Annotated in this window: 198 protein-coding genes, 8 tRNA genes, 12 pseudogenes, 1 riboswitch and 1 other annotated feature (2 of these 220 only partly in view); of the genes and pseudogenes, 126 read left to right on the top strand and 92 right to left on the bottom strand. The window is 58.4% G+C overall.

The genetic code is table 11. From position 1 onward, the window contains the following. Together LJU29_RS19430 and LJU29_RS19425 are read left to right on the top strand one after the other, a co-directional pair. Window positions 1–775, top strand: a pseudogene (locus LJU29_RS19430) (EAL domain-containing protein); it begins 1,688 nt to the left of the window's first position. Window positions 776–804: 29 nt separating this feature from the next. Next, window positions 805–1,590 carry an iron-containing redox enzyme family protein gene (locus LJU29_RS19425; RefSeq protein ID WP_054995146.1) on the top strand — a complete coding sequence of 262 codons (786 nt, stop codon included), beginning with the start codon at window positions 805–807 and terminating at the stop codon, window positions 1,588–1,590. A gap of 29 nt (window positions 1,591–1,619) precedes the next feature. On the opposite strand, the gene LJU29_RS19420 is transcribed toward LJU29_RS19425, so the two are convergent. The 5 genes from LJU29_RS19420 to LJU29_RS19400 form a co-directional block, all read right to left on the bottom strand. Then, window positions 1,620–2,546 (bottom strand): GGDEF domain-containing protein, encoded by a 927-nt coding sequence (locus LJU29_RS19420; RefSeq protein WP_002554573.1) that lies wholly within the window; start codon window positions 2,544–2,546, stop codon window positions 1,620–1,622. 214 nt (window positions 2,547–2,760) lie between these two features. Continuing rightward, on the bottom strand, window positions 2,761–3,501 hold the full coding sequence (locus LJU29_RS19415) for a YciK family oxidoreductase (RefSeq protein ID WP_005744705.1): 741 nt from the start codon (window positions 3,499–3,501) through the stop codon (window positions 2,761–2,763). Window positions 3,502–3,513: 12 nt separating this feature from the next. Continuing rightward, complete coding sequence (mupP, locus tag LJU29_RS19410; RefSeq protein ID WP_005731282.1) at window positions 3,514–4,185, bottom strand: N-acetylmuramic acid 6-phosphate phosphatase MupP; 672 nt, start codon at window positions 4,183–4,185, stop codon at window positions 3,514–3,516. Between the two features lie 3 nt (window positions 4,186–4,188). After that, on the bottom strand, window positions 4,189–4,887 hold the full coding sequence (gene ubiG, locus LJU29_RS19405) for a bifunctional 2-polyprenyl-6-hydroxyphenol methylase/3-demethylubiquinol 3-O-methyltransferase UbiG (RefSeq protein WP_002554570.1): 699 nt from the start codon (window positions 4,885–4,887) through the stop codon (window positions 4,189–4,191). 85 nt (window positions 4,888–4,972) lie between these two features. Further along, window positions 4,973–6,304, bottom strand: coding sequence for a TRZ/ATZ family hydrolase (locus LJU29_RS19400; RefSeq protein ID WP_257111075.1), 1,332 nt, complete (start codon window positions 6,302–6,304; stop codon window positions 4,973–4,975). Between the two features lie 120 nt (window positions 6,305–6,424). Here LJU29_RS19400 and mtnA point away from each other — a divergent pair, with 120 nt between their 5' ends. From mtnA to LJU29_RS19330, 14 genes and pseudogenes are all read left to right on the top strand, one after another. Continuing rightward, entirely contained in the window at window positions 6,425–7,501 is a 1,077-nt protein-coding gene (gene mtnA / locus LJU29_RS19395; protein ID WP_005731285.1) for an S-methyl-5-thioribose-1-phosphate isomerase, read from the top strand. 304 nt (window positions 7,502–7,805) lie between these two features. Beyond that, window positions 7,806–10,592, top strand: coding sequence for a DNA gyrase subunit A (gene gyrA, locus LJU29_RS19390; RefSeq protein ID WP_257111074.1), 2,787 nt, complete (start codon window positions 7,806–7,808; stop codon window positions 10,590–10,592). Between the two features lie 204 nt (window positions 10,593–10,796). Further along, window positions 10,797–11,882, top strand: a complete 1,086-nt coding sequence (gene serC, locus LJU29_RS19385) for a 3-phosphoserine/phosphohydroxythreonine transaminase (RefSeq protein WP_054995393.1) — start codon at window positions 10,797–10,799, stop codon at window positions 11,880–11,882. Further along, a complete protein-coding gene (gene pheA, locus LJU29_RS19380) occupies window positions 11,882–12,976 on the top strand; it encodes a prephenate dehydratase (protein WP_005755158.1) in 1,095 nt (364 codons plus the stop codon). The genes serC and pheA overlap by 1 nt, the downstream gene beginning before the upstream one ends. Before the next feature lie 57 nt (window positions 12,977–13,033). Further along, window positions 13,034–14,638 (top strand): prephenate dehydrogenase/arogenate dehydrogenase family protein, encoded by a 1,605-nt coding sequence (locus LJU29_RS19375; protein WP_257111073.1) that lies wholly within the window; start codon window positions 13,034–13,036, stop codon window positions 14,636–14,638. Next, window positions 14,635–15,324: a (d)CMP kinase gene (cmk, locus tag LJU29_RS19370; protein ID WP_002554563.1), complete on the top strand. Its 690-nt coding sequence runs from the start codon at window positions 14,635–14,637 to the stop codon at window positions 15,322–15,324. The genes LJU29_RS19375 and cmk overlap by 4 nt, the downstream gene beginning before the upstream one ends. A 121-nt stretch (window positions 15,325–15,445) precedes the next feature. Continuing rightward, window positions 15,446–17,137, top strand: a complete 1,692-nt coding sequence (gene rpsA / locus LJU29_RS19365) for a 30S ribosomal protein S1 (RefSeq protein WP_002554562.1) — start codon at window positions 15,446–15,448, stop codon at window positions 17,135–17,137. 320 nt (window positions 17,138–17,457) lie between these two features. Next, entirely contained in the window at window positions 17,458–17,754 is a 297-nt protein-coding gene (gene ihfB / locus LJU29_RS19360) for an integration host factor subunit beta (protein WP_002554561.1), read from the top strand. A gap of 24 nt (window positions 17,755–17,778) precedes the next feature. After that, window positions 17,779–18,021 (top strand): lipopolysaccharide assembly protein LapA domain-containing protein, encoded by a 243-nt coding sequence (locus tag LJU29_RS19355; RefSeq protein ID WP_004657309.1) that lies wholly within the window; start codon window positions 17,779–17,781, stop codon window positions 18,019–18,021. 421 nt (window positions 18,022–18,442) lie between these two features. After that, window positions 18,443–19,869: pseudogene (locus LJU29_RS19350) on the top strand (MBL fold metallo-hydrolase). A 249-nt stretch (window positions 19,870–20,118) separates the two neighbouring features. Continuing rightward, window positions 20,119–21,099 carry a UDP-glucose 4-epimerase family protein gene (locus LJU29_RS19345; RefSeq protein WP_122322810.1) on the top strand — a complete coding sequence of 327 codons (981 nt, stop codon included), beginning with the start codon at window positions 20,119–20,121 and terminating at the stop codon, window positions 21,097–21,099. Continuing rightward, window positions 21,092–22,108, top strand: a complete 1,017-nt coding sequence (locus LJU29_RS19340; protein WP_054995387.1) for an MraY family glycosyltransferase — start codon at window positions 21,092–21,094, stop codon at window positions 22,106–22,108. The genes LJU29_RS19345 and LJU29_RS19340 overlap by 8 nt, the downstream gene beginning before the upstream one ends. A 99-nt stretch (window positions 22,109–22,207) precedes the next feature. Then, window positions 22,208–24,202 (top strand): polysaccharide biosynthesis protein, encoded by a 1,995-nt coding sequence (locus LJU29_RS19335; protein ID WP_004665954.1) that lies wholly within the window; start codon window positions 22,208–22,210, stop codon window positions 24,200–24,202. Between the two features lie 159 nt (window positions 24,203–24,361). Next, window positions 24,362–24,709 (top strand): ComEA family DNA-binding protein, encoded by a 348-nt coding sequence (locus LJU29_RS19330; RefSeq protein ID WP_257111072.1) that lies wholly within the window; start codon window positions 24,362–24,364, stop codon window positions 24,707–24,709. A gap of 104 nt (window positions 24,710–24,813) precedes the next feature. Here the strand turns inward: LJU29_RS19330 and LJU29_RS19325 are convergent, their stop codons facing one another. After that, on the bottom strand, window positions 24,814–25,383 hold the full coding sequence (locus LJU29_RS19325) for a TetR/AcrR family transcriptional regulator (RefSeq protein WP_057452632.1): 570 nt from the start codon (window positions 25,381–25,383) through the stop codon (window positions 24,814–24,816). Window positions 25,384–25,828: 445 nt separating this feature from the next. Here LJU29_RS19325 and LJU29_RS19320 point away from each other — a divergent pair, with 445 nt between their 5' ends. Continuing rightward, window positions 25,829–27,106: an aromatic amino acid transport family protein gene (locus LJU29_RS19320; protein WP_005782569.1), complete on the top strand. Its 1,278-nt coding sequence runs from the start codon at window positions 25,829–25,831 to the stop codon at window positions 27,104–27,106. A 72-nt stretch (window positions 27,107–27,178) separates the two neighbouring features. On the opposite strand, the gene LJU29_RS19315 is transcribed toward LJU29_RS19320, so the two are convergent. The 3 genes from LJU29_RS19315 to LJU29_RS19305 form a co-directional block, all read right to left on the bottom strand. Further along, window positions 27,179–27,385, bottom strand: a complete 207-nt coding sequence (locus LJU29_RS19315) for a hypothetical protein (RefSeq protein WP_002554553.1) — start codon at window positions 27,383–27,385, stop codon at window positions 27,179–27,181. Between the two features lie 123 nt (window positions 27,386–27,508). Further along, entirely contained in the window at window positions 27,509–27,991 is a 483-nt protein-coding gene (locus LJU29_RS19310) for a GreA/GreB family elongation factor (RefSeq protein WP_004657333.1), read from the bottom strand. A gap of 3 nt (window positions 27,992–27,994) precedes the next feature. Continuing rightward, window positions 27,995–28,393 (bottom strand): hypothetical protein, encoded by a 399-nt coding sequence (locus tag LJU29_RS19305; RefSeq protein WP_004667822.1) that lies wholly within the window; start codon window positions 28,391–28,393, stop codon window positions 27,995–27,997. Window positions 28,394–28,543: 150 nt separating this feature from the next. Between LJU29_RS19305 and earP the strand changes: the two genes are divergently transcribed. After that, window positions 28,544–29,680, top strand: a complete 1,137-nt coding sequence (gene earP / locus LJU29_RS19300; RefSeq protein WP_057423036.1) for an elongation factor P maturation arginine rhamnosyltransferase EarP — start codon at window positions 28,544–28,546, stop codon at window positions 29,678–29,680. A 99-nt stretch (window positions 29,681–29,779) separates the two neighbouring features. Beyond that, window positions 29,780–30,349 carry an elongation factor P gene (locus LJU29_RS19295; protein ID WP_002554550.1) on the top strand — a complete coding sequence of 190 codons (570 nt, stop codon included), beginning with the start codon at window positions 29,780–29,782 and terminating at the stop codon, window positions 30,347–30,349. A 79-nt stretch (window positions 30,350–30,428) separates the two neighbouring features. Here the strand turns inward: LJU29_RS19295 and LJU29_RS19290 are convergent, their stop codons facing one another. The 3 genes from LJU29_RS19290 to LJU29_RS19280 form a co-directional block, all read right to left on the bottom strand. Then, window positions 30,429–31,448 (bottom strand): alpha/beta hydrolase, encoded by a 1,020-nt coding sequence (locus LJU29_RS19290; RefSeq protein WP_005781734.1) that lies wholly within the window; start codon window positions 31,446–31,448, stop codon window positions 30,429–30,431. Between the two features lie 40 nt (window positions 31,449–31,488). Beyond that, window positions 31,489–31,908 (bottom strand): organic hydroperoxide resistance protein, encoded by a 420-nt coding sequence (locus LJU29_RS19285; protein ID WP_004657344.1) that lies wholly within the window; start codon window positions 31,906–31,908, stop codon window positions 31,489–31,491. A 240-nt stretch (window positions 31,909–32,148) separates the two neighbouring features. Further along, complete coding sequence (locus LJU29_RS19280; protein WP_257111071.1) at window positions 32,149–32,622, bottom strand: MarR family winged helix-turn-helix transcriptional regulator; 474 nt, start codon at window positions 32,620–32,622, stop codon at window positions 32,149–32,151. Between the two features lie 189 nt (window positions 32,623–32,811). Between LJU29_RS19280 and LJU29_RS19275 the strand changes: the two genes are divergently transcribed. Continuing rightward, window positions 32,812–33,558: a sulfite exporter TauE/SafE family protein gene (locus LJU29_RS19275; RefSeq protein ID WP_257111070.1), complete on the top strand. Its 747-nt coding sequence runs from the start codon at window positions 32,812–32,814 to the stop codon at window positions 33,556–33,558. On the opposite strand, the gene LJU29_RS19270 is transcribed toward LJU29_RS19275, so the two are convergent. The 3 genes from LJU29_RS19270 to LJU29_RS19260 all read right to left on the bottom strand — a co-directional run bounded on the left by LJU29_RS19270 (window position 33,548) and on the right by LJU29_RS19260 (window position 36,652). Further along, window positions 33,548–34,402 carry a LysR substrate-binding domain-containing protein gene (locus LJU29_RS19270; RefSeq protein WP_029240944.1) on the bottom strand — a complete coding sequence of 285 codons (855 nt, stop codon included), beginning with the start codon at window positions 34,400–34,402 and terminating at the stop codon, window positions 33,548–33,550. The two genes, LJU29_RS19275 and LJU29_RS19270, sit on opposite strands and share 11 nt — an antisense overlap. A gap of 85 nt (window positions 34,403–34,487) precedes the next feature. Next, entirely contained in the window at window positions 34,488–35,525 is a 1,038-nt protein-coding gene (locus LJU29_RS19265) for a glycosyltransferase family 4 protein (RefSeq protein WP_005744686.1), read from the bottom strand. Continuing rightward, entirely contained in the window at window positions 35,522–36,652 is a 1,131-nt protein-coding gene (locus LJU29_RS19260; protein WP_054995380.1) for a hypothetical protein, read from the bottom strand. The genes LJU29_RS19265 and LJU29_RS19260 overlap by 4 nt, the downstream gene beginning before the upstream one ends. A gap of 460 nt (window positions 36,653–37,112) precedes the next feature. Here LJU29_RS19260 and LJU29_RS19255 point away from each other — a divergent pair, with 460 nt between their 5' ends. Continuing rightward, window positions 37,113–37,346 carry a DUF1127 domain-containing protein gene (locus tag LJU29_RS19255; RefSeq protein ID WP_005755120.1) on the top strand — a complete coding sequence of 78 codons (234 nt, stop codon included), beginning with the start codon at window positions 37,113–37,115 and terminating at the stop codon, window positions 37,344–37,346. Window positions 37,347–37,364: 18 nt separating this feature from the next. Here the strand turns inward: LJU29_RS19255 and LJU29_RS19250 are convergent, their stop codons facing one another. Beyond that, window positions 37,365–38,711, bottom strand: coding sequence for a class II 3-deoxy-7-phosphoheptulonate synthase (locus LJU29_RS19250; RefSeq protein WP_257111069.1), 1,347 nt, complete (start codon window positions 38,709–38,711; stop codon window positions 37,365–37,367). A 171-nt stretch (window positions 38,712–38,882) separates the two neighbouring features. On the opposite strand from LJU29_RS19250, the gene LJU29_RS19245 reads away from it, so the two are divergent. Further along, on the top strand, window positions 38,883–39,644 hold the full coding sequence (locus LJU29_RS19245) for a spermidine synthase (RefSeq protein ID WP_005744681.1): 762 nt from the start codon (window positions 38,883–38,885) through the stop codon (window positions 39,642–39,644). A 454-nt stretch (window positions 39,645–40,098) separates the two neighbouring features. Then, window positions 40,099–41,778 (top strand): DEAD/DEAH box helicase, encoded by a 1,680-nt coding sequence (locus tag LJU29_RS19240; protein WP_005731303.1) that lies wholly within the window; start codon window positions 40,099–40,101, stop codon window positions 41,776–41,778. 104 nt (window positions 41,779–41,882) lie between these two features. Here LJU29_RS19240 and LJU29_RS19235 read toward each other — a convergent pair whose 3' ends face one another. The 3 genes from LJU29_RS19235 to LJU29_RS19225 all read right to left on the bottom strand — a co-directional run bounded on the left by LJU29_RS19235 (window position 41,883) and on the right by LJU29_RS19225 (window position 45,328). Further along, window positions 41,883–42,650: a DODA-type extradiol aromatic ring-opening family dioxygenase gene (locus LJU29_RS19235; RefSeq protein WP_005755113.1), complete on the bottom strand. Its 768-nt coding sequence runs from the start codon at window positions 42,648–42,650 to the stop codon at window positions 41,883–41,885. 311 nt (window positions 42,651–42,961) lie between these two features. Next, entirely contained in the window at window positions 42,962–43,849 is an 888-nt protein-coding gene (gene htpX / locus LJU29_RS19230) for a protease HtpX (RefSeq protein ID WP_257111068.1), read from the bottom strand. 267 nt (window positions 43,850–44,116) lie between these two features. Then, window positions 44,117–45,328 carry a pyridoxal phosphate-dependent aminotransferase gene (locus tag LJU29_RS19225; protein ID WP_004657364.1) on the bottom strand — a complete coding sequence of 404 codons (1,212 nt, stop codon included), beginning with the start codon at window positions 45,326–45,328 and terminating at the stop codon, window positions 44,117–44,119. Window positions 45,329–45,518: 190 nt separating this feature from the next. Here LJU29_RS19225 and msrB point away from each other — a divergent pair, with 190 nt between their 5' ends. Continuing rightward, window positions 45,519–45,914: a peptide-methionine (R)-S-oxide reductase MsrB gene (gene msrB, locus LJU29_RS19220; protein ID WP_002554534.1), complete on the top strand. Its 396-nt coding sequence runs from the start codon at window positions 45,519–45,521 to the stop codon at window positions 45,912–45,914. 150 nt (window positions 45,915–46,064) lie between these two features. After that, complete coding sequence (locus tag LJU29_RS19215; protein WP_004665941.1) at window positions 46,065–46,550, top strand: glutathione peroxidase; 486 nt, start codon at window positions 46,065–46,067, stop codon at window positions 46,548–46,550. A gap of 6 nt (window positions 46,551–46,556) precedes the next feature. Here the strand turns inward: LJU29_RS19215 and LJU29_RS19210 are convergent, their stop codons facing one another. After that, window positions 46,557–48,905, bottom strand: coding sequence for a hybrid sensor histidine kinase/response regulator (locus LJU29_RS19210; protein WP_005755107.1), 2,349 nt, complete (start codon window positions 48,903–48,905; stop codon window positions 46,557–46,559). 80 nt (window positions 48,906–48,985) lie between these two features. Between LJU29_RS19210 and LJU29_RS19205 the strand changes: the two genes are divergently transcribed. Then, entirely contained in the window at window positions 48,986–49,876 is an 891-nt protein-coding gene (locus LJU29_RS19205; RefSeq protein WP_002554531.1) for an ATP-binding protein, read from the top strand. Next, window positions 49,873–50,355, top strand: coding sequence for a free L-methionine (R)-S-oxide reductase MsrC (gene msrC / locus LJU29_RS19200; protein ID WP_057452644.1), 483 nt, complete (start codon window positions 49,873–49,875; stop codon window positions 50,353–50,355). Before LJU29_RS19205 ends, msrC begins: the two co-directional genes overlap by 4 nt. Before the next feature lie 54 nt (window positions 50,356–50,409). Here msrC and LJU29_RS19195 read toward each other — a convergent pair whose 3' ends face one another. After that, window positions 50,410–51,168, bottom strand: a complete 759-nt coding sequence (locus tag LJU29_RS19195) for a hypothetical protein (protein WP_257111067.1) — start codon at window positions 51,166–51,168, stop codon at window positions 50,410–50,412. Between the two features lie 294 nt (window positions 51,169–51,462). Here LJU29_RS19195 and LJU29_RS19190 point away from each other — a divergent pair. The 4 genes from LJU29_RS19190 to LJU29_RS19175 all read left to right on the top strand — a co-directional run bounded on the left by LJU29_RS19190 (window position 51,463) and on the right by LJU29_RS19175 (window position 51,872). Beyond that, window positions 51,463–51,538: transfer RNA gene (locus tag LJU29_RS19190), tRNA-Glu, on the top strand. A gap of 2 nt (window positions 51,539–51,540) precedes the next feature. Further along, window positions 51,541–51,616 (top strand) — tRNA-Gly (locus tag LJU29_RS19185). Window positions 51,617–51,716: 100 nt separating this feature from the next. Further along, a tRNA-Glu gene (locus tag LJU29_RS19180) sits at window positions 51,717–51,792 on the top strand. A gap of 4 nt (window positions 51,793–51,796) precedes the next feature. Continuing rightward, window positions 51,797–51,872: transfer RNA gene (locus LJU29_RS19175), tRNA-Gly, on the top strand. Window positions 51,873–51,962: 90 nt separating this feature from the next. Here LJU29_RS19175 and LJU29_RS19170 read toward each other — a convergent pair. After that, on the bottom strand, window positions 51,963–52,319 hold the full coding sequence (locus LJU29_RS19170) for a cupin domain-containing protein (protein WP_010194201.1): 357 nt from the start codon (window positions 52,317–52,319) through the stop codon (window positions 51,963–51,965). A gap of 231 nt (window positions 52,320–52,550) precedes the next feature. Further along, window positions 52,551–53,273 carry a pirin family protein gene (locus LJU29_RS19165; RefSeq protein ID WP_002554527.1) on the bottom strand — a complete coding sequence of 241 codons (723 nt, stop codon included), beginning with the start codon at window positions 53,271–53,273 and terminating at the stop codon, window positions 52,551–52,553. Window positions 53,274–53,461: 188 nt separating this feature from the next. Here LJU29_RS19165 and LJU29_RS19160 point away from each other — a divergent pair, with 188 nt between their 5' ends. The 3 genes and pseudogenes from LJU29_RS19160 (at window position 53,462) to LJU29_RS19150 (ending at window position 57,777) form a co-directional block, all read left to right on the top strand. Beyond that, on the top strand, window positions 53,462–54,370 hold the full coding sequence (locus tag LJU29_RS19160) for a LysR family transcriptional regulator (RefSeq protein WP_257111066.1): 909 nt from the start codon (window positions 53,462–53,464) through the stop codon (window positions 54,368–54,370). Between the two features lie 115 nt (window positions 54,371–54,485). Further along, window positions 54,486–55,478 (top strand): annotated as a pseudogene (locus LJU29_RS19155) (ABC transporter substrate-binding protein). Window positions 55,479–55,506: 28 nt separating this feature from the next. Then, entirely contained in the window at window positions 55,507–57,777 is a 2,271-nt protein-coding gene (locus LJU29_RS19150; RefSeq protein WP_257111065.1) for a molybdopterin guanine dinucleotide-containing S/N-oxide reductase, read from the top strand. 7 nt (window positions 57,778–57,784) lie between these two features. Here LJU29_RS19150 and LJU29_RS19145 read toward each other — a convergent pair whose 3' ends face one another. Genes LJU29_RS19145 through LJU29_RS19130 form a run of 4 tightly spaced genes read right to left on the bottom strand, consistent with a single transcriptional unit; the run spans window position 57,785 to window position 62,251 of the window. After that, entirely contained in the window at window positions 57,785–58,978 is a 1,194-nt protein-coding gene (locus tag LJU29_RS19145; RefSeq protein ID WP_002554521.1) for an acyl-CoA dehydrogenase family protein, read from the bottom strand. 32 nt (window positions 58,979–59,010) lie between these two features. Further along, complete coding sequence (locus LJU29_RS19140; protein WP_004667817.1) at window positions 59,011–60,000, bottom strand: ABC transporter substrate-binding protein; 990 nt, start codon at window positions 59,998–60,000, stop codon at window positions 59,011–59,013. 56 nt (window positions 60,001–60,056) lie between these two features. Beyond that, window positions 60,057–61,640: a rhodanese-related sulfurtransferase gene (locus LJU29_RS19135; RefSeq protein ID WP_257111064.1), complete on the bottom strand. Its 1,584-nt coding sequence runs from the start codon at window positions 61,638–61,640 to the stop codon at window positions 60,057–60,059. After that, window positions 61,637–62,251 carry a cysteine dioxygenase family protein gene (locus LJU29_RS19130; protein ID WP_002554518.1) on the bottom strand — a complete coding sequence of 205 codons (615 nt, stop codon included), beginning with the start codon at window positions 62,249–62,251 and terminating at the stop codon, window positions 61,637–61,639. Before LJU29_RS19130 ends, LJU29_RS19135 begins: the two co-directional genes overlap by 4 nt. A gap of 219 nt (window positions 62,252–62,470) precedes the next feature. On the opposite strand from LJU29_RS19130, the gene LJU29_RS19125 reads away from it, so the two are divergent. Beyond that, the gene (locus LJU29_RS19125) at window positions 62,471–63,376 is read left to right on the top strand and encodes a LysR family transcriptional regulator (protein ID WP_004657392.1); all 906 of its coding nucleotides are present in this window, start codon (window positions 62,471–62,473) and stop codon (window positions 63,374–63,376) included. 60 nt (window positions 63,377–63,436) lie between these two features. On the opposite strand, the gene LJU29_RS19120 is transcribed toward LJU29_RS19125, so the two are convergent. Further along, on the bottom strand, window positions 63,437–64,525 hold the full coding sequence (locus tag LJU29_RS19120) for an LLM class flavin-dependent oxidoreductase (RefSeq protein ID WP_057453103.1): 1,089 nt from the start codon (window positions 64,523–64,525) through the stop codon (window positions 63,437–63,439). 257 nt (window positions 64,526–64,782) lie between these two features. Between LJU29_RS19120 and LJU29_RS19115 the strand changes: the two genes are divergently transcribed. The 4 genes from LJU29_RS19115 to LJU29_RS19100 all read left to right on the top strand — a co-directional run bounded on the left by LJU29_RS19115 (window position 64,783) and on the right by LJU29_RS19100 (window position 67,717). Next, window positions 64,783–65,640, top strand: coding sequence for an ABC transporter permease (locus tag LJU29_RS19115; RefSeq protein ID WP_005755082.1), 858 nt, complete (start codon window positions 64,783–64,785; stop codon window positions 65,638–65,640). A gap of 2 nt (window positions 65,641–65,642) precedes the next feature. Then, the gene (locus tag LJU29_RS19110) at window positions 65,643–66,449 is read left to right on the top strand and encodes an ABC transporter ATP-binding protein (protein WP_005731322.1); all 807 of its coding nucleotides are present in this window, start codon (window positions 65,643–65,645) and stop codon (window positions 66,447–66,449) included. A 51-nt stretch (window positions 66,450–66,500) separates the two neighbouring features. Then, a complete protein-coding gene (locus tag LJU29_RS19105; RefSeq protein ID WP_002554513.1) occupies window positions 66,501–66,803 on the top strand; it encodes an Rdx family protein in 303 nt (100 codons plus the stop codon). Window positions 66,804–66,895: 92 nt separating this feature from the next. Beyond that, window positions 66,896–67,717 carry a UDP-2,3-diacylglucosamine diphosphatase gene (locus LJU29_RS19100; protein WP_002554512.1) on the top strand — a complete coding sequence of 274 codons (822 nt, stop codon included), beginning with the start codon at window positions 66,896–66,898 and terminating at the stop codon, window positions 67,715–67,717. Between the two features lie 9 nt (window positions 67,718–67,726). Here the strand turns inward: LJU29_RS19100 and LJU29_RS19095 are convergent, their stop codons facing one another. Continuing rightward, the gene (locus LJU29_RS19095; protein WP_002554511.1) at window positions 67,727–68,038 is read right to left on the bottom strand and encodes an Mpo1-like protein; all 312 of its coding nucleotides are present in this window, start codon (window positions 68,036–68,038) and stop codon (window positions 67,727–67,729) included. Window positions 68,039–68,407: 369 nt separating this feature from the next. Between LJU29_RS19095 and LJU29_RS19090 the strand changes: the two genes are divergently transcribed. After that, window positions 68,408–69,616, top strand: coding sequence for an MFS transporter (locus tag LJU29_RS19090; RefSeq protein ID WP_002554510.1), 1,209 nt, complete (start codon window positions 68,408–68,410; stop codon window positions 69,614–69,616). Next, on the top strand, window positions 69,616–70,896 hold the full coding sequence (locus tag LJU29_RS19085; protein ID WP_004665931.1) for an arsenic transporter: 1,281 nt from the start codon (window positions 69,616–69,618) through the stop codon (window positions 70,894–70,896). Before LJU29_RS19090 ends, LJU29_RS19085 begins: the two co-directional genes overlap by 1 nt. Here LJU29_RS19085 and LJU29_RS19080 read toward each other — a convergent pair. The 3 genes and pseudogenes from LJU29_RS19080 to LJU29_RS19070 all read right to left on the bottom strand — a co-directional run bounded on the left by LJU29_RS19080 (window position 70,862) and on the right by LJU29_RS19070 (window position 73,479). Then, window positions 70,862–71,829, bottom strand: a pseudogene (locus LJU29_RS19080) (DUF1853 family protein). The gene LJU29_RS19085 and the pseudogene LJU29_RS19080 overlap by 35 nt on opposite strands. A gap of 81 nt (window positions 71,830–71,910) precedes the next feature. Next, on the bottom strand, window positions 71,911–72,342 hold the full coding sequence (locus tag LJU29_RS19075; protein WP_005744658.1) for a hypothetical protein: 432 nt from the start codon (window positions 72,340–72,342) through the stop codon (window positions 71,911–71,913). Beyond that, a pseudogene (locus tag LJU29_RS19070) lies at window positions 72,339–73,479 on the bottom strand (polymorphic toxin type 44 domain-containing protein). The gene LJU29_RS19075 and the pseudogene LJU29_RS19070 overlap by 4 nt, the downstream one beginning before the upstream one ends. 236 nt (window positions 73,480–73,715) lie before the next feature. Here LJU29_RS19070 and LJU29_RS19065 point away from each other — a divergent pair. The 14 genes from LJU29_RS19065 (at window position 73,716) to LJU29_RS19000 (ending at window position 87,563) form a co-directional block, all read left to right on the top strand. After that, complete coding sequence (locus tag LJU29_RS19065; RefSeq protein WP_002554505.1) at window positions 73,716–74,606, top strand: NAD(+) kinase; 891 nt, start codon at window positions 73,716–73,718, stop codon at window positions 74,604–74,606. Beyond that, window positions 74,606–75,577: a metallophosphoesterase gene (locus LJU29_RS19060; RefSeq protein WP_005755071.1), complete on the top strand. Its 972-nt coding sequence runs from the start codon at window positions 74,606–74,608 to the stop codon at window positions 75,575–75,577. The genes LJU29_RS19065 and LJU29_RS19060 overlap by 1 nt, the downstream gene beginning before the upstream one ends. Then, entirely contained in the window at window positions 75,574–76,446 is an 873-nt protein-coding gene (locus LJU29_RS19055; protein ID WP_257111063.1) for a rhomboid family intramembrane serine protease, read from the top strand. The genes LJU29_RS19060 and LJU29_RS19055 overlap by 4 nt, the downstream gene beginning before the upstream one ends. Window positions 76,447–76,474: 28 nt before the next feature. Beyond that, on the top strand, window positions 76,475–76,735 hold the full coding sequence (locus LJU29_RS19050; RefSeq protein WP_057423021.1) for a YeaC family protein: 261 nt from the start codon (window positions 76,475–76,477) through the stop codon (window positions 76,733–76,735). After that, complete coding sequence (locus tag LJU29_RS19045; protein WP_004665926.1) at window positions 76,732–77,565, top strand: DUF2797 domain-containing protein; 834 nt, start codon at window positions 76,732–76,734, stop codon at window positions 77,563–77,565. The genes LJU29_RS19050 and LJU29_RS19045 overlap by 4 nt, the downstream gene beginning before the upstream one ends. Before the next feature lie 12 nt (window positions 77,566–77,577). Then, entirely contained in the window at window positions 77,578–80,244 is a 2,667-nt protein-coding gene (gene pepN, locus LJU29_RS19040) for an aminopeptidase N (protein ID WP_257111062.1), read from the top strand. 358 nt (window positions 80,245–80,602) lie between these two features. After that, window positions 80,603–81,256 carry a YjfI family protein gene (locus LJU29_RS19035; protein ID WP_004665924.1) on the top strand — a complete coding sequence of 218 codons (654 nt, stop codon included), beginning with the start codon at window positions 80,603–80,605 and terminating at the stop codon, window positions 81,254–81,256. Window positions 81,257–81,282: 26 nt separating this feature from the next. Continuing rightward, window positions 81,283–81,990, top strand: coding sequence for a PspA/IM30 family protein (locus tag LJU29_RS19030; protein WP_002554498.1), 708 nt, complete (start codon window positions 81,283–81,285; stop codon window positions 81,988–81,990). Between the two features lie 30 nt (window positions 81,991–82,020). Beyond that, window positions 82,021–82,575, top strand: a complete 555-nt coding sequence (locus LJU29_RS19025) for a rhomboid family intramembrane serine protease (RefSeq protein ID WP_002554497.1) — start codon at window positions 82,021–82,023, stop codon at window positions 82,573–82,575. 80 nt (window positions 82,576–82,655) lie between these two features. After that, window positions 82,656–83,321, top strand: a complete 666-nt coding sequence (locus LJU29_RS19020) for a DUF2491 family protein (protein WP_257111061.1) — start codon at window positions 82,656–82,658, stop codon at window positions 83,319–83,321. Between the two features lie 13 nt (window positions 83,322–83,334). Beyond that, the gene (locus LJU29_RS19015) at window positions 83,335–83,760 is read left to right on the top strand and encodes a DUF350 domain-containing protein (protein WP_004657435.1); all 426 of its coding nucleotides are present in this window, start codon (window positions 83,335–83,337) and stop codon (window positions 83,758–83,760) included. 27 nt (window positions 83,761–83,787) lie between these two features. Then, window positions 83,788–84,534, top strand: coding sequence for a DUF1190 domain-containing protein (locus tag LJU29_RS19010; protein WP_257111060.1), 747 nt, complete (start codon window positions 83,788–83,790; stop codon window positions 84,532–84,534). Window positions 84,535–84,545: 11 nt separating this feature from the next. Beyond that, window positions 84,546–85,703, top strand: coding sequence for a glutathionylspermidine synthase family protein (locus LJU29_RS19005; protein WP_002554493.1), 1,158 nt, complete (start codon window positions 84,546–84,548; stop codon window positions 85,701–85,703). Window positions 85,704–86,207: 504 nt separating this feature from the next. Beyond that, on the top strand, window positions 86,208–87,563 hold the full coding sequence (locus tag LJU29_RS19000; RefSeq protein ID WP_257111059.1) for a DUF1329 domain-containing protein: 1,356 nt from the start codon (window positions 86,208–86,210) through the stop codon (window positions 87,561–87,563). A gap of 260 nt (window positions 87,564–87,823) precedes the next feature. On the opposite strand, the gene LJU29_RS18995 is transcribed toward LJU29_RS19000, so the two are convergent. Further along, window positions 87,824–88,804, bottom strand: a complete 981-nt coding sequence (locus LJU29_RS18995; protein ID WP_054078085.1) for an IS5-like element ISPsy2 family transposase — start codon at window positions 88,802–88,804, stop codon at window positions 87,824–87,826. Window positions 88,805–89,099: 295 nt separating this feature from the next. Here LJU29_RS18995 and LJU29_RS18990 point away from each other — a divergent pair, with 295 nt between their 5' ends. The 3 genes from LJU29_RS18990 to LJU29_RS18980 all read left to right on the top strand — a co-directional run bounded on the left by LJU29_RS18990 (window position 89,100) and on the right by LJU29_RS18980 (window position 93,417). Beyond that, window positions 89,100–90,149 (top strand): WD40/YVTN/BNR-like repeat-containing protein, encoded by a 1,050-nt coding sequence (locus LJU29_RS18990; protein WP_257111058.1) that lies wholly within the window; start codon window positions 89,100–89,102, stop codon window positions 90,147–90,149. Between the two features lie 27 nt (window positions 90,150–90,176). Continuing rightward, complete coding sequence (locus LJU29_RS18985; RefSeq protein WP_257111057.1) at window positions 90,177–92,567, top strand: efflux RND transporter permease subunit; 2,391 nt, start codon at window positions 90,177–90,179, stop codon at window positions 92,565–92,567. 196 nt (window positions 92,568–92,763) lie between these two features. After that, a complete protein-coding gene (locus tag LJU29_RS18980; protein ID WP_257111056.1) occupies window positions 92,764–93,417 on the top strand; it encodes a hypothetical protein in 654 nt (217 codons plus the stop codon). Here LJU29_RS18980 and LJU29_RS18975 read toward each other — a convergent pair. The 5 genes from LJU29_RS18975 to LJU29_RS18955 form a co-directional block, all read right to left on the bottom strand. Next, complete coding sequence (locus LJU29_RS18975) at window positions 93,355–93,753, bottom strand: hypothetical protein (protein WP_257112785.1); 399 nt, start codon at window positions 93,751–93,753, stop codon at window positions 93,355–93,357. The genes LJU29_RS18980 and LJU29_RS18975 overlap by 63 nt on opposite strands. Before the next feature lie 38 nt (window positions 93,754–93,791). After that, window positions 93,792–94,718, bottom strand: coding sequence for a DUF6402 family protein (locus tag LJU29_RS18970; RefSeq protein WP_054994979.1), 927 nt, complete (start codon window positions 94,716–94,718; stop codon window positions 93,792–93,794). A 5-nt stretch (window positions 94,719–94,723) separates the two neighbouring features. After that, entirely contained in the window at window positions 94,724–95,308 is a 585-nt protein-coding gene (locus tag LJU29_RS18965) for a PAAR domain-containing protein (RefSeq protein ID WP_004660788.1), read from the bottom strand. A 328-nt stretch (window positions 95,309–95,636) separates the two neighbouring features. After that, the gene (locus tag LJU29_RS18960; protein ID WP_257111055.1) at window positions 95,637–96,350 is read right to left on the bottom strand and encodes a FadR/GntR family transcriptional regulator; all 714 of its coding nucleotides are present in this window, start codon (window positions 96,348–96,350) and stop codon (window positions 95,637–95,639) included. A 93-nt stretch (window positions 96,351–96,443) separates the two neighbouring features. Then, on the bottom strand, window positions 96,444–98,186 hold the full coding sequence (locus LJU29_RS18955) for an IlvD/Edd family dehydratase (RefSeq protein ID WP_002554488.1): 1,743 nt from the start codon (window positions 98,184–98,186) through the stop codon (window positions 96,444–96,446). Between the two features lie 214 nt (window positions 98,187–98,400). Between LJU29_RS18955 and LJU29_RS18950 the strand changes: the two are divergent. The 5 genes and pseudogenes from LJU29_RS18950 (at window position 98,401) to LJU29_RS18930 (ending at window position 102,775) form a co-directional block, all read left to right on the top strand. Beyond that, a pseudogene (locus LJU29_RS18950) lies at window positions 98,401–99,713 on the top strand (MFS transporter). A 35-nt stretch (window positions 99,714–99,748) separates the two neighbouring features. Further along, window positions 99,749–100,741, top strand: coding sequence for an AraD1 family protein (araD1, locus tag LJU29_RS18945; RefSeq protein WP_257111054.1), 993 nt, complete (start codon window positions 99,749–99,751; stop codon window positions 100,739–100,741). A gap of 127 nt (window positions 100,742–100,868) precedes the next feature. Next, a complete protein-coding gene (locus LJU29_RS18940; RefSeq protein WP_004665918.1) occupies window positions 100,869–101,153 on the top strand; it encodes a DUF5629 family protein in 285 nt (94 codons plus the stop codon). Window positions 101,154–101,232: 79 nt separating this feature from the next. After that, window positions 101,233–102,405 carry a lactonase family protein gene (locus LJU29_RS18935; protein ID WP_005755046.1) on the top strand — a complete coding sequence of 391 codons (1,173 nt, stop codon included), beginning with the start codon at window positions 101,233–101,235 and terminating at the stop codon, window positions 102,403–102,405. A gap of 175 nt (window positions 102,406–102,580) precedes the next feature. Next, complete coding sequence (locus tag LJU29_RS18930) at window positions 102,581–102,775, top strand: hypothetical protein (RefSeq protein ID WP_004665916.1); 195 nt, start codon at window positions 102,581–102,583, stop codon at window positions 102,773–102,775. 287 nt (window positions 102,776–103,062) lie between these two features. Here LJU29_RS18930 and LJU29_RS18925 read toward each other — a convergent pair whose 3' ends face one another. The 10 genes from LJU29_RS18925 to LJU29_RS18880 all read right to left on the bottom strand — a co-directional run bounded on the left by LJU29_RS18925 (window position 103,063) and on the right by LJU29_RS18880 (window position 116,174). Next, window positions 103,063–106,707 (bottom strand): SbcC/MukB-like Walker B domain-containing protein, encoded by a 3,645-nt coding sequence (locus tag LJU29_RS18925; protein ID WP_257111053.1) that lies wholly within the window; start codon window positions 106,705–106,707, stop codon window positions 103,063–103,065. After that, complete coding sequence (locus tag LJU29_RS18920; RefSeq protein ID WP_122358999.1) at window positions 106,704–107,948, bottom strand: exonuclease SbcCD subunit D C-terminal domain-containing protein; 1,245 nt, start codon at window positions 107,946–107,948, stop codon at window positions 106,704–106,706. The genes LJU29_RS18925 and LJU29_RS18920 overlap by 4 nt, the downstream gene beginning before the upstream one ends. A gap of 42 nt (window positions 107,949–107,990) precedes the next feature. Further along, complete coding sequence (locus LJU29_RS18915; protein ID WP_257111052.1) at window positions 107,991–109,649, bottom strand: BatD family protein; 1,659 nt, start codon at window positions 109,647–109,649, stop codon at window positions 107,991–107,993. Next, window positions 109,646–111,364: a VWA domain-containing protein gene (locus tag LJU29_RS18910; RefSeq protein WP_257111051.1), complete on the bottom strand. Its 1,719-nt coding sequence runs from the start codon at window positions 111,362–111,364 to the stop codon at window positions 109,646–109,648. Before LJU29_RS18910 ends, LJU29_RS18915 begins: the two co-directional genes overlap by 4 nt. Then, window positions 111,361–112,419 carry a vWA domain-containing protein gene (locus tag LJU29_RS18905; protein WP_257111050.1) on the bottom strand — a complete coding sequence of 353 codons (1,059 nt, stop codon included), beginning with the start codon at window positions 112,417–112,419 and terminating at the stop codon, window positions 111,361–111,363. Before LJU29_RS18905 ends, LJU29_RS18910 begins: the two co-directional genes overlap by 4 nt. Continuing rightward, window positions 112,412–112,906, bottom strand: a complete 495-nt coding sequence (locus tag LJU29_RS18900) for a DUF4381 domain-containing protein (protein WP_004660770.1) — start codon at window positions 112,904–112,906, stop codon at window positions 112,412–112,414. Before LJU29_RS18900 ends, LJU29_RS18905 begins: the two co-directional genes overlap by 8 nt. Beyond that, window positions 112,903–113,847, bottom strand: coding sequence for a DUF58 domain-containing protein (locus LJU29_RS18895; RefSeq protein ID WP_057454426.1), 945 nt, complete (start codon window positions 113,845–113,847; stop codon window positions 112,903–112,905). The genes LJU29_RS18900 and LJU29_RS18895 overlap by 4 nt, the downstream gene beginning before the upstream one ends. A 4-nt stretch (window positions 113,848–113,851) precedes the next feature. Beyond that, window positions 113,852–114,811: an AAA family ATPase gene (locus tag LJU29_RS18890; RefSeq protein ID WP_002554476.1), complete on the bottom strand. Its 960-nt coding sequence runs from the start codon at window positions 114,809–114,811 to the stop codon at window positions 113,852–113,854. A 210-nt stretch (window positions 114,812–115,021) separates the two neighbouring features. Next, window positions 115,022–115,768: an amidohydrolase family protein gene (locus LJU29_RS18885; protein WP_002554475.1), complete on the bottom strand. Its 747-nt coding sequence runs from the start codon at window positions 115,766–115,768 to the stop codon at window positions 115,022–115,024. Between the two features lie 46 nt (window positions 115,769–115,814). Beyond that, on the bottom strand, window positions 115,815–116,174 hold the full coding sequence (locus LJU29_RS18880; protein ID WP_002554474.1) for a hypothetical protein: 360 nt from the start codon (window positions 116,172–116,174) through the stop codon (window positions 115,815–115,817). 368 nt (window positions 116,175–116,542) lie between these two features. On the opposite strand from LJU29_RS18880, the gene LJU29_RS18875 reads away from it, so the two are divergent. Continuing rightward, on the top strand, window positions 116,543–121,402 hold the full coding sequence (locus tag LJU29_RS18875) for an NAD-glutamate dehydrogenase (RefSeq protein ID WP_257111049.1): 4,860 nt from the start codon (window positions 116,543–116,545) through the stop codon (window positions 121,400–121,402). Window positions 121,403–122,041: 639 nt separating this feature from the next. Here the strand turns inward: LJU29_RS18875 and LJU29_RS18865 are convergent. The 4 genes from LJU29_RS18865 to acnB form a co-directional block, all read right to left on the bottom strand. Further along, a complete protein-coding gene (locus tag LJU29_RS18865) occupies window positions 122,042–122,452 on the bottom strand; it encodes a hypothetical protein (RefSeq protein WP_005746744.1) in 411 nt (136 codons plus the stop codon). Further along, window positions 122,433–123,596, bottom strand: coding sequence for a polymorphic toxin type 44 domain-containing protein (locus tag LJU29_RS18860; RefSeq protein WP_257111048.1), 1,164 nt, complete (start codon window positions 123,594–123,596; stop codon window positions 122,433–122,435). The genes LJU29_RS18865 and LJU29_RS18860 overlap by 20 nt, the downstream gene beginning before the upstream one ends. 299 nt (window positions 123,597–123,895) lie before the next feature. Then, the gene (gene mntP / locus LJU29_RS18855) at window positions 123,896–124,468 is read right to left on the bottom strand and encodes a manganese efflux pump MntP (protein WP_054996902.1); all 573 of its coding nucleotides are present in this window, start codon (window positions 124,466–124,468) and stop codon (window positions 123,896–123,898) included. A 278-nt stretch (window positions 124,469–124,746) separates the two neighbouring features. Then, the gene (gene acnB, locus LJU29_RS18850) at window positions 124,747–127,347 is read right to left on the bottom strand and encodes a bifunctional aconitate hydratase 2/2-methylisocitrate dehydratase (RefSeq protein WP_004665908.1); all 2,601 of its coding nucleotides are present in this window, start codon (window positions 127,345–127,347) and stop codon (window positions 124,747–124,749) included. Between the two features lie 402 nt (window positions 127,348–127,749). On the opposite strand from acnB, the gene LJU29_RS18845 reads away from it, so the two are divergent. The 5 genes and pseudogenes from LJU29_RS18845 to LJU29_RS18825 all read left to right on the top strand — a co-directional run bounded on the left by LJU29_RS18845 (window position 127,750) and on the right by LJU29_RS18825 (window position 132,463). Next, window positions 127,750–128,220: a DUF1289 domain-containing protein gene (locus LJU29_RS18845; protein ID WP_002554470.1), complete on the top strand. Its 471-nt coding sequence runs from the start codon at window positions 127,750–127,752 to the stop codon at window positions 128,218–128,220. 96 nt (window positions 128,221–128,316) lie between these two features. Then, complete coding sequence (locus tag LJU29_RS18840) at window positions 128,317–128,928, top strand: MiaE family protein (protein ID WP_003368536.1); 612 nt, start codon at window positions 128,317–128,319, stop codon at window positions 128,926–128,928. 149 nt (window positions 128,929–129,077) lie between these two features. Continuing rightward, entirely contained in the window at window positions 129,078–129,566 is a 489-nt protein-coding gene (locus LJU29_RS18835; RefSeq protein ID WP_005755016.1) for a MarR family winged helix-turn-helix transcriptional regulator, read from the top strand. A gap of 76 nt (window positions 129,567–129,642) precedes the next feature. Beyond that, window positions 129,643–130,851 (top strand): HlyD family secretion protein, encoded by a 1,209-nt coding sequence (locus LJU29_RS18830; protein WP_057454708.1) that lies wholly within the window; start codon window positions 129,643–129,645, stop codon window positions 130,849–130,851. A 63-nt stretch (window positions 130,852–130,914) separates the two neighbouring features. After that, a pseudogene (locus LJU29_RS18825) lies at window positions 130,915–132,463 on the top strand (DHA2 family efflux MFS transporter permease subunit). A 183-nt stretch (window positions 132,464–132,646) separates the two neighbouring features. On the opposite strand, the gene LJU29_RS18815 reads toward LJU29_RS18825, so the two are convergent. Beyond that, complete coding sequence (locus LJU29_RS18815; protein ID WP_005755011.1) at window positions 132,647–134,101, bottom strand: TrkH family potassium uptake protein; 1,455 nt, start codon at window positions 134,099–134,101, stop codon at window positions 132,647–132,649. Window positions 134,102–134,274: 173 nt separating this feature from the next. On the opposite strand from LJU29_RS18815, the pseudogene LJU29_RS18810 reads away from it, so the two are divergent. Then, a pseudogene (locus tag LJU29_RS18810) lies at window positions 134,275–134,835 on the top strand (nitroreductase family protein). Here the strand turns inward: LJU29_RS18810 and LJU29_RS18805 are convergent. The 6 genes from LJU29_RS18805 to LJU29_RS18780 all read right to left on the bottom strand — a co-directional run bounded on the left by LJU29_RS18805 (window position 134,836) and on the right by LJU29_RS18780 (window position 139,006). Beyond that, window positions 134,836–136,185, bottom strand: coding sequence for a sensor histidine kinase (locus LJU29_RS18805; RefSeq protein WP_060407152.1), 1,350 nt, complete (start codon window positions 136,183–136,185; stop codon window positions 134,836–134,838). A gap of 86 nt (window positions 136,186–136,271) precedes the next feature. Continuing rightward, window positions 136,272–136,757 carry a Spy/CpxP family protein refolding chaperone gene (locus tag LJU29_RS18800; protein ID WP_257111047.1) on the bottom strand — a complete coding sequence of 162 codons (486 nt, stop codon included), beginning with the start codon at window positions 136,755–136,757 and terminating at the stop codon, window positions 136,272–136,274. 109 nt (window positions 136,758–136,866) lie between these two features. Further along, on the bottom strand, window positions 136,867–137,544 hold the full coding sequence (locus LJU29_RS18795) for a response regulator transcription factor (protein WP_057454712.1): 678 nt from the start codon (window positions 137,542–137,544) through the stop codon (window positions 136,867–136,869). Window positions 137,545–137,551: 7 nt separating this feature from the next. Then, window positions 137,552–137,965 carry an SH3 domain-containing protein gene (locus tag LJU29_RS18790; protein ID WP_005755002.1) on the bottom strand — a complete coding sequence of 138 codons (414 nt, stop codon included), beginning with the start codon at window positions 137,963–137,965 and terminating at the stop codon, window positions 137,552–137,554. A 143-nt stretch (window positions 137,966–138,108) separates the two neighbouring features. Beyond that, entirely contained in the window at window positions 138,109–138,408 is a 300-nt protein-coding gene (locus LJU29_RS18785; protein WP_057454713.1) for a YciI family protein, read from the bottom strand. Window position 138,409: 1 nt separating this feature from the next. Continuing rightward, a complete protein-coding gene (locus LJU29_RS18780) occupies window positions 138,410–139,006 on the bottom strand; it encodes a septation protein A (protein WP_002554458.1) in 597 nt (198 codons plus the stop codon). Between the two features lie 65 nt (window positions 139,007–139,071). Here LJU29_RS18780 and LJU29_RS18775 point away from each other — a divergent pair, with 65 nt between their 5' ends. The 8 genes and pseudogenes from LJU29_RS18775 to arfB all read left to right on the top strand — a co-directional run bounded on the left by LJU29_RS18775 (window position 139,072) and on the right by arfB (window position 146,155). After that, on the top strand, window positions 139,072–139,935 hold the full coding sequence (locus tag LJU29_RS18775; RefSeq protein ID WP_005754998.1) for a PHP domain-containing protein: 864 nt from the start codon (window positions 139,072–139,074) through the stop codon (window positions 139,933–139,935). A 13-nt stretch (window positions 139,936–139,948) separates the two neighbouring features. Continuing rightward, window positions 139,949–140,578, top strand: a complete 630-nt coding sequence (locus LJU29_RS18770; protein ID WP_002554456.1) for an L-threonylcarbamoyladenylate synthase — start codon at window positions 139,949–139,951, stop codon at window positions 140,576–140,578. Next, entirely contained in the window at window positions 140,578–141,396 is an 819-nt protein-coding gene (locus LJU29_RS18765; protein WP_002554455.1) for a segregation and condensation protein A, read from the top strand. The genes LJU29_RS18770 and LJU29_RS18765 overlap by 1 nt, the downstream gene beginning before the upstream one ends. Before the next feature lie 15 nt (window positions 141,397–141,411). Beyond that, window positions 141,412–142,185: an SMC-Scp complex subunit ScpB gene (scpB, locus tag LJU29_RS18760; RefSeq protein ID WP_005754992.1), complete on the top strand. Its 774-nt coding sequence runs from the start codon at window positions 141,412–141,414 to the stop codon at window positions 142,183–142,185. 271 nt (window positions 142,186–142,456) lie between these two features. Next, window positions 142,457–142,648 (top strand): DUF1289 domain-containing protein, encoded by a 192-nt coding sequence (locus LJU29_RS18755; protein WP_003314720.1) that lies wholly within the window; start codon window positions 142,457–142,459, stop codon window positions 142,646–142,648. A 184-nt stretch (window positions 142,649–142,832) separates the two neighbouring features. After that, a complete protein-coding gene (rluB, locus tag LJU29_RS18750; protein ID WP_005781848.1) occupies window positions 142,833–144,059 on the top strand; it encodes a 23S rRNA pseudouridine(2605) synthase RluB in 1,227 nt (408 codons plus the stop codon). 270 nt (window positions 144,060–144,329) lie between these two features. Beyond that, a pseudogene (locus LJU29_RS18745) lies at window positions 144,330–145,710 on the top strand (amino acid permease). A gap of 31 nt (window positions 145,711–145,741) precedes the next feature. Further along, window positions 145,742–146,155, top strand: a complete 414-nt coding sequence (gene arfB, locus LJU29_RS18740) for an alternative ribosome rescue aminoacyl-tRNA hydrolase ArfB (RefSeq protein ID WP_003314723.1) — start codon at window positions 145,742–145,744, stop codon at window positions 146,153–146,155. A 259-nt stretch (window positions 146,156–146,414) separates the two neighbouring features. Here the strand turns inward: arfB and LJU29_RS18735 are convergent, their stop codons facing one another. The 4 genes from LJU29_RS18735 to phhA form a co-directional block, all read right to left on the bottom strand. Beyond that, entirely contained in the window at window positions 146,415–147,614 is a 1,200-nt protein-coding gene (locus LJU29_RS18735; protein WP_257111046.1) for an MFS transporter, read from the bottom strand. A 138-nt stretch (window positions 147,615–147,752) separates the two neighbouring features. Then, window positions 147,753–147,932 (bottom strand): hypothetical protein, encoded by a 180-nt coding sequence (locus tag LJU29_RS18730; protein ID WP_005754983.1) that lies wholly within the window; start codon window positions 147,930–147,932, stop codon window positions 147,753–147,755. Window positions 147,933–148,385: 453 nt separating this feature from the next. Beyond that, on the bottom strand, window positions 148,386–148,742 hold the full coding sequence (locus tag LJU29_RS18725; protein ID WP_005754980.1) for a 4a-hydroxytetrahydrobiopterin dehydratase: 357 nt from the start codon (window positions 148,740–148,742) through the stop codon (window positions 148,386–148,388). Between the two features lie 35 nt (window positions 148,743–148,777). Further along, the gene (gene phhA, locus LJU29_RS18720; protein WP_257111045.1) at window positions 148,778–149,575 is read right to left on the bottom strand and encodes a phenylalanine 4-monooxygenase; all 798 of its coding nucleotides are present in this window, start codon (window positions 149,573–149,575) and stop codon (window positions 148,778–148,780) included. A gap of 267 nt (window positions 149,576–149,842) precedes the next feature. Between phhA and LJU29_RS18715 the strand changes: the two genes are divergently transcribed. Further along, window positions 149,843–151,432 (top strand): sigma-54-dependent transcriptional regulator, encoded by a 1,590-nt coding sequence (locus LJU29_RS18715; RefSeq protein WP_257111044.1) that lies wholly within the window; start codon window positions 149,843–149,845, stop codon window positions 151,430–151,432. Window positions 151,433–151,515: 83 nt separating this feature from the next. Here LJU29_RS18715 and LJU29_RS18710 read toward each other — a convergent pair whose 3' ends face one another. Beyond that, the gene (locus tag LJU29_RS18710; RefSeq protein WP_002554445.1) at window positions 151,516–151,782 is read right to left on the bottom strand and encodes a DUF2790 domain-containing protein; all 267 of its coding nucleotides are present in this window, start codon (window positions 151,780–151,782) and stop codon (window positions 151,516–151,518) included. 312 nt (window positions 151,783–152,094) lie between these two features. Between LJU29_RS18710 and acs the strand changes: the two genes are divergently transcribed. From acs to astE, 14 genes are all read left to right on the top strand, one after another. Then, on the top strand, window positions 152,095–154,050 hold the full coding sequence (gene acs / locus LJU29_RS18705) for an acetate--CoA ligase (RefSeq protein WP_016981613.1): 1,956 nt from the start codon (window positions 152,095–152,097) through the stop codon (window positions 154,048–154,050). A gap of 529 nt (window positions 154,051–154,579) precedes the next feature. After that, a complete protein-coding gene (gene aotJ / locus LJU29_RS18700) occupies window positions 154,580–155,356 on the top strand; it encodes an L-arginine-binding protein AotJ (RefSeq protein ID WP_005754971.1) in 777 nt (258 codons plus the stop codon). A gap of 84 nt (window positions 155,357–155,440) precedes the next feature. Beyond that, window positions 155,441–156,130, top strand: a complete 690-nt coding sequence (locus LJU29_RS18695) for an ABC transporter permease (protein WP_002554442.1) — start codon at window positions 155,441–155,443, stop codon at window positions 156,128–156,130. Further along, complete coding sequence (locus LJU29_RS18690; RefSeq protein WP_257111043.1) at window positions 156,127–156,825, top strand: ABC transporter permease; 699 nt, start codon at window positions 156,127–156,129, stop codon at window positions 156,823–156,825. Before LJU29_RS18695 ends, LJU29_RS18690 begins: the two co-directional genes overlap by 4 nt. A 1-nt stretch (window position 156,826) precedes the next feature. Further along, the gene (locus LJU29_RS18685) at window positions 156,827–157,939 is read left to right on the top strand and encodes a succinylglutamate desuccinylase/aspartoacylase family protein (RefSeq protein WP_057423713.1); all 1,113 of its coding nucleotides are present in this window, start codon (window positions 156,827–156,829) and stop codon (window positions 157,937–157,939) included. A gap of 22 nt (window positions 157,940–157,961) precedes the next feature. Further along, window positions 157,962–158,726, top strand: a complete 765-nt coding sequence (locus LJU29_RS18680; RefSeq protein ID WP_005754964.1) for an ABC transporter ATP-binding protein — start codon at window positions 157,962–157,964, stop codon at window positions 158,724–158,726. 135 nt (window positions 158,727–158,861) lie between these two features. Beyond that, on the top strand, window positions 158,862–159,854 hold the full coding sequence (gene argR / locus LJU29_RS18675) for a transcriptional regulator ArgR (RefSeq protein WP_004665895.1): 993 nt from the start codon (window positions 158,862–158,864) through the stop codon (window positions 159,852–159,854). Between the two features lie 236 nt (window positions 159,855–160,090). After that, on the top strand, window positions 160,091–161,308 hold the full coding sequence (locus LJU29_RS18670) for an aspartate aminotransferase family protein (protein ID WP_005746294.1): 1,218 nt from the start codon (window positions 160,091–160,093) through the stop codon (window positions 161,306–161,308). Between the two features lie 133 nt (window positions 161,309–161,441). Continuing rightward, on the top strand, window positions 161,442–162,473 hold the full coding sequence (aruF, locus tag LJU29_RS18665) for an arginine/ornithine succinyltransferase subunit alpha (RefSeq protein ID WP_005754961.1): 1,032 nt from the start codon (window positions 161,442–161,444) through the stop codon (window positions 162,471–162,473). A 63-nt stretch (window positions 162,474–162,536) separates the two neighbouring features. After that, window positions 162,537–163,562 (top strand): arginine N-succinyltransferase, encoded by a 1,026-nt coding sequence (gene astA, locus LJU29_RS18660; RefSeq protein WP_004659722.1) that lies wholly within the window; start codon window positions 162,537–162,539, stop codon window positions 163,560–163,562. Further along, window positions 163,559–165,028: a succinylglutamate-semialdehyde dehydrogenase gene (astD, locus tag LJU29_RS18655; RefSeq protein WP_257111042.1), complete on the top strand. Its 1,470-nt coding sequence runs from the start codon at window positions 163,559–163,561 to the stop codon at window positions 165,026–165,028. Before astA ends, astD begins: the two co-directional genes overlap by 4 nt. 48 nt (window positions 165,029–165,076) lie before the next feature. Then, window positions 165,077–166,423 carry an N-succinylarginine dihydrolase gene (astB, locus tag LJU29_RS18650; RefSeq protein ID WP_257111041.1) on the top strand — a complete coding sequence of 449 codons (1,347 nt, stop codon included), beginning with the start codon at window positions 165,077–165,079 and terminating at the stop codon, window positions 166,421–166,423. A 61-nt stretch (window positions 166,424–166,484) separates the two neighbouring features. Next, on the top strand, window positions 166,485–166,772 hold the full coding sequence (locus LJU29_RS18645; protein ID WP_005754955.1) for a hypothetical protein: 288 nt from the start codon (window positions 166,485–166,487) through the stop codon (window positions 166,770–166,772). Window positions 166,773–166,784: 12 nt separating this feature from the next. Further along, window positions 166,785–167,792, top strand: a complete 1,008-nt coding sequence (gene astE, locus LJU29_RS18640) for a succinylglutamate desuccinylase (RefSeq protein WP_257111040.1) — start codon at window positions 166,785–166,787, stop codon at window positions 167,790–167,792. Between the two features lie 240 nt (window positions 167,793–168,032). On the opposite strand, the gene LJU29_RS18635 is transcribed toward astE, so the two are convergent. Further along, the gene (locus LJU29_RS18635; RefSeq protein WP_257111039.1) at window positions 168,033–168,545 is read right to left on the bottom strand and encodes a 6,7-dimethyl-8-ribityllumazine synthase; all 513 of its coding nucleotides are present in this window, start codon (window positions 168,543–168,545) and stop codon (window positions 168,033–168,035) included. A 126-nt stretch (window positions 168,546–168,671) separates the two neighbouring features. Then, window positions 168,672–168,838, bottom strand: a riboswitch (FMN riboswitch). 212 nt (window positions 168,839–169,050) lie between these two features. Between LJU29_RS18635 and ltaE the strand changes: the two genes are divergently transcribed. The 7 genes from ltaE to LJU29_RS18600 all read left to right on the top strand — a co-directional run bounded on the left by ltaE (window position 169,051) and on the right by LJU29_RS18600 (window position 175,013). Continuing rightward, the gene (gene ltaE / locus LJU29_RS18630; RefSeq protein ID WP_057424140.1) at window positions 169,051–170,055 is read left to right on the top strand and encodes a low-specificity L-threonine aldolase; all 1,005 of its coding nucleotides are present in this window, start codon (window positions 169,051–169,053) and stop codon (window positions 170,053–170,055) included. A gap of 144 nt (window positions 170,056–170,199) precedes the next feature. Next, window positions 170,200–172,824, top strand: coding sequence for an alanine--tRNA ligase (gene alaS, locus LJU29_RS18625; RefSeq protein WP_257111038.1), 2,625 nt, complete (start codon window positions 170,200–170,202; stop codon window positions 172,822–172,824). Window positions 172,825–172,917: 93 nt separating this feature from the next. Next, complete coding sequence (locus tag LJU29_RS18620; protein ID WP_257111037.1) at window positions 172,918–174,150, top strand: aspartate kinase; 1,233 nt, start codon at window positions 172,918–172,920, stop codon at window positions 174,148–174,150. A 171-nt stretch (window positions 174,151–174,321) separates the two neighbouring features. Beyond that, entirely contained in the window at window positions 174,322–174,510 is a 189-nt protein-coding gene (gene csrA, locus LJU29_RS18615) for a carbon storage regulator CsrA (RefSeq protein WP_002554426.1), read from the top strand. A gap of 62 nt (window positions 174,511–174,572) precedes the next feature. Beyond that, window positions 174,573–174,663, top strand: a tRNA-Ser gene (locus LJU29_RS18610). Window positions 174,664–174,772: 109 nt separating this feature from the next. Then, a tRNA-Arg gene (locus LJU29_RS18605) sits at window positions 174,773–174,849 on the top strand. A gap of 87 nt (window positions 174,850–174,936) precedes the next feature. Then, window positions 174,937–175,013: transfer RNA gene (locus tag LJU29_RS18600), tRNA-Arg, on the top strand. A 43-nt stretch (window positions 175,014–175,056) separates the two neighbouring features. Here LJU29_RS18600 and bamE read toward each other — a convergent pair. Next, window positions 175,057–175,548, bottom strand: a complete 492-nt coding sequence (bamE, locus tag LJU29_RS18595) for an outer membrane protein assembly factor BamE domain-containing protein (protein ID WP_057424139.1) — start codon at window positions 175,546–175,548, stop codon at window positions 175,057–175,059. 324 nt (window positions 175,549–175,872) lie between these two features. Between bamE and mgtE the strand changes: the two genes are divergently transcribed. Continuing rightward, window positions 175,873–177,315: a magnesium transporter gene (gene mgtE / locus LJU29_RS18590; protein ID WP_002554424.1), complete on the top strand. Its 1,443-nt coding sequence runs from the start codon at window positions 175,873–175,875 to the stop codon at window positions 177,313–177,315. Between the two features lie 178 nt (window positions 177,316–177,493). On the opposite strand, the gene LJU29_RS18585 is transcribed toward mgtE, so the two are convergent. The 3 genes from LJU29_RS18585 to LJU29_RS18575 form a co-directional block, all read right to left on the bottom strand. Further along, on the bottom strand, window positions 177,494–177,820 hold the full coding sequence (locus tag LJU29_RS18585) for an Arc family DNA-binding protein (RefSeq protein WP_002554423.1): 327 nt from the start codon (window positions 177,818–177,820) through the stop codon (window positions 177,494–177,496). A 445-nt stretch (window positions 177,821–178,265) separates the two neighbouring features. Continuing rightward, window positions 178,266–178,451 (bottom strand): PA3371 family protein, encoded by a 186-nt coding sequence (locus LJU29_RS18580; protein WP_002554422.1) that lies wholly within the window; start codon window positions 178,449–178,451, stop codon window positions 178,266–178,268. Between the two features lie 39 nt (window positions 178,452–178,490). Further along, the gene (locus LJU29_RS18575; RefSeq protein WP_002554421.1) at window positions 178,491–178,730 is read right to left on the bottom strand and encodes a hypothetical protein; all 240 of its coding nucleotides are present in this window, start codon (window positions 178,728–178,730) and stop codon (window positions 178,491–178,493) included. A gap of 315 nt (window positions 178,731–179,045) precedes the next feature. On the opposite strand from LJU29_RS18575, the gene LJU29_RS18570 reads away from it, so the two are divergent. Then, a tRNA-Arg gene (locus tag LJU29_RS18570) sits at window positions 179,046–179,122 on the top strand. Between the two features lie 109 nt (window positions 179,123–179,231). Here the strand turns inward: LJU29_RS18570 and LJU29_RS18565 are convergent. Both LJU29_RS18565 and LJU29_RS18560 read right to left on the bottom strand, forming a co-directional pair. Then, entirely contained in the window at window positions 179,232–179,900 is a 669-nt protein-coding gene (locus LJU29_RS18565; RefSeq protein WP_005754939.1) for a hypothetical protein, read from the bottom strand. Window positions 179,901–179,958: 58 nt separating this feature from the next. Then, complete coding sequence (locus LJU29_RS18560; RefSeq protein ID WP_005754938.1) at window positions 179,959–180,582, bottom strand: recombinase family protein; 624 nt, start codon at window positions 180,580–180,582, stop codon at window positions 179,959–179,961. Between the two features lie 179 nt (window positions 180,583–180,761). Here LJU29_RS18560 and LJU29_RS18555 point away from each other — a divergent pair, with 179 nt between their 5' ends. The 4 genes from LJU29_RS18555 (at window position 180,762) to LJU29_RS18540 (ending at window position 184,074) form a co-directional block, all read left to right on the top strand. Continuing rightward, on the top strand, window positions 180,762–181,169 hold the full coding sequence (locus tag LJU29_RS18555) for a hypothetical protein (protein ID WP_257111036.1): 408 nt from the start codon (window positions 180,762–180,764) through the stop codon (window positions 181,167–181,169). A gap of 56 nt (window positions 181,170–181,225) precedes the next feature. Then, window positions 181,226–182,206 carry an IS5-like element ISPsy2 family transposase gene (locus LJU29_RS18550; RefSeq protein WP_054078085.1) on the top strand — a complete coding sequence of 327 codons (981 nt, stop codon included), beginning with the start codon at window positions 181,226–181,228 and terminating at the stop codon, window positions 182,204–182,206. Between the two features lie 203 nt (window positions 182,207–182,409). Beyond that, window positions 182,410–183,051 carry a TIR domain-containing protein gene (locus LJU29_RS18545; protein ID WP_257111035.1) on the top strand — a complete coding sequence of 214 codons (642 nt, stop codon included), beginning with the start codon at window positions 182,410–182,412 and terminating at the stop codon, window positions 183,049–183,051. A 42-nt stretch (window positions 183,052–183,093) separates the two neighbouring features. Continuing rightward, window positions 183,094–184,074, top strand: a complete 981-nt coding sequence (locus LJU29_RS18540; RefSeq protein WP_054078085.1) for an IS5-like element ISPsy2 family transposase — start codon at window positions 183,094–183,096, stop codon at window positions 184,072–184,074. A 640-nt stretch (window positions 184,075–184,714) separates the two neighbouring features. Here LJU29_RS18540 and LJU29_RS18535 read toward each other — a convergent pair. Continuing rightward, window positions 184,715–187,123, bottom strand: coding sequence for a DUF3772 domain-containing protein (locus LJU29_RS18535; protein WP_005754932.1), 2,409 nt, complete (start codon window positions 187,121–187,123; stop codon window positions 184,715–184,717). A gap of 280 nt (window positions 187,124–187,403) precedes the next feature. Here LJU29_RS18535 and LJU29_RS18530 point away from each other — a divergent pair, with 280 nt between their 5' ends. The 4 genes from LJU29_RS18530 (at window position 187,404) to LJU29_RS18515 (ending at window position 190,725) form a co-directional block, all read left to right on the top strand. Next, a complete protein-coding gene (locus LJU29_RS18530; RefSeq protein WP_005754931.1) occupies window positions 187,404–188,105 on the top strand; it encodes a glutathione S-transferase family protein in 702 nt (233 codons plus the stop codon). 157 nt (window positions 188,106–188,262) lie between these two features. Then, window positions 188,263–188,826, top strand: a complete 564-nt coding sequence (locus tag LJU29_RS18525) for a TetR/AcrR family transcriptional regulator (protein ID WP_257111034.1) — start codon at window positions 188,263–188,265, stop codon at window positions 188,824–188,826. A 128-nt stretch (window positions 188,827–188,954) separates the two neighbouring features. Further along, on the top strand, window positions 188,955–189,683 hold the full coding sequence (locus tag LJU29_RS18520) for an AraC family transcriptional regulator (protein ID WP_005754928.1): 729 nt from the start codon (window positions 188,955–188,957) through the stop codon (window positions 189,681–189,683). A gap of 79 nt (window positions 189,684–189,762) precedes the next feature. Continuing rightward, a complete protein-coding gene (locus LJU29_RS18515; protein ID WP_257111033.1) occupies window positions 189,763–190,725 on the top strand; it encodes a DMT family transporter in 963 nt (320 codons plus the stop codon). 21 nt (window positions 190,726–190,746) lie between these two features. Here LJU29_RS18515 and LJU29_RS18510 read toward each other — a convergent pair whose 3' ends face one another. The 6 genes and pseudogenes from LJU29_RS18510 to LJU29_RS18485 all read right to left on the bottom strand — a co-directional run bounded on the left by LJU29_RS18510 (window position 190,747) and on the right by LJU29_RS18485 (window position 196,627). Further along, a complete protein-coding gene (locus LJU29_RS18510) occupies window positions 190,747–191,559 on the bottom strand; it encodes an oxidoreductase (protein ID WP_257111032.1) in 813 nt (270 codons plus the stop codon). A 77-nt stretch (window positions 191,560–191,636) separates the two neighbouring features. After that, entirely contained in the window at window positions 191,637–192,638 is a 1,002-nt protein-coding gene (locus LJU29_RS18505) for an NADP-dependent oxidoreductase (protein ID WP_057423236.1), read from the bottom strand. Between the two features lie 75 nt (window positions 192,639–192,713). Next, a complete protein-coding gene (locus LJU29_RS18500; RefSeq protein ID WP_005747217.1) occupies window positions 192,714–193,574 on the bottom strand; it encodes an alpha/beta fold hydrolase in 861 nt (286 codons plus the stop codon). Between the two features lie 16 nt (window positions 193,575–193,590). Continuing rightward, window positions 193,591–194,379, bottom strand: coding sequence for an SDR family NAD(P)-dependent oxidoreductase (locus LJU29_RS18495; protein ID WP_005754919.1), 789 nt, complete (start codon window positions 194,377–194,379; stop codon window positions 193,591–193,593). 76 nt (window positions 194,380–194,455) lie between these two features. Next, window positions 194,456–195,678: pseudogene (locus LJU29_RS18490) on the bottom strand (IS3-like element IS51 family transposase). Further along, window positions 195,284–195,400: a sequence feature (AL1L pseudoknot), on the bottom strand. (Overlaps the previous pseudogene by 117 nt.) Window positions 195,679–196,027: 349 nt before the next feature. Next, window positions 196,028–196,627: a TetR/AcrR family transcriptional regulator gene (locus LJU29_RS18485; protein WP_057403120.1), complete on the bottom strand. Its 600-nt coding sequence runs from the start codon at window positions 196,625–196,627 to the stop codon at window positions 196,028–196,030. Window positions 196,628–196,743: 116 nt separating this feature from the next. Here LJU29_RS18485 and LJU29_RS18480 point away from each other — a divergent pair, with 116 nt between their 5' ends. The 3 genes from LJU29_RS18480 to LJU29_RS29355 all read left to right on the top strand — a co-directional run bounded on the left by LJU29_RS18480 (window position 196,744) and on the right by LJU29_RS29355 (window position 199,277). Then, a complete protein-coding gene (locus LJU29_RS18480) occupies window positions 196,744–197,628 on the top strand; it encodes an alpha/beta hydrolase (protein ID WP_057423237.1) in 885 nt (294 codons plus the stop codon). 45 nt (window positions 197,629–197,673) lie between these two features. After that, the gene (locus LJU29_RS18475) at window positions 197,674–197,988 is read left to right on the top strand and encodes a hypothetical protein (protein ID WP_005747505.1); all 315 of its coding nucleotides are present in this window, start codon (window positions 197,674–197,676) and stop codon (window positions 197,986–197,988) included. A 257-nt stretch (window positions 197,989–198,245) separates the two neighbouring features. After that, window positions 198,246–199,277: a methyl-accepting chemotaxis protein gene (locus LJU29_RS29355; protein ID WP_004661284.1), complete on the top strand. Its 1,032-nt coding sequence runs from the start codon at window positions 198,246–198,248 to the stop codon at window positions 199,275–199,277. A 68-nt stretch (window positions 199,278–199,345) separates the two neighbouring features. On the opposite strand, the gene LJU29_RS29710 is transcribed toward LJU29_RS29355, so the two are convergent. From LJU29_RS29710 to LJU29_RS18450, 5 genes and pseudogenes are all read right to left on the bottom strand, one after another. Then, entirely contained in the window at window positions 199,346–200,110 is a 765-nt protein-coding gene (locus LJU29_RS29710) for a methyl-accepting chemotaxis protein (RefSeq protein WP_371321918.1), read from the bottom strand. Window positions 200,111–200,200: 90 nt separating this feature from the next. Continuing rightward, a pseudogene (locus LJU29_RS29705) lies at window positions 200,201–201,235 on the bottom strand (HAMP domain-containing protein); the annotation flags it as partial. 219 nt (window positions 201,236–201,454) lie between these two features. Continuing rightward, on the bottom strand, window positions 201,455–201,784 hold the full coding sequence (locus LJU29_RS18460) for a hypothetical protein (protein ID WP_044299769.1): 330 nt from the start codon (window positions 201,782–201,784) through the stop codon (window positions 201,455–201,457). A gap of 4 nt (window positions 201,785–201,788) precedes the next feature. Further along, window positions 201,789–203,861: a hybrid sensor histidine kinase/response regulator gene (locus LJU29_RS18455; RefSeq protein ID WP_257111030.1), complete on the bottom strand. Its 2,073-nt coding sequence runs from the start codon at window positions 203,859–203,861 to the stop codon at window positions 201,789–201,791. A gap of 334 nt (window positions 203,862–204,195) precedes the next feature. Further along, entirely contained in the window at window positions 204,196–205,650 is a 1,455-nt protein-coding gene (locus LJU29_RS18450; protein ID WP_257111029.1) for an NCS1 family nucleobase:cation symporter-1, read from the bottom strand. Between the two features lie 344 nt (window positions 205,651–205,994). Between LJU29_RS18450 and LJU29_RS18445 the strand changes: the two genes are divergently transcribed. Both LJU29_RS18445 and LJU29_RS18440 read left to right on the top strand, forming a co-directional pair. Further along, complete coding sequence (locus LJU29_RS18445) at window positions 205,995–206,714, top strand: GntR family transcriptional regulator (protein WP_005754903.1); 720 nt, start codon at window positions 205,995–205,997, stop codon at window positions 206,712–206,714. Window positions 206,715–206,724: 10 nt separating this feature from the next. Beyond that, window positions 206,725–207,456 (top strand): aspartate/glutamate racemase family protein, encoded by a 732-nt coding sequence (locus LJU29_RS18440; RefSeq protein WP_002554379.1) that lies wholly within the window; start codon window positions 206,725–206,727, stop codon window positions 207,454–207,456. A 244-nt stretch (window positions 207,457–207,700) separates the two neighbouring features. On the opposite strand, the gene LJU29_RS18435 is transcribed toward LJU29_RS18440, so the two are convergent. Together LJU29_RS18435 and LJU29_RS18430 are read right to left on the bottom strand one after the other, a co-directional pair. Then, on the bottom strand, window positions 207,701–208,936 hold the full coding sequence (locus LJU29_RS18435; protein ID WP_005746328.1) for a zinc-dependent alcohol dehydrogenase: 1,236 nt from the start codon (window positions 208,934–208,936) through the stop codon (window positions 207,701–207,703). Between the two features lie 102 nt (window positions 208,937–209,038). After that, on the bottom strand, window positions 209,039–209,944 hold the full coding sequence (locus LJU29_RS18430; protein WP_005754899.1) for a LysR family transcriptional regulator: 906 nt from the start codon (window positions 209,942–209,944) through the stop codon (window positions 209,039–209,041). A 172-nt stretch (window positions 209,945–210,116) separates the two neighbouring features. Between LJU29_RS18430 and LJU29_RS18425 the strand changes: the two genes are divergently transcribed. The 3 genes from LJU29_RS18425 to LJU29_RS18415 are packed head-to-tail and all read left to right on the top strand — an operon-like array spanning window position 210,117 to window position 213,690. Next, a complete protein-coding gene (locus LJU29_RS18425) occupies window positions 210,117–211,007 on the top strand; it encodes an NAD(P)-dependent oxidoreductase (protein WP_005754897.1) in 891 nt (296 codons plus the stop codon). A gap of 3 nt (window positions 211,008–211,010) precedes the next feature. After that, window positions 211,011–212,528 carry an aldehyde dehydrogenase family protein gene (locus tag LJU29_RS18420; protein ID WP_122320771.1) on the top strand — a complete coding sequence of 506 codons (1,518 nt, stop codon included), beginning with the start codon at window positions 211,011–211,013 and terminating at the stop codon, window positions 212,526–212,528. A gap of 4 nt (window positions 212,529–212,532) precedes the next feature. Then, window positions 212,533–213,690 (top strand): M20 aminoacylase family protein, encoded by a 1,158-nt coding sequence (locus LJU29_RS18415; RefSeq protein WP_257111028.1) that lies wholly within the window; start codon window positions 212,533–212,535, stop codon window positions 213,688–213,690. 122 nt (window positions 213,691–213,812) lie between these two features. Here the strand turns inward: LJU29_RS18415 and LJU29_RS18410 are convergent, their stop codons facing one another. Then, window positions 213,813–214,739, bottom strand: a complete 927-nt coding sequence (locus LJU29_RS18410) for a LysR family transcriptional regulator (RefSeq protein ID WP_060407066.1) — start codon at window positions 214,737–214,739, stop codon at window positions 213,813–213,815. Window positions 214,740–214,890: 151 nt separating this feature from the next. Between LJU29_RS18410 and LJU29_RS18405 the strand changes: the two genes are divergently transcribed. Both LJU29_RS18405 and LJU29_RS18400 read left to right on the top strand, forming a co-directional pair. Further along, a complete protein-coding gene (locus tag LJU29_RS18405) occupies window positions 214,891–215,673 on the top strand; it encodes a YqcI/YcgG family protein (protein WP_057423287.1) in 783 nt (260 codons plus the stop codon). A gap of 6 nt (window positions 215,674–215,679) precedes the next feature. Next, the gene (locus tag LJU29_RS18400; RefSeq protein ID WP_060407064.1) at window positions 215,680–216,321 is read left to right on the top strand and encodes a LysE family translocator; all 642 of its coding nucleotides are present in this window, start codon (window positions 215,680–215,682) and stop codon (window positions 216,319–216,321) included. 13 nt (window positions 216,322–216,334) lie between these two features. Here LJU29_RS18400 and LJU29_RS18395 read toward each other — a convergent pair whose 3' ends face one another. Next, window positions 216,335–217,711: an L-serine ammonia-lyase gene (locus LJU29_RS18395; RefSeq protein ID WP_057452597.1), complete on the bottom strand. Its 1,377-nt coding sequence runs from the start codon at window positions 217,709–217,711 to the stop codon at window positions 216,335–216,337. 129 nt (window positions 217,712–217,840) lie between these two features. Here LJU29_RS18395 and LJU29_RS18390 point away from each other — a divergent pair, with 129 nt between their 5' ends. After that, window positions 217,841–218,752 carry a LysR substrate-binding domain-containing protein gene (locus LJU29_RS18390; RefSeq protein WP_002554369.1) on the top strand — a complete coding sequence of 304 codons (912 nt, stop codon included), beginning with the start codon at window positions 217,841–217,843 and terminating at the stop codon, window positions 218,750–218,752. A gap of 12 nt (window positions 218,753–218,764) precedes the next feature. Here LJU29_RS18390 and LJU29_RS18385 read toward each other — a convergent pair whose 3' ends face one another. The 3 genes from LJU29_RS18385 to LJU29_RS18375 all read right to left on the bottom strand — a co-directional run bounded on the left by LJU29_RS18385 (window position 218,765) and on the right by LJU29_RS18375 (window position 223,324). Continuing rightward, window positions 218,765–220,093, bottom strand: a complete 1,329-nt coding sequence (locus tag LJU29_RS18385) for a DUF3100 domain-containing protein (protein WP_054995498.1) — start codon at window positions 220,091–220,093, stop codon at window positions 218,765–218,767. Between the two features lie 571 nt (window positions 220,094–220,664). Next, the gene (gene hglS, locus LJU29_RS18380) at window positions 220,665–222,053 is read right to left on the bottom strand and encodes a 2-oxoadipate dioxygenase/decarboxylase HglS (protein WP_054994703.1); all 1,389 of its coding nucleotides are present in this window, start codon (window positions 222,051–222,053) and stop codon (window positions 220,665–220,667) included. Between the two features lie 23 nt (window positions 222,054–222,076). Continuing rightward, a complete protein-coding gene (locus LJU29_RS18375; protein WP_005754886.1) occupies window positions 222,077–223,324 on the bottom strand; it encodes a 2-aminoadipate transaminase in 1,248 nt (415 codons plus the stop codon). 253 nt (window positions 223,325–223,577) lie between these two features. On the opposite strand from LJU29_RS18375, the gene amaB reads away from it, so the two are divergent. Together amaB and amaA are read left to right on the top strand one after the other, a co-directional pair. Continuing rightward, window positions 223,578–225,068 (top strand): L-piperidine-6-carboxylate dehydrogenase, encoded by a 1,491-nt coding sequence (amaB, locus tag LJU29_RS18370; RefSeq protein WP_005754884.1) that lies wholly within the window; start codon window positions 223,578–223,580, stop codon window positions 225,066–225,068. 44 nt (window positions 225,069–225,112) lie between these two features. Further along, window positions 225,113–226,399: an L-pipecolate oxidase gene (gene amaA / locus LJU29_RS18365; RefSeq protein ID WP_257111027.1), complete on the top strand. Its 1,287-nt coding sequence runs from the start codon at window positions 225,113–225,115 to the stop codon at window positions 226,397–226,399. A 12-nt stretch (window positions 226,400–226,411) separates the two neighbouring features. On the opposite strand, the gene LJU29_RS18360 is transcribed toward amaA, so the two are convergent. Together LJU29_RS18360 and LJU29_RS18355 are read right to left on the bottom strand one after the other, a co-directional pair. Then, complete coding sequence (locus LJU29_RS18360; protein ID WP_257111026.1) at window positions 226,412–227,785, bottom strand: sensor histidine kinase; 1,374 nt, start codon at window positions 227,783–227,785, stop codon at window positions 226,412–226,414. Next, on the bottom strand, window positions 227,782–228,444 hold the full coding sequence (locus LJU29_RS18355) for a response regulator (protein WP_005754876.1): 663 nt from the start codon (window positions 228,442–228,444) through the stop codon (window positions 227,782–227,784). Before LJU29_RS18355 ends, LJU29_RS18360 begins: the two co-directional genes overlap by 4 nt. A 169-nt stretch (window positions 228,445–228,613) precedes the next feature. Between LJU29_RS18355 and LJU29_RS18350 the strand changes: the two genes are divergently transcribed. The 3 genes and pseudogenes from LJU29_RS18350 to LJU29_RS18340 all read left to right on the top strand — a co-directional run. Next, window positions 228,614–228,877, top strand: a complete 264-nt coding sequence (locus tag LJU29_RS18350; protein WP_002554361.1) for a PepSY domain-containing protein — start codon at window positions 228,614–228,616, stop codon at window positions 228,875–228,877. Next, the gene (locus LJU29_RS18345; RefSeq protein WP_005754874.1) at window positions 228,877–229,422 is read left to right on the top strand and encodes a cytochrome b/b6 domain-containing protein; all 546 of its coding nucleotides are present in this window, start codon (window positions 228,877–228,879) and stop codon (window positions 229,420–229,422) included. The genes LJU29_RS18350 and LJU29_RS18345 overlap by 1 nt, the downstream gene beginning before the upstream one ends. Window positions 229,423–229,460: 38 nt before the next feature. After that, window positions 229,461–230,686 (top strand): annotated as a pseudogene (locus LJU29_RS18340) (sialidase family protein) (it continues 48 nt past the right edge of the window).

Genomic DNA, 230,686 nt, shown 5'->3' with positions numbered 1-230,686 from the left:
CTTTTGCCTTTATGCGCAGGAAATCGCTTCGATCAAAGGTGAAGGCGATGAGGTGCGGCACATAGAAATCCTCCTGCGCCTGCGTGATGAGTCCGGACGAATGGTGGTTCCGGACAACTTTATCCCGGCTGCCGAGCGCTACGGCCTTATGACGACGCTGGATCGTTGGGTGGTGCACAATGTCTTCAAAGTGATCGCCCAATGCCAGAGTGATGATCGGCATCAGGCACCGCAGGCGCTATGTGCTATAAATTTGTCAGGTTCAAGTATCGGCGATGATACGTTCCTCGAATACCTGAAGCAGCAGTTCAAGGCATTTGCCGTATCGCCTGGAATGATCTGTTTCGAGATCACTGAAACCAGTGCCATTGCAGACCTGGACAGCGCGATTCGCTTTATCAACGAGTTGAAGGGGCTGGGCTGTCAGTTTTCCCTTGATGATTTCTGCTCGGGCATGTCGTCCTTTGCCTATCTCAAACACTTGCCTGTGGATTTTCTGAAAATCGATGGCAGTTTTGTAAAGGACATGCTCGACAATCCGATCAACAAGGCTATGGTCGAGGTCATCAACAATATTGGTCATGTAATGGGCAAACGCACCATTGCCGAGTACGTAGAAACGCCGCAGATAGAGTTTGCGTTGCAGGAAATGGGCGTGGATTTTGCACAAGGGTATCTGATATCACGCCCTGAATTGTTCACTTGCGAGAGTCTGTACATTCAGCCCGTACGGCCTGACCCCCTGATGTTCGGCGCGCCAGGAACGCTACGTTAATCAGTTGAAACCCTATAAGGAGATACCCAGTGATCGACACTTTCGAGAGAACCGGTCCGCTCATGGAAGCCAGCAGTTATCCGGCCTGGGCGCAGCAGTTGATCAAGGATTGCAGCGCTGCAAAGGCACGGGTGGTCGAGCACGAGTTGTACCGGCAGATGCGTGACGCGAAGCTGAGTCCGCAGATCATGCGCCATTACCTGATCGGCGGTTGGCCGGTTGTCGAGCAGTTCGCGGTGTACATGGCCAAGAACCTCACCAAGACCCGCTTTGGTCGTCATCCTGGCGAAGACATGGCGCGCCGCTGGCTGATGCGCAATATTCGCGTCGAACTCAATCATGCTGACTACTGGGTGAACTGGTGTGCAGCGCACGATGTGACGCTTGAAGACCTCCACGATCAACGGGTTGCGCCTGAGCTGCACGCACTGAGCCACTGGTGCTGGCAGACCAGCTCTTCGGACTCACTGGCTGTTGCGATGGCGGCCACCAACTATGCCATTGAAGGAGCGACGGGCGAGTGGTCGGCAGTGGTCTGTTCCAATGGTGCGTACGCCGAAGCATTCCCTGAAGAAACCCGCAAGAAAGCCATGAAATGGCTCAAGATGCATGCACAGTACGACGACGCGCACCCTTGGGAGGCGCTCGAGATCATTTGCACGTTGGTGGGTAATAAACCGAGCCTGCAGCTGCAAGCTGAGCTGCGTCAGGCCGTTACCAAGAGTTACGATTACATGCATTTGTTCCTGGAGCGCTGCATGCAGCTGGACAAGGTCAAGCCTGCGCGTGGGCGTGTTGCCGCGCTGGAAGTATAGCGGCTGGGCGAGAAAGGCAGGAAAGAGTGCTAGCTGGCCATGGCAAGACGGTTGCGACCTTCGCGTTTAGCAACATACAGGGCGTTGTCGGCCCTGCGCAGCAGGCTGTCGGCGGTTTCTGCCGGCAGTAGTGTTGAGCATCCCAGGCTGACGGTCATGGTCAGAGCTGGGTCAAGCTCGCGAAACTCGAGGTTCCGCACGGCCTGGCGCAGGCGTTCGCCGATCAGTTCAGCCGAACTGGCTCCGGTGTTGGAAAGAATCACCACGAACTCTTCACCGCCATAGCGGAACACACGATCGATATTGCGCAGTTGCGCTTTCAGGCTTTGCGCAACGGTTTTCAGTACATCATCGCCAGTATGATGGCCGTACTCATCGTTCACTTTCTTGAAATGATCGATATCCAGCATCAGCAATGAAAGCGGTTGCTTGTGACGACGCGATATCTCTATCTCGCGAGCCAGGCCCTGATCCATTGCGATACGGTTACCGGTACTGGTCAAAGGGTCGCGCAGCGCTGTCTGTGTCGCAATGCGATACAGCAGGGCGTTCAGCAGCGGGTACACCAGACAGACCAGCAGCGATTCAAGGTCGCTCAGCTGCCGGGTATCAAATGGCTTGGCGCCTTGAAACTCCAGCTCACCGATGCACTTGCCCTCGTGACGCAGGTGAAAAGTGGCGCTGTCGGATGACATCTCGCCCAGACGCAGATTCAGGTCGCTTTCGATATGTCGATAGGCCAGACCACTCAATGGCAGGAACCGTTGCACACCCTGAAAAAACAGGGTCAGTATCCGCTCGGCTTCCAGGCTGGTCTGCAATTGTCGCCCAAGCTGATAAACCAGCTCGGGCAGTGACGGGGGTGGAAGTATGGCGTCGGGTCGATTTCGAAAACCCAGGCGTTGCAGTTCAGCCGTATCGAAATCGATTGCATGGGTCTGGGTAGGAAAATTCATCTCTTCGCTCCTCAGCACATATTGCTGGCTTGGCTGGGTTAGAGGGGATGTCGTGCCATTCGGTTCATTTTTGCCCGGACTTATTAAAATCAGTGGTTTAGCTGACGCCATCTCTCTGACAGTGAGGGCGAGTCGGCAATTCCTTGACTTAAAATGCCGCTAAAAACGCCTGCCGTGACAGTTTTCCGTCACGGCAATGTCTGGTTATTTTTGCTCACTGAGCATTCAGCGCCTGCCCGTTTATGCCCTTGCTGTCCGGTCCCATCAAGTACAGGTAGACCGGCATGATGTCTTCAGGCGCGGGATTGTTCTGCGGGTTTTCGTCAGGGTAGGCCTGCGCACGCATACCGGTACGGGTAGCGCCCGGGTTGATGCTGTTGGCCCGCACACTGGTGACGCCTTCAAGCTCGTCGGCGAGGGTTTGCATCAGGCCTTCGGTAGCAAATTTCGATACCCCGTACGCGCCCCATTGCGCGCGGCCTTTGCGACCAACGCTGCTGGAAGTGAAGGCCACCGATGCATCGGTCGAGCGCCGAAGCAGTGGCAGCAATGCCTGGGTGAGCATGAAGGTGGCATTGACGTTGACGTGCATGACCTGCATGAAGTCTTCGCCTGGCAGGTGTTCCACTGAAGTGCGCGGTCCGATGATCGAGGCGTTGTGCAGCAGCCCGTCAAGACGGCCGACTTTGCGCTCGATCATGGTCGCCAGGTCGTGATACTGCGCGGGGTCGGCGCTTTCCAGATCGAAGGGTATGACCAACGGCAGCAGATGACCTGCTGCCTGTATCTCGTCATGGACCTGAGCCAGGCTGGCTTCAGTTCTGCCCAGCAGCAGAACAGTCGCGCCATGCGCTGCGTAGGTTTTTGCGGCTGCAGCACCGATGCCGCGAGCGGCACCGGTTACCAGAATGATCCGGCCCTTGAGCAGTTCCGGGTGCGCTGAGTAGTCAAACATGTAAAACCTCGTTCAGCAGCTGCACAGTGCGTTATCCAGCACCTTGCGCAGTTCCAGCGGATGATCGACCACCACGTCGGCACCCCAGTGATCAGGATTGTCGTCGGGGTGGATGTAGCCGTAGCGCACGGCAGCAGTCTTGGTGCCTGCGTCGCGGCCGGACTCAATGTCGCGCAGATCGTCGCCTACGAACAGGACGCTGGCCGGGTCGAGGTCGAGCATCTTGCAGGCCAGAATCATCGGCTCGGGGTGTGGCTTGCTGTGCGTGACGTGGTCCGGGCAGATCAGTACGGCGGAGCGTTCGGCCAGGCCGAGCTGTTCCATGATCGGCTGAGCGAAGCGCACCGGCTTGTTTGTCACCACGCCCCAGATCAGGCCGGCCTTCTCGATGTCGACCAGCAACTCGCCCATGCCATCGAACAGTCTGCTGTGGACGGCGCAGTCACGCTGATAGCGCTCCAGGAACTCGAGGCGCAATGCTTCGAATTGCGGCGCTTGCGGCGACATCGCGAAGGTCGCTGCCACCATGGCCCTGGCGCCACCTGAAACTTCATCGCGGATCAGTTTGTCCGGTACGGGGGGAAGGCCGCGGTCGGCCAGCATCGCCTGAGCAATGGCGATGAAGTCCGGTGCGGTGTCGAGCAGGGTGCCGTCCATGTCGAATAAAACCGCTCTCAGGCGCATCTGTCATGCCTCCCGCAGGGTCTGGATCATGTAGTTGACGTCGACGTCGGAGGCCAGCTTGTAATGCTTGGTCAGCGGATTGTAGGTCAGACCGATGATGTCCTTGACCTGCAAGCCTGCATCGCGGCTCCAGGCACCCAGTTCGGAAGGGCGGATGAATTTTTTGAAGTCGTGGGTCCCGCGTGGCAGCAGGTTGAGGATGTATTCGGCACCGACCACAGCGAACAGATAAGCTTTCGGGTTGCGGTTGATGGTCGAGAAAAACACCTGACCGCCCGGCTTGACCATGCGATAGCAGGCGCGGATCACCGACGATGGGTCCGGTACGTGCTCAAGCATTTCCAGGCACGTCACCACATCGAACTGCTCGGGCATCTCTTCGGCCATGTCCTCGGCGGTGATCTGCCGATACTCGACGCTGACGCCTGATTCAAGCTGATGCAGCTGTGCTACGGCCAGCGGCGCTTCGCCCATGTCGATGCCGGTGACCGTTGCGCCGCGCAGGGCCATCGCCTCGCTGAGAATGCCGCCGCCGCAGCCGACGTCGAGCACCTTCTTGCCTGCCAGGCCGACACGCTCGTCGATCCAGTTGACGCGCAGCGGATTGATGTCATGCAGCGGCTTGAATTCGCTTTCGCGGTCCCACCAGCGATGGGCCAAGGCCTCGAATTTAGCGATTTCTGCGCGGTCGACGTTGCTCATGGGTGTCCCTCTTGAACTCAAAATTCTTTTTCATCAGTCAGGCTTATAGATAAGCCTGACTGGCATGTGTTCGGTCCGAATCGAATTATTCGGCTTTACCGGAAATACGCTGGCCCCACGCAATCGCGGTGTCGCGCAGTGCGGGTTCATCCATGCGAGTCAGCCGGCGAGCGTCGAGCAATTGCTTGCCGGCCACCCAGACATGACTCACGCAATCGCGGCCAGTGGCATATATAAGCTGCGACACCGGGTCGTAGATCGGTTGCTGGGCCAGGCCCGACAGGTCGAAAGCGACCATGTCTGCCGCCTTGCCGATCTCCAGCGAGCCGGTCTCGGCCTGAATACCCAGGGCGCGAGCGCCGTTCAGCGTCGCCATGCGCAGCGCACGGTGTGCATCCAGTGCCGTGGCCGAGCCGGCGACAGCCTTGGCCAGCAAGGCGGCGGTGCGGGTTTCGCCGAGCAGGTCCAGGTCATTGTTGCTGGCGGCACCGTCGGTGCCCACCGCAACATTAACTCCGGCCTGCCACAGCCGTTCGACCGGGCAGAAACCGCTGGCCAGTTTGAGATTGGATTCTGGGCAATGAATCACGCTGGTATTGCTTTCCACCAGCAGGGCCAGATCGTCGTCGCTGATCTGCGTCATGTGCACGGCCTGGAAGCGCGGGCCGAGCATGCCCAGGCGATTCAAGCGGGCGAGAGGGCGCTCCTGGCGCTGTTCGACAGCCTGTTCGACTTCGAACGCGGTCTCATGGACATGCATCTGGATCATGGCGTCCAGTTCATCGGCGATAACCCGTACCTTCTCCAGATTCTCGTCGCCCACGGTGTAGGGCGCATGCGGGCCAAAGGCGATCTTGATGCGTGGATGATGGGCGAGGTCGTTGAACTGCTCGATACCGTTGTGCAGTGCTTCATCCGTTGTGTGAGCCCCCGGAATCGGGAAATCCAGTACCGGAACGGTGATCTGCGCGCGCATGCCGCTGGCGTGGACGCGCTCGGCAGCCACCTTGGGGTAGAAATACATGTCCGAGAAGCAGGTGATGCCGCCCTTGAGCTGCTCGGCGATGGCCAGGTCGGTGCCATCGCGAACGAAGTCTTCGTTGACCCATTTGCCTTCGGCGGGCCAGATATGGTCCTGCAGCCAGGTCATCAGTGGCAGGTCATCGGCCAGCCCGCGAAACAGTGTCATGGCTGCATGACCGTGGGCGTTGATCAGGCCGGGGCTGAGCAGCATGCCGGGAAGCTCCTGCACCTGCACTGCGTTTTGCCTCAATGCCTCGGCCCGCGGCCCTATGTGGACGATACAGCCGTCGCGCACGCCGATACCGTGGTCCTTGAGCACCACGCCTGCGGGCTCGACCGGCACCAGCCAGGCGGGCAGGAGCAAAAGGTCGAGCGGTGCTGTAGCGTTCGGCATGAGAAGGTTTCCATCGTTTATTACGTTGATGGCGAAGTATACCCGAGCGTCTTCGCAGGCGGCTCGCTATAATCAGCGGCTTTTGATGCTGGGTTTCGGATGTTCAAGATGGAGTTGGCGATGCGCGATCGACTGTTGGCTGCAGAGAAAGTTAAGGCCATCGATTGGCGAGACGACGCTCTGTACCTGCTGGACCAGCGGGTACTGCCGTTCGAGGAAGTCTGGCACCGCTATACCACCGCCGAGGGAGTCGCCGAGGCGATTCGCACGATGGTCGTGCGCGGGGCACCGGCTATCGGTATCAGTGCCGCCTACGGTGCGGTGCTGGGCGCACGTGCGCGCATTGCCGAAGGCGAGGACTGGTATCCGGCGCTGGAAGAAGACATGCAGTTGCTGGCCGACTCACGCCCGACCGCCGTGAACCTGTTCTGGGCGCTGAACCGGATGCGTGATCGTCTGATGCGTGTGAAGGACGGTGACGATCCGCTCGTGGCCCTTGAGGCAGAAGCCGTGGCGATTCACTTGAGTGATCGCGAGGCCAATCTGACCATGGCGCAACTGGGCGCCGACCTGATCCGCAGGCATCAAGGCAACTTGCAGACGGTGCTCACCCACTGCAATACCGGAGCGCTGGCCACCGGTGGTTTCGGGACTGCGCTGGGCGTGATCCGCGCAGCGCATCTGGAAGGCATGATCGAGCGGGTCTATGCCGATGAAACCCGGCCCTGGCTGCAGGGTTCGCGGCTTACCGCCTGGGAGCTGGCCAATGAAGGCATCCCGGTCACCCTGAATGCAGACTCCGCCGCTGCGCACCTGATGCGTACCAAGGGCATTACCTGGGTCATCGTCGGGGCTGATCGCATCACCGCCAATGGCGATGTTGCGAACAAGATCGGCACCTATCAGCTTGCCGTAGCCGCGATGCACCACGGGGTGCGCTTCATGGTGGTGGCACCGAGTTCGACCATCGATATGGAGATGGCCAGCGGCGACGACATCATCATTGAAGAGCGCGACGGCCGTGAGCTGCTTGAAGTGGGCGGTCAGCGGGTCGGTGCACAGGTCGAGGCCTTCAATCCGGTGTTCGATGTGACACCGGCAGACCTGATCGATGCGATTGTGACCGAGAAGGGCATTGTCGAGCGTCCCGATACCGCCCGGATGGCGCAATTGATGAGCCGTAAACACCTTCACTGATGCGGTCGGGCTCGAGCCGTTGCCGCTGTGCAATGCGGCTGGGCGTGCCTGTAAGCGTTTCTCAGGCGTCTTGCACGCCGGTGGCTCGTTTTCAGCGCCTGCAAAGGATGTGAGCGCCTCGGCGATTGTGGTAATATCCGGCGGTTATCGGGGACACTGATTGTAGTCGCCCACGCTGCGTAGATTCATGGCATAACTCGTTGATTTGTCGTAAGTCGCTGCCCTGCACATGCTGGCAGCGGCGAGCTTCGTATACCCCGAATGGGTTTGCGAGGTTTCACCAGAAAAAGGAATCAGGCTTCTCATGGGCGAACTGGCCAAAGAAATCCTCCCGGTCAATATCGAAGACGAGCTGAAGCAGTCCTACCTCGACTACGCGATGAGCGTAATCGTCGGTCGAGCACTGCCCGATGCGCGCGACGGCTTGAAGCCCGTGCACCGGCGCGTGTTGTTCGCAATGAGCGAGCTGGGTAACGACTGGAACAAGCCGTACAAGAAATCCGCCCGTGTGGTTGGTGACGTGATCGGTAAGTATCACCCGCACGGCGATACGGCCGTGTACGACACCATCGTTCGTATGGCTCAGCCATTCTCGCTGCGCTACCTGCTGGTAGACGGTCAGGGTAACTTCGGTTCGGTCGATGGCGACAACGCTGCGGCCATGCGATACACCGAAGTACGCATGACCAAGCTGGCGCACGAGCTGCTGGCCGACCTGCACAAGGAAACCGTGGACTGGGTGCCGAATTACGACGGCACCGAAATGATCCCCGCGGTCATGCCGACCCGTATTCCCAACCTGCTGGTCAACGGTTCCAGCGGTATTGCCGTGGGCATGGCGACCAACATTCCGCCGCACAACCTTGGTGAAGTCATCGACGGTTGCCTGGCACTGATCGACAACCCCGAGTTGACGATCGATGAGCTGATGCAGTACATCCCCGGCCCGGATTTCCCGACAGCGGCGATCATCAACGGCCGTGCGGGTATCATCGAAGCCTATCGCACGGGTCGTGGACGCATTTACATGCGTGCCCGCTCCATCGTCGAAGACATCGACAAGGTCGGCGGACGTCAGCAGATCGTCATCACCGAACTGCCGTACCAGCTTAACAAGGCACGTCTGATCGAGAAGATCGCCGAGCTGGTCAAGGAAAAGAAACTCGAAGGCATTACCGAGCTGCGTGACGAGTCCGACAAGGACGGTATGCGCGTGGTCATCGAGCTGCGTCGTGGCGAAGTGCCAGAGGTTGTTCTCAACAACCTCTATGCCCAGACCCAGCTGCAAAGCGTTTTCGGTATCAACATCGTTGCCCTGATTGACGGTCGTCCACGCATCCTGAACCTCAAGGACCTGCTGGAAGCCTTTGTTCGTCACCGTCGCGAAGTGGTTACCCGCCGTACCGTATTCGAGCTGCGCAAGGCGCGTGAGCGTGGCCATATCCTTGAAGGTCAGGCTGTTGCGTTGTCCAACATCGACCCGGTCATCGCCCTCATCAAGGCCTCTCCGACACCTGCAGAAGCCAAGGAAGCGTTGATCAAGACGCCTTGGGAATCAAGCGCAGTTGTCGAAATGGTCGAGCGTGCAGGTGCCGATTCGTGCCGCCCTGAGAACCTGGACCCGCAATACGGTCTGCGTGAAGGCAAGTATTTCCTGTCACCGGAACAGGCTCAGGCCATTCTGGAACTGCGTCTGCATCGCCTGACCGGTCTGGAACACGAGAAGCTGCTGGGCGAGTATCAGGAAATCCTCAACCAGATCGGCGAGCTGATCCGCATCCTCAACAGCGCAACGCGCCTGATGGAAGTGATCCGCGAAGAGCTGGAAGTGATCCGCTCCGAGTACGGCGATGCCCGTCGTACCGAGATCCTCGATGCACGTCTGGACCTGACCCTGGGTGACCTGATCACCGAAGAAGAGCGTGTGGTCACCATCTCTCATGGCGGCTATGCCAAGACCCAGCCATTGGCGGTCTATCAGGCTCAGCGTCGTGGCGGCAAGGGCAAGTCGGCCACCGGCATCAAGGATGAGGATTACATTGCTCACCTGCTGGTCGCCAACAGCCACACGACACTGCTGATGTTCTCCAGCAAGGGCAAGGTGTACTGGCTCAAGACCTATGAGATCCCGGAAGCGTCCCGCGCTGCCCGTGGTCGTCCGTTGGTCAACCTGTTGCCGCTGAGCGACGGCGAATACATCACCACCATGCTGCCGGTTGACCTCGAAGCCATGCGCAAGCGTGCCGACGAAGAAGGCGAAGCCCTTGAAGGCGAGCTGGACGACGCTGAAAACAGCAGCGAGACCGAAGAAGAGCGCAAGGCCCGTATCAAGGCCGCCGACAAGAAGAAGGCTCCGTTCATCTTCATGTCCACCGCCAACGGTACCGTCAAGAAGACCCCGCTGGTTGCATTCAGTCGTCAACGCAGCTCGGGCCTCATTGCCCTTGAGCTGGACGAGGGCGACATCCTGATCTCCGCTGCCATTACCGATGGCGAACAGGAAATCATGCTGTTCTCCGATGGCGGCAAAGTGACCCGCTTCAAGGAATCCGATGTGCGCGCCATGGGGCGTACCGCTCGTGGCGTGCGTGGCATGCGTCTGCCAGAAGGGCAAAAGCTCATTTCGATGCTGATCCCGGAAGAAGGCAGCCAGATCCTCACCGCTTCCGAGCGCGGCTACGGCAAGCGTACGGCCATTTCCGAGTTCCCTGAGTACAAGCGCGGCGGTCAGGGTGTCATCGCCATGGTCAGCAACGAGCGTAACGGCCGTCTGGTTGGCGCAGTTCAGGTGCTTGATGGCGAAGAAATCATGCTGATTTCCGATCAGGGCACGCTGGTGCGTACCCGGGTGGGCGAAGTGTCCAGTCTCGGCCGTAACACTCAGGGCGTGACCCTGATCAAGCTGGCCAGCGACGAGAAACTGGTCGGTCTGGAGCGTGTTCAGGAGCCGTCGGAAGTCGAAGGCGAAGAGCTTGAAGGCGAAGAAGGTATCGACGGCGTGATTGTCGATGCCGCTGAAGCTGAAGTGGGCGACGCCGGTGAAGACCTGCAAGCGGACGCTGCGCCAGACGAAGACGAACCGCAGAACTGAGTTGTAACGTAAATCAGGTAAGGGCTGGCTCGTCTGTGAGTGCATCTGCATTCCAGGCAAGTCCAGCCCTTGCGACATTCGGCCAGCCCTGCAGCCGGATCAGAATTTCAGCAAGGAGCTGCCAGTCGCTGCGGCGTCTGTCTGCTCGTGGCAAGCAACCAGAAACAAGCGCGTACAGACCCAACGTATTTGACGAGAGTGGATATGAGCAAGCGAGCCTTTAACTTCTGCGCAGGTCCTGCTGCGCTTCCTGAAGCTGTTCTGCTGCGTGCCCAGGCGGAACTCCTCGACTGGCACGGCAAAGGCCTTTCCGTCATGGAAATGAGCCACCGCAGTGACGAGTTCGTCTCCATTGCCACCAAGGCCGAGCAGGATCTGCGTGACCTGCTGTCCATTCCTTCGAATTACAAGGTGCTGTTCCTGCAAGGCGGCGCGAGCCAGCAGTTCGCGCAGATTGCGCTGAACCTGCTGCCGGAAAACGGCAAGGCCGATTACATCGATACCGGCATCTGGTCGCAGAAGGCTATCGACGAGGCATCGCGCTACGGCACGGTCAACGTCGCCGCCAGCGCCAAACCTTACGACTACTTTGCCATTCCCGGTCAGAACGAATGGAAGCTGTCCAAGGATGCTGCCTACGTTCACTACGCGCCAAACGAAACCATTGGCGGTCTGGAATTCAACTGGATTCCTGAAACGGGCGACGTGCCGCTGGTGGCTGACATGTCTTCGGACATCCTCTCGCGTCCGGTGGATATCTCGCGTTTCGGCATGATCTACGCCGGTGCCCAGAAGAACATCGGCCCGAGCGGCATCGTGGTGGTGATCATTCGTGAAGACCTGCTGGGCCGCGCACGTTCGCTGTGCCCGACCATGCTCGACTACAAAGTCGCTGCCGACAATGGCTCGATGTACAACACGCCGCCGACTCTCGCCTGGTACCTGTCGGGGCTGGTCTTCGAATGGCTCAAGGAGCAGGGCGGTGTCGAGGCAATCGGCAGGCGCAACGATATCAAGCAGCGCACGCTGTATGACTTCATCGACGCCAGCGAGCTGTACAGCAACCCGATCAACAAGCCTGATCGTTCGTGGATGAACGTACCGTTCCGTCTGGCTGACGATCGCCTCGACAAGCCTTTCCTGGCAGGTGCTGATGCAAACGGCCTGCTCAACCTCAAAGGCCATCGCTCGGTGGGCGGCATGCGTGCGTCCATCTACAACGCTGTCGATATCAACGCGGTCAACGCGCTGGTGGCCTACATGAAAGATTTCGAGAAGGAGCACGGCTGATGTCCGAGCAAGAACTCAAGGCGCTTCGCGTCCGTATCGACAGCCTCGATGAGAAAGTTCTGGAGCTGATCAGCGAGCGTGCCCGCTGCGCCCAGGAAGTGGCCAGGGTCAAGATGTCCTCGCTGGCCGAAGGTGAAGTGCCTGTGTTCTACCGTCCGGAGCGTGAAGCTGCGGTGCTCAGGCGAGTCATGGACCGCAATCGCGGGCCGTTGAGCAATGAAGAAATGGCGCGTCTGTTCCGCGAAATCATGTCTTCCTGTCTCGCGCTTGAGCAGCCGCTCAAGGTCGCCTATCTCGGCCCTGAGGGTACATTTACCCAGGCCGCCGCGATGAAGCACTTCGGGCATGCAGTCATCAGTCTGCCGATGGCTGCGATTGACGAAGTGTTTCGTGAAGTGGTTGCCGGTGCCGTGAATTTTGGCGTGGTCCCGGTGGAAAACTCCACCGAAGGCGCGGTCAACCACACGCTCGACAGCTTTCTTGAGCACGACATGGTGATCTGTGGAGAAGTCGAGCTGCGTATCCACCACCATTTGCTGGTTGGCGAAAGCACCAAGACGCAAAGCATTTCGCGCATTTATTCCCACGCTCAGTCGCTGGCCCAGTGCCGCAAATGGCTGGATGCTCATTACCCGAATGTCGAACGTGTGGCCGTTGCCAGCAACGCCGAAGCCGCCAAGCGGGTCAAGGGCGAGTGGAATTCGGCGGCTATCGCTGGCGATATGGCGGCAGGCCTGTATGGTCTGACGCGTCTTGCGGAAAAGATCGAAGATCGCCCGGACAACTCCACGCGCTTCCTCATCATCGGCAACCAGGAAGTCCCGCCGACCGGCGATGACAAGACCTCGATCATTGTGTCGATGAGCAACAAGCCGGGTGCGCTGCACGAGCTGCTGGTGCCGTTTCACGAGAGCGGCCTGGACCTGACACGCATCGAAACCCGCCCGTCGCGCAGTGGCAAGTGGACTTATGTGTTTTTCATCGACTTTGTCGGCCATCACCAAGACCCGCTGGTCAAGGCCGTGCTGGAAAAAATCAGAAGTGAAGCCGTTGCCTTGAAGGTGCTGGGTTCCTACCCGAAAGCGGTTCTTTGAGGGCGTTGTGCATGATCCGTTTGTTTGTTGTCTTGTCGGGCTGTCAGGTGTGTTCGCGTGGTTGATGTGATTTCGGAACAACCGGCCCGGCCCTTGATCGGTCGTCTGGTGGTCGTGGGGCTTGGGCTGATCGGCGGCTCCTTTGCCAAGGGCGTGCGCGAAAGCGGCCTGTGTCGTGAAGTCGTCGGCGTCGATCTTGATCCGCAGTCGCGAAAGCTGGCTGTCGAACTGGGGGTAGTGGATCGCTGTGAGGCTGATCTTGCCGTGGCCTGTCATGGTGCCGACGTGATTCAGTTGGCGGTGCCGATTCTAGCTATGGAAAAGCTCCTCGCGCTGCTTGCGCCGCTGGATCTGGGTAACGCAATTCTCACCGATGTCGGCAGTGCCAAAGGCAATGTGGTCAGCGCTGCGCGCCAGGCATTCGGCCATATGCCGACACGTTTTGTGCCCGGGCATCCGATTGCCGGGTCCGAGCAGAGCGGCCTTGAAGCATCCAACGCGGCGCTGTTCAGGCGTCATAAAGTCATTCTGACTCCGCTGGCTGAGACCGATCCTCAAGCGGTGGCGATTGTCGACCGGTTGTGGTCTGTCTTGGGCGCCGATGTCGAGCACATGCAGGTCGAGCGTCACGATGAGGTGTTGGCTGCAACCAGCCATCTGCCGCATTTGCTGGCATTCGGTCTGGTCGACTCACTGGCCAAGCGTAATGAAAACCTGGACATATTCAGGTATGCCGCTGGCGGTTTCCGTGATTTCACGCGTATTGCAGGCAGCGATCCGACCATGTGGCACGACATCTTCATGGCCAATCGGCAGGCAGTACTGCGCACGCTGGACAGCTTTCGTACGGATCTCGATGCCTTGCGCGATGCGGTAGACGTTGGCGATGGCGCACAACTGAAGGATGTGTTCACCCGCGCTCGCGCAGCCAGGGAGCACTTCGGCAGAATTCTGGCCAGTCGTGCCCGGGTCGATACAGCGTCTGGCGACCATCGTGAGGTTCGCGGCGGGCCTGCGGATGGCGTGAGCCACCACATCAAAGGGCCGGTGGATGTCATGTCTGCGGTGCTGTTCATGGTGGCGACGTCGATCAGCGAAGGGTGCGACTTGCTGCTCGAGGACGTTCCGGTCAGTTCCCCTTGTGAGGGGGCGATCGATATCCTGCGCCTGATGGGCGGCGACATCGTGCTGCAAAATATCCGCAAACTGGCGAGCGGGACGCTCACAGACCTGCATGTCCGCTCCGCCCGGCTGAAAGGGGCTGATATTCCTGAAGCGCTGGTGCCATTGGCGATCAATACATTTCCGGTGCTGCTTGTTGCCGCAGCGTGTGCAGAAGGGCGTACCATTCTGCGCGGCGCACAGGCGCTGCAAGCCGACGAGTCAGAGTGCGTCAGGCTGATGGCCGATGGTCTGCTGGCTCTGGGTATCGAGGCCGAGCCTGTGCTGGATGGCATTATTATCGAAGGCGATGTGCCAGGTGGCGGCGAGGTTGATGCTCGCAGCGATCAGCGTATCGTCATGGCGTTTCGCGTTGCATCGTTGAGGGCTTCGGCGCCCATCCGTATTCAAGCGTGCGCGGATGCCGCCGCATCGTTTCCCCATTTTCTGGCGCTGTGCGCTCAAGTTGGCATGCGTGTAGCGCAAGAGGACAAAAAGTGAAAATCAAAGCTCCCGTTATCACCATCGACGGACCCAGCGGTTCCGGAAAGGGCACTGTAGCCGGATTGCTGGCCAGAAAACTCGGCTGGTGCCTGCTTGATTCCGGTGCGCTGTATCGTCTGCTGGCTTTTGCCGCGCGCAATCATGGCGTGGACCTGACCAATGAAGAAGCGCTCAAGCTTCTGGCCGCTCACCTGGATGTCCAGTTCGAAGCGACTGCGGCAGGGCAGGGGCAGCGCATCATTCTGGAAGGCGAGGATGTCACCCACGCCATTCGCAACGAGCAGGTAGGCAGTGGTGCGTCTCAGGTGGCTTCGCTGCCGGCGGTGCGCGACGCCTTGCTGTTGCGCCAGCGCGCTTTTCAGGAGGAGCCGGGCCTTGTTGCGGATGGTCGCGACATGGGCACCGTGGTGTTCCCGGATGCACCACTGAAGATATTCCTCACTGCCAGTGCCGAGGAGCGTGCGCGCAGGCGTTACTTGCAGTTGAAGGCCAAGGGCGATGATGTTAGTCTGTCGAGTCTGCTAGATGAGATATGTGCACGCGACGAGCGTGACACCCAGCGAGCGGTAGCCCCGCTGAAGCCGGCGCACGACGCCATACAGCTGGATTCCACTGAATTGTCCATCGAGCAGGTGCTGGAACGCATTCTGAGCGAAATCGCGCTTCGCGGTATCGCCGGATGACGAAGAAGCGTGTGGGAGACCAGTCATAGTCCCGCAGGCTTTCTTTTACTTGAACGAAACCCACGTTGTCTGGAGCGTGGCAGATGGGCGTATTCTTCGCCCTTGATCAACAGGAATTAAAATGAGCGAAAGCTTTGCAGAACTTTTTGAAGAAAGCCTAAAGACCCTCAACCTTCAGGCTGGTTCGATCATCACCGCTATCATCGTGGATATCGACTACCAGGCAGGTTGGGTTACGGTTCACGCCGGTCTGAAATCTGAAGGCCTCATCCCGCTGGAACAGTTCCACAACGACGCTGGCGAGCTGACCATCAAGATCGGCGATGAAGTTCACGTTGCGCTGGACGCGGTCGAAGATGGCTTTGGCGAAACCAAGCTGTCCCGCGAAAAAGCCAAGCGTGCCGAGTGCTGGATCGTTCTGGAAGCGGCTTTCGCAGCTGAAGAAGTGGTCAAGGGCGTTATCAACGGTAAGGTTAAAGGCGGCTTCACTGTCGACGTTAACGGCATCCGTGCGTTCCTGCCTGGTTCTCTGGTTGACGTCCGCCCTGTGCGTGACACGACTCATCTGGAAGGCAAAGAGCTCGAGTTCAAGGTCATCAAGCTGGACCAGAAGCGCAACAACGTTGTCGTTTCCCGTCGCAGTGTCCTGGAAGCCGAGAACAGTGCCGAGCGCGAAGCTCTGCTCGAGTCCCTGCAGGAAGGCCAACAGGTCAAGGGTATCGTCAAGAACCTCACCGATTACGGCGCATTCGTCGATCTGGGTGGCGTCGATGGCCTGCTGCACATCACCGACATGGCCTGGAAGCGCATCAAGCATCCATCGGAAATCGTCAACGTTGGCGATGAGATCGATGTAAAGGTCCTGAAGTACGATCGCGAGCGCAATCGTGTTTCCTTGGGTCTGAAGCAACTGGGTGAAGATCCATGGGTTGCTATCAAGGCTCGCTACCCGGAAAGCACCCGCGTTACCGCGCGTGTTACCAACCTGACCGACTACGGCTGCTTCGCAGAGCTGGAAGAAGGCGTGGAAGGCTTGGTACACGTTTCCGAAATGGACTGGACCAACAAGAACATCCACCCTTCGAAAGTCGTTCAGGTTGGCGACGAAGTGGAAGTCATGGTTCTGGACATCGACGAAGAGCGTCGTCGTATCTCCCTCGGCATCAAACAGTGCAAATCCAACCCATGGGAAGATTTCTCTGGCCAGTTCAACAAGGGCGATAAAATCTCCGGCACCATCAAGTCGATCACCGATTTCGGTATCTTCATTGGTCTGGACGGCGGCATCGACGGCTTGGTTCACCTGTCCGATATCTCTTGGAACGAAGTGGGCGAAGAAGCCGTACGTCGCTTCAAGAAGGGCGATGAGCTCGACACCGTGATCCTGTCTGTTGATCCTGAGCGTGAGCGCATCTCACTGGGTATCAAGCAGCTGGAAAGCGATCCGTTCTCCGAGTACGTCACTGTCAATGACAAGGGCGCTATCGTTCGCGGTATCGTTAAAGAAGTTGACGCCAAAGGCGCCATCATCACCCTGGCCGACGACATCGAAGCGACCCTCAAAGCCTCCGAAATCAGCCGTGACCGCGTTGAAGACGCGCGTAACGTTCTGAAAGAAGGCGAAGAGATCGAAGCCAAGATCATCAGCGTTGACCGCAAGAGCCGTGTAATCAGCTTGTCCATCAAGTCGAAAGACGTTGAAGACGAGAAAGAAGCCATTCAGAGCCTGCGTAGCAAGCCTGAAGTCGCTGAAAGCACTGGTCCTACCACCATTGGTGACCTGCTGCGCGCGCAAATGGAAAAACAGAACTAAGTTCTGCTTGACCACAAAAAGGACGACTTCGGTCGTCCTTTTTTATTTCTGCTGCTAAGGCCTCACAGGTCCTTGTTTCAGGAATGTCTGCACATGCACTGCCCTAGCTGCCAAATGTCTTCAGTGGCCTCTCAGGCCGTCTCTATTCTTCGAATGCTTCAGCTCCCTTCCGATACGTCTCGCCTGTAATGTGGGTGTAATCTTTTCATGCCTGGTAGACAGTGTTGAACATAAGTCAATAGATGGGCTGTTCAAATTCATCCGGTCATGCTAAAACCTTCCAAGCGCTGATCTAGCTGCTTGAAAAAGAAGGGAAAAATATGACGAAGTCGGAGTTGATCGAACGAATTGTCACCCATCAAGGGCTGCTCTCATCCAAGGATGTCGAGCTGGCCATCAAGACCATGCTTGAACAAATGTCCCAGTGCCTGGCGACCGGTGACCGAATTGAAATTCGGGGCTTTGGCAGCTTTTCGCTGCATTACCGTGCACCGCGAGTAGGGCGCAACCCGAAGACCGGTCAGTCGGTCAGCCTCGACGGCAAGTTTGTCCCGCATTTCAAGCCGGGCAAAGAGCTGCGGGATCGGGTCAATGAGGATGAAGAAGAGGGCTTTTGAAGCCATTCACCACAGGATCATCAGATGCGTATCTTCAAACGAGTCATTTTGATCGTCGCCGTGTTGCTTGCTGTTTTGGCAACAGCCGTGTTCGTTCTTGAAAACCGGCAATCTGTCGCGGTAACTTTTTTCGGCTGGTCAGCGCCTCAGCTTCCGTTGGCATTGCCTGTTGTCCTCGCTCTGCTGCTGGGCATGATTATCGGCCCAGTGCTGACATGGATAACCAGTCTTCGAAAAAAACGTGCGCCTTCCCCTCGCTCCGTCTGAGCATCACAGCAGCGCTGATCAGGCGTCGCCGCAGGCATTTCTGGCGACGTGATATGCGCATTCTCCACGCCCTTGCGCTCAATTGAATGCCATGCGGCGTTTTGAGGCTGGCGTGTAATTCATGTCTACAGTCGGTATTTTTCAAAAAAAGCCGACTTATAATTCTGTCAGTTTATTCTTATGTTTTGCCAGGAATAGTTACTTCGGTATGTAGGAATATTCTCTTTTTTAATTAAGGTGCCCATTCTAAAGGGGTATCCGGTTATCTTCTTTAGCAGCGTCTATTGCTGCTGTTCTGACGGCTTTGTGTCAAGTCTTGAAAATAAGCCTTTCACGTGCAGAATGCGCCGAAACTTACTGTTCAGATCCGATGCTGGATGTTGCAAACATCAAGTAAAGGCTGGCAAGAAAAGGTGACTGCATGTCTTATCCGGAAATTATTCATCATGGTGCTGTCGATACGGTAACGGGCTCATGCCATCAACTGTGTATGGATGCCTCGAGTAACCTGTTGATCGACTGCGGCTCGGTGCAGGAGCGCGGTGAGCGTGCCGCCTCGTTCGGGTTTGATCCCGAGACGATCAGGGCGCTGCTGGTCACCCATGTGCACAATGACCATGTCGGGCGTATCCCCGAGTTGCTGGCCTCTGGCTACAAGGGACCCATACTGTGCAGCGAGCCCAGTGCTCATCTGCTGCCACTGGTCATGGAAGATATTCTGAAGATCGAGTTTGCGCATGACCCCGAACAAATACAGCGCTACCTGGAGCTCATCAACAAGAGAATCATCGCGCTGCCATTCGATAACTGGTTCAGTCTGGTCGATCACGAAACATTGCACTGCCGGGTTCGTCTGCAGCGTGCCGGACATATACTCGGTTCTGCCTATATCGAGTGCGATCTGCATTACCCTGTGCAAGAGCGTTCCATGCGTGTGGTGTTCTCCGGTGATCTGGGGGCAAGTCATACACCGTTTCTGCCCGCCCCCAAGCCTCCGGAGCGCGCGGATGTTCTGATTCTGGAAAGGATCGCCTTCACGAGGATCGCAGCATTCGCCAGCAAGCACTTGAGCGGATCATTGACAAGGCACTCGAAGATAACGGCACCGTTCTGATACCTGCGTTCAGCATCGGCCGTACTCAGGAATTGCTCTACGAGCTGGAGGACATTCTGCGGCGCAAAATGCCGTTGAATCACTCTGTCGAAAACAGTGCGCTCCCGGCTGGAGGTGAGGTACCGCCTGCCGATTGGTCGAGATTGCCGATCATTCTTGACTCACCTCTGGCGAGCCGGTTCACGAAGGTTTATCAGGCATTCGAAGACTATTGGGATGAGGATGCCCGGCTAAGGCTTGACGCTGGCAGAAAGCCGCTGGGTTTCGAGCAGCTGATCACCGTCGATACGCATGAGGAGCACCTGCGTACCGTCAACTACCTGACCAGCACTGCGCGTCCGGCCATCGTGATTGCCGGCAACGGCATGTGCGCCGGCGGCAGAATTGTCAATTACCTGAAAGCCATGTTGGGCGATGCCAGGCATAACGTGGTGTTTGTCGGCTATCAGGGCAAGGGAACACCCGGTGCAGCCATTCAGATGCACGGTCCTTTGGGTGGCTATGTCGAACTCGACCGTGAACGCTTTGATATCCACGCAGGGGTTCATACTGCCAAAGGCTACTCCGCCCATGCGGATCAGGCAGGACTTGTCAGTTTCGTGACCGGCATGAAAGAGTGGCCTGCGCAGATTCGACTGGTGCATGGCGAGGCAACTGCGAAAAAGATGCTGGGGAATATTCTGGGTCGTAAATACTCGCTTGAAAAAAGAACCGTGGAACTGCTTATTCCTTGAGGGGCGAGCGCGCTAGTTACGGTTGGGGTGTAATTGAATTTTCAAGGTGTGCACCTGACCCGGTTTAGTGTAAATCACCTCTGGCCCACACTGAAGGCCGGTGGGCACTGATGCAGGGAGTTGATTCAGGTGCGTTGCCGAAAAGGGTTCTTACGCCAGCTGGAAAGTTATAAAATGAATTGAAGATATTTCAGTTGTCAAAAAGCGTCATATACGGAATATTTGGCTAATTTGGAAGGGCGTTCTTGCATGAGCGGTGATGTTGCATTGGTTGCAATAACAGGTGCGACAGGTTTCGTGGGCAGTGCGGTGGTGCGCCGATTGATCGAGCACACCGGTCATTCTGTTCGGGTCGCGGTGCGAGGGGCCTATAGCTGCTCTTCAGAACGCATCAATGTTGTCAGCGCAGAGTCTCTGGCCCCGGATAACCAATGGGCTGATCTTGTGACCGGGGCGCATGTGGTTATTCATTGTGCTGCCCGGGTCCATGTACTCAATGAGACTGCTGACGAGCCGGATCAGGAATACTTTCGCGCCAATGTCACTGCGACGCTGAATCTTGCCGAGCAAGCTGCAGCAGCGGGGGTCAGGCGCTTTATCTTCCTCAGCTCCATCAAGGCCAACGGCGAGTTCACCCATCCCGGTGCGCCGTTCAGAGCCGACGATCCCTGTAATCCACTGGACGCTTATGGCGTTTCCAAGCAGAAGGCCGAGGAGGGGCTACGCGAGCTTTCTGCCCGATCCGGTATGCAGGTTGTGATTATTCGTCCGGTTCTGGTCTACGGCCCGGGAGTCAAGGCCAACTTCAAGAGCATGATGCGCTGGCTCGACAAAGGGCTGCCGCTTCCGCTCGGGTCCATCAATAATCGTCGAAGCCTGGTGGCGGTGGATAATCTGGCTGATCTGGTCATGGTCTGCGTCGATCATCCTGCTGCAGGTGACCAGACATTTCTGGTCAGTGACGGGGAAGACCTGTCCACTACCCGACTTCTGCGTGAAATGGGCAAGGCCCTCGGAAAACCGGCACGCTTGCTGCCGGTGCCTGCAGGGCTGTTGAAAAGCGCTGCTGCATTGCTTGGCAAGAAAGCCTTTTCACAACGGTTATGCAGCTCGCTGCAGGTCGATATCAGTAAAACCTGTACGATGCTGGACTGGCATCCACCTGTGAGTATTGAACACGCCATGCAGGATACTGCTCGATATTATCTGGAACACGACAAACATGATTGAGTGGCTGTCAGTCATTGCTATTGCCTTTGTGTCTCTGCTTCTGACGGCGTTGCTGCGCAAGTATGCCCTCGCCAGAAGTTTGATCGACGTTCCAAATGCCCGCAGCTCACATTCCACACCTACACCCAGGGGCGGTGGCGTTTCTATCGTCGTTACCTTTGTCATGGCGATGGCAGTTCTGGCTTGGGCGGGGGATCTATCTGCATCGGCTCTTGCTGCAATCGTCGGCTCGGGAGGGCTGGTCGCCGTGATCGGTTTCATGGACGATCATGGGCACATCGCCGCACGATGGCGCCTGCTGGGGCATTTTTTTGCCGCTGCCTGGGCGTTGTTCTGGCTGGACGGGCTCGCTCCGGTTGACATCCTGGGGTGGACATTCACCCCTGGTGCAGTCGGCCAGGTACTCGCGGCGTTCTACCTGGTATGGATGTTGAATCTTTATAACTTCATGGACGGTATTGACGGGATCGCTGGTATCGAGGCAGTTACGGTGTGCCTGGGCATGAGCATCATTTATGCGCTCGGTGACTATGTCGGGCTGTCGTTGGAGGTGCTTTTGCTGGCTGCCGCCGTTGCCGGTTTCCTTTATTGGAATTTTCCGCCGGCGAAGATATTCATGGGCGATGCAGGCAGCGGATTTCTCGGAATAGTGCTCGGTGTGCTATCCATTCAGGGTTCCTGGGCCTCGCCTCAGTTACTCTGGTCCTGGCTGATTCTGCTGGGTGTGTTTATTGTCGACGCCACGGTAACGCTTGTCCGGCGTCTGTTGCGCAAGGAAAAGCTCTATGAGGCCCATCGCAGCCATGCTTATCAGTTCGCGTCACGTCATTACGGCAGGCATTCGCCGGTCACGCTCGCTGTGGGGCTGATCAATCTGGTCTGGTTGTTACCTATTGCGATGTGGGTGGCACTGGGCGATGGCGAAGGGCTGATATGGACGGTAATTGCGTACATCCCCCTTGTTTTTCTGGCGCTAAGGTTCCGCGCCGGTGAGGCGGAAATCAGGTAACGAAGCGGTTTTCTGGTTGTCTCAGGCTCGTAGCTGTTTCACAGATACTGGTATGAGGTGATGGTTCAGCCGGTATCATAACGGAGCATTAAACAATTGATGAGCAGGTTGCGGGCCAGTTTGCTGGCTCTACCACGCCGCAAAAAGCGAATAATTCAGGTCGCTGCTGACGTTCTTCTTGTCTGGCTCGCGCTGTGGATGTCGTTTGTCGTGCGCTTGGGAATTGATGAGTTGATCAATCCTCTGGAAAAACATACCTGGCTTTTCATCAGTGCGCCGCTGGCTGCTATCCCATTGTTCATTCGTTTTGGCATGTACCGCGCGGTGATGCGCTATTTCGGTAACGACGCCCTGATTGCGATCATCAAGGCCGTCACGATGTCCTCTCTGATCCTCGGTTGCATGGTCTACGTTTACAGCAATCACCAGCAATTGGTGCCGCGCTCGGTCATCTTCAACTACTGGTGGCTGAGCATGGTGATGATCGGCGGCCTGCGCCTGGCCATGCGGCAGTATTTTCTCGGCGACTGGTTCGCCGCAGCGCAACACGTACCCTTTGCCAAGAGTGACAACGGTCTGCAGAAGGTCGCCATTTACGGTGCTGGCGCGGCAGGAAACCAATTGGTTGCTGCCTTGCGCATGGGACGCCTTATGCATCCGGTGGCGTTCATTGACGATGACGAGTCGATTTCCAATCGGGTGATTTCCGGCCTTCAGGTCTACAAGCCCCGAAATATCCAGCGAATGATAGATTCCACTGGAGCTCAGGAAATCCTGTTGGCGATCCCGTCTTCATCGCGCGGGCGTCGCCGGGAAATTCTGGGCTTTCTGGAAGGCTTTCCGCTCCACGTACGAAGCGTTCCCGGCTTCATGGACCTTGCCGCCGGCAGGGTCAAGGTAGACGATCTTCAGGAAGTCGATATCGCGGACCTTCTGGGTCGCGATGCAGTTCCGGCCCGAGACAACCTGCTTGAGCACTGCATAAAGGGCAAAACGGTGCTGGTAACCGGCGCAGGCGGCTCGATCGGCTCAGAGTTGTGCCGACAGATATTACTGTTGCAGCCCACCCAGTTGCTGTTGCTCGACCACAGCGAGTTCAACCTCTACAGCATTCTTACCGAGCTTGAGCAGCGAGCGGCTCGCGAGTCTCTCTCGGTCAAGTTGCTGCCCATACTCGGGTCGGTACGCAATCACCCCAAGCTGCTGTCGATCATGAAAACCTGGAAGGTCGACACGGTCTATCACGCTGCAGCCTACAAGCATGTCCCTATGGTCGAGCACAATATTGCCGAGGGAGTCATCAATAACGTCGTCGGTACGCTCAATACCGCACAGGCGGCGTTGCAGGCGGGTGTTTCCAACTTCGTTCTGATTTCCACCGACAAGGCAGTGCGCCCGACCAACGTGATGGGCAGCACCAAGCGCCTTGCCGAACTGATACTGCAGGCGCTGAGTCGCGAGACCGCGCCGGTGATATTCGGTGACAAGGCCAACGTTTATCAGGTCAACAAGACGCGCTTCACAATGGTTCGTTTCGGCAATGTGCTCGGGTCGTCCGGTTCGGTTATTCCGCTGTTTCACAAGCAGATCCAGTCAGGCGGACCGTTGACGGTGACGCATCCCAAGATCACCCGTTACTTCATGACCATCCCCGAGGCCGCGCAGCTGGTCATTCAGGCGGGTTCCATGGGGCATGGTGGGGATGTGTTCGTTCTGGACATGGGCGAGCCGGTCAAGATTGTCGAACTGGCCGAGAAAATGATCCACCTGTCCGGTCTGTCCATTCGCTCCGAGAAAAACCCGCAGGGAGATATCTCCATCGAATTCACCGGGCTGCGTCCTGGTGAAAAGCTCTATGAAGAGCTGTTGATCGGGGACAACGTCGTTGCCACCGAGCACCCGATGATCATGAGTGCGAATGAAGATTTCCTGCAGTGGGATGTCTTGAAGGGCCGTCTTGTAAAACTGCTGGATGCGGTGGACCGCGACGATTACAACAGCGTGCGTCAATTGCTGCGAGAAACCGTAAACGGGTATGCGCCGGAAGGTGAAATCGTTGACTGGATGTATCAGGAGCGCAGCGGCGAACCGTGATTTGATCAACGATTACCGAGGGCCCGGCAACGGCAGACATACGTTGATTGATCTGGACATAGACAGCAACGCTCGACTTCTTTTCCAGTCGGCAGCAGTGCTCTAAGTTTCAGGCACAGCATGTGAAATGCTGCCTTTAACTGTTATGGAGCCTTATCTATGCGAACCCGTATCTTCAGTGCTTTGATCTTTGCCTTGCTTACCAGTGCCTCGGTTGCGGTCAACGCCACTGCGGCACCGTCTTCCTCCGCCGTGTCGCCCGCCACCATGGAAAACGCAGCGCCCGCTGCCGTTCGCGAGCAACGTAACGATAAGGTCAATCTCAATACCGCTGATGCGCAAATGCTTCAGAAAGAACTGGCGGGTATAGGAAAAAACAAGGCCGATGCCATCGTTGCTTATCGGGACGCCAATGGCGAGTTTACCTCCGTCGATGAATTGATCGAAGTAAAGGGCATTGGCAAGGCTATTCTGGAGAGGAATCGCGAGAAGCTGGCAATTGATTAACCCTTGCCCTATCCACTAAACAGACAGGCCGATCAATGATCGGCCTGTCTGTTTATGCACGCTTTATCGAGACCGGATCTTGATAACGTTCTGCTTTCGATAAGTCAGTTGGCGCTCTTCTTTATCTCCTGTTTGAGATAGTCCCGGGTCGTGTCCAGAATGCGCTGCGACAATTCTTCGTTAAAAGCACCGCGGGCGAGTACCACGCCGCCTACCAGTGTAGACAGTACTGGCAGGCTCTTGGATTCAGTACCCGTCTGCGACAGAGACTGATCGAACAGTTCCAGCAAGTGAAGAATGATTTTATCCGTCGTCGCGCTGGGCTGGTCGCGCTGACCCAGTTCCAGGCACATGGTCGGTAGCGGACAGCCGCCGTCTGGTGGATCGCGACTGTCCAAAGAGAGGTAGAGATCAATGAATTCACTGAGCGAGTCCTGTCTGGCGAAAACGTCGCTGGTGATTCCTTTTACATTGTCGAGGGCGTGACTCAATGCCTGTTCAACAAGATCATCCTTGGATTTGAAATGCGCGTAGAAACCGCCATGGGTCAAGCCTAGTGCCTTCATCAAAGGTTGTAAGCCCGTAGCACCAATGCCGTCGCGACGAAAGCGCATGGACGCTTCCTTGACGATACGTTGGTGGGTTTGGGCCTTATGATCGAGCGCGTAACGCATGCGCTGAGTCTCCAGAGATGGGCCAATGTGTAACAGCATTTATACATGGATAGATGAATCGATGCAGCAGGCTTTCAATCGTGATGAGAACTTGTACCGGAATCAAGTGAAAGAACGCCTGTCTGCTTATCCAGCTAATGAGTGAGGCTGGCTGAAAAACGCAAACTGTTCCCGCGCAGAATGCAGGCCCTCGTTGCTTGAATGAGCGCGCTGCCCTGTAAAACCACGACGTCGTCGACAAGAGGTCGATCATTCGCCAGCCCTTTGTGCAGAAGGCGTGCACGGGTTTGCCTGCCTACAGTCCGGAAATTGTTGTCCTACAAGCCTTTGACTTCTGGCGTCAATCCCGGAGAATCTCGCCCGCTGTTTTCGAGGGGAGCGCTGAACTGCCGGCTTTTTCGACGCGCTGCCCTTTTTGATAAACCGGCCACGGAGAGTCGACCGGATGAATGATCAGGCTAACGGCGTCGTAGAACGCCTGGATGTAGCTCCCGAGAGCATCGCCTCTTGGAACCGTAATGACACCACCTGGATGCTCGGACTGTTCGGTACTGCTATTGGCGCAGGTACGCTGTTCCTGCCCATCAATGCAGGCATCGGTGGTTTTTGGCCACTGATGGCGCTGGCGCTGCTGGCGTTTCCCATGACGTTCTATGCTCACCGCGGGCTGACCCGTTTCGTATTGTCCGGGCGTGAAGGGGCCGATATCACTGAAGTGGTCGAGCAGCATTTCGGAAAAAGCGCCGGCGCGATGATCACCTTGCTGTATTTTTTTGCGATCTTTCCGATCCTGCTGATCTACAGCGTGGCCCTCACCAATACCGTGGGCAGTTTTCTTGAGCATCAGTTGCACATAGCGCCGCCGCCACGCGCAGCGCTGGCGTTCGTGCTGATCATGGGCCTGCTGGCCGTGGTGCGTTGTGGCGAGCGGATCATCGTCAAGGCCATGAGCCTGATGGTTTACCCGTTCATCGTCGCACTGCTGTTTCTGGCGGTATTCCTGATTCCGCACTGGACCGGTGGCATCCTGAGTACCGCGACCACCTTTCCCGAGCCTTCAGCGTTCCTGCCTACCCTGTGGCTGGCCATTCCGGTAATGGTATTTTCGTTCAACCATACGCCGATCATCTCGGCGTTTGCCGTTGATCAAAAACGTCAGTATGGAGAAAACGCCGAGGTACGCAGTTCGCAGATACTGGCCCGCGCTCACGGTTTGATGGTGGTGATGGTGCTGTTTTTCGTGTTCAGCTGCGTATTGACGCTGTCGCCAGCCCAATTGGCTGAGGCCAAAGCACAGAACATTTCGATCCTCTCCTACCTGGCCAACCACTTCAACAACCCGACCATCGCCTTCGTGGCGCCGCTGATTGCGTTCGTGGCTATTTCCAAGTCGTTTCTCGGCCACTACATCGGTGCAAGCGAGGGCCTGAAAGGGCTGGTTCTGAAAACCGGGCGTCGTCCTGCACCAAAGGCTCTGGATCGTCTGACAGCAGTCTTCATGCTGGTGGTGTGCTGGCTGGTCGCAACGCTGAACCCGAGCATTCTGGGCATGATCGAGACCCTGGGCGGGCCGGTGATTTCAGCTCTGCTGTTCCTGATGCCGATGTACGCTATCTACAAGGTGCCAGCCATGCGCAAATATGCAGGTGCATGGTCGAACTACTTTGTGGTGGCCGCCGGTGTGGTGGCGATCTCTGCACTGATCTTTTCGCTGACACGCTGAACCCGGCAGACATGACCCAGAAAGCTGCGCCGATATACCGGCGCAGCCTTTGGCCAGGCTCTGCAATCAGGGTCAATCCACAGGTTCGGGATACAACGGCCTGGACAAATGCATGATGCTGGCATAGTCATAGACGTACTGACGTCCCGCATGGCTGGTGGAACGCAGTTGGTCGATCAGCTGTCGCTCTTTCTTGTTCAGGTATCTCAACGCCGGATCTTGACTGGACTTCAGGCGATCACGTTCATGGGCGTCAGGGAAAGCGATGACGTTCGTCATGAAAAATCTCCTTGGGTTTTAGTCCTTGTTTGCTTTGATGTTGCCCCGGTTGCGGTGATGATGGCGACGCTTCACCTTACCCACAAAAACTTGGTGCAATCAACCCTGCAGATGCCGGGTGTGTCACATCGTTTGTGTGATCTCGTAGGATTGTCCGCTGCCGTTGATGACAATCTGTACGGCATCGTCTTCGAATTTTCCCAGCAAGCTCTGCCCCAGCGGTGCCTTGGCAGTGATGACCGTGACCAGTTGTTCACCTGCGCTGACCTTCAGGCCAGCAGCATCAGGGCCGAGAAACAGGTATTGCGTCTGACCGCCCAAGGCTTCGACAGCGACCAGATCACCGGTCTGAATGCCGCGTGATTCATCGAATGGCTTGAGCGACCATTTCCGATACGCCGCCAGCGACTGGCGAATCTCCTCGACACGCCGTGCCTGGCCTGCTGCCAGATACGATGCTTCCAGCCCCAGCGTGTCGTATTTGTTCTCGGCAATATTCTCTTCGTGGGTTGCCGTTTCGTAGGCGGTCTGTGCCGCCCGTTGCGCGATGTCCAGATCGATTTCCAGCTTGTCGATGATCGATTGCAGCACGTCCTGCTTGTTCATGGTTTATCCGCAGTACTGATTGATGCTGGCGCGACTTTTTTCGCTCGGCGCAGTGCGGTCCTGCTGTATCCAGAAATCACACTTGGAACGGTTGAAGGTGCGCTGTTGTTGTTCCTGAGCCTGTTCACGGGCCTGACGGGCCTCGCTTTCACGCAGGCTTTGCTCGTATTTGCGGAACATTTCAGTCTCCGGGCCAGACGGCGCGGCAGTTTTTTGCGCAGGCGGGGCGGTGAGCTGGGCGGCGGCGTTTTCCAACGCCTGGGTTTGCGCCGGGGGCAGGCTCTTGTAATACAGCAGAGCGGTCAGGAACACCGCCATTGCGCCCAGCCAGATACCCAGCGCAATGCAGACAATCAATTTCAACGACACATACAGGTCGCGACGGCGGGTAGTGGATGACATGGCTGAACTCCTTGCAGGGCAACAGATGCGATTGTGCCATGCCTGATGGCCGGGCATGAAAACTGTGCTGTCCAGTGGCATCAGGCTGGTGGCAACGGGGCGTTCTGAACGACAATCAACGTTTTTGCCATCCAGCCTCAGGGAGCCACGATGAAAGTCTCGTGGGACATTTTTTGCAGCGTAGTCGACAACTACGGTGATGCCGGCGTGACCTGGCGTCTGGCACGCCAACTGGTTGCCGAGCAGGGGCTGCACGTGCGTTTATGGATCGACGACCTGTCGGCTTTCGTTCGCTTGTGCCCCGCCGCTGATCCTCAGGCTCTGCAGCAATGGCAAGAGGGTGTGAGGGTGTGCCAATGGCCCGCTGAATGGGCAGGCAGTGATATTCCTGACGTGGTCATCGAGGCCTTTGCCTGCCGCCTGCCGCCTGCCTATACCGAATCGATGCTGCAGCGTTCGCCAAGGCCGCTGTGGTTGAACCTCGAGTACCTCAGCGCCGAAGACTGGGTCTCGGGTTGCCACGGTTTGCCTTCGCCACAGTTGAACGGTTTGAAGAAGTTCTTTTTCTTTCCCGGTTTTTCCGACGCCACGGGCGGCCTGCTGCGCGAAAGAAACCTGATCGAACAGCGCCAGCGATTTCAGCAAGACAAGGCCGCGAGGCAAGGTTTCTTGCAGGGGTTGGGTGTCGAGCCGTTGCCTGATGCCCGCTTGATCTCGGTATTTGCCTATGAAAATCCCGGGCTGGGCAGCTGGCTTGACGCGCTGGCCAGCGACAGTCGGCCGAATCACCTGCTGGTGCCGGAGGGACGCATTCTCGCCGATCTGCGGCGCTGGCTGGGTGTCGACGATGAGTTACACGCAGGTTTCATGCAGGTAAGGGGAGGGCTGACGGTTCAGGTGTTACCGTTCATCCGTCAGGAACGCTACGACCAACTGCTGTGGAGCTGCGATTTCAACGTCGTGCGCGGCGAAGACTCATTCGTCCGTGCGCAATGGGCGGGGCGGCCGATGCTCTGGCACATCTATCAGCAGGAAGACGACGCGCACCTGCCCAAGCTTGATGCGTTTTTAGCGCTCTACCTGGCGGGTCTTGAGCCTGAGGCGGCGCATGCTGTGAATCAGTTCTGGCAGAACTGGAATATCGGCAGCGACCTGAGCGAAAGCTGGCTGGCACTCACCGAACACTGGGCTGAAATTGAAAAGCACGCCGGGCACTGGTGCCTGCAACAAGCCGCACAGACTGATCTTGCCACGGCGCTGGTGCAGTTTTATGGAAATTCGCTATGATACGCGGCCTTGATACAAGGCTCTGTACGAAAAAGGCCTGCGCAGGCTGTTTCTCGTACAGAGCCTTTGGTTAATTCCATCCAAATTCGGATATATGCAATGAAAACTGGTAAAGAGCTGAAACCCGGTACCGTGATCCGTCTCGAAAACGATCCTTGGCTGGTTCAGAAAGCTGAATTCACCAAATCCGGTCGTAACAGCGCGATCATGAAGACCAAGCTGAAAAACCTGCTGACCGGTTACAAGACCGAGATCGTTTACAGCGCCGACGACAAGCTGGACGATGTGATCCTCGATCGCAAGGAAGCCACCCTGTCTTTCATCAGCGGTGACACCTACACGTTCATGGACACCACTGACTACACCATGTACGAGCTGAACGCCGAAGATATCGAAAGCGTTCTGCCGTTCGTCGAAGAAGGCATGACCGACGTTTGTGAAGCCGTATTCTTCGAAGACCGTCTGGTTTCCGTAGAATTGCCGACCACTATCGTGCGTCAGGTCGACTACACCGAAGGCTCCGCTCGTGGCGACACGTCGGGCAAGGTCATGAAGCCTGCCAAACTGAAAAACGGTACCGAGCTGAGCGTTGCTGACTTCATCGAAATCGGCGACATGATCGAGATCGATACCCGTGAAGGCGGTTCCTACAAAGGCCGTGCGAAGTAAGCATGGTTTTGTAACCCCGTTACGCAAAAAACCCGCATTGCTGCGGGTTTTTTTACGGCTGAAGTTTGAGCCCCTGCCGTTATTTCAGGTGTTCTTTCAACTCCTGAGACGCCTGCAGGATGGCAGAGCGGACAGCCGGGACCTGGCTGACCACGTTGAGCAGGCCGTAGTCATGGATCATGCCGTTGTAACGTACCGCCGTGACCGGCACGCCCGCCTGGTCCAGCTTGCGCGCATAGGCTTCGCCTTCATCACGCAGCACGTCGGCACTGGCGGTCTGAATCAGCGCCGGTGGCAGACCTTTCAGTTGCTCGGTGGTGGCGCGCAGCGGCGAGGCGTAGATCTCGTTGCGTTGCGCGGCATCGGTGGTGTAGTTGTCCCAGAACCACTTCATCATGTTACGGGTCAGGAAGTGGCCTTCGGCGTACTGGTTGTATGAATCGTTATCAAAGTTGGCGTCAGTCACCGGCCACAGCAGCACCTGATACCTGAGCGCCGGAGTGCCTTTTTCTTTGGCCATCAGTGCAACGACCGCTGCCATGTTGCCGCCCACGCTGTTACCCGCCACAGCCAGGCGCTTACCGTCGACGTTGATTTCCTTGCCGTGCTCAGCTACCCATCTGGTTGCTGCATAAGCCTGGTTGATCGCCGTCGGATAATGCGCTTCGGGTGAAGGCGTGTAATTGACGAACACCGCTACCGCGCCCGAGCCCACGACCAGGTCGCGGACCAGTCGCTCGTGGGTCTGGAAATCACCCAGTACCCAGCCGCCGCCGTGGAAGAACATGAAAACCGGCAAGGTCCCTTTTACGCCAGCAGGGCGCACGATATTCAGGCTGATCGGCTGGCCATCGACGTTGATGGTCTTTTCGCTGACATCGGCTTTGGGCAGCGTCAGTTTGACCCCTGCCTGTGCTCCTACCAGCACGGCCCTGGCATCTTTCGGCGACAACTGCTCAATGGGCTTGCCAGTGCCCGAATTCAAGGCATCGAGAAAAGCCTGAGTGTTGTGCTCGATGGCAGGATCGCCTGCGGCAAACGCGCTGCCGATGGACAGTGCGAGAAGCGTACCCGTCATGACTTTGCTGAAGGTCTTCATGTTCGTTCCCTTGCTCATGTTCGTATCTATGGCCGGTGGGTTAGACGGTTACATGCAGGCGCACATCGACGTTGCCGCGTGTGGCGTTGGAATAAGGGCAGACCACGTGAGCGGCATCGACCAGTTGCTGAGCGTCGGCTTGTTCAAGGCCGGGCAGGCTGACATGCAGGTCGATGTCCAGACCGAAACCACCGGGAATCTGGCCAATCCCTACGTGGGCGGTGATCGAGGCGTCTGCCGGGATGCTGCGTTTGCTCTGACCGGCGACAAATTTGAGGGCACCGATGAAGCAGGCCGAATAACCGGCAGCGAACAGTTGCTCCGGGTTGGTGGCTGCGCCGCCAGCACCGCCAAGCTCTTTCGGAGTGGCGAGTTTGACGTCGAGAATCTTGTCGTTGGATACGGCACGACCATCACGGCCGCCTGTGGCGGTTGCAACTGCGGTGTAAAGAGTGTCCATGATTTTTCCTCGTTCGGTAGGGTTAATTGCGCAAAATACTTGCGAGCTAACTAAGTGCAGGGCAAAGGTAGCCCAAGGATAGTTAGCGCGCAAGCTAAATTTTGCGAAAAGTCGAAAGAGGTCTTTTCCGGAGGAGGAAAGCTACCAGGGCGGGCAGCTGGAAATCTTGCCAGCCCCTTGATGTGCGGGGCTTTGGCGAGACGAGCAACAGGTCAGTCCGGGGGGGCGTGACCCGTTGTCTTAAAGGCTCTGGTGCAGATGGTCACGCAAGTCCAGCAACTGTGTCTGCAGGTCACGAAGCCTTTCCATGTTCAGGCCGCTCGCCGATAAAATACAGCCGGGTATGCTCAGTGCCTGGTGTTGCAGTGCACGACCTTGTTCAGTCAGGTGCAGCAATACCACGCGTTCGTCTTCCTTGCTGCGGGTGCGGCTGATAAAGCCCTGGCCCTCAAGACGCTTGAGCAAAGGTGTCAGAGAACCCGGATCAGTGAGCAGGCGCGTGCTGACATCACCTACGGTAAGGCCGTCTTTTTCCCACAGCACCATCATTGCCAGATACTGCGGATAGGTCAGCCCAAGCGCCTGCAGCAGAGGTTTGTAAACCTTGGTCATCATCAATGAGGTGGAATACAGGGCGAAGCACAATTGGTTATCCAGCAGCAGCGAATCGCAATCGGCAGGTGCAGCATGGGCATGGTTTTCTTCGGCACTCATATCAGGTCCTCAAACTCAGTCGAATGAGTTTAACTTAGTGTTGCATTCTTTAATGTGCCAGATAATTTCGAGTGTGCAGGCTCAAAGCGCTGACAGCGTGCGCCGCGCGCAAAAAAAACAGGTAACACCGGGTGTTGGTTGCGCGCAGGACTGCGTAGCATTTGGCCATTGACTGGGCGGGGACGTAGTGTGATTGAAATTGTGATGTTTGTGTTACTGGGTGCAGCGATGGGCACCCTGGGGGGGGTGTTCGGAATCGGTGGCGGTCTTGTGGCAATTCCCGCGCTGGGTGTGCTGTTCGGTCTGGATCAGCAGCTGGCGCAAGGGACAGCGTTGTTGATGGTGCTGCCTAACGTGTTACTCGCCTTGTGGCGCTATAACCAGCGCAACCGGATTTTGCTGCGTAATGCGTTGATGTTGATTGTTCCCAGTTTTATTTTTGCCTGGCTGACGTCGCTGCTGGCGGTGCGCGTGGATCCGCAAAGCATGCGCCTGGGCTTTGTCGGCTTTCTAGTGGTTCTGACCGTGTTCAACGTGGCGCAGATGTATTGGCGCGGCCATCAGGCCGGTAGCGGGTTGCGCCATGAAAAATGGCTATGGCTGCTGGGCGTCGGGTCCGGTATGACCGGAGGTCTGTTTGGCGTTGGCGGGGGAGTGGTGGCCACGCCGATTCTTACCAGCGTGTTTGGCACGACACAGGTTGTGGCGCAAGGGTTGGCGCTGTCCCTCGCAGCCCCGAGCACCGGGATCACGCTGGTTACCTACGCGCTGCACGATCACGTCAACTGGTCGATGGGCATTCCATTGGCCATTGGTGGTCTGGCGAGCATCAGTTGGGGTGTCAAGCTGGCGCATTCGCTGCCGGAGCGAACGCTGCGCCTGATGTTCTGCGTGTTTCTGGTGCTCTGCGCAGTCATTCTCGCGCTCAAGGTTTGAAGCCGTCGATGATGTAGTCGGCCATGCATTCGGTGATGGGCGAGGGGTTTTTCGGATTGCGCAGCAGTACGATGCTGGCCGTTGGCAGCTCGGGCAATTGTTCGGCCGCGCCGATGATGCGCAAATCTGCAGTGATCAGGCTTTGAAACTGTGCAGTGACTGCCAGGCCCGCGCTGACCACTGCTGTGATTGCTGCCATGCTGGAGCTGCTGTAGGCGATGCGGTAATCACGCTCCACGCTGTCCAGTGCGTTGCATGCCCAGTCGCGACAGAAGCAGTGCGTATTGAACATCGCCAGCGGAATGGGGTTTTGCTCATGCGGAGCAAAACCGCTGGCTTCCATCCAGACCAGACGCTCATGACGCAACAGCGTACCGATCTCGGTGCCGGGCTTGCGCGTAACGATGGTCAGGTCCAGGTCATTGCGTTGCAGCAGCAGGTCGGACGGTTCGCAATGCACCTCTACCTGAACCAGCGGGTAGGCCTGCGCGAACTGCGAAAGAATGCCGGGCAAAAAGCGCATCACGTAGTCGTCGGGCGAGCCGATTTTTACCACCCCGATCATGTGTGGCTCGCGCAGCGTATTGAACACCTCACTGTGCAGCTTGAGGATGCGCCGCGCATAGCCAAGTAACACCTGCCCCTCTGCCGTCAGGTTCAGGGTCCGGCCTTCACGCTGGAACAGTTGACGCTGTACGACATCCTCCTCCAGACGCTTCATTTGCATGCTGACCGCCGATTGAGTGCGGTTCACGGCTTCACCTGCGCGGGTGAAACCGCCGTGGTCGGCAATTGCCACAAAGGTACGAAGTAGCTCTGTATCGATGCCTGGATAGCTGGCCAAACCATCAATCTCCCAGATGGACTGCATAAGAAACATTCTTCAAGCTGATCTTATGCGTCAGCTCTATTTTTTGCGATGACGACTTTTAACAGGATGAGGACCGGTCAATGAGTGACTGATAGGCATGGACATAGTTTTCGGCCATTTGACGCGCTGAAAAACGCTTTTGAAACTGCTCGCGTATTCGCATGGCAGATAGCTGGCCCACCTTATGGACGGCGGCTACCGCTTCTGCTTCGTTGCGGACAACGAAGCCTGTGACTCCGTCTTCTATGACTTCCGGGACTGAGCCGGAGGGAAATGCGATCACTGGAGTACCGCACGCCATTGCCTCGATCATGACCAGACCGAAAGGCTCTGGCCAATCAATAGGAAACAAAAGTGCCAAGGCACCTGACAGGAAAGTGGTTTTTTCCTGCTCATTGATCTCACCTATGTATTCGACCAGCGGAGAATCCAATAGCGGACGTATGTCTCGTTCAAAGTAAGCGCTGTCAACGGCGTCTATCTTGGCAGCAATCTTGATGGGGATATCGCATTGTTGGGCGATGCGAATGGCCGCATCGACCTGCTTCACAGGCGTGATTCGTCCCAGAAAAGCAAGGTATGTCCTTTCCACTTGCCGGGGTGTATGGAGTTGTAGCGGCAAGCCGTGATACACCGTGCCCACCCAGTTGGCGGCTGGCAGATCATTGCGTTGAGCGTTGGAAATCGAAATAAGCGGCATGTCTGCAAAGGTGTTGAACACCGGTTTGAGTGCGGGCAGATCGACTCGACCATGCAAGGTGGTAACAAACGGTGTGGGCTGGCGGCTGAACAGGGAGAAGGGGTAGAAGTCCAGGTGGAAGTGAATAATGTCGAACTCCTGCGCGCGACGCCTCACGCGTTCCATCATGACCAGGTGCGGGCTGATGACGTCGAAGCTTCCGTAATCGAGCCTCAGAGCGGCGGGCCAGACTGCATCAAGCTCTGCAGACGTCAATGAGTCGCCGCTGGCGAACAACGTCACTTGGTGGCCTAGTTCAACAAGTGCCTCAGTGAGGTAGGACACCACTCGCTCCGTACCTCCGTAGCGTTGAGGCGGGACCGCCTCGAACAAAGGGGCAACCTGGGCAATTTTCATAAGCGATCTCCGTTTTCGGGTACGTTTATCCATTCCCTGATTTTTTGAGCGGCCACTGCGTCACCTCCGCTGCCGAAGCGTTCGATCAGCCGAGAAGTCTTGCCGCCTGTGCACTGGCGCATGCGGGCAACTGCAACTGCCATTTTTTCATTGAGAACGGCACTTCGCTCAGTGTCTCCCAGTGTTGAAATTGCCTCGTCGATGCTAGCCAGACAGGTTTGTGTGGATGTTGTGTAATCAATGTTGACGCCCAGCGTTTCCCAGCCTAGCTCCGCGTCAACCATACCGGCGTTGCGCAGATGAGCCAGCTGAAGGCCTTGCGTATTGTTGACCGGCGGCAGCCATATGACCGGTGTTTGCATAACAGCCGATTCGTAGATGTTGCCCAAGCCAGGTGTACAAACTGCAAATTGGCAGTCATGCATCATCCGGGCGACCTCCGTAAGGGGGTAAGTGCTGGCATCGTCTGATGCCAGTGCTTCTGCGATTGTTTGGCTGGTGGCGATGTGAAGCTTCACCCCCTGATCGAGTGCTGCACGCAAGGCGAGCGTAATCGCGCGGGCAAAGTCGATAAGCATCGCCTCATCGGTATAAGGGTTCTTAAGTCCGCCCAGATTAAGCAGGACAACGTTGGACTGGCTATTTCGAGGTGCGTACCTGGCTCGGGATGTGATGGGCGGGACGACAAAGTGATTTTTTGATTTTATACCCGCCAGGCGTTCAACTACGCCTATAAAGTTCTGGGCAATATAAAGCAAGCGAGGGCGGTGAATAAGTTCTTCGATGCGGGGCCAGCGTGTTTCTGCTTGCCAGCACCAGGTCAAGGCATCATAAAAAACAACGCGTTTACCTAAGGACAGTGATCGAATTGCTATGTCGAGATCCATGGCTGTTACAACGATATCGACATCAGAGATTAATTTATCCCAGTCTCTCGGGCTGCTTCCGGTCATGTCATGGATTTTTCGATAGGGAAGGTGCTTTTGCAGATCCAGTGAGTGCCCTTCACCCGCGTAGGCATGGCAGCCGCTGCCTATAAAGTAAGGTGCAATGGCGGCAATTGCCGCAGAGGGACCGAATCCAAACGGTTCGGCGTTGAATAAAATGCGATTGGCTTCCATGCCCATGTGTTTCTCCAGAACGCTACATATTACCGATGCACGTCTTCTCGTTTAGGGGGCGTCTCTTAGCACCCTCAGCGGTTAGCTATTATTTTCAATGGACGGGTGTCAGCCGTTTTTATAATGGGTATTGGTATAATGGTTTTTATAGTAGTTACCCAAGAAGCTGTTTTCAGAATTCTAGAACGTTCACGGGGGCTGTCAATTGAAACGCTAGTCTATTCTGTAATAACGAAAGCGTTTGGCTTGCTCTAAGGTTACTGCATGTCTGGCTTGGGTTTTTATATATTGGTTATATGTCTGTCGGGGCAAGTGGGTAATTAAGTAATTATCGACTGCCGGTGTGATCGGCAGCACATTTGGGTCGATCAATGCATCAATTTCAAAGATGTATTGCATAAGAAACATTCGTTGGATTGATCTTGGGTCAGGCGCGAGACTTTAGTCATCTCACACGGAGGGCAAGATGATGAATGGTCAAAAAGAGTGTGTATTGATCGCAAGGCCTGCCGGGCATGCTCAGCCTGGCAAGGCGTTGGTGTGGTTGAAGCATCACTTGCAGCGCTGGCTGGAGCTGCACCGTCAGCGCCGCTATCTGGCGCAGATGAGTGATGACACGCTGAAGGACCTGGGGCTGAGCAGGGCCGACATTCAGCAGGAAGCCGAGCGTCCGTTTTGGGATGACCCGCTCAAGCGCTGAGCGGGCGGTTTGCTCTGCTTAGCGCCTGACCTGCTTCAGGGTTTCGGCAATCAGGAACGCCAGCTCCAGTGACTGATCGGCGTTCATGCGCGGGTCGCAGTGGGTGTGGTAGCGATCCGAAAGGCCATCTTCGGTGATGGGGCGGGCGCCGCCGATGCATTCGGTGACGTTTTGCCCGGTCATTTCGATATGGATGCCTCCGGCATAAGTGCCTTCAGCCTGATGCACCTGAAAGAACTGCTTCACTTCGCCAAGGATCTGCGCAAAGTCCCGGGTTTTGTAGCCGCTGCTGGCCTTGATGGTGTTGCCGTGCATCGGATCGGAGCTCCACAGCACTTTGCGGCCTTCGCGCTCAACCGCACGAATCAGCTGTGGCAGGTGATCGCCGACCTTGTTGGCACCCATCCGCGCGATCAGGTTGAGACGGCCCGGATCGTTGTCCGGGTTAAGGATGTCGATCAGGCGAATCAGGTCGTCAGTATTCATGCTCGGGCCGACCTTGACGCCGATCGGGTTGTTCACCCCACGCAGGAATTCGACATGCGCGCCATCCAGTTGCCGGGTACGGTCGCCGATCCACAGCATGTGTGCCGAGCAATCGTAGTAATCATTGGTCAGGCTGTCGCGCCGCACGAAGGCTTCTTCGTAATTGAGCAGCAATGCCTCGTGGGCGGTGAAAAAGCTGGTTTCACGCAGTTGCGGCGAGCTGTCCATGCCGCAGGCGCGCATGAACGCGAGCGTTTCATCGATGCGTCCGGCCAGCTGGCTGTATTTTTCGGCCAGCGCCGAGTTGGCAATGAAGTCCAGATTCCACTTGTGTACCTGATGCAGGTCGGCAAACCCGCCCTGTGCGAAGGCGCGCAGCAGGTTCAGGGTGGCGGTGGACTGGTTATAGGCTTGCAGCAGGCGTTCGGGGTCCGGCACACGGCTTTTTTCATCGAAACCGATACCGTTGACGATGTCACCGCGATACGCCGGGAGCGTTACGCCGTCGATGATTTCGTCGTTTGCCGAGCGAGGCTTGGCAAATTGTCCGGCCATGCGTCCGACTTTCACCACCGGGCAACCGGCTGCGAAGGTCATGACGATGGCCATCTGTAGCAGCACCTTGAACGTGTCGCGAATGTTGGCTGCGGAAAACTCCATAAAGCTTTCCGCGCAGTCGCCGCCCTGCAGCAGGAACGCGCGACCCTGGGTTACTTCGGCAAACTGGCGGCGCAACTCTCGGGCTTCGCCGGCAAACACCAGCGGCGGATAGCTGGCCAGGGTCTGTTCGACCTTCAACAGATGCGCGGCATCAGGGTAGTGAGGTTGCTGCTGAATCGGCAGTGCCCGCCAGCTGTCGGGGCTCCAGGGTTGGCTCATTATTGGCTCTAGGGTTGTGCAATCGGGTCCGCATGTTAGCAGTTCGCTGTTGCTCTGCCAGCGTAGGGCAGACCACCGGGACGGCATCACGCCCGGCAATGTGTGACAAAGCCGCGCGCTTGCCCGACAATTCGCGTTTTGCGCTCGGCGCAGCGATGACCAGGAACGGTAATGACGGAAGAGCGTGAGCGCGTAGAACGAATCTTGGCCGAGGTCCACGACGACTTCGGCATGATCCGCGTGCTGGAAGTAGAGGATTATCGCTTTCTGGAGTTTGGCGAGGCCATCGAGCAGAGCTGCACGTTTACGGCTGACCCGAGCTGGCTGGAATACGACTACACCCGCGCGATGCTGATCGGCGCACTGTGTCACGATGCGCCGGACAGCGCGCTGTTTCTAGGGCTGGGTGCGGGTACGCTGACCCAGGCCTGCATGAAGTTCCTGCCGCTTGAAGACGTGGAAGTCATCGAGCTGCGCCCTGATGTGCCGCGCCTGGCCATGGAGTTCATGGGGCTCGATGACGACCCGCGTCTGTATATCCGCATCGGCGATGCGCTGGATTTGCTGGACAGCGCAGAGCCTGCCGACCTGATCTTTGTCGACCTGTACACCGATGTCGGGCCGGGCGTCGGGCATTTGGCCTGGAATTTTTTGCAGGGCTGCCAGCAACGCCTCAATCCCGGTGGCTGGCTGATCATCAACCAGTGGGCCACCGACGACGGTAAGCCGCTGGGCGCGGCCTTGCTGCGGGGTTTGTACCACCGTCATTACTGGGAGCTGCCGGTAAAGGAGGGCAACGTCATTCTGATCGTGCCTGCCGACCTCGATCAGACGCTGGATATCGAGGCATTGAGTTCGCGTGCCGAGGCACTTGCGCCGCATCTGGGGTACTCGCTGGAGTCGTTGATCAGGGCGGTCCGTTCCGCGACTTGAGCGGGCGAGGCATGTGCTGACTGGTCTGAAATCAGGGGTGAGACAATTCGCCACACCCCGCAGGTCGGGATACCGGCCATCCGCAAGAGCAGATTAAACGTTTAAGCGGCAACGCCCGCAATCTCGGGCCCGCGCTCTTGTCGGCCAGCCCTCTGCCCGGACCAAGGGCCTTGGGTTGCTCAAGGATGGCGCAATGTTTCGCAAAAAAAGACTCACTAAGGTGCATATTTCCGGTATAGTGCGCGCCGGCCTTAACAGGGCCCTCGTCAAGGTATTGCAGTACCCCGAAGCCAGCTTCGGTTGCTTGTTCGCACAACGGACTAGCCTGGACGATCCATTCATCAAACGTTTTCGCAAATCCCCGCCGACAAAGCAGCCAGGGTGACCTCAAGGTCGTACACGGCACGCGCAGCTTTGAAGCATGGGTCTTTGCGGATGCACTAGAGGCAGACCCATGACCCAGGAAATCGGCGGCTTCGCCGCTCTCGAACTTCATCCAAATATCGTTGCAGCAGTCGTCGCCACTGGCTACGAAGAGCCTTCGGCCATTCAGCAGCAATCGATCCCGATTATTCTCGCCGGTCACGACATGATTGGTCAGGCGCAAACCGGTACGGGTAAAACTGCCGCGTTCGCACTGCCTATCCTGCATCGCATCGACCCGAGCAAGCGCGAGCCGCAAGCACTGATCCTGGCCCCGACCCGCGAACTGGCACTTCAGGTTGCCACCGCGTTCGAGACCTACGCCAAACAAATGCCGGGCGTGACTGTTGTTGCGGTCTACGGCGGCGCGCCAATGGGCCCGCAGCTCAAGGCCATCCGCAACGGCGCACAAATCGTTGTCGCCACCCCGGGCCGTCTCTGCGACCACCTGCGTCGTGACGAGAAAGTCCTGGCAACCGTGAACCATCTGGTTCTCGATGAAGCGGACGAAATGCTCAAGCTGGGCTTCATGGACGACCTCGAAGTCATCTTCAAGGCCATGCCTGAAACCCGCCAGACCGTACTGTTCTCGGCAACGCTGCCACAGTCGATCCGTGCCATCGCAGAGCGCCATCTGCGCGATCCGAAGCACGTCAAGATCCAGACCAAGACCCAGACCGTTACCGCGATCGAGCAGGCTCACCTGCTGGTTCACGCTGACCAGAAGACCTCCGCTGTACTGAGCCTGCTGGAAGTCGAAGACTTCGACGCCCTGATCATGTTCGTCCGCACCAAGCAGGCGACCCTGGACCTGGCAAGCGCCCTTGAAGCCAAAGGCTACAAGGCTGCTGCACTGAACGGTGACATCGCTCAGAACCAGCGCGAGCGCGTTATCGATTCCCTCAAGGATGGCCGTCTGGACATCGTTGTAGCGACCGACGTTGCTGCCCGTGGTCTTGACGTTCCGCGTATCACCCACGTATTCAACGTGGACATGCCTTACGATCCAGAGTCCTACGTTCACCGTATCGGCCGTACCGGTCGTGCCGGTCGCGAAGGTCGTGCACTGCTGCTGGTAACTCCTCGCGAGCGCCGTATGCTGCAGGTGATCGAGCGCGTAACCGGTCAGAAGGTTGCTGAAGTCCGCCTGCCGGATGCCCAGGCCGTTCTGGATGCTCGCATCAAGAAACTGACCAACAGCCTGTCGCCACTGGTTGCCGATGCCGAATCGACTCATGGCGATCTGCTGGATCGTCTGACTGCCGACATCGGTTGCAGCCCGCGTGCCCTTGCTGCTGCGCTGTTGCGCAAGGCTACCAACGGTCAGGCCCTGACCCTGGCAGCTATCGAGCGCGAGCGCCCGCTGGTTCCGAACAACGCCCCTCGCGGTGATCGTCCAGAGCGTAGCGGCAGCAGCGATCGCGGTGATCGTCCTGAGCGTGAGCGTCGTGCGCCGGTCCCGCTGGCCGAAGGCCGTGCTCGTTGCCGTACCGCGCTGGGTGCGCGTGATGGTATCGCTGCCAAGAACCTGCTGGGTGCCATCCTCAACGAAGGCGGCCTGGCCCGCGAAGCTATCGGCCGCATCCAGGTGCGTGACAGCTTCAGCCTGGTCGAGCTGCCGGAAGATGGTCTTGAGCGTCTGCTGACCAAGCTCAAGGACACACGTGTTGCTGGCAAGCAGCTCAAGCTGCGTCGCTATCGCGAAGATTGATCGGCTTCTGAGCTGATAGGTCAATAAAAAATCCCCGACTGGTTCGGGGATTTTTTTGTGCTGAATTTAGGATTCAGGATTCAGGCGGGAAGGCGTTTTCGGTATCAGCCGAACCGATAGATGTCCATTCCGAGCGCACCCATGGTGAAGCCTTGATGGGCAACACTGAATGCTCCGCCTGCGCCCCGTGCGAAATACAGCGGCAGCAAATGCTCGTCACTCGGGTGCGCTCGCACCGCATGAGGAGCAAGACTGCGGTAGTGGTGCAGTGCGGCTTCATCGTCGTTTTGCAGCTTGTCGATCATCCAGTCACGAAACGTCGCAGCCCATGGCTCTGTGCTTCCAGGGCCGGCGTTCCAGTCCAGATCGCGCAGGTTATGCGTGATACTACCGGAGCCGATAATCAATACACCCTGTGCGCGCAGGCTGGCCAGCGCGCGGCCCACCCGTGTCTGTAGCTCGGGGCCCTGGCGGCTGGGCAGGGAGACCTGCACCACCGGAATATCGGCGTTCGGGTACATCAACGACAAAGGCACCCAGACACCATGGTCGAACGGTCGTCTGCTGTCGATGCGTGCGGGCAGACCGCTGGCGGCCAGCAACTCGACTATCGTGCGGCTCAGCTCAGGCAGACCTGGCGCCGGGTACTGCACCGCAAACAGTTCAGCCGCAAAGCCGCCGAAATCATGCCAGGTCTCGGGTTGTGGATTGCCGTTGACGATCAGTTCGTGGCTTTCCCAGTGTGCAGACACCACTACGATGGCGCGAGGCCTGGGCAGGCTGGCGGCCAATCGCGTCAGGGCGGGGCCACTCTCGCCGGGCTCCAGCGCGAGCATGGGAGAGCCATGGGAAATAAACAGGCTTGGGAACATTTACAGCTCCAGAATATGGGAATGCCCCATAATCGGTCATTCTCATGATCTAAATCTAATATAAGTTCTGGCGCTTTTTGATCTAATTTTCAGGAGGTTTCATGCAGGCGGAGTTTTGGCTGCGGCGCTGGAAGGCAGGGTAGATTGGCTTTCATCAGGCGCAGGTCAATCGGGACCTGGGACAACACGATATTGGTCATTGTGCAGCCTTTTACGACCGTGCCGCCTTTCCTGCCAGGACCGGACGCAGAGCGTCCATAACGGCGTGCCGACGCAGAGCGCCGGCACGATAGTCATCTCGAAACCCTGAATCAACCGCGGCGGCGCAGCGCCTCGATACGTTGCTCCAGCGGCGGGTGGCTCATGAACAGCCCTGCCAGGCCTTTCTTCAGGCCGGCGTTGATGCCGAACGCCGTCAGGCTGTCAGGCATGTTCACCGGTACGCCCTGCTCGGAACGCAGGCGTTGCAGCGCACCGATCATCGCGTCCGTACCGGCCAGTCGAGCCCCTGCGTCGTCAGCGCGGAATTCTCGTTTGCGCGAGAACCACATGACGATGGCGCTGGCCAGAAAGCCCAATACCAGCTCGGCGAAAATCGTCGTGATGTAGTAGGCAATACCCTGACCGTTCTCGCTCTTGAAGATCACCTTGTCGACGAAGTTACCGATGATGCGGGCAAAGAACATCACGAACGTGTTCACCACACCCTGCACCAGCGCCAGTGTGACCATGTCGCCGTTGGCAACGTGGCCGATTTCGTGCGCCAGTACAGCTTTTACCTCATCCGGCGAGAACCGCTCGAGCAGGCCCTGGCTTACCGCAACCAGTGCGTCGTTCTTGTTCCAGCCCGTGGCGAATGCGTTGGCTTCATACGCCGGGAAAATACCGACTTCCGGCATCTTGATACCCGCATCGCGGGACAGTTGTTCAACGGTCTGCAGCAACCATTGCTCATGGCGGGTACTAGGCTGACTGATGATCTGAGTACCGGTGCTCATTTTCGCCATCCACTTGGAGATGAACAGCGAGAACAACGAGCCCGCGAAACCGAACACAGCGCAGAAAACCAGCAGCTGATTGAGGTTCAGATCAACCCCGTTGGCCGCCATGAACCCATTGAAGCCAAAAAGGCTCAGGGTGATGCTGGCAATCAGCACGACCGCAAGGTTAGTGGCCAAAAACAGCAAAATGCGCATCATGGTCGAAACGTTCTCCTCAGGTAAATATGTAACTCGATGCCGGGTGTATAAGGTGATGCCCGCTGCTATTCAACAGAGGGACTATTTCAAACTGTGTCCTCTTCACGCAATCGATGGTAATCCCGCAAAGCTGAACGGCGCCTGAGCCAGAGTGGTCGATGCCTGAGGGGGTGAGGGCAGGGCGGTGATGCTGTTTTGGCAGGGCACAAATAAACTGCCCCGAACAGGTCGGGGCAGGGATGCGGCGCGAGAGGGGACGATGTCTGTTTACTGACGATAACCCTTCAGGAAGTTACCGATGCGGCCAATGGCCTGCTCCAGTTCGTCGACACGTGGCAGTGTCACGACGCGGAAGTGATCAGGGTATGGCCAGTTGAACGCGGTGCCCTGAACTACCAGCAGTTTTTCAGAAAGCAGCAGGTCGAGGACGAATTTTTCGTCGTTGAAGATCGGGCACACCTTCGGGTCGATGCGCGGGAATGCATACAGCGCGCCCATCGGCTTGACGCAGCTGACGCCGGGAATATCGTTGAGCAGCTCCCAGGTGCGGTTGCGTTGCTCCAACAGACGGCCTGGCGGCAGGATCAGGTCGTTGATGCTCTGATAGCCGCCCAGCGCAGTCTGGATGGCGTGCTGGCTCGGCACGTTGGCACACAGGCGCATGTTGGCCAGGATGTCGATGCCTTCGATGTAGCTCTGTGCGTTGTGTTTCGGTCCGGAAATGGCAATCCAGCCGGAGCGGAAGCCTGCGACCCGATACGACTTGGACAGACCGTTGAAGGTCAGGCACAGCAGGTCCGGTGCCAGCGAGGCAGTGCAGATGTGCACGGCGTCGTCGTAGAGGATCTTGTCGTAGATTTCGTCGGAGAACACCACCAGATTATGCTGGCGAGCCAGCTCCAGCATGCCCAGCAATACCTCGCGGGAATACACTGCGCCGGTCGGGTTGTTCGGGTTGATGATCACCATGGCCTTGGTGTTCGGCGTGATTTTGGCCTTGATGTCTTCAAGGTCCGGCCACCAGTTGGCCTGCTCGTCGCACAGATAATGCACCGGGCTGCCGCCGGACAGCGCCACTGCTGCGGTCCACAAGGGATAATCGGGTGCCGGAACCAGCACTTCGTCGCCGTTGTTGAGCAACGCCTGCATCGACATCACGATCAGCTCGGACACGCCGTTGCCCAGATAGATGTCTTCGATGCCTACGCCTTCGACCTGCTTCTGCTGGTAATACTGCATCACAGCCTTGCGGGCGCTGAACAGGCCCTTGGAGTCGCTGTAGCCCTGGGCTGTCGGCAGGTTGCGGATCACGTCCTGCAGGATTTCGTCCGGCGCCTCGAAACCAAACGGTGCCGGGTTGCCGATGTTCAGCTTGAGGATGCGATGGCCTTCCTCTTCCAGGCGTTTGGCGTGCTTGAGCACCGGCCCGCGAATGTCGTAGCAGACGTTTGCGAGCTTGTTCGATTTGTTGAACTGCATGGTGATGATCCCGAAAATGGACGAGCTGTTGCCGGCTTGCAATGAAGGTCGCAGCACGTTCGCCATGAAAATGGGTTTGTATGCGACAAACGCGGGTGCCAGACTGACGTCTGACCTGGCGCAATCATACGTGCCACCTGATCTGTGGAAAAGGTACAGATCGGGGTTTTTCGAATTCGGAGGTGTACCTGTGGACAAGTTGCAGAAAACGCTTGAAGAGTGGAAAGAGATGCTCGACCCGGCGCAGTATCAGGTTTGCCGCCTGAAAGGCACCGAGCGGCCGTTTTCCGGTAAGTACAACGAGACAAAGACAGAAGGCGTCTACCACTGCATCTGCTGCAATGAGCCGCTGTTCGATTCCACCACCAAGTTCGATTCGGGCTGCGGCTGGCCCAGCTTTTATGCGCCACTGGAAGGTAGCGCGGTGGTCGAAGTGCGCGATGTCAGCCACGGCATGATTCGTACCGAAGTGGTCTGTGCCAAATGCGACGCTCACCTGGGTCATGTGTTTCCCGATGGTCCGCCACCGACCGGGCTGCGTTACTGCATCAACTCGGTGTGCCTGGACCTGGTCCCGCGCCAGTAGCCGGGCGATTGCTGTGCCGCTGCACGCAGCGGCTCTGGGCTTATCGACCTGTATCAATACCGAAAATTGGGGTGCGCCGCACGCCGTTGCAGGCTAAGGTCAGTGCTCACATTCCGATCCCGCCACCGCCTGGTCTTGAGGCCTCTTTTGATGAGCGAAAACCTGCTGAGTATCCCGGTCACTACGATCAAGGGAGAACAGAAAACCCTCGCCGACTACGCTGGCAAGGCGGTGCTGGTGGTCAATACGGCCAGTAAATGCGGCTTTACCCCGCAATATAAAGGCCTGGAAAAACTCTGGCTGGACTACAAGGATAAAGGGCTGGTAGTGCTGGGCTTCCCTTGCAATCAGTTCGGCAAGCAGGAGCCGGGTGACGAGGGCGCGATTTCCGGGTTTTGCGAACTGAACTACGGGGTCAGCTTCCCGCTGTTCAAGAAGATCGACGTGAACGGCGCTCAGGCCCATCCCTTGTTCGTTCAGCTCAAGCAGCAGGCACCGGGGTTGCTGGGGACCGAGCGAATCAAGTGGAATTTCACCAAGTTCCTGATTGGCAGGAATGGCGCGCTGGTCAAGCGTTTCGCCCCGTTGACCAAGCCCGAGGAACTGACCGGTGAAATCGAAGCGCTGCTGCGCTAAGCCGTTTCAGCGGATATCAGCGATGGGGATCCACTGGTCCAGAATGCCCGCCAGTTCGGCGCGCCGGAATGGCTTGGCTAGGTAGTCGTTCATGCCTGCCGCCTTGCAGCGCTCACGTTCATCGGGCATGGCGTTGGCGGTAAGTGCCACGATCGGCAGGTTTGGCCAGCGGCCGCTGCTGCGGATCTGGCGGCTGGCTTCATAGCCGTCCATGACGGGCATGTTGCAGTCCATCAACACCAGATCAAAGTGGCCTTGCTCCAATTGTTCCAAGGCCTCGCCGCCGTGACTGCTGATGATCACTTCGCACCCCAGCTTGCCAAGTATGCCCTTGGCCACCAGCTGATTGACCGGGTTGTCTTCCACCAACAGTACCCTGGCCATGCGCTGAGCCGTTTGCTCTGGCGCTTTTGTGTCCCTGACGCCTGTCTCTTCCTGACCCAGTACACGCCGCAGCGTATGGTAAAGCGCGTTGCGCGCCAGTGGTCGAGCCTGCTGTTGCAGCGGGGCAAGGGCTGTAACCTGTTCGCCGGGCATGAAATTGCCATAGGCGGTGACCAGCAGGATCGGCACGGGTGTAGTGGGGCGAATCGCAAACAGGCATTCGGGGCAGTCGGTAATGACCAGGTCCGGGCTGCTGTCGAGGTCCACGTCTTCCGGGCGATCATCAATGCTGCGTCGCTTGAGATCGACCCCCCAGGTTGGCAGCAGGTTGCCAAGCAGCTCCACCAGGCCGCTGCCAGCCGAGCTGACCACAGTGACCCGGCCCCTGAGCGCGGTCTGAGTGACTGCGGACACATGCACCGGCAGCGGCAGCTCGGCGCAGAACTGACTGCCGAAACCGGACTGTGACTGGATACTCAGCGTGCCATTCATGGCCTCGCAGAGATTGTTGGTCAGCGCCAGACCCAGCCCGGTGCCGCCATACTGCCGAGTGATGGCGGTTTCTGCCTGAGTGAACGGCTGGAATATTTTCGCTTGGGCGTCCTGCGCAATCCCGATACCGGTGTCACGGACTTCGATGCGTACCCGGTTTTCTCCGCTGACATCTTTATGGTGAGTCAGACGCACATCCACGCGCCCAAAACGGGTGAACTTGAGTGCGTTGGACAGCAGGTTGCTGACGATCTGCCGCACCCGGGTAGGGTCGCCAGTAACCATGGCCGGAAAGTCCGGCGCAATCAGGCAGGTCAGCTCCACGCTGGGGGCCGCATTCTGTGACAGCAGGTTGGCGGTGTCCTCGATCAACACCCCAAGGTCGAAGGGAATGCGCTCGATCTCCAGATGACCTGCGTCGAACTTGGACATGTCGAGAATATCGTTAAGCAGTTCGACCAGCACCTTGCCGGAGTCGTGGGCGATCATCAGTTGCTGGCGCTGCTCGGCGCTGAGCGGGCTGTCCAGTGACAGCGCCAGCATGCCCAGCAGGCCGTTGAGCGGGGTGCGGATTTCGTGGCTCATGTGTGCCAGAAACGCCGAGCGCGCATGGGCCATGTCCAGCGCCGTACTGCGCGCTATCTGTAGTTCCTCGTTGGATTCGCGCAGGCGTATGTTGCTGGCCTTGAGCTCATTGGTGCGTGCCGAAACAATGTTTTCCAGCTCGTTGAGATGTTCGGTCAGCCGATCTTCGGCCGCGCGTCGTCTGGAGAACTCGCTGCCCATGGTTTCGAATTGACGATTGAAGGTCGCGACCAATACGCCGATTTCATCCTGCTCATGGTGAGGCGGGCAGGTTATTTTCCCTTGGTCGGGGTTGCGCGGGTCGCGACTGCTCAGTTCGCGGATCACCCTTACCAGCGGCTTGGTCAGAGTGGCGTAGAACAGAATGGTCAGAATGCCGGCCAGCGCCAGGCTGCGCACGAAACCGTTGAGCAGAGTGATCTCGGCGCGCTGCAGAAAGTGGCTGCCGAAAGCGAAGGTGTCCACGGTCAGGTACAGTGTGCCGATGGTTTCATCGGGCAAATGGTTGAGGTGCAGTTTTTCCTGAAACTGACGGCTTTCACCGAACAGCCAATCGCTGAACACTCGATAGCGCCCTGTCGCCATGGGGCGTTCAACGCTTGCAAGCACGGCGTCATTGTTATCGGTCAGTCTGGCGCTGACCACGGCAGGCGAGCGCAGCAGCCCGAGTGTCAGCTCCTGAGCCAGCTCCGAGTCGATGTTGTAGGCAATGCGCGATGCCGGGTTCTGGATGATTTCCAGCAGTGATTTGATTTCACGATTGATGGACGCGTCTTCGCTGGCATAATCGATTGCAATCTGGAACAGGCTCAGCAAGGTCCCCAGCGCGAAGCCGATCAGTACAGCCAGGCGCGCCTGCTTGAACGAAAGCCTGTTTTTGAGCGATATATCCATGAGTACTTACTGCCACTTCTGGTTGGCCAAGCATAGCTGATAGGCACTGCTGACCAATCAGTTAAATATAAGGAGATCCCGTGGATTCTCGGTTGGATGCTTTTCTGCAACGCGCCGATGCCGTGCTGGCCCGGCTGGAACCGCTGTTGCCAGCCGTGCGCGAGCCGGTCGACTGGTCACAGACGCTTGCGGCGCGCTGGGTTCAAGAGGGCCGTAGCGGCTACCTGATGCCGTTGCAGGTGAGCCTGGATACGCGCCTGACCGATCTGATCGGCGTCGACCTGCAGCGCGATCAGTTGGGGCGCAATACACGTCAGTTTATCGATGGCCTGCCTGCCAACCATGCCTTGCTCTGGGGCTCGCGCGGCACCGGCAAGTCGTCCCTGATCCGCGCTCTGCTGGCCGAGCACGCCTCGGCCGGTCTGCGCCTGATCGAGATCGAGCGTGATCATCTGGGCGACTTGCCGCGTGTGGTCGAACAACTGCACAAACTGCCGCAGCGCTTTGTACTGTTCTGCGATGACCTGTCGTTCGAGTCGGGCGAGGGTGATTATCGCGTACTGAAAAGCGTGCTTGACGGCTCGCTGGAGCAGGCACCGGATAACGTATTGCTGTATGCCACCTCCAATCGCCGCCATCTGGTGCCCGAAAAGGAAAGCGACAACGTTGACTGGAAGCACGTCGACGGCGAGTTGCACCCCAGCGAGGCCGTGGAAGACAAGATCGCGTTGTCTGACCGCTTCGGCCTGTGGCTGTCGTTCTATCCATTCACTCAGGAGCATTACCTGAACGTGGTCGAGCACTGGATCACGCAACTGGCAGACAAAGCCGGCTTGCAATGGCAGCGCGACGAAAGCCTGGAAAAGGCTGCGATTCGCTGGGCGACCGCGCGTGGCAATCGCAATGGCCGCTGCGCGTATCAATTTGCACGTTACTGGGTAGGACTTGAATTGTTGGAGCAACACACATGATCGATTTGCAAAACACCGGTGCCGGCCTCAATGGCTACGGTCTGCTGGCCGCCCAGCTTGAGGCATTGCTGGCCGACGAGCGCGACTTCATCGCCAATGCGGCGCAGTTCTCGGCATTCCTCTATACGCAGATCGACGATCTGAACTGGGCGGGTTTTTACCTCAATCGTAACGAAGAGCTGGTACTGGGTCCGTTTCAGGGGCAGATTGCGTGCGTACGCATTCCCTTTGGTCGCGGCGTTTGCGGGGCGGCGGCGCAGAGTCGGCAAACCCAGCGTGTTCAGGACGTTCACGAGTTTCCCGGACACATCGCCTGCGACAGCGCATCGAACAGCGAGCTGGTGGTGCCGTTGGTCAAGGATGGGCGTCTGATCGGCGTACTGGACCTGGACAGTCCGAGTGTGGGGCGTTTCAACGAGGTGGATCAGGCGGGGATCGAACGTCTGGCGGCTATCTTTCTGTCATCGACCGACTGTTGAGCCGCTCGACCTGCCGCTGTCCGGAGCACAGGTCCGGCAGCGGCGGGGCAGTCATCAATCGTAGATGATTTTCTTCTTCCATTCGGATTCGGTTTCGTCTGCCTTCAAGCCTTCGGTCAGCGCGTTGTCGTCGTCTTCGGATGGCGCGGTATTGGTCAGTACCATTGAGTTGGCGCGGGCCAGTTGTTTTTCCATCGCCAGCAACTGCTGTTGGTACGTCACCGGGTCCGGCTGGTTGCGCAGATACTGCACGCCGCGTTCGAACGCCAGACGAGCCTGGCCCGGCTGGTCCTGACTGAGGGCCATCTGACCGAGGTTGTTGAAGAACTCGATGTGTAGGGTGACCAGAATCGTGCGGATTTCGCGGATCCAGTGTTTGGCTTCGCTGGTTTGCAGAAAGCCGTCATGTGCAGCTCGGGTCACCTGACCATGCAGGGCTTCCAGAAGGAAACGCACGTCCTTGGCCTTGGCTTCGGTCTGGATCGGCGTGACCGGGTTGGGGATGTCGATGCGTTCGCCTTTGCCGATCTGCTCTTCCAGCTCGCCGATGCGGTGCTTGAGTTGAGCGTTACCCTTGTCCAGGCTGAGCATGCGCTGCACGACGTTCAGTTCCAGACGCGTAAGCAGCAGCTTCAAGGCTGGCGACATCAACTGGCCGGGGAATACTTCGGTGATTTCGCTGCAGCGACGCAAGCGATCACTGAGTTCGACCTTGGTGCGGGCCTTTTCCAGTTTGCCGTTTTCAGCGACGTGATTCAGGTAGCCGATCGCGATGAGCAGAGCGATACCTGCTAATACCATCAGCGTGATCATGAGTGGAGTCACTGTGCAAACCTCATTTGTTCAATTAGTTTTAGTGCGAGTGTAGTGGCTAAGCACTACTGCGCATAGATGTCCCTCCTGGAGTTTGTCGGCATCTCTTCTATATAGATTAGGCAGCTGAACGATTGGCGACAGTCGGTCAGCGTCCGAACGGCATCGAAGTTATTGATTTCAATAAATTTTCACATGGGGGTTGACGACCCCTCAATCCATCCATAGAATGCGCGCCACTTACAGCGTAAAGCACACAGCGTAGCGCAAATAAGTAGTGAATGTTGTACGTGTGTCCCCTTCGTCTAGTGGCCTAGGACACCGCCCTTTCACGGCGGTAACAGGGGTTCGAGTCCCCTAGGGGACGCCATTGCGGGAATAGCTCAGTTGGTAGAGCACGACCTTGCCAAGGTCGGGGTCGCGAGTTCGAGTCTCGTTTCCCGCTCCAATTTTAAGCAGCTTTGCCTCAGGGCAGGGTTGAGTGAAACCAGAACACATCTTCGGATGATGTCTCGAACTGAAACACACACCATTGTGTTTCAGGCAGTGTCCCCTTCGTCTAGTGGCCTAGGACACCGCCCTTTCACGGCGGTAACAGGGGTTCGAGTCCCCTAGGGGACGCCATATTGCGGGAATAGCTCAGTTGGTAGAGCACGACCTTGCCAAGGTCGGGGTCGCGAGTTCGAGTCTCGTTTCCCGCTCCAAATTCACAAAAACGCCGCTCATCAGAGCGGCGTTTTTGTTTGTGCGTTTTGAGCATCTTTATAAAAGATCATCTTTCCCGCATGTCACGCTCAGTCCTGTCTGGATGCCAGTAACTCGTCGAGCTGCGGCATCAGGGTCACGCTCTCCTGCTCGTTGGGATCAGTACGCGCGACCAGAACCTTTGCTTCGCGCTCGTTGCTGCGGTTATAGGGCACATGCGGCATTCCCGCCGGGATATAAAAGAAGTCGCCTTGTTCCACGATGGCATGCTTTTCCAGCGACTCGCCATACCAGCAGCCGGTGGCTTCACTCAGGGCATAGATGGCGGTTTCATGCTCCTGATGTTTGTGAGCCTTACCCCTGCCTCCAGGGGCAATTGTCAGCAGCTGCATATGGATATGTCGGGCACCTGCACTTTGTGCGGAGATGCCGACCTGATAATCCATACCCTGCTTGCCTTGAGAGGGCTTGGCGGGTTTCAAAAGGACACAATCAAGTTGATCGCTGGCCACGGTTTTCTCCTCGCCTGATGCTCGATAGCGCTGACCCACCCGGCCCGCTGCCCGGCAAGGGCAGGGGGAGTGAATACTATGCCTTGTCGGCGGAGCGTGGCTCAGATGCAGGCGTCGATCAAGTGAAAGAAACGCCATGTCGGTCCGAGTAACGGGCCCGATGCATCAGGGCATTTGCGGCAGTTCATTGGGCCGCATGTCAAAAACCAACACTTCTGCGTCAACGCCTTCGCTCAGGCTAATGACCTGTTCGTTGCGCAAACGCACCCCGTCACCTTCGTCAAGCGGCTGCCCATTGAGCACCACACTGCCACGGGCGACATGCACGTAGGCATATCGGTTGGCAGCCAGTTCCAGGGTCGCAGTTTCATTGCCATTGAACAGACCGGCATACACACGAGCGTCCTGACGGACCTTGAGCGCACCGTTCTCGCCTTCTGGCGAAATGATCAGCTGCAAATGACCGCGTTTCTGTTCAGCGCTGAAATGCTCCTGCTGGTAGTTCGGGGTTGCGCCTGCAACATTCGGCACGATCCATATCTGCAGAAAATGCACGCCCTCGGTGTGCGAATGGTTGAACTCGCTGTGCGCCACGCCGCTGCCGGCACTCATCAATTGCACGTCGCCAGGGCGAATCACCGACCCGGTGCCCAGCGTATCCTTGTGTTCCAACGCACCTTCCAGCACGTAGGAAAAGATTTCCATGTCACGGTGTGGGTGCTGGCCGAAACCTTTGCCCGCAATCACGCGGTCGTCGTTGATCACCAGCAGATCGGAAAAGCCCTGCTCCTGAGGGTTGCGATAACCGGCAAAGGAAAAGGTATGAAAGGATTTCAACCAGCCATGGTTGGCAGCGCCGCGGTCGGAAGCTTTACGAAGAGTCAGCATGATTCTTTCTCCATCCGTCTATCGACGCTGCACATTCAGCAATCGATCAAGTGAGACAAAGGTTACGGCTTATCGACTGTCGCAATAAGTAGCTGGAACATGAATGACTGTCTCGCTGTGGTTGACAGTGCCGGGTGGCACGTTACGCTCTGTCGAACAGCACCCAGCGTTCACTCAGGCCACGACACATGAACCCTTTTGAAGACATGCGGATTTTCTGCCAGGTCATGGAGTCCGGAAGCTTCACGGCGGCGTCCGACAAGCTGGGCCTGTCCAAGCAATTTGTCAGTCGGCGCCTGATGCAACTGGAGGAACGGCTGGGCGTACGTTTGCTCAACCGCTCGACGCGACGTCTGGATGTGACGCCGCTGGGGCAGAGTTACTACGAGTCTGCCCTGCGCCTGCTGGCCGAGATCGAACAGGTCGAGCAGGGGATTACCGGGCAGAACAGCGAGCCACGCGGCACCCTGCGCCTGAGTGCGCCGCTGTCGTTTGCCGTTGCGCATCTGGGCTGTCTGCTGCCGCTGTTTTTGCAGCGCTACCGCGACGTGGCGGTGGAGGTGGACCTGAGCGACCGTGCGGTGGACTTGATCAGCGAAGGTTATGACCTGGTGCTGCGTATCGGGGTGCTGGAAGACTCCAGCCTGATCGCCCGGCGCATTGCCTCGATTGATCGGGTCTACTGCGCCAGCCCTGCCTACCTGGCCGAGCGCGGTACGCCGCAAAAACCTGAAGATCTGCACGCTCATGATTGCCTGCCCTATGGCCACAGCCGTCAGGCGCAATGGCGTTTTCAGGTGCAGGGCAAGCCTTTGATATTGAACATCAGCGGGCGGATGCGCGCCAATAATGGCGAGCTGCTGAGAGACACGGCGGTGGCCGGGCTGGGCATCATCTACCTGCCGACGTTCATTGTTGGCGCGGCGCTGCGTGACGGCAGCCTGGTGCGGGTGCTCGATGACTTGCGGCCCGAGCCCTTGACGCTGTCAGCGGTTTATCCCCAGCACCGTCAGGCCTCACGTCCAGTGCAGGCATTCATTGAGTTCCTGCACGAACGTCTGGAATCAGGTGTCGAGCTCAATGAACCGCCTGGGTGAGCGCTTCGTCGCACAGGTTTAGATAATTTTTTTGCATCTTAGGCTAGAACAAAAATGAATTTAGCTAATTTTTGTTCGGGTGTTAGGGTCGTTGCCGATCAATTCGATCTGCCCGATGCTTCTGGAGACCCTGCCTGTGCCGACAACTATCATCTGCTGGAGCCAACGCCTGCTGACGGGCCTGGCGCTGGGCCTTGTGGCCATGCTGAACACCCAGGCTGCCGACCTGATTGTCGGTGATCAGAGTTACAGCGCCCGGACCGTGATGGAAGCGGCCGGTGTACTCAAGGATCTGCCCTACGAGCTTGAATGGAAGCAGTTCACCGCAGGCTCCCCGGTCGCCGAAGCGTTGAACGTCGGTAGCCTGGACATCGGTTTGCTGGGCGATTCGCCTGCGCTGTTCATGGGCGCGCTGGGTGCGCCGATCAAGGTCATCGGCGTATCGCGGCAGAACCTTGACGGCGTTGCGATCGTAGTGCGCAAGGATTCGCCGATCAAAACCGTCGCGGATCTGGCCGGCAAGAAAGTCGCCATCTGGAAAGGCTCGTTCAGCCAGCAACTGATGCTCACCGCGCTGGACAAGGCGGGTGTCGCCCGCGATGCCGTGGACTATCGCTACCTTAGTGCACTGGATTCCTCTCACGCGCTGGATGGCGGCTCGGTGGACGCGATTGCGACCTGGGAGCCCTATGTCACTCAACAGGAGCGTCAGGGCGCACGAATCATTGCAACTGCCGACGGCTTGATCCCTGCGCAAAGCTTTATTGTCGCCAACGATCAGGCCATCAAGGACAAGCGCGAGCAGATCAGCGATTTCCTGCAGCGCCTGCAAGCCGCGCGCGCCTGGTCGGTCAGCGACCCGCAGCACAATGAAATCTACGCCAACGCCTGGGCTGCGCTGACCAAAGCCGATGCACAAGTAGCGCGCCGCTGGTTTTCCCGCGCTCAGGTCGTGGTGGTGCCGATCACCCCGCAAGTGGTGGCAGGCGCATAGCAGACTATCGATTTTTTCAACCACGCCGGGCTGACCAAACGCTATCCTGCTGCCAGCGTGTTTGACGAGTCGTTCAATGCGGCGCTGGACAGCCAAGCGCAGGTTGCCCGCTGAACGACTGCCTTGTCCTGGAGCCTTCACCATGAGTTTTACGTCATTGCATTGGGGTGTTTATCGCCCGCAGGTCGAGGAAGGCAAGTTGAAAGCCCTGCTGCCTGGGGAGTGGGACAAGGACCCTTCACCGATTGGCGATTCGGTTGCCGATGCCATTACCTCGCCCACACGCGTCATGCGCCCGGCGATACGTCGCAGTTTTCTTCAGCAAGCCGGCGGGCGACCCGATCTGCGTGGGCAGGAGCCGTTCGTCGAGGTCTCCTGGGAGGTGGCGCTGGATCTGGTCGCCAGTGAGTTGCAGCGCGTCAAAGGCGAGTATGGCAATCAGGCAATTTTTGGCGGCAGCTACGGCTGGGGCAGCGCGGGGCGTTTTCATCACGCACAAAGCCAGCTGCATCGCTTCCTCAACTGCATCGGCGGTTATGTATTCAGTACCGACAGCTACAGCCTGGGGGCCGGGCGGGTGCTGATGCCGCACATTGTCGGCAACATGGACTGGCTGCTGGCGGCGCATACGTCCTGGAAGAACCTTGCCGAGCACTGCGAGCTGTTCGTCGCCTTCGGGGGATTGCCCGCCAAGAATGCGCAGACCAGCCCCGGCGGTGCCAGTGACCATCTGTTGACCGACGCGTTGCAACGCATGTCCGACGCGGGCGTGGAGTTCGTCAACGTCAGCCCGCTGCGTGATGACCTGGCTGGCCCGACGCATAACCAGTGGCTGGCGGTACGCCCCGGCAGCGACACGGCGTTGATGATGGCGCTTGCCTGGGTATTGATCAGCGAAAGGCTGCACAACGAAGATTTCGTTCAGCGCTACACCGTGGGCTATGAGCGTTTTCGCGATTATCTGCTGGGTCACGTCGACGGCCAGCCTAAGGACCAGCAGTGGGCCGCAGCATTGACCGATATCCCTGCGCAGCAGATTGTCGACCTGGCGCGGCGCATGGCCAGTAAACGCACCATGATCAATGTCGCTTATTCATTGCAACGTTCTATACATGGCGAGCAACCGTTCTGGATGACCGTCACCCTGGCGGCGTTGTTGGGGCAGATCGGTTTGCCCGGTGGCGGCTTTGGCCTGGGTTATGGCTGCATGAACAACACCGGCAGCGGCCGCAAAGCGTTCTCCGGGCCGCGCTTTTCCCAAGGCAGTAATCCGGTCAAGGACTTCATTCCGGTTGCGCGGGTGACAGATATGTTGCTCAACCCCGGCACACCCTTCGATTACAACGGGCAGCAGCAGACTTACCCGGATATTCGCCTGGTGTACTGGGCGGGTGGCAATATCTTTCACCACCATCAAGACCTCAATCGGCTGCTGGAGGCGTGGCAGCGGCCGCAAACCATCATCGTTCACGAGCAGTTCTGGACCGCTCAGGCACGCTATGCCGACATCGTGCTGCCAGCCACCACGGCGCTGGAACGCAATGACATCGGCAGCTCGGCGTCCGATCGTTTCATGATTGCCATGCAGCAGGCCATCGCGCCGGTGGGCGAGTCTCGTGATGACTATTCGATTCTGGCCGGGCTGGCCGAGCGGCTGGGTGTGGCACAGGCGTTTACCGAAGGTCGTGATGCCCAGGCCTGGCTGCATTTTATTTACGATGAGTCCCGGCAGCGCGCTGAAACCTTCGGGATTACCCTGCCGGATTTCGAGCAGTTCTGGCGTGACGGATTACTGGAAATAGACTATCCCCAGACCGATAACGTACTGCTCAAGTCCTTTCGCGATGACCCTGACGCGCATCCACTGCCGACGCCGTCCGGGCGCATCGAAATTTTCTCCGAGCGCATCGCGGGCTTCGCTTATGCGGACTGTCCTGGCCATCCGGTATGGCTGGACAAACCTGCGCCTACCCACGCGCTGCACCTGCTGTCCAATCAACCCAAAACCCGCCTGCACAGTCAGTACGACCACGGCAGCTACAGCCTTTCCTCGAAAATTCAGGCACGCGAGCCGCTGACCCTGAACCCGCTGGATGCGCAAATGCGCGGGTTGGTCGATGGTGATGTGGCCAAGGTCTTCAATGAGCGGGGGGCGTTTCTGGCTGGAGTAATCGTATCGGACAGTATTCGACCCGGCGTGGTGCAGATTGCCACCGGTGCCTGGTTCGATCCATTGGTGCATGGCGAGCCGGGCAGCCTGGAAAAGCACGGCAACCCTAATGTGATCACCCAGGACATCGGTGCTTCCAGCCTGTCGCAAGGGTGTGCGGCGCAGACCGCGTCGGTGGACATCGTCAAATGGAATCAGGCGCTGCCGCCAGTGACGGCGTTCGAGCCGCCGTCACTGCTCTGAGTGCGTTTTACTGCTCTTTATTACGTGCCGCAAAAACCGCCTTGCCCACACCCGCCAATACCGCGTCGTTCTGCGGCGTATGCACCCGGCCGCACAGCACGTTGCGGTAATGGCGCTGCAGCGGGTTGCTGCGTGAAAGTCCCGGATTCCCCGAGGCCTCGATGGCCAGTTCCACCGCACGGATCGCGTTGCCGGTCACCAGGTATTTGATCTGCGCAGCATGCTGTGCGGGCGTGTGGCCCTGGGCCGCGGACTGCAGCAGGCTCTGGTTGGCGAACAGCAAGGTGTCGATCTGCCCGACGGTTTCCTGAAAGCGCGGCAGGGTCGACAGCGCAGCCCCGAGGTTGGACGGCTTGCGCTGTTCCAGCCAGTGCACCAGCCAGTCGCGGGCGGAGTGGGCGATGCCGTCGTAGACCGACGACAGCAGCACCGACATCCACAGCATGCCCGACCCATCAAGTTCGGATTGCGGGGCGCTCCATGGGCTGACGCTGACGGCATGATCAAGCGGCACCAGCACGTCGTCGAAGCGGACTTCGTGGCTGCTGGTGGCGCGCATGCCCAAGTGGTCCCAGTCCTCGATGATCCTGATGCCCGGCGTGTCCTTGTGGACCAGCCAGCTGCCCACCAGCGGGTCATCGTCGTCGCTGCGCGCCCACACGGCAAACCAAGTCAGGCCATGACTGCCGGTGGAGTAGATCTTGCTGCCGCTGATGCGCCAGCCGTCGGCGCTGCGGCGGGCGACGGTACCAGGCAGGCCGCCACGCGCAGGGGTGCCCAGGTCAGGCTCGACGCGCAGGGCGTTGATCAGCGCACCTTCGCGTACCGCCTCTTCGGCAACTTGTACACGTAGATGGCTCGGCCAGTTACGGTTCTCTTGCAGCCTTGAATGCTGCAGGTATTGCATGACCAGAATCAGCGCCGTCGACGGTTCGCCCTTGGCTACTGCGCTGACTACTTGCTGCGCGCGCGGCAGATCGGCACCGCCGCCGCCCAGTTCAGCCGGTACGGTCAGGCCGAGCAGGCCGTGGGTGTGCAGTAACTGAAAGTTGGCATGCGGGAACTGGGCGCTGATGTCGTACTGCTCGGCAGTTTCAGCCAATGTGGCGGTCAGCGTAGCCAGTCGTTCGCTGAAGTCTTCAGCCGACTCGGCTGCCGGATAATGCTGGCGCGGGGTAGGGCGCAGGGTCGAGAGTGTCATGCGGGGTCCTTTTCGCAGCGGTTATGCAGCGGTCATTGCGTGGCGGCCTGAGCGATCTGCGCGCGCGAGGCGTTGAAGCTCTTGTCGAAGCCGGTTGAAACGTCGATTTTTTTAGTCAGGATGCCTTCAGCCAGATAGGTGTCCGCAGTGTTCTGCAGTCCCTGAACGATCTGATCATCAATCGGCGTACGTTGCATTTTCGTCGCCTTGGCCACCGCCAGATGCACCGCCAGCGGCAGGCCGGTGACCTTCGCCTGAGCGGCCGCGTACTCTTCGGGATGAGCATTGGACCAGTTGAAGGCGCGCTCCACCCGGGCTACAAAATCATCCAGTTGGGCACGTTTGCCTTCAATGGCCTTGCTGGTGGCGGCGAGGTAGAGGTGATTGCTCAGCAACTCGCTGCCACTGACCAGCACACGAGCGTCGCTTTGCGCGATGGAAATCGTCGTATAAGGGTCCCAGGTCGCCCAGGCATCGGCGTCGCCGCTGTCCAGCAACAGACGCGATTCGCTGGGCAGCAGGTTGATGAAGGTGACGTCACTGGTTTTCAGCCCGGCTTCATGCAGGGCGCGGATCGCCAGATAATGGCCGATGGAGCCGCGCCCGGTGACGATGCGCTTGCCCTTGAGGTCGGCAACGGTCTTGATCGGCGAGTCCTTCGAGACTAGCACCGCCGTGGTGAAACGGCCCTGGGCATGGGTAATGCTGACCACTTTCAAGGGCGCACCCGCGCCCAGCGCGAACACATAGGGCGCATCACCCAGCGCACCGATATCCACAGCGCCAGCGTTCAATGCCTCTCCCAGAGGGGCCGCCGAGGGGAACTCGGAAAACTGGATCTCGTAAGGCACGTCCTTGAGTTCGCCGGAGACCTGCAACAGTATTTTCAGCAGCGACTTCTGATTGGCGACCAACAGCGGAGCCTGCTCGGCAGCGACCACCTGCTGGCCTGCCAGCACACTGAGCAACGCGCCCAGCAGCAGGCTTTTGAGCGGTAGAGGTGATTTGAAAAAAGGCAGCATTGAGGTGTTTCTCCATTGAGTTGATCGGTCGGCCAGACACTTATCGTTCCTCACGCTCAAATCACGTAAAACCCGTGCGTCCCGTCCCGGCCCAATTGCTCCACCAGGCCAAACTCCCAGTCCAGGTAGGCCTGCATGGCTTCGCGCGGCGCATCGGTGCCTTCGTACGGGCGGCGATAGCGATCGATGCGTGGCGAGGCCATTCGGCTTTCGCCATGCTCCAACGGCAGGCCAGCCTTGATCCAGCTGGCGGTGCCGCCATCGAGCAAAAACACCGGCTTGTCGGTCAGCGCTTCGACGTCGGCCACGGCAAAACGCGCCAGACGGCTGCTGCCACAGGTCAATACGTAGCGGTCGGCGGCAGGTATTTTTTCCAGCGCCTGTTTGAGGTCGGCGCGCAAGGTCCACCAGGCACCGGGAATGTGCTGTTTGACGTAATTGGCGCTGGCGGTGAAATCCAGCACCGCCACCTTGACCTGTGTCTGCCATTGAACAAGCGTCTCGACGCTGATCGCCTCCACTTGCGGTGGCGCAGGGAACGGCGCATCCCAGTCACCCGTTTCGCTGAAGTCTGCTGCATGCAGATCATCGAGCACCGACACGTCCCAGCCCAGTTGCGCCAGCCAGGAAGCCGACATGTTGGCGCGCACGCCGTCGTCGTCCACCAAGGCTATTCGTGCGCCGCGTACGCTGGCGAAGTGATCGGTTTCCTGCACCAGTTGCCCGCCCGGTGTGGAGCGCGCACCGGGCAGATGGCCTTTGGCAAACTCTTCCGGTGTGCGCACATCGAACAGGTACGTGGTGCGCGAAGTCTCGGCTTGCCAGCGTTGCAGGTCAGCGCGGCTGGCGCGTTTGACCTTGGCGCGATCAGCCACCTTGCGCGCATCGGCACTGGCGGTTTCGCGGGTTTCCTCACTGACTGCTGCAAAACGCCGGTCTTGACCATGATCCAGCGTCTGACCGGCCAGTAACCAGCCAATCGTGCCATTGCGCAGCGCATTGATCTGATTGGGCAGGCCCGCGTTGACCAGTGACTGAGTGCCGATGATGCTGCGCGTGCGACCGGCGCAATTGACGATGATTCGGGTGTTCGGGTCCGGTGCCAGCTCCCGTGCCCGCAGCACCAGTTCCGCGCCCGGTACGCTGATGCCGCCGGGGATGCTCATGGTCTGGTACTCGTCGTAGCGCCGGGCATCGAGCACCACTACATCGGCGTTGTTGTCGAGCAGGGCCTTGACCTCTTCAGCCGCCAGAGACGGGGTAGCGCGATGGTGTTCCACCAGTTCGCCAAACGCCTTGCTCGGCACATTTACATCAATGAACAACTCGCCGCCAGCCTCACGCCAGCCTTGCAGGCCGCCGTCGAGCAGTCTCACATCGCTGTAGCCCAGCGCCTGTAAACGTTGCAGCGCAACCTGCGCCAGGCCCTCGCCATCGTCGTACAGGGTTATGGCTGTGTCGCGTCGCGGGATGCGCGGGAACACCTCCAGCTCCAGCTTCGACAACGGGATGTTCACCGCAAACAGAGGATGGGCCTGGGCAAAGGGTGCTTCTTCGCGGACGTCTACCAAGGCCAGTTCCTGGCGGTCCAGCAATGCCTGACGAACGTCGGCGAATGATCGGGTGGCGGGGGTGGTCATCGGGCGGGGCTCCCTGTTGGCTGATCCTGAGTGGCGTGGGTGATGGCTGCGGCATTCGAATAGCCGGAGATGAACAGTTTTTCTGTGCCGTCCAGGTCGTAGACCGCACGTTTCACGGTGCCAATATCGGCGCCGTAAACGTGGATGCTGATCGACACTTGATCGTTGAAAGCATTGCTGACCTGATGCACATCGTTGCTTTTCGGTGACAGCGCTTCGACTTGGCCGGGTTGCAGGCGAATTGCCGGGCCGCTGGTTTCCAGGCGTCCTTGCGCGTTGCGGGTATAGCCCTGTGAATGCTCGGCACCGCGCAGCATGCCGATCAGGCCCCAGACGCGATGGTCATGAATCGGCGTGCGTTGCCCCGGCCCCCAGACAAAACTGACCACTGAAAAGCGCTGCTGCGGGTCGGCATGCAGCAGAAATTGCTGATAACGGTCGGGGTCGGGTACGGCAAATTCTTCTGCCAACCAGTCATCGTGGCTGACCAGTTGCGCCAGCAGCTTGCCGCCGCGACGCAACAGATCGCCTTCGTGCGGCTCGCTGCCAATCAGCTCGCCCAGCGCGTCGATAAAGGCCCCGAGTCGTTCCGGGTGTCGGTTCTGAGTCATGTCCATTTCCAGATCAGGGTCAGGGAATGGTTTGATATAAGCATAATATGGATATTTAATATGCTATTTTTTAATGATTAGGTTATAACGAAAACGTCTTTTACTTCCGTGCTGCAATGCGTGAAATCTAGCGTCGGTCTGTTGGACGGGCTATGAATGGACGTCTGCCGGGACTATTCTTTTTGCCTGTGTTTCTTCTCTTCTTTATGTGCGGTCCGAATGAAAATTGATGATATCGATGCGTTCGTTGCAGTCATCCGCTGTCAGTCGATCAGCCATGCCGCTGAATCGCTGGATCTGACCCAGCCGGCGATTACTCGCCGGGTGCAGAATTTCGAGCAGGCCCTTGGGGTCGAGCTGTTCGATCGTAATACCAAGCCGCTCAAGCCAACGCCGATGGGCATCCAGGTGTACCAGAAGTGCCTGGCAATCCTGCGCGAGATGGATGCGTTGCGCGAGCTGGTGGCCAGCGACACGCCGCCCAGCGGCCTATTGCGTCTGGGTGTGCCGCAAACCATCGGTGACGTGGTGCTGCTCGATGCGCTCAAGCAGCTACGCGGAGAATTCCCGGATTTGCGCGCCCAGGTCAGCACCGGCTGGGGCAGTCACCTGATCGGCAAAATCGAAAACGGTGAGCTGGATGCTGCGGCAGCGCTGTTCCCTGCTGGCAAGATATTTCCGGACAACATTGTCGGTCAGTCAATCGGCAAGATGGAACTGGTGGTGGTCTGCGCCAAGGGGCTGGTGCCGAAAAAGCCCGGCAAGCTGGCGGATTGCTACGAGCAGGGCTGGGTACTCAACCCCGACGGCTGCGGTTTTCGCGCAGGTTTGCAGCGTACGCTGACCGATCAGGGGCTGAGCATGAAGGTCAATCTGGAAACCTTCGGCACCGAGCTGCAACTGGGGCTGGTAGCCGATGGCATGGGGTTGGGTCTGGTGCCAAGGCCGTTGCTGGAGCGCAGCGCTCACCGCGAGCAACTGGTGGTGCTACCGCTCAAGGACTTCAAACCGGTGATGGACCTGTGGCTGTTCTACCCACGTTTTCTGGGCAATCTGCAAGCACCGGTCGAGGCTTTTGGCGCGCTGGTGGCGCGCTCCCTCAAGCCGGTTTCAGCAGCCGCCTGAAACGTCATTGCGGGCGGGCAGTCTTCAGTCAGAAGCCTCGCCCGCCCGCATGGCGTTGAATCAGGCCACTTGTTCGCGAGCCTGCCGTTCACGCTGAGCCACCAGTGCGCGGGTCAGCGGGATCAGCTTCTTGCCATAATCGATAGCATCTTCCAGCGGGTCGAAGCCGCGAATCAGGAAGGTCGTAATCCCCAGGTCGTAATAGTCCAGCAGCGCTTCGGCGACCTGTTCCGGGGTGCCGACCAGCGACGTGGAATTGCCCTGCGCGCCGAGCAGGCCAGCGATGCCGGTCCACAGGCGCTTGTCCAGACGTGAACCTTGTGCCGCTGCGGCCAGCAGGCGACGCGACCCTTCGTTGGGTGGTTCGCGACGGACAAAGCCGTTGCGGTCTGCCAATGCCTTGGCTTTTTCCAGAATGCTGTCGGCGCGTGCCCAGGCTTGTTCTTCGGTGTCGGCCAGAATCGGGCGCAACGACAGGCTGAAACGAATGGTCCGGCCATGTTTGGCGGCTTCGGCGCGCACCTGTTTGACCACATCGCGCACCTGTTCGTACGTCTCGCCCCACAAGGCATAGACGTCGGCATGCTTGCCAGCCACCGCAATCGCCGCTGCCGAAGAACCGCCAAAGTACAGCGGGATGTGTGGCTGCTGCGGGGACTTGACCAGCGAGTGCGCGCCCTCGAACTGGTAGTAAGTGCCCTGATGGTCAAAGGGCTTGTCGCTGGTCCATTCCTGACGCACCACGCTGAGGTATTCATCGCTGCGCGCGTAGCGTTCGTCCTTGCCGATGTGGCTGCCATCGGCGCGCAGCTCCTTGTCGTCGCCGCCGGTAATGATATGCACCGCAGTGCGCCCGCCATTGAACACGTCCAGCGTCGCAAATTGCCGGGCTGCCACGGTGGGGGAGATGAAACCGGGACGATGCGCGACAAGAAACTTCAGTGTGCTGGTCACGCTGGCGGCATGCGCGGCCACCAGTGTGCTGTCCGGGCTGTTGGAGTGGTATGCGATCAGCGCACGATCAAAACCGGCGTCTTCATGAGCCTTGGCCACTGTCTTCACGTAGTCGGGCTGTATGATCGCGCCGCTGCGCGGGTGGATTTCAGAACCGGGTTGCGTGGCGATATAGCCAATGAATTCGATGCTCATGAAAACTCCTGCCAATGGTTGAGGTCCGTTCGACCTTGTCGAGAAGCACCATAAAGGCAAGCAGACGAGGCTGTGAAATTCGATTTTGGTCTAAGTTAATTATAAAAAATATGCATTATAAGTTTTATTGGTAATCAAATATTTTAACTATTAGCTTAGAGCTAAATAGAATTTCACTCGGCTTTCTTATGCTCTTAGCATGGTGTTCATACTGCGTCGGGTGCGTCATGCCCGATTTGCCCAGAAAGGATGCGCCCATGTCTGACACAACGCTCAACCCCGCCGACTCCGGTTTTCTGCTGGTCAACAAGCCTGAACAGCGTCGCGCCCCTGAACAGCATCGCCAGCGTCGGCAAGTGCCGGGCTCTGTTTTGCGTCTGCTCAGCCCGCTGGCGCTGTTGCTGCTCTGGGAGCTGGCCTCACAAACCGGTCTGTTGCCCAGCCGAGTGATCGCCGCACCGTCGCAGATCGGCGGTACGCTCTGGTCGATGATTGTTTCAGGCGAACTGGCCGTGCACCTGTGGGTATCGCTGCAGCGCGCATTGCTGGGCTTGAGCATCGGCGTCAGTATTGGTGTGGTCGCTGCATTGATAACCGGGCTTTCCCGGCGCGGCGAAATCGCCCTCGACTCGCCGATGCAAATGCTGCGCACCATTCCGTCGCTGGCACTGGTGCCGCTGTTCATCCTCTGGTTCGGCATTGGTGAATTCACCAAAGTGGCACTGATCGTGACGGGCACCACCTTTCCGGTGTACCTGAACCTGTTTTCCGGCATCCGCAACATCGACCCGAAACTGATCGAGGCCGCCAACACCTTGGGGCTGAGCCGTCGCGAGCTGATCTGGCACGTGATTCTGCCCGGTTCGCTGCCTTCTTTTTTTGTCGGGCTGCGCTATTCACTGGGTATCTCCTGGCTGGCGCTGGTGTTTGTCGAACAAATCAACACCACCGCGGGAATCGGCTTTCTGGCCAGCGATGCCCGCGACTTCATGCGCACTGATGTGATCGTTATCTGCCTGTTGATTTATAGCGTCCTGGGCCTGGTGATCGACGGCATCATTCGCACGCTGGAGCGCTATGCGCTGGCCTGGCGACCGACCTTCGTGAGGAATTGAGCATGGCGACCCTTGAGTTGCGTAACACTTCATCAGTCACGCCCCCGGTTCAGTTGCGTAACGTGGTTCGCCAGTTTGGCCCACAACGGGTGATTGACGGGCTGGACCTGGACATTGCCGCGGGCGAGTTTGTCGCTTTGCTGGGTGCCAGTGGCTCCGGCAAGACCACCTTGCTGCGCACTCTGGCCGGGCTGGACGACATCGACAGTGGCGAGCTGCGTGTGCCGGTGGCACGTGCCGCGGTGTTTCAGGAACCGCGGCTGATGCCGTGGAAAAGCGCCTGGAAAAACGTGGTTCTCGGCCTGCGCATCAACGATGCCAAGGCTCGGGCCGAAGCAGCATTGACCGAAGTCGGTCTGGCCCATCGGCTGAATGCCTTTCCGGCCACATTATCCGGTGGCGAGGCGCAACGTGTAGCGTTGGCGCGCGGCCTGGTCCGTGAGCCGAAACTGCTGTTGCTCGACGAGCCTTTCGCCGCCCTCGATGCCTTGACCCGCATTCGCATGCACCAGTTGATCATCGACCTGTGGCGCAAGCACACCCCGGCGGTGCTGCTGGTAACGCACGATGTCGATGAGGCGATCCTGCTCGCTGACCGGGTCATCGTTCTGGCCGACGGTAAACTTGCCGATGACATCCGCGTTGACCTGCCACGCCAACGTGACAGCGGGCAGGCCGGGTTTCAGGCAATTCGTAGCCGCTTGCTGGGTTTGCTGGGCGTGAAGACGCAGGCTGCCGATACTGCAACGCAGGAGCCAGCCCACGACGTGACGCTCAGCGCACTGCGTCGTTTCGCCAATGCTCGTTGATCCTGCGCAGGGTGCGTATCATGGGCGTCTGAATTTCTGGAGGGGACGTCCATGTCTGCCGAAAAGCCCGAAGTCATCATCACCTATTGCATTCAATGTCAGTGGTTATTGCGCGCCGCCTGGCTCGCCCAGGAGTTGTTGAGCACGTTCAGTGACGACCTGGGTAAGGTCTCGTTGCAGCCGGGCACCGGTGGTGTGTTTCGCATTACCTGCGATGGCGTGCAACTCTGGGAACGCAAGGCTGACGGCGGCTTTCCCGAGGCCAAGGTGCTCAAGCAGCGGCTCCGCGACCAGATCGACCCGGCCCGTGATCTGGGCCACAACGACCGTCATACTCCCGCCAGTCCTCAGTAATACAGGCCATTGTCACGACATCGCCACGCACGTGTCACATTCGGTTAACCGGCATGCTCCACTCTCTTGGAAACCCTGCCGGAGGTCATCCCATGACCAGTGCTCAGCTCGCCACACCCAGCCGCAAACAACGCGTGCGCACCTTGTGGATTTCCGACGTTCATCTGGGCACGCGCGATTGCCAGGCCGAGCACTTGTCCGCGTTTCTCAAGCGCTATCAGGCTGACAAGGTGTATCTGGTGGGCGATATCATCGACGGCTGGAAGCTGCGCGGCGGCATGTACTGGCCGCAGGCGCATACCAACGTGATCCGTCGGCTGCTGACCATGAGCAAGCGCGGCACCGAAGTCATTTATGTCACGGGCAACCACGACGAATTCCTGCGTCGTTACTCCAAATTGGTTCTGGGCAACATCCAGCTGGTGGACGAAGCCGAGCACGTGACGGCCGATGGTCGTCGTCTTCTGGTCATCCACGGCGACCAGTTCGACGTGATTACCCGTTATCACCGCTGGCTGGCTTTTCTCGGCGATTCGGCCTACGAATTCACCCTGACCCTCAACCGCTGGCTGAACCATTGGCGCGCCAAGTACGGCTATGGTTACTGGTCGCTGTCGGCTTACCTGAAGCACAAGGTCAAGAGTGCGGTGAATTTCATCAGCGATTTCGAGGAAGCCATCGCCCACGAATGCGTGAAGCGCGGCCTGGATGGCGTGGTCTGCGGGCACATCCATCATGCGGAAATCCGCCAGGTGGGTGGCGTGGAATACCTCAATTGCGGCGACTGGGTTGAATCCTGTACCGCCCTGATCGAACACCTGGACGGCACTATCGAACTGTTTCGTCTGGCGGACGCGCACTTGAAAGCAAGCCAGCCGGTGGTTCAGGAGCCGGTCAGCGAAACGGTTGCCTGATTCAACCGGCTAGAACGACACCTTGCCCAACAGCATATCGCGGTACATGACGAAATCGCCGAGCAGGCTGTAGAACGGATGCTTGAACGTGGCCGGCCGGTTTTTCTCGAAGAAGAAATGCCCGGCCCAGGCAAAACCGTAACCCGCGACGGGTAACAACCACAACAACCCCCAGCGACCGCTGCCCACACCGAACGCCAGCAGGAAGATCACCAATGAGGTGCCCACAAAGTGCAGGCGCCGACTGGTACTGCTGCTGTGCTCGGCGAGGTAGAAAGGATAGAACTCGGCAAAGCTTGAGAAACGCTTGATGGTATCCACGGCGCGCACCCTCGTGTTGGTTCTTCTTGTTATACACAAATTTAGCCGACTGTCGTGCCGATGTGGAGCGTGGGCACGATGGACGTGACTAGCTTGCTGATGTTTACGACTATCGTGCCAATGCTCCGCGTTGGCATAAGGCATTACCACGCTGAGCGTGGGAACGAGAGTCTGAGCCGAACCTCAATCCACCTGACATCACAGAGCCGCTGTGCAACGCAGAGCACTTCTCGACCCGTCAGCAAAAACGCAACAAAACATGGCACAGTTGCCCTGAAAAATGGCACATTGGCGCGCCTTGGTACGCGTGACACATCTTGTAATCATCCGTCCGGGGTAACCTGAAAACCTTTTTACGGATGAATACCCATGGCGACCAGCGCTCAGCCCGTGACGGCGAAGGCCTCGACCCCCCCTCAAGCCAGCCCGCTGGTGATGCGCATTATTGGTGCCGTTGCCCTTGCTCACCTGATCAACGACCTGATTCAGGCCATTCTTCCGTCGATCTACCCGATGCTCAAGGCCAGCTACGACTTGAGCTTCACCCAGATCGGCCTGATTACCCTGACGTTTCAGATCACAGCATCGCTGCTGCAGCCCTGGGTCGGTTATTACACTGACCGCCATCCTAACCCCCTGGTACTGCCTGTAGGGTCGATCTGTACGCTGGTCGGCATTGTGATGATGTCGATGGTGGGCAGTTTTCCATTGATTCTGCTGGCTGCCGCCTTGATCGGCATCGGTTCGTCGACATTCCACCCGGAAGCCTCGCGTATCGCGAGACTGGCTTCCGGTGGTCGTTATGGGCTTGCGCAGTCGACCTTTCAGGTGGGCGGCAACACCGGCTCCGCGTTCGGGCCATTGCTGGCGGCGGCGATCATCATCCCGTTCGGCCAGGGCAACGTGGCCTGGATCGGCCTGTTCGCATTGTTCTCGCTGGGTTTGCTGTATGCGATAAGCCGCTGGTATCGCGCGCACCTCAACCTGTTCAAACTCAAGGCAGGTCAGGCGGCCACTCATGGACTGTCCAGAAAACGCGTGATTGCCTCACTGGCAGTGCTGGCATTTCTGGTGTTTTCCAAGTTCTTCTACATGACCAGCCTGACCAGCTATTTCACCTTCTACCTGATCGAGAAGTTTGACCTGTCAGTCGCCAGTTCGCAGTTGCACTTGTTCCTGTTTCTGGGCGCAGTGGCGGCCGGGACCTTTTTCGGCGGTCCGATCGGCGACCGCATTGGCCGCAAGGCCGTGATCTGGTTTTCGATCCTTGGCGCTGCACCGTTCACCCTGGCCCTGCCTTATGCAGACCTGTTCTGGACCAGCGTGCTCAGCGTGATCATTGGCTTTGTACTGGCGTCGGCTTTTTCCGCCATCGTCGTCTACGCCCAGGAGCTTGTACCTGGCAACGTGGGCATGATTGCCGGGCTTTTCTTTGGCCTGATGTTCGGCTTCGGCGGCATTGGCGCAGCCTTGCTCGGCTATCTGGCTGACAGCCACGGCATTCTGTTCGTCTACACGTTGTGCTCATACCTGCCGCTGCTTGGCATCCTCGCCATTCTTCTACCCCGGACCAAATAATGCTGATAGCAACGCTGATCTTCCTGTTCACCATTACGCTGGTCATCTGGCAGCCCAAAGGCCTGAGCGTAGGCTGGAGTGCTGTACTCGGGGCGGTTCTGGCGTTGCTGACAGGGGTTGTGCACCTCAGCGACATCGCTGTGGTGTGGGGCATCATCTGGAATGCCACGGCGACGTTCATTTCGCTGATCATTATCACGCTGTTACTGGATGAGGCGGGTTTCTTTGCCTGGGCCGCGCTGCATGTGGCGCGCTGGGGCAAGGGTAAGGGACGTCGTCTGTTCGCCCTGTTCGTGTTGTTCGGTGCGCTGGTATCAGCCTTGTTCGCCAACGACGGTGCCGTGCTGATTCTCACGCCTATCGTCATTGCCATGATGCTGGCGTTGCGCTTCTCCGCTGCGTCGACCCTGGCATTCGTCATGGCGGCCGGCTTCATTGCCGATACGGCCAGCCTGCCGTTGGTGGTATCGAACCTGGTGAACATCGTTTCGGCGGATTACTTCAAGATCGGTTTCAACCGTTACGCAGCCGTCATGGTGCCGGTGAACCTGGCCAGTGTCGCCGCCACTCTGGCCGTGCTGATGTGGTATTTCCGTCGGGATATTCCCAGCGAGTTCGAGCCCGAACATCTGGACAAGCCCGAAACGGCTATCCATGACCGCGCTACGTTTCTGGCCGGTTGGGCCGTACTGCTGATTTTGTTGGTGGGCTGTTTCGCTCTTGAGCCGCTGGGCATCCCGATCAGTGCGATTTCGTCGGTCTGCGCGTTGCTGCTGCTCGCCATTGCCGCCAAAGGGCATACGATCAAGACGCGCAAGGTGATGAAAGAAGCACCGTGGCACATCGTGGTGTTTTCGCTGGGTATGTATCTGGTGGTTTACGGTCTGCGCAACGCCGGACTCACCGGTTATCTGGCCAGTCTGCTGGACTGGTTTGCCGGCTATGGCATCTGGGGCGCAGCGATGGGCACCGGCGTCATGACGGCGTTTCTGTCTTCGATCATGAACAACATGCCCACCGTGCTCATCGGGCTGCTGTCCATTGATGCAAGCCATGCCAGCGGGGCCATTCAGGAAGCGATGATCTACGCCAACGTGATCGGCAGCGACCTGGGGCCAAAAATTACCCCGATCGGCAGTCTGGCGACGCTGCTCTGGCTGCATGTGCTGGAGCGCAAGGGCATCACCATCAGTTGGGGCTACTACTTCAAGGTCGGCATCGTACTGACCGTGCCAGTGTTGCTGATTACACTGGCTGCGCTGGCACTTCGATTGAGTTGAGCAGGTGGCTGGTGTCGGCCAGATTCGGCCACATGTCCGACACCAGAAACAAGCGCTCGGCTTCTTCCCAGTTGCCCTCGGTATTCTCTTTCAGGCGCACCAGCAATTGCGCCGGAGCCAGCGGGTCGAGTTCGGCCAGCCAGTCGCGTAGCTGCTGATCGCTCCACGCATCGTGGTAAAGCGCTGGTGCCAGCCAGGCATGACGCGGCAGGGGCTGCTCTGCGCCACAAACGGTTTCCAGTCACGTTGATGCAACCAGCGGCCCTTGAGATGCTGCGGGTGAACACCTGCCGGCGATTCGCATGAGCCTGGCCACGGATACAGCAGATAACCGCCCAGCCACAACTGCGCGCTGAAGGCCTCGACACCCAGCGCTGCCAGGGCCGCGCGGCTTTCAGGACGTGCAGACATCGGCAACTGATGCTGGCTCAGGTGGGCAAGCTTGCGGTCCAGCCGATCCTGGCAGCCAGGCCCCAGCCAGCTGGCCGGGTCGCGGCCGTCTCCGTCCTGCGGCCCAAGGTAGAGCTTGATTGCCAGTTCAACGTGATGCACGCCTTCACGATCACGCAGCAGCATGTCCAGTTCGCCAAGCGTCTGGCTGCCGAGCCGGATCGGCAGGTTGGCGGCAATGATCTCCACCCCCGGCGCGTGCTGCACCGCGAACTGCCAAAGCCGTTCGTAATAGCGGCCCAGCCGGCGTGTGGTTGCCAGCGCCAGCCAGTCTTCCAGCGGGCGACTGTCACGGTCGAGTTGCCAGAGAAAGTCCGCCAGTCGCTGCGGGTCCTGTACCCAGTCACTGCCGGCCAGCGGATGACGCTGTGGCCACGGCGCGACTTCCAGCATGGGCGGCGCGAGGATCACCCAGGCAAGGTCGCGCACTTCGGAGTGCCGTAGTTGGCGTGGGAGGTCGATCAGGCTTGGGATTAGAGTCATTTGCCGAGGATAGCGTGAGTTGAGGTGCAGCAGGGTGCTGATGTGCAGGTGAGCTGATTGTGAAGGCGAAAAGATGCGGTGCTATCCAACGGGCCTGGCCAGCCCGAGAAAATCAGCGTCTTCACCGGGACAAGGCGAGAATCGCTTGACGTCGGTTGCCCCTTTGGCGTTCAGGTCGATGCGGCCGTTGGCATCTATGAAGATTGTAGTCTCTGGCCATTGTGGATCTATGTTCACGCAGCCGCTGAATGTTGAGTTGTGCCAGAAGAAATACATGAAGAATTTCTTTTTTTGAAATATGTGGCCGCTGTCCCCAGTTGCTCCTCCAGGCTCTATGCCACCTCTGCTTATGCGATGATCGGTAATCCATGTGTAGCTAAGCTCTCCGTCTGCCTTGTCTGAGTAATAGACGCTTACGTAGGGCGTAGCGAAATCCCATAGTGCGAGGATGAGAAAGGTCGCCGTTAACTTCGGCCAGCGGGCAATGGCGTGTATCAGGATTTTTCGGTTCATGCAGTGCTCTTGTTTTCAGGCTTGTCAAAGCATGAGTGCAGTTCCACTCCTTTACCCCAGCTGCTCTTGGGTATCTGTAAAACGTCTTTCATGATTTCATCGGCCTGTATTTCGCCATTCGGGAAGCGGCGATAGAGCGACACACCTATGCCAATGGATATTCGGTCGGGGGCGTCATCCCAGGCTCGTAGCCCATCGGCTCCCTCAGAGGGTGCTGGCCAATCGTTCTTGAGTGGTCTTTTTATTTTCCCCAATGTTTCCGACGCGATTTGCTCAAGTCCTGCACCGTCCAGAAGCACGGCTTCTGAGAACCCGGCAGCCATTCCGATGTATCCATAGTGAATGTTCGACCAGATGTCATAGTAATAAGCGTACCTGCCTTGTTTATGACGAGAATCGTTGTTGAATTTTGCCAGTATTTTTGGCTTGTGATCCCACTCCCTGTTCTGTCCTACCTTTTCCGCCCATATCACCATTGCCGCCGCAGTATTCGAAGCCGCAATCGTTTGTGGATTATTATGCGCACCCATCTGCGCGTACCACGGCAACTCCATCCATTTACGGGTTTCTTCTGCGGTGTCGTAGTTCAGCAGTTGTTTCAATTTCTGCACGGTGGGATGCAGAAGGTTTCGGTTCATCTCGTCAGCGATGTAGCGGGTCAGTTCTTCCATTTGATCCGGGTGGTTGCAGGCTGGCGCTATGGCCGTGTTGGACGTTGCAGGTGGGAATAGTGCTTCAGCCGCTTTGGCGTTCTCCTGCAATCCAGGGTCGTTCATAAGCTGATTCAGCTTCGGTTCGTCCAGTGTGCCGTCCTTGCGAAGGATGCCGAGCCTGGAGAAATCGATGGCTGGGCCAGCGGCATCGCCGAAGTCGGAGCCGCCACCCACATCGGGGCTGCCGGAAATGATCGTTCCGCCGTGGCTGGTCGGGCTGCCCAGGGTGGGCCATCGGGCGACCGTTGATGAAGATCGAGGGAAAGCCGGTGACGATCACCGCGCCGCAGCCGCACATATCGCCTACTCTGGCGGCGGACATGCCGTTGATCAGGGTGTCGGAGGAGGCTGTGACAATCGGGGTGCAACCGTGGCCCGGCAACGGGCAGAGGTGCATGTCGCCCTGGCGGCCTGAGGGAATCATGTGTCGTCCTTAGGTGTATTGAAAACGGACGAAGCTAATGAACATCTTCTGTGGGGTATGTAAGGTAAATCCGGTTTTTTTGCGGGAATTCGCTCATTCGTTCAGAGCCAATCGGCTGATTGAAGCGCTTCGTGATGAGGCGTTTCGCTAGATCTTTACGTGCCGGTTTGCTGCTACCGGGCCGTTTCGCCCATAATCGCTGTTTTAAGTCGTCTCGAAACCGCAGCAGGAGCCTCATGGAGCAATTTCGCAATATCGGCATCATCGGTCGCCTGGGCAGTGTTCAGGTGCTCGATACCGTTCGCCGACTCAAGAGATTCCTGCTGGACCGCCACCTGCACGTCATTCTTGAAGAGACGATTGCCGAAGTCCTGCCCGGTCATGGCCTGCAAACCTCGTCGCGCAAGATGCTCGGTGAAGTCTGTGACATGGTCATCGTGGTCGGTGGCGATGGCAGCCTGTTAGGGGCAGCACGGGCACTGGCCAGGCACAACGTTCCGGTGCTGGGTATCAACCGCGGCAGCCTGGGTTTTCTGACCGACATTCGTCCTGACGAGCTGGAGGTCAAATGCGCTGAAGTGCTCGACGGGCACTATCTGGTCGAAAACCGCTTCCTGCTTCAGGCCGAAGTGCGCCGCCACGGTGAGGCCATCGGTCAGGGCGATGCGCTCAACGACGTTGTGCTGCACCCCGGCAAGTCCACGCGCATGATCGAGTTCGAGATCTATATAGATGGTCAGTTTGTGTGCAGTCAGAAGGCCGATGGCCTGATCGTCGCCACGCCGACCGGATCGACAGCCTATGCGCTGTCGGCGGGCGGGCCGATCATGCATCCCAAGCTCGACGCCATCGTTATCGTGCCGATGTACCCGCACACCTTGTCCGGGCGGCCCATCGTGGTCGACGGCAACAGCGAGCTGAAAATCGTGGTGTCCAAGGACATGACCATTTATCCGCAAGTGTCCTGCGATGGCCAGAATCACTTTACCTGCGCACCGGGTGACACCATCACGGTCAGCAAGAAACCGCAGAAGCTGCGTCTGATTCACCCGCTGGATCACAATTATTACGAAGTCTGCCGCACCAAGCTTGGCTGGGGCAGCAAGCTCGGCGGCGGGGGCGATTAATGCTCGATCCGGCGCGTGGCTACGATCTGATCGGTGACGTGCACGGGTGCGCCCATACCCTGGAGCACTTGCTGGAGCTTCTCGGCTACCGTCTGCAGGCTGGCGTCTGGCGTCACCCTGAGCGTGTTGCGATTTTCCTCGGCGACATCATTGACCGTGGCCCGCGTATTCGCGAGTCGCTGCATATCGTCCGCGATATGGTTCAGGCCGGTCATGCCCTGTGCATCATGGGCAACCATGAGTTCAACGCGCTGGGCTGGATGACGCCAGCCTTGCCGGAAAGCGGTCATGAGTTCGTACGTGAGCACACCCCGCGCCATGCCCGGCTGATCGGCGAAACCCTGGCGCAGTTCGAGCGCTACCCGGATGAATGGAGCGAGTTCGTCAACTGGTTCTATGAGCTGCCGCTGTACATGGACGCCGGTCGCTTCAGGGTGGTGCATGCCTGCTGGGATGCGACTCTGATCGATCCGTTGCGCGGCCTGCATGGCACCGGTTGTATCGACAAGCATTTTGTCCAGGCCTCGGCAGTGCCCGGCAGTTTCGCCAGCAATGTCTTCAACCGTCTGCTGCGCGGCACCGACATGCGTTTGCCGCACGGTCTTACCCTGACCGGCGGCGACGGGCTGACCCGCGAGTTCTTTCGTACCAAGTTCTGGGAAGATGACCCGCAGACCTATGGCGACGTGGTATTTCAGCCCGACGCGCTGCCTGAAGGCGTAGCCAAGACCCCGCTGTCCACGTCCGAAAAAAACGCATTGCTGCGTTACGGTATCGATGAGCCGCTGCTGTTTGTCGGTCATTACTGGCGCAGCGGCGTCCCCGCGCCTATCCGGCCTAATCTGGCCTGTCTGGATTACAGCGCCGTGCTCTACGGCAAGCTGGTCGCCTATCGGCTGGACCAGGAAACACAGATCGACCCGGACAAATTCGTCTGGGTCGACGTGCAGCGTCCCGAGGTTTCAGAATGAGTGCTGTTGCAGTCCTGCGGTTGCCGTTGACCACCAACCTGAGCGGGTTTGTCAGCCTGTTGCAGCGCTTGCGGATTCCCCACAGGGTCAGCGAAGAGTCTGGCGAGCAGGTACTTTGGGTGCCGGATGCGCCGCAACTGGCCGATGAGGTGCGCGACTTGTACACACGCTTCCCTGAAGGGGACGAGCATTTTCAACTGGCGCAAGACGCCCCAAACATGACGTACAAGTCGCCGGGCCTGATCGAGCAGCTACGCAACAGCCCGGTAACGGCCTTGGTGTTGCTGGTCACCCTGCTGGTGGCGGGTATGACGCTGCTGGGCGACAACCTCGAAGTCATCCGCTGGCTGACCTTTCAGGATTTCCGGATCAGTGGCGAGTACGCGATGTTTCTGCCGTTGTCCGACAGCCTGGCCGCCGGGCAATGGTGGCGGATCGTCTCACCTATGCTGATTCACTTCGGCATCCTGCACCTGGCCATGAACAGCATGTGGTTCTGGGAACTGGGCAGGCGCATCGAAATTCGTCAGGGCGGTCTGTCTTTATTGCTGCTCACGCTGCTGTTTTCAGCTGTTTCAAATTACGTGCAGTACCTGTTCAGCGGCCCAAGCCTGTTTGGCGGACTGTCCGGCGTGCTGTATGGCCTGCTCGGGCATTGCTGGATTTTCCAGATGCTGGCGCCCAACCCGGTCTATCGCCTGCCGCGCGGGGTATTGATCATGATGCTCATCTGGCTGGCGCTATGCCTGTCCGGCCTGGTGAGCATGCTCGGTTTCGGCGAGATCGCCAACGGCGCGCATGTCGGCGGTCTGATCATCGGTTGTGCTACCGGCCTGGTCGGCGGTGCGATTGCGCGCCGCAAGTCGTAAAATTACCCGCTATTTTCTGGAGTGCGCCATGTCGTCTTTTATAGAAATGATCGAAAACATCACCCCGGATATCTACGAAAGCCTGAAGCTGGCCGTGGAAATCGGCAAATGGTCCGATGGCCGCAAGCTTACTCAGGAACAGCGTGAGCTGTCGTTGCAGGCGCTGATCGCCTGGGAAGTGCAGAACCTGCCGGAAGACCAGCGCACGGGCTACATGGGGCCGCAGGAATGCGCCTCCAAATCAGCGCCAGTGTCCAATATCCTGTTCAAATCGGATGCTATTCATTGATCGAAATTGGTCGCGGAGCAGTCAACAAAATGTCGGCGCGTCAGGATGATGCGTCATGTGTGCAATACGCTTTTCGTCTGGGCGAGACCGAGATTGCGGTCAACCCGCTGATCGGCAAGACGCTGCGCCTGGAGTTTCTTGGTGCCATTCATTGCAGTCATTGCGGGCGCAAGACCAAGTCCAGCTACAGCCAGGGCTACTGCTACCCGTGCATGCTCAAGCTGGCGCAATGCGACATGTGCATCATGAGCCCGGAAAAATGCCATCACGATCAGGGCACCTGTCGCGATCCGGCATGGGGCGAACAGTTCTGCATGACCGATCACATCGTCTACCTGGCCAATTCGTCAGGCGTGAAGGTCGGTATTACCCGGTCCACGCAGTTGCCGACCCGCTGGCTGGATCAGGGCGCAAGTCAGGCGTTGCCGATTCTGCGTGTGGCCACCCGTCAGCAGTCAGGCTTTGTCGAAGACTTGCTGCGCAGTCAGGTGGCCGACCGTACCAACTGGCGTGCGCTGCTCAAAGGTGATGCCCAGCCGGTCGATCTCAAGGCCATTCGCCAGGAATTGTTCGACAGTTGCGGCGCGGGCCTGCTGGGATTGCAAGAACGATTCGGTCTGCAAGCCATCCAATTGCTACATGACGCCGAGCCTGTCGAGTTTCGTTACCCGGTCGAGGCGTATCCGACCAAGATTGTCAGCTTCAATCTGGACAAGAACCCGATTGCCGAGGGCACGCTGCTGGGGATCAAGGGCCAATACCTGATTTTCGATACCGGCGTGATCAATATTCGCAAGTACACGGCCTATCAGCTGGCCGTGCATCAGTAGAAGGATTCCAGCATGCGCACCGAGCAACCGAAAATGATTTACCTGAAGGACTATCAGGCTCCCGAGTACCTCATCGATGAGACGAACCTGACCTTCGAACTGTTCGACGACCACTCGCTGGTCCATGCCCAACTGGTCATGCGCCGCAACCCCGAGCGCGGCGCAGGCCTGCCGCCGCTGGTGCTGGACGGTCAGCATCTGGAACTGGTCTCGGTCAAGCTGAGTGATGTGGAGCTGAGCGCTGCGGATTATCAACTGACAGAAGATCACCTGACGCTGCATCCGCAAGCCGAAAGTTTCACGGTCGACAGCACCGTGCGCATTCATCCTGAAACCAATACCGCGCTGGAAGGCCTGTACAAATCCAGCGGCATGTTCTGCACCCAGTGCGAGGCCGAAGGCTTTCGCAAGATTACCTATTACCTCGACCGCCCCGACGTGATGAGCAAGTTCACCACCACGCTCAGCGCCGACAAGCAGAATTTCCCTATTCTGCTCTCCAACGGCAATCCGATTGCCAGCGGCGAAGAAGACGGCGGACGGCACTGGGCGACGTGGGAAGACCCGTTCATGAAGCCGGCTTACCTGTTCGCGCTGGTAGCCGGTGATCTGTGGTGCATCGAAGACACCTTTACCACCATGAGCCAGCGGGAAGTGACCCTGCGCATCTATGTCGAGCCAGAAAACGTCGACAAGTGCCAGCACGCCATGACCAGCCTGAAGAAATCCATGCGCTGGGATGAAGAAACCTACGGTCGTGAGTATGACCTGGACATCTTCATGATTGTCGCGGTCAACGACTTCAACATGGGCGCGATGGAGAACAAGGGCCTCAACATCTTCAACTCCAGTGCCGTGCTGGCACGTGCCGAGACCGCAACCGATGCCGCGCATCAGCGGGTCGAAGCGATCGTTGCCCACGAATACTTCCACAACTGGTCGGGCAACCGCGTGACCTGCCGTGACTGGTTCCAGCTGTCGCTCAAGGAAGGCTTCACGGTGTACCGCGACGCCGGTTTCTCGGCGGACATGAACTCGGCCACGGTCAAGCGTATTCAGGACGTTGCTTACCTGCGAACTCACCAGTTTGCCGAAGACGCAGGCCCGATGGCCCACGCAGTGCGTCCGGACAGCTTCATCGAAATCTCCAACTTCTACACCCTGACCGTTTACGAAAAGGGTTCGGAAGTGGTTGGCATGCTCCACACCCTGCTGGGCGCCGAAGGCTTCCGCAAGGGCAGTGATCTGTATTTTGAACGTCATGACGGCCAGGCCGTGACCTGCGACGACTTCATCAAGGCCATGGAAGACGCCAACGGCGTCGACCTGACCCAGTTCAAGCGCTGGTACAGCCAGGCTGGTACGCCGCGTCTGGCGGTCAGCGAGTCGTATGACGCTGCTGCGAAAACCTACAGCCTGACTTTCCGGCAGAGCTGCCCAAGCACACCAGGCCAGCCTGGCGATCAGAAACAGCCGTTTGTGATTCCGGTCGAACTGGGGCTGCTGGACAGCAAAGGCGGCGAAATTGCTCTGCGTCTGGCGGACGAAACCGTAGCTTCCAGCACCACGCGAGTGCTCTCGGTTACCGGGTCCGAGCAGACCTTCACCTTCGTTGACGTTGCCGAAAAGCCACTGCCGTCACTGCTGCGCGGTTTCTCTGCGCCGGTCAAGCTGAGCTTTCCGTATGACCGTGATCAACTGATTTTCCTGATGCAACACGACAGCGACGGTTTCAACCGTTGGGATGCCGGTCAGCAACTGTCGGTTCAGGTATTGCAGGAGCTGATCGGTCAGCACCAGCAAGGTCAGCCACTGGTCATGGACCAGCGTTTGATCACTGCGCTGGGCACCGTGCTGGCGGATGAGCGTCTGGATCAGGCGATGGTCGCAGAAATGCTCTCGTTGCCGGGTGAGGCTTATCTCGCCGAGATCAGCGAGGTGGCGGATGTCGATGCCATTCACGCCGCTCGCGAATTTGCTCGCCAACAACTGGCCGATGGCCTGTTTGACAGTCTGCTGACGCGCTACAAGGCCAACCGCGAGGTATCCAGAGCCACGCCATACGTCGCCGAGTCCACGCATTTCGCCCGTCGCGCGCTGCAGAACATTGCGCTGTCGTACCTGATGCTTAGCGGCAAACCTGAAGTACTGGCGGCGACCATCGACCAGTTCGATACCAGTGACAACATGACCGAACGCCTGACTGCGCTGGCTGTACTGGTCAATTCGCCGTTTACGGCCGAACGCGACAAAGCGCTCGCCGTGTTCGCCGAGAACTTCAAGAGCAACGCGCTGGTCATGGATCAATGGTTCAGCGTACAGGCGGCCAGCACTCAGCCGGGCGGCCTGCAACGCGTGCAGGAACTGATGAAGCATCCTGCATTCAGCATCAAGAACCCGAACAAGGTCCGCGCCCTGATCGGTGCATTTGCCGGGCAGAACCTGATCAATTTCCACGCAGCGGATGGCTCCGGCTATCGCTTCCTCGCGGACCTTGTGATCGAGCTGAACGCCCTGAACCCGCAGATCGCCTCCCGCCAATTGGCACCACTGACCCGCTGGCGCAAATACGACAGCGCCCGTCAGGCGCTGATGAAGGCCGAGCTGGAGCGTATCCTCGCCTCCGGCAAACTGTCGGCGGACGTGTATGAAGTGGTGAGCAAAAGCCTGGCTGAATGAGGGTTGTCCAGTGCCTGACAGGCACTTGTGAGAAAGGCGCTGTCCGCTGATGCGGACAGCGCTTTTTTTTGGAGTGTGCGTCGCCGTGCGGTGTTTTGACTATCGTGCCAATGCTCCGCGTTGGCATGCATCGGGTGACGCTCCGCGTCACAAATCTGCAGTCTGGCGCGGTATCAGGCGCAAAGGAGTCTCAGGCTTTGGTGCTGCCTGTATCTAGGGCCTGATTGAGCGATACACCATGGCTGGAACGAGAATTTTTGGTGTTCATAAAAATCTCACATGTGATGCGTATCTATCTTCAAAAACATCTGATACGTTGCTCACCTGATCCACGGCCAGCAGCAAGGGGGAAGCGCCAATGCCTCGTAAAACCCAGGGCGATAACGCAGCGGTCCCGGCCAAGGCTTCGAAGAGCTCCACCGATTACATGCGTGAAATGCGTCTGCGACTCAAAGAGGCGGGGCTGGTCAAGCGGGAATTCTGGATCCGGCCCGAGAACGTCGATGCCCTGCGTGGCATTGAAAAAGCCTTAAGACAGCCCTTTTTGGGCGACAGAATAAAACTGGAGGATTTCATGACCGAGAATACCCACTGGACCATCAGCTCTCTGCAGAAGGCACTTTGCGAACTGGAGCTGGTGACGAATGGAAAGATCGAGCTCGATGTAACCGAGGGTGATGCCTCGGGCATCAGGCTGACCATGGCAGAGTATGGCGATCTGCCGATTTATATCGCGGTGGAAGGCGAGCAGATTCTGGCTGACGCGACCTTGATCGAGGTGAACAAGATCAAGAACGTGCAGGCGTTCAACGATGTCGTCCTGCGCAGCCGCGATCTGTTTCCGCTGTCATCGGTCGGTATCGAAAAGCTGGGTGACGGTCAGGAAGTCTACTGCCTGTTTGGCGCGTTGAGCGCAGCATCGTCGCTCACAGTAGTCGTGCAGGAAATCCTTACCCTCGCGGACAACGTGATCCGTGCGGCCGATGCTTTTGAAGATCATTTCATCTACTGAACAGCGCTGTCAGGCGGAGACTATTCATGACTACGAGTATCTGGAAAAAACTGGTGACCGCCGTTCGTGGTGGCGCTTCCGAAGTGGGCGAGTCGATTGCCGATGCCAATGCCATCCGCATTCTGGATCAGGAAATTCGTGACGCCGACAATGCGCTGGTCAAGGCCCGCGACGGGCTGATTACCATCAAGGCCAAGCACAAGCTCTCGGCACAACGTCTTGAAGAACATGCCACCAGCATCGCCAACTGGGAAGGCCGCGCCATGCAGGCTCTGAACAAGGGTGAAGAAGCGCTGGCTGTGGAGTGCGCGAACAAGATCGCCGAGATCGAGGCCCTGCGTGATCAGGAGCAGGAACTGGCCGATCAGTTCAACAAGCAGGTCAGCCTGCTGCAAGAACAGGTGGTCAAGGCCGAATCGCGAATCAAGAGCCTCAAGCAGCAGGTCGAGATGGCCAAGGCCCGTGAAACCGTGCAAAAAGCTCGCGTTGCAACGGCCACTGCAACCGGTGGTGCCAGCGGCGCAGTCGAAACCGCAGTAGGCTCGCTGGCGCGTCTCAAGCAACGTCAGGATGAACAGGACGCCAAGCTCGAAGCGGCCGAAGAACTGGCCAGCCAGTCCAGCGGCAGCGATCTGGAGCGTCGTCTGCAGGATGCCGGTATTGGTGCCAAAAGTGGCGGTGCGCAAGATGTGCTGGCACGTCTGAAAGCCAAAAACCAGACGCCGGCTCAGTAAGCGAAGCCACAGGGCAGGCGAGGGTGGTGAATGGAGTTTTCCAAACGACTCAAGGTCATCCTCGCCCTGGCAGCAGTTATGATTGCGGTGCAAGTGCTGAACTCGATCACCGGCAACGGCCTGATTCATTTCGGTATCATTCCGCGCAATGCGACCGGGTTGCGCGGCATTGTGTTTGCGCCTTTTCTGCATGGTTCGATTCAGCACTTGCTCAGCAACCTGCTGCCGTTCATTGTGCTGAGCTGGCTGGTCGCCACTGAGGGTGTCAGGCGTTATGCATGGGTCGCCGGGCTGGTCTGTCTGCTGGGCGGGTTGCTGGTCTGGAGCTTCGGTCGCAGCAATATCCATGTCGGTGCGAGCGGTCTGATTTTTGGTTTGTGGGCTTACCTGCTCGCGCGGGCATGGTATCAGCGCAGTATCGCCAGTGTGCTGGTCGCGCTGTTGGTACTGGCGGGATACAGCGGACTGGTTTTCGGCTTTGTCCCGGTAGCTGGCATATCGTTTGAATCACATATTGCCGGCGCACTGGCGGGTATTTGTGTAGCGTGGCTGATGCATTCCAAGGCATTGCTGGCGCAGAAGTGAGCCAGTCTTTTGAACAGTGTGTTTATTCCGGTTAAAGACATGTCCATACCGGCTCCAGTCGACTTCAAGGGAACTGCACTATGAGTTGGTTCAAACGTGCCATGGGGCTGGAAGCACCCAAGGCATCAGGTCGTGATGGCGTGCAATCCGTCAACACGGTCAGCCCGTTAGGGTTGGCGTCCGGTCGCATGTTGTGTCTGGACAGCTCGTTGAAGCTGTTGCTCGACGGGCATTCGCAAGTGGTTGTTCCAGGCGATGAAAAGGTCTGGGCCGTGGGGCGCGTAGATCTGGGCCAGTCGATGGCGTTGCATCGCTTCTACCTGGATAACGAGGACTATTTCCTGCAGGTGGTCAGCAACGGCCCCAATCCGGAAGACGTGCAGGACATCATTCTGTTCGGTTACTACAGCGCCGAGCCGATCACCAGCAAGGATGAGTTGCTGCGCCTGACCGGTCCGTCGTCGAAGATCGGCCTGCCCACCTACGAACACGATGGCGAAGTATTCGAACGGCAATGGGGCACGTCGCCCGGCCAGACCGAGCTGACGCCGCTGGATGAGGACGTTGTCAGCCCTGATGCTGCGTATCGCGTCAAACACCTGAGCATGCTGTACGCCCGCGAAACGGGGCTGATCAACCGCCGCGAGTTTCTGCTGTTTTCCGTCGAGGAAGACCAAGAGGGCAGCATTACCCTCACCACGGCCGTTGGCATAACGCTGCAATCCACTGATATCAACGTTCTTTGACAAGGAAATCTTCATGATCGACGCGCTGCGTATGTCGCTCAATGCCCCTGCCGTGATTGGCTTCATCATGTACATTCTGGTAGCGGCCATTCTGTTCGCCCTGTTCCAGTTCATCTACAGCAGGATCACGCCGCACAAGGAATTTGCGCTGATCCGCGAGAACAACAGTGCTGCCGCGTTGGCGTTGGGTGGTTCGCTGATCGGTTTCGCACTGCCAGCCAGCAACATCATCAGTTACAGCATCAGCATTCTGGATGTGATCGTCTGGGTGGTGATTGCAGCCGTTGTGCAACTGCTGGCGTTCGGTGTTACCAGCCTGGTGCTCAAGGGCCTGTCGACACGTATTGCCAAGGGCGAAATGGCTGCCGCCATTTACTCGGCCAGCGTCGCAATCAGCGTCGGTCTTCTCAACGCAGCCTGCATGACCCCTTCGGTCTGACGGCAGCCTTGAACAAGGAGACTCACGATGAGACGCAGTTCAGTAAAGCTGGTACTTGCCAGCACGCTTCCGCTGGCCCTTGCCGGGTGTGGCCCGTCGCAAGACAAGGATACTTTCAACGCGCAGGCCAACTTCAGTTCGGTGCAGGAGTGCGTTGATGCCAAAGTGCCGTTAAATGTCTGTTCGGATGCCTACATGCAGGCGCTGTCCGACCATCGCCGCATAGCGCCGACCTATGATGACAAGGCGTCTTGCGACGCGGACTTTGTACCGGATTATTGCCAGGTCACTTCGGATGGCAAGTACATGCCGAAACTCGGCGGCTTTGAGCTGGGTTTTTCCGGGCGTGTGCCCAAAGAGGCGCTGGACCGGGCCAATCAGGAAGTCGCCCAGTCCGCTCCCGCAGGCATGAGCGGCACCACCGGGCTGATGGCCGGTCTGCTGATCGGTAATCTGCTCAGCAATGGCTTCGGCAACAATCGCTATTACTCGCAACCTATCTACCAGACGCGCGATGACCGCGGCGGTTACTACAGCTCGTCCTTGCCAAGTCAGATTGATCGCGGCAAAACCTTTGGCCGTTCTACCCAGGCGCAATCCAGTCCGGATCGCAGCTATGGCAAGAGCACACTGGGGCGCAACCTGGGCAGTTCGGGCTCCGGCTCGTCCTCTGTGTCGTCGACTATCTCGCGCGGCGGCTTCGGCAGCCAGGCCTCGGCACGCAGTGGCTGGGGCGGCAAGAGCAGCGGTGGCAGCAGCAGTTTCGGAGGCTGACGGTCCGGGCCATGAAAAAGATCAGTATCGAGGAACGCCCGGACTGGCGCGCAACGGCGGAACGTGAAGGGTTCAACTTTCACACCATCGACGGCGAGCGCTATTGGGATGAGCGCGGGTATTATCTGTTCACCGAGCAGCAGATTACCCGCGACCTTGAAGTGCCTACCCAGGAACTTCACCAGATGTGTCTGGACGCAGTCGCGCGGGTGGTGGACAGCGAAGAGTTGTTGCACCGCCTGGCGATTCCGGAAGCGTTCTTTGATGTGATCCGCGCGTCATGGAAACAGGGGCATCCACACCTTTACGGGCGCTTCGACTTCGCCTACGACGGTACGGGCCCGGCAAAGATGTACGAAATCAATGCTGATACGCCCACCAGTCTGATGGAGGCAGGTGCGTTCCAGTTGCTCTGGCTGGACGAGCAGATGGCGCGCGGTGTTCTGCCTGCGCATGCCAGCCAGTTCAATTCGATTGCCGAGGATCTTGTTCGGGCGTTTGCCGAGTTTCCGGGGGCGAGCCCGTTCTACTTTTCGGCGATGTCCGGCTCTGTCGAGGATCGTGGTACTACCGACTTTCTGCGGCGCATGGCTGCGCACGTGGGCATTGATGCCCGGCATATCGATATCGAGGACATCGGGCTCAGTGCCGAGGGGCGTTTTGTCGACCTGGACGGACGCTGGATCGAGCGGCTGTTCAAACTTCACGCCTGGGAACATATCTTTCACGAGGAGTTTGGCCAGCACGTTCCAGCCAGTGGCACTCAGTTCGTTGAACCTGCCTGGAAGTCGATTCTCAGCAACAAGGGAATTCTGCCGTTGTTGTGGCAGTTCAATGAGGGCCATCCGAACCTGCTGCCTTCGCGCGTCGATCAGGACCCGAGCAGACCGGTTCCCAAGGGCTGGGTACGCAAACCCTACTTTTCCCGTGAAGGTGCCAACATTGAAATGCGCACGCCTGGCGATCAGGTGATTTCAGTCGATGGGCCTTACACTGATGCGCCTTATATTTTGCAGGCGTACTCGCCGCTGCCGCGATTCGGTGACAGCTACACGCTGATCGGCTCCTGGGTCATCGGCGACCTTGCCTCCGGAATCGGCATTCGCGAAGACGACAGTCTGATCACCAAGGACACCAGCCGGTTCCTGCCCCACGTGGTCATCGACTGAACGCTGCTTATTCTCAATAAGTGTTACTTGTCCAATACACGTAACACCTCGCTGTTACCGAACGTTTATAGAGTCCGCAATGACCGGCATCAAGCGGTTACTATTTTGATGCTATGTCTGACAATCACACAGGCTGTGCTCGTATTTTTAATTCTGGCGATACAGAAGGTCCGTTAATGAACTGATCTGTGCCGGCTCTCTATGTTGATCTGTATGTTGACGCTTATTGGCATTCGCGTTGCATTACTGCGGACAACTCTGGGTGCCTGCTGTGTCGGTCATCTTGTAAAGTATCGTAAGTTTAGGAAGTTTCCTACAGACTCTTGCCTGACCTCCACAGTGTTCGCGGGATCAATAATTACATTGACGGGTTCATCCGTTTAATAAGTCTTTATGAACGGGCGGTAAGTCTATTCGTCTCTCACGACACCTCGTATACATCGCAAATACTATCGGCCTGAGTTCGGACACTTGTCCCGGACAGGCCACGCAAGGAGAGCTCACATGCTCATGAAACAACTGCCGGGGTTCGCGCTGGCGATGCTGCTCGCGCTCAACACCAGTCTGGCAGCTGACGCTACGCTGCTCGGAAACCGCCTGACACCGCTGGGAGGCGAGGTGGCGGGTAACGCAGCTGGGACCATCCCGCCATGGCGCGGCGGAATCACTCGGCCTCCGCCTGGATACAAGGGCTCAGGTACGCGGCATGTCGACCCGTATGCCGCAGACAAGCCCTTGTTCACTATTACGCACGCCAATATGCAGCACTATCGCAGCTACCTTACACTTGGGCAGGTGGCGATGTTCGAAACCTGGCCTGATAGTTATCAGATGCCGATATACACCACCCGACGTTCCGGATCGGCACCGCAATGGGTGTACGATAATACACGGCATAATGCACAAAACGCCCGGTTGATCGGTGGCGGTAACGGTTTTATCGATGCCTATGGCGGCATTCCATTTCCTGTTCCGGAAAAGGGGATTCAGGCTGTGTGGAATCATATTGCCCGCTATCGCGGTCATTACGTGGTGCGAGGGACTTCGGAGGTCGCCATACAGCGTGACGGCAGTTTCAAATTAAACACCTCGCGTCAGAAAGTGCTGTTCCGCTTTTATGACCCCGCGGGCAGTTTTGCCAGTCTGGATAATGTGCTGTTTTATTACCTGTCGTTTATCCAGTGCCCGACCCGCATGGCCGGTTCCGCCGTGCTGGTCCATGAAACACTTGATCAGGTGCAGGAGCCTCGGCAAGCATGGGCTTACAGTGCTGCGCAACGTCGGGTAAGACGGGCGCCGAGTCTGGCTTACGATATGCCGATCCCGGCCTCCGAGGGGTTGCGTACCGCAGATGATACCGACATGTTCAATGGTTCGCCGGACCGTTACGAGTGGACGTTGCTGGGCAAACGCGAAATTTATATTCCTTACAACAACTACCGGATATCCAGCCCTGATATTACCTACCGACAGTTATTGCAGGTCGGCCACCTCAACCCGGCTTATACACGCCATGAGTTGCATCGTGTATGGGTGGTGGAGGGCAGGCTCAAACCTACCGCGCGGCACGTCTACTCCCGGCGCACGCTGTACCTGGATGAAGACAGCTGGCAGGCCGCAGTTGTCGATCAATATGACGGCAGAGGACAATTGTGGCGGGTCTCCATGGCGTACCTGAAAAACTATTACGAGCTACCGACCACCTGGTCTGCACTGGACGTTTTCCATGACTTGCAGGCACGCCGTTACCACGTACAGAACCTGGACAATCAGGAGCCCGGCACCAGTGATTTCTCCCAGCCTGTGCCCAGCGTAAATGCCTTCAAACCCGCCGCATTGCGTCGCCGGGGTATTCACTGACAGGCGTCTGGGGAAGCTGCGCGATTAACCATCGTGATGATCCATCAATCACATTCGTGCGCTTAACAAAAGATAACGACATGTCGATTGTCAGGCATTTGCAAAGCTGCCTAGGGAAGGTCTGAAGTAGCCGGATGTTTTCCGGCTACCGAGTCCTCAGCACTTTTCAAAAAACGATGCATGTCGAAATTTGCTCAATTATCTTCGCTTTTTAGCTCTTTCGGCCGCTGCAAAGCCTTTTGCGGTAACCATTTCCTGCATTACACGCGCACCTCTCCTGCGCTCGCCAACAAATGTCGGCGGGCCATCCACAGGTTTGACAGGGCGAACAACGTCACCATCTGCGCGGTGTTCTTGGCCAAGCCCCGAAAGCGCACTTTTTCATAGCCAAACTGGCGTTTGATGACCCGAAACGGATGCTCGACCTTGGCGCGAACCTGGGCCTTGGCCTTCTCGATTTTGCGGATCGCCTTGTACAAAATACTGCGTTTTCCGTGCTTTTTGTAAGTGCTGCGGCGGGCGGCAATCTGCCAAATGACCTTGCGCCCGGCGTGTTCTTCGCGCTTCTCGACCCCGGTGTAACCTGCGTCGGCGCAGACTACGTTTTCCTCGCCGTGCAGCAGTTTGGCAACCTGCGTGACGTCTGCCACATTGGCCGCTGTTACTACCACGCTGTGCACCAGGCCTGACTCGTCGTCGGCGCCGATGTGAGCCTTGGCGCCGAAATAGTACTGGTTACCTTTCTTGGTTTGATGCATCTCAGGATCGCGTTTGCCATCCTTGTTCTTGGTCGAACTGGGCGCGTGAATCAGCGTGGCATCGACGATGGTGCCTTGACGCAACGACAAGCCACGGTCGCCCAGATAACCATTAATTACGCCGAGAATCCCGGTCGCCAACTCGTGCTTTTCCAGCAGACGACGGAAGTTGAGAATGGTGGTTTCGTCTGGAATTCGCTCCAGGCTCAGGCCTGAAAACTGACGCAGGATGGTCGTCTCATACAGCGCTTCTTCCATCGCCGGATCGCTGTAGCCGAACCAGTTCTGCATCAGATGAACACGCAGCATCGCCATCAGTGGGTAGGCGGGCCGGCCACCTTCTCCTTTTGGATAATAGGGCTCAATCAGGGCAATCAAACCTTTCCAGGGCACCACCTGATCCATCTCGATCAGGAACAATTCCTTACGGGTCTGCTTGCGCTTGCCGGCATACTCGGCGTCGGCGAAGGTCATCTGTTTCATCATCGAAAAGCTCGGCGACTGGTGTCCGGAGATTTTGCCAAATTAGGAAGTCTTTTTCAGAGTTTCCCTAGTGTACTGTTTTCGAAAAAATCAGTTGGTAATCCTTGAAAAAATCAAAATTTATCAATGGTTTGCTCTGTCGCGCATTGGTAACTTATTTCGCAACCAGTGCACTAGGATGAACGGTCTTCCACACAGGTAAAGCCGGACGGCTGTGGACGTCCGGGTCAATACGAGTCGGTTGATACCCGCAGTCGATAGCAGCCACCTGATAATAATAAGAGCGGAGAAGTTCATGCGTGCCCCTTTCCATCGACGCATCCGGTTATACGCGGGCCTGCCCCTGGCGATTTTTACTTCATGTTCTTTTGCCGTCTCTGCAACGGCCGGGTCCGACTCTGCATCGACATCAGCCGCTGCTGCAGACAAGGCTGTTTATGCTGTCGAATCGGCCAGAGCCTCACGCGGTTTGTTGCTGGACGTCGCCCATGCCGGCGCACGGCTGGTCGTGGTGGGTGATCATGGGCATATTCTGTTCTCCGATGATCAAGGCAAGACCTGGAGCCAGGCTCGCGTGCCGACCCGTCAGCTGTTGACGGCCGTGTTTTTCGTGGATGAACAGCATGGCTGGGCGGTGGGTCATGACGCACAGATACTGGCCAGTAACGATGGTGGCAAGAGCTGGAGCAAGCAGTTCGAGGACTTGAAGCGCGAGGCGCCACTGCTGGACGTCTGGTTCAAGGACCTCGACACCGGTTTTGCCGTGGGCGCTTATGGTGCGCTGTTGAGCACCGTTGATGGCGGTCAGCATTGGGAAGATGTCAGCGAGCGGCTGGACAACGAAGACCAGTATCACCTGAACAGCATTGCTCAGGTCAAAGACGCAGGCCTGTTCATTGTCGGCGAGGCGGGCAGCATGTTTCGCTCAAATGACCAAGGGCAGACCTGGGAGAAACTCGAAGGCCCCTATCAAGGCTCGCTATTCGGCGTGATCGGCACGGCTCAGCCTTCTACGCTGCTGGCTTATGGTTTGCGCGGCAATCTGTTTCGTTCCAGCGATTTTGGTGACAGCTGGCGGCCTATAGAACTGAAGGGCGCACGCGGCCCGGTCGAGTTCGGTCTGGCCAGCGCCACATTGCTGGCCGATGGTTCGCTGGTGCTGGTCGGTAACGGCGGTAGCGTCATGCGCAGCAATGATGATGGCGAAACGTTCGAGGTGTTCAATCGGCCCGATCGCATCTCGCTGGCCGGGGTCACCGGCAACCTTCAAGGCAATCTGATTCTGGTAGGACAAGGCGGCGTGCGCGTCACCTCGCCGACGGGCGCCGATACGACCCAACAATAAGACCTTTCAGGGCGGGGACATTCCGGCATGAGCACTGTTCAACACACGCAACACTCGGACGAAAAGGCAACCTTCCTTGAACGCCTGATTTTCAATCATCGCCCTGCGGTGATTATCCTTTGTCTGCTGGCGAGTATTTTTCTGTTCTGGCAGGCTACGCAGGTTCGGCCTTCCACCAGTTTCGAAAAAATGATCCCCCTGTCTCATCCGTTCATTCAGAACATGATGAAGCACCGCAACGATCTGGCGAACCTGGGCAATACCGTGCGCATCTCTGTCGAGGCGGTGGATGGCGATATTTTCTCCAAAGAGTACATGGAGACCCTGCGCCAGATCAGTGACGAGGTGTTTTACATTCCCGGGGTGGACCGCTCCGGTCTCAAATCGCTCTGGAGCCCCAGCGTGCGCTGGACCGAAGTGACGGAAGAGGGGTTTGCAGGGGGCGAAGTCATACCGCAGAGTTACAAAGGCTCGGACGCCAGTCTGGATCAGTTACGCAACAACGTGCTCAAGTCCGGGCAGGTCGGGCGACTGGTCGCCAACGATTTCAGGTCGAGCATCATTGAGGTTCCGCTGCAGGAGTCTTACCCGGATCCGGCAGACCAGGGCACTTTGCTGGCGCTGGACTACCAGCAATTCTCTCATCAGCTTGAAGAGAAGATCCGCGACAAATACCAGGCACAAAACCCCCATATCAAGATTCATATCGTCGGTTTCGCCAAGAAAGTCGGCGACTTGATTGACGGTCTGTTCATGGTGGTGATGTTCTTTGGCATCGCGTTTCTGATCACTCTGGTATTGCTGATCTGGTTCACCCGTTGTATCCGCAGTACCGTGGCGGTTCTGAGCACCACGCTCATTGCGGTGATCTGGCAACTGGGGCTGATGCACGTCGTCGGCTTCGGTATTGACCCGTATTCGATGCTGGTGCCGTTTCTGATTTTTGCTATCGGCATCTCTCACGGCGTGCAGAAAATCAACGGTATCGCCCTGCAATCCAGCGAGGCCGAAAACGCTCTGACTGCTGCTCGTCGCACGTTTCGTCAGCTGTTTCTGCCGGGCATGATCGCCATTCTGGCTGATGCCGTCGGGTTCATCACGTTGCTGATCATCGACATCGGCGTGATCCGCGAACTGGCCATCGGCGCGTCCATAGGCGTTGCGGTGATCGTGTTCACCAACCTGATTCTGTTGCCCGTGGCCATTTCCTACGTGGGTATCAGCAAACGGGCGGTGAGCCGTAGCAAGCAGGATGCGGTCTGCGAGCATCCTTTTTGGCGACTGCTGTCGAACTTTGCCAGTGCCAAAGTCGCGCCGGTGTCGATTGTGTTGGCGTTGCTGGCCTTCGGTGGCGGGCTCTGGTACAGCCAGAACCTGAAGATCGGTGATCTGGACCAGGGCGCCCCTGAGCTGCGCCCCGACTCGCGCTATAACAAGGACAACGCGTTCATCATTAATCACTACTCGACCAGTTCCGATGTGCTGGTGGTCATGGTCAAGACAGCCCCCGAGGGCTGCTCGGCGTATTCGACTATGTCAGCGATCAACGAACTGGCCTGGAAGATGGAAAACACCCAAGGCGTGCAGTCAGCCATTTCGCTGGTGACCGTTTCCAAGCAGGTCATCAAGGGCATGAACGAGGGCAACCTGAAGTGGGAAAGCCTGTCGCGCAACAAAGACGTGCTGAACAACTCCATCGCCCGCGCTGATGGTTTGTACAACACCGACTGTTCCCTGGCCCCGCTGCTGGTATTCCTCAACGACCATAAAGCCGAAACCCTGGACCGTGCCGTACATGCCGTCCAGGACTTCGCCAAAGAGAACGACACGCCGGACCTGCAGTTCCTGCTGGCCGTAGGCAGTGCCGGGATCGAGGCCGCGACCAACGAGGTCATCAAGCAGTCCGAGCTGGTCATTCTGGTGCTGGTCTACCTCTGCGTGGCAGCCATGTGCATGATCACTTTCCGCTCATGGGCCGCGACCCTGTGCATCGTCCTGCCGCTGGTGCTGACCTCGGTGCTGGGTAACGCGCTGATGGCGTTCATGGGCATCGGCGTCAAGGTCGCGACCCTGCCGGTTGTGGCGTTGGGAGTGGGGATTGGTGTCGATTACGGCATCTACATCTACAGCCGCCTGGAAAGCTTCCTGCGCGCCGGTCTGCCGCTGCAGCAAGCCTATTACGAAACCCTGAAGTCCACCGGTAAGGCCGTGCTGTTCACCGGTCTGTGCCTGGCTATCGGCGTGTGCACCTGGATCTTCTCGGCGATCAAGTTTCAGGCCGACATGGGCCTGATGCTGACCTTCATGCTGCTGTGGAACATGTTCGGTGCACTGTGGCTGCTGCCCGCGCTGGCACGGTTTCTGATCAAGCCGGAGAAGATGGCGGGGAAGGTGGGCAATTCGTTGTTTTCGCATTAAGGCTGTGGCGGCCTGTAACTCTGGGTCCTTTTAACTATTAACTATCGTGCCAATGTTCCGCGTTGGCACGCAGTTCGTGACGCTCTGCGTCACTAATTCGTGTCGCGCCGCTTACCTGGGACAGGACGCAGAGCGTCCAGAACGGCATTCCCACGCGGAGCGTTGGAACGATGACTTACGCCTCAAGATGACTATCGTGCCAATGCTCCGCGTTGGCATGCAGTTCGTGACGCTCTACCTCACAGATTTGCGCTGCGCCGCTTACTTGGGCCAGGACGCAAAGCGTCCAGAACGGCATTCCCACGCGGAGCGTTGGAACGATGAGTTACGCCTCAAGATGACTATCGTGCCAATGCTCCGCGTTGGCATGCAGTTCGTGACGCTCCGCGTCACAAATTTGCGCCGCGCCGCTTACTTGGGACAGGGCGCAGAGCGTCCAGAACGGCATTCCCACGCGGAGCGTTGGAACGACGAGTTACGCCTCAAGATGACTATCGTGCCAATGCTCCGCGTTGGCATGCAGTTCGTGACGCTCCGCGTCACAAATTTGCGCCGCGCCGCTTACTTGGGACAGGACGCAGAGCGTCCAGAACGGCATTCCCACGCGGAGCGTTGGAACGATGACTTACGCCTCAAGATGACTATCGTGCCAATGCTCCGCGTTGGCATGCAGTTCGTGACGCTCCGCGTCACAAATTTGCGCCGCGCCGCTTACTTGGGACAGGATGCAGAGCGTCCTGAGCGTTGGAACGATCATTTAAAAACGTCCAGCATCGTGATGCTCTCGTTATTGAGGGCTTACTGGAGTAGGGCGGTCACCCAGACAATCAGGGAGATTGGGGCCAATTGAGATCATTCCAGCCGATACCTCACCCGATCCGCCCCCCCAGTCCAGCGGTCCACTCGCTGACGCCAGATCGTAAACCTCTGTCTCTGAAATTAACTCGCCAGTGCGATGATCATAGAGCCGAAAAAACGCAGGGTACTCCCACCAGGGTAGCCACCTTCTTGGCACCTCACTATCCGGGTGTGGCATCGAATGAAACATCATCGGAAGAACCCAGAGTGGTTTGAACAGCTCCACTCTGTAACAGCCTCCAGGGCTTATGTCAGGCTCGCCAGAGCGTTCCGCTAACCCTTTTTCCCACCATTCCGATGCGGTCCAGAGACTACCGGCGATAATAATTTAGGCTATAAAAAATTTGAGCCGTTGTGGAAGTGGTTTCATTTACGGACTCCCAACTTTATGATCTGATCAGATTTTTTCCACAAAATGTTTGAGTAAATAAAAAAATCGCCCCCTTGACCTGTGTCGCCACGATAGTTGCGAAAGTGGGAGTTTGTAACTGCAGCAAATGGTCCGTCTTTTAAACGGATGACCAGATTTCCTTGTGGCGTCAAGGCTATAGCGGTTTCTGCCTTGGTCAGCACGCGATCTTCTGTCCACGTGCCGAGATATTGTAATCCGCTAAAGTCGTAATGGTCCCGTATGTAGAAGCCTAGGTTTTTTATCTGGAAATACAGCTCGGTCTGCTGGGTGATGAAATTTTTCTTACTGAAAGCTCGTCCTGTAACACCAACTTTTAGTGTTGCAGACCCCAGCGCACCGTACATATCGTCCAGTGAGTCCCACGTACTGCCGAATATACGAAAATTTACTTGGGATAAAACATCTATCTGCCGAGAAGACAGTAAGTTGTTGCCCAGTTCAAATGAGCTATTCTCATCCCATCCGGCACGTTTCAAAAGTTTTCTCAATCTTTCAACCGCTTTTGCCGAGGATACGATGGACTCGGCCTCATCTACTGCTTCCCGACAACGCTCAAACTGCATTGCCCACTCCATTTTTACAATACTTTCGTCACACTGTATTGCAGGTAAGCTCAAAGGGTCAGGTTGGGTTTTTGGCTCCTTCCACTCCTCCGGCATCTCCCACGCGGGACTGTCAAACCATCGCTGCATCAGCGCCGCTGCCGTGTTCCAACCCATGCTGCGCATGGCTCCGGGTATGCGGGAGAGGGCTAGGCTTTGGATGATGACTTCTTTGGCCGGGGTGTCTGTCGGGGCGTAGGTGTGTGAGGCGCCTTGGGGCAAGGCGAAGTAAGTGTCGGGGCCCAAGGCGTCGGTACGCTGGAAATCGTTCAGAGACATTGAGGTTACTCCATGACCGGCCAAGGGGCGGTGGTTGCGAGTTGCAGTGCGATGACAGCCGGGCTTTTATGGCTGCGGCTGTAGCCTTGCAGGTCAAGCGCGCCAACGCAGGTGCAGCGTTGGTCTTGCATCACCACATAGCCCAGATGACCTAGGCTGGAACGCTTTTGATTGAACAGACGAAAACGTTCGTCGCACATGATTGACTCTCGCTGGCCCACCAGCGAATTAACTGAATGCACAACCCGATCCACCACACTTTCGCTGGCCGCCTCCTGATCATTACCAACCGAATGATCGGGCGCAGACTGCACAACACTCGACTGCCTCTCAACCCGAAAGAAACTTTGTTGCCTGGATATCAACCGAGCCCCGCAACTGGTCAGGTCGCCTTCCAGTGCGATGATGTTTCCTTCGATATGAAAGTTGTTTTCTTCTCCGATGATTTTGCTGGCCCCATGCAGTGGGCAGATGACGTCACAGCCCCTGTGCGCCACGGGGAAACCATTGATGCGCTTTGTTTGATCGCCGTTGATAACAGACCCTCCGTGGTCTGTTGTATCGCCCTGAACGATAGCCAGAAGTTTCATGCAATGCTCCTTGCACACTTTTATCAGCAGCACGAGTCTCTGACGTCTGATAGGTTTAATCGACGTTTATGAACAGGCGCAGCGTTTTAATTAATAGGCAGGGAGAGATATCATTACCTTATGTTTTCGGAAATGGCGGAGCGTCATTTGCGATAATTAAGGACTGAGCTTACGCTGGGCTGATAAGGCTCTTACAAATAGTATGGATATTTTCCACATAAATAGAATATTCAGAGGCGGGTGTCAGCAATAAGGAGGGTTCGCCATATTTGATTGATAAACACGGCGAACATACAGACTCAAAGCGTTATCGACTCGGTCGAGCCAATCAACCGCCACCCAGCACCACACTCAGCGCATTGCGCGCATCGTCCAGTTGCACCAGCGAAGCATGGCGTGCGCCCAGCGCGTCGCGGTTCTGTATGGCGGTGAGGATGGCTTTGTGGCGGGCCATGGCCAGTTCGTGCAGGTTGGGGCGTTTGTTGGAGTATTTGAGCGCTTCACGCAACGCCAGCGACAGCATGTTGCACAAGTGCGCCAGCAGGTCGTTATGGGTGGCATCGGCGATGCGGCTGTGGAAGTCGAGATCGGGTTGCAGCAGGTCTTCCGGGGTCGGTGCGGCCTCCATGCGCAGGTAGGCTTCGTGAATCGACTCGATTTCTGCTTCCGTGGCATGTTGCGCAGCCAGTGCTGCAACAGCCGGTTCGATGACTGCGCGCACACTGGTCAGCAGGTTGAAGAATTCATTCTGCGGCGAACTTTGCATCACCCAGTGCAGCACATCCGGGTCCAGCAGGTGCCATTCGCGTCGGGCCTTGACCACCGTGCCGACACGCGGCCGCGAGTAGACCAGCCCCTTGGCGACCAGAACCCGTGTGGCCTCGCGCAGTACCGGGCGGCTGACGGCGTACTCTTCACAGAGCAGCGCTTCGGCAGGCAGCTTTTCGTCAGGCTTGAAACGGCCGGATACGATTTGCATGCCCAGTTCCTGAACAATGCGCGCGTGCATGCTTTTTCGGTCGGAAGGCTTTCGATAATCCATGAGAGCGCAATTGGGTCCTGGCAGTGATTGCTGGGCATCATACCATCGCACAACAGTGACGGCGGTCGCCAGAACAAGGGACCGCCGCTTCTTTTAGTGCGAGTGGCGAGGCACTTCTGAACCTCTGCAACCGACCAGAAAGTCGAAGTCACAGCCTTGATCCGCCTGCATCACACGGTCCACGTACAGTTGGCGATAGCCACCGAGTAACAGCTGCTGCGGTGCCTGCCAATCGGCGAGGCGTGCGGCCAGTTCGGCTTCCGGGATGTCCAGATGCAGACGTCCGCCAGCGCAGTCCAGCTCGATCCAGTCACCTTCCTTGACCACCGCCAGCGGACCGCCGGCTGCGGCTTCCGGTGCCACATGCAAAACCACTGTGCCGTAGGCCGTGCCGCTCATACGTGCATCGGAAATACGCACCATGTCAGTCACGCCCTGCGCCAGCAGCTTGGCCGGAAGGCCCATGTTGCCGACCTCGGCCATGCCGGGATAACCCTTGGGGCCACAGTTCTTGAGGACCATGACCGACGTGGCGTCGATGTCCAGATCCGGATCGTTGATCCGCGCCTTGTACATTTCAAAGTTCTCGAACACCACCGCCCGGCCCCGATGCTGCATCAGTGCTGGCGTGGCGGCAGACGGTTTGAGCACTGCGCCGAGGGGGGCGAGGTTGCCGCGCAATACGCAGATACCGCCATCGGCGCGGATCGGATTGTCCAGCGCACGGATTACCTGGTCCTCGCCATAGATCGGTGAATTGCAGGTGTTTTCTCCAATGCTTTTACCATTGACCGTAAGTGCGTCCGGGTTGGGCAGCAAATTGGCTTCGTTCATGCGCCGCAGCACGGCAGGCAGGCCACCGGCGTAGTAAAACTCTTCCATCAGGAAGCGCCCTGAGGGTTGCAGGTCGACGATGGTCGGCATACCGCGGCCCATGCGCGACCAGTCGTCCAGGTCCAGGTCGACGCCGATGCGCCCGGCAATCGCCTTCAGGTGAATAACGGCGTTGGTCGAACCGCCAATGGCCGCATTGACCCGGATGGCGTTTTCGAATGCGGCCTTGGTGAGAATCTTTGACAGGCGCAGGTCTTCACGAACCATGTCCACTGCACGCATGCCGGACATGTGGGCCAGCACGTAACGCCGCGAATCCACCGCAGGAATGGCGGCGTTGTGTGGCAATGAAGTGCCCAGCGCTTCGGCCATGCAGGCCATGGTCGAGGCCGTGCCCATTGTGTTGCAGGTGCCTGCCGAGCGAGACATGCCGGCTTCGGCGGACAGGAATTCATCCAGGCTGATGGTGCCGGCCTTGTAGGACTCATGCATCTGCCAGACGATGGTGCCGGCGCCGATGTCCTTGCCCTGATGCTTGCCGTTGAGCATCGGTCCGCCAGTCACGACGATGGCAGGAATGTCGCAACTGGCGGCACCCATCAGCAGGGCAGGCGTGGTTTTGTCACAGCCAGTCAGCAGCACGACGCCATCAATGGGGTTGCCGCGAATCGCTTCTTCAACGTCCATGCTCGCCAGGTTGCGAGTGAACATTGCGGTAGGGCGCAGGTTGGATTCGCCGTTGGAAAACACCGGAAACTCGACCGGCCAGCCACCTGCTTCGATCACGCCACGTTTGACGTGTTCGGCGATCTGCCGGAAATGCGCGTTGCAGGGGGTCAACTCCGACCAGGTATTGCAAATGCCGATGATCGGTTTGCCCTGGAACTGATGGTCGGCAATACCCTGATTCTTCATCCAGCTACGGTACATGAAGCCATTCTTGTCAGCGGTGCCAAACCACTGGGCAGAACGGAGGGTTGGTTTTTTATCGGAGTCAGACATGATCGGCTCTCTTATTGTAAGACTTAATGGCGATGCTGCTGGCTAAGGTAAGCCTAAAAAACGCGTATTGGAAGAGTTGTCAGTTCAAATAGTATTACTATATAGTCAATCGTAGACGAGGGATCATCCTGGCATATGTGCAGCTTCATTCGGCACCCAGGCACAGAGGTGATCCCCGCAGGTTCCATAACAAAAACAATGGGAGACCGCCTACATGAGCCAGGAACTGCGGCTTATACGCCGCATTACGTTCAAACTGATTCCATTTCTTATCCTGCTTTACCTGATCGCTTATGTGGACCGCTCTGCCGTGGGCTTTGCCAAGCTGCACATGGGCGCCGACATCGGTATCGGCGACGCGGCCTACGGGCTGGGTGCCGGGCTGTTTTTCATCGGCTACTTCCTGTTTGAAATCCCCAGCAACCTGATGCTCGAGCGTTTTGGCGCACGCCGCTGGTTCGCGCGAATCATGATCACCTGGGGCGCGATCACCATCGGCATGGCCTTCGTCCAAGGGCCGCACAGCTTCTACGTGATGCGGTTTCTGCTCGGTGCTGCCGAGGCGGGCTTCTTTCCCGGTGTGCTGTACTACATCACCCAGTGGTTTCCGGTGCGCCATCGCGGCAAGATCCTTGGCCTTTTCATCCTCTCGCAACCCATCGCCATGATGATCACCGGGCCGGTGTCCGGTGGTTTGCTGGGCATGGACGGCATACTCGGCCTGCATGGCTGGCAATGGCTGTTCATCGTCATCGGCACGCCAGCGATTCTGTTGACCTGGCCGGTGCTGCGCTGGTTGCCGGACGGTCCGCAACAGGTCAAATGGATGGACCAGACCGAGAAAGACTGGCTGACCGGTGAGCTGAAAAAGGACCTGGAAGAAACGGCCAGACCCGCCACGGCAATCCGTTGCACGCCTTGAAAGACAAGCGTGTGTTGCTTCTCGCGCTGTTCTATCTGCCAGTGACCTTAAGTATCTACGGTCTGGGCCTGTGGCTGCCGACGCTGATCAAACAGTTCGGTGGCAGTGACCTGACCACCGGCTTTGTGTCTTCGGTGCCTTACATTTTCGGCATCATTGGCCTGCTGATCGTGCCGCGCAGTTCCGACCGCCTCAATGACCGTTACGGGCATCTGGCCGTGCTTTATGTGTTGGGGGCCATCGGCCTGTTCTGCAGCGCCTGGCTGACCATGCCGGTGGCGCAGCTGGCTGCATTGTGTGTCGTGGCGTTTGCGCTGTTCTCCTGCACGGCGGTGTTCTGGACATTGCCAGGGCGGTTCTTCGCGGGTGCCAGTGCCGCAGCCGGTATCGCGCTGATCAATTCGGTCGGCAATCTGGGCGGCTACATCGGGCCGTTCGTGATCGGTGCGTTGAAGGAAATCACCGGCAGCCTGGCATCGGGCCTCTATTTTCTGTCGGGCGTCATGGTCTTCGGGCTGCTGCTGACCGGCATCGTCTATCACGTGCTGGAGCGCAAGCATGTGCTGCCAGTGTCCGACTTCGCGGCGAGTGCCAAGGCGAGATAGGTTTTCAGCGGCCCATTATCTGGAAGGAGAATTTCATGCGGTTAGTACAGTTTGAATTGAGCGACGGTCAGCGCCGGGTCGGTCTGGTCGACGGTGATCAGGTACGTGAGGTCCAGGGTGTCGAAAGTGTTCGCGAGCTGGCGCTGGCGGCAATCGAGGCGGGTTCGGCTCTGGCGCACCAGGTCGAGCAGCGTGGCGTTGGCGAGACGCACGACTATTCGCAGTTGCTTGAGGCGTTGCGGATCCTGCCGCCGCTCGACCATCCTGATCCGGCGCACCTGCTGGTCAGCGGCACCGGGCTGACCCATCTGGGCAGTGCGTCGGCACGCGACAAGATGCACCAGCAGTCCGGCGACGAAGCTTCGATGACCGACACTATGCGTATCTTCAAATGGGGCGTTGAAGGCGGCAAGCCGGTGGCGGGGCAGGCCGGTGTTCAGCCAGAGTGGTTCTACAAGGGTGATGGCAGCATTGTCGTGCGCCCCGGACATTCGTTTTCGATGCCGCCTTTTGCCGAAGATGGCGGGGAAGAGCCCGAGCTAAGTGGCCTGTATGTGATCGGTCATGACCGCAAGCCTTATCGTCTGGGCTTCGCCATTGGTAATGAATACTCCGACCACGTCATGGAACGTCGCAACTACCTGTATCTGGCGCATTCGAAACTGCGCGCCTGTTCGTTCGGTCCGGAGTTGCGCGTGGGCGACTTGCCGCAAAGCCTGTCGGGCACCAGTCGGGTCTGGCGCGACGGCAAGATGCTGTGGGAAAAAGAGTTCCTTAGTGGCGAAGCGAACATGTGCCACAGCCTGGAAAACCTTGAATACCATCACTTCAAGTACGCACAGTTCCTCAGGCCCGGTGATGTGCATGTGCATTTCTTCGGCACCGCGACCCTGTCGTTTGCCGATGGCGTGCGCACCCAGCCGGGCGATCGTTTCGAGATCAGTCAGGCCGAGTTCGGCAAGCCGCTGGTCAACGGTTTGGCACCGAGCGAGCCGGTGTTTCAGCCGGGCGGCATCGGCAAGCTGTAAGCGCAGTCCCTGTTTGATTGCTCACCGTGCCAGCGCTCGGCGCTGGTACGGCTCTACTTACGCTCCGACTGTATCTACGCCTGTCTTTTGCCCTATCATTCGCGCTTTTGCTGGCCGGATGAATTTCATGACTACCACACCCACCACACTGCTTGCTGCCCTTGAAGCCACTACCATGCTGGAAATTGACGGTCTGCACGCTTGGGATTTCTCTCTGGGCGATGAACTGAACGTCGAATGCATGGACGGCCGCGAGCGCAAGGTATGGCGCTTCAGCAAAGCCCAAGTCGACGCCGCGACCTTTGATGAATCCCTGCAAAGCTGGGTGATCAATGACGGCAACGCCGATCACCGGATCATCTGCCTGGATGCCTTTACCCCCTCCGATGAAGATGATTCCGCCCAGGATTGAGTAAATGCGGGCTGGCGCTGTCATAGACCCGACAGTGCCGTAACAGGCATCAATAATTTCGACAAAAAGGGATGCCCCCATGCCCCATAAATTTCTGCCGTGGCTGGCGATTGCCAGTGCCATGAGCGCGTTTACCCTGCAGGCCCAAGCCATGCCCGATACTGAATTGCTGATAGGTTCCTACACACAAGGCAAGAGTGAAGGGATCTATCGTTTTGCCTTCAACAGCGAAACCGGGATGATCGATGCCAAGCCGCTGCAAGTGGTCAAAACCGAAAACCCCTCGTGGCTGACCGTCTCCAGAGACCAGCGTTATCTGTTCGCGGTCAATGAAAACGGCCCAGGGCAAAAAGACGTGGTGGGTAAGGTAAGCAGCTTTGCGATCGACCCGAAAACCCGTCAGATCACGCCGATTAATCAGGTTCAAAGCCGCGGTGAAGAACCGACGCACTCCAGCCTGAGCTACGATGGTCGTTACCTGTTCGTGGCCAACTATGCGGTAAACCCGGACCCGGGCGGTGCGCTGACCGTGGTGCCGGTGGGCAAGGACGGCATGTTGAGCGAGGCTGTGCAGGTCTTGCCGTTGGGCCCCGGAAGCAAGGTCAACAGTGAGCGGCAGATGTCGTCACATGTGCACCTGGCCGTGCCGACCCCGGATGACAAGTACGTAGTGAGCGCTGACTTGGGCGCTGACAAGCTGTTTGTGTATCGCTACGACGCGAGCCAGGCCAAGCCACTGCAGCCAGCCAAGGAGCCGACCGTGCAATTGCCGGGTGGCTCCGGACCACGTCACACCCTGTTCAGTGCTGATGGCAAGCATGCCTGGCTGGTGCTGGAAATGACGGCGCAGGTCGCGGTGTTTGACTACCATGACGGCGTCTTCAAGCAGACCCAACTGGTTGATATGAAGAACAAGGGTGTGCAGGAGAAGAACGGTGGCGGTGCCTTGCACACCTCACCGGACGGCAAGTTTCTCTATGTGACCAATCGTGGTGACGCGAATCAGGTCGTGGTATTCCGTATCGATCAGGCCAGCGGCAAGCTGGAAGAAATTCAGCGCCGTTCCCTGGAAGGCAAGGAGCCACGCGAGTTCGCCTTTGACCCGACTGGCAAGTACATGCTGTTCGCCAATCAGAAGAGCAACCAGATCGTGACCGTGCGCCGTGATCCGCAGAGCGGGAAGATCGGTGAAACTGTGCAGAAATTTGATGCAGATTCACCTTCTTATCTGCGTTTTCTGACTGACAAGTAAGCCTTTCCAGCTCCAGCCCTCTAGATACAAGGGCTGGAGCCGTTATCATTCTTGATGATATGGGTTAGTGCTACAAAAGATTTCTGCTGAACCACCCTCGGGCGTAAGTTTGAGTCACGGCCAAGACGGCTAACACTTCAAGCAAACGCTAACCGGATAACGAGGGGTGACCGACATGAATTTCAATCTTTTCTCCATCATTGCTGCATCGGCTGTTTCCGCAAGCGTTGCGCTTCCAGCCAGTGCCAGTGTCGATGTAACTGACAAAAAAGCTCACGCTGCTCAGACCTACACTCAGACCTACACCTCGAAATATCTGCAACAGAGCGCTAATTTCTACGCAGCGCTGGATCACAAATCCGCTCAATGATTCATCAGCCGTCACGCTTTCGCGAGCATGTTCGCCAACACAGGTCCCTGCGACTTACTGCCCACTGCGCGGCAGACCATGCACGGAATGTCAGGCGAGCCTGTTCGCGAAAGCATTGACGGCGATGGCGTATTCAAGACCGGACGCAGAGCGTCCAGAACGGCATGCGACGCGGAGCGCGGCACGATAGTTGAAAGCGTCCAGAGCTACGGCACGATAGTTGAGATTATCGTTCCGCACGCTCCAGCGTGGGAATGCCGTTCGTGACGCTCCGCGTCACAGGTCTTTCAGTTACCCACCTCGATTGTGCTCAACCCATTGCCCTGACGACGCACTTTGATCTGCACCGGAATCCGTTCATGCATTTCCTGTACGTGGGAGATCACGCCGACCTTGCGACCCTGTGCCTGCAAGCCGTCCAGTGCGTCCATCGCCAGTTGCAGCGATTCCGGGTCGAGGCTGCCGAAGCCCTCGTCGATGAACAGCGATTCGATACGCAGCGTGCTGGAGGCCATCGACGCCAGTCCCAACGCCAACGCCAGCGAGACCAGGAAGGTTTCGCCACCCGACAGCGAATGAACCGAGCGTAGTTCGTCGCCCATTTCCGTGTCCATGACCAGCAGGCCGAGCATGCTGCCGCCGCGTTTCAGGCGGTAGCGGCGCACCAGTTGCCGGAGCTGCGCATTGGCGTGATGGACCAGCAGGTCAAGGTTGTAGGCTTGGGCGATCTTGCGGAATTTGTCGCCTTCGGCCGAGCCGATCAGCGATGCCAAGCGTGCCCAGCGCAGGTATTCGTCATTGGCATCGTTGATGCGCGCCTGCAACTCGCTGTTGGCGTTGCGACGGCGCTGATCTTCGCTGAGTTCGGCACGCAGGTCGGCGCATTGCTGCTCGCCGAGCGCGGACTGTTCATGGGCCTGTTGCAGCGCTGCCGCCAGTTGCGTGCTGTCGCTAAGGTCGCTGTATTGCGCCTGATGCTGTTGCAGGCGCTGATCGCGCTCCTGCAGCAATACTTTTGCCTGCTCCAGCGCTTTGTCGGTAGCGTTCAGTTGCAGACGCAGTTGCTCGACATGCGCGTCATCGTAGGTCAGCAGTGTGTCGAGCGCGGTATCGTCCAGCTCGGGATGCTGGCCGCGCCACTCGCTGATCTGCACATCAAGTTCAGCCAGTTCCTGCTGCAAGGATTGCTGTTGTTGCTGGGCGGACTTGAGTTCGGCAGCCAGCTGGATCAACTGGCTTTGAATCTGCTGCAGAGCCTCGGCGGCCGAGCTTTCGGTTTGCCTGGCTTGCTCGATGGCGTTTTCCAGCGCCTGTTGCCAGTGCTCGGCAGTCGCATGCTCGCCCAGCAAGCCGGTCAGTGCCTGCTGGCTGGCCTGTTGCTGCTCGCCTAGCCGGGCGACTTCCTGCGCCAGTTCGGTCTGGCGGTGCAGGCGAGTCTGCTGCTCGATCTGTTGCTTTTCGATCTTCTGCTGGCGCTCGCTCTGCTCCTGTTGTTCTTCGTGTTGCTGTTCAAGTTGATCCAGACGCTGAGTCACCTGCTGCTCAAGCTGCATCACTGTCGCCGATGCATCGCTGCGCAGCCCTTCAAGCACGTGTGGCGAGACCAGCGGCGTGAATGCGCTCAGTTCTTCCTCCAGCCGCTGCCTGTCGACGTCCAGCTGCTTGAGCTGCTCGGCAACATGGCTCGCCGCAGTCTGACTGGCTTCTGTGGCTGCCTGAAGTTGCTGCTGCAAGCGGGCGGCGTCTTTCTGCAGGGTCAGCAACGCTTCCTGGCGTTGCTCGTCACGGGTGATGACTTCGCTCAGGTTATTCAATTGCTGGCTCAACCAGCTGTCACGCCTGCCTGGGTCGTGGTCGAGCAATTGAGCCGCGAGGGGATGAGATTCCAGGTCCGGTGCCAGGGTTTGATGGCGCAGGGTGAGCTGTTCGTGCTGACGCAGCAGCTCTTTCTGGCGGGCGATCACGCCGCCAACCTGCTCGCGCAATTGGTTGCGCTGTTCGGTCAGCTGGTCCACCGCCTTCTGCGCACTGGCCTGCTCGTTGTCGTCATGCTGCGTGAGGCTTTCCAGTAACGCTTCCGGCTGATGCCAAGGGTGTTCGATGCTGCCGCAGACCGGGCAGGGCTGGTCGTCCTGCAGCTGGACGCGTAATTCCTCGACACTGGCGCTGCGGGCCAGGCGTTGACGTTCCAGCAGTTGCCGGGTAACGGTGAGGGTCTGTTCGGCGACGGTCAGTTCATCACGAACGCGAATGCCTTCGCTGTTGAGCTGTTCGCGTTGCTGCTGAGCGCTTTGCTGTTGCTGCGCCAGATCGGCCAGTTGCCGGTCTACGTCCTGCTGGCTGGTCCACAAACGAGCCAGGTCTTCGAACGCGCGTTGCTGCTTGCGATTATCCTGCAGCAGGCTGCCGAGAATCTGTACCTGTTCGGTGACCGCATCCACTTCGCAATCGGCTTCGCGGTACAGCAATTCCAGCGCGTTGCGTTGCTCGGTCAACTGTTGATCGGCCGTGCTGGCACGTTGCTGCAGTGCAGGCAGTTCACTCTGTCCGTGCTTGAGGCGGTTGGCGATCAGCGTGAGGGATTTCAGCCGGTCGCGCCAGGCGCTCCAGGCCTGAGCCAGGGGGGCCAGTTCGCTGCTGTGCTCCAGCTGCCCGGCAATACGTTCAAGGCGCTGCGAAACCTGTTGCTGCTGGTCGAGCAAAATGTGCAGGCTGGCCTGACCCTCAGTACAAAGCTGCCCGGTTTGCTGATGCAGGTCAGACACCTTGGTCAGTTCCTGAGCCAAGTGGTTAAGCGTGTTCTGTGTGTCAAAAGCCTGCTGCAACAGTGGCTTGGCGCTGCTGTGGTTTTGCTGGGCCTCCAGCAGACTGGCCTGCGCCTGGGTGCGGCGGGTCTCCAGTTGTCGCTGCTGATCTTGCAGCGAAGCCTGCTGTTGCTGATGCTGAAGAATCTGTTCCGCCAGCGGGTTGAGCTGGGCGTTCAACGTGACTCGACGCGCGAAACGGTGGCGTTGCGGGCCCAGGCGTTCCAGTTGGCCAAGGGTCTGACGTGCACCGCTCTGGTCGTCCCAGGCCTGTTGAGCACGGGTGATCGCCTCCTGCGCGGCAAGCTGTTCATCGCGCAGGCGGTGTAGCTCGATCAGCCACTGCTGTTTGATTTCCAGTTGCCTTTGCTGTGCCTGGTGCGCCTTGAGCTGCTGCTGTGCGTCGTTGAGGCGTTGCTCCAGTTCGGCCAGCAGCTCCGGAGCCAGCGGGACGATGTTGCTGGCTTGAGCAGTGAGGGTTTTAAGCGCTTCCTCGGCCTCTTTGCTCTTGCTGTAGGCGCGCCGCCCGAGCTGGCTGTAGATGGCGGTATTGGTCAGCTTCTCCAGCAGTTCGCTGCGTTCCTTGTCGTCGGCCTTGAGGAAGGCGCTGAACTCGCTCTGGGCAAGCATCACGGCACGGGTGAACTGCTCGAAGTTGAGCCCCAGACGGTGCTCGATCAGTTGCTCGAATTCACGCTTGCTCTGGTTGCTGAGCACCTGTTCGCTGTCCAGGTCGGTCAGGATCTGGCGACTGGCCTGCAGCTTTTTGGTCGCGTTGTCGCGTGCGCGGTTGGTTTCCCAGCGGGCGCGATAACGGCGCTGATCGATGCCGATAAAGTCCACTTCTGCGTAACCGCTGCCCGTGCCACGCCGCAGCAGGGTGCGCGGGTCGCTGGTGGTGATGTCGCCGTCGATGTCCGGGACCTTGGACTGCCCGATATTACTCAGCCGCGGAATCGCTCCAAACAGCGCCAGGCACAAGGCGTCGAGCAGGGTGCTTTTACCTGCGCCGGTCGGGCCGGTAATGGCGAACAGACCGGCGCTGGCCAGCGGCTCGGCAGTGAAATCGATTTCAAACGGCCCGGCCAGCGAGGCAAGGTTTTTCAGGCGAATGGCAAGGATTTTCATGGCTGTTCGCTCTCCTGCTGGACTTCACGCAGCAGCGTGGCGAAATCGGTCAGGGTCTGTTCGTCGACCTCGCTACCGAAGTTGTCCTGCCAGGCACGGCTGAACAATTCCTGAGGCGTGAGCTGGTCCAGCTCGATCAGGGCGGCTTCACCTTCGTTGCCGTCGGCACTGCCTTTACCGGCGTATTCAGCACCGATGCGCACCAGCCGCACGGCTTTGCCTTGCAGCGCGGTTTCGATCTGGTTGCGCAGGTCCGGTTGCGGTTCATCAAGACGCACGCGCACTTCCAGCCACGGCTGGCGGTCCGGGTCGGCGAGCAGGTCGATGTCCGGCAGTGCCTTGAGCTGTATCAGCAAATCGGCCAAGGACGCAGGCCCCAGGCGTTGCAGGTTGACGGCGCGAGGGATGAGCAACGGCTCGACACTGGTCAGCGTCTCACCGTCGCAATTGATCTCGAGAATCTGGTGCTGATAGCTGATTTCCGAAAAGGACAGCGGGATCGGCGAGCCGCTGTAGCGAATGCGCTCTTCACCATTGACTCGTTGCGGCTTGTGCAAATGGCCAAGCGCGACATAGGTGATGCTAGGTCCGAACAGACTGGCGGGCAGGGCTTCGGCGTTGCCGATGATCAGGCTGCGCTCGGAATCTTCCGAGACCGAACCGCCCGCCATGTGCGCGTGGCTGATGGCGATCAGTGCCTGACCTGGCTGGCGCTTGAGGTTGGCTGCTTCGATCAGCAGCTCATGAACCCGACCAATACCGCGCAGGTAGTCGTCACCCAGCGTCGGGCCGGTGACCTCGGCAGGACGCAGGAAGGGCAGCGCCAGGCACCAGGCTTTGACGTTGCCTTCGGCGTCCGGCAACGGTAGCAGCAGGCGTTCGGCGTCCAGCACACCGTCGTCCAGCCACATCACCCTGCCCAGTGCGTGTGTGCGCAAACGGCGCATCAGGGGTGCAGGGAGTTCGATACGCGAGCCGGAGTCGTGGTTGCCTGCGATCATCACGATGGTCAGCAGCGGCTGCCGTTCATGGGCGTTGACGATGAAGTCGTACAGGCGTTCCTGCGCTTTGACCGGCGGGTTGACGGTGTCGAAGATGTCGCCCGCGATCAACAGTACATCAGGTTTTCGTTCGGCCAGACGGGCCAGCAGCCAGGTCAGAAAGCAGGTGTGTTCGAAATCCCGCTCCTGACCGTGCAGGTTCTGACCCAGATGCCAGTCAGAGGTGTGAAACAGACGCATTGGTTTACCTTGTCGTGTAGAGGTGTTGCCTGAGCTGCATCCTCACTTGGGATACAGCGGTGGCAACCCGGCATCGCCTGCCGGGTCCTTGATATGTTCGGCGGCAGGCAGCTTGCGCACGGCGCGCCAGAGGTCTTCACCCAGCCACAGCTTGCCGGTTTCGCTATAAAGCGCGCCGTTCAGACCGTCCAGTGCATCGGACAGCGGCACGAAACGCGCGGCCATTTCGGCCAGGGTTTCCGGCTGCTGGCGTGCCCACGCGTCGAGTGCCTGACGGGTGCCTTGAGGGTCGTTGGCCAGGCAGGCGCGTTTGAGGTCATCCAGGACGGTACGCGGGCTGGGCCCGGTCTGCACGGCCCGGGCGATTGCCGGCTGCCCGCGGGCCCGCCACCACAGGGCGAAACCGTAAAAGGTGGTGCAGGCCAGCAATAGCGTGCTCAGTTGCCACGGCCAGACCGGCGCGCCGATCACCGTCACGCCGCTCATGTCGTTGTTCACCGGCGTGTCCACTGCCAGGCCGGGGTTGCTGCTGATCTGCAGGGTACGTGCGGCCAGGCTGGTGTGTTCCAGGTGATCTTCACGGGTATTCCACCAGGTCACTTCAACCGCAGGCAGGTCAATTGCCCCGGCGCGGGTTGGCACCAGCGCCTCGCGTTCTTCACGGGTACCGATCAGGCCGCGTTCGCTGGGCAGGTTGCGCAACTGTGGCTGATCCGGATAACGCCGCAGGCCGGGCACTTCGGTGGGCGGCAAGGGTGGCAGTTGCGCACCGGCCAGGCCTTCGGCCTTGAGTATGAGGGTGCGGGTCAGTGAATCGCCGACCTGAGTGGTGCCGGGCTCCGGGCTCCAGTTTTCTTCAAGGCTGATACTGCGCGCCGGCAACCAGGCGACATCAGCCGGGTAGTCGACGGGTTTGGGTTTGACGGTCAACGGCACTTCGGCGGACTTGACCCGTACCGATCGACCTGGTTGCGGGCCGAACGGGTTGGCCTCCTGGCCTTGCGAGCCTTCGGCAGGCGTCTGCACCAGCGTAGCGCTGAACACTTGTGCCGGTATCTTAAGCACGCCGCTTTGCTGCGGATAGATCGCGTAGCGTGTTTCGATCACGCCATGACGCACACCATTGATCAGCTTTTCGTAGGTGCGCGAATCACCCAGTTTTTCGACCCGTGCGTCCGGTACTTGCAAAGGGCTCAGGCTGCTGTCGTCGAACAGCGACACCGAGTGGTAGACGCGCAGGGTCAGCACGGTCTGGGCCTGAACATAGACGCTGTCCTGATCAAGGCTCGCTTCGATGAAGATCGACGCCAGATGGCTGCCTGGGTCCTGGGGCTCGCTTTGCAGAACCTGTAGCGTCAGTGGCTGGCTTTTCAGCTCACCCAGTTGCAACGACGGGATCAACACGCTGCCGGTCTCGCGAGGCAGCAGGGTAACGATCCAGCGAGTGGTGGCCTGACTGCTGCCGTCCAGGGTTTTCAGGCTGTTGAGCTGACGCGTATCGCGCACCTCGAAGCTGCTCTCCAAAGCGCTCATGTCCGGCTTGCCAAACTGGGTGACATCATCGGTTTCCAGCGTCAACTCGACAGTTTCCCCGGCGTTCAGGCGCGTGCGGTCGACGCTGGCGGTCAGTTGCGCAGCCTGCAATGACAAGCTGATCAGGCTCAGCAGCAGGCCGATCAATAAGGTGTACACGCGACTCATCGGGTCTTTTCCTGATGTTGCTGTTCGTAGCGAAATTTGCGCCGCAGCAGTTCGCCCGGATCATCCGGAATCTGCCTCAGCCACTGTTCCAGTTCCTGACGCCGCTCGCCGGTAATAGGGGTGTCTGCGGCCTGGAGCGGTGGGCGGGTAGTTTGCTCGTCGTCCGTCGATTCGCCTGAGGTGGCCTGACCGCTGACGTCTGGCGGCAGGCTCTCGCTGGCACCGGGCTGATCCGAGCGGGACGGGTTCTGATCGGCTGGCGATGCACTGCTGTTGGGGTCCTGTGACGCTTGCTGGCCTTCTTCGCCCTGATCGGCCTTGTTCTGTTCATCCTCGGCAGGCTTCTGGACATCGGCCTTGTCCAGCAGGCTTTGTACCAGCGCCCGGTTGGTTTGTGCAGCGGGAAACTCCGGCTGGCGGTCCAGGGCCTGTTCGTAGGCATCCAGTGCTGCCGCCAGTTCGCCGCTGCGCGCCAGGGCATTGCCGCGATTGTAATGGTCGGCGGCGCTGTTGCCTTCGGCAAACTGCTGGGCGGCGCTGACGTAGTCTTCCGCCTGGTAAAAGGCCATGCCCTTCCAGCGCGGGTCTTCGAAGCGTTGTGCGGCCTCGGCTGGCCGATGCTGTTCCAGTAGCCGCTGGCCCTGTTGATCGGGACGCAGCCACAGGTCCTGAAACTCGAACGCCTGGCTGTTTTGCGGAAACATGAACAGTAGCGGCAGACAGAACAGCCAGCCGCGCCGACCAGCCAGGGTTGCGATCAACAATAGCGGGAGCAGGAACCAGTGGCCCTGATCGGCCCAGGTATCGAGTTGCACGACCTGCCCGTCGCTGCTCATGTGCTGGGGGCTGGCCAGCAGGCCAAGGCTGCGCAAATCTTCTTCATCGCCTCGTGCCTGACGATAGCTGCCGCCGACCTGATCGGCGAATTCGTTGAGGCTGTTGCTGTCCAGGCGCGACACCAGAATGGCGCCCTGGTCGTCCTTGAGCAGGCTGCCGTTTTCCTGCATGACCGGCGCGCCGTCAGCCGTACCGATGCCAAGGATCAGCAACGGCGGCGATTGCCCGCGCAACGCCGTACGGATGCCCTGACGTTCCTGTTCGCTCAGTGAAGAGGTGATCAGCAGAATTCGCCCTTGGCCCAGTGCGCCCTGTTTCAGCAGGTGCAGGGCTTTCTGGACCGCCAGATCGGCACGCTGGCCGGTCATGGGCATGATCGACGGCCTGATGGCTTCCAGCAGGTTATGGCTGGTGACCAGGTCATCGGAAAGCGGCACCAGCGTGTGCGCGCTGCCCGCATAGACGACGATGGCGGTCTGCGCATCGCTGCGCTTTTGCAACAGGTCCAGCAGTTTGCGTTTCGCCTGTTCCAGGCGGGTGGGCGCAGTGTCGGTGGCGAGCATCTGCGGGGTGAGTTCAAGTATCACCACCAGCGGATCGACCGGTTTCTGGCTGATCTGTTCGACGCGTTGCCAGCTGGGGCCCAGCAACGCGAAAAGCGCCAGCAGCCATGCCAGCCCGAGTGCGACCCACGGCAGTTTGCTATTGCTGCCGCGCCCACCGTTGAGCAGGACGGCATGAAAATGGGTCGGCAGAAGCATTTGCCAGCGTCCGGCGCGTTTCTGCCGATGCCAGAGCCGCCAGATCAACAGCGCCAGCAACGGCAGGATCAGCAGCCACTCGGGGCGAAACCAGTGCGGCCACAGAGAGGCGATCATCGCGACCTCCAGAGGCTTTTGACGCGCTCACGCCAGTTGACGGAGCGCACGACAGTCAGCAGGCGTTGCAGCGCATTGTTTGGCCACAGTTCACGCAGCACCAGCAGCACACTCAACAGCAGGGCTGTTGCCAACGGCCATTGATAAAGCGTCTGCGCCGGACGTGCCTGGGTGGGTTGCTGGGCAACCGGTTCCAGGCTGTCCAGGGTGGCGCGAATCTTTTCCAATTGGTCGCCGTCGCGAGCACGGAAATACTGGCCGCCACTGAGACTGGCGATTTCCTTGAGCGTCGGCTCGTCCAGATCAAGGCTCGGATTGAGGCCGAGGACGCTTTGTAGCGCGTCCTTGTCGGGGTCCGCGCCAATACCGATAGGGTAGATTTTTACGCCTTCTTCGGCAGCCAGCCGTGCGGCAGTGATCGGATCGATCTGACCGGCGTTATTGGCACCGTCGCTGACCAGCACCAGCACGCGGCTGGTGGCCGGGCGCAGGCGCAGGCGTTTCAGGCCCAGACCGATAGCATCGCCAAGCGCAGTGTTCTTGCCTGCAATACCGATTTTTGCCTCGTCAAGCCAGACCCTTACAGTGCGCCGGTCATAGGTGAGCGGTGCCTGGACAAAAGCCTGAGTGCCAAACAGGATCAAACCAACCCGGTCGCCCTTGCGGCCCTCGAGAAAGTCACCGAGCAACTGTTGCACCAGCACCAGTCGGCTGACTTCATCGCTTTTCCACTGCATGTCCGGGTAGTCCATGGAACCGGACACGTCGACCGCCACCAGCAGGTCGCGCCCGCTGGCAGCCACTGGCAGTGGCTCGCCCAGCCATTGCGGTCGCGCGGTGGCAATCAACAGCAACAGCCAGATCAGCAGAAAGGGCGCACGCTGTCTCCAGACCGGCAGATTGGCCTTGGTGCGGCGTCCACTCAGCCCTTCGAGTTCACTGAGAAAACTGACCTTGAGCGCCGGCTCGCCGCTGTCCGCCATGGGCAGCAGGGCACGCATCAGCCACGGCAGCGGCAGCAGGGCGAAAACCCAGGGCCAGACGAACTCAAACATGTTTGCGGATCCAGGTATCGACCGCCTGAGTCAGCCCGGTGATCGCCTTGTCGTCCAGCTTGCACTCGGGCTTGTAGGCACCTTCGACCAGAATCATCCAGCGCGTCAGGCCTGCCGCCGGACAGCGATTGTCGAGGAATGCCAGCCATTTGCGGCCGTTCAGCGTGTGGCTCTGGCTATGCGGATAATGGTTGCGGCACAGGCGTTTGAGCAAGCCGTTGATCTGCTGCAGCCAGGCACCTGCCGGAGCGCCATCGTAGGGCTTGGGCAAGCTGGCGAGTTCCGCCAGGGCGGCGAGGCGAACCGGGTCCAGCGGTTGTTCGCTGCGAACCTTGCGCGCCTTGACTGGCAGCAGTACACGCAAACGCCACAGGCCCCAGCCTGCTGCCGGGATCAGCAACAGCAGCAGCCACCACCCTGGGGCAAGCGGCCAAAAGCCGACGGCCTCGGGAGCAATCAGCGGCTCGAGCTGATCAAGCGGATTCATTTGCGCGTCACCGGACGCTTTGCGTTGAGGTATTCGCGCAATTGTTCAACGAGTTCCGCCTGGGTGCTCAAGGGCATGAGCAATACCCGCAGTTTCTGCGCGAGCAATTCCCAGCGCGCAGAGCGGTCTTCGCCCTGCTGCCGGTAGGCGCGGCGCAGTTCGGGGTTGAGGGTATCGAGTTCCAGCTGCGCGCCGCGTTCGGCAAAGCGCAGCAGGCCCGCAGCGGGCAGCGCGCGGTCCAGTGGGTCGGACAATGGCAGCAACAGCAGGTCGCTGTGGCGTGACAGCAGGCTCAACTGTTGTTCGGCAGCATCGGAAAGGGCGCGTTCGTCGCACAAAACGATGACCAGGCTGCCAGGGCGCAGCACTTCCCGGGCGCGACGCAGCGCAGTGCCGAAGGCATCGCGGTCTGCCGGGATCTCGGTGTGCAGTGACTGATTGACCCGCACCAGTCGGTTGAGCAACTGCAACAGGCTTTGTTTGCTGCGTCGGGGCTTGATCTCGTAGTGCTCGTTATCGCCGAACACCAGCCCGCCGACCCTGTCGTTGTGTTCCAGCGCTGCCCAGCCGATCAGCGCGGCAGCCTGGGCCGCGAGTACCGACTTGAACATCAGGCCGGAGCCGAAGAACAGTCGACGGCTTTGCTCCACCAGAATGAAAATCGGCCGCTCGCGTTCTTCGTGGAACAGCTTGGTGTGCGGCTCCTGAGTGCGTGCGGTCACGCGCCAGTCAATGCTGCGCACGTCGTCACCAGCCTGATAGACCCGCACCTGATCGAAATCCACGCCGCGCCCGCGCAGTTTGGAGTGGTGCAGGCCGATCAACGGGCTGCGTTGGCTGGGCGTAGAGAACAGCTGCACTTCCCGCACCCGATGACGCATTTCGATCAGCTCGCTGAGGCTGACGCGGATGCCCGGCTGGGGGATCAGGTAGGGTTGCATGGGCTCAGGCGACGGCCACGACATCGAGGATGCGCTGAATCACGCGATCCTGATCGATACCGGCAGCTTCGGCTTCGAACGACAGGATGATCCGGTGGCGCAATACATCGAACAGCACTGCCTGAATGTCTTCGGGGCTGACGAAGTCACGTCCGGCCAGCCAGGCATGTGCGCGGGCGCAGCGGTCCAGCGAAATGGAACCACGCGGGCTGGCACCGTAGGCAATCCACTCGGCCAGCTCCGGGTCGAACTTGGCCGGGGTCCGGGTGGCCATGACCAGTTGCACTAGGTACTCCTCGACCGCATCGGCCATGTACAGGCCGAGAATTTCCTTGCGTGCGGCAAAGATCGCCTGCTGGCTGACACGGCGTTCCGGCTTGGTTTCGCCATTCAGGGCTTCGCCACGCGCCTGTTGCAGGATCTTGCGTTCGACGGCGGCATCCGGGAAACCGATCTTGACGTGCATCAGAAAGCGATCGAGCTGGGCTTCGGGCAACGGGTAGGTGCCTTCCTGCTCAATGGGGTTCTGGGTGGCCATGACCAGAAACAGCGGTGACAAGTCGTAGGTGCTGCGGCCCACGCTCACCTGGCGTTCGGCCATGGCTTCGAGCAGCGCTGACTGAACCTTGGCCGGCGCACGGTTGATTTCGTCGGCCAGTACCAGATTGTGGAAGATCGGCCCTTGCTGGAATACGAAACTGCCGGTTTCCGGGCGATAGATTTCCGTACCGGTGATGTCGGCAGGCAGCAGGTCGGGGGTGAACTGAATGCGGTGGAACTGTGCTTCGATGCCTTCTGCCAGTTCCTTGATGGCCTTGGTCTTGGCCAGGCCGGGTGCGCCTTCGACCAGCATGTGACCGTCGGCAAGCAGGGCGATGAGCAGACGTTCGATCAGCTTTTCCTGGCCAAGGATCTGCGTTGAAAGAAAGGTTCGCAGCGCAATCAGCGCTTCACGATGTTCCATCGGTGACGGTTCCTGGCAGGGTAATCAGCTGTGTCTGGTGACTGCTGAGCTGGGGGCGATACTTTAATCCATCCAGGCAGGTATCGACTAACGACTACCGCGTTTTTTATTGCATTTAGAGACGCACACGTCATTTAACTGGGAATTGCCCTACATGTTCTGTGTATGGGCGTGTAGGACGACAGGGTCAGGCCGTCGAATGCGGCAGGGTTAGAGCCGATAGAATTCAGCGGCGTTATCCCACAACGCCTGACGGGCGCCGCCTTCACCCAGTGCGTCGATCAGCAATTCGATATCGTCAGGCTGGAAAGGGCGGGGCGCTCGCGTGGAGGGCAGGTCGGTGCCGAACATCAACGCATTCGGATTGGCGGCATGGATATCCCTGAGTGCTTCGCGCACCGGGAAGTCAACGCGTCCAAAACCACAGGCCTTGACCCGCACACCGCGCTCGGCAAGTCGCAGCACCACGGGCAATCCTTCGGCGCTCAATCCCAGGTGATCGATGCTGATCGCTGGCAATTTCAGCAGACGGGTTTCTATTTCTGCCAGTTCTCGGGAGTCGATGTACAGCTCCGAATGCCAGCCTGCGCGTTCATGCACTCGCACGGCCAGCGCTTCCAGCTGGTCGAGCTGCTCCGAGCCGCCACGCTTGAGGTTGAAACGCAGGGCGCGCACGCCTGCGGCATTGAGGGTGTCCAGTTCAGTATCGGTGACACTGGCGGGCAGTTGAGTGACACCGACGAAGCCCGGCCCCAGCAAGCGCAGCGCCTGAAGTAAATAACCCTGATCAAAGCCCTGAAAGGACCCGGACACCACCGCGCCGCCCTGAACGCCCAGCGGCTGGACCGTCGCAAGGTAGTCTCCGACGCCGAACGGGTCCGGCAGGTAGCCGTTATTGGCGATCAGCGGGAAGTGCGGGTCGATGATATGGCAGTGGGCGTCGAAAATGCGGTTCATGACGGGCTCCTGTACGGCGAAGTACTCACTCTAGCGGTTTTGCCCGTTAACTGATCGTGCTGGTGTACTCGCCCACGTTTTCAAGAATGATCTGTAGCGTGTGGTGAACATCCTGCAGCTCGGCTGCGTCGGTGCCGTGGAGAATTTCATACTGGTGGTGGCCATCGAGCTGCTTCGCGTCCTCCGGGGTGATTTCCACCAACAGGCGCTCGGCACTGAAGCTGACTTTCAGGCTGGACACATTAAGTGACTTTTCATCGCTGACAGTGATTTCCACTTCGTTCTCGTCCGGGAAGCGGGTCAGGGAAAACAGCACGCCGTTCTCTGCGTGGCAGCAAAGCAGCGCCATGTCGTCGTATTCGTCGTCGCACGGGTTGGCGATGAGGCTGGCGGTCTTGATTTGCATGAGGGGGCTCCGGGTCTTGGCAACTGAGGCGTGAGGGGGATTTTGCCAGTCCCGAGTAAATTTTGTCGGGGATGTTTGGCACCATCGTGCGGATTTTAACGCGACCTGATGACCGAATATGTCGCAGCCTCGTAAGCAGCACGCCGTCAGCTCTCGTTAAGCTGCATGGCAGACGAGTGGTGTACGGTGTCGGATGCGCGCAGCTTTTTTTATTCCCGCATTCAAATGTGACTACCCTGACACAGCGCGCGTTAGTACTTTAGCTTTACACTCGATCAGGTTATGCCTACGCAAGTGAATGTAAGGGCACACCGGTCGCAACACCTTCTTCAAGCCTCCCCAATAAAAGCCAAAGCGGAGTACCACAGATGGCGTTCTTCACCGCAGCCAGCAAGGCCGACTTCCAGCATCAACTGCAAGCGGCACTGGCTCAGCACATCAGCGAACAGGCACTGCCACAAGTGGCGCTGTTTGCCGAGCAATTCTTCGGCATCATTTCCCTCGACGAACTCACCCAGCGGCGTCTGTCCGACCTGGCAGGCTGCACCTTGTCCGCATGGCGCCTGCTGGAGCGTTTCGAACACGCTCACCCGCAGGTCCGGGTCTACAACCCTGATTACGAGCGCCACGGCTGGCAGTCGACTCATACTGCCGTTGAAGTGCTGCATCACGACCTGCCGTTTCTGGTCGACTCCGTGCGTACCGAGCTGAACCGTCGCGGTTACAGCATCCACACCCTGCAGACCACCGTACTGAGCGTGCGTCGCGGCGCTGCTGGCGAACTGTTGGAGCTGCTGCCCAAGGGCACCACCGGCGAGGACGTGCTGCAGGAATCGCTGATGTACCTGGAGATCGACCGCTGCGCCAACGTCAGCGAGTTGAATGTGCTGGCTCGCGAGCTGGAGCAGGTGCTGGGCGAGGTGCGTGCTGCCGTCGAAGACTTCGGGCCGATGAAAGCGCGTCTGCATGAGCTGCTGGCCAGTATCGATGCCAACGAATCCAATACCGACGTCGAAGAGAAGGCCGAGATCAAGGTCTTCCTGCAATGGCTGGTGGATAACCACTTCACCTTTCTGGGTTATGAAGAGTTTGAAGTACGCAACGACGCCGAAGGCGGCCAGTTGGTGTATGACGAGTCGTCTTTCCTGGGGCTGACCCGACTGTTACGCCCCGGTCTGACCCGCGAAGAGCTGCACATCGAAGACTACGCAGTGAAATACCTGCAAGAGCCGGTGCTGCTGTCGTTTGCCAAGGCTGCGCATCCAAGCCGCGTACACCGTCCGGCCTATCCGGATTACGTGTCGATCCGGCAGATAGACGCCTCGGGCAAGGTCATCAAGGAATGTCGCTTCATGGGCCTGTACACCTCGTCGGTGTATGGCGAGAGCGTACGGCAGATCCCGTACATCCGTCGCAAGGTCGCAGAAGTCGAGCGCCGTTCCGGTTTCGACGCCAAGGCGCACCTGGGTAAGGAGTTGGCGCAGGTCGTCGAAGTGCTGCCCCGTGACGACTTGTTCCAGACGCCGGTGGACGAGTTGTTCACTACGGTCATGTCCATCGTGCAGATTCAGGAGCGCAACAAGATTCGCGTGTTCCTGCGCAAGGACCCATACGGCCGTTTCTGCTACTGCCTGGCTTATGTGCCGCGCGACGTGTACTCCACCGAAGTGCGCCAGAAGATCCAGCAGGTATTGATGGATCGCCTGAAAGCCAGCGATTGCGAGTTCTGGACGTTCTTCTCTGAATCCGTGCTGGCGCGTGTGCAGTTGATCCTGCGGGTCGATCCGAAGGTCAATCTGGACATCGACGTTGCCCAGTTGGAAAACGAAGTCATTCAGGCCTGCCGCTCGTGGAAAGACGACTACGCCAGTCTGGTGGTCGAGAGCTTTGGCGAGGCCCACGGCACCAACGTGCTGGCCGATTTCCCGAAAGGTTTCCCGGCCGGCTACCGCGAGCGCTTTGCTGCGCATTCGGCGGTGGTCGACATGCAGCACGTGCTGAGCCTGAGCGAAACCAATCCGCTGGTGATGAGCTTCTATCAGCCACTGGCCGGTGGCCGCCAGCAATTGCATTGCAAGCTGTATCACGCCGACACACCGCTGGCACTGTCCGATGTGTTGCCGATTCTTGAAAACCTCGGTCTGCGTGTACTGGGCGAGTTCCCGTATCGCCTGCACCACGCCAATGGTCGCGAATTCTGGATTCATGACTTCGCCTTTACCTATGGCGAAGGTCTGAACCTAGATATTCAGCAGCTCAATGACACCTTGCAGGATGCGTTCGTGCATATCGTGCGCGGCGACGCCGAAAACGATGCGTTCAACCGTCTGGTGCTGACTGCCGGTCTGCCTTGGCGCGACGTGGCGCTGCTGCGTGCCTATGCGCGCTATCTGAAGCAGATTCGTCTGGGCTTCGATCTGGGCTACATCGCCAGCACGCTGAACAACCACACCGACATTGCCCGCGAGCTGACGCGTCTGTTCAAGACCCGTTTCTACCTGGCGCGCAAGCTGGGTTCCGACGATCTGGATGACAAGCAGCTGCGTCTGGAACAGGCGATTCTGACTGCCCTGGACGACGTTCAGGTGCTCAACGAAGACCGCATCCTGCGTCGCTATCTGGACCTTATCAAGGCGACCCTGCGGACCAACTTCTATCAGGCTGATGCCAACGGGCAGAGCAAGGGCTATTTCAGCTTCAAGTTCAACCCGCGCCTGATCCCCGAATTGCCAAAGCCGGTGCCCAAGTTTGAAATTTTCGTCTACTCGCCGCGCGTCGAAGGCGTGCACCTGCGCTTCGGCAACGTGGCGCGTGGCGGCCTGCGCTGGTCTGATCGCGAAGAAGACTTCCGTACCGAAGTGCTGGGCCTGGTAAAAGCCCAGCAGGTGAAGAACTCGGTCATCGTGCCGGTCGGCGCGAAGGGCGGTTTTGTGCCGCGCCGTCTGCCAACCACTGGCAACCGTGATGAGGTGCAGGCTGAAGCGATTGCCTGCTACCGCATCTTCATCTCGGGGCTGCTGGACATCACCGACAACCTCAAGGAAGGCGTGCTGGTACCGCCGGTCAATGTGGTGCGTCATGACGACGATGACCCGTATCTGGTAGTCGCAGCCGACAAGGGCACCGCTACCTTTTCCGACATCGCCAACGGCATCGCCATCGACTACGGCTTCTGGCTGGGTGACGCGTTCGCGTCCGGTGGTTCGGCCGGTTATGACCACAAGAAGATGGGCATCACCGCCAAGGGCGCTTGGGTAGGCGTGCAGCGTCACTTCCGTGAGCGCGACATCAATGTCCAGCAGGACAGCATCAGTGTGATCGGCATCGGCGACATGGCCGGTGACGTGTTCGGCAACGGCTTGCTGATGTCCGACAAGCTGCAACTGGTTGCCGCATTCAACCACCTGCACATTTTCATCGATCCGAATCCGGACCCGGCCAGCAGCTTTGTCGAGCGCCAGCGCCTGTTCAATCTGCCGCGCTCGTCCTGGACCGACTACGACACCAGCATCATGTCCGCTGGCGGCGGGATCTTCCCGCGCAGTCTCAAGAGCATCGCCATTACCGAACAGATGAAGGCGCGCTTCGACATCAAGGCTGACAAGCTGACCCCGACCGAATTGCTCCACGCGCTCCTCAAGGCACCGGTCGATCTGTTGTGGAGCGGCGGTATCGGCACCTACGTGAAGTCCAGCGAGGAATCGCACGCCGACGTGGGCGACAAGGCCAACGATGCGCTACGCGTCGATGGCAACGAGCTGCGCTGCAAGGTGGTGGGCGAGGGCGGCAACCTGGGCATGACCCAGCTGGGCCGTGTCGAGTTCGGCCTCAATGGCGGCGCGACCAACACCGACTTCATCGACAACGCCGGTGGTGTGGACTGCTCCGACCACGAAGTGAACATCAAGATCCTGCTCAACGAGGTGGTGCAGGCCGGTGACATGACCGAGAAGCAGCGCAACCAGCTGCTCGAAAGCATGACCGACGAAGTGGGCCACCTGGTGCTGGGTAACAACTACAAGCAGACTCAGGCACTGTCGCTGGCAGCACGCCGTGCTTACGAGCGGATTGCTGAATACAAGCGTCTGATGAATGACCTGGAGGCCCGTGGCAAGCTCGACCGCGCCATTGAGTTCCTGCCTGCTGAAGAGCAGATCGCCGAGCGGGTGGCGGCCAAACAGGGCTTGAGCCGTGCCGAACTGTCGGTATTGATCTCCTACAGCAAGATCGACCTCAAGGAAGCGTTGCTGGAATCCCGAGTGCCGGATGACGATTATCTGGCGCGCGATATGGAAACTGCATTCCCGCCGTCGCTGGGTGCCAGATTTTCAACGGCCATGCGCAGTCATCGTCTGAAACGCGAAATCGTCAGCACCCAGATTGCCAACGATCTGGTCAACCACATGGGCATTACCTTCGTGCAGCGGCTCAAGGAGTCGACCGGCATGAGTGCTGCGGCTGTGGCTGGTGCTTACGTGATTGTGCGCGACATCTTCCACCTGCCGCACTGGTTCCGTCAGATCGAAGCTCTGGACTACAAGGTTTCCGCCGAGATCCAGCTGGCGCTGATGGATGAACTGATGCGTCTGGGGCGTCGTGCGACGCGCTGGTTCCTGCGCAGCCGCCGCAACGAGCTGGATGCCGGTCGTGACGTGGCGCACTTCGGTCCGCACCTCGCTGCACTGGGCCTCAAGCTTGACGAGTTGCTGGAAGACGGCCCTACCCGCGAGATCTGGCAGACGCGTTATCAGGCTTATGTCGAAGCCGGCGTGCCGGAACTGTTGGCGCGTATGGTGGCGGGTACGACGCATCTGTACACGCTGCTGCCGATCATCGAAGCCTCCGACGTTACCGGGCAGAACGCTGCCGACGTGGCCAAGGCGTACTTTGCCGTGGGCAGCGCGCTGGACATCACCTGGTACTTGCAACAGATCAGCAGCCTGCCGGTGGAAAACAACTGGCAGGCCCTGGCGCGTGAAGCGTTCCGTGACGATGTCGACTGGCAGCAACGGGCGATCACCGTGTCGGTCCTGCAAATGGCTGACGGCCCTTCGGAAATCGATGCGCGTCTGGCCCTGTGGCTGGAACAGCACTCGCTGATGGTCGAGCGCTGGCGTGCCATGCTGGTCGAGCTTCGTGCGGCAAGCGGCACGGATTACGCCATGTACGCCGTTGCCAACCGTGAGCTGCTGGACCTGGCCATGAGCGGGCAGAGCCTCACGGTCTGATCCGCTTGTAACCGGTAGAGCCATGAAAAAACCGCATCGAGAGATGCGGTTTTTTTGTGGTGCGACAAGCATGGCGCGTTGCGCCTAAGCGCAACCAGCTTGGATGTGGTGTTCCGTAAGGAGGTCGTCTCGGTCTGCATGATGGCCGTGCTGATTGTCTTTTTTGTATTGCTGGCAGGGCTCTTTAGGGCAGAAAGGGGTCAGATTCACCCACACATTGTTTCAGCTGGGCAATAACCTTAGGAGATGTTTTTTCGATATCGACCCTACCAGCCTATCAAGGTAGATGTCTATCGTTGCCCAGCGCTTAGGTGTGATGTCGATGCATTTTCGTAAACCTCTGTCGGTCCACCAAAAGAACACCATGAAGAAGTTCTCATCAGGGAATACATGACCAAACTCCGATGTCGCCTCCCCCGGTAGCATTCGCTGTCGTGTAATCTGGTCGTGAGTGTTCCAAATTAAGCGCAGTTCGTCCGGGGTTTCTTTAGGGTAGTGGACAATTACGCCGGGAGCAGCAAAATACCAAGCCACCAGCGGAGCTATCAATAGGAAAAGGAACAAGTAACGGACCTTGATTTTTTTGCATTTGTGCTCAATAACACGTGTTCCCCATTCTTGGGCGGCTGGTTGGGCACCTTAAGGCCGGAAAGGATCAGCGTCACCCTCACATCTCTTCAAGCGAGCAATAACATCAGGGCCAGTTTTAGCAGTTTCGATGCGGCCTCTGCCATCGAGGTAGATGTCGATCACGCCGCCCCATTTTGGCGTAATTGCTATACACCTCCGCAGACTCTTTTCATTCCACCAATCAAAGTTCATAAAGAATTTCTCATTGGGGAAAATATGCCCGGTATCGTATGTGCCCTGACCCGGTAGCATTCCTTCTTTATGGATGTTGTGCTGGGTGTTCCAAATCACACGAAGCTCGTCTGTAGCTTCTTTAGAATAATGGACACGAACGACTGGGGTCGCCACGTACCAGAACAGCGCTGGAATAACTATGAATGCCCCAATAAGATACCGGGCCTTAATATTTTTCACAGACATGGACACTGGCGCCATCTCCCCATTCTGACGGTGTGACAGCGAGTACTTTGTCCATGATCATTCTTGCCGTGACGCCTCCGTTTGGATTCTCATAGAAGAGTTTAACGCCAATGCTAATAGAAATCCGATCCGGGACGTCATCCCATGCGCGCATCCCTTCTACGCCCTCAGTGGCATGAGGTCCTTTGAGTCTCTGATCTTCTTTGGCTTCGAATATCTGCTCTCCCCACCGTCGTAATTGATCAGAAACAATCTGCTCGACACCCGCGCCGTCTAAAAGGACGCTCTCACTGAGTCCTCCGGCCATGCCCACATAGCCGTAATGAATGTTGGACCAAATATCGTAGTAGTAGTCGTACTTGCCTTGCCTATGGCGATACCTGCCAAACTTCGCGTGGATCTTTGGTTTGTGGTTCCAATCACGACCCTGGCCTACTCGCTCAGTCCAAAGGATCATGGCTGCCGCCACGTTTGAAGCGCCGATAGCTTGAGGGCTGGTGTTCCCTATTTGGGCGTACCAAGGCAAGTCCATTTTTTTACGAGTCTCTTCCGCAACGTCATAGTTGAGCAGCTTATTCATCTTCAAGACGGAGGAGTGGTGGATATTGTTGTTCATCTCGTCTGCGATGTAGGTCGCCAGCTTTTCCATCATGTTCGGATGCGTACAGCCTTCAGGTCCATCATTTGGTACAGCTTCCTCTTCAGGTTTCTCACGGGCCGCATTTGGATTTACCAAAGCGTTCGCCGCCAAGGCTTTCTCCGTGAGCTTCGGGTCAGCCAACAAGGTCGCCATCTTCTCGTCGTCCACGGAACCGTCTGGTCGTAAGGCCCCCAGCGCCATGAAGTTAATAATGGTCGCGCCACCCGCGTCACCCATGACGAAGCCGCCACCAACATTATTGGAGCCCGTGATGATTGTCCCGCCGTGACTGGTTGGGCTTCCCAGGTGCGCCATAGGACGGCCATTCACTTGAATAGAGGGGAAACCCGAAGTGATGACCGCCCCGCACCCACAGGTATCACCCACACGTGCCGCGCCCATGCCGTTGATGTTGACGTCACCGGATGCAGAAGTGATTGGCGTTGTACCGTGACCCGGCAATGGGCAGGCGTGCTTGTCACCCAATCGAGCTGAAAAAATCATTGCAGGCCGTCCTTATGTCTTTGATCCGTAAACAATAACCAGCGTTTAGTTGACGCATGGGAGGCTATCGGAAACGTGAAAGGTGGTCTGTAGGAGAAGTCTTAATTTTCGCGTAGTGCCTTGAGAGTCTGATCGGGATGTCATCTATATTTCTGGCTGTGCTGGGTGACATCGTTGTAGTGGTAACAAATCTTAGTGCCTGAAAGGTTCTGGCTGGTCGGCGGGGGGTGGTGTGAGAGGACGGCGGGTGTGAACCCGCCTCCTACTCGATTCTGCATTTATAGGTCTCGGGCCCTCAATCAGGCCGCCGCAGACAAGTGCTCATAAAGAATCGTTGCGCCAACCACGATCAGCACGATGCCGCCAACGATTTCAGCGCGCTTGCCGACCATGGTGCCGAGCACGCGACCGAGCATCACGCCTATGGTAACCATCACGGTGGTGGCCAGGCCGATAGCCAGCGCTGCGGCCATGATATTGACGTCGACAAACGCCAGGCCTACGCCGACCGCCAGTGCATCGATGCTGGTGGCGAATGCGGTGACTGCCAGTATCCAGAAGGAGTGTGAGCCGGGTTTTTCCTGCTCTTCTTCGTCGTCATGCTTGAGGCCGTTGTAGATCATGTGCAGGCCGAGCACCAGCAACAGCGTGAAGGCTAACCAGTGGTCCCAGCTCTCGGCGAAGCGCGCAGCCACCTGGCCGATGCCCCAGCCGATGACCGGTGTGATGGTTTCGATGGCACCGAATATCAGACCGGTACGTAACGCTTCGATAAAGCGCGGTTTGTGCAGGCTTGCTCCTTTACCAAGGGCCGCAGCAAAAGCGTCCGTGGACATGGCAAGCGCAAGAAAGAGGAGGGAAATCGGGTTCACGGTTATATCCAGTCGGGCTATGAGTCAACGACGCAACCACACGCCCGACTTTAGGCATGGATGCATCGTTGGTCTCGCCAACCAGAAGGTGTCCGCACCACGGCATGCAGCCGAGAATGTTGATGCGAACGCTCAGTGACCGGAGTCAAGAGCAGGCTACTCCCCAACAAGGGCCGCCACTATAGCCATCCGAACGTGAAAAATATATGTACGGGGATGCTTCAAACCAAAAAAACCCCATCACGAGGATGGGGTTCTTTTAACGCCTGCTTTCGTGCTTACACTTGAACGGCCGGGATGTTGGCGTTCGCAGCGGCTTCACGGAACTCGGCGATCTGATCGAAGCTCAGGTAGCGGTACACGTCCGCTGCCATGGTGTCGATCTGGTTGGCGTAGCCCATGTACTCTTCGACGGTCGGCAGGCGACCCAGAATCGAAGCAACGGACGCCAGCTCGGCGGAGGCCAGGTAGACGTTCGCGCCGTCACCCAGACGGTTCGGGAAGTTACGGGTCGACGTCGACACTACAGTCGAGTTCGGTTCCACGCGCGCCTGGTTACCCATGCACAGCGAGCAGCCCGGCATTTCCATACGCGCGCCAGCCTTACCGTAGATGCCGTAGTAGCCTTCTTCGGTCAGTTGGTGAGCGTCCATCTTGGTCGGCGGCGACAGCCACAGACGCGTTGGCAGCTGGCCCTTGACCTGATCCAGCAACTTGCCCGCAGCGCGGAAGTGGCCGATGTTGGTCATGCAGGAGCCGATGAACACTTCGTCGATCTTCTCGCCTTGTACCGAAGACAGCAGGCGGGCATCGTCCGGGTCGTTCGGCGCACAGAGCACAGGCTCTTTGACGTCGGCCAGATCGATTTCGATGATTTCGGCGTACTCGGCGTCCTTGTCGGCTTCCAGCAGCTCCGGGTTGGCAACCCAGGCTTCCATCGCCTGAGCACGACGCTCCAGGGTGCGCGGATCACCGTAACCCTGTTCGATCATCCAGCGCAGCAGGGTGATGTTCGAATTCAGGTATTCAATGATCGGCTCTTTGGCCAGCTTGATGGTGCAACCGGCAGCCGAACGCTCGGCAGAGGCGTCGGACAGCTCGAAAGCCTGCTCGATGCTCAGGTTGTCGAGGCCTTCGATTTCCAGGATGCGGCCGGAGAATGCGTTCTTCTTGCCTTTCTTCTCTACGGTCAGCAGGCCAGCCTGAATGGCGTAGTAAGGAATGGCGTGAACCAGGTCGCGCAGGGTGATGCCGGGTTGCATCTTGCCCTTGAAGCGAACCAGGATCGACTCAGGCATGTCCAGCGGCATGACGCCGGTGGCAGCGGCAAACGCCACCAGACCGGAACCGGCCGGGAAGGAGATACCGATCGGGAAGCGGGTGTGCGAGTCGCCACCGGTGCCGACGGTGTCCGGCAGCAGCATGCGGTTCAGCCAGCTGTGGATGATGCCGTCGCCCGGACGCAGGGAAACGCCGCCGCGGGTCATGATGAAGTCAGGCAGCGTGTGGTGCGTCTTGACGTCGATAGGCTTTGGATAGGCTGCAGTGTGGCAGAACGACTGCATGACCAGGTCGGTCGAGAAGCCCAGGCATGCCAGGTCTTTCAGCTCGTCGCGGGTCATCGGGCCAGTGGTGTCCTGGGAACCGACGGTGGTCATCTTTGGCTCGCAGTAGGTGCCAGGACGAACGCCTGCAACGCCGCACGCCTTGCCGACCATCTTCTGCGCCAGGGTGTAACCCTTGGTGCTTTCGGCTGGCTGGTCAGGGGTCTTGAACAGGTCGAACTCAGGCAGGCCCAGTTCGGCGCGTGCCTTGCTGGTCAGGCCGCGGCCGATGATCAGCGGAATACGGCCGCCTGCGCGAACTTCGTCGAGCAGCACCGGGGTCTTCATTTCGAAGGTGGTGATGACTTCGTCGCTGTCGTGCTTGCACACCTTGCCGGCGTACGGGTAGACGTCGATCACGTCACCCATGTTGATGTTCGAGACATCGAATTCGATTGGCAGGGCGCCAGCATCTTCCATGGTGTTGTAGAAGATCGGGGCAATCTTGCTGCCGAAGCAGAAACCACCGGCACGCTTGTTCGGCACGTAAGGAACGTCGTCGCCGAAGAACCACAGTACCGAGTTGGTTGCCGATTTACGCGAGGAACCGGTACCGACCACGTCGCCGACGTAGGCAATAGGGAAACCCTGACCGCGCATTTCTTCGATCTGTTTCATCGGGCCGATAGAGCCCTGAACGTCTGGAACGATGCCGTCACGGGCCATTTTCAGCATGGCAAGGGCGTGCAGCGGGATATCCGGACGGGACCAGGCATCAGGTGCCGGGGACAGGTCATCGGTGTTGGTTTCGCCGGTGACCTTGAAGACGCGCAGGCTGATCTTGTCGGCCAGCGTCGGACGCTTCTTGAACCACTCGCCGTCAGCCCAGGACTGCAGGACAGCCTTGGCGTGAACGTTGCCATTTTTGGCTTTTTCGGCCACGTCGTGGAAGGCATCGAACATCAGCAGGGTGTGCTTGAGCTGTTCGGCGGCGACCGGCGCGAGGGTGGCGTCGTCGAGCAGTTCAACCAGAGTGACGATGTTGTAGCCGCCCTGCATGGTGCCCAACAGTTCGGTTGCACGTTTTTTGTCGATCAGGGGGGAAGTGGCTTCGCCCTTGGCCAGGGCAGACAGGAAACCGGCCTTGACGTAAGCGGCTTCGTCAACGCCTGGCGGAACGCGGTTGGTGATCAGATCGACAAGGAAAGCTTCTTCGCCAGCCGGGGGATTCTTCAGCAGCTCGACCAGGCCTGCAGTTTGTTCGGCGTTAAGCGGCTGGGGCACGATGCCCTGGGCGGCACGCTCTTCGATGTGTTTACGGTAGGCTTCAAGCACAGTATTAACCCTCATCAGTGGTCCCAAATGGGTGTCCGGGACGCTCATCCAGAAATCGTCCGTACCCAAGCAAGGCTTATTGAGCCTTGTTGGCAGGGTGTAGGCGATTCCTAACAGAAGCTGTTTTCAAAGTTTTACGCCTGCAGAACGGGGGGAGTGACGGTCGACACGGCCATTCTTGATGAGGGAATGGCCTGTCGACGCCGCAATGCGGGGTTAACCTGACTGTGCTCGTGACGCTTTGAAAACAGCTTCCAACGGACATTGGCGCCTTAAAAGGCTCGCTGATTCTACGCCAAAACTTCGCTAAAGGTAAGTTAGCCCCTACATCTTCGGGGGTGAACTTGCTTAGACAAAGAGCTAACATGAGCCCCTGTTTCGACTTCCCCAGTCCTGCCTGACATGCCTGATTACATTATCAAAACCCCCTGCGTCGGCCTTTGCTCCACTGTTTACGGGGACCTGGTGTGCCGTGGCTGCAAGCGGTTCCACCACGAGGTCATCCACTGGAACGGCTATAACGAGGATGAAAAAAGAGCGGTATGGCTGCGTCTGGAACAATTGCTGGTCCAGGTGATGACTGCCAAGCTTGAAGTCTTCGATGCCGACAAGCTGCGCGCGCAGCTCACCCAGCGCAAGATCCGTTTCGTGCCGCACCAGTCCGAGTATTGCTGGGCCTACCAGTTGATCGCGCGCGGCGCACGGGTCATCAGTCAGGTTGAGGCCTACGGCTTTGTGCTGCTGCCGGAGTTTCGTGACTGGACGCTGCCGGAATTGCGCGATGCGATCGATCGCGAGTTTTTCCTGCTGTCCGAGGCGCATTATCAGCGTTACATCGCACCGGGCTTTCTGCGCGATGCGTTCGGGGCCTGATCGGGCAGACGTCCTTCACTGCATGCATTTGTATCGCGAGGCATCGTCGCTCCTCGTATAATGCCGGGCTTTGTCTCTCTGTCATTCTGTGAGCTTATGTACCCGATCCCCGAAATCGAAGCCTTCCTGCTTTGCCGCACCCCCGACAGCTGGGTTCAGGCCGCGTTGCGCAACCTGGATATCTTGCTGATCGACCATGCGAACAATGAGAAGAAGGCGGCCGGGGCTGCGTTTCAGTTCATGTTTCAGTACAACGACAAGTTCGACCTGTTGAGCAAGATGTCGCGTCTGGCTCGGGAAGAGCTGCGCCATTTCGAGCAAGTGATCAGCATCATCAGAAAGCGCCAGATTCCTATGGCCAACATCAGCTCGGCGCGTTATGCCGGAGCGCTGCGCAAACTTGTGCGCAATCACAATCCTTACCGACTGACCGACGCGCTGATCGTCGGTGCCATTGTCGAGGCCCGTTCCTGTGAGCGCTTCGCTGCGCTGGTGCCTCACCTGGACGAAGAACTGGCCAAATTCTACGGCGGCCTGCTGAAATCCGAAGCGCGGCATTTTCAGGATTATCTCAAGCTGGCTTACAGCTACGGCGACAAGGCTGATGTCGATGCCAAGATCGAGGAAATCCGTCTGGCCGAGCGTGAGCTGATCGAAAGCCCTGACGAAGAGTTTCGCTTTCACAGTGGTGTGCCCGTCGCCGCCTGATTCCCCGCGCGCACCTTCAAAAACGACCGCCTTGCCAGCGGTCGTTTTTTTATGGGTATTTAGTAAGCAAGCTAATAAATGCTTTGACAACGGCTGCCTAGGCAGTAATATTTTGCAATCACTGCCTAGGCAGCTATCTGGATGATTTCTTGAAACATTTCAGCTCCGACAATTTCGATTCCAGCCTGATCGGGCTGCTGGTCGGTCGTACCAATGCGCTTAAAGACCGCATGCTCGACAAGTACCTGCTGCCTTATGACGTGACGTTCGCGCAGTTCAAGGTGCTGATCATCATTGCCCAGTTCTCGACCGACACCCCTGTGGAATTGTGTCGTCACCTGTCGCTGGACAGCGGTTCGATGACCCGCATGCTCGATCGTCTGGAGCAGAAAGGGCTGGTCGTGCGCCAGCGGTCAGCGACTGATCGTCGCCAGGTGCGCCTGGCGCTGACGGAGCAGGGTCAGGCGCTCTCGGACCTGCTGCCGCAGATTGGTGCGGACGCCATGAATGACACCTTTGCAGCGCTCGACAGTGATGAGGTCGAGACCCTGACAAGGATTCTCACCAAGGTACTGGTGGCCGCCGATGACCACATCACCCTGACTCGTCTGAGCTTCAACCCCAAAGCTAAAAGCTGAGCGGCAGACCTGTCGGCAGGCGTGCGCCTGCCGCTCGTTCCTGTCTCGCCGCTTCGCTGATAAAAAGGTAACTGCCATGGCCACTGCCGCCACTGAAAACACATCTGCCCCGTCCTCGCAGCAAACGCCGAAGCCCGGCAAGCGCAAGTTCCTGCTGATCGGGCTCGCCGTCATCGTCGTGATTCTTGGTTTGGCCATCTGGGCCTGGTACGAGTTTTACGGCCAATGGAGCGAAGAGACCGACGACGCCTACGTGAATGGCAATGTCGTCGAAATCACCCCGTTGGTTACCGGAACCGTTATCAGCATTGGTGCCGACGACGGGGATCTGGTGCACGAAGGGCAGGTGTTGCTCAAATTCGACCCGAGCGATGCCGAAGTTTCGCTGCAAAGCGCCGAGGCCAGTCTGGGTAAGGTTGTGCGTCAGGTGCGTGGTTTGTACAGCAATGTCGATGGCATGAAGGCACAACTGGCTGCGCAGCGCACCGCCGTGCAGACCGCTCAGGAGAACTACAACCGTCGGCGCAGTCTGGCTGCGGGCGGGGCGATTTCCCAGGAAGAGCTGTCGCATTCCAGAGACAGCCTGACCAGCGCGCAAAGTGAGTTGAACAACATTCAGCAGCAGTTGAGCACCAGCGTGGCGCTGGTCGATGACACGGTTGTTTCTTCACATCCCGACGTCAAGGCTGCTGCCTCCCAGTTGCGTCAGGCCTTTCTGGCCAATGCACGCAGTACGCTGGTAGCGCCGGTCACCGGTTATGTGGCCAAGCGCAGCGTGCAACTGGGCCAGCGCATCCAGCCGGGCACCGCGACCATGGCTGTGATCCCGCTGGATCAGTTGTGGATCGATGCCAACTTCAAGGAAACCCAACTGGGCAAGATGCGCATCGGTCAACCGGTGGAGATCAGCTCCGACCTGTATGGCAGCGATGTGAAGTACAGCGGCACCATCGACAGCCTGGGCGCAGGCACCGGCAGTGCCTTTGCGCTGTTGCCGGCACAGAACGCGACGGGTAACTGGATCAAGATCGTCCAGCGTGTGCCGGTCCGTGTACATATCAACCCTGAAGAACTGGCGAAGCATCCGTTGCGCATCGGTCTGTCGACCACCGTCGAGGTCAATCTGCATGACCAGAGCGGTCCGGTGCTGGCGCAACAGCCGCGCAAGCAGGCCGCTTTCAGCACTCAGGTTTACGCCGCGCAGCTGGCCGACGCTGATGCGTTGATCGCCCGTCTGATTCACGAGAACAGTGCTTCCAGTGGCAAGACTGCCGTTCAGCGCTGAACCGCCAATCCGTGAACCCCGGCCACTTGGCCGGGGTGTCGCACTCGTCTTCAGGGATTTGCGATGAGCAACAACGCCCCCGCTTCTTTTACCCCGCCAAGCCTGTTGCTGTGCACCATCGGTCTGTCGCTGGCGACCTTCATGCAGGTGCTCGATACCACGATTGCCAACGTGGCGTTGCCGACCATCGCCGGCAACCTGGGGGTCAGCTCCGAGCAGAGCACCTGGGTGATTACCTCGTTCGCAGTCAGCAACGCGATTGCCTTGCCGCTGACCGGCTGGCTCAGTCGCCGCTTTGGTGAGGTGAAGCTGTTTCTGTGGGCAACCATTCTGTTCGTGATGGCGTCGTTTTTGTGTGGCATTTCCCAATCCATGCCGGAACTGGTGGGGTTCCGGGCGTTGCAGGGCATGGTGGCCGGTCCTCTGTATCCGATGAGCCAGACATTGCTGATCGCCGTATATCCTCCGGCGAAAAGGGGCATGGCGCTGGCATTGCTGGCGATGGTGACGGTGGTTGCGCCTATCGCCGGGCCGATCCTCGGTGGCTGGATCACTGACAGTTACAGTTGGCCGTGGATTTTCTTTATCAACATCCCCATCGGCTTGTTCGCGGTGCTGGTGGTGCGTTCGCAGATGGCTAAAAGGCCGGTCAGCACTGCTCATCAACCGCTGGATTACATCGGCTTGCTGGCCTTGATTGTCGGTGTCGGCGCGCTGCAGATAGTGCTCGACAAGGGCAATGATCTGGACTGGTTCGAGTCGAACTTCATCATCTTCGGTTCGCTGATTTCGCTGATTTCGCTGGTCGCGCTGGTCTTCTTCGTGATCTGGGAAATGACCGACAAGCACCCGATCGTTAACCTGCGGCTGTTTGCCTACCGCAATTTCCGTATCGGTACGCTGGTCATGATCGGCGGCTATTCAGGCTTCTTCGGCATCAACCTGATTCTGCCGCAGTGGTTGCAGACCCAGATGGGCTACACCGCGACCTGGGCGGGGGCTGGCCGTCGCGCCGATTGGCATCCTGCCGGTGCTGATGTCGCCCTTTGTCGGCAAGTACGCGCACAAGTTCGACTTGCGTCTGCTGGCAGGGCTGGCGTTTCTGGCGATGGGGCTGAGCTGTTTCATGCGTGCCGGCTTCAATACCGACGTGGACTTCGAGCACGTGGCGATGGTGCAGTTGTTCATGGGCATCGGTGTGGCGCTGTTCTTTATGCCGACCCTGAGCATTCTGTTGTCCGACCTGCCACCCAATCAGATCGCCGACGGCTCTGGGCTGGCAACCTTCCTGCGCACCCTGGGCGGCAGCTTTGCGGCGTCGCTGACCACCTGGATCTGGATCCGTCGCGCCAACCAGCATCATGCCTATCTGAGTGAAAACATCAGCACCTTCGACCCGACAACCCGGCATGCCCTCGACAGCCTGGGCGGCGCGAGCCCGCAGGCCTACGCACAGCTGGAACGCACCCTCAACGCGCAGGCCTACATGATGTCCACGGTGGATTATTTCTACCTGCTGGGCTGGGTATTCGCGGGGCTGATACTGCTGGTCTGGCTGGCCAAACCGCCGTTTGGCGCCAAGGCGGGGCCAGCGGCGGGGGGCGGGCATTAGTTGCTATGCGCCTGGCTGAATCGAGCCTTGGCCAAACCTCCCCAGGGCGCTTTTCAACCGCGATGGCACTGACGACGCAGAGTGCGACTGCATTACCACGCCGAGCTTGGGAACGATAAATCAAATGCCGTCTTCGCGAATAAGCGAAGCGTCGCCCGGTCCGCTCCTGCGCCCAGCCAGACCTCAATGCCGCCAGAACGCCGGCACACACAGCACCAGCACGGTAATGATCTCCAGGCGGCCGAGCAGCATGCCGCCGGAGAGAATCCACTTGGCAGCATCGGGCAAGGTAGAGAAGTTGCCCGCAGGCCCAATCACCTCGCCCAACCCCGGCCCTACGCCGGATACGGTGCTGGCAGCCCCGGTCAGTGCGGTCATCCAGTCCAGCCCGAGCAGCGACAGCATCAATGCGATCAGGCAGATGGTGATGGTGAAGAAAAACGAAAAGGTCAGAATCGAGCGAACGATTTCGTCGTCCAGTCGATGGCCGTTGTATTTCTGCTTCATCACCGCGCGTGGGTGAATCAGTTGATTAAGGTTGGTCTTGAGCAGGATATAGGCGACCTGAAAGCGGAAGATCTTCACCCCGCCCGCCGTCGAGCCCGAACAGCCGCCGATGAAACCCAGATAGAAGAACAGCATCAGCGAGAAGTTGCCCCACAGGCTGTAGTCACCGAGTGCAAAACCGGTAGTTGTCACCACCGACGTCACGTTAAGGGCCACATGACGCAGCGCCTCTGTCCACGGCAGGTCGGTGGTGTTGGCGTACCAGACAGTCATTACCAGCCAGGTGACCAACAGCAGCCCGATCAGCCCCTGCACCTGCTCATCCTTGATCAACGCCTTGCGGTTGCCACGCAGGGTCGCGACATACAGGGTAAAGGGCAGGCTGCCGAGGATCATCACTACAATCGCGACCCAATGCACCGCAGGCTGCGGCCACTTGGCCAGCGACAGGTCGGAGGTGGAGAACCCGCCCGTGGAAATGGCCGACATCGCATGGTTGATCGCATCGAACAGGCTCATGCCCGCCGCCCAGAAGGCCAGGCTGCCCAGCGCGGTAAAACCGACGTAAGCCAGCACAATGAACTTGGCCACCATGTGCGAGCGGGGCATGACCTTTTCCGAGCGATCCGACGATTCGGTCTGGAACAGGCGCATGCCACCAATGCGCAGCAACGGCAGAATCGCCACGGCCATACCGATAAAGCCGATACCGCCAAGCCAGTGCAGCATCGAACGCCAGATCAGAATGCCCGGTGACATGCTGTCCAGATGGCTTAGTACGGTCGAGCCGGTGGCGGTGATGCCTGACATGCTTTCAAAGAACGAATCGGTGTAACTGATGTGCTGGGTCAGCAGAAAGGGCAGGGCGGCGAAGATACACACCACGATCCAGCTGGAGACGGTCAGCATGTACATGTCCCGCGGGCGCAACTGGACGTTGTCGGGGCGTCCGGGAACCACCAGCGCCAGGCCGGCGATAAAGGTAATGGCGCTGGCCCACAGGAACTCGCGCAGGTCCTCGAAACGGTCGTAGATGACCAGCGTGGCCATGGGCACGATCATGGCGACAGCCAAGGTGATCAGGAAGATGCCGATAATGAAACCGATGATACGCAAGGTCGGCAACGACATGACAGGCTCTGGCTGGTGTGAGGAAAGGCGCCATTCTACCTGCGCTTGAGGGCATGTAAACCGGCGCCGCCGAGGACCGGCTGCGAGCGCAGAGGTAACGAATTGTCCGTCGCACTCGTTATTGACGGTAAACAGGCTCTAGAATGCTCGATCACTTTTCAAGGAGACAGTCCATGCAGGCGCTCGACGTTTTGCTCAATCGCGTATCGGTTCCGCGACTGGTCGACCCGGCCCCGGATGCTGCGCAGCGGTAAATCATGTTCGGTGCGGCGCTGCGCTCACCGGATCATGGACAGCTCAAGCCTTATCGTTTCCTGACCGTCGAAGGCCCGGCCCGTGAGCGCATGGGCGAGCTGCTGGTGGAAGCGCTGCAGCAAAGTGGTGGTGAAGTTACTCCGCAGGCGCTGGAAAAGGCCCGTCTGGGACCGTTGCGCGCACCCTTGGTGGTGGTCGTGATCGCGCGCTTGCAGGACCACTTCAAAGTCCCGCACTCGGAACAGCGGATCACCGCCGGATGCGCCGCACATGGCGTGTTGTTGGCAGCGTATGCACTGGGTATCGGTGCGGTCTGGAGGACTGGCGAGCTGTCCTATGCGCCGCAGGTGGCCAAGGGCTTCGGCCTTGAAGCCGGCGAAGAAGTGCTCGGCTTTCTGTACCTGGGCACCCCGCTGAACCCGCCGCGCGAAGCGCCGAAAGTCGATGTGGGCGGGTTTGTCAGCGAGTGGCAGGGCTGATCAGACAGACGATAAACTGAGCGGCTCTCTGGGCAGATCCAGCGTGGCGATAAACCCGCCTTCCGGGTGATTGCCCAGCATCAGGGTGCCGCCATGTCGCTCCGCTGCGCGTTTGGCGATCGCCAGCCCCAGGCCGTGACCGGGCGTGGTCTGGCCGGGGGCGCGGTAAAACGGCTCGCCCAGTTGTGCCAGATGCTCGTCGGCAACCCCCGGGCCATGATCGCGGACGCTCAAACGGACGTGATCGCCGACCTGAGTTGCCTGCAGATCGATGAGCTGACCGGAGGGGTTGAAGCGCAGCGCGTTGCGCAGCAGGTTGTCCAGCGCACGTTCGATCATGTCCGGCCAGCCTTTGAACTGCAGGTTGTCCTGCACCTCTACGCGAATGTTCTGGTCGATACCGTCCAGTTGGGTGTCGTTCTTCAGGCGCTGCAGCAGCGCTTCGAGGTCGACAGGCTCAGGGCCGCGAAGCTCGGCGTCGAGGCGCGCCAAGGCCAGGATCTCGCTGATCAGCGCCTCCAGCCGGTCACACTCACGACCCAACCGTGGCCAGAGCTTTTCACGCTCGGCAGGCTCCGCACGTTCAGCCAGCGCCAGGGCGATGCGCAATCGGGCCAGCGGTGAGCGCAATTCATGAGACACATCGCGCAGCAACTGACGCTGACTGCCAATCAGGCTTTGCAGGCGCGCGCCCATGCGGTTGAAGTCCTTGGCCAGTACGCCGAATTCGTCACGCCGATTGGCCAGTTGGCCGAGGCTGTGCTGTTGATAGCTGGTCTGCCCCAGATCATGCACTGCACCGCGCAGGCGACTCAGCGGTCGTGTAATCGACAGCGTCACGAACAGGCTGAACAGGGTCAGCACCACCAGCGCAATGCCCAGCGCACTCAGCGGCCACATCAGGCTCTGGCGGTGCCACTCGTCGAGCTCCGGGTGTGGAACGCGGTAGATGAACAGGTACGTTTCACCGGTTTTCGGGCTGCTGTATTCAGTGGCCAGGCGGCGCCAGGGCAGTTTGCGGCCCTGGTCCTCGTCGGCCTGCTGTCGAGCTTCCAGCGCGGCTGCGCGCGGCGGGAAAGTGCCACGCACCATAGGCTCGCCGCTGTCGCTGAGCACTTGTGTGTCGATACGATTGCGACGTTTGATGTCCTGAAGAAATTCCTGAGCGTTATCCGCGCCCTTGTCCTCGAAGCGTTGCGTCCACTGCTCGGGCAACGAGTTGAGCACCGGGTGACGACTGAGGATCCACGCATCCTGATTGAGCATGTGCCCCATGAGCACCGACAGGCCGCCTACCAGAGCGATGGCCAGCCAGAAGCTGGCCAGGATTCGCCAGAACAATGAACGCACGGGATTTCCTCGGTCTCAGTAAAAAAGCCCGGCATGCGCGTGCATGCCGGGTTGTGTTCAGCTCATCGGGCCGCGAGGCCTGATGATTACAGCGTTTTTGCCGCTTTTGCTGCTTTCCAGGCCTTGAACTCGGCCCATTCGGCGCGACGCTCATCTTCTTTCTTCTTGATTTCGTCAAACAGCTTCTGCTGATCAGGCCTCAGCAGTGCACGAACTTCGCTGTCGGTCTTGGAGCGTTTGGCTTCGATTTCGTCGTGCATTGCTTTCTGGTCGGCAGCAGGCATTTTTTCCAGGTAGCTTTGAGTGATTTCGCGGCGATCGTGCCGTTGCTCGCGCATCAAGCGTTCGATCTGCTGACGCTGTTCACGTGTCAGGTCCAGCTCAGCCATCGGTCCCATCGGGCCAGGGCAGCGATCCATACGTGGGCCAGGGCCAGGGCCGCGGTCATCGCGATCCATGTGCATGGCAGGTGCGTCAGCATCCGGGCCACCAGCAGGTGGCGCTGGTGGTGCGGCCATGGCAATGGTCGGCAGGGCAGTGGCAAACATCAAAGCGATCAGGGTCTTGCGCATTGTGTATCTCCTTGTCTCTAGTGCGGCTCGATGCCGATGAGCCCAGTTTAGGGAGATCAAGGTCAAGCGCAGTCAGCGCTTGGTAAAGCTTGTGTAAGGGGGCAGTTGCTTACAAAGCATAATAATAGCCGCGGCTGCGCAGGGCGACGATGCGTGGACGACCGTCAGCGTGAGGGCCGATTTTCTTGCGCAGGTTGCTGACGTGCATGTCCAGGCTGCGGTCGTAGAGCGTCAGTTTGCGGCCCAGCGCCAGTTGCGCCAGCTCTTGCTTGTCCAGTGGTTTGCCGGGCTGGCGCATCAGTGCTTCAAGCAGACGGCTTTCGGAGACGGTGAGGGTCAGTTCCTTTTCGTCGACACTGACCACGCCGCGCATCGGGCTGAAGGTCAGGTCACCCAGTTCCAGTTGCGTAGACGACGCCACCGGGTGACTGCGACGCAGCACGGCGCGCAGGCGGGCGGTGAGCTCACGCGGGTCGCAGGGTTTTGCCAGGTAGTCATCAGCGCCCAGTTCAAGTCCCAGAATGCGGTCCAGCGGTTCGCCGCGTGCCGAGAGCATGACCACCGGCAGGTCCGGGTGGTCATTGCGCAATTGCTTGAGCAGTTCCAGGCCGCTGCCATCAGGCAGCATTACGTCCAGCACCACGGCCGCCGGAGCTGCATCGGCCAGAGCCTGACGCGCACTGGCCCCGTCGTGACAGGCGCGCACCTGAAAGCCTTCCTGGCTCAGCCAACTGCTCAGCAGTTCGCACAGCTCCTGATCATCATCAATTAGTAACAGCTCGCTCATGACTCACTCAATTTAGCCACTGCCGACGTTGCCTACGCCAACCGCTGACCAATATACCGCACAGAAGGGCGAACATCGCAACGCCACCGCCTGCGACGAACCATTGTTGTTGCTCGGTCAGCAAGCGAGGAGGCGCTGCCGACGGTGCTTCTTTGAGCTGCAACTTGAGCTTTTGGTTCTCCTGGCGCAAACGTGTCAACAAGGCGTTGTCGCGTTCCGGATCGACGTTTTGCAACTGCCGTGTCAGCTCGTCGCGCTGACGCTCGCTGTCCTTGAGCCGCAACTGAAGGTCGGCAATCTGATTGGCGGGGCTGGGCAGGTGCAAAGGCTGCACTGCGCCGCTCTCATTGACCGTCTCGGCGTTCACCTGAAACCCTGTCGCCATCAAAACTGCCAACAGAAACCACGTACCTGAACGCATCTGAACTCCCTTTTACCGAGCCGTATAAATTCGCACATTGAGCAGGGTATCGGCAGGGTGTCAGGAAGGATGAGCAAGAGGCGGGGTTCAATACGGCTCTGCCTCGGTTGATGCAGAGCGCGTAAGGGTGTCAGAGGAGGTGATCAGGGCAGGACGAGCTTGAATGGCTTGACCACGACATTGGCATAAACGCCTGCCGCAACATATGGATCGGCTTCGGCCCACGCCTTGGCGTCGCTTTGCGATTCAAACTCGGCCACGATCAGGCTGCCGCTGAAACCGGCAGCACCCGGGTCGTTGCTGTCGGCTGCCGGGTGTGGACCGGCCAGCACCAGACGGCCTTCATCCTTGAGCGCGTTTAGGCGCTCAAGGTGTGCCGGGCGCACGCTGAGGCGTTTTTCCAGCGAGTTTTCGACGTCGGTGGCGATGATTGCGTAGAGCATGTCAGTCCTCGGATTTGGTCGTATTGGGTGCGGTGTCGTGCAGATGGCGTGACAGGTAGATCCCCTGGCCGACCAGGAAGATCAGGGTCATGCCCAGGCTGCCGAATACTTTGAAGTCGACCCAGAATTCCTGATAGGTGAAGGCCACGTACAGGTTGGCCGCGCCGCAGAACAGGAAGAATACGATCCAGGCGATGTTGAGCCGGGTCCAGATTGCCGCTGGCAGGGTCAATGCGTGGCCCATGATGCGCTGGATAAGCGGGCGGTCACCGATGAAATGACTGCCGGCGAAAGCCACGGCAAATAGCCAGTTGACCACCGGGGCTTTCCATTTCAGGAAGGTTTCGCTGTGGAAGGCCAGTGTCAGACTGCCAAACACCAGACAGGCGACCAGTGTGAGCCACTGGCTTTTTTCCAGCTTGCGCTGTTTGAGGTAAAGAATGCCGTAGACCACCACCGAACTGATGATCAGCATCGCCGTTGCGCTGAAAATGCCGCCTACCATATAGGTATTGCCGAGGATATCCACGGCACGCGGCTCGGTTTTGTAAACGATGAAAAACAGGAGCAGCGGGATGAAGTCGATGAATTGTTTCACAATGGCAGCCAGAAGCAGGATGTGGCGGCATAATAACAAACATCAATGAACACGAAAGCACCACTATGAATGTTGACCTGCACTGCCACAGCACCGCTTCCGACGGGGCGCTCTCGCCCACGGCACTGGTTGCCCGTGCTCATGAAAACGGCGTGCGCGTCCTTTCGCTGACCGACCACGACACCCTCGAAGGGCTTGAAGAAGCCCGCGCGGTAGCGCATTCATTGGGCATGCAGCTGGTCAACGGGGTGGAGCTGTCCTGCACCTGGGGCGGTGCGACCATCCATATTCTGGGCTATGGATTCGATACCCAGGCCCCGGCGCTGACTGAAGCTATCAGCCGTTTGCATGAGGGACGCTGGCTGCGTGCTGAAGAAATCAGCCGCAAATTGGCGATCAAAGGTATGCCTGGCGCGCTGGAAGGTGCTCGCGCGATCCAGCAGGAGCTGGGTGACAGCGGTAATGCGCCTGCGCGTCCACACTTTGCTGACTTCATGGTGCGCGCAGGTTTCGTCAAGGACCGCGCCGAGGCGTTTCGCAAATGGCTGGGTGCTGGCAAACTGGGCGATGTGAAGCAGCACTGGCCAACGCTGGAAGAAACCGTCGCCACCTTGCGGGCATCGGGTGCATGGGTCAGCCTCGCGCATCCTTCACATTATGACTTTACTCGCAGTAAACGGCGTAAACTGGTCGGCGATTTCGTCCAGGCCGGTGGGCACGCCATAGAAGTGGTCAATGGCATGCAGCCTGCCGATCAGGTCGGGACCCTTGCCATCCTTGCACGCGAGTTCGGTCTGCTGGTTACTGCCGGCAGCGACTTCCACGGTCCTGGCAACTGGGGCGAGATCGGCACTTATCGTCCCGTGCCTGAAGATCTACCGCCTTTGTGGTGCAGATTCAAACATGAACAGCCTACCGCCGCCGTCTGAACAGGAAGTTACCGTGAGTCAATTTTTCCAGGTCCATCCGGAAAACCCGCAGCCGCGCCTGATCAAACAGGCCGCGGAAATCATAAAAGCCGGCGGGCTGGTGGTGTACCCGACAGATTCGTCCTATGCGCTGGGTTGCCAGATCGGTGACAAGAGCGCCATCGAGCGTATCCGCCGTCTGCGTCAGCTGGACGACAAGCACAACTTCACCCTGATGTGCTGCGATCTGTCGCAACTGGGGCTTTTTGCCAAGGTCGACACCGGCGCTTTCCGCGCACTCAAGGCGCATACGCCGGGGCCGTACACCTTTATTCTCAACGCCACTCGCGAGGTGCCGCGCCTGGTGCTGCACCCCAAGCGCCGCACCATCGGCCTGCGCGTGCCGAGCCACCCCATTGCCCAGGCCTTGCTCGAGCAATTGGGCGAGCCGCTGATGAGCGTCAGCCTGATCATGCCGGGTGACACTGTGCCGCTCAGCGATCCTTACGAGATGCGCCAGATTCTCGAGCATCAGGTGGACCTGATCATTGATGGCGGGATCGGCGGTATTTCGGCGTCCACAGTCATCAACCTGGCTGGCGGAGAGCCAGAAGTGGTTCGGGTTGGCTGCGGTGATCCAACGCCGTTCGGTGAACGCGCTTAATGACCGTCGTCGAGTCCGTCGACAGCCAGGCAGACGCCCAGCAGGAGCTGCCGTTCGCGCTGGTCTACGGGCGTGCGGTCACGCAGATGCCGCTGGACCTGTACATCCCGCCCGATGCGCTTGAGGTCTTTCTTGAAGCGTTCGAGGGGCCGCTCGACCTGCTGCTGTACCTGATCCGCAAACAGAACATCGATATCCTCGATATTCCCGTGGCCGAGATCACCAAGCAGTACATGGGTTACGTCGAGTTGATGAAAACCGTGCGCCTTGAGCTGGCGGCCGAATACCTGGTCATGGCCGCAATGCTGGCTGAGATCAAGTCGCGCATGCTGCTGCCGCGCTCGGCGGAAGTCGAAGAGGAAGAAGGCGACCCGCGCGCCGAGCTGATTCGCCGCTTGCAGGAATACGAGCGCTTCAAGGCCGCTGCTGAAGGCATAGATGGCTTGAGCCGGGTCGGCCGCGATGTCATCGTGCCGAAACTGGACGCCCCCGAAGCCCGTGCGCGCAAGTTGCTGCCGGATGTCAGTCTTGAAGAAGTGCTGATGTCGATGGCCGAAGTGCTGCACCGCGGCGACATGTTCGAAAGCCATCAGGTCAGCCGCGAGGCGCTGTCGACGCGTGAGCGCATGAGCGACGTGCTGGAACGTCTCAAGGGCAGCGGTTTTGTACCGTTCGCCGAGCTGTTTACCGCAGAAGAAGGTCGTCTGGGCGTGGTCGTGACATTTATGGCGGTGCTGGAGCTGGTCAAGGAATCCCTTGTCGAGCTGGTCCAAAACGAGCCCTTTGCGGTGATCCATGTCCGGGCGCGAGCCGAGTAGAGCAAGAACACACCCATGAACCTCAACGAACCGCGTGAACTGGCCCCGTTGCTTGAAGCCTTTCTGCTGGCCTCCGGAAAGCCGCAGACACTGGAGCGGCTGTATGAGCTGTTCGAAGAGGGCGAGCGTCCCGAACCGCCGATTTTCAAAAAAGCGCTGGATGTGCTGCGTAAGTCTTGCGAGGGGCGTGCTTTCGAACTCAAGGAAGTCGCTTCGGGGTATCGCCTGCAGATTCGTGACCGGTTCTCCCCATGGGTCGGACGGTTGTGGGAAGAACGGCCGCAGCGTTACTCCCGCGCCATGCTGGAAACCCTGGCCTTGATCGCTTATCGCCAGCCGATCACGCGGGGCGAAATTGAAGACGTGCGCGGTGTTGCGGTGAACAGCCACATCGTCAAGACCCTGCTGGAACGCGAGTGGATTCGGGTGGTGGGCTATCGTGACGTGCCCGGTAAGCCGGCGATGTTTGCTACCACCAAGGGGTTTCTGGATCACTTCAACCTCAAAAGCCTGGACGAGCTGCCGCCGCTGGCCGACCTGCGCGAGATGGAAACCGAGCCGGTCCTGGATTTCGAAGACGCCCCCGTACCCGCGCACCTGCAGGCCCTGGCAGACGCCAGCCTCGATCCGGAAGCGGAACCCGAAGCACCTCGCGACGAAACCAGCTTCCGCAGCCTGCTGGTGGAACTGGATTCGATGGAGCAGGGCCTCAAGACCGACTTCGACGACCTGCTGCGGGCGGAGCCAGAGCCAGAGTCTGAAGACGACAAAGGCGACGATGAGGTCTGATTGACTATCGCTCCCACGCTGAAGCGTTCAGCGTGATACGCAAGTCTCGTGGGAGCGAGCTTGCTCGCGAAGGCGATGGTGCAGGCTCGCTATTTTCGGATTCTGTAAGGGCCCTTTCGCGAGCAAGCTCGCTCCCACAAGACCTGTATGTAGCCATGAGCGCTCTGCGTCCTCTTGATACCTCGTCCTGGAGCGTGCAGCGCACTTCGGTCGAATTCATACGCCTGACCAGAGTCACATACGATATCCCTCGCCATGAGAACCGCTGCCCATGAGTTCGACCAAGAACCCCTGCATCAGCCTGTGCAAGTTCGATGATGACATCTGCCTGGGCTGTGGCCGCAGCAAGCGTGAAATCAAGTCCTGGAAGAAACTCGACAAGGATGACAAGCGCACGGTACTCGATGAGTCCGCCAAGCGGCTGGCGAAGCTCAAGACCGCCGGTCGTAAAAAGAAGAAGTGATTCGGGCATTTGCCACTGACGCTGGATGCGTAAACCGGCGCAGGGGCGTATGATGGCCGACCCTCGGCGATCAAGTGTCGCCCGGGCTTTCAAGTATTTCGCCCTGCCGCTATCCACAGCGTGCCGGGCACAGGTCTTGCCGGTTCTCGGCCAGCCCTGATTCGACACACCGGGAGGTGCCCAGATGAGTGAAAAAGACAAGCAGGACAGCCAGGAAATCGGACCCGCAGGCGAAAAGCTGCAGAAGGTTCTGGCGCGCATTGGCGTGGGTTCACGCCGTGACGTAGAAGCCTGGATTACCCAAGGCCGCATCAAGGTCAATGGCAAGGACGCGACCCTCGGTCAACGCGTCGACCTGCATGACGCCATCAGTGTCGATGGTCGCGTCATCAAGCGCGAAGAAGCAGCCGAAACGGTTCGCCGCGTGATCATGTACAACAAGCCCGATGGCGAAATCTGCACCCGTGACGACCCTGAAGGTCGTCCGACCGTGTTCGATCGTCTGCCGCGCCCGAAAGAGGGTCGCTGGATCAACATCGGCCGTCTCGACATCAACACCACCGGTCTGCTGATGTTCACCACTGACGGTGAGCTCGCCAACCGTCTGATGCACCCATCGTTTGAAATGGACCGCGAATATGCGGTTCGTGTACGTGGCGAAGTCGATGACGACATGCTGCTGCGCCTCAAGAATGGTGTGATTCTTGAAGACGGTCCGGCACGTTTCACCGATATCCAGCAGGCACCGGGCGGCGAAGGCTTTAACCACTGGTATCACTGCGTGGTAATGGAAGGTCGTAACCGTGAAGTGCGCCGTCTCTGGGAATCCCAGGGGCTGGTGGTCAGCCGTCTGAAGCGCGTGCGTTACGGGCCGGTGTTCCTCAACTCCGACCTGCCGATGGGCCGCTGGCGCGAAATGAGCCAGTACGAAGTCGACATTCTGGCGGCCGAAGTCGGTCTGCAACCTGTGGCCCAGCCGCAGATGAATGCCAAGACCAAAGACAAGATGGAACGTCTGCAGCGTCAATCGTCGCGCCCCCTGGGCAAAGGCGAGCGCGTTCGCACCTTGCGTCCGGCTGCTGGCGCTCCGGCGACCGGCGATCGCGCACCGCGTCAGCCGCAAATTACCGGCAGCGAACGTGATCGTCCGCGTGGCGGCGACTCCACGCAGCGTCCTTCGCCGCGCAAGGACTCGGGCAAGCCCGGTTCGCGTGCACCGCGTCCGGCAGACAACAGCCGTGGCACACCGGTCGCCGAGCGTCCGAGCGAGATGAATAAGCGCCCGGCCAAGCCTGGGCCAAAGCGTGTCGGCATCAAGCTGGTCAACGACGATGCGCCGTCAGGCAAGCGTCGCGGTCCACCGGCAGGTTCGGGTCAGCGTCCTGGCTTCGGTCGTCGCAAGCCTGAGTGATCCTGTGGTGTGAATGAATGGCATCGCCAGCCCCCAGGGCTGGCGTTGTCGTTTTTGGCGATGTGAAAAACCTTGTCATACAGCCCCGCTGCATTCATTTCCCTGTTTCAACCTCAACCTGGATGCAGGTGTACAATGCCGCGCTTTTTTCTGTGAATCATTGCTGCTCAATACTTCGGATCACCCGTCCGGGGTGCTGCAATTCTGTTGCGTCACAAGCGCGGCAGGTCCTTTTCGGTCACAGAACAAGAACAATCAGGTAGCTATCGAATGAGTGAAACAACTGCACCCTCGGGTGAATTGAAGCGAGGTCTGAAGAATCGGCACATTCAGCTGATTGCTCTGGGCGGCGCTATCGGCACTGGCTTGTTTCTCGGGTCGGCGGGCGTGCTGAAATCGGCCGGGCCTTCGATGATTCTCGGTTATGCGATTTGTGGCTTCATCGCTTTCATGATCATGCGCCAGCTTGGCGAGATGATCGTCGAAGAACCCGTCGCCGGGTCGTTCAGCCATTTTGCCCACAATTATTGGGGCGGTTTCGCCGGGTTCCTGTCCGGCTGGAATTGCTGGCTGCTGTACATCCTGGTCGGTATGTCGGAGCTGACTGCTGTCGGCAAGTACATTCATTACTGGCTGCCGGACATCCCGAGCTGGGTTTCAGCGGCTGCGTTCTTCATTCTGATCAATGCCATCAACCTGACCAACGTCAAGGTGTTCGGCGAGACCGAGTTCTGGTTCGCGATCATCAAGGTGGTGGCGATTATCGGCATGATCGCGCTGGGCAGTTACATGCTGGTCAGTGGCAGTGGCGGCCCGCAGGCGTCGGTCAGCAACCTCTGGGAGCATGGCGGATTCTTTCCCAATGGTGTCGGCGGGCTGGTCATGGCGCTGGCAATCATCATGTTCTCGTTCGGCGGTCTGGAAATGCTCGGCTTCACCGCTGCCGAGGCCGAACAGCCGAAGACCGTGATCCCCAAGTCGATCAATCAGGTCATCTACCGCATCCTGATTTTCTACATCGGCGCACTGGTGGTGCTGTTGTCGCTGACACCCTGGGACAGCCTGCTGGCCAGCCTCAATGCCTCGGGTGACTCCTATAGCGGCAGCTCGTTCGTGCAGGTGTTCTCGATGCTGGGTAGCGATGCGGCGGCGCATATCCTGAACTTCGTGGTACTGACTGCAGCGCTGTCGGTTTATAACAGCGGCACTTATTGCAACAGCCGCATGTTGGTAGGCATGGCCGAGCAGGGCGATGCGCCCAAAGCGCTGGCGCAGGTCGACAGGCGCGGGGTGCCGGTCAAGGCTATCTTTGCGTCTGCCGCGGTGACCGTGGTGGCGGTTCTGCTCAATTACTTCGTGCCGCAGCAGGCGCTGGAGCTGTTGATGTCGCTGGTAGTGGCCACGCTGGTCATTGAAATTCCGCCAGCACATGAACCGCACCGCCCAAGTGCCGCTGTTCAAGGCGCTGTGGTATCCCTACGGTAACTACGTGTGTCTGGCGTTTGTGCTGTTTATCCTCGGCATCATGCTGATGATTCCCGGCATCCAGATATCGGTTTATGCGATACCGGTCTGGCTGGCGGTCATGTGGGTGTGTTATCGGGCCAAGAACAGGCGTAGCGTTGTCATGAATGCCGAGACTGGCAAATAACCGTGCCTGTTGCAGAAAAGAAGATGCCCCGATGCTGGTGATTTCCAACAATGTTCATTTGCCGGACGCCGAGATCGAGCTGACGGCCATTCGCGCCCAAGGCGCGGGTGGGCAAAACGTCAACAAGGTCTCCAGCGCCGTGCATTTGCGTTTTGACATCAACGCCTCGTCGCTGCCGCCGTTCTACAAGGAGCGGCTGCTGGCGTTGAGTGACAGTCGCATCACCAGCGATGGTGTGATCGTGCTCAAGGCCCAGCAATACCGCACTCAGGAACAGAACCGCGCCGACGCGTTATTGCGCTTGAGCGAGTTGATCGTCAACGCCGCCAAAGTCGAAAAGAAACGCCGCCCGACACGGCCGACCCTGGGTTCCAAGACCCGCCGCCTGGAGTCCAAGAGCAAACGCGGCTCGATCAAGGCCGGACGCGGGAAAGTGGATTTCTGAGTACGGCTGGCCCTTCAAGATCGGACGCAGAGCGTCCAGAACGGCGTTACCACGCGGGAGCGTGGGAACGATCAGCCCGAATATCGTGCGACGCTCTGCGTCGCATGCCTTTCCGGACGCTCTGCGTCCTCTCGGCGACGCAGAGCGTCGAGACCTGCATTCCCACGCTGGAGCGTGCGGAACGATAATCCCAACTATCGCGCGTCGCTCCGCGTCGCATGCCGTTCTGGATCGTGGGAACGATGACCGGAACCGATCATCAGTGGCGCAATACCTGCGTCTGCTTGTACAGATAGACGCTTAACGCCAGTCCGGTAAGTGACGCCAGCGCCGCAAACAGGAAGATCGAGACAAAGCCGAAGCCTGCGGCAATCGCGCCTGCCAGTGGGCCGGTGATGCCCAGGGACAGGTCGATGAACAGCGAGTAAGCACCGACCGCAGCGCCTCGGCTGGAGGCAGGGACGAGGTTCACAGCTTCCACGCCCAGCGCGGGAAACACCAACGAGAACCCGAAACCGGTCAACGCCGCGCCAGCCAGTGCCAGCTCCGGAGTGGGGGCCACCCACAGCAGCAACAGCCCCAGGCTTTCCCCTGACAGGCAGACAATCGCTACCCGAAAGCCTCCCAGACGATTGATCAGGTTGCCGAACAGCAGGCGCGCCGCGATGAAGCTGCCACCGAACAGGGTCAGACACAGCGCCGCATTCGGCCAGTGGTTGCTCGCGTAATACAGGGTGATAAAGGTGGCTATGGTGCCGAAGCCGATGCCGCCCAGCGCCAGGCCCATGCCGTGTGGAAACACTCGCCCCAGTACGTGCATGAAGGGCAGCCGTTCACCTGGCACAATCGGTGCGGCCTGCTTGTGCCAGGTCAGGTACAGGCCCAGCGCGCAGAGCAGCATGATGCTGACACCTACTGTCCACAACCCGAGTGAGTCAACCATCCAGACACCCAGCGGTGCGCCGATGGCCAGAGCGCCGTAGCTGGCGATACCGTTCCAGGAGATCACTTTGGCAGTGTTCTGCGCGCCGACCCGGCCGATGCCCCAGCCAATCGAGCCCGAACCTACCAGACTTTCCGCGCTGCCGAGAATCACCCGGCCAATCAGCAGAATGATCAGGCTCGTCATCGGCCAGCTGTCCAGCCAGACCGGCACCAGCATGAACACACCGCTCAGCCCGCAGCCGGTCAGGCCGATCTGCACGGCTTTCTTGCTGCCTAGATTGTCGATGATACGGCTCGCCCATGGTCGACTGATCAATGTCGCCAGGTACTGCACGCTGATCACCAGGCCTGCGATAACCGCGCCGAAGCCTAAATCGCTGTGGACGTAGCCTGGCAGTACGGCAAGCGGAATACCGATATTCAGGTAGCCGATAAACGTGAACATCACAATGGAAATGACGGTTTGGGTAACAGCCATAGGGGTTTGCGGCGTGGTTTGCTGTGTCTCGGGCATGGGGCAGGCTTTCATTCTATGCGGGTATGGCGTTCGAGCGGGCAGGGGAAAACCCTTAGCAAGCTCTCGAAGTGCTTATCATACCGACGCATCGCGTCATGCAGGTGCAACGAAGTGAAATAAACGGCGAATGGAGGATTATTTGTTTGCCGGGGCTACAAGCTGTGTGGTCACGAGGGCGGCCAAGGCGTTTTCCTGAGTACCGAAACGGGCGAGCAGGGCGCTCTGTTTTTCCGGGCTGAGGCGTGACCAGATTTCGATCATTTTCTCGGCGGTGCCAATCAGGGCATTGGCTTGCGTTTCAGTGAAGTCGTTCATAAAAATCTGCTGTTTGCCTGTTACTGGTTTTCCAGGCGTATTGAAAATCGGCAGAACCGTTTTTCGATACGCCTGAAAACAATCGCCTTCAGTCTTTGCTTCCGGCTTTCTGGCTGTCTTGAGCCGAGGGTGCTGCTTTCATTGCGACAGGTTGACCGAGCTCCTGTTGAGCCAGGGTCGACTGTTGTGGTTCCTGTTGGCCTGGTGGGAAGTTAGGGATTTCATGCATCGTCGTCGCTCCTCGCAAGGGGTTGCAGATAGAACCGTGCTTTAAAAAGCCTGCGCAGGATAACCCACCGAAAATGACAATCAGGATATTTTTTTACCCCGATTGCCCTGATTGTGAAACAAAATGGCTTTTTTACTGTCCGGCTTTTTATCTCGCGAGGCGCTGACGAGCTTGATTTCATTGGGCCAGACCGCGTGAGCAGGGTCCGCGGCCCGTTGAACATTTTATTTTCGGCCTTCTGCATCCTTGGCCACTTCGTCAGTGCGCGCGGCCATGATGAAATCGTTGCGGTGCAGGCCTTTGATCGAGTGGCTCCACCAGGTCACCGTCACTTTGCCCCATTCGGTCAGCAGGCCTGGATGGTGGCCTTCAGCCTCGGCAATCTCGCCGACCGCGTTGGTGAACGCCAAAGCGAATTTGAAGTTCTTGAACAGGAATACTTTTTCCAGCTGCATGACGCCGTCGCGCACTTCAATATTCCAGTCGGGGATCTGCTTGAGCAGTTCCGGCAGCTCGGCTTCGCTGACTTGTGGGGCGTCTGCTCGGCAGGCTTCGCAATGGGCTTGATTCAAGGTACTCATAAACAGGGTTTCCTTTTCAGATACCTGGCCGAGGGTCAGGCGGCGTGGCTTTTGGTTTTAGGTGGAAATTTGGGAGCGTGCAAGCCCAACTGCATGCCCTGTTCTACCAGCGCCATGATGTCTTCCTGCGCCAGGTCGAACAGGTGCTTGAGGCTTGGCAGAACAAAATACAGCGGTTGCAGAATGTCGATGCGGTACGGCGTGCGCATCGCTTCAAGCGGGTCGAATAGCTGGTGTTCGGGAGCCGGCGACAGGCTGTACACCGCTTCCTTGGGCGAAGAAAGAATACCGCCGCCGTAGATTTTGCGCCCCTGTGGTGTGTCGACCAGACCAAATTCGATGGTCATCCAGTACAGCCGGGCCAGATACACACGTTGTTCCTTGCTCGCGCTCAGGCCGAGTTTGCCGTAGGTATGAGTAAATTCGGCAAACCAAGGATTGGTCAGCAGCGGGCAGTGACCAAAGATTTCGTGAAAGATGTCCGGCTCCTGAAGATAATCCAGTTCTTCCTCGGTGCGAATAAACGTCGCCACCGGGAAGCGCTTGCTGGCCAGCAGTTCAAAGAACGTCTGGAACGGGATCAGCGCTGGCACTCGCTCAACCTGCCAGCCGGTGGTTGCACCCAGCACCTTGTTGATTTCACCCAGCTGCGGAATACGGTCATGGAGCAGGCCCAGTTGCTCGATACCGTACAGATACTCCTGGCAGGCTCGGCCTTCAATAATCGTCATCTGCCGGGTAATCAGGGTGTTCCATACCGCATGTTCGGCTGCTGTGTAATCAATGAAACCCGAAGCGTCCGGCTCGCGTGCCACGTAAAGCGTCTGGGCCATGCTGATGTCCTCGAAAGGCTGCTCTTGTAAACGTATTTTTGTAAAAGCCTGCCTGCAGGAATAACCCGCTTTCGACGATGGGTCTGCCTGTGAAAGCCGTCGCGCTCCCATCTTGTTGCCCAAATTCGTAACGAAAACTTTACGTGTGGTTCCCGTGGACCATGAATTCAGCAGATTGCTCTCTCGCGAAGCGTGCCTCTGTAACGTATTGTTGACGGAAAACTTTGCCACTCTCTAAAAAACCACGCTCACAGGGGCGAATGAATCATGCGCATCAAGGTGCATTGCCAGAACCGGATCGGCATTCTTCGCGACATTCTCGATCTGTTGGTGGCCTACGGCGTCAACGTGGCGCGTGGTGAAGTGGGGGGCGAGCATGGCGACGCTATCTATCTGCATTGCCCGAACCTGATCAATCTGCAGTTTCAGGCCCTGCGCCCGAAGTTTGAGGCGATCACCGGTGTATTCGGCGTCAAGCGTGTCGGGCTGATGCCCAGCGAGCGTCGGCACATGGAGCTCAACGCCTTGCTCGGTGCGCTGGAGTTCCCTGTGCTGTCCATCGACATGGCCGGTGCAATCGTCGCAGCCAATCGTGCAGCCGCGCAGTTGCTGGGCGTGCGGGTCGATGAAGTGCCGGGGATGCCGCTGTCGCGCTATGCCGAGGATTTCGACCTGCCTGAGCTGGTGCGGGCCAGCCAGTCGCGGATCAATGGTCTGCGGGTCAAGGTGCGCGGCGATGTGTTTCTCGCTGATATCGCCCCGTTGCAATCGGAGCACGATGACAGCGAAGCCATGGCCGGGGCCGTACTGACCCTGCACCGCGCTGATCGGGTTGGTGAGCGCATCTACCATGTGCGCAAACAGGAGTTACGCGGCTTTGACAGCATCTTTCAGAGTTCGAAGGTCATGGCTGCGGTGGTCCGCGAGGCGCGGCGCATGGCACCACTGGATGCGCCGCTGCTGATCGAGGGCGAAACCGGCACCGGCAAGGAATTGCTCGCCCGTGCCTGTCACCTGGCCAGCCCTCGTGGCCAGTCACCGCTGATGGCGCTCAACTGTGCCGGGCTGTCGGAGTCCATGGCCGAGATTGAGCTGTTCGGCTACGACCCGGGTGCGTTCGAGGGCGCGCGAGCGGAAGGCCGGCTCGGGTTGCTGGAGCTGACAGCAGGCGGCACGCTGTTCCTTGATGGTGTGGGTGAGCTGAGTGCGCGAATGCAGGCCAAGCTGCTGCGTTTCATTCAGGACGGCAGCTTTCGCCGGGTCGGCAGCGACGAGGACATGTTTCTCGATGTGCGTGTGATGTGTTCGACCCAGGTCGACCTGTCGGAGCTATGCGCCCAAGGGGTCTTCAGGCAGGACCTTTATCATCGCCTCAATGTGCTGTCGCTGCACATACCGCCGTTGCGCGATTGCCTGGACGGTCTTGAGCCGCTGGTGGAGCACTTTCTGGATCACGCCAGCCGCCAGATCGGCTGCCCGTTACCAGGCATTGCGCCGGGTGCCATCAAGCGCCTGAATCAGTACCACTGGCCCGGCAATGTAAGGCAATTGGAAAATGTATTGTTTCAGGCTGTATCGCTGTGTGACGGCAGCAAGGTGCAGGCCGAGCATATTCGTTTGCCGGATTACGGTGTGCGGCCAGGGCTGAGTGACGTGTCTCTGGAAGGGGGGCTGGACGCTATTATCGGGCGTTTCGAAAAATCGGTGCTGGAACATTTATATGCGCAATATCCCAGCAGTCGCCAATTGGGCAAACGCCTGGGGGTGTCACATACAACCATTGCCAACAAGTTGCGTGGCTATGAGTTGGGGCGTGAGTCAGGCCGGCACGCAGCCGATCAACAATCCGCTGATTGACCGCCCGGCAATCAACGCTCGTGTATACGCCCCGCAATCAATATCTGCGAGGCGTCGAGCACGGGTCGCAATAGCGAAAAGCATCAACCGTTACTGCAGCCGTTGCCCATCACCTGGTAGCTCATGGTGTGCCTTGCGCCTTGCGAGTCTTCATAGACCATGCGCGCCGGGACCACTTCGCAGACATTGGGGATCTGGCTGATGGAAATAACCCGGGCGATATCCAGATGAGTGCCATACGTGTATTGCTCGACACGGGCTTGCTGGGCAGCAACTTTAGTCTGCGATTCTTCGGCCATGGCGAAGCTGCTGACACCGCACAGTGCCAATGTCACTAATAAAGCTTTCATTGTGTTTTACCTTTTTGAAAGTGAGCGCGTGCGCATCACGCTTTTAGCGTCATGTGCGAACTCTGTTTGATATCTAGAAGCGGGCTGCGTGGGGGCAGCTGATAGTTGCCGTGTTGGCGAGATGAATTCTAGGCCTGTTGCAAGACGACATATATAAAGACTTTGGATAAGCGCTTTCATCAAAACGGTAATAATCCGGAGGCCGCCTGAGGCTCCGGCGTTGCCCGGTAATACCAACGTCGAATGGCCCCACCGGGTGGGGCGGGATACAACGGGTGCATAAAACAACAACTATCCACCGAGGTAACCAAGATGAGTGCAGCTTCCCTGTACCCCGTCCGCCCAGAAGTCGCAGCGACTACGCTGACGGATGAAGCGACCTACAAGGCCATGTACCAGCAGTCGGTGGTCAACCCTGATGGTTTCTGGCGTGAACAGGCTCAGCGCCTCGACTGGATCAAACCTTTCAGTGTGGTCAAGCAAACCTCGTTCGACGACCATCGGGTCGATATCAAATGGTTCGCCGACGGTACGCTGAACGTTGCCTATAACTGCTTGGATCGCCATCTGGCAGAGCGCGGCGACACGATTGCGATCATCTGGGAAGGCGATGACCCTTCCGAGCACCGTGAAATCACCTACCGCGAGCTACACGCCGAAGTCTGCAAGTTTGCCAACGCACTGCGCGGCCAGGACGTGCACCGTGGTGACGTCGTCACTATCTATATGCCGATGATCCCCGAGGCTGTGGTCGCCATGCTGGCGTGCGCCCGGATCGGTGCGATTCACTCGGTGGTATTCGGCGGTTTCTCGCCGGAAGCACTGGCTGGCCGGATCATCGATTGCAGCTCCAAAGTTGTCATTACTGCGGATGAAGGCCTGCGCGGTGGCAAGAAGACTGCGCTCAAGGCGAATGTCGACCGTGCACTGACCAATCCGGAAACCAGCAGCGTGCAGAAGGTCATCGTCTGCAAACGTACCGGTGGCGAAATCGAGTGGAACCGTCATCGTGACATCTGGTACCACTCGCTTCTGGAAGTGGCCTCCAGCACCTGCGCGCCAAAAGAGATGGGGGCCGAAGAGTCGCTGTTCATCCTCTACACTTCTGGCTCGACCGGCAAACCCAAGGGTGTGTTGCACACCACCGCAGGTTATCTGCTTTATGCGGCGCTGACCCACGAGCGTGTGTTTGACTACAAGCCGGGCGAAATCTACTGGTGCACCGCGGACGTCGGCTGGGTCACCGGGCACAGCTACATTGTCTATGGCCCCTTGGCCAATGGTGCAACCACGCTGCTGTTTGAAGGTGTGCCGAACTACCCGGACATCACGCGTGTGTCGAAAATCATCGACAAGCACAAGGTCAATATCCTCTACACCGCGCCGACCGCGATCCGCGCCATGATGGCCGAGGGCGCCAAGTCCGTTGAAGGTGCCGACGGGTCCAGTCTGCGTCTGTTGGGTTCGGTGGGCGAGCCGATCAACCCTGAAGCCTGGGGCTGGTACTACAACACCGTTGGCAAACAGAACTGCCCGATTGTCGATACCTGGTGGCAGACCGAAACCGGTGGCATTCTGATCAGCCCGCTGCCAGGCGCAACAGCGCTGAAGCCTGGCTCGGCGACACGTCCGTTCTTCGGCGTGATTCCGGCGCTGGTGGACAACCTGGGCAACCTCATTGAGGGCGCGGCGGAAGGCAATCTGGTTATTCTCGATTCCTGGCCGGGTCAGTCACGCTCGCTGTATGGCGATCACGACCGTTTCGTCGACACCTACTTCAAGACCTTCCGTGGCATGTACTTCACCGGTGACGGTGCCCGTCGCGATGAGGACGGCTATTACTGGATCACCGGGCGCGTAGACGATGTGCTCAACGTTTCCGGACACCGCATGGGCACCGCCGAGATCGAAAGCGCGATGGTTGCGCACCCGAAAGTCGCCGAAGCCGCAGTGGTCGGTGTGCCGCATGACTTGAAAGGGCAGGGCATCTACGTCTACGTCACCCTCAACGGTGGTGAAGAACCGAGCGATGCTCTGCGCACTGAGTTGCGCAACTGGGTGCGCAAGGAGATCGGCCCGATTGCTTCGCCTGATTTCATCCAGTGGGCGCCTGGATTGCCGAAGACCCGTTCGGGCAAGATCATGCGCCGTATCCTGCGCAAGATTGCCACCGCTGAGTACGATGCGCTGGGTGACATCTCGACGCTGGCCGATCCGGGTGTGGTGCAGCACCTGATTGACACGCACAAGACCATGAACGCTGCCTGACCGCTCATTGACTGAGCGCGCCTCGTCCGGTTAACGCCGGGCGGGGCGCTTTTGTTTGTGCGGCCCGGTATCGGAAACGAGATATATATCGGTTTGTTACGGGTTTACACGGCGTTGTCGGACGGTGCTTCATTGTGGGACGTTCTCTGGCTTTCTTGTAGGAAGCTGCGACGCATCAGGGCGTTTCATCCGCCATATGGAACGCTGGGCTTGCCGGATTAGAAGGGTTTGCCAATAATGGGCGCGCTTTTTGCTGTTATGACAGGTTTAGCTGGCTGTGCTGGATCAGCAGAAATATGCTTCGTCAATAGCTAGTAGTGGGTTTTTCGGTGCATCTGTAACTAGTTGTCGCATTGAAGAAATATCGACTTCGAGCCTGTCGTTAAAATGCCCGTCATTCGCCGAAGGTCCGTGAGCCACCAATGCGGTGTCACGCCCCCGGCGTCGCTCTCCCCCGAGATTGTCCTTTCGCACATTGGGCGCTTGCTCACTTTGCCACTTGTCGTGCTTTACCGATGGAGTCCTGGAAATGAAGAAGCTCATGCTTATTGGCGCGATGGCGTTGTCCGTGCTCGCCCAGCCGATCTTCGCTGATGAAAAACCGCTGAAAATCGGCATCGAAGCGGCTTACCCTCCGTTCGCTTCCAAGGCTCCGGATGGCAGCATCGTCGGTTTTGACTACGACATCGGCAATGCGCTGTGTGAAGAAATGAAGGTCAAGTGCACCTGGGTCGAGCAGGAATTCGACGGTCTTATCCCGGCGCTGAAAGTGCGCAAGATCGACGCGATCCTTTCTTCCATGTCGATCACCGACGACCGCAAGAAGTCTGTGGATTTTACCGGTAAGTACTACAATTCCCCGGCCCGTCTGGTCATGAAAGACGGCACCGTGATCAGCGACAGCCTGGCGGAACTCAAGGGCAAGAAAATCGGCATGCAGCGCGGTTCGATCCATGAGCGTTTCGCCCGTGAAGTTCTTGCTCCCAAAGGTGTGGAAGTGACGCCGTACGGTTCGCAGAACGAAATCTACCTGGACATCGGTGCGGGTCGTCTGGACGGCACCATCGCCGACGCCACCCTGCTGCAGGACGGTTTCCTGAAGACCGACGCAGGCAAGGGTTACGCGTTCACAGGTCCATCGTTTACCGACCCGAAATACTTCGGTGACGGCATCGGCATCGCCGTGCGCAAGGGTGACAAGGCCAACCTTGAGCGCCTGAATGCCGCCATTGCAGCCATCCGTGCCAACGGCAAGTACAAAGCGATTCAGGACAAATATTTCGACTTCGATATCTACGGCAAGTAAGTCGTCATACCGATCCTGATCAATGGCGCAAACAGAATTGCCTGGCTTGCGCCATTTTTATTCCACGCTTGAGGACCGCACATCATGTTGAAAGGTTACGGAGCTGTCATCCTCGAAGGTGCCTGGCTGACGTTGCAGCTGGCCCTGTCGTCGATGGCTCTGGCGATCGTTCTCGGTCTGATCGGCGTGGCGCTTCGTCTGTCGCCGGTACGCTGGATTGCCTGGCTGGGCGATCTGTACAGCACGGTAATTCGCGGCATTCCCGATCTGGTCCTGATATTGCTGATTTTCTACGGCGGTCAGGACCTGCTTAACCGCGTTGCGCCGCTGCTGGGTTTTGATGACTACATCGATCTTGACCCCTTGCTGGCTGGGATCTGCACTCTGGGCTTCATTTTTGGTGCCTATCTCTCGGAAACCTTTCGCGGTGCGTTCATGGCCATCCCCAAGGGGCAGGCCGAAGCAGGCATGGCGTATGGCCTGAGCAGCGGCAAGGTGTTCTTCCGCATTCTGGTGCCGCAGATGATTCGTCTGGCGATCCCCGGTTTCACCAATAACTGGCTGGTCTTGACCAAGGCCACTGCACTGATTTCCGTGGTCGGACTGCAGGACATGATGTTCAAGGCCAAGCAGGCGGCCGATGCCACCCGCGAGCCTTTCACCTTCTTTCTGGCGGTTGCGGCGATGTACCTGGTGATCACCAGCGTGTCGCTGCTCGCCTTGCGTTACCTCGAAAAACGCTACTCGGTAGGCGTGAGGGCGGCTGACCTATGATCTTTGACTACAACGTGATCTGGGACAGCCTGCCGCTGTACTTCGGCGGTTTGCTGACCACCCTGAAACTGCTGGCGATTTCCCTCGCGTTTGGGCTGCTCGCGGCGTTGCCGCTGGGCCTGATGCGGGTCTCGAAAAACCCTTGGGTCAATATGCCGGCCTGGCTGTACACCTATGTGATCCGCGGCACGCCGATGCTGGTCCAGCTGTTCCTGATCTATTACGGGCTGGCCCAGTTCGACGCGGCGCGCGAAAGCTTTTTATGGCCTTGGCTGTCCAGTGCTACGTTCTGTGCCTGTCTGGCGTTCACTATCAATACCAGCGCCTATACAGCCGAGATCATTGCCGGCAGCCTCAAGGCCACGCCGGCCGGTGAAATCGAGGCTGCGCGGGCCATGGGCATGTCGAAGGCCAAAATGTATCGGCGCATTCTGCTGCCGTCGGCCTTGCGCCGGGCGCTGCCGCAGTACAGCAACGAGGTCATCATGATGCTGCAGACGACCAGTCTGGCCTCCATCGTGACCCTGATCGACATCACCGGCGCTGCCCGCACGGTCAACGCGCAGTTCTACCTGCCGTTCGAAGCTTACGTTACCGCAGGCGTTTTCTATCTGTGCCTGACATTCATTCTGGTGCGGCTGTTCAAAATTGCCGAACGCCGCTGGCTGGGCTATCTGGCCCCACGGAAGGTCTGAAATGCAAAGAATCGATCATGTATTGCCGTGGAGCACCCTCGGCACCGAACGCACGCTGAGTGTCTTTCGCTTCGGTACTGGCGAGCGAAAAGCCTACATTCAGGCCAGTCTGCACGCAGACGAACTGCCCGGCATGCGCACCGCCTGGGAGTTGAAGAAACGCCTGACCGAGCTGGAACAGCAAGGCGTGCTCAAGGGCGTCGTCGAGCTGGTGCCGGTGGCCAACCCGCTGGGGCTGGGGCAGTTGCTGCAAGGTGCGCACCAGGGGCGTTTCGAGTTCGGCAGCGGCAAGAATTTCAACCGTGACTTCACCGAGCTGAGCGAGCCGGTCGCCGATTTGCTGGAAGGCCAGTTGGGCGATGACCCGCGCGCCAATACCCAATTGATTCGTCAGGCGATGATGACCGCACTTGAAGGCTTGCCTGCCGCGCAATCGGAGTTGCAAGGTATGCAGCGCATCCTGCTCAAGCATGCCTGCATCGCTGATGTGGTGCTTGATCTGCATTGCGATGCCGATGCCGCGCTGCACATGTATGCCTTGCCACAGCACTGGCCGCAATGGCGCTCGCTGTCGGCGCACCTGAATATTCAGGTGGCACTGCTGGCCGAGGATTCCGGTGGCAGTTCCTTCGATGAAGCCTGTTCGCTGCCGTGGTTGCGTCTGTCACGGACCTTCCCGCAGGCGCAGATCCCGCTGGCGTGTCTGGCGACCACTATCGAGCTGGGTGGTCAGGCCGACACCGGCAAGCCTCAGGCGCAAGCGCACGCCGAAGGCATTCTGGCGTTTCTGGCCGAACAGGGTTTTATCGGCGGTGACTGGCCGCAGCCGGCACATCAAGCCTGCGAAGGTCTGCCATTCGAAGGTACCGAATTGCTCTATGCGCCGCATCCTGGCGTGGTGACATTCCTGCGTGCCGCAGGCGATAAAGTCGAAATCGGCGATGCGCTGTTCGAAGTCATCGACCCGCTGTCCGATCAGGTCAGTACCATTTGTGCGAATACTGCCGGGGTGCTGTTTGCCATCGAGCGGCTTCGTTACGCTCAACCAGGTTTCTGGCTGGCCAAAGTGGCGGGGCGCACCGCGCTGCGTCATGGACGTCTGCTCAGTGATTGACCGTTCTGTGGGAACCCAAAGCATGAACAAACTGGAAGTGCAGGACCTGCACAAGCGCTATGGCAGTCACGAAGTGATCAAGGGCGTGTCCCTGACCGCCAAAGCTGGCGATGTCATCAGCATCATCGGCTCCAGCGGCTCGGGCAAAAGCACCTTTCTGCGCTGCACCAACCTGCTCGAACAGCCCCATGCCGGCAAGATCCTGCTCAACAACGAAGAGTTGAAGCTGGTGCCGAACAAGGACGGCGGTCTGAAAGCTGCCGACGCCAGACAGTTGCAGCGCATGCGCTCACGTCTGTCGATGGTGTTCCAGCACTTCAACCTGTGGTCGCACATGACGGCGCTGCAGAACATCATCGAAGCGCCGGTTCATGTTCTGGGCGTGTCGAAAAAGGAAGCGCTGGAAAAAGCCGAGCACTACCTGGCCAAGGTCGGCGTGTCCCATCGTAAGGACGCTTATCCAGGACACATGTCCGGTGGCGAGCAGCAGCGTGTGGCCATTGCCCGCGCGCTGGCGATGGAGCCTGAAGTGATGCTGTTCGACGAGCCTACCTCGGCGCTCGACCCTGAACTGGTTGGCGATGTGCTCAAGGTCATGCAGGGGCTGGCTCAGGAAGGCCGGACCATGGTGGTGGTGACTCACGAAATGGGCTTTGCCCGGGAAGTCTCCAACCAGCTGGTTTTCCTGCACCAGGGTGTGGTTCTGGAGCGTGGTGACCCGCGCGAGGTACTGGCCAACCCGCAGACCGAGCGTCTGCAGCAGTTCCTGTCAGGCAGCCTCAAGTGACGATCGGCATCGCATGGCGATGCCTTTTTACGGCAGAACAGGGCATGCTGCGCGACGCGCGACATGACCTGGATGTTCCAGATCGAGCCATCTTCTGAGGCTCGGCTTTTGCGGCAATACGTATCGGATGTCCCAATGACTGCCCATCGAATAGGTTTTCTCGTCTGGCCTGGCACCAAAGCCCTGACTCTGGCACTTGCCGAGGAAGCCTTGCGTGTCGCTCAGCGCGTTCATCCTGAAGTGGTCTACGAATTGTCGTTTCTACAGGCCGAGGCAGGGGAGCCGACAGCGGTTGCCGGAGCCTGGCAATTGCCGGGCGAGCCCTGGACCGGGCGACTGGACGGTTTTCAGAAGCTGTTTCTGCTCGCTGATGAGCCTCCGGCAGCCGTGGCCCCGGCGCTGGGCAGCGCGCTCAAGCAACTGGTGCGTGCCGGCTGTTCGATTGGCGGGCTGTCGGCGGGCGTTTATCCGCTCGCGCAACTGGGCCTGCTGGACGGCTATCGCGCTGCCGTGCACTGGCGCTGGCAGGACGACTTCGCCGAACGCTTCCCCAAAGTCATCGCCACCAGCCATTTGTTCGACTGGGACCGGGATCGTCTGACCGCCTGCGGTGGCATGTCGGTGCTCGACCTGCTGCTGGCGGTGCTGTCTCGCGATCACGGTGCGGAACTGGCCGGGGCGGTTTCCGAAGAGCTGGTGGTCGAACGCATTCGCGAAGGCGGCGAGCGTCAGCGCATTCCGTTGCAGAACCGTCTGGGCTCCAGCCATCCAAAGCTGACCCAGGCTGTACTGTTGATGGAAGCCAACATCGAAGAGCCGTTGACCACTGACGAAATCGCCCAGCACGTGTGTGTGTCGCGCCGTCAGCTGGAGCGAATCTTCAAGCAGTACCTCAACCGTGTACCCAGTCAGTATTACCTGGAGCTGCGCCTGAACAAGGCGCGTCAGATGTTGATGCAGACCAGCAAGTCGATCATTCAGATCGGTCTTTCGTGCGGTTTTTCCTCGGGTCCGCACTTCTCCAGCGCCTACCGCAACTTCTTCGGCGCCACGCCGCGTGAAGACCGCAACCAGCGACGCAGCAGCAGCCCGTTCGAACTTTCGCCGGTGCCTGCCGAGCGCGGTTGATTGTCTTGTCGCGATAGAAGTGCTGCCGCGACAGCTCTGGTCCAGACAGGCCGGCCTCAATCCGTTTAAACTGCGCCTTTGTGACGCAATATGTCGCATTGCCGAAAACCTTGAAAAAACCCGGTTTTGCGCTGTAACAAGTTGTCGCCTGGCGGCAAGGCCGAACACAATTCAGTCCTTACAATCTTCCCATCGCTCGCCAGTTTCAGGCAGGCGTTCCTCATCAGGAGACTCCTATGTCCGTTGAGCATGCTGCGGTGCAACGCGCCGATTTCGACCAGGTAATGGTCCCCAATTACGCCCCGGCCGGGTTCATTCCCGTGCGCGGTGCGGGCTCCCGGGTCTGGGATCAGGCGGGACGCGAACTGGTGGATTTCTCGGGCGGGATCGCCGTCAACGTATTGGGCCACTGCCATCCGGCGCTGGTCGGTGCCTTGACCGAGCAGGCCAATAATCTCTGGCATGTGTCCAACGTATTCACCAACGAGCCAACCCTGCGTCTGGCTAAAAAGCTGGTGGATGCGACGTTCGCCGAGCGCGTGTTCTTCTGTAACTCGGGCGCTGAAGCCAACGAGGCGGCCTTCAAGCTGGCGCGCCGAGTGGCGCACGACCTGCACGGTCCTGAAAAATACGAAATAATTTCGGCGGTAAACAGTTTTCATGGCCGTACCCTGTTCACTGTCAGCGTCGGTGGCCAGCCGAAATACTCCGATGGTTTCGGGCCGAAAATCACCGGCATCAGCCACGTGCCGTATAACGACCTTGAAGCGTTGAAAGCGGCTGTTACCGACAAGACCTGCGCTGTGGTGCTGGAGCCGATTCAAGGCGAAGGCGGCGTGTTGCCGGGCCAGCTGGAATACCTGCAAGGCGCGCGCAAGCTGTGTGACGAGCACAACGCGTTGCTGGTATTCGATGAAGTGCAGAGCGGCATGGGCCGTAGCGGCCATCTGTTCGCCTACATGCATTACGGCGTGACCCCGGACATCCTTTCCAGCGCTAAAAGCATCGGTGGCGGCTTCCCCCTGGCGGCCATGCTGACCACTGAAAAACTTGCCAAACACTTTGCGGTCGGCGTTCACGGCACCACGTATGGCGGCAACCCGCTGGCCTGCGCGGTCGGTGAAGCGGTGATTGATGTCGTCAATACGCCTGAAGTGCTGGCTGGCGTGCAGCGCAAGCATCAGCAATTCAAGACCCGCCTGGAGAGCATCGGCCAGCAATATGGCGTGTTCACCGAAGTGCGCGGCCTGGGCCTGTTGATCGGCTGCGTGCTGTCCGACGCCTGGAAAGGCAAGGCCAAGGACATTTTCAACGCCGCTGAAGCCCAGGATCTGATGATTCTACAGGCCGGTCCCGACGTGATCCGTTTCGCGCCGAGCCTGGTGATTGAAGACGCAGACATCGAAGAAGGCCTGAACCGCTTCGAGCGTGCCATCGCCAAGCTGACGTCCTGATTCATCCGCTTTATCCCGGTGTCTGCCTGATCGGCAAACACCGGACATTTTCCTGTGCTGTGCGGCATGATGCCGTGTGGTGCTTTTACCAATGCCGGTCGTAAATGCCGGTCGATCTACAAGGAGTGGCACCATGCTGGTGATGCGCCCTGCGCAAATGGCTGATCTGGCCGAGGTTCAACGCCTCGCTGCCGACAGCCCTATCGGTGTCACGTCCTTGCCCGACGATGCTGGCCGCCTGACCGACAAGATCGGCTCGTCGGAGGCATCATTCGCCGCCGAGGTCAGCTTCAACGGCGAAGAAACCTACTTCTTCGTGCTCGAAGACAGCGAAAGCGGCAAGCTGGTGGGCTGCTCGGGCATTGTTGCTTCGGCGGGCTACTCCGAGCCGTTTTACAGTTTTCGCAACGAAACCTTCGTGCATGCTTCCCGCGAACTGAAGATCCATAACAAGATCCATGTTCTGTCCCAGTGTCACGACCTGACCGGTAACAGCCTGCTGACCAGTTTCTACGTGGTCCCGGAAATGGTTGGCACTGCTTGGTCGGAGCTCAACTCTCGCGGCCGCCTGCTGTTTGTTGCCAGTCACCCCGAGCGCTTTGCCGATTCAGTGGTCACCGAGATCGTCGGTTACAGCGACGAACAGGGAGATTCGCCGTTCTGGGATGCCATTGGGCGCAACTTCTTCGATCTCAACTACGCCGCTGCCGAGCGCCTGTGCGGGCTGAAAAGCCGGACCTTCCTCGCCGAGCTGATGCCGCATTACCCGATCTACGTGCCATTGCTGCCTGACGCTGCGCAGGAGGCCATGGGCCAGGTGCATCCGCGTGCGCAGATCACCTTCGACATCCTGATGCGCGAAGGCTTTGAAACCGACCATTACATCGACATCTTCGACGGTGGCCCGACCCTGCATGCCAAGGTATCCGGAATCCGGTCCATCGCGCAGAGCCGTCTGGTGCCGGTCAAGGTCGAAACCGCGCAAAGCAGCGATGTCGGCACAGGCGGGCGTCTTTATCTGGTTGCCAACGGCCTGTTGCAGGATTACCGCGCGGTGCTCTTGGAACTGGACTGGGCACCTGGCAGACCGGTGGTTCTGAGCCTGCAGGCCGCCGACGCACTGGGCGTTGGTGAAGGTGCCAGTGTGCGGATCGTCGCGGTCTGAGCCAGACGTTCGATAGCCGATTAGCGAGTTTCAAGGCTCTCGATGAGCCGCTGAGGAGATAACATGATCGTTCGTCCTGTACGCAGCAGTGACCTGCCTGCGCTGATCGAGCTGGCGCGCAGCACCGGTGCCGGTCTGACGACACTGCCCGCCAATGAGCAGCGTCTCGCGCACCGGGTAGGCTGGGCTGAAAAGACCTTTCGCGGAGAAGCCGAGCGTGGCGATGCCGACTATCTGTTCGTGCTTGAAGATGACGATGGCCGGGTGGTCGGCATTTCTGCCATCGCCGGGGCGGTCGGCCTGCGTGAGCCCTGGTACAACTACCGGGTCGGCCTTACGGTCAGTGCTTCGCAGGAACTGAACATCTACCGGGAAATCCCGACCCTGTTCCTGGCCAACGATCTGACCGGCAATTCCGAGCTGTGCTCGCTGTTCCTGCACAGCGATTCACGCAATGGCCTCAATGGCCGCCTGCTGTCCAAGGCGCGCATGCTGTTCATCGCCGAATTTCCGAAACTGTTCGGTAACAAGATCATTGCCGAGATGCGTGGCATGTCCGACGAGAATGGCCGGTCGCCGTTCTGGGAAAGTCTGGGACGGCATTTCTTCAAGATGGAATTCAGCCAGGCCGATTACCTGACCGGCGTTGGCAACAAGGCGTTCATTGCCGAGCTGATGCCCAAATTTCCGCTTTATAGCTGCTTTCTTTCCGAAGACGCACGCAATGTGATCGGCCGCGTGCATGCCGACACCGAGCCTGCGCTGACCATGCTCAAGGGCGAAGGGTTCTCGTATCAGGGTTACGTCGACATCTTCGATGCGGGACCTGCCATCGAGTGCGAGACCGGCAAGATTCGCGCAATCAAGGACAGCCAGGCGCTGGTACTGGCCATCGGCACGCCAGGTGACGATGCGCCACAGTTTCTGATTTACAACCGCAAGCGTGAAGACTGCCGCATTACGGTAGGCGCTGCGCGTTTCGCCGCTGGCACGCTGGTGGTTGCGCCACAAACCGCCAAGCGGCTGCGCATGAGTGCAGGCGACAACGTGCGCGCCGTGCCTTTGTCAGCGGCGCGGGAGGGCGTTTGATGAGTACCCTCTACATTGCAGGTGCATGGCGGGCCGGGCAGGGCGAGCTGTTCCATTCTTTGAACCCGGTGAGCCAGCAAACTTTGTGGTCCGGGCAAAGCGCTACAGCAGAACAAGTCGATTACGCTGTGCAGGCTGCGCGTCAGGCATTTCCCGGCTGGGCGCAGCGCTCTCTGGATCAGCGCATTGCTGTGCTGGAGGCCTTTGCTGCCAGCCTCAAGGGCCGCGCTGATGAACTGGCGCATTGCATCGGTGAAGAAACCGGCAAGCCTTTGTGGGAGTCAGCGACCGAAGTAACCAGCATGGTCAACAAGATTGCCATCTCGGTGCAGAGCTATCGCGAACGAACCGGCGAAAAGAGCGGGCCGCTAGGCGACGCCACGGCAGTATTGCGTCATAAGCCACATGGCGTGGTCGCGGTGTTCGGGCCGTACAACTTTCCTGGTCATCTGCCTAACGGGCACATCGTTCCGGCCTTGCTGGCGGGCAATACGGTAGTGTTCAAGCCCAGCGAACTGACGCCGAAAGTCGCCGAACTGACCGTCAAGTGCTGGATCGAAGCCGGGTTGCCTGCCGGTGTTCTCAACCTGCTGCAAGGCGGGCGCGAAACCGGTATCGCACTGGCTGCCAACCCAGGCATCGACGGGCTGTTCTTCACCGGCTCAAGCCGCACCGGTGATGCGCTGCACCAACAGTTCGCCGGGCGTCCCGACAAAATTCTCGCGTTGGAAATGGGCGGTAACAATCCACTGATCGTTGATCAGGTTCAGGACATCGACGCAGCGGTTTACACCATCATTCAGTCGGCGTTCATTTCTGCAGGCCAGCGCTGCACGTGCGCGCGTCGCCTGTTGGTGCCCCAGGGCGACTGGGGCGATGCCTTGCTGGCGCGGCTGGTTGCCGTCAGCGCGACTATCGAGGTGGGGGCGTTCGATCAGCAGCCGTCTCCGTTCATGGGCTCGGTCATTTCACTGGAGGCCGCACACGCCTTGCTCGACGCGCAGCGCAACCTGCTCGCCAACGGCGCAGTGACCTTGCTGGAAATGCGTCAGCCGCAGCCCGGAGCAGCGCTGCTGACGCCGGGCATTATCGATGTCAGCGCGGTCGCCGAGCGGCCTGACGAAGAGCTGTTCGGCCCGCTGTTGCAGGTTATCCGCTACGCCGGTTTCGACGCCGCCATTGCCGAAGCCAACGCCACCCGCTATGGCCTGGCGGCAGGCTTGCTCTCGGACTCCGAAGCACGCTATCAGCAGTTCTGGCTGCACAGCCGCGCCGGGATCGTCAACTGGAACAAACAGCTGACCGGCGCCGCCAGCAGCGCACCGTTCGGCGGGGTCGGCGCCTCGGGCAACCACCGTGCCAGCGCCTATTACGCAGCCGACTATTGCGCCTATCCGGTGGCTTCGCTGGAGGCGGGCAGCCTGACCCTGCCGTCGACACTGACCCCCGGCATCAGGCTGAGCTGACAGGGTGCGCACGATTGCTTATAAAAACAGATCCACGGAGCCTTGCCGATGAAGTCCTGTGAAGTGAATTGTGACGGTCTGGTCGGGCCAACCCACAACTACGGCGGGTTGTCCTACGGTAATGTCGCCTCCCAGAGTAACAGCCAGCAATGCGCGAACCCGCGTGAAGCAGCGCTGCAAGGCCTGGCGAAAATGAAAGCGCTGATGGACCTGGGCTTTACCCAGGGCGTGCTGGCACCGCAGGAACGCCCTGATGTGGCCGGTTTGCGGCAGCTGGGTTTCACCGGCAGCGATGAACAGGTGATTGAAAAAGCCGCCCGTCAGGATATGACATTGCTGGTTGCCAGTTGCTCGGCGTCGAGCATGTGGGTGGCCAACGCGGCGACGGTCAGCCCCAGTGCCGACACCGCAGATGGGCGCGTGCATTTCACGGCAGCCAACCTCAACTGCAAATACCATCGCAGCATCGAGCACCCGACCACCAGCCGCGTGCTGGGGGCGATGTTTGCCGATGCAAAGCACTTTGCCCATCATCCTGCGTTGCCACCAGTCGCGCAGTTCGGTGACGAAGGCGCGGCCAACCACACCCGTTTCTGTCAGGACTACGGCCAGCCCGGCGTGGAGTTTTTCGTTTTTGGCCGCAGTGCGTTCGATACCCGCTACCCGGCACCGCAAAAGTATCCGGCCCGCCAGACCCTGGAAGCGTCACGAGCTGTTGCGCGTTTGCATGGCTTGAGCGAGGGCGGTGTGGTTTATGCTCAGCAAAACCCGGCTGTCATCGATCAGGGTGTATTTCATAACGATGTGATCGCGGTCGGCAACGGTGAGGTGCTGTTCTATCACGAGGATGCATTCCTCAACACCGAGCCAATGCTTAATGAGCTGCGCGACAAACTCGGCCGTGTCGGCGGGCAGTTGCGGGCGATTTGTGTACCGCGTGCCGACGTCTCGGTGCAGGATGCGGTGCGCTCTTACCTGTTCAATAGCCAGTTGTTGTCACGCCCGGACGGCTCGATGCTGCTGATCGTGCCGCAGGAGTGTCAGGCCAATGCGAGCGTCTGGGCTTATCTGCAGCGGTTGATTGCCGATGACAGCCCGGTTGCCCAGGTCAAAGTGTTCGATCTCAAGCAAAGCATGCAGAACGGCGGCGGCCCTGCCTGCCTGCGACTGCGTGTAGCGCTCAAGGAAACCGAGCTGGCTGCGGTGAACCCTGGCGTGATCATGACCGCGCCGCTGTACGACACGCTGACGCAATGGGTCGACAGGCACTACCGTGATCGCATGAGTGAAAACGATCTGGCCGATCCCCGATTGCTGACCGAATGCCGTACGGCATTGGATGAACTGACGCAAATCCTTAAACTGGGTGCCGCCTATCCGTTTCAACTGAATTGAAACACCCTGCGCGCCGGGCAAATGTCTGGCGCATGATTTCTTTATCTAGAGCATTCCGACTATGAGCGACGCCCTGCAACTGATCCTTGAAGACACCGATGGCACCCAGCTGGAAACCTCTTGCACCCGCGTTGCCATTATCTGGCAGGGCAAGGAGCTGTGGATTCAGCAGGATGGCCGTGGCCAATTGCTGATCGGTGTTGATGTCGAAGAAGACGATGCCGAGTACGCCAACCTGCTGCTGCGCCCGTTGGCAACCAACCTGGTCAGCCTGCAACTGGAAATGGAACCGGCCGACGTAGGTGCCGACGAAGACGGTCACGTTCACGGTCCTGACTGCAACCACTAAGGAAGTTGCCCTATGCTCGCCCTCGGCAAATTGCTTGAACTGACCCTGGCTGGACGTGAGCCAGCGGAAAAGACTCAACTGACCGTCGAAGGCGTGCGAATGCGATGGATGGGCGAGGGGGCTCTGGAGGTCCGCCCGCCGGAGGTCCGTGACAATGGCACGGACCTGCTGCTCTCTGCCGGTATTCATGGCAACGAGACTGCACCCATCGAGCTGCTGGATGAGCTGATCCGCAGCATCGCGCGCGGCGACCTTAAACCGCGCGCACGTATTCTGTTTCTGTTTGGCAATCCCGACGCCATGCGGCGCGGTACCCGGTTTGTCGAGCAGGACGTCAATCGGCTGTTCAACGGTCGTCACGAGCAAAGTGGCGGTGTAGAAGCCCTGCGTGCCTGCGAGCTGGAGCACCTGGCCGCCAGCTTTTTCAGCCTGCCGGATCGCTACCGCCTGCATTACGACCTGCACACTGCCATTCGCGGTTCGAAGATCGAGCAGTTCGCGCTGTACCCGTGGAAAGAAGGCCGTCAGCACTCGCGTCTCGAACTGGCCCGGCTGCGTGCTGCGGGGATGAGTGCGGTGTTGTTGCAGAACAAGCCGTCCATTGTGTTCAGCGCCTATACCTACGATCAGCTGGGTGCCGAGGCCTTCACTCTGGAACTGGGCAAGGCCCGGCCGTTCGGCCAGAACCAACAGGTCAACCTTGCGCCGCTGCGTCTGCGTCTGGAGCAGATCATCGAAGGCCGCGAGCCCGAGCTGGATGAAAATCTTGAGGGGTTGCAACTGTTCAGCGTGGCACGCGAAGTCATCAAGCGCACCGATGCATTCACGTTCAACCTAGCCGATGCTGTAGAAAACTTCTCACCGCTGGAAAAGGGCTACGTGCTGGCCGAAGACGCGGGTGGTTCACGCTGGGTGGTAGAGGAGGATGGCGCGAGAATCATCTTCCCCAACCCGAAGGTCAAAAACGGCCTGCGGGCGGGGATTCTGATTGTGCCGACTGATGCGGGTAGCCTTGGCTGATCGCTGGGCACCCTCAAGACCGGACGCAGAGCGTCCAGAACTGCATTCCCACGCTGGAGCGTGAGGAACGATAATCTCAACTATCGTGCGACGCTGCAGCGTGAGGAGCGATAATCTCGACTATCGTGCGACGCTCCGCGTCGGCATGCCGTTCTGGACGCTCTGCGTCCTCTTTGCGACATAGAACCTGCGCAACGAGAGTCGTCCTGACGAACGCCTCTCGTGCCGCTGCTACGCGTTTCAGCAGGCCGCTTTCTGCTGTGCGTCCAGACGGCGCAGGCTGCGTACCTTGTTCAAGGTGTCAGCGCAGGTCTTGGCCGCTTCTTCGCCTTTGTGCGAGAAGTGATCGAAGAAGAACTTCTGGTGTTCTTCGCCCGCATGGAAGTGGTGCGGTGTCAGGACCACGGAAAACACCGGTACTTCGGTTTCCAGCTGGACCTGCATCAGCGCGCTGACCACTGACTGCGCAACGAATTCATGGCGATAGATGCCGCCGTCCACTACCAGTGCAGCGCCGACGATGCCAGCGTAACGGCCGGTATTGGCCAGCAGTTTTGCATGCAGCGTAATTTCGAAGGCACCGCCCACTTCAAAGATGTCGATGTCACTTTCCGCATAGCCATGATTGGCCATCTCGGCGATAAAACCTTTACGGCTTTGATCGACGATATCCTTGTGCCAGCAGGCCTGGATGAAGGCGACGCGTTCGTTCGGGTGGCTTTTGCTTTTGCTGTCGATTGCAGTAGGTTGCACGTGTTCTGACTCCTGTTTATGGAAAAAACAGGGCGTTTGGATCGAAAGGGATTCAAGTCGCGTAGGAAAGCCTCCTGAACGATGTCGTTCATGATGAGGTTTTGCAGACGTTCTTGCAGACACCAATCCCGCTCTCTCTTCATCCGGACTATGACCGTCGGCCCCGGAATCACACCGGGTCTGCTGACCTTGCCGATCGCCAGCCAAAGCTGCGACCCCCAAGCGCTCGCGGGCTAGACGCATTGCGCGCCATTACCGCCGGTGGGGAATTGCACCCCGCCCTGAGAACGTTGCCGGCACTTTACGTGGCCGGCGCAGGATTTTTATCACAGTTCGCCGGATCATGCATGGACACTTTCGTACGGTGTACCTACCTTTTTCTTATAAGGGCACAGAGTATCGAGAGTGACGGCGCTTGATTATCATGTGCTGTGGCCTCAGTAATGCCTTGTTGCAAGCCAAAGGTTGCATGCATTATCGATCTTCAACTTCAGGGAGCGTTTTCGTGACTGTCATCGATCTGCGCAGCGACACAGTGACTCTGCCTACGTCCGGTATGCGGGATGCCATGGCGCGTGCGCCCGTCGGCGATGACGTCTATGGTGAGGACCCCACCGTCAACCTGCTCGAAGCGACGCTCGCCGAGCGCCTCGGGTTTGATGCCGCGCTGTTTGTCCCGTCAGGCACCATGAGCAATCTGCTGGCACTGATGGCGCACTGTGAGCGTGGCGATGAATACATTGTCGGTCAGCAGGCCCACACGTATAAGTACGAAGGCGGCGGTGCAGCGGTGCTGGGCTCTATTCAGCCACAGCCACTGGACGTGCAGGCCGATGGCTCGCTGGACTTGCAGCAGGTGCTCGACGCCATCAAACCCGATGACTTTCACTTCGCCCGCACACGCCTGCTGGCCCTGGAAAACACCATGCAGGGCAAGGTGCTACCGTTGGAATACCTGGCCGCCGCACGCACACTGACGCTGGAAAAAGGCCTCGCCCTTCATCTGGACGGCGCACGGCTGTACAACGCATCGGTCAGGCTGGGCGTCGATGTCCGCGAGATTACCCGGCACTTCGATTCGGTATCGGTGTGCCTTTCCAAGGGCCTGGGCGCACCGATCGGCTCGGTGCTGTGCGGATCGCAGTCGTTGATCGCCAGAGCGCGCCGCTTGCGCAAAATGCTCGGTGGCGGCATGCGTCAGGCCGGAGGGCTGGCTGCCGCAGGGCTCTACGCGCTGGATCATCAGGTCGAGCGGCTGGCGGATGACCATGCCAATGCTGCGTTTCTGGCCGAAGGCCTGAGCGGGCTCGGCTACGCTGTCGAGCCGGTGCAGACCAACATGGTCTACGTGCAGATTGGTGAGCGCGCTGCAGCACTCAAGGCGTTCTGCGCCGAGCGTGGCATCGTGCTCACAGCCGCAGCGCGGCTGCGCATGGTGACCCATCTGAATGTGTCGCGTGCGCAGGTTGAACAGGTCATCGCTGCATTTGCAGCCTTTGAACACTCATGAGATCACGATAATCCAGTTACTTGTTTCTATCGCACAAACACACTGTACCGAGGGCGCAACGCCTATATAATGCGGCCCTTTGCCGTCGCTACGTCATTTGACGTTTTGCACTTGCCTCTGGCCGCAGTCTCCGTGGAAGAACCTATGAAAAGCGCAGAAATCCGTGAAGCCTTCCTTGGCTTCTTCGAAGAGCAAGGCCACACCCGTGTTGCTTCAAGCTCCTTGATTCCGGGCAATGACCCAACCCTGCTGTTCACTAACGCAGGCATGAACCAGTTCAAGGATTGCTTCCTGGGCCAGGAAAAACGCGCCTACACCCGCGCCGTTACCAGTCAGAAATGCGTGCGTGCCGGTGGCAAGCACAACGACCTGGAAAACGTCGGCTATACCGCTCGTCACCACACTTTTTTCGAAATGCTGGGCAACTTCAGCTTCGGTGACTATTTCAAGCGTGATGCCATCACCTACGCCTGGACCTTCCTGACCTCCGAGAAATGGCTGAACCTGCCCAAGGAAAAGCTTTGGGTCACGGTCTACGCGACCGACGACGAAGCCTACGACATTTGGACCAAAGAGATCGGCGTGCCTGCCGAGCGCATGGTTCGTATCGGCGACAACAAAGGCGCGCCTTACGCCTCCGATAACTTCTGGACGATGGGCGATACCGGGCCATGCGGTCCTTGCAGCGAGATTTTCTTCGATCACGGCCCTGAAATCTGGGGTGGCCCGCCAGGCTCGCCGGAAGAAGACGGTGACCGTTACATCGAAATCTGGAACAACGTATTCATGCAGTTCAACCGTACGGCTGATGGCGTGTTGCACCCACTGCCGGCGCCCTCGGTCGATACCGGTATGGGGCTTGAACGTGTCAGTGCCGTTCTGCAACACGTACATTCCAACTATGAAATCGACCTGTTCCAGAGCCTGCTGGCTGCGTCGGCCAAGGCCATTGGTTGCAGCAATGACAACCAGGCTTCGCTGAAGGTCGTGGCGGACCACATCCGTTCTTGCGGTTTCCTGATCGCAGACGGCGTGCTGCCTTCCAACGAAGGTCGTGGCTATGTGCTGCGCCGCATCATTCGGCGCGCCTGTCGTCACGGCAACAAGCTGGGTGCCAAGGGCAGCTTCTTCTATCAGATCGTTGCCGCGCTGGTTGCCGAGATGGGGTCTGCGTTCCCTGAGCTGGTGCAACAGCAGTCGCATATCGAGCGCGTGCTGAAAGGTGAAGAGGAACAGTTCGCCAAGACCCTTGAACAGGGTCTGAAAATTCTTGAACAGGATCTGGCTGACCTCAAGGGCACCGTGGTGCCGGGTGAAGTCGTGTTCAAGCTGTACGACACCTACGGTTTCCCGATGGACCTGACGGGTGACATCGCCCGCGAGCGCAATCTGACCCTGGACGAAGCCGGCTTCGAGCGTGAAATGGACGCCCAGCGCGTGCGCGCCCGTTCGGCCAGCTCGTTTGGCATGGATTACAACAGCCTGGTCAAGGTTGACGTCGCCACGCAGTTCACCGGTTACTCTGCAACGACTGGCAGCGCCAGCGTTGTGGCGCTGTATAAAGAAGGTCAGTCGGTCACTCACCTGAATGAAGGCGAAGAGGGCGTGGTGATTCTCGACACCACCCCGTTCTATGCCGAATCAGGCGGTCAGATCGGCGACAGTGGTTTCCTGCATGCCGGTGATGTGCGTTTTGATGTCAGTGACACCACCAAGACTGGCGGTGCGTTCCTGCACCACGGTGTTGTGGCCTCCGGCAGCCTGAGCGTCGGCGCCCAGGTTGAAACACAGGTGGCCGATGAAGTTCGCGATGCAACCAAATTGAACCATTCGGCCACTCACTTGCTGCACGCCGCATTGCGTCAGGTGCTGGGTGAGCATGTTCAACAGAAAGGCTCGCTGGTCGACAGTCAGCGCCTGCGCTTTGACTTCAGCCATTTCGAGGCGATCAAGCCCGAGCAACTGCGTGCGCTGGAAGATATAGTCAACGCCGAGATTCGCAAGAACACCGAGGTAATGACCGAAGAAACCGATATCGACACGGCGAAGAAGAAGGGCGCCATGGCGCTGTTCGGCGAAAAGTACGGCGACAGTGTTCGCGTACTGAGCATGGGCGGCGAGTTTTCCGTCGAGCTGTGTGGTGGCATTCACGCCAGCCGCACCGGTGACATCGCGCTGTTCAAGATCGTCAGTGAAGGCGGTGTCGCTGCAGGTGTGCGGCGTATCGAGGGGGTTACCGGTGCTGCTGCGCTGGCCTGGCTGAATGCGGCCGAAGATCAACTCAAGGAAGCCGCGACGCTGGTCAAAGGCAATCGCGACAACCTGCTGGACAAGCTGACGGCTGTGCTTGAGCGCAACCGTCTGCTGGAAAAACAACTGGAACAACTGCAAGCCAAGGCAGCCAGTGCCGCCGGCGACGACCTGTCGGCTGCCGCGCTGGATGTCAAAGGGGTCAAGGTTCTGGCTACGCGCCTGGATGGCCAGGACGGCAAGGCGCTGCTGGCGCTTGTCGACCAGTTGAAGAACAAGCTCGGCCGCGCAGTGATCCTGCTCGGCAGTGTTCATGAGGACAAGGTTGTCTTGGTCGCAGGCGTGACCAAGGACCTGACTGGCCAACTCAAAGCCGGTGATTTGATGAAGCAGGCGGCTGCCGCTGTCAGTGGTAAAGGCGGTGGGCGTCCTGATATGGCTCAAGGCGGTGGTGTCGATGCAGGTGCGCTGGATTCAGCGCTGGCACTGGCCGTTCCTTTTGTAGAGCAGGGTATCTGAGTCGAGTCTGCAGGCCTGTCGATTGCCGGCAGGCCTTGCAAGGATTTGAATGGGTTAATAGGTGCTCTTAACGGGTTCTGAGGCGGCTTTGAGATGGCTTTAATCGTACAGAAATTTGGCGGCACCTCGGTGGGCTCTGTAGAGCGCATCGAGCAGGTGGCCGACAAGGTCAAGAAATTCCGTGAGGCTGGAGACGACCTTGTGGTCGTGCTGTCGGCCATGAGCGGCGAAACCAACCGTTTGATCGAGCTGGCCAGGCAGATCAGTGATCAGCTGGTTCCCCGTGAACTGGACGTGATCGTTTCCACTGGCGAGCAGGTCACCATCGCGCTGCTGGCGATGGCGCTGATGAAACGTGGCGTGCCTGCGGTGTCCTACACCGGCAATCAGGTCCGTATCCTTACCGACAGCGCGCATAACAAGGCGCGCATCCTGCAGATCGACGACCAGAAGATCCGCTCCGACCTGAAAGCCGGTCGTGTGGTGGTGGTCGCCGGCTTCCAGGGCGTCGATGAGCACGGCAACATCACCACCCTCGGCCGTGGTGGCTCGGACACTACCGGTGTTGCGCTGGCCGCAGCGCTGAAAGCTGACGAGTGCCAGATCTACACTGACGTCGATGGTGTGTACACCACCGACCCGCGTGTCGTGTCACTGGCTCAGCGCCTCGACAAGATCACCTTCGAAGAGATGCTGGAAATGGCCAGCCTCGGGTCCAAGGTGCTACAGATCCGTGCGGTCGAGTTCGCCGGCAAATACAACGTCCCGCTGCGCGTTTTGCACAGCTTCAAAGAGGGGCCGGGCACCCTCATTACAATCGATGAAGAGGAATCCATGGAACAGCCGATCATTTCCGGCATCGCCTTCAACCGCGATGAAGCCAAGCTGACCATCCGTGGTGTGCCAGACACCCCCGGCGTAGCGTTCAAGATTCTCGGCCCGATCAGCGCGGCCAATATCGAAGTCGACATGATCGTGCAGAATGTTTCGCACGATAACACCACCGATTTCACCTTCACGATCCATCGCAACGACTATCAGGCGGCCTTGCAGGTGCTTGAGTCCACCGCACGTGAGATCAGCGCTCGTGAAGTGTCCGGCGATACCAAGATCGCCAAGGTGTCCATTGTCGGTGTCGGCATGCGCTCGCATGCAGGCGTTGCCAGCCGTATGTTTGAAGCATTGGCCAAGGAAAGTATCAATATACAGATGATCTCCACGTCGGAAATCAAGGTTTCCGTGGTCATCGAAGAGAAGTATCTGGAGTTGGCTGTGCGCGCGTTGCACACGGCTTTTGAGCTGGATGCTCCGCGGCAGGGTGAGTGATCCTGTCGTCGAAGGGCGCGGTCTGACCGCGTCTTTCGGGTGCTGCGCAGAAAGGCTGTGGTTTTCTTTGCGTTAGTCGATACACAGGTAAGGGTTGTGGCCTTGTGCTACAGGTCGATGCCTACTGGTTTGCAGACTGTTGTCCCTGAATAAAGGCGTAAGGAGAAAAGTATGCTGATTCTGACTCGTCGGTGCGCGGAAAGCCTGATCATTGGTGACGGTGAGATTACCGTGACCGTGCTCGGAGTGAAGGGTAATCAGGTGCGTATTGGTGTCAATGCGCCCAAGGAAGTCGCTGTCCACCGTGAAGAGATTTACCTTCGCATCAAGAAAGAGAAGGACGAAGAACCAAGCCATTAATTTTTATTGAATTTTTGGTTTGCAAACGGGGAAAAGGGTGGTTATTATACGCCCCGTGTTGCGGAGAGCTGGCCGAGTGGCCGAAGGCGCTCCCCTGCTAAGGGAGTACACCTCAAAAGGGTGTCGGGGGTTCGAATCCCCCGTTCTCCGCCATTATTTATGTAGTGCGTAAGATTGGTCTTGATCGGTAAGTTGTTGAATTTACTAGAAAAAGTGCTTGACTAAACAATTTTACGACCTATAATGCGCGGCACCAACACATGCACTCGTAGCTCAGCTGGATAGAGTACTCGGCTACGAACCGAGCGGTCACAGGTTCGAATCCTGTCGAGTGCACCATTTAAAGTTGTTTGAAGTGTTGTAAGCAATTACAAGGTTTCCGATAACTGGCTTCAACCAGAGGTGATCTGGTCTAAAAACACCAATGCACTCGTAGCTCAGCTGGATAGAGTACTCGGCTACGAACCGAGCGGTCACAGGTTCGAATCCTGTCGAGTGCACCATACAACGAAAAGCCCACATCGAAAGATGTGGGCTTTTTGCTTTCTAGCGTTTTCCTTTAACGCATCCGTTCCCGTCGAATGTCACATTATTGCTGCGGCCTTTTTTCTGGTTGTACACGTAATGCAATTCGCCATTACGGTTGGTGATTTTGTCGGGGCGTCCCAGCAGGCTCTCGACATCACGCTGCGTCATGCCGGGAGGGGTGCGCTGGTTGATGATAGCTGCCCGACGCTGTTCGGCGCTCAGGCGGTTGCCGCAACCATCATCGCGCGTGTCGACCACGACCAGTTCCTGGCTCGCGGGCTTCCTGCGTGTTGGCGCTGAAAGGTTTGCGGGCGGGAGTAACCCGATGTTGGTTCCCGGTGGCGCATTGAAGGCCCTTTGCATGCTGGTGCTGTGGCCTTCGGGGCAGCCGAGAGTGGTGAACATGACTTTTCCGGAAGCGTCTTCGCAGCGATGAACAGTGCTGGCGGTCGCGGGTGCAGGAGCGCAGAGTAGAGCGCTCCACAGGGATAGATGAACGGCCGTGCGCATGCTCAAGTCCTCCATGACAGGGTGTCGTGCAAGCCTAGCCGCAGCCTCTGGAGGCGGCGAGCAGGTTTTCTTGGCTGAATGTGACGTTGAGGCCGGGCCAGCTCACAGAGTTTTACAGGTTTGTGCTGCAAACGGTTGTTATAGGCCGAATTTCTCGCATGCGCTTCTCTAAAAGCGGTGTATCATTGCGCCCGTCAGCTCCGCCGGGGCTTGTGGAACACCTCCATGGACTTACCCAGTCGTTACTCAATAATGTTTTTCAACAATCATGAATTAACTGATTGATCTCCCGGCGTGCTCCGCTGCTGGGAGTGGAGTTCGCCTATGACCGAAAGAGAAGTAAAAAAAACGCAGGAAAGCTTGCAGGATCGCCTGGCTCAGGTTGTCGATCTGCTGCAGCGCCAGCGTATTGTTGAAGACCTGACCCATCGTCAGGAAGGTCAGCATCAGGACCGTGTAGAAAACCTGGTTCACCGGCAGAACCTCGTCGAGTTGCAACGCAAGCTTGAAGACCTTCACTCTGCCGACGTCGCTTATATCCTCGAAGCCCTGCCTCTGGAAGATCGTCTGACCGTATGGCAGCTGGTCAAGGCTGAGCGTGACGGCGACATTCTTCTTGAAGTATCCGATTCCGTTCGTGAAACCCTGATCGCCGACATGGATGATCACGAGTTGCTCGCGGCGGCACGGGACATGGACGCCGACGAACTGGCCGACCTTGCTCCCGAGTTGCCCCGTGATGTCGTTCACGAGCTTATGGAGGCACTGGATTCACAACAGCGTGAGCGTGTCCGTTCGGCTTTGTCCTATGACGAGGATCAGGTCGGTGCGCTGATGGACTTCGAGATGGTGACGATCCGTGAGGATGTCAGCCTTGAAGTCGTACTGCGCTACCTGCGCAGGTTGAAAGAGCTGCCGGGCCACACCGACAAACTGTTTGTGGTCGACTCCGAAGGCGTGCTCAAGGGCGTGCTGCCGATCAAGCGCCTGCTGGTCAATGATCCGGAGAAGCAGGTTGGCGAAGTCATGGCCAACGATCCGGTCAGCTTTCACCCGGAAGACGATGCCTACGATGCGGCACAGGCCTTCGAGCGTTACGACCTTATCTCTACGCCGGTGGTGGACAAGAACGGCAAGCTGATCGGCCGTCTGACCATCGATGAAATGGTCGACCTGATTCGTGAAGAGAGCGAAAGCGAAGTTCTCAACATGGCGGGTCTGCGCGAAGAAGAAGATATTTTCGCTTCGGTATGGCGTTCCCTGCGCAACCGTTGGGCCTGGCTGGCAGTCAATCTGGTGACGGCCTTCCTGGCTTCGCGCGTGATCGGCCTGTTCGAAGGCTCCATCGAGAAGCTGGTGGCGCTCGCTGCGCTGATGCCTATCGTGGCCGGGATTGGTGGCAACTCCGGTAATCAGACCATCACCATGATCGTTCGCGCGATGGCGCTGGATCAGGTCAATACCGGTAATACCGCCCGCTTGCTGCGCAAGGAACTGGCTGTCGGCTTGATCAACGGTTTGCTCTGGGGCGGGGTGATCGGCGTGGTTGCCTACATGCTGTATGGCAGTTGGTCGCTAGGCGTGGTCATGACCGCAGCCATGACGCTCAATCTGCTGCTGGCGGCGCTGATGGGCGTTTCCATCCCTATGGCGCTGGCGCGCCTGGGGCGAGACCCTGCCATGGGGGCAAGCGTCATGATTACGGCGATGACCGACAGCGGCGGTTTCTTCATCTTCTTGGGGTTGGCGACGATCTTTCTGCTCTAAGCTTTCTGTTTCAAGATAGGCTCTTAAAATAAAAAAACCGCCATGATCAGGCGGTTTTTTTATGCCCTGACGAAGTCTTCGGCTTGCCATGTACTGCCACTAGGCCTACGACTACTAACGAAAAAGGCTACAACGAAAAAGGCCAGCTTTCGCTGGCCTTTGTCTGTTACACCAAGTCTCAGGACTCTTCGGAAGCGAGTTCCGTGTCATGAGCAATCAGCGAAACAAGTGCATTCTGTTGACGATGTGAAAGCTGACGAAAACGTTGCAGCAGCTCGCGTTCGTGCAAGGACAGCTCAGGACTGTCAAGACGCAGGCTTGGTTCATCACCAAGTGCACCTTCCTGAATCAGGCTTTGTTCGAGACGAGCAATGATTTCCGAGTTCATGCTGCGGTGATGATTCTTGGCTACCTCTTGCACGCGATTACGCATGCCGTCTGGTAGGCGAACGACGAACTTGTCAGCCGTGCGGCTGGAATAAGTAGCCTGTTTCATAGGGCTCATATATTTAACCGGTTAGTTCAGGGGAAGCGGTTCTAGCAAGTGGCCGCAAGATTGTCATCGTGAGACAGTCATTTTGGCCAAATGTTCAACCGGGGTTCCAAGGGGCCGACATCATGCCGTAATACGTCGAATCCTTGGCGTCAATTCTGTGACAAATATTGACTCAGGTGGCGGCGTTTGGCCAGCACCAATTATCAGAAATGCGAGCAAATTTGCAAAGTCCTCGCATTTGCCCCTGAATAACCGGGCACGTCACCGAGCTTCTTTTTGCCATCATGGCCATTTGACTCTGAGAGTAGGTCGGAATTCAGCGCAAACGAAGCTACCCGACCAAGGGTTGCGAGGACGGGGCGAAAGGAGGATTTGGAGGATATGAGCGCGGTGCTCGGCGCGATAAGCGGGTTGAGCGAGAGGGTTGTGAGCTTTTGGTGCTATGCCTTTTAGATTAGCGAAGCACAGGGTCAAATTTGATACGACGGCCGAGAAAAAGCGCTACTACAAAAAGACTGGCGAACACGCCTGCAGCGATGTTGGCAGCGATGCTCAGGGTGTGCGCTTGAACAGGGAGCAACAGGTCAACGATCACAGCCATAATCGCCAGGACCAGAAATGACAACGCGGATTTTGACATGGCTACTCTCTCTATAAAAAATGGCTGGTTCAAACGTTCTCAGAAAATCCAGCGCTGCTCGGCGCGTGGCATCTGAAGTGAATCATCATCGTCATTGGCCAATACCGCTGCGCTAGCAATGCGGTCAGTCATGATGGCCAACTGAGGCGCATGGCTGATCTGGTGATGGACAGGAGCAGGTGCGGTGACCTGCGTGTCACTGGCACCTGAGTCGTGAAAATGAAATGCCACCAGAGCCACCAGAGCTGCCGCATTCAACACTGAGAGAGTCTTGTTCATTTTCCAGTACCTGTGCCCGACCGTTTGGGAGGAGATGTGTTCACTGATACTGATAATGCAGTCTGCATGCCAATCAGAAAATGATAAAAATTCCTTTTAAATCAATGACATATCAATTGAAAAAAGTTGGGTGCAGTGCGTTTTGCAATGATGGCTTTTTGGGGGATTGCAAATTGCATGATCGGTTTATTCAGCCGCGTTTCGGGGCGACATCGGCTACAGCCCTGAAGGGCAATGACGACATGACAAAAGCGGCACATGCCGCTAAGATGCACGCCGTCCTCGCTGGCACCGATCGGTGTGCTGGCACGCAGTGTCTCAGTAGCTCAATTGGATAGAGCATCCCCCTCCTAAGGGGAAGGTTGCAGGTTCGAACCCCGCCTGGGACACCATATGATTCAGCACTTTCAACGACTTCTTATATTTCCGAACGGTGGCCATGACAGCAGGGTGACAGCGGCATACTTTACGGTCTGCCGTTTTGATCTGTCATCGCGTGTCTTAATTCTCCAAATTCATTGAGCGCATAAGCAGCCCACGTTCACGGATGTAGGCACTTGCAATCTCTGCGCTTACGAACTCGTCCTCCTTAGGCACGGCCCTTTTAGGTATCTGTTCGTCTGCGTACTGTTTCAATTGTGGAAAAACCCACTCCTTGTCTGCCGGGTCGGTAACGTTGTCCTTGAAAACAAAGATTTCCTTCTTCAGCGCTTCCATCCGAGCGATCAAACGACTGGGATCGGCGGCGCCAGATTCGCGTTTGATGTAGTCGATCTCATCAGCAATTTTTTTCAGCGTCCCACATACGCCGGTTCGTGCTTCCGTACGCAGCACGCAATCATGGCGAGATTTCGTCAAAAACAGGCTTTCGGATATCGCGTAGTCCGATACGCGCTTGGAGTCTGCTGCGAATAGCTCTACGCCCTGCCGGAAGTCGGGATACTGGGCTATACCCGCGTATAAGGTCCCCAGAATTGTGAGATAAATTTTGAGTGATCCTTCCTTGAGCTCAACCTCGGTTCCGACGTCTTTGTAGAGAAAGAACTCCGCCCTCACGCCCAGAAAGCTTTCTAGCTCTGCTTTGAGGGCGGCCTCGTCTAAGTCCTTTGGCACTGGGTCAATGTGAAGGTATGCCTGGCATATGATGCTTTTATTGATGTAGTCGGCCACTGAACTTCCTTTCTCTTGGGCGGAAAAGCGTTGCTCATCACATTAAGCGGCTAGCTCGTCATTTGGCAATCGCTGCGATGTCCCGAATGCGGAGAACCGTTGTGGTCGAGCAGTTGGCGTGCCGAGCTGTCGCACGAATGCCCAGGCCGGCGCCTAGCAGTTCCGAAACGCGCTTGTGCAGATCGGCGTCTACTGGTCGCCCCTGATACTTGCCATCGGCTTTCGCCTTCTCGATTCCCTGCGCCTGGCGTTCGCGCCGCTGCTCATAATCTTTGCGGGCGATTGCGGCCATCATCTCCACCAGCATCGAGTTAATCGCGCCCAGCATCCGCCCGGTGAACTCGTCGCCTTTAGTGTCCTGCATCCCCTGGTGGCTGGTCGGCAGATCGAGGGCGACGATGCGCAACCCCTTGGAGTCAATGGCAGCCTTGAGCTTCTGCCAGTCATCCACCGGCAAGCGGGATAGCCGATCGATTGATTCAACCAGCAACACGTCTCCTTTGCGCGCATCTTTGAGCAGGCGAAGCAGCTCCGGCCGGTCTGCCGCCGCGCCGCTGGCGTTCTCTAGGTACACGCTGGCGATGACCTTATTGTGGTCGCTAGCGAACTGCTCAAGCGATGCCTGGGCGCGGCTGGCGTCCTGCTCTTCGGTCGATGCTCTGAGGTATGCGCGGATGAACATGATGTGCGTCCCGTATCAGTTTAGGTGTCTCACCAATACTGTTGCACTTTGGGTGTTACTTATCAAGCGAAAGGCTGAAATAAACTGATATTTGCGTGTATCAGCTCAGGCATACCGTGGTGGGAAAATCCAGCATCCGGCATACTCATGTAAATATCTAGGATTAAAGGATGGTGGTGATGGCGGAGGAATACGCAGGGCTATCGGAGGTAATCAATCGTCTAGAAAAGTATCAGGACGTTAGCGAAGAAAAGCTGTCCGCGCCGACCCTATTGAATGAGGCCGCAGAGGAAGTGGCCAAATCCGCCAGCGGGTCATGGCTCGGATATCATTCAAGGGTCTATTACCGAGATTTTCTCCCGCCAGAGCCTGGTGCGAACTTCAGTAAGATTTCAGGATTTAGACCGCATTATGGGGATGGCACGACAGGCGATTGGGCTGAGTATGTTTTTGATGACGTTTTAGATTACATAGATGAGATCGCTGAAAGTCCTGATCTTTCAGAGGCTCATTCTTATAAAAAAGAAGGGGAAAAGCTTTTCGCAGAGGCCAAGCAGGAGTCGGAAGTTTGTCTAAGGAAACTCTGAAAAAGACTTCCTAATTTGGCAAAATCTCCGGACACCAGTCGCCGAGCTTTTCGATGATGAAACAGATGACCTTCGCCGACGCCGAGTATGCCGGCAAGCGCAAGCAGACCCGTAAGGAATTGTTCCTGATCGAGATGGATCAGGTGGTGCCCTGGAAAGGTTTGATTGCCCTGATTGAGCCCTATTATCCAAAAGGAGAAGGTGGCCGGCCCGCCTACCCACTGATGGCGATGCTGCGTGTTCATCTGATGCAGAACTGGTTCGGCTACAGCGATCCGGCGATGGAAGAAGCGCTGTATGAGACGACCATCCTGCGTCAGTTTTCAGGCCTGAGCCTGGAGCGAATTCCAGACGAAACCACCATTCTCAACTTCCGTCGTCTGCTGGAAAAGCACGAGTTGGCGACCGGGATTCTCGGCGTAATTAATGGTTATCTGGGCGACCGTGGCTTGTCGTTGCGTCAAGGCACCATCGTCGATGCCACGCTGATTCACGCGCCCAGTTCGACCAAGAACAAGGATGGCAAACGCGATCCTGAGATGCATCAAACCAAGAAAGGTAACCAGTACTATTTCGGCGCCAAGGCTCACATCGGCGCCGACGACGAGTCAGGCCTGGTGCACAGCGTGGTAGTAACAGCGGCCAATGTGGCAGACGTCACGCAGGTTGCCAAACTGCTGCACGGCGAGGAAAACGTAGTCTGCGCCGACGCAGGTTACACCGGGGTCGAGAAGCGCGAAGAACACGCTGGGCGCAAGGTCATTTGGCAGATTGCCGCCCGCCGCAGCACTTACAAAAAGCATGGAAAACGCAGTATTTTGTACAAGGCGATCCGCAAAATCGAGAAGGCCAAGGCCCAGGTTCGCGCCAAGGTCGAGCATCCGTTTCGGGTCATCAAACGCCAGTTTGGCTATGAAAAAGTGCGCTTTCGGGGCTTGGCCAAGAACACCGCGCAGATGGTGACGTTGTTCGCCCTGTCAAACCTGTGGATGGCCCGTCGACATTTGTTGGCGAGCGCAGGAGAGGTGCGCGTGTAATGCAGGAAATGGTTACCGCAAAAGGCTTTGCAGCGGCCGAAAGAGCTAAAAAGCGAAGATAATTGAGCAAATTTCGACATGCATCGTTTTTTGAAAAGTGCTGAGGACTCGGTAGCCGGAAAACATCCGGCTACTTCAGACCTTCCCTAAGGGTCTTTTTAAGTGAAGTAAATGATACTTACGTTGAATCTCTTCTCGAGGAGTTGGGGGCAGTAAAAATACTCCCAGACGATCTGTTTATTAAAATTGCCGGACCAAAAGGGCAGTTTCGAAGCAGTGATAACCTCGCAATAAGTCAAGGAATTCAGACCCCTCCTCATGTCTCCGTCGCGGCCAAGGCGTTCTCCTTCAGGCTGCCACACGAAGCGATAGGTCGCCTTCTTCCTGTTCTAAAAAAAGCATACTCCTACATCCTCAGGTCGCGGAAGAAAATGGTTAAAGACTCGCTGGTCGGAACGAACGTTTTTATTGGGCACGGACGATCGCATGTATGGCGTGACCTAAAAGATTTTGTCACTGAGAGACTTAAATTGCCGTTTGATGAGTTCAATCGAGTCCCTGTAGCTGGCATTACTAATATAGCGCGATTATCAGAAATGCTAGATTCCGCTGTGGTCGCCTTCATAGTCATGACAGCTGAAGACGAGCAGGCAGACGGTAAGATGGAGGCCCGGACCAACGTCATACACGAGGTGGGGCTTTTCCAGGGGCGCCTAGGGTTCACTAGGGCAATCGTGTTACTGGAGGAAGGTTGCGAAGAATTTTCGAATATCCAAGGACTTGGCCAAATCCGCTTTCCGAAAGGCGATATCAAATCTAGGGAAACTCTGAAAAAGACTTCCTAATTTGGCAAAATCTCCGGACACCAGTCGCCGAGCTTTTCGATGATGAAACAGATGACCTTCGCCGACGCCGAGTATGCCGGCAAGCGCAAGCAGACCCGTAAGGAATTGTTCCTGATCGAGATGGATCAGGTGGTGCCCTGGAAAGGCTTGATTGCCCTGATTGAGCCCTATTATCCAAAAGGAGAAGGTGGCCGGCCCGCCTACCCACTGATGGCGATGCTGCGTGTTCATCTGATGCAGAACTGGTTCGGCTACAGCGATCCGGCGATGGAAGAAGCGCTGTATGAGACGACCATCCTGCGTCAGTTTTCAGGCCTGAGCCTGGAGCGAATTCCAGACGAAACCACCATTCTCAACTTCCGTCGTCTGCTGGAAAAGCACGAGTTGGCGACCGGGATTCTCGGCGTAATTAATGGTTATCTGGGCGACCGTGGCTTGTCGTTGCGTCAAGGCACCATCGTCGATGCCACGCTGATTCACGCGCCCAGTTCGACCAAGAACAAGGATGGCAAACGCGATCCTGAGATGCATCAAACCAAGAAAGGTAACCAGTACTATTTCGGCGCCAAGGCTCACATCGGCGCCGACGACGAGTCAGGCCTGGTGCACAGTGTGGTAGTAACAGCGGCCAATGTGGCAGACGTCACGCAGGTTGCCAAACTGCTGCACGGCGAGGAAAACGTAGTCTGCGCCGACGCAGGTTACACCGGGGTCGAGAAGCGCGAAGAACACGCTGGGCGCAAGGTCATTTGGCAGATTGCCGCCCGCCGCAGCACTTACAAAAAGCACGGAAAACGCAGTATTTTGTACAAGGCGATCCGCAAAATCGAGAAGGCCAAGGCCCAGGTTCGCGCCAAGGTCGAGCATCCGTTTCGGGTCATCAAACGCCAGTTTGGCTATGAAAAAGTGCGCTTTCGGGGCTTGGCCAAGAACACCGCGCAGATGGTGACGTTGTTCGCCCTGTCAAACCTGTGGATGGCCCGCCGACATTTGTTGGCGAGCGCAGGAGAGGTGCGCGTGTAATGCAGGAAATGGTTACCGCAAAAGGTTTTGCAGCGGCCGAAAGAGCTAAAAAGCGAAGATAATTGAGCAAATTTCGACATGCATCGTTTTTTGAAAAGTGCTGAGGACTCGGTAGCCGGAAAACATCCGGCTACTTCAGACCTTCCCTAGGTTTGAGGAAATCCGCCAAGTTCTAGAGCGAGAGAAAATCATCGAGTCTTGATTTGCGCAAATGTCGAAAACAACGGACCACTAGCTGCATAGTACCGCTTTCAAGCCCTTGGTGATGAAGCCCTTGGCACAGTTCAGGTGTTCAGGATTCTAGCTAATCTCAAAGAGCTTGCAGCCACGAATGGTCAGATTCCTTGGACAGTATCTCCATGACAGGAATACTCAGGTTTGCGGTCTCAAGCGCTCCATACTGGAAGAAAACCCCCAGATACGACAGTGCGCGAAGGATGTTTGCAACCTCAGGACCGCCAACCTGGTCGAAGGCCATGCGCGCCTTTGCCATCAGTCATACGGTTCACTTCAGCGACCAGATCCTGCTCCAGCGCTGCAATGACGTGCACAGCGCCGGTTTTCAGGAGTATGTGGCAGCCGCCTGAACCGAGGTGAGCACAGTTGACTGCTTCATCCACTCCAGCCCAGCCCTGAACTATCACGGGTTCTTTTCCGTCGCCTCCTTCCCAGCCCCCTCATTGATCAACACCATGCTCTGCGGCGCAGACAGCGCTACACCCAGCTCCCTCAGACGCCCCAGGACCGTAAACAACAGATCACTCCGCGCGCCACCCACCGAACGCGGGCTGTTTACGTAGCCGCTGGCGCTGATGATCAAACCGGTATTGGTCAGGTCTTTGAAGGTGACTGAGGGTGCAGGCGTGTCGAGTATCGCTTCATGCTCGGTAAAGGCCTGCAACAGCAGCTCGCGTATTTGCAGAACATCTGTTTCCAGGGGCAGGGTAAGCGTGATTCCTACTACCCCCAACGCGTTGCCCATGGTGACGTTGCGCACGTTTTGCGTGATGAACTGCGAGTTCGGCACGATCACTGTCGAGCGGTCGCCCATCTGGATTTCGGTCGCGCGGACGTTGATCCGGCGAATATCGCCTTCGACCCCTGCCAGGCTTACCCAGTCGCCGACTTTGACCGGACGCTCGGTCAGCAGAATCAGGCCGGAGATGAAGTTCTGCACAATGGCTTGCAGGCCGAAACCTATCCCCACCGACAGCGCACTGACCACCCAGGTCAAATTGGTCAGGCTGATCTTGAGCGTGGACATCACCACGGCCACCACCAGCACAAAGCCGATGTAGCCGATCAAGGTCACCAGCGAGGCCTGCATGCCCGCGTCCATGTTGGTCTCGGGCAGAAGGCGTTCTCCGAACCACTCCTTGAGTACCCGCACGCCCAGCAGGCCGACGACCAGGCAAATCAGTGCCATCAGAATATCGCTGGGGACGATGTTCAGGTTGCCCAGGGATTTGGACGTGACGTCCATTTGAGTGAAACTTGCGAGCAGGTCGCCCGGGCTGGAACCCGAAGGCAGGAAAGCCAGCAGCAATGCGGTAAGCAACAGCAGGGTACGGCCTATGCCTGCCAGTACGGTGCTTGCCTGGGCTTGGTGACGGGCGGACAAGCCCAGCGCCGAACCCAACGCCATGCCGCCAGGTTGTTTGGGCGACAGAAGGGTCTCGCAGATGTCACCGAAGCAGGCGATCAATAGATACGCAGTGGACGCCACCACGCTCACCCAAAGCAGTTTCACCGCCAGAAAGTAAGCCAGCGTCAGGTAGCCGCTGAGCAACGCCAGCAAGCTCAGGCCGACCCATACCGCAACGATAAAGGGAAGCAGTCCGACGAAACCTGCTGGCCGCTCCAGCTCGAAGCGTCGGCGGGTTCGGCGGTAGCGCACCAGGGCGTAGAAAAACACCAGCGAAACCGCCAGCGCTGTCAGGCCATTGACCGCTACCGTCAGGGCCAGGCTGCTGGCTATGACACTGTTGATGCGCTCCTGCGTGCCGATGATCATGAGTGCCAGCGCCAAGGCAGGCGGGAAGCGGCCCAGTGCCGTGGCGATCTGGTCAGGGATTTGCGGCAGACGCCATGAGGCGTGTGCCCGCATCAACAACGCGCGGCCCAGACCGACGATGAAAGCGCAGAAAGTGATCAGCGTCTGCACCTGATCGAGCAGGTTGACCACGTCGTTGCTGAGCACCGCATTGCGCACGATCCCCCAGCGCAACAAGGAAGTGGCAACGGTAATGGTGAGAATGGTCGATAGCCCTACAGCCAGTGCCAGGGCGCTGCGCCGCAGGCGGCCTTCGGGTAGCCAGCGAATCATCGACCAGATCAGCAAGCGCTCCAGCAGGCGGCGAACAACGACCCATACGAACAGCGCGCCGACCACAATGCTGATGAATTGCACACGGTTTTCCGGTGCCAGCGTGCTGCTGAGCACTTGGCGGACATCCACCAGAAGTCTGTTCAAGCGTCCCAGGTCGTCATCGGTAGGACGAATCAGCGTGGACCAGAACGCCGAGCTGAGCGGGCTCGCTGTCCGCGTGCTGATCTGCGAATCGAAAAGGCTGCGGCGCAGATTGAATATCTGCGTAGCCAAATCACGGGCTGACTGGCTTAACGTGTTGGTTTGGCGTTCATCATTAACCAGCGCGTTTTTCTGAGCGGTCAATGTCTTGCGCTGACTGGTCAGACTTGGCGCTTCGTCCGGTTGCGCCGGCCCGAGAATGTTGAGCTGATCATTCAGGTGTTCGATGTCGACAGCTTGTCGGGCAGTCAGATTGTCGGCTTGTTTCTGGACCTGCAAAGCGGCCTGCCGCAGGCTTGAAAGCAGGTCATCGTTGGCACTGCCCGTCACTTTTTGACGGATCTGATCCAGTTGTTCGCTCAAGTCATCCAGGCTCGGTGCATCCACTGCGGGGGATGCGCTACTGGTGCTATCGGTTTGAGGTGCCGGGCTATTCTGGGCCAGGGCTGGCAAGGTCACGCACAGCAAAAGCAAGGCGAGCAGCCCAATATGAAAACGGTTAAGCGAAGCATGCTGCATTCTTTTCCCTTCTTTGCACTGTGCGGCCTGGCAAACCTGTGTATTTCAGGCACGGGCCTTGTCTGTCTTGAGCTGCACTCACGAGTCTCTGGAGCGCAGCCAATAGAATATCAAGGACTTCGTGTTTGAGTGCTGAAAACACGGGCCAGCGAAAATAGGGCGCTACGGTCATCTACCTAACAAATGTTAGGTAGGGTATTGACTGGGCTCAGGAGTGTGCTACGGTCTATCTACCTAGCAGTTGTTAGGTAGATGCCCACTCCATTTCACAGGCCCGACCATGACCTCCAGATTGCGACTTTTCACATCTCCTTCGGCTTTTCCGAACCCCCAGCGCCTGCGCCTGTTCATCCACGAAAAAGGCATTGCCGATCAGTTCGATGAGACTATTTACGACATGACCCCCGGCGGAGAGCAGCGTGGCTGGCGTCATCTCAATATGAACCCTTGGGGAGAAACGCCCACCCTTGAACTGGCAGACGGCAGCTTCATTTCCGAGACCGCCGCTATCGCTCGCTATCTGGATCAGTCTTATCCGGGCCGCAAGATCATGGGGGAAGGCGCTCTGGAACAAGGCCTTGATAACATGTGGGATAACCGGATCTGGGTGCATATTCTCTACCGGATCGTTACCGCGTTTCATGTATTGCACACCGGGCTCGGCTTCAAACTTGAACTGACGAAGAACGAAGCATGGGGCGAGCACTGCCGCAAAGAGGCGCTGACACACGCCGCATTGGTCAACCGTCATCTTTCCGATGGCCGCGAGTGGCTGTTGGGCGGCGAGGCGCCGACTTTCGCGGATATCACCCTTGCAACCGCCATTGCCTTCTCCAAGTTTCCGGTCAACGCCATGCCGCTGGATGAGCGTTTCGAGTTCCTGGACTTGTACTGGAAGCGCTGGCAGAAACGCCCGGGTTTCCAGGCCGCCTATGCTGATCGCAGCAGCGGTATACCCGAACTGGACTCGCCGGCCGAGTGACCGACCTGTTGCGCGCGCACATTATCGTCGGGACCGTCATTGCATGGCGTTCTCGACTTCCCCGTGCCTCGCACAACCGTTCTACCTGACAACAGTCAGGTTTTTGAATTAGCATGCGCCCGTTTGCAGAAACCTGTCCGAAGCACAAGGCACCACGATGACCATCAACGCACGAGAGGCCATTCTGCTTGCCGCGAGAAACATCGCTCAGTCTCAGGGTTATAACGGCCTGAACTTTCGCGATCTGGCGGCTCAGGTTGGAATCAAACCAGCCAGTATTTACTACCACTTTCCAAGCAAGGCTGACCTGGGTGTGGCGGTTGCCAAGCGCTACTGGCAGGACGGTGCTGCTGCTCTTGAGGCTATTTCTGAAGAAACTCCAGACCCTGTCGAAGCGCTGTACCGTTTCCCGGAAATTTTCCGCCGCTCGCTAGAGGCTGAAAACCGCCTTTGTCTGGGCAGTTTTATCGGCGCTGAAACCGATAAATTGCCGCCAGAGATGACTCAGGAAATTCAGCTTTTTGCCCAGGTCAATATTGCCTGGCTGAGCAAGCTTCTGGTGGCGGCGAATGTGTGTATGCCAGCGGCCAGCGAGGTGCGGGCGCAGGCGATTTTTTCGGCTGTGGCGGGCGCTCAACTCATTGCGAGAAGCCGGTCAGACATTGCCCTTTTTGATACGCTGATCGACACCTATCGTGCCTGCGGGCCGCTGCCGGCTTAAGTAGATGCTGATCAAGCGGGATAAGGATTGCCAGCCAGTTGACCTGTTGCTGACGCCGCTGAACCTGTAAGCGCGCAGACACTATGGAACGCCAGACCTCGAATCACCCGACGGCAAGGGGTGCACTAATGTTTCTAAGCCTTGAAGTTCGCAGCTACAAGACGCAAAGCCCTCAGCACTGCCACGACCATACTCAATTGGTACTGCCGATTCGTGGCCGAATGGAAATTGACGTGGACGGTCGCGGTGGCTTTATCGATCAGTCACTGGCCGCGCTGGTAAAGCCTGGTTCGCGGCACTCGCAGGACACTCACGTCGACAGCCGTTTTCTGGTGCTGGACTGCGCACCGACGACGCTGGAGACAATCCAGATGGGGCGTCTGGCCGAGAAAATATATGTGCCTGTTTCGCCCGCGACCCGTCGCCTTATCGAATTCGCCGAGCTGATCGGTAACCAGCAACTGGCCATTGCTGCCTCACAGCTGGGCCCTCTGCTTCTGTCATCCCTTGGCTCGGACACCTGCCGTTTTTCGTCCCCTGTAGAGCACTTGATAGCCCGTCTGCGAGCAAATCCTGGGGCACACTGGAGCAATCAGGCCATGGCCCAAGTCGCAAACATGAGCATGAGCCAGTTGCACCAGCGATTCCGGCAATTATTCGCGATGAGTCCTCAAGCCTGGCTGACTGAACTACGCATACAGGAGGCTAAACGGTGGTTGCGTGGCACCTCGCTGCCGATAGCCGAGATTGCCATGCGTGCGGGCTTTTCCGATCAGGCATCGCTGACGCGCACTATGCAGCGTTTGAGCGCTACGACCCCGGCGGTTTATCGTAAAGCGCAAAAACAGTCCGGGTAAAAAATTCCGCAGTTACTGACAAGACCCTCCAGGCCCGACGCTCCAGACTTCATGCTTTAGGCGTTGGAGCGCAGGTGAAATGTTTGCTGATCGATCATTGCCCAAGGGCATTGTTTATGGCGTTTGCGCCGGTCTGTGCTGGGGCGTGATTTTCCTGGGCCCGCAGCTGACTCCAGGTTTGAGCGGTGTGCAGTTCGCGGTCATAAGATTTCTCTGCTACGGCGCCATTTCTGCGGCCCTGCTGATGCTGCGTTGGCGGCGTGTTTGCGCCAGTCTCACCATGGCCGACTGGAAGTCACTCTTCTGGCTTAGCCTGGTCGGCAACCTCATCTACTACTCGCTAGTGGGCACAGGCGTGCAGTTGGTCGGCATCGCCACAACGTCGTTGATTGTCGGACTTATTCCGGTGCTCGTAACCCTGGCAGGTCGTCATGACGCAAATGCCGTTTCTCTGCGCAAGCTCTTCCCCTCACTGTGCTGCGCAGTGGGGGGCGTTGTGCTTATCAGTTGGCACGCGCTGATCAATGACCAAAGGCCCGATACAGCGGCGAATATTGTCGGGATTTTATGCGCGTCAGGTGCGTTGCTGACGTGGAGCTGGTTTGCGGTGAGCAATGCCCGGCGGCTGGTACAGGTCGCCAACGTCTCCGCGCATGACTGGGCGTTGCTTATGGGGGTCATGACGGGCGCTCAATCACTGCTTTTGGCAGCGCCGGTCCTGGGTTCTCAAGTGGGCACCTATGGTATTTCCGAATGGCTGCATTTTCTCGTGGTGGCCGGTGGCGTTGCGCTTTTGTCTTCGGTGGTGGGTGGTGCCTGCTGGAATCAGGCGAGCCGACTTCTGCCCTTGGCACTCAGCGGGCAAGTGCTCGTGATTGAAACGCTGGCGGCGCTCGTCTTCGGTTTTTTATGGGAGCGCCGGCTACCCGACGGCTATGAGCTGGCGGCCATTGCCTTGCTGGTCAGCGGTGTGGTCTGGTGTCTGAATTGTCATCGTACGCCCCTGCATTCCCCGACTGTCCAGCTCAAGCACCGCCCCTGAAGTGACCGCCTCACCTGCATTTCAAACCGGCAAACGAAGCTCCTTGCGCAGGCTCTTGTCAAACACCCCGGCAGGTGCTAAGCGACGCAGCATGCTGATTTGTCGGGCTGTCTTGCCGGCAGTGTAGCGCCGCTTGGGGAGTACATCGCTCGCCGCTTTAAGCACTACAGCCGCCACCACTTCCGGCAAATCGGCTTTCGGCATTACATCGGCGAGCAACGCCTTGAATCCTGCTCGGGCCTGATCGTATTCCTTCAATAACCGGTCCGGCTCAAGGCCGTTTTGATCGAAGACGGTTCGTACAAAAGCCGGCTCAATGACCGAGACGCGAATATTGAAGGCGCGCACTTCGTGATCCAGAGATTCCGAGTAACCTTCCAGCGCATGCTTGACCGCCGAATAATGCGAAGAGTAGGGCGCGGGTATCAAGCCCAGAATCGAACCGATATTGATAATGCGCCCCTGGCCACGTTCGCGCATCGACGGTAATACTGCATTGGTCATGCGGATGACGCCGAACAGATTGACGTCGAACAACGCCTGCACCTGGGGTATCGAGAATTCCTCGGAGCCGCCTATCAGGCCAATACCAGCATTGTTGACCAGCAGGTCGATCCGCCCGGTCTGCGCAAGTACGCTGGAAACGAGCGCGCTGACCGAGTCATCGTTAGTTACGTCACAAGTACGCATGGATACCTGCGTTGCACTTTCGCCAATCTTGCGGCTGGTGCCGAATACGGTATAGCCCGAGCGCACCAGCGCCTCGGCCGTTGCGTGGCCGATACCGGATGATGCACCGGTGACAATGGCCGTTTTTCCGGAAGATGTGCTCATGTAATGCTCCAGTGTTCAAAAGGCTGGGGGCCGACAAGTTGCTTATGTGGGGAATTGAAAACGCGGGTCACCGACACTTACCTGATCTTCACAACTACTTTGCCTTTGGCACGCCCCCGGGCCAGGTACTCAAGTCCTTCTTTGGCCTGCTCAAGCGCAAAGACCCTGTCAATGACGGGTTTGATTTGCCCGCTTTCAAGTAACACGGCAATCTTCTCGAGTTGAGCCCCCTGCGGGCGTACGAACAGGAACGAGTAGGTCACGTGGTGTTTTTTCGCACGGCGCCTGATTGAGTGGCTCATCAGCCCGAAGAGTAAAGTGAAGAAGGCATTCATCCGGCGTGCCTTGGCGAACGCCTTATCCAGTGGCCCGACGAGGGATACGATCAAACCTCCTGACTTGAGGATGCCGACGGCTTTTTTAATCGTGTCTCCTCGCGTTGTACCCAGCACCAGGTCGTAGTCGCGCAATACTTGCTCGAATGCCTGCTTTTTATAGTCCACCACTTCATCTGCACCCAGGCTGCGCACCAGCTCTACATTGCCGGTACTGGTGGTCGTGGCGACGTTGGCCCCCAGGTGTTTAGCCAGTTGAATAGCGAAGGTGCCGATGCCTCCAGCCCCCGCAGGTATGAATACCTTCTGGCCGGGTTGAAGATTGGCGCGTTCTTTCAAGGCTTGCCAGGATGTAAGCCCGACCATTGGAATAGAGGCCGCTTGTACGAAATCCAGATTCGCCGGTTTAAGTGCAGCAGCGTGCTCAGGAACGGCTGCAAATTCGGCGATGCTACCTTTGCCGAGGTCAAAGAGACTGGCGAAAATGGCGTCACCCGCCTTGAAGCGGGTGACGGCTTTGCCTACCGCGATGACCACGCCGGAAAGATCGCTGCCCATAATGGCGGGTAATTCGTACTTGAGGACGGCCTTGAACGTGCCCGTGGTAATCATGTTGTCGATCGGGTTCAACCCGGCCGCGTGAACTTCCACTAACAGTTCATCAGGCTTGATGGTCGGCAGAGGTACATGCGTTATCGCAATTTCAGGCGACTTGCCATAGCTTTCGAAGGTAAGTGCTTTCATGACGCTAGGTTTCCAGGGTCGTCTGACAGTGATGGGTTGTTTTTAAAAACGATGTGCAGTTGAAGTTCGAACGCTTTATGCAAGGAACTCCAGAGCCGTTGAGACGAAGTCGGCGTGATACTGAAAGACGCAACCATGGCCTGCGTCTTGATAAACCACCAGTTGCGCCTGCGGGAGACGTTGGCTCATATCGCGACTCAACTCGCTTGCGACCATGACGTCGCTGTCCCCGACGACGATAAGTACAGGCACCCGCAGGCGTGCAAGATCCTGCGCGGGTTGTTTGCCCCAGGCTTTGATTGCTTTGAGTTGGCGAAGCAGCAAGCGAGGCGTTGGCGGCTTGTCGCGGTCAACCGTACGTTCCTTCACCCTGCTCAGATAGTTTCTGGCAGCGCGTCGGCCATTGAGCGTGGAGGTGAAAAACATATCGACCTTGGGGTCTCGCAGCCTCAGCAAGCCTTTGAGAATAAGTGGCCAGGACAGCGCACCTATGCGCTCGATACCGTGTCCGCCTGCCGGTCCGGTGCCTGCCAGAATAACTTTGCGTACCAGATCGGGTGCTTTCAATGCCAGGTCCTGGGCCACGAAACCGCCCATTGAAAAGCCAATCAGATCCACTTGTCTGTAGCCCATTGCCCGCACCAGCTCGAGGGTGTCGCGAGCCATCTCGCCTATCGTCAGCGGCGCGGTGCCGGTCGATAAACCAGCCCCGCGATAGTCGATGGCGATAACGTGATGCCTGGTAGCAAGACCATCAACAATGCGCGGGTCGAAATCGTCCAGTACCGCGCCCCAGTAGTTGAGCAACAAGAGCGGCACGCCACCACGCAAACCTGACTCGCGATAGGCGAAGGCAATGCCTGCGACTGTTGCGATTTTATTAGGCGCCTGGACAAACGACTGCGCCGAATGAGTCTGCAGATTTGAGTTACTCATGATGGGTACCCTGGTTTCAGGCTTTGGTCAGATAGCGCTCTGCGGCGTTCGCCTGTCGAATGTCCGACAGCAACCCTTGCCGCGCGCCATCAAGCGCGTCCCAACGACCCGCAACGTGCAGTGGCGGAATGGTCACCAGTTCGCGACGATCGAAGCCCACCAGCGCTGCATCGACCAGTTCTTCAACGTCCATCACCTCGGGGAGGGTGTTGAGGTCGATCCCGGCGCGCTCCCAGATTTCGGTGCGGGTAGCTGCCGGCAGGACCGCCTGGATGTACACGCCCTTGGGTGCCAGTTCCAGGTTCAAGCCTTGGGACAGGAACAGCACATAAGCCTTGGTGGCACCGTAAACGGTCATGCCGAGCTCTGGCGCCAAGCCCACCACCGACCCGAGGTTGACGATTGAACCGGTACCGGACTGCGCGAAGCGAGGGGCCACTGCGGCAGCGAGTCGCGTCAGCGCAACAATGTTGAGGGCGACAAGTTTTTCAATGGCCTCAGCGCTCTGCTCAATGAACCCGCCGGACTGAGCAATACCTGCGTTATTGATAAGGACGCCGATCCGGGCATCGTCGCGCAGGCGAGTTTCAAGCGCTGTGAGGTCGGCAGCGTTGGTCAGGTCGGCCTGAAGCACTTCGACAGCTACGTCGTTTTCTTTACCCAGCCTTGCTGCCAGAGCATCGAGGCGTGGCTTGTCACGTGCGACAAGCACCAGGTTGTGGCCGCGACGGGCAAATCGCTTGGCATAAATGGCACCAATACCGCTGGAAGCGCCAGTGATGAGAACAGTGGGGAGAGTAGTCATTGGTGATGTCCTGACAAGTAATGCGATGAGGGCAGCCTGAACCGCCCCGGGTTTCTCGGAGACCCTTTTGTTTGAGTCATGCCACGTGGGCAGACTCGGTGAGTTGCTGATAATAGATGGCTTCTGCCTCGACCGGTGGAATATGACCGATTGGCTCCAGCAGGCGGCGGTGATTGAACCAGTCCACCCATTTCAGCGTTTCCAGCTCCACCGCCCCCCGTGTGGGTCAAGAGCGTCGATGAATCACTTCAGCCTTGTAAAGACCATTGATGGTCTCAGCCAAGGCATTGTCGTAAGAGTCACCGACACTCCCGACCGATGGCTCAATACCGGCTTCGACAAGACGCTCGGTATAGCGAATGGACACGTACTGCACGCCACGGTCACTGTGGTGAATGAGTCCACCCTGCTTGACTGGGCGACGGGCGTAAAGGGCTTGCTCCAGTGCATCGAGTACAAAATCGGTACGCGCTGAACTGGACACCTTCCAACCGACGATGAATCGGGCAAAGACATCAACGATGAAGGCCACGTAAACAAAACCCTGCCAGGTACTGACGTAGGTAAAGTCCGATACCCATAGGGCGTTCGGGCACTCAGCCACAAACTGACGGTTGACATGATCCTGCGGGCACGGCCTGGCTTGGTCGCTGACCGTCGTCTTGACAGGCTTGCCGCGTACCACGCCTTGCAGGCCCAGCTCTCCCATCAGGCGTTGCACCGTACAGCGGGCGACTTGCTGGCCTTCACGCAGCAACTGTCGCCAGACCTTGCGCACGCCATATACATGGAAGTGCTCATCCCAGACTCGCTGGATGTGCTCACCCAGTTCCTGGTCACGCTGCGCACGCGCTGACTGCTGGCTGGGGTCAGCCTGCTGAGCAGCGTACCGGTAGTACGTCGACGGGGCGATTGGCAACACCTTGCAAATCGGCTCGACCCCGTAAGACTGGCGGTTTTCATCAATAAACGTCTTCATCGTTTGAATGGGCGGTCGAGCTCCGCCTGGGCAAAATAGGCTGAGGCCTTACGCAATATCTCGTTAGCTTGACGCAACTGACGGTTCTCACGCTCCAACAGCTTGACTCGCTCACGTTCGACTGTGCTCAGCCCATCAAGCTGGCCGCTGTTGCGCTCAGATTGGCGAACCCACAGCCGTAATGTCTCGGGCGTGCAGCCGATCTTGGGGGCAATGGCACTGATGGTGGCCCACTGCGACTCGTACTCAGGAAGGTGTTCGAAAACCATCCTGATGGCCCGCTCACGGACCTCTGGGGAGTACTTCGGTAGTTTTTTCATCGCTCCATCCTCTCAAAGGTTGGAGTCTCCGAGAAACCCGGGGCGGTTCAGCCAGGCGTTTGCGCCTGCGATTGTCGGTCACCCGGCAGGGCCTTCGACGCTGACGCTGAAAGGCCCTGCCAATTGATCCTTGGCGTTATGATTACGATCAAAATCTAAAATGTCAACGTATTGATGTTGGTCGACATCAAAATATGGCGAGGTCGTGTGCGTCTGCATTCATAGGCGAGAGGGGCGAAGAGAAATCTCGCGCGCAGGCGCTTTGGCCGCTCGGGAGATGCGGCGCAGAGGGCGTTTCAGAGGGCGAAGTGGGCGTATAGGCCTGGGCGCTTTTGGGGGGCGCGGAGCGCTATGGTGTAAGCAAAAAAGACGCCATCGGTTTGAGTATCGATTCGGCCGAGACTACAGAGAGTTCATCTAGCTTTCTGTCGATTGCCAATGAGGCATACCCATGCGCAGTGCTCCAGGCGAGGAAGGTGCGTTGCTCAAGCACTGTCGAGTCTGGTTCGGCACCGTTTTTTGCGACCCATGCTGTACGTATCGACTGACGAAGCAGTTGCATCGTGGCTTCGCCTGAAGTGAGCAACCTGGGTAATGTGCGGTTGACCCCGCCCATTCCGAACATCAACCGGAAGTGCTGTGGGTAGTTTTTAGCGAAATTGACATAGCCTATCCCACAGCCCAGCATACAGTCGCCAAGGTCCCGCTGCGCGGCACGGATAGCGTCGACCATCCGTTCATAACCATCGGCCACCACCTCTGCCATAAGGTTTTCCAGAGAGCCGAAATGGTGCGCAGGTGCGGCGTGTGAAACGTTCGCCCGTCTTGCGCATTCACGCAGTGAGAGTCCTCGCATGCCTGCTTCCCCTACGATGTCCCAGGCCGCCTGCCGCAAGACGGTCGGCAAGTTGCCATGGTGGTAAGTACGCGGGGTATCTGAGGTCGACATACGAAGCTCCCTGTCATGAAATAAAAGTTATATAGCCATCGTACAGCTTATCTTGTCAGTGACAAGATAGGCTGCTCTAATTGCTCCAGGTCTTATGGCTGGTGCGGAGAATACCGATGAGCAAACTTACCAACAGGCTTCGATTATTGACGCTGCGGGGCACCTTCATGCTTGCCAGCCGTATTCTACCTGGCCCCACCGGAAGATACCTTGTCCGACGTTTCGTCACACCCCAGGCCGCAGGACGTGCCGAGGCTGCGGCTGCGCTGAGCGCATCGGCGGATGTGCAAACGGGTACTCTGGAACTGAACGGGATCAAGATCTGCACCTACGTGTGGGGAGATCCTTCCAGTCAACCTTATGTGTTGTTCTCCCATGGGTGGTCAAGCTACGCGATGCGTTTTGTCGGCTGGGTGCCGTTGTTACGATCGATGGGCTATGCGGTGGTTGGTTTTGATCAGCCTGCCCATGGATTAAGCTCTGGCGATATCAGCCACATGCCGCAGTTTGTGGAAGTGCTTCAGCAGGTAGGACGCCATTTCGGAAAGCCTGCGGCCGTGATCGCTCATTCGTTGGGCGCTTCGTCAATCGTTTTCGCTCAGGAAGAGCAGTGGCGTCCCGACCGGTTTGTGTTGATTGCGCCGTTCCTGGCCCCGGCTGACAACGCGCTTCATCAGTTTGAAACTTTTGGTATCGCGCACAAGGTTTTCGCACCTTTTGAAGGATACTTGCATGCGCTGAGCGGCCGCCGCTTCGCGGATTACGACGCTTCTGCGCGACTGCAGTTGCTTGATCGTCCAGCGCTTATTATTCATGACCGCCGAGATCGCGAAACCCCGTGGGAAAAGGGTGCTCGGTTCGCAAAGCTATGGCCCGGAGCACGTCTCTTCACCACGGAAGGGCTGGGCCATAACCGGCTGATTGATCACCCCTCCGTTACTGCTGAAGTGATGGAGTTTCTGAAGCCGGATAGTCACTTGCCAACGCCGATTGAACCATGACCTGGCTGGAGACGCGGGTCGTGGTTCCTGAAGCTGGAGGTCACTGTGAGCAATCATCATTTTTCCGATGAGTTGGCAGTGCTGGAAATCGTTAACAACGCCCATTTTTTCCGCCCTGGAAAGATGACGTCTGGTCAGCTGTACCTGAGTTTGATTCGTCTCCAGCCAGCGGTTCCGGCAATAGGGGAGTTCATGGAGATGATTGATCATCTCGTGAAAGAAGGCCTGTTGATTTCAGGTGCCGTATTGCCCTGCGACGCTTCGTTTCCCTATGTGCAGCATATTATTTTCGGTCTTACCGAGGTGGGCGAGGCTGTAGTGCAAGCAACAAAGTCTGAGATCGAAAGCGTCAACAGCTGAGCGTCCGCACTCAGCCCGAAGCCCTTCCGCATACATGCTTCTTAAACCCGTCGTGCAAACGTTCCGTGCGCAATGCTTGCAGATTGTCGACCTTCAAAACTAGATTAGCGGGGTTGAGGGCATTACGACATCAGTCGATAAAAACAGGAAGCCCAGACTTCCGCGCCCTTGAGAATGACAACTTCTTTCCCTCTGTTTTTTGCACGACGATTGTGCGATGGCTGCCGCCTACGGTAACTCATTGAAGCAGAAAGAAAATGATCGAACCCGAACGAATTGTGACCCTGTCCCGTGAAGTGGAATCTCTGGCAACTCGTGGCGTCAGCGATATACAACTGATCACCCGCCAGACTCGATTGCTGGCAATAAACGCGCTGATCGAAGCGGCGCATGCAGGTAAAGCCGGTCGGGGTTTTGCGGTGGTGGCCGAGGAGGTGAAGAATATCTCCGAGCAGATTTCGAAGATTGCCAGCGGTCTGACTCAAGACCTGCAAGCATCGGTCAATGAACTGACCGAGCTTGGTAAGGGCATGTGTTTTGATGTGCGAGGACAACGGCTGGCAGACCTCGCACTGAACCTGATCGAAATCATTGATCGCAATCTATATGAGCGCACGTGCGATGTTCGCTGGTGGGCGACCGATGCATCGCTGGTTGATGTACTGATGACCCCAACTGCGCAGAGTCGCGCACACTCCAGTGAGCGCCTCGGCGTCATTCTGGACAGTTATACGGTGTATCTGGACATCTGGGTTGCCGATACAACCGGCTGCGTGATTGCGTCCGGTCGGCCCGATACCTTCGACAAGGTTATCGGTGCGAATGTAAATGAGGCGACCTGGTTCAAGCAGGCGGTGCGGCACTCGTCTGGCGATCAATACTTTGCCGGTGAAGTCGCTGTGGAGCCCTTGCTCAACGGCTCGCAAACCTGTGCGTTCAGTGCAGCCGTGCGCAGTAACGCTGGCAAACACTCACCTGTGATCGGCGTCATCGGGATTTTCTTTGACTGGAAGAATCAGTCGGACTCGGTGATCAATGGCGTGCGTCTGAGTGATGAAGAGCGCACCCGCACCCGAGTGATGATGGTCGATGCCAGCCACAGGATAATTGCCAGTTCCGACCCCCAAAGCCCGTTGGGCCACAGTATCGACTTGCAGACCAGGGCGGGGCAGGCCACCGGTTACAGCACACTGCCCAACAACAGCATTCAAGGGTATTCAATGACCCCGGGCTTTGAGACTTATCCCGGCATGGGGTGGCTGGGGGTGATTGAACAGCAGTTGCCTTAGTTGCGCGTGCTTCCTGGCAGTCGGGATGTAGAGCCGCTGCCAGAAATTCTCTGGCAGCGGCTTGAGCGTTATATACGGAAGCTACCCACCAGCTGCGTCAAGCGGGTGGATTGCTGTTCAAGGTCAGTGCAGGCGCGCAGGGTAGCGTTCAAGTTCTCCACGCCTTGCTGGTTCAGGGTATTGATCTCTGTGATATCCACATTGATCGCTTCCACAACGGCAGTTTGTTCTTCGGTCGCCGTGGCAACCGAATGGTTCATGCCGTCGATTTCGCCAATGCGTTCGGTAACGTGTTCAAGGCTTGCAACGGCCTTGTTGGCGATGCCGACCGTTTCAACACTTTCACGCTGGCTTTCGTTCATGAGCGCAACAGCCTCGCGAGCGCCCGATTGCAGCTGCTCGATCATCTCTTGCACCTGGCTCGCCGATTCTTGCGTTCGGTGGGCCAGGCTGCGTACTTCGTCGGCCACCACGGCAAAACCTCGGCCGGCTTCACCCGCGCGTGCCGCCTCGATGGCTGCGTTAAGGGCCAGCAGGTTGGTCTGTTGAGAGATGCCGGTAATCACTTCCAGTATCTGGCCGATGTTGGCGGTTTTTGTATTGAGCGTTTCAATCTGTTCACTTGCGTTGCTGATGCGCTTTGACAGGCGGCTCATGGCCGCGATGTTCTGCCCGACCACGTCCTGACCGTCCGAGGCCAGCGTGCGTGCATCGCTTGAATGGCCAGAGGCGCGCGCGGCGTTCTGGGCAATCTCCTGGGTTGCAGCGCCCAGCTCATTGATGGCTGCGGCCACGCTGTTGGTACGGTTGGACTGCTGATCGGAATTGAGCATCGACGAGTTGGAGGCATTCACTACCCGCTGGGCAACTTCATTGAGCTGTACCGTGGAGGAGGCTACTTCACGCATCGAGTCGTGGATTCGTTCTACAAAGAGGTTGAAGCCGTTGCCCAGATACCCGAACTCGTCTTCGCTCTGAATCGTCAAGCGTTTGGTCAGATCACCTTCGCCGGCAGCGATATCGTGCATGGCGCGGCCCATCAGGTTGAGCGGCCGCATCAGTACGCTCAGAAGCATCCCCAGCAGAAGGATGATCAGCACCACCGCAATGACAGTCGCCACGATGGCCGAGTTTCTGAACTCGCCCAGTGATGCATAGGCGATCTCTTTGTCCATCGCCACGCCCACATACCAGTTGACGGAAGGCAGCCCGTCTACATGGGCAAACGTAAGAATCTGAGCTTTTCCGGCATGCTCGCTTTCGCTCAGGTTCTGGGACAATTTCGGCGTATTCGCCGGGTAGACTTCTGCCAGCGTTTTCATTACCAGCGAAGTGTCCGGGTGGACCAGAATGCGGCCATTCGCATCGACCAGAAACGCGTAGCCGTCGCCATGAAGGCGCAGCGAACTGATCATTTTCACCAGTATTTCCAGGCTCAGATCACCGCCAATGACCCCGGATACACCCGATGCACTTTTGACCGGTGTGGCAAGGGTCACGATCAACCCTTTGGTCACAGCATCCAGATACGGTTCGGTGAGGATCGTCTTGCCTGCGCGCACGGCATCGACATACCACGGCCGGGTCCTGGGGTCATAGTCGGCCGGCATGTCATCAGGCGGCTGAGTGACGAAAGAACCATCGCTCTTACCCTGGTAAATACTCATGAAGGTGTCGATAAGCGTGGGTTGGCCGAGGGCAAGATTCTGCGCGTCGGTTGATTGCGGCGAAGACGCATTTTCCGCCAGGTTCTCTACCAGAAGAATTCGCCCTGAAAGCCAGTTGCGGATGTTGCCTGCGGTGCTGTCACCCGTCTGATTCAGGTTCTCCTTCAATTGCAGACGCAGGGCGTTGCGTTGCAGATAGTCGTTGTAAAACGTGAACAGGGTGAATGCGGCGATCACTACGAGAGACGCCGCCAACAGGATTTTATGGCTGAATTTTAGCGATTTTGTCATGCCGATAAGGGCCTTTAGAGGGGGAGTGCCGAGAGGTGAAGTACAGCGAAAGCAATAGCGGTTTATCGGCGGGCGCGCCGATTAATGAATGCTGGTTATCATATAAATGCTTCGCGGAGCGTCTATCACAGCGCCTCAGGGGCAAGGCGAGGCCTAATCCGATGATCAAGCGGGGCGGTGAATAGTAATGAATGAGGTTTGCCGCTGTATCGAAGGCGTTTACTTAGCCGATCGTTGTGCTTCTGACCCTACATACCACTGCGCATACGGTGTGTTTTCAACCTTGCACCGATTGAAATCCCTCGCCCCGTCAGTCCACCAGACGTCGCCGCGCTCCCCAAGTGCAACCTTGGCCTGGTGAACCCCGGCCCGGGCGGCTTTCAGTGCATCTGAATCCGCGCTTGCCTTGGCTGCCTTGACCTCGCGCCGGGCAGCCATCAACTCATTCACTAATCGCTGACGAACCTCTTCGCTCAGGGACGGATTGGAACATCGCCAGAGTTGTCCCTTGACCACAAAATACCGGCCATCGGGTGTCGTAGGGTGCACGCTATCAATAGCAGCGAGTGGCTGCATCCGCGCCGATCAGGCCTGTCACTCGCCCGGCGAGCGCATCCAGCCCGAACGGCTTGGTCAAAACTTGTGTGCAGGGCCGCAGGTGGCAGTCGTCCAGCACTGAAGTCTTGGCGTAGCCAGTGATGAACAGGGTCGGCAGCCCCGGTCGGCAGTCGCCCGCAGCGTCAGCCATTTCCCGGCCGTTCATGCCGCCCGGCAAACCGATGTCACTGATGAGCAGGTCGATGCGGGTATCTGACTGCAGGATCTGCAAACCTGACTGAGCGTCGCCTGCTTCCAGGCAGTTGTAGCCCAGGCCGGTGATCACCTCGGCGACAAGCATTCTGACCGACGGCTCGTCATCAACGATCAGAACGGTTTCGCCGGTGTGCTGCGCTGACTCTTCGGTTATTTCGGGCTCGGCAGCGCGTGGAGCATTTTCAGCAATATGGCGTGGCAGGTGCATGACCACGCTGGTGCCCTGACCTTCAACCGACTCGACGCGGATCTGACCGCCGGACTGGCGCACAAAACCGTAGACCATCGACAGGCCCAGGCCGGTCCCGGCGCCAATGGGTTTGGTGGTGAAGAACGGTTCAAACGCCTTGGCGACGGTGTCCGGGCTCATCCCCATGCCAGTATCTGTGACGCGGATGCTCAGGTGCTCGCCGGCAGGAATGCCGTGATCAGGGTCGGTACATTCTTCAATGGACGCATTGGCTGTTTCGATGACGATGCGCCCGCCACTGGGCATTGCGTCACGGGCGTTCAGGCACAGGTTCAGCAACGAACTTTCCAACTGGGCATGATCGATCAGTGCAGGCCACAAGTCATCGTGGGCGACGACTTTTATATCTATCTCCGGGCCGACCGTGCGTGCAATAAGTTCTTCCATGTCCTGAATCAACACGTTGACGTTGGTGACTCTCGGGGACAGGTTCTGACGCCGCGAAAACGCCAACAGCCGGTGGGTCAGCGAAGCCGCGCGCCGTACTGCGCCCTGAGCGACCGACACGTACCGGTCTACATCACCGACACGGCCTTGAGCCAGTCGTTTGGTGATCAGTTCAAGGCTGCCGGAAATGCCGGCCAGCAGGTTGTTGAAGTCATGTGCGATGCCGCCTGTCAGTTGTCCGACGGCGTCCATCTTCTGGGAATGGCGCAGGGCGTCTTCGACCTGCTCACGTTCGAAAACGGCTTGTTCGATGCGCTGTTCGAGTGTCTGATTGAGTTCTCTGACCGCTTCTTCGGCTTTTTTTCTGGCGGTGACATCAACAGACGAGCCGATCAGACCGATCACCTCGCCGTTTTCATCGAGCAAGGGCGCTTTGGTCGAGAGCCACGTCGCTGCAGAGCCGTCAGGCAGGTTGACCTGTTCTTCGATCTGTTCGCTGACATTGTTCTGCATGATCCGGCGGTCGGTTTCCATGAGCACCCGTGCCTGTTGCTGATCATCCAGAAACTCCAGGTCCGTCTTGCCGATGAAAAACTCGGGCGGCTTGCCGATCAGTTCTGCGGTGCCACGATTGGCGACCAGCATGCGACCTTCTAGATCCTTGGCGTAGACAACGCCCGGAACGGCAGCCGTGAATATCCTCAGCAACTCGTTGAGCCGGTCGCGCTCGTCTTCAGCCATGCGACGGCTGTCTATATCAAGCAATACGCCCGGACTGCGAACAGGCTTGCCGCGACTATCACGCTCGATTTTTCCGCTGGCTTCAACCCAGCGATAAAGGCCGTCTTCATGCAGAACCCGGTATTCGCATCGGTAGGTTTCGCTGTTCTGAAGCGCGTCCTCGATTGACTTGTCGACTCTGGCCGAATCGTCGGGATGAATGGAGGCTATCACCAGCTCCAGTGGCAAGCCTTTGGCGCACAGCTTCGGGCACAAGCCGAAGGTCCGGGCAAACCGCTCATCGCCGGTCAACTGATCGGCAATGATGTCCCACACCCAAGTGCCGACAACTGCCCCTGAATCAAGGGCGAGTTGTAGCTGCTCGGCCGCTTCCTGCTCTAAAGGCGGGAGTGGCTGGGGGGCGAATGGCATGCCGCCGGAAACATCATTGCTCATCACTATCGACCCACTTGAACGCCTGGTTCACAAAGACTCAGTCATAGGGCAGCGCAGCGGCCTGAAAGTTGTACAAATTTTATTCTATTTTGTGCCCCAGGCCTTACAGGCGATCAGTGACACTTCATCATTCCATGGGTTTGGCCTGAGAGTGATATTAAATTAATATCATCTGATAAGTGCAGTATTTTCTACGGAGGCAGTCTGGGCAGTGCTTTCAGGTCATATCGGGCTTGCCGAGCCAGCTGAAAGCGCTGATTTCGCGAGGCGACCGGTGTTTGTGTAACGTGCAGGCGCTGGTCCCGGTCAGGTGCCAGCGCCTCTACAGTAGCTCTTAGTTCTGGCCGACAGGCGCAGGCAGGTTGGCAGTCTGCACGGGCGACCATCGGGTCATCACATAAAACAGCGCGCCACCCAGGATGCACCCGGTGAACCACGCAAAGTTGGCAATGGGCTTGAACCACTCGACAAAGGTAAAGCACAGACCCACCAGCGCCGTCAGCACTAGCGCTTTGACCGCAATCCAGTTCACGCCATTGGTGTACCAGTAGCGACCGCTTGGCGTGTCGTCATTGAACAGGGCGTCGACATCAATCTGCTGCTTCTTGATCAGGTAGTAATCCACCAGCAGGATGCCGAACAGTGGGCCGATGCAGGCCGCGAGCACGTCCAGGGTGTAATGGATCACTTCAGGGTTGTTGAACAGGTTCCAGGGCGTGATAAAGATCGAAGCTACGGCAGCAATCATGCCGCCTGCACGCCAGCTGATGCGGCTGGGGGCCACGTTGGCAAAGTCGAAGGCCGGGGAAACGAAGTTGGCGACGATGTTGATGCCGACAGTGGCGGTCACGAAAGTAAATGCGCCAAGCAGCACGGCGGTGGTGTTATCGATACGCGATACGGTGGCAATAGGGTCGTGGATCATTTCACCGAAAATCGGCAGCGTGCCCGAGACAATCACCACGGTCACCAGCGAGAACGCCAGAAAGTTCACCGGCAAGCCCCAGAAATTGCCGCGGCGCACGTCAGCCATGCTGCGGCAATAGCGGCTGAAATCACCGAAGTTCAGGGTAGGGCCGGAGAAGTATGAGACCACCAGCGCGATGGCCATGACCACTTGCCCGAATGCCGCCCAGCCGGATAACTCTTTTTCAGCCAGGGTGAAACTGATGTTATCCCAACCGGCGCGCCATACAATCCAGCCTGCCAGCGCGAACATCACCGCGTAAACGGCAGGACCGGCCCAGTCGATGAAGCGTCTGATCGATTCCATGCCGGTCCAGAACACAGCAGCCTGGAACACCCACAACGCCAGAAAACCGAACCAGCCAAGCCACGACAGCCCGAGAAAGGTCAGGTTCTGATACGCAGCCAGTTCCGGGAAGAAGCGTAGAACGACGATCACCAGTGCGCTGGACGCCAGATAGGTTTGAATGCCGTACCACGCCACTGCAATAAGCCCGCGGATGATTGCAGGAATGTTGGCACCGAATACCCCGAAGGCCAGGCGGCAGATGACCGGGTAGGGCACGGCGGCTTGCTGGCTGGGTTTGGCGACCAGATTGGCAATCACCTGAATGATGCAGATGCCCACCAGCAGCGCAATCAACACTTGCCAGCTGGCCAGACCGAGCGCGAAGAGGCTGGCGGCGAAAACGTAACCGCCGACGCTGTGCACGTCGCTCATCCAGAACGCCAGAATGTTGTACCAGGTCCACTTCTGCGGCACCGGCCCCAGATCATGGTTGTGCAGGCGCGGGCTGTATCCGGCCGGGCGTTGGTCTGTCATAGCGTTACTCCCTCGATGGATCGTGGCGGGATCGGGGTACGATCGATGATATTTTTGTATACGATCGTGTACGCAAAAGATGTGCCATACGTTTTTTCATAGGTAAAAAGTCAATGCGCGCTATGCCAGCTGGCGTTCCAGTCCAGAAAAGTCAGCACAGTGGGCACGTCCGTCATAGCGTTTAAAGCGCACACTAACGGAGCGCAATGGCCCATTTTCGGTGCGATTTTGCAGGCTGCCCAGCCCATGGGCGTTGCTTGGCGGCTTAGATAGCGCTATTCATCAAGTGGTACATCGGGCACTATTCCTGTATACGATCTGTACCGAAAAAGTGATCTGAAACCATGACTCGACCTGCCAGCGCTCCCTTGTTCCTGACGCCCGCTGCCGATGAAAAAGGCCGCGACGAGCAAATTTATCAGCACGTACTGGAAGCAATCGTCGAGCACCGGCTTGCGCCAGGCACGCGTTTGCCCGAGGACGCATTGGCTGAAGTGTTCGAGATCAGCCGGACCGGCATTCGCAAGGTCTTGCAGCGCCTGGCCCTGGAACGGCTGGTGACCTTGCGTCCCAAGCGCGGCGCAGAGGTCGCGCAACCGTCGGCGCAGGAAGCGCAGGATGTGCTGGGTGCCAGGCAGTTGATCGAACCCGCGCTGATGGCCGATATCGCCGCACGGGCAGGCGGCCAGCGTCTGGAATCACTGCGTGCGCTCTGTGAACAGGAACATGAGGCGCAACACGCCGGGCGTCACAGCGAAGCTATTCAGTTGTCGGCCAGATTTCATGTGCAATTGAGCGCGTTGGCGGGCAATCAGGTATTGACCGAGCAAGTCGCGCAGCTCACTACGCGTTCTTCGCTGATCGTGGCGGTGTACGGTTCGCGGCGCAGCGTCGGCTGTGATTGTGGTCAGCACGTTGACTTGCTGACCTTGCTCGAAGCCGGGCAGGGCGAACAGGCCCGAGAGTGGATGGCCGAGCATCTGCGCCGTATCCGCGCCAGCCTGAATGTAGATGCACCGGTGAGCGAGACAGTAGATTTTCATAGCATTTTCAAACGGCGCTGAAGGAGTTCCGGTGCGTATTCAAGTGATCAACCCCAACACCAGCGAAGCCATGACCCACAAGATTGGCCTCGCGGCGCAAGCCATTGCGCGCCCCGGTACGCAGATTCTTGCGTGCAGTCCCGATGATGGCCCGGTGTCTATCGAAGGCCATTTTGACGAAGCGATAGCGACCCTTGGCGTGCTGGAAGAGATACGCAAAGGCCGTGAGCAACAGGTCGACGCGCACATCATCGCCTGTTTCGGCGATCCTGGCCTGCTGGCAGCCCGCGAGTACGCCAGCGCACCTGTGATCGGCATTGCCGAAGCGGCTTTCCATATGGCCAGTCTGATTTCCACCCGCTTCGCAGTGGTCACCACGCTGACCCGAACGCGGATCATCGCCGAGCACCTGTTGCAGCGCTATGGCTTCAGCGAACTGTGCACCTCGGTACGTTGTATCGATCTACCGGTGCTGGCGCTGGAAGAGAGCGGGCCTGAGCTGATCGAGTGCATGGCCGAACAGGCTCGCCGGGCACGTGATGAAGAGGGGGCAGGTGCCATTGTGCTGGGCTGCGGCGGGATGGCCGATCTGGGTCGGCAATTGAGTGAAGCGATTGGTCTGCCGGTGATCGACGGCGTGGCGGCGGCGGTGAAACTGGCAGAGTCGCTGGTGGACCTTGGGCTGAGTACCAGCAAACACGGCGACCTGGCCGACCCCATCGGCAAACCGTTCAAAGGGCGATTTGCCTACCTGAGTCGATAAAATGTGCGTTCGCAAATGCACTGACACACGCTTTGGGTGATGCTCCGCGGCACAAAGATCGGACGCAGAGCGTCCAGAACGGCATCCCCACGCTGGAACGTAGGGAACGATAGTCTCAACGACCACTACCTTCTGGACGCTCCGCGTTCTCTAGCGACGGAGCGTGTGGCGATCGCTCCCACGCTCCGCGTGGTGGCGCACTTCTGGACGCTCTGCGTCCGATCTTGAGCACCAAGGATGCGCCTTACATGGCCGGCACGCCACCCGCAACCAGCGCTTCTGTCGTGGCGTCTGGCACCACAATGGTGTTGTTGCCCGGAGTCAGAATTACCTTGCGGCAATCCTCTTCCTTCTTGTCGAACAGCTTGTAACCTTTTGCAGCATCTTCCAGCGACATGCGGTGGGTGATGATGGCTTCCGGTTCGAGTCGTCCGGCTTCGATGTGCTCGAGCAGTTCAGGCATGAAGCGATGGACATGGGTCTGGCCCATCTTGAACGTCAGGCCCTTGTCGAACGCATCGCCGAACATGAAACCGTGGATAAACCCTGCGTAAACGCCCGGTACGCTCACTACGCCGCCACGCCTTACCGCTGCGATGCACTGACGCAATGCCTTGCCACTGCTGCCTTCCAGTTTCAGCGTGGCCAGAATGGTTTCGGTGGTGCTGCCCTTGGCTTCGAAACCGACTGCATCGACCACACCGTCCACGCCGCGCATGCCAGCTGTCTGACGGATGATGGTGTCGGCCGGGTCATCGTCGTCATCGAAATTGATCGGGATCACACCATAGGTTTTCTGCGCATAGGCCAGGCGATACGGATGGTGATCGACCATGAATATCTTCTCGGCGCCGAGCATTCTCGCGCATGCGGCGCTCATCAGACCCACTGGACCAGCGCCATAGATGGCAACGCTGGAACCCTGGCCGATGCCCGCATTGGTTACCGCCTGCCAGGCAGTGGGCAAGATGTCGGAAAGGAATAGAACCTTCTCGTCAGCCAGTGTGCCCGGCACTTTGAACGGGCCGACATTGGCCTTTGGCACGCGCACGTACTCAGCCTGACCGCCGGGAATGCCGCCATACAGATGACTGAAACCGAACAGTGCTGCCCCTGGCGGAATGGACTTTTTGTTGATGATCGCGCCGCGCCCGGTGTTGGTGGTTTCACAGGCTGCGAACAGGTCGATGTTGCAGAAAAAGCAGCTGCCGCAAGCAATCACAAAAGGGATCACTACACGATCACCTTTCTGCACAGCGGTGACCGCCGGGCCAGTCTCTTCGACAATGCCCATGAACTCATGGCCGAATATGTCGCCGTGTTCCACCGTGGGTATCTTGCCGCGATACAAGTGCAGATCAGAGCCGCAGATTGCGGTCGCGGTGACTTTTAAAATGATGTCGTCAGCTTCTTGTATTTCCGGGTCCGGCACTGTGTCGACCTTCACACTGTTCGCGCCGTGGTAAGTCAAAGCTCTCATGATTAATCCTCGATGGCAGCAGAAGTTCTGATCCGTACTGAAGATGAACCATGAGGATTTTGTTGGTTCAGCGCGATTGGTCGAAGCGGGACTAACGGTAGGTCAATTGCGAAACGCCGTCATGTCCTGCAACAGCATGCCCATCAGGCGGTTGGCACCGACACTGAGCTGCCGACCCAGACGGCTGATCAAATGCGTCTGCGGGCTGCTGAACACCTCATGCTGCAAGGGCAGGGCGCGCAGTTTTCCGGCCTTTATCTCCTCCTCCACAACAAAGGTCGGCAACAGCGTGACGCCACCCTGCATGGCGAAATGCTTGAGCATGGCGAAGGTGCTGCAGGTCAGTGTCGGCTGCACTGTAATACCCAGTTGATGTTCGGCCTGCAGAAGAATCTGGCGAATGCCATAAGACACGGCAGGCAGCGCGACACGGTAGTGTTCCAGTGCCCGCAGCTCTATCGGAGCCTGCTCTTGCGTCAGCGGATGATCGGGTGCGGTGATCACGCACACTGGCTTGCGCTGATGGGCGTGAGAGCGGATTTTCGGGTCGGCAGCGGGGTTGAAGACCAGGCCGATATGCGCTTCGTCCTCCACCACCTGGCGAATCACCTCGTTACTGCCACAAACGTTCACGAGCAGTTCGATGCGCGGGTACAGCTCGGAAAACCGGGCCAGCGGCTGGGCGAGGCTTTCAAGAAAACCTTCTCCGGATACCAATGTCACCGAGCCGCTGTGCAGGCCCTTCAGCGCCTGGATCGAATCCAGCAGGACCTCCTGCTGCGTCAGTCGCTGGCGGTAGTAGGCCAGCACCTTGTCGCCTGCTTCAGTGGGTTTGACCCCTCGGCGATGGCGCTCGAGCAATGGCGAGCCGAGCTCCTGTTCCAGTTGCGCGATCTGGCGGCTGACCGCCGAGGGCGCGACGTTGAGGAAGTCGGCGGCAGCCCTGACGCTGCACAGCCGCACGGCTTCGAAGAAATACAGGATGCGTCGATCTTGCACCAGGCTCATAAGGCTCCTGTAGAGGCTCTGTGTTGCGCCAAAGGCAACATAAATTCGATTTGAGGATTATTGCTGAGAGGGGAGAGCGCTGTCCATACTCGGATCATCAGCACATTGCTCGCCGACAAGGCTCGCAGCGTCGTTCTCGAATTCGTACAAAACCTTTGACCGGGATGCAGACATGACTTTGAAAGCAGGTGTGATCGGATTGGGCAACATGGGCGGCGGCATGGCTGCCACGCTGGCGGGCAAGGGCTTTGATGTCAGCGGCTTCGACCTGTCGCAGGCTGCGCTGGCCCAGGCTGAAAGCAAAGGCGTCAAGCCGGTTGCCGACCGCAAACAACTGATTCAAGGCGTGGATATTCTGATCCTGTCGCTGCCCAAGGCCGAGCATGTGGAGTCGGTGTGTCTCGGTGCGGGCGGTATCAGCGAGTTCGGTCGCAAGGGCTTGATCGTGGTCGATACCACCACATCAACACCGGAAATGAGCCGTAAGGTCGCCGCCGAACTGGCCAAAACCGGCATTGCCTTTATCGATGCACCTGTCTCGGGCGGCCCGAAAGGCGCAGCTACCGGCACCATGTCGATGGTCATCGGCGCTGAAGATGCCGATCTTGCGCGCGCCATGCCGATTTTGGAAGGAGTGAGCGGCACACGCGTGCACGTCGGCCAGTGCGGCGCAGGCAATGTGGCCAAGATCGCCAACAACATGCTCGCCGCCTGCCACCTGATCAGCACTGCCGAAGCCGTGGCGATGGCCGCGCGTGCAGGTGTCGATCCGGAAAAACTTCTGCAGGGCCTGAATGCCGGTTCCGGACGCAGCGGTGCCACGCAAGTGATGTTCCCGACCTGGGTACTCAACAAGGCCTATGACTCAGGTTTCACCATGGGCCTGATGCGCAAGGACGTCGGCCTGGCCAGCGATCTGGCGGACAGCCTCGACATGGACCTGCCGCTGTCGCGCGTCGTCGCGCAATTGTGGCAGGCCAGCAGTGAAACCCTGGCGGACAACGAAGACTTCTGCGCCATCGTGCAACGCACCGATGGCAAATTTTACGGTCATGGAGAATAAGCGATGAGCACTGCAAAAATTCTTGAACTGATGCGTCCTTACTGGGGCGATCGCAGTGTCATTGCCAGCTACGTCGGCGGCCAGTTCATTGAAGGCCACAGCGCGCCGGTTGAAGTGCGCAATGCCCATGACGACAGCCTGTTGCTGAGCTTTCCGGACGCTGACGAGTCGTTGGTCGACATCGCCGACAAGGCGGCCAAGGCTGCGCAGCAGCAATGGTGGGCGCTGACCGCTCAGGCGCGGGGTCGCGCCATGTACCAGGTAGGCAATCTGATTCGTGAAGAACTGGAACATCTTGCGCAGATCGAATCCCTGACCGCCAACAAGCCGATCCGCGATGCCCGCGTTGAAGTGCTCAAGGTAGCCGAGATGTTCGAGTATTACGCCGGCTGGGCAGACAAGCTGCATGGCGAAATCATCCCGGTGCCGACCACCCACCTCAACTACGTGACCTACGAACCGCTGGGCACGGTGTTGCAGATCACCCCGTGGAACGCGCCGATCTTCACCTGCGGCTGGCAGATCGCCCCGGCGATTGCGGCGGGTAACGCAGTCATCCTCAAACCGTCCGAACTGACGCCGCTGAGCTCTTTGATGGTCGGTGTGCTGATTGAGCGCGCGGGAGTACCGAAAGGGCTGGTCAACGTGATTGCCGGTTTCGGCCATTCCATCGGCCAGGCGTTCATTGCCAAGGCTGACATCCGCAAAGTGGTGTTCGTCGGCTCGCCAGCGACCGGTCGGCATATCGCCGTGGCTGCGGCGCAGCGCTGTATTCCCGCGGTGCTGGAGCTGGGTGGCAAGTCAGCCAACATCGTATTCGACGATGCGGATCTGGAAGTGGCCTTGCGTGGCGCGCAGGCGGCGATTTTCTCCGGTGCCGGGCAAAGTTGTGTCTCCGGCTCACGGCTGCTGGTGCAGGAATCGATTTTCGAGAAGTTCACCAAAGCGCTGGCGGTGGCGGCGACTCAGTTCAAGGTCGGCGACCCCGGCGACCCGGACACCCAGATCGGCCCGATCAACAATGCCAAGCAGTACAACCATGTGAAGAGCATGGTCGAGCGCGCATTGAAAGACGGCGCAAGACTGGTTGGCGAGCAGGCTGATCCGATCCCGAACAAGCCGGGTTATTACGTCAACCCGACGGTGTTGGCGGGCACCAACGAGCTGCATTGTGCGCAGGAAGAAATCTTCGGCCCGGTGGTGGTAGCGATTCCGTTCAAGGATGAAGAAGACGCGATCCGCATCGCCAACGACAGCCGTTTCGGTCTGGCCGGTGGCGTCTGGACCCGTGATGTCGGGCGCGCCCATCGCGTTGCCAGACAGGTGCGTGCCGGGACGTTCTGGGTCAACGGCTACAAGACTATCCACGTCAGCTCGCCGTTTGGCGGCTATGGTGAGAGTGGTTATGGCCGTTCTTCCGGTCTGGATGCACTGCGCGAGTACAGCGAAGTGAAAAGCGTCTGGGTCGAAACCGCCGCCAAGCCTGCCGCCAGTTTTGGCTACGGCGCGAGTCTGGAGTAAGTACATGCCCATTTCAAAGACACTGATCGACGAAGCAACTGTCTGGCGCCGCACGATCCACGCTGCGCCGGAGCTGGGGTTTCAGGAGCTGAAAACCTCGGACAAGGTGGCTGATCTGCTGAGTAGCTTCGGCATTCAGGTGCACCGCGGTCTGGGCGGTACTGGCGTGGTCGGCACCCTGCGCAATGGCGACGGCCCGACCATCGGCATTCGCGCCGACATGGACGCCCTGCCTATTCAGGAGCTGGGCGACAGCGTGCACAAGTCGGCCCATAAGGGCTGCATGCACGCCTGCGGACACGATGGCCATACGGCAATTCTGCTGGCCACCGCCCGGCACCTGTCGGAAACCCGCCGGTTTGCTGGCACGGTGCATTTTGTCTTTCAGCCTGCCGAGGAAAACCTCGGCGGCGCGCAACGGATGATCGAAGACGGTCTGTTCGAGCGCTTTCCGATGGAAGCGATCTACGGTCTGCACAACTGGCCGGGCGTGCCTGCTGGCAAGGTGGTCATCAATCCAGGGCCGATGATGGCATCGCTGGACACCTTCGAAATCACCCTGACCGGCAAGGGCAGCCACGCGGCCATGCCGGACAAGGGCAATGATCCGATCGTGGCCGCAGCCGAGCTGGTGCTGGGGCTGCAAACCATTGTTTCCCGGCGCCTGTCACCGCTCGACTCGGCGGTGGTCAGCATCACTCAGTTCAATGCCGGAGAGGCGATCAACGTGATCCCGGAAACCGCCACGCTGCGTGGCACCGTGCGTTGCCTGCAAACCCCTGTGCGGGAAAAGGTCCAGCGATTGATCGGCGAGTTCGTCGAGCGTTTGCCGACGGCCTTCGGGGTGCGTGGCGAACTGGTTTACAACGTAGGCTACCCGGTGACCGAAAACCATGTCGAAGCAGCAGCCACGATCCGTCGTGCAGCAGTCTCCGCAGTCGGCGAGGCCAACGTGCAGTGGGGCTGTAACCCGTCGATGGCCTCCGAAGACTTCGCCTTCATGCTGCATGCCTGCCCGGGTGCGTACATCTGGATGGGCGTCGATGGCGAGAAGCCGTCAGCGGCGCTGCATAACCCGTATTACGACTTCAACGACCAGGTGATCGAACCGGGTGTGGCGGTCTGGACGTCGCTGGTGGAGCAGTGTCTGCCGCTGAGTTGAATGGCTTGCATACTATGCCGTAGGGGTGAGCTTGCTCACGAAGGCAATGGTCCAGACGCCCTTTTTATGGGGTTGTCCGGCTTCTTCGTGAGCAAGCTCACTCCCACCGGGAACGGACTCCTTCAAGGTGCCGCGAGCAACTCCACTGCAATACCGGATATGTCCGGCAGGCAGGTCAGCAGGTGGTCGCGCAGTTCCAGTACTCGCTGGCGCTTGAAGCTGTCCTGCAGCCAGACCAGGTAATAGGCATCTCCGGTGCCAACCGCCGAGTTGAACGGCAGAAAGACCTGACCTTCGTTCAGGTCATCAGCGACCAGAAACAGATCGCCAATCGACACACCGTGCCCTCTGACTGCAGCGGTAATGCCCTGATCAAGGGTGTCGAACACCTTGCCTTTGCTCAACGTCACCTGACCAGAGAGGTCCATCCGGTTCAGCCAGCGCCGCCAGTCGTGGCGGTCGCTGGAAGGATGGATAAGTTCAGCGGCCTGCAGCCTCTCTGTTCCCCACGGCTGGTCGCCTAACGTGTCTGCCGAGCAGATCGGAATCAGCCACTCATCGAACAGCTTGCAGGTTTCCACCTCGGCACCAAAGCTGCCATTGCCCAGCAGAATCGCGCAGTCGAAAGGCTCCGAATAGAAGTCCACGCTATCAAAGTCCATCCATACGCTGGAGAGCTGCACCGGCAGGGCGGGTGCAGGCTTTTTAAAGGACTCCAGCGCATGCAGCAGCCAGCGCATGGTTAGGGTGGATGGTGATTTGAGGCGCAGATTCGCGCCCTGACCCCGGAAGGGCTGGCAAGCGTCCTCGATAATCCGGAAGCCGATCTTGAGTTGACTGGACAGCCGCCGGCCCTCGTCACTGAGCGAAAGCCGCGGGCCATTGCGCTCGAACAATCGACAGCCAAGGGTTTCTTCCAGGGTACGAATATGACGACTGATGGCACTCTGGGTAAGGGAGAGTTCCTGCGCAGCACGCGTAAATGAACATGATCGAGCCGCGACTTCAAAGGCTCTCAGCGCGTAAAGAGGCGGTATACGTTCAGTCATGTGATAACTAACCATGATTATTTGTCATAGTAGGTTACACCTTTTTCCATTTTTCCGCGCACGTGTCTCCGGTCAGAATCGCCGGCTCGTCCACTGTCGTAAAAATCAAACAATAAGGCGGTGTTCTTATCTGCTGCGTGCGTGAGGGAATATGCTGCCCAAGTCCGAAAAGCTGTTACGCCAATCTGTTGTAAGACATTTGCTGGAAAGTGACACCGCCCTGGAAATGGGCTGGAGGGTTCAGGCTTACAGGCAGTTCGAGCAGGTGCTGAGTGACAAGGGCTTTCCTTGTCTGTTTGGCCGCCGTGCCAACAAGTCCGGAAGCTGTCTGCTGCTGTTCATCCCCTGTGAGAATGAGCAACAAGCGCTACGTGACGGCATGGAAGCGTATGTAAAGTTCGTTAATGACACGCCACTTGAAGATCGCCTGTTCAACCCGTTGATTGTCATTTTCGAGAAAACCGATTTCAACACCTTGGCCGAAGAGCAGGCCTATGCGTGGGCCACCTTGCAGCATTTACATGACGGTGACCGAACGCCCTGGTCGGCCAAAGCCTGCACAGACCCTGAAGTGTTCGAGTGGACCTATCACTTCGCCGGACTGCCGGTGTTCATCAACATGAGCTTTCCCCGTCACAGCGCGATGAAAAGCCGTTCGCTGGGTGGGCACATTGTGTTTGTGGTCAACCCTCGGGAGAACTTTGACGAGGTGGCAAGCGCCGAGACGGAAAGTGGTCGCAAGGTCAGGGAAAAGATTCGCCAGCGAATCGCCGATTACAACAACGGCGTGGTACCCGACACGCTGGGTTTTTTCGGCGACCGTAGCAGCCTGGAATGGAAGCAATACCAACTGTATGAAGAAGGCGGGCTTTCACTGTCCCGTTGTCCTCTGCATATCAAAGTCGACAAGACTGACCATTTGAACGAGCGTTGAGTACCCATGGATATATCGTTGCTGCTGATCTACATGTTCAGCGTCTTCATGCTGATCATCACCCCTGGTCCGGTGGTGGCACTGATCGTCAATACCAGCCTGGCGTGCGGGCCGAAACGCGCGATGCTGACGGCGCTGGGCACCAACTGGGCATCACTGGTGTTGGTGTTGGTCGCGGCATTGATTCTGACGGGCACGCTGTCGGTGAGCGTAAGCATGCTCAACTGGATCAGCCTGGTGGGCTGTTTCTTCATCGCCTATCTGTCGATGCAGGCGCTGGAACAGGCGTTGCGTTACACCCCGACGCCGCCTGAAGCAGCGCCAGCGCCGTTGCCTGCGCGTAGCAGGCACAGCGGGCTGGTGACCGGTTTTCTGGTGGGGATTTCCAATCCGAAGGACATTATCTTCTTCGTCTCGTTTTTCCCGCAGTTCATTCACGTCACCGAATCGTTCAAGGGCAGCATTGCCTTGTTGTCGTTGCTGTGGATCATCATTGACCTGTCGATCCTGTTTGCCTACATCTTCCTGATGCGTCAGAAGCTGGCCTTGAAGTACAAGCGCAAGATCGAAGTCGCCTCCAGCGTGACCTTGCTGCTGATCGCGCTGGGCGGAATCTTCTATTCGGGCTCGGCACTGTTGAATCAGTAAACGCCTGCGCCGATCAGCACTCGATCAGATTGACTGCCAGCCCGCCGCGTGAAGTTTCCTTGTATTTGTCGTGCATGTCCGCACCAGTGTCGCGCATGGTGCGGATGGCGTGGTCCAGCGAGATGAAGTGCTCGCCGTCGCCGCGCAGCGCCATTTGTGCAGCGTTGATTGCTTTCACGGCAGCAATCGCGTTGCGCTCGATGCAAGGGATTTGCACCAGCCCGCCGACCGGGTCGCAGGTCAGTCCCAGGTTGTGTTCCAGACCTATTTCGGCCGCGTTTTCCACCTGTTCGGGCGTGGCACCGAGAATTTCCGCCAGGCCAGCGGCGGCCATTGCGCAGGCCGATCCTACTTCGCCCTGACAACCCACTTCGGCACCGGAAATGGACGCGTTCTTCTTGCACAGAATGCCGACCGCAGCAGCGCTCAGGAAGAAATGCACCACGTCGTCATCATTGGCCGTAGGCTTGAACTTCATGAAGTAATGCAGCACCGCAGGCACGATACCCGCCGCGCCGTTGGTGGGCGCGGTCACCATGCGCCCGCCCGCGGCGTTTTCCTCGTTGACCGCCAGGGCGAACAGGTTGACCCACTCCATGGCGCTCAGGGTCGAGCCGATCACGTTCGGGTTATCGAGGTTCTGCAGGCTCTGATGCAGGCGGTAGGCGCGACGGCGCACGTTCAACCCGCCGGGCAGGATGCCGGTTTCAAGCAGGCCCTTGTCCACGCAGGCGCGCATCGCGGCCCAGATGACCATTATTTTCTCGCGAATTTCTTCCTCGCTGCGCCAGACCTTCTCGTTGGCCATCATCAGTTCGGAAATGCTCATGCCGTGGGTCTTGCACAGCTTCAGCAGCTGCGCGCCACTGAAAAAATCGTAGGGCAGGACGGTGGTGTCGTTGTCCAGCACGCCGCTGGCTGCCTGTTCGGCGTCGATCACAAAGCCGCCACCCACCGAATAGTAGGTCTGCTCGTAAACTTCACCGGTCTTGCCGTAGGCGCACAGCGTCATGCCGTTGGGATGGTACGGCAGGTTTTCATTGAGCAGGCACATGTCCCGCTCCCAGACGAAGGTGATGGCCTGCTCGCCCGCCAGCATCAGCTGGTTATCGGCACGCAGCGCGTCGATGCGCTGGTTGACCTGGCCAGGGTCGATCTGGTCCGGCCATTCGCCCATCAAGCCCATGACTGTTGCGCGATCGCTGCCGTGTCCGATGCCGGTGGCCGACAGAGAGCCGTACAATCGCACCTCGATCCGTTCTACGCTGTGCAACCGGTTCTGGTTGCGCAGCTCGGTCACGAACAGTGCCCCGGCGCGCATTGGCCCGACGGTGTGAGAACTGGAGGGCCCGATGCCGATTTTGAACATGTCGAAGACGCTGATAGCCATCACGAAGGTCCTTCAGGTGAGATGATGCACGGGAATTTGGTATTCCCCTTTTTCTGTTACTCATCTTTGGCTTCGGCTGTCGAAACGACAAACGATTGTTGCTATGCAACGCTTTAGCGGAACTCTTCAATGAGCAGAATCTTCAACGCACAGATGCACGCCTGGTTACAGGTGTTCGCCTGCGCAGCCCGACATCTTTCCTTCACCCGGTGCGCCGAAGAGCTGCACGTCACTCCCGGCGCGATCAGCCAGCAGATGCGCCAGCTTGAAGAGCGCCTGGGCTTCGCGCTGTTTCACCGGGTCGGGCGCGGGCTGGAGCTGACCGCCGAAGGCCAGCGTCTGGCGGTGGTCGCCAACGAGGTGCAGAGCCGTATCAGCGAAGAGCTGCGTCTGCTGTATTCCGGGCGCATCGGCGGGGTGTTCAAGTTGCGCTGCATCCCCTCATTCCTCAGCAAATGGCTGATGCCGCGCCTGCCACGCTTGCAGGAAGCGTTTCCGGACATCCAGTTGCGGATCATTGCCGAAGACAGCAGCGGGTCGTTGCGCGATGACGATTTCGATCTGGCCATCGACCTGAACGACGGCAGCTATCCGGGGCTGTCGACCACGCCGTTGCTGGAAGAAGAGCTGTTTGCGGTCTGTTCGCCAAGCCTGCTGGTGGGCAAGCCGCCACTCGATACGCCCAGCCAGCTGGTGCACTTTCCGTTGCTGCATGACATCACTGCCTGGCGCGGCAGCTATGAATACGCTGAGTGGGAGTTTTATCTGACCGCCATCGGCGCTGATGGTATCGACGTGCGCCGTGGTCACACCTTCAACCGCAACCACCTGACCATCGACGCCGCGCGCATGGGCATGGGCGTGGCCATTGCCCGCAAGGCGCTGATTACTGATGAGCTGGAGCAAGGCTTGTTGATCGTGCCGTTCGGGCATCCGATCAAGGCCAGGAAGAAATACGTCCTGGCCTATCGTGAGGGTGCGCTCTCTACTCCGGCACGCCGCGCTGTGCATGACTGGCTGGTGAACGAAGCAGTGATCTAGTCCGCTCCAGAATCAATGAAACATCTCGGCAATCAGCACGGCACCGATAAAGGTACCGAAGTTGGCCAGGAACGATACCAGCACGATTCGCCAGCCCAAACGGCGGAAGGCTGGCAGGTCCTTGGCAATCGACAGGCCGGCAAAGGTCAGCATCGGGGTAATGACCGCCAGCATGTTGATCGAACTGGTCATCCGGGCAATCTCGGCCGCCCAGGGGCAGGCCGGTGAAGTCAGGAACATCGCCACCAGCGACACCATGCACACTGCCGGGATCTTGCGACGGATCAGGTTGCACAGCGCTTCGCCGACGAAGGCACAGAAAATCATGATGCCCATGCCGGTGAATGCATCGGCCGACAGCGTCTTGTAGCCGACATAGTTGGCAATCAGCGCCAGTGCACCGGCTGCCAGCCACGCACTGATCTTGCCCGCCCAGCCCAGTTCCGGAACTTCCAGTGACACATCGCTGTGGCGCAGGCCTTCATCAGTCATGGACGCCTTGGTGATGCGGCCGATCAGCGGCTCCAGCACCCGATAGCCCCACACTGCCAGTGGCAGGGAGATAAACAGGGTGAAATAAGTACCGATGGTGGTGGTGATCAGGTTTGATGCCGCCGCCAGCGTCATGACCTCCTTGGCGACTTCCGGCGTTTGCTGCGCGGCAATTGCACCGGCTGCAGCAGCCATCATGCTGCCCGAGCCGATGCCCGAGCCCATCGCCAGCGAATTGGGATGGAAGATCCCCAGGCTTGCGATAAAGCCGGCAACGATGGCAATAAACAGCGCACCGAACAGGGTGCCGGTCAGGTACTCGGCCAGTACGCCGCGGCCTTCCGGGGAGTCCATGCCGTAGCGCTCTCCGATGATTGCCAGACTGGGCTCGCGGCCAACCGAGAACGTCGCGCCGATTGCCTCACGCTTGATGCCCAGCAGCAGCGCGACCGGCAGGCCGAGCACCACGGTGCCGACAAAGTGACCAAACTCCTGAAACACCAGCGCCCATCCCGAGGCGAACACTACCGGCAGCGAGCCGCCGACGACGAGACCGAGTTTGGCAATGAAAATCAGCAGGGCGGGTTGCAGGATCGAGGCCGAGCGCAGCTGGATGCCGTGATCGATACCGATGCTGCCTGGCAGGCGGCGACTGGCGATACCCACCATCGCGCCCAGCAACAGCGCCCATACCATCGGTAGCAGCACCACCTTGCCTGGGCCCAGCGGGATACTGACGGCACCGATCATCTCGGCAATGATCAGGATAACGGCGGCCCAGAGATACAGCTTCACCGTCGATGAAACGGCCTGATTGTCGCCCGACACTGCAGCGTGTGAGTTTTGCATGATGATCCCCTTGCCTGCTGAATGGCCTTTTTCAGGCCTTATCAATCGTTATTCTGTTTTTCAGGTCGGCGCGATGAGGCGCCAGGGCAGCGTTGGAAAGTCCATGAAGTCATGGAGGCCGTTATCCGGCCAAGTATTTTTATGAGGTCTGAACGTGATCCGGACCCAGGCTGCTTCGAGCCTTTGCAAGGGGATTACAGGGTGCGTTATTTGAAGGGATGAGCCTTTGAATACGGCACTTTGCTGTCCACACGCAATCGCAGTATGCATAGCGCGAGGTTGCACACCAATATTGCGAATTTTATTTATCGTTGCGTTAAACAGAACACAGAAAGGGCTGCACCGCCCTTGAAAATGACTATCGTGCGACGCTCCGCGTCGCATGCCGTTCCGGACGCTTTGCGTCCTCTTTTTGCGACGCAGAGCGTCGCGAACTGCATTCCCACGCAGAGCGTAAGGAACGATAACCTCAACTATCGTGCGACACCGCATTCCACTGGAGCGTGAGGAACGATAATTTTATCGACTGAACCGGCCTCTTCGCGAGCAAGGTATTGCATTCAAGATCAGATCAGGCCAGTGCTTTCAGCCCCAACGCCCTGGCGCATTCCTCGAGCGAACGCTGCTGGGTGTCGGCGTACAGTGCCAGTTCATCAAGTGTGCTGCGCCCCAGTGCCCGCTCAAAATCCTGCTGATTCGAATTCTTCGCGTAATGCGCCTGCGCGTTGTCACCCAGGTTGGACTGGAAGATGCCTGCCGCACTGACTGGCAGAAAGTCTTCATACACCAGCGGCCCGAAACGCACATGACCTGCTTCCACAAGCTGCTCCAGGCTGCCGGATGCACGCTCGGCAATGCCTGATTCAGTCGGAAAGTAGCGAAAGTAGGCCAGCCCCTGCGTGCGCATTTCATCATGATTGTCCGGAAAAGCCTGAAATGCCTTTTCCAGCAATTCTGCATAGCGCACGGCGTTGGCTTCGTTGGGAAACTCACCCAGTTCGTCGCGAGCTTCGTTCAACAGCCGGTCATACAGCGCGCGACCTTTGGGCGTCAGGGCTGCGCCGCGCTGTTCGATCTCGCCGAAGCGTGCCGAATGGCTGCCCGACTGACTGCCCCCCTGACCAATGAACGTAATGGGTTCTTCAAGCGCCTTGAAGCTGGTCTGGCGCAACAGAATCGGACACTGGCGACGCGGTGGCCCTTCAACCACGGCCTTGGGTGTGATGCCTTTGCCGGGCATGCCGCTTTGCACCGCATCGATATCCAGCGTGCGCGGGGTGAGGTGATTGATATGCGGACCTCGAAATGCCACCACATCAGCGATCAGGCGATGCTGGACATTGAGCTTCTGGTACTCGTCAAGCGAGACCGTCGCCGTGTTATGCCAGCGAAAGGTCTCCAGCGCCTGCTGAATGAACTCGGCAGCGTCGGGCTCGCTCAACCCGCCGTCTGTCTCATGCTTGTCGATCAACGCCAGGGCACCGGGCGTGAAGATTCTGCGCTTGGCCAGCACCTGACTGGCAAACTCGCGCAGGCTGTCACTCTCGATCAGTTCCAGGCGCAGCAGTGAGGTGAACACCCGAAACGGGCTGACCTGCAACGCCTGTTCATGCACGGCACGAAAAGCTGTGGAGTGAACCGGCACACCGGCTTCGGTCAGGTCGTAATAACCCACCGGCTGCATGCCCATCACCGCAAACAGGCGGGCGAGGGTGGCCAGTTCCTCAGCCGTACCGACGCGGATCGCGCCGTGGCGTTCCATGTCCAGCCGCTGGATCTCGCCGGTCTGGCGCAGGCTGCTCAGCACCTCGCTGTCGCGGCTCATGACCTGCGCATTGACCTCGCTGACCAGCCCCATCAGCGTGCCGTACAGCGGCACTTCGTGCTGGTACATCTGCGACATGGCGCGAGAAAAGCCCGCGCGGATCTGGTCCGGGTCGGCAAAGCGTGCAGTGCTCATCAGGATGGTTTCTCCGTACGTGTTCAAGCCAGCGCTGCCAGGCAACGCTCGAAAATATCCAGCCCTTCGTGCAGAACATCGGGCTCGATGGTCAGCGGGATCAGCAGGCGGATGATGTGCCGCGACTTGCCGCTGGGCATCAACAACAGGCCAGCGTCCCTCGCTGAGGCCAATAGGTCGGCAAGCTGCCGGGTCCCTGGCTCGCCATCCGCTGTGATCAGTTCGATACCGCGCATGCAGCCCACGCCGGTCAGCCTGCCTAGGTACGGCGACAGCTTGCCTGCCTGCCAGGCGTTGTAGCGCGAGACAATGGCGTTTTCCTGCTGTTCACCCCAGGTGGATAAATTGGCATCAGTCATTTGTGCCAGCGAGGCCAGGCCCGCAGCGCAGCCAATCGGGTTGCCGGAATAGGTGCCGCCGAGCCCGCCCTTGGGCAGGTTGTCGAGCAAATGCTTGCGACCGACCACGGCGCCCAGCGGAATGCCGCCTGCGATGCTTTTGCCCAGCAGAATAAGGTCCGGCTCGATGCCCAGGCGGCTGAACGCAAAGCGCTGCCCGGTACGGCCGAAACCGGACTGAATTTCGTCGGCGATCAATACGATGCCATGTTCATCGCAGAACGCTCGCAGCGCCTGAGCGAAATCCGCCTCCATGGCCAGGAAACCGCCTTCGCCCTGCACCGGTTCAAAGATGATGCAGGCCACATCGTTGACATCGATCTCTACGCTGAACAGTCGCTCCAGTGCCTTTAGCGCCTGCTCGGTGGTCACGCCGTTGTCCTTGCTGGGAAACGGAATGTGAAACACCGGGCCGGGCAGCACGCCGACTTTCTGTTTATAGGGCGCCACCTTGCCATTGAGGTTCAGGGTTGCCAGTGTTCGGCCGTGAAAGCCGCCATCGAAGGCAATCACAGCCGTGCGGCCCGTCGCGCCACGTACGATCTTCAAGGCGTTTTCCGCCGCTTCCGCACCGCTGTTGGTGAGCATGCCGCTGAGCGGGTAACTCACCGGTACGAACTCCGTCAGTTGCCGCATGAAGCGGATATACGGATCGTGAGGCGTAGCGTTGAAGCAATAGTGGGTCAGCTTTGCCGCCTGATCCTGAATGGCCGTGACCACCTGAGGGTTGCAATGCCCCAGATTGAGCACGCCGATACCGCCGACAAAGTCGATGTAGCGCTTGCCGGTGGTGCCCCATACTTCGGCATTGCGGCCGTGGGACAACGTTATGCTGTGGACAAACGAAATGGATTCGCTGATGTGTTCGCTCATCGGCCTGGCCCTGACTCCGGGGGATCATGATGGCCTTATCCAAACAAACATCGGGCAACGCTCGCAAACGAAATAAAATCACCGGGTCATTCCAATAATTCCCGATGTAGCGGCTTTCGTTGCTGTTAATTGCTGGTAGTTCATTCCTAAAAGGAATCATGTTTTTCAAAAACGTCGTTTGTGGGTTAGCCCCGAGTGGATCAATACTGGGTTCATCAGTGATTTCCACCGTTTCCATGACAGGAGAATCAACATGGTTGCCGAGTTATTAGCACGTCTGGGCGTGGCGAACAGTGCCCACACACAAGGGGACTATCCGGTTTACACCCCGATTGATGGCAGCCAGATTGCCTCGGTCACGCTTGAGGGCAAGGCGCAGGTCGTGGCACGCATCGACAGCGCCCACAGCGCGTTTCTGAAGTGGCGCACAGTACCGGCACCGCGGCGTGGCGAGCTGGTGCGGATCTTTGGTGAAGTGCTGCGCGAGCACAAGGCTGACCTGGGCGAACTGGTGTCGGTCGAAGCAGGCAAGATCACTCAGGAAGGCCTGGGTGAAGTCCAGGAAATGATCGACATCTGCGACTTCGCCGTCGGCCTGTCGCGCCAACTATATGGCCTGACCATTGCCTCCGAACGTCCCGGCCACCACATGCGTGAAACCTGGCACCCGCTGGGCGTGGTCGGTGTGATCAGCGCGTTCAACTTCCCGGTTGCAGTCTGGGCCTGGAACACCACGCTGGCGCTGGTCTGCGGCAACCCGGTGATCTGGAAGCCTTCGGAAAAGACTCCGCTGACCGCCTTGGCCTGCCAGGCGCTGTTCGACAAGGCGCTGAAGATTTTCGGCGATGCACCCGCAGCGCTTGCGCAGTTGGTGATCGGTGATCGTGACGCCGGTGAAGCGTTGGTCGATGACCCGCGCGTGCCGCTGATCAGCGCCACCGGCAGCACCCGCATGGGCCGCGAAGTCGGTCCGCGTGTTGCTGCCCGTTTCGGGCGCAGCATTCTGGAGCTGGGCGGCAACAACGCGATGATTCTGGCCCCCAGCGCCGATTTGGACCTGGCCGTGCGCGGCATTCTGTTCAGCGCCGTGGGCACTGCCGGTCAGCGCTGCACCACGCTGCGTCGTCTGATTGTGCATCGCTCAATCAAGGACGAAGCGGTTTCCCGGGTTAAAGCGGCCTACGCCAAGGTGCGTGTCGGTGATCCTCGTGAAGGTAATCTGATCGGTCCGCTGATTGACCAGCAAGCATTTTCGGCCATGCAGAATGCGCTGACCAAGGCGCGCGACGAGGGCGGTCAGGTGTTCGGTGGCGAGCGTCAGTTGCAGGACAAATACCCGAACGGCTACTACGTCACGCCGGCCATTGCCGAAATGCCTGGCCAGAGCGAAGTCGTGCGTCACGAAACCTTCGCGCCGATTCTCTACGTGCTGGCTTACGACGACTTCGAAGAGGCCTTGCGCCTGAACAACGAAGTGCCGCAGGGCCTGTCGTCGTGCATTTTCACTACCGACCTGCGTGAGGCCGAGGCTTTCCAGAGTGCCGCGGGCAGCGATTGCGGTATTGCCAACGTCAATATCGGCACCAGCGGTGCGGAAATCGGCGGGGCATTTGGTGGCGAGAAGGAAACCGGTGGGGGACGCGAGTCCGGCTCCGATTCGTGGCGCGCCTACATGCGCCGGCAAACCAACACCGTCAACTATTCCCGCGAGTTGCCATTGGCCCAGGGCATCGTTTTCGACTGATCTGTACCAGGCTATTACTTGACGGGCATTGCTGGAGTTTTTCGATGGTGCAGTTTGCTGAAGGCTGTCTGTGGGAACAATTGACTCCGCAACGACCGGTCAGTCCGGCCTTGATTGGGGAACGAAGCGCCGACGTGTGCATCATCGGCGCAGGTTTCACCGGTTTGTCGGCGGCGTTGCGGTTACTGGAAGGCGGCAAATCGGTGTGTGTGGTGGAAGCTCATCAGGTTGGTCATGGCGGCTCCGGGCGCAACGTCGGTCTGGTGAATGCAGGCACCTGGGTGGCACCCGACGAACTGGACAAGGTATTGGGCAGTGTCGAGGCCAGCCGCCTCAATAGCGCATTGGGCGCGGCTCCGGCGCTAGTGTTTTCGACTATCGACAAGTACCGCATCGAGTGTCAGGACACCCGCACCGGCAACCTGCACATGGCCCACAATGCAAAAGGACTGGCTGATCTGCGCAGCCGTGCCGAGCAGTGGCAGCGGCGCGGTGCCAGGGTCGAACTGCTGACCGGAAAACCCTGTGAAGACGCCTGTGGCACCGACAAGGTCAGCGGTGCGTTGCTCGATCACCGTGCCGGTACGGTGAACCCGATGGCGTATGTGTCAGGCATGGCGCTCAATGTCATGGCGCTGGGCGGTCAGCTGTTTGGCGAGTCTCCCGTCAACGGGCTGCAACGCACTGCCGATGGCTGGAAAGTGTCCACCGCCGCGGGCAGTGTGCGCGCCGAGAAGGTCATCATTGCCTCCAACGCCTACACCGAAGGTGAGTGGACCGACGTCAAGGATCACATCTTCGCAGGCTACTACTATCAGGTCGCTTCACAGCCGCTCAGCGGCAGCGAGCAGGCGGGCATTCTGCGTGGCGGGCAGGGTTCCTGGGACACGCGCACGGTGCTCAGCAGTATTCGTCGCGATGCCCACGGGCGACTGGTGCTGGGCAGCCTTGGCAACGCTGGCAATTATCCGCTGTGGTTTATTCGTCAGTGGGCTGATCGCATCCAGCAGCACTACTTTCCCCAGTTGGGTCGGGTTGAGTGGCAGAGCACCTGGACTGGCCGCATCGGTTTCACGCCCGACCATTTGCTGCGTCTGTTCGAGCCTGCGCCCGGCTTGCTGGCCGCGACCGGTTTCAATGGCCGCGGCGTAACCACCGGAACGCTGATGGGCAAGTGCTTTGCTGATTACCTGCTGAGCAACGACGCAACTGCGCTGCCGGTGAGCTTTTCCAGCAGCAAAAAGGTCTCGGCCAATGGCCTGCGTACGCTGGCTTACGACGCCGGTTTCACGCTGTATCACGCTGGCCAGTGCTTACGCGTGGTGCTCTGAGCCGACTGGCTTTCAAGCCATTCTGCTTTTGATTCGCAGCTCCGCACACAGCCCGCCCTGCGCTGAATTGCGCAGGTGCAGGCTGCTTTCCAGTTTGCGCACGATCATATCGACGATCGCCAGCCCCAGCCCACCGCCATTGCTGTGGCCCTGACTGTAGAAGCGTTCAAAAAGGCGTGCTTTCTGTTTCTCGTCGATACCCGGCCCTGCGTCTTCGACTGACAAATGTGCGCTGCCGTCTTCCTGGCGGTTGAGCATCACGCGAATCTCGCTGGCCGGCGGGGCGAAGTTGAGCGCGTTGGTCAGCAGATTCTGCAGTGCGATGGTGATCGCTGATGGGTCGCTGTGGATCACGCAGTCATCGCCCGCCTCGAACACCAGATCGACACGCTTCTCCAGTGCCAGCGGCGTGAGCTCGGCCATTTCCTCGCGCACCAAAGTGTTCAGTTCAAAGGTTTGTAACTGGCTGACTTCAAGGCGCGGTTCAAGTCGGGCCATCGTCAGCAGCTGGCTGGCCAGACGGGCAGCACGGTCGACGCCGTGCACGAGAAAATCCAGTGCCTCCAGATGCTGTTCCGGGGTTTCAGCCTGGCGGGCGTTCTGTGCGTGGATGCGCAGAATGGTCAGCGGTGTACGCAGTTCGTGGGCGGCGTCGGCGATAAACCGCCGCTCGCGCTCCAGCACGCTTTCGATCTGGGTCAGCAGACGGTTGAGCGCGTGTTGCATGGGTTCGAGCTCTTTGGGCAGCGGTGTTATATCAAGCGGCTCAAGGCTTTCGGCATCGCGTTGGCGAATGACCCTGGCCATCGACTGCAACGGGCGCAGGCCCCAGCCGATCGCCAGCCAGATCGCGACCACCAGCAGCGGCACGCCGATCAGCGTCGGCCACAAGGTGTGGCTGACAATGCGCTGAATCAGGTCCTGACGCACATCGTCGCGCTCACCGACCCAGATCAGGAAACCCTGCTGCGGGTCGGCCAGGAGGAAGCCGCACCACTCATGCCCGTTCTCGACCAGATCATGCGAGCCTTCTTCTGCGGGAGGCGCACTGAGCAGCGGCGCTTCGGCCGAACGCACCAAAAGCTCGCCCGACGTGCGCCAGACCTGAAACGTCAGCCGGGTTTCGTACGGATGGGCAACGCCACTGGTGCCGACACGGCTCATGGCCTGATCGAACGCCTGATAAAGCTTGTCCAGATCCTGCTCACCCGTAGCGCGCTGGCGCAGCACACCCTGCAACAGGCGCGCGCTCTGGGCCAATTGCGCATCGTAGACTTCTTCTATTTCGTGATGGCTGTCGCGCAGCGCGAGCAGGCTGATCGCCAGGTTGCCGAGCAGCAACAGCACCAGCACCGGGACCAGAATGCGCGCGCGTACCGAGGTCATGCCTTGAGCTCCAGCAAGTAGCCGACGCCGCGCACGGTGCGGATCAGTTCGGTGGACAGTTTCTTGCGCAGGTTGTGAATCAGCACTTCCAGGGTGTTGCTTTCGACCTTGTCCTGCCAGCCATACAGGGTATGGGACAAGCGCTCGCGGGTGACCACCTTGCCGGGGCGGATCATCAATTGGTGCAGCAGTTGATATTCCATTGGCGTCATCGGCACTTCGCTGCCCTGAAAACTGACCTGCTGCGAAGCCGGGTCGAGGCTGATCCCGGCGTGTTCCAGCAACGGCTGCGCACGTCCCTGGCTACGCCTGAGCAAAGCCCGGACCCGGGCTTTGAGTTCATCGACGTCGAACGGCTTGATCAGGTAGTCGTCGGCACCGGCGTCCAGACCGGCAATGCGGTCGGCGGTGCCGTCGCGCGCGGTCAGGATCAGCACCGGCAGGGCAAGCTCTTCGGCGCGCAACTGGCGCAGCAGATCGAAACCATCCATGCGCGGCAGGCCGAGGTCGAGCAGCAACAGGTCGAAGGGTTCGCTGCGCAGGGCGTGCAGCGCGCTCAGCCCGTCTTCCAGCCAGTCCAGCGTGTAGCCCTCGGTGTTAAGGGCCACACGGATGCCTTGGCCAATCGCACGATCATCCTCGACAAGAAGCAGGCGCATAGGGTTGTGACCAATGAATGAGGGTAAGAAGGACGCCATCATGCCGTCAGCAGGCAGTGTCGCGAAGTGCCGTGTGTCCGGGAAGATGTTACGAGCTGTTGCGTATTAAGCTTTTCCTAAGACTGGTTTCGCACAGTAGCGGCTCCTTAACTGCCTGTGAGTATCTGTCATGCGTAAAGTCCTGCTGGTTTCCCTGTTGCTGGCCAGCCCGCTGGCCCTTGCCGGTCCGCAATGCACCACCGCTGAAAAGTCCCAATGGCAGGATCAGGCCAAATTCCAGGAGCAGCTCAAGGCTCAGGGTTACGAGATCAGCAAGTTCAAAGTGACTGACGGCAACTGCTACGAGATTTACGGCTTCGACAAGGACAAGCGCAAGGTCGAGATCTATCACGATCCGGTCACTGGTAAAGCGGTCAAGACCGAGATCAAGTAATGAACCGGGTTTCCCTGCGCCTGTGGGACCCGCTGGTCAGACTGTTTCATATCTCGATCGCGGGTGTTTTCGTTGCCAATTACTTCTTCAATGAGGCGGGTGACGACTGGCACGTCTGGCTGGGCTATTACGCGGTTGCCTGGCTGGCGGTGCGGGTGGTGTGGGGATTCATCGGACCAACAAGCGCGCGCTGGAGCGATTTCTGGCCGAGCCCGGCGCGCCTGCGTGCGCATGTCCGGTCGCTGATCAACCGGCAGCCGGTACACAGGCTCGGTCATTCTCCGCTCGGTGCGCTGGTCATGGTACTCATGATGGCGCTGATCTTCGGCATGGGCCTGACCGGCTTCCTGATGGAGGAAGTCGATGCCTTGTGGGGTGCTGACTGGCCTTTGCAGGCTCATGAAATTCTCGCCAATACATTGTGTGCCCTGGTAGTGCTGCACATGGCCGCGGCCATCTTCGAAAGCTTTCAAGTGCGTGACAACCTGCCCTTGTCGATGCTGACAGGCAAACGACGTCCGTTACCTGAAGATCGCCATCGCTGAAACCACCTCCTTGCCCTTCATCACAGTGATGCCTCCTGATGCGTGTTATTTCCCAAAACCTGACTGCATGGAGCGCAGGCCTGATTGTTGTAGTGATTTTTCTCAGTGCATGGCTAAGCCATCCACAGCACCGGATATCTGCCTTTGCCGTGAGCACCGCACCGGTCGATGCTGAAAGTGTGGCACCCAAGGCATCCTACATTTCGCGTTTCGCGTCTTCTGATCTGGAAGATTTCGTGCATTCGTCAGCCGTGACGGCATTGCCTGGCGGCGACCTCATGTCGGTATGGTTCGCCGGTTCTCGCGAAGGGGCGGGAGACGTTGAAATACGTACCTCGCGGTTCGATGCGTCCAACGGTGAATGGGGTGGCGAGCAGGTCCTGGCGACCCGGGCGTCCACTCAGTCAGGTACTGGCAAATACATCCGCAAACTGGGCAACCCGGTGATCGCGCTGGCTCCGGACAATCGCCTGTGGCTGTTCTACGTGTCAGTCTCGGTCGGCGGCTGGGCGCGCAGTACCGTCAATGCCATGGTGTCCAGCGATATGGGGGCCAGTTGGTCGCCGCCTTGGCAGTTGGTGACATCGCCGTTTTTGAACATCAGCACGCTGGTACGTGGCGCGCCGGTGTTTCATACCGACGGCTCGATCGGCCTGCCGGTCTACCACGAGTTTCTCGGCAAGTTTGCCGAATACCTGTATCTGAGCGCAGATGGCGAAGTCATCGACAAGTTTCGCATCAGCCGCGGTAAAAATTCCCTGCAGCCCACCGTCGTACCGTTGGACGGCCAACGCGCCGTAGCCTTGCTGCGTTATGCCGGCGAGACGTTTCACCGGGTACTGGCCAGCCGTACCGAAGACGGCGGTCAGACCTGGAGCGAGCCGCAACCGCTGACACCCAGCAATCCCAACTCGTCGCTGGCCGCCGTCGGCGTACCGGGTACGGGCTTGCTGGTGGCGTTGAATGAAGGTCGCTTCAAGCTCAGCCTGTACAGCACCGACGAGCAGATGAAGGTCTGGCGGCCACTGCCGGATCTGGACAAGTCACCCGATCCGCTGGGTACACCGTTTGCCCTGGAAGCCTACAAGGCTTTCGCGCTTCCAGTGGCGCACGTCGCCAACCGATGGAAGCCGAGTTTCTGAGCAATCTGGACCAGCGTGTCTGTTCCGCGCAGGGGTGTGATTTCGAATACGAATACCCGTACTTCATCCGCAGCCCGGACGGCCTGTATCACCTGGTCTACTCGTGGAATAACACCTTCATC

The sequence above is a fragment of the Pseudomonas ficuserectae genome (assembly GCF_024584585.1).
GTDB lineage: Bacteria > Pseudomonadota > Gammaproteobacteria > Pseudomonadales > Pseudomonadaceae > Aquipseudomonas > Aquipseudomonas amygdali.
This window is presented reverse-complemented; position numbering and strand designations above follow the sequence as displayed.

Bases quoted from the DNA above. Each gene is read 5' to 3' on its own strand.
- LJU29_RS19420 (WP_002554573.1), bottom strand. From the start codon at position 2,546: ATGAATTTTCCTACCCAGACCCATGCAATCGATTTCGATACGGCTGAA.
- LJU29_RS19415 (WP_005744705.1), bottom strand. From the start codon at position 3,501: ATGTTTGACTACTCAGCGCACCCGGAACTGCTCAAGGGCCGGATCATT.
- mupP (WP_005731282.1), bottom strand. From the start codon at position 4,185: ATGCGCCTGAGAGCGGTTTTATTCGACATGGACGGCACCCTGCTCGAC.
- ubiG (WP_002554570.1), bottom strand. From the start codon at position 4,887: ATGAGCAACGTCGACCGCGCAGAAATCGCTAAATTCGAGGCCTTGGCC.
- LJU29_RS19400 (WP_257111075.1), bottom strand. From the start codon at position 6,304: ATGCCGAACGCTACAGCACCGCTCGACCTTTTGCTCCTGCCCGCCTGG.
- mtnA (WP_005731285.1), top strand. From the start codon at position 6,425: ATGCGCGATCGACTGTTGGCTGCAGAGAAAGTTAAGGCCATCGATTGG.
- gyrA (WP_257111074.1), top strand. From the start codon at position 7,806: ATGGGCGAACTGGCCAAAGAAATCCTCCCGGTCAATATCGAAGACGAG.
- serC (WP_054995393.1), top strand. From the start codon at position 10,797: ATGAGCAAGCGAGCCTTTAACTTCTGCGCAGGTCCTGCTGCGCTTCCT.
- pheA (WP_005755158.1), top strand. From the start codon at position 11,882: ATGTCCGAGCAAGAACTCAAGGCGCTTCGCGTCCGTATCGACAGCCTC.
- rpsA (WP_002554562.1), top strand. From the start codon at position 15,446: ATGAGCGAAAGCTTTGCAGAACTTTTTGAAGAAAGCCTAAAGACCCTC.
- ihfB (WP_002554561.1), top strand. From the start codon at position 17,458: ATGACGAAGTCGGAGTTGATCGAACGAATTGTCACCCATCAAGGGCTG.
- LJU29_RS19355 (WP_004657309.1), top strand. From the start codon at position 17,779: ATGCGTATCTTCAAACGAGTCATTTTGATCGTCGCCGTGTTGCTTGCT.
- LJU29_RS19345 (WP_122322810.1), top strand. From the start codon at position 20,119: ATGAGCGGTGATGTTGCATTGGTTGCAATAACAGGTGCGACAGGTTTC.
- LJU29_RS19340 (WP_054995387.1), top strand. From the start codon at position 21,092: ATGATTGAGTGGCTGTCAGTCATTGCTATTGCCTTTGTGTCTCTGCTT.
- LJU29_RS19335 (WP_004665954.1), top strand. From the start codon at position 22,208: ATGAGCAGGTTGCGGGCCAGTTTGCTGGCTCTACCACGCCGCAAAAAG.
- LJU29_RS19330 (WP_257111072.1), top strand. From the start codon at position 24,362: ATGCGAACCCGTATCTTCAGTGCTTTGATCTTTGCCTTGCTTACCAGT.
- LJU29_RS19325 (WP_057452632.1), bottom strand. From the start codon at position 25,383: ATGCGTTACGCGCTCGATCATAAGGCCCAAACCCACCAACGTATCGTC.
- LJU29_RS19320 (WP_005782569.1), top strand. From the start codon at position 25,829: ATGAATGATCAGGCTAACGGCGTCGTAGAACGCCTGGATGTAGCTCCC.
- LJU29_RS19315 (WP_002554553.1), bottom strand. From the start codon at position 27,385: ATGACGAACGTCATCGCTTTCCCTGACGCCCATGAACGTGATCGCCTG.
- LJU29_RS19310 (WP_004657333.1), bottom strand. From the start codon at position 27,991: ATGAACAAGCAGGACGTGCTGCAATCGATCATCGACAAGCTGGAAATC.
- LJU29_RS19305 (WP_004667822.1), bottom strand. From the start codon at position 28,393: ATGTCATCCACTACCCGCCGTCGCGACCTGTATGTGTCGTTGAAATTG.
- earP (WP_057423036.1), top strand. From the start codon at position 28,544: ATGAAAGTCTCGTGGGACATTTTTTGCAGCGTAGTCGACAACTACGGT.
- LJU29_RS19295 (WP_002554550.1), top strand. From the start codon at position 29,780: ATGAAAACTGGTAAAGAGCTGAAACCCGGTACCGTGATCCGTCTCGAA.
- LJU29_RS19290 (WP_005781734.1), bottom strand. From the start codon at position 31,448: ATGAAGACCTTCAGCAAAGTCATGACGGGTACGCTTCTCGCACTGTCC.
- LJU29_RS19285 (WP_004657344.1), bottom strand. From the start codon at position 31,908: ATGGACACTCTTTACACCGCAGTTGCAACCGCCACAGGCGGCCGTGAT.
- LJU29_RS19280 (WP_257111071.1), bottom strand. From the start codon at position 32,622: ATGAGTGCCGAAGAAAACCATGCCCATGCTGCACCTGCCGATTGCGAT.
- LJU29_RS19265 (WP_005744686.1), bottom strand. From the start codon at position 35,525: ATGAAAATTGCCCAGGTTGCCCCTTTGTTCGAGGCGGTCCCGCCTCAA.
- LJU29_RS19260 (WP_054995380.1), bottom strand. From the start codon at position 36,652: ATGGGCATGGAAGCCAATCGCATTTTATTCAACGCCGAACCGTTTGGA.
- LJU29_RS19255 (WP_005755120.1), top strand. From the start codon at position 37,113: ATGATGAATGGTCAAAAAGAGTGTGTATTGATCGCAAGGCCTGCCGGG.
- LJU29_RS19250 (WP_257111069.1), bottom strand. From the start codon at position 38,711: ATGAGCCAACCCTGGAGCCCCGACAGCTGGCGGGCACTGCCGATTCAG.
- LJU29_RS19245 (WP_005744681.1), top strand. From the start codon at position 38,883: ATGACGGAAGAGCGTGAGCGCGTAGAACGAATCTTGGCCGAGGTCCAC.
- LJU29_RS19240 (WP_005731303.1), top strand. From the start codon at position 40,099: ATGACCCAGGAAATCGGCGGCTTCGCCGCTCTCGAACTTCATCCAAAT.
- LJU29_RS19235 (WP_005755113.1), bottom strand. From the start codon at position 42,650: ATGTTCCCAAGCCTGTTTATTTCCCATGGCTCTCCCATGCTCGCGCTG.
- htpX (WP_257111068.1), bottom strand. From the start codon at position 43,849: ATGATGCGCATTTTGCTGTTTTTGGCCACTAACCTTGCGGTCGTGCTG.
- LJU29_RS19225 (WP_004657364.1), bottom strand. From the start codon at position 45,328: ATGCAGTTCAACAAATCGAACAAGCTCGCAAACGTCTGCTACGACATT.
- LJU29_RS19215 (WP_004665941.1), top strand. From the start codon at position 46,065: ATGAGCGAAAACCTGCTGAGTATCCCGGTCACTACGATCAAGGGAGAA.
- LJU29_RS19210 (WP_005755107.1), bottom strand. From the start codon at position 48,905: ATGGATATATCGCTCAAAAACAGGCTTTCGTTCAAGCAGGCGCGCCTG.
- msrC (WP_057452644.1), top strand. From the start codon at position 49,873: ATGATCGATTTGCAAAACACCGGTGCCGGCCTCAATGGCTACGGTCTG.
- LJU29_RS19195 (WP_257111067.1), bottom strand. From the start codon at position 51,168: ATGATCACGCTGATGGTATTAGCAGGTATCGCTCTGCTCATCGCGATC.
- LJU29_RS19170 (WP_010194201.1), bottom strand. From the start codon at position 52,319: ATGGATTATCAGGTCGGCATCTCCGCACAAAGTGCAGGTGCCCGACAT.
- LJU29_RS19165 (WP_002554527.1), bottom strand. From the start codon at position 53,273: ATGCTGACTCTTCGTAAAGCTTCCGACCGCGGCGCTGCCAACCATGGC.
- LJU29_RS19160 (WP_257111066.1), top strand. From the start codon at position 53,462: ATGAACCCTTTTGAAGACATGCGGATTTTCTGCCAGGTCATGGAGTCC.
- LJU29_RS19150 (WP_257111065.1), top strand. From the start codon at position 55,507: ATGAGTTTTACGTCATTGCATTGGGGTGTTTATCGCCCGCAGGTCGAG.
- LJU29_RS19145 (WP_002554521.1), bottom strand. From the start codon at position 58,978: ATGACACTCTCGACCCTGCGCCCTACCCCGCGCCAGCATTATCCGGCA.
- LJU29_RS19140 (WP_004667817.1), bottom strand. From the start codon at position 60,000: ATGCTGCCTTTTTTCAAATCACCTCTACCGCTCAAAAGCCTGCTGCTG.
- LJU29_RS19135 (WP_257111064.1), bottom strand. From the start codon at position 61,640: ATGACCACCCCCGCCACCCGATCATTCGCCGACGTTCGTCAGGCATTG.
- LJU29_RS19130 (WP_002554518.1), bottom strand. From the start codon at position 62,251: ATGACTCAGAACCGACACCCGGAACGACTCGGGGCCTTTATCGACGCG.
- LJU29_RS19125 (WP_004657392.1), top strand. From the start codon at position 62,471: ATGAAAATTGATGATATCGATGCGTTCGTTGCAGTCATCCGCTGTCAG.
- LJU29_RS19120 (WP_057453103.1), bottom strand. From the start codon at position 64,525: ATGAGCATCGAATTCATTGGCTATATCGCCACGCAACCCGGTTCTGAA.
- LJU29_RS19115 (WP_005755082.1), top strand. From the start codon at position 64,783: ATGTCTGACACAACGCTCAACCCCGCCGACTCCGGTTTTCTGCTGGTC.
- LJU29_RS19110 (WP_005731322.1), top strand. From the start codon at position 65,643: ATGGCGACCCTTGAGTTGCGTAACACTTCATCAGTCACGCCCCCGGTT.
- LJU29_RS19105 (WP_002554513.1), top strand. From the start codon at position 66,501: ATGTCTGCCGAAAAGCCCGAAGTCATCATCACCTATTGCATTCAATGT.
- LJU29_RS19100 (WP_002554512.1), top strand. From the start codon at position 66,896: ATGACCAGTGCTCAGCTCGCCACACCCAGCCGCAAACAACGCGTGCGC.
- LJU29_RS19090 (WP_002554510.1), top strand. From the start codon at position 68,408: ATGGCGACCAGCGCTCAGCCCGTGACGGCGAAGGCCTCGACCCCCCCT.
- LJU29_RS19085 (WP_004665931.1), top strand. From the start codon at position 69,616: ATGCTGATAGCAACGCTGATCTTCCTGTTCACCATTACGCTGGTCATC.
- LJU29_RS19075 (WP_005744658.1), bottom strand. From the start codon at position 72,342: ATGAACCGAAAAATCCTGATACACGCCATTGCCCGCTGGCCGAAGTTA.
- LJU29_RS19065 (WP_002554505.1), top strand. From the start codon at position 73,716: ATGGAGCAATTTCGCAATATCGGCATCATCGGTCGCCTGGGCAGTGTT.
- LJU29_RS19060 (WP_005755071.1), top strand. From the start codon at position 74,606: ATGCTCGATCCGGCGCGTGGCTACGATCTGATCGGTGACGTGCACGGG.
- LJU29_RS19055 (WP_257111063.1), top strand. From the start codon at position 75,574: ATGAGTGCTGTTGCAGTCCTGCGGTTGCCGTTGACCACCAACCTGAGC.
- LJU29_RS19050 (WP_057423021.1), top strand. From the start codon at position 76,475: ATGTCGTCTTTTATAGAAATGATCGAAAACATCACCCCGGATATCTAC.
- pepN (WP_257111062.1), top strand. From the start codon at position 77,578: ATGCGCACCGAGCAACCGAAAATGATTTACCTGAAGGACTATCAGGCT.
- LJU29_RS19035 (WP_004665924.1), top strand. From the start codon at position 80,603: ATGCCTCGTAAAACCCAGGGCGATAACGCAGCGGTCCCGGCCAAGGCT.
- LJU29_RS19030 (WP_002554498.1), top strand. From the start codon at position 81,283: ATGACTACGAGTATCTGGAAAAAACTGGTGACCGCCGTTCGTGGTGGC.
- LJU29_RS19025 (WP_002554497.1), top strand. From the start codon at position 82,021: ATGGAGTTTTCCAAACGACTCAAGGTCATCCTCGCCCTGGCAGCAGTT.
- LJU29_RS19020 (WP_257111061.1), top strand. From the start codon at position 82,656: ATGAGTTGGTTCAAACGTGCCATGGGGCTGGAAGCACCCAAGGCATCA.
- LJU29_RS19015 (WP_004657435.1), top strand. From the start codon at position 83,335: ATGATCGACGCGCTGCGTATGTCGCTCAATGCCCCTGCCGTGATTGGC.
- LJU29_RS19010 (WP_257111060.1), top strand. From the start codon at position 83,788: ATGAGACGCAGTTCAGTAAAGCTGGTACTTGCCAGCACGCTTCCGCTG.
- LJU29_RS19005 (WP_002554493.1), top strand. From the start codon at position 84,546: ATGAAAAAGATCAGTATCGAGGAACGCCCGGACTGGCGCGCAACGGCG.
- LJU29_RS19000 (WP_257111059.1), top strand. From the start codon at position 86,208: ATGCTCATGAAACAACTGCCGGGGTTCGCGCTGGCGATGCTGCTCGCG.
- LJU29_RS18995 (WP_054078085.1), bottom strand. From the start codon at position 88,804: ATGAAACAGATGACCTTCGCCGACGCCGAGTATGCCGGCAAGCGCAAG.
- LJU29_RS18990 (WP_257111058.1), top strand. From the start codon at position 89,100: ATGCGTGCCCCTTTCCATCGACGCATCCGGTTATACGCGGGCCTGCCC.
- LJU29_RS18985 (WP_257111057.1), top strand. From the start codon at position 90,177: ATGAGCACTGTTCAACACACGCAACACTCGGACGAAAAGGCAACCTTC.
- LJU29_RS18970 (WP_054994979.1), bottom strand. From the start codon at position 94,718: ATGTCTCTGAACGATTTCCAGCGTACCGACGCCTTGGGCCCCGACACT.
- LJU29_RS18965 (WP_004660788.1), bottom strand. From the start codon at position 95,308: ATGAAACTTCTGGCTATCGTTCAGGGCGATACAACAGACCACGGAGGG.
- LJU29_RS18960 (WP_257111055.1), bottom strand. From the start codon at position 96,350: ATGGATTATCGAAAGCCTTCCGACCGAAAAAGCATGCACGCGCGCATT.
- LJU29_RS18955 (WP_002554488.1), bottom strand. From the start codon at position 98,186: ATGTCTGACTCCGATAAAAAACCAACCCTCCGTTCTGCCCAGTGGTTT.
- araD1 (WP_257111054.1), top strand. From the start codon at position 99,749: ATGCGGTTAGTACAGTTTGAATTGAGCGACGGTCAGCGCCGGGTCGGT.
- LJU29_RS18940 (WP_004665918.1), top strand. From the start codon at position 100,869: ATGACTACCACACCCACCACACTGCTTGCTGCCCTTGAAGCCACTACC.
- LJU29_RS18935 (WP_005755046.1), top strand. From the start codon at position 101,233: ATGCCCCATAAATTTCTGCCGTGGCTGGCGATTGCCAGTGCCATGAGC.
- LJU29_RS18930 (WP_004665916.1), top strand. From the start codon at position 102,581: ATGAATTTCAATCTTTTCTCCATCATTGCTGCATCGGCTGTTTCCGCA.
- LJU29_RS18925 (WP_257111053.1), bottom strand. From the start codon at position 106,707: ATGAAAATCCTTGCCATTCGCCTGAAAAACCTTGCCTCGCTGGCCGGG.
- LJU29_RS18920 (WP_122358999.1), bottom strand. From the start codon at position 107,948: ATGCGTCTGTTTCACACCTCTGACTGGCATCTGGGTCAGAACCTGCAC.
- LJU29_RS18915 (WP_257111052.1), bottom strand. From the start codon at position 109,649: ATGAGTCGCGTGTACACCTTATTGATCGGCCTGCTGCTGAGCCTGATC.
- LJU29_RS18910 (WP_257111051.1), bottom strand. From the start codon at position 111,364: ATGATCGCCTCTCTGTGGCCGCACTGGTTTCGCCCCGAGTGGCTGCTG.
- LJU29_RS18905 (WP_257111050.1), bottom strand. From the start codon at position 112,419: ATGTTTGAGTTCGTCTGGCCCTGGGTTTTCGCCCTGCTGCCGCTGCCG.
- LJU29_RS18900 (WP_004660770.1), bottom strand. From the start codon at position 112,906: ATGAATCCGCTTGATCAGCTCGAGCCGCTGATTGCTCCCGAGGCCGTC.
- LJU29_RS18895 (WP_057454426.1), bottom strand. From the start codon at position 113,847: ATGCAACCCTACCTGATCCCCCAGCCGGGCATCCGCGTCAGCCTCAGC.
- LJU29_RS18890 (WP_002554476.1), bottom strand. From the start codon at position 114,811: ATGGAACATCGTGAAGCGCTGATTGCGCTGCGAACCTTTCTTTCAACG.
- LJU29_RS18885 (WP_002554475.1), bottom strand. From the start codon at position 115,768: ATGAACCGCATTTTCGACGCCCACTGCCATATCATCGACCCGCACTTC.
- LJU29_RS18880 (WP_002554474.1), bottom strand. From the start codon at position 116,174: ATGCAAATCAAGACCGCCAGCCTCATCGCCAACCCGTGCGACGACGAA.
- LJU29_RS18875 (WP_257111049.1), top strand. From the start codon at position 116,543: ATGGCGTTCTTCACCGCAGCCAGCAAGGCCGACTTCCAGCATCAACTG.
- LJU29_RS18865 (WP_005746744.1), bottom strand. From the start codon at position 122,452: ATGTCTGTGAAAAATATTAAGGCCCGGTATCTTATTGGGGCATTCATA.
- LJU29_RS18860 (WP_257111048.1), bottom strand. From the start codon at position 123,596: ATGATTTTTTCAGCTCGATTGGGTGACAAGCACGCCTGCCCATTGCCG.
- LJU29_RS18845 (WP_002554470.1), top strand. From the start codon at position 127,750: ATGCCTGATTACATTATCAAAACCCCCTGCGTCGGCCTTTGCTCCACT.
- LJU29_RS18840 (WP_003368536.1), top strand. From the start codon at position 128,317: ATGTACCCGATCCCCGAAATCGAAGCCTTCCTGCTTTGCCGCACCCCC.
- LJU29_RS18830 (WP_057454708.1), top strand. From the start codon at position 129,643: ATGGCCACTGCCGCCACTGAAAACACATCTGCCCCGTCCTCGCAGCAA.
- LJU29_RS18815 (WP_005755011.1), bottom strand. From the start codon at position 134,101: ATGTCGTTGCCGACCTTGCGTATCATCGGTTTCATTATCGGCATCTTC.
- LJU29_RS18800 (WP_257111047.1), bottom strand. From the start codon at position 136,757: ATGCGCAAGACCCTGATCGCTTTGATGTTTGCCACTGCCCTGCCGACC.
- LJU29_RS18795 (WP_057454712.1), bottom strand. From the start codon at position 137,544: ATGAGCGAGCTGTTACTAATTGATGATGATCAGGAGCTGTGCGAACTG.
- LJU29_RS18790 (WP_005755002.1), bottom strand. From the start codon at position 137,965: ATGCGTTCAGGTACGTGGTTTCTGTTGGCAGTTTTGATGGCGACAGGG.
- LJU29_RS18785 (WP_057454713.1), bottom strand. From the start codon at position 138,408: ATGCTCTACGCAATCATCGCCACCGACGTCGAAAACTCGCTGGAAAAA.
- LJU29_RS18775 (WP_005754998.1), top strand. From the start codon at position 139,072: ATGAATGTTGACCTGCACTGCCACAGCACCGCTTCCGACGGGGCGCTC.
- LJU29_RS18765 (WP_002554455.1), top strand. From the start codon at position 140,578: ATGACCGTCGTCGAGTCCGTCGACAGCCAGGCAGACGCCCAGCAGGAG.
- scpB (WP_005754992.1), top strand. From the start codon at position 141,412: ATGAACCTCAACGAACCGCGTGAACTGGCCCCGTTGCTTGAAGCCTTT.
- LJU29_RS18755 (WP_003314720.1), top strand. From the start codon at position 142,457: ATGAGTTCGACCAAGAACCCCTGCATCAGCCTGTGCAAGTTCGATGAT.
- rluB (WP_005781848.1), top strand. From the start codon at position 142,833: ATGAGTGAAAAAGACAAGCAGGACAGCCAGGAAATCGGACCCGCAGGC.
- arfB (WP_003314723.1), top strand. From the start codon at position 145,742: ATGCTGGTGATTTCCAACAATGTTCATTTGCCGGACGCCGAGATCGAG.
- LJU29_RS18735 (WP_257111046.1), bottom strand. From the start codon at position 147,614: ATGCCCGAGACACAGCAAACCACGCCGCAAACCCCTATGGCTGTTACC.
- LJU29_RS18730 (WP_005754983.1), bottom strand. From the start codon at position 147,932: ATGAACGACTTCACTGAAACGCAAGCCAATGCCCTGATTGGCACCGCC.
- LJU29_RS18725 (WP_005754980.1), bottom strand. From the start codon at position 148,742: ATGAGTACCTTGAATCAAGCCCATTGCGAAGCCTGCCGAGCAGACGCC.
- phhA (WP_257111045.1), bottom strand. From the start codon at position 149,575: ATGGCCCAGACGCTTTACGTGGCACGCGAGCCGGACGCTTCGGGTTTC.
- LJU29_RS18715 (WP_257111044.1), top strand. From the start codon at position 149,843: ATGCGCATCAAGGTGCATTGCCAGAACCGGATCGGCATTCTTCGCGAC.
- LJU29_RS18710 (WP_002554445.1), bottom strand. From the start codon at position 151,782: ATGAAAGCTTTATTAGTGACATTGGCACTGTGCGGTGTCAGCAGCTTC.
- acs (WP_016981613.1), top strand. From the start codon at position 152,095: ATGAGTGCAGCTTCCCTGTACCCCGTCCGCCCAGAAGTCGCAGCGACT.
- aotJ (WP_005754971.1), top strand. From the start codon at position 154,580: ATGAAGAAGCTCATGCTTATTGGCGCGATGGCGTTGTCCGTGCTCGCC.
- LJU29_RS18695 (WP_002554442.1), top strand. From the start codon at position 155,441: ATGTTGAAAGGTTACGGAGCTGTCATCCTCGAAGGTGCCTGGCTGACG.
- LJU29_RS18690 (WP_257111043.1), top strand. From the start codon at position 156,127: ATGATCTTTGACTACAACGTGATCTGGGACAGCCTGCCGCTGTACTTC.
- LJU29_RS18685 (WP_057423713.1), top strand. From the start codon at position 156,827: ATGCAAAGAATCGATCATGTATTGCCGTGGAGCACCCTCGGCACCGAA.
- LJU29_RS18680 (WP_005754964.1), top strand. From the start codon at position 157,962: ATGAACAAACTGGAAGTGCAGGACCTGCACAAGCGCTATGGCAGTCAC.
- argR (WP_004665895.1), top strand. From the start codon at position 158,862: ATGACTGCCCATCGAATAGGTTTTCTCGTCTGGCCTGGCACCAAAGCC.
- LJU29_RS18670 (WP_005746294.1), top strand. From the start codon at position 160,091: ATGTCCGTTGAGCATGCTGCGGTGCAACGCGCCGATTTCGACCAGGTA.
- aruF (WP_005754961.1), top strand. From the start codon at position 161,442: ATGCTGGTGATGCGCCCTGCGCAAATGGCTGATCTGGCCGAGGTTCAA.
- astA (WP_004659722.1), top strand. From the start codon at position 162,537: ATGATCGTTCGTCCTGTACGCAGCAGTGACCTGCCTGCGCTGATCGAG.
- astB (WP_257111041.1), top strand. From the start codon at position 165,077: ATGAAGTCCTGTGAAGTGAATTGTGACGGTCTGGTCGGGCCAACCCAC.
- LJU29_RS18645 (WP_005754955.1), top strand. From the start codon at position 166,485: ATGAGCGACGCCCTGCAACTGATCCTTGAAGACACCGATGGCACCCAG.
- astE (WP_257111040.1), top strand. From the start codon at position 166,785: ATGCTCGCCCTCGGCAAATTGCTTGAACTGACCCTGGCTGGACGTGAG.
- alaS (WP_257111038.1), top strand. From the start codon at position 170,200: ATGAAAAGCGCAGAAATCCGTGAAGCCTTCCTTGGCTTCTTCGAAGAG.
- LJU29_RS18620 (WP_257111037.1), top strand. From the start codon at position 172,918: ATGGCTTTAATCGTACAGAAATTTGGCGGCACCTCGGTGGGCTCTGTA.
- csrA (WP_002554426.1), top strand. From the start codon at position 174,322: ATGCTGATTCTGACTCGTCGGTGCGCGGAAAGCCTGATCATTGGTGAC.
- bamE (WP_057424139.1), bottom strand. From the start codon at position 175,548: ATGCGCACGGCCGTTCATCTATCCCTGTGGAGCGCTCTACTCTGCGCT.
- mgtE (WP_002554424.1), top strand. From the start codon at position 175,873: ATGACCGAAAGAGAAGTAAAAAAAACGCAGGAAAGCTTGCAGGATCGC.
- LJU29_RS18585 (WP_002554423.1), bottom strand. From the start codon at position 177,820: ATGAGCCCTATGAAACAGGCTACTTATTCCAGCCGCACGGCTGACAAG.
- LJU29_RS18580 (WP_002554422.1), bottom strand. From the start codon at position 178,451: ATGTCAAAATCCGCGTTGTCATTTCTGGTCCTGGCGATTATGGCTGTG.
- LJU29_RS18575 (WP_002554421.1), bottom strand. From the start codon at position 178,730: ATGAACAAGACTCTCTCAGTGTTGAATGCGGCAGCTCTGGTGGCTCTG.
- LJU29_RS18560 (WP_005754938.1), bottom strand. From the start codon at position 180,582: ATGTTCATCCGCGCATACCTCAGAGCATCGACCGAAGAGCAGGACGCC.
- LJU29_RS18555 (WP_257111036.1), top strand. From the start codon at position 180,762: ATGGCGGAGGAATACGCAGGGCTATCGGAGGTAATCAATCGTCTAGAA.
- LJU29_RS18550 (WP_054078085.1), top strand. From the start codon at position 181,226: ATGAAACAGATGACCTTCGCCGACGCCGAGTATGCCGGCAAGCGCAAG.
- LJU29_RS18540 (WP_054078085.1), top strand. From the start codon at position 183,094: ATGAAACAGATGACCTTCGCCGACGCCGAGTATGCCGGCAAGCGCAAG.
- LJU29_RS18535 (WP_005754932.1), bottom strand. From the start codon at position 187,123: ATGCAGCATGCTTCGCTTAACCGTTTTCATATTGGGCTGCTCGCCTTG.
- LJU29_RS18530 (WP_005754931.1), top strand. From the start codon at position 187,404: ATGACCTCCAGATTGCGACTTTTCACATCTCCTTCGGCTTTTCCGAAC.
- LJU29_RS18525 (WP_257111034.1), top strand. From the start codon at position 188,263: ATGACCATCAACGCACGAGAGGCCATTCTGCTTGCCGCGAGAAACATC.
- LJU29_RS18520 (WP_005754928.1), top strand. From the start codon at position 188,955: ATGTTTCTAAGCCTTGAAGTTCGCAGCTACAAGACGCAAAGCCCTCAG.
- LJU29_RS18515 (WP_257111033.1), top strand. From the start codon at position 189,763: ATGTTTGCTGATCGATCATTGCCCAAGGGCATTGTTTATGGCGTTTGC.
- LJU29_RS18510 (WP_257111032.1), bottom strand. From the start codon at position 191,559: ATGAGCACATCTTCCGGAAAAACGGCCATTGTCACCGGTGCATCATCC.
- LJU29_RS18505 (WP_057423236.1), bottom strand. From the start codon at position 192,638: ATGAAAGCACTTACCTTCGAAAGCTATGGCAAGTCGCCTGAAATTGCG.
- LJU29_RS18500 (WP_005747217.1), bottom strand. From the start codon at position 193,574: ATGAGTAACTCAAATCTGCAGACTCATTCGGCGCAGTCGTTTGTCCAG.
- LJU29_RS18495 (WP_005754919.1), bottom strand. From the start codon at position 194,379: ATGACTACTCTCCCCACTGTTCTCATCACTGGCGCTTCCAGCGGTATT.
- LJU29_RS18485 (WP_057403120.1), bottom strand. From the start codon at position 196,627: ATGTCGACCTCAGATACCCCGCGTACTTACCACCATGGCAACTTGCCG.
- LJU29_RS18480 (WP_057423237.1), top strand. From the start codon at position 196,744: ATGAGCAAACTTACCAACAGGCTTCGATTATTGACGCTGCGGGGCACC.
- LJU29_RS29355 (WP_004661284.1), top strand. From the start codon at position 198,246: ATGATCGAACCCGAACGAATTGTGACCCTGTCCCGTGAAGTGGAATCT.
- LJU29_RS29710 (WP_371321918.1), bottom strand. From the start codon at position 200,110: ATGCTCAATTCCGATCAGCAGTCCAACCGTACCAACAGCGTGGCCGCA.
- LJU29_RS18455 (WP_257111030.1), bottom strand. From the start codon at position 203,861: ATGAGCAATGATGTTTCCGGCGGCATGCCATTCGCCCCCCAGCCACTC.
- LJU29_RS18450 (WP_257111029.1), bottom strand. From the start codon at position 205,650: ATGACAGACCAACGCCCGGCCGGATACAGCCCGCGCCTGCACAACCAT.
- LJU29_RS18445 (WP_005754903.1), top strand. From the start codon at position 205,995: ATGACTCGACCTGCCAGCGCTCCCTTGTTCCTGACGCCCGCTGCCGAT.
- LJU29_RS18435 (WP_005746328.1), bottom strand. From the start codon at position 208,936: ATGAGAGCTTTGACTTACCACGGCGCGAACAGTGTGAAGGTCGACACA.
- LJU29_RS18430 (WP_005754899.1), bottom strand. From the start codon at position 209,944: ATGAGCCTGGTGCAAGATCGACGCATCCTGTATTTCTTCGAAGCCGTG.
- LJU29_RS18425 (WP_005754897.1), top strand. From the start codon at position 210,117: ATGACTTTGAAAGCAGGTGTGATCGGATTGGGCAACATGGGCGGCGGC.
- LJU29_RS18420 (WP_122320771.1), top strand. From the start codon at position 211,011: ATGAGCACTGCAAAAATTCTTGAACTGATGCGTCCTTACTGGGGCGAT.
- LJU29_RS18415 (WP_257111028.1), top strand. From the start codon at position 212,533: ATGCCCATTTCAAAGACACTGATCGACGAAGCAACTGTCTGGCGCCGC.
- LJU29_RS18410 (WP_060407066.1), bottom strand. From the start codon at position 214,739: ATGACTGAACGTATACCGCCTCTTTACGCGCTGAGAGCCTTTGAAGTC.
- LJU29_RS18405 (WP_057423287.1), top strand. From the start codon at position 214,891: ATGCTGCCCAAGTCCGAAAAGCTGTTACGCCAATCTGTTGTAAGACAT.
- LJU29_RS18400 (WP_060407064.1), top strand. From the start codon at position 215,680: ATGGATATATCGTTGCTGCTGATCTACATGTTCAGCGTCTTCATGCTG.
- LJU29_RS18395 (WP_057452597.1), bottom strand. From the start codon at position 217,711: ATGGCTATCAGCGTCTTCGACATGTTCAAAATCGGCATCGGGCCCTCC.
- LJU29_RS18390 (WP_002554369.1), top strand. From the start codon at position 217,841: ATGAGCAGAATCTTCAACGCACAGATGCACGCCTGGTTACAGGTGTTC.
- LJU29_RS18385 (WP_054995498.1), bottom strand. From the start codon at position 220,093: ATGCAAAACTCACACGCTGCAGTGTCGGGCGACAATCAGGCCGTTTCA.
- hglS (WP_054994703.1), bottom strand. From the start codon at position 222,053: ATGAGCACTGCACGCTTTGCCGACCCGGACCAGATCCGCGCGGGCTTT.
- LJU29_RS18375 (WP_005754886.1), bottom strand. From the start codon at position 223,324: ATGAGCGAACACATCAGCGAATCCATTTCGTTTGTCCACAGCATAACG.
- amaB (WP_005754884.1), top strand. From the start codon at position 223,578: ATGGTTGCCGAGTTATTAGCACGTCTGGGCGTGGCGAACAGTGCCCAC.
- amaA (WP_257111027.1), top strand. From the start codon at position 225,113: ATGGTGCAGTTTGCTGAAGGCTGTCTGTGGGAACAATTGACTCCGCAA.
- LJU29_RS18360 (WP_257111026.1), bottom strand. From the start codon at position 227,785: ATGACCTCGGTACGCGCGCGCATTCTGGTCCCGGTGCTGGTGCTGTTG.
- LJU29_RS18355 (WP_005754876.1), bottom strand. From the start codon at position 228,444: ATGCGCCTGCTTCTTGTCGAGGATGATCGTGCGATTGGCCAAGGCATC.
- LJU29_RS18350 (WP_002554361.1), top strand. From the start codon at position 228,614: ATGCGTAAAGTCCTGCTGGTTTCCCTGTTGCTGGCCAGCCCGCTGGCC.
- LJU29_RS18345 (WP_005754874.1), top strand. From the start codon at position 228,877: ATGAACCGGGTTTCCCTGCGCCTGTGGGACCCGCTGGTCAGACTGTTT.